The 230,686-nt window shown below is 37.2% G+C and carries 210 protein-coding genes, 5 tRNA genes, 2 other RNA genes and 5 pseudogenes (2 of these 222 running past the window's edge); 115 read left to right on the top strand and 107 right to left on the bottom strand.

Going from position 1 to position 230,686, the window contains the following annotated elements; translation table 11 throughout:
* From QUD79_RS12190 to QUD79_RS12175, 4 genes are all read right to left on the bottom strand, one after another.
* Positions 1–785, bottom strand: partial view of a response regulator gene (locus tag QUD79_RS12190; RefSeq protein ID WP_184424127.1) — the 5' portion only. 13 nt of this gene lie to the left of the window's left edge; 785 of the gene's 798 nt are visible here — the first part of the coding sequence; the start codon lies at positions 783–785; its stop codon lies off the left edge, out of view.
* 44 nt (positions 786–829) lie between these two features.
* Positions 830–1,159 carry an SUI1 family translation initiation factor gene (locus QUD79_RS12185; protein ID WP_184424128.1) on the bottom strand — a complete coding sequence of 110 codons (330 nt, stop codon included), beginning with the start codon at positions 1,157–1,159 and terminating at the stop codon, positions 830–832.
* A 101-nt stretch (positions 1,160–1,260) separates the two neighbouring features.
* On the bottom strand, positions 1,261–2,187 hold the full coding sequence (locus QUD79_RS12180) for an electron transfer flavoprotein subunit alpha/FixB family protein (RefSeq protein ID WP_184424129.1): 927 nt from the start codon (positions 2,185–2,187) through the stop codon (positions 1,261–1,263).
* Entirely contained in the window at positions 2,184–2,936 is a 753-nt protein-coding gene (locus QUD79_RS12175) for an electron transfer flavoprotein subunit beta/FixA family protein (RefSeq protein WP_184424130.1), read from the bottom strand. The genes QUD79_RS12180 and QUD79_RS12175 overlap by 4 nt, the downstream gene beginning before the upstream one ends.
* A gap of 283 nt (positions 2,937–3,219) precedes the next feature.
* Here QUD79_RS12175 and QUD79_RS12170 point away from each other — a divergent pair, with 283 nt between their 5' ends.
* Complete coding sequence (locus QUD79_RS12170; RefSeq protein ID WP_184424131.1) at positions 3,220–4,869, top strand: electron transfer flavoprotein-ubiquinone oxidoreductase; 1,650 nt, start codon at positions 3,220–3,222, stop codon at positions 4,867–4,869.
* A 300-nt stretch (positions 4,870–5,169) separates the two neighbouring features.
* Here the strand turns inward: QUD79_RS12170 and QUD79_RS12165 are convergent, their stop codons facing one another.
* From QUD79_RS12165 to QUD79_RS12150, 4 genes are all read right to left on the bottom strand, one after another.
* Positions 5,170–5,961 carry a DUF2884 family protein gene (locus QUD79_RS12165; protein WP_184424132.1) on the bottom strand — a complete coding sequence of 264 codons (792 nt, stop codon included), beginning with the start codon at positions 5,959–5,961 and terminating at the stop codon, positions 5,170–5,172.
* A gap of 6 nt (positions 5,962–5,967) precedes the next feature.
* Positions 5,968–7,653, bottom strand: a complete 1,686-nt coding sequence (locus QUD79_RS12160; protein WP_184424133.1) for a flagellar assembly protein A — start codon at positions 7,651–7,653, stop codon at positions 5,968–5,970.
* Positions 7,654–7,687: 34 nt separating this feature from the next.
* The gene (locus tag QUD79_RS12155; protein WP_184424134.1) at positions 7,688–8,014 is read right to left on the bottom strand and encodes a hypothetical protein; all 327 of its coding nucleotides are present in this window, start codon (positions 8,012–8,014) and stop codon (positions 7,688–7,690) included.
* 244 nt (positions 8,015–8,258) lie between these two features.
* Complete coding sequence (locus tag QUD79_RS12150; protein WP_184424135.1) at positions 8,259–9,536, bottom strand: CinA family nicotinamide mononucleotide deamidase-related protein; 1,278 nt, start codon at positions 9,534–9,536, stop codon at positions 8,259–8,261.
* Between the two features lie 111 nt (positions 9,537–9,647).
* On the opposite strand from QUD79_RS12150, the gene QUD79_RS12145 reads away from it, so the two are divergent.
* The 3 genes from QUD79_RS12145 (at position 9,648) to dapA (ending at position 11,835) form a co-directional block, all read left to right on the top strand.
* Positions 9,648–10,421 (top strand): DUF4097 family beta strand repeat-containing protein, encoded by a 774-nt coding sequence (locus QUD79_RS12145; RefSeq protein WP_184424136.1) that lies wholly within the window; start codon positions 9,648–9,650, stop codon positions 10,419–10,421.
* 83 nt (positions 10,422–10,504) lie between these two features.
* On the top strand, positions 10,505–10,885 hold the full coding sequence (locus QUD79_RS12140; protein ID WP_184424137.1) for a hypothetical protein: 381 nt from the start codon (positions 10,505–10,507) through the stop codon (positions 10,883–10,885).
* Positions 10,886–10,929: 44 nt separating this feature from the next.
* The gene (dapA, locus tag QUD79_RS12135) at positions 10,930–11,835 is read left to right on the top strand and encodes a 4-hydroxy-tetrahydrodipicolinate synthase (RefSeq protein WP_385958012.1); all 906 of its coding nucleotides are present in this window, start codon (positions 10,930–10,932) and stop codon (positions 11,833–11,835) included.
* A 199-nt stretch (positions 11,836–12,034) separates the two neighbouring features.
* On the opposite strand, the gene QUD79_RS12130 is transcribed toward dapA, so the two are convergent.
* Complete coding sequence (locus QUD79_RS12130; protein WP_184424139.1) at positions 12,035–12,880, bottom strand: RluA family pseudouridine synthase; 846 nt, start codon at positions 12,878–12,880, stop codon at positions 12,035–12,037.
* 135 nt (positions 12,881–13,015) lie between these two features.
* Here QUD79_RS12130 and QUD79_RS12125 point away from each other — a divergent pair, with 135 nt between their 5' ends.
* Both QUD79_RS12125 and QUD79_RS12120 read left to right on the top strand, forming a co-directional pair.
* Entirely contained in the window at positions 13,016–13,372 is a 357-nt protein-coding gene (locus tag QUD79_RS12125) for a ribonuclease E inhibitor RraB (protein ID WP_184424140.1), read from the top strand.
* A gap of 47 nt (positions 13,373–13,419) precedes the next feature.
* Entirely contained in the window at positions 13,420–13,644 is a 225-nt protein-coding gene (locus QUD79_RS12120) for a hypothetical protein (RefSeq protein WP_184424141.1), read from the top strand.
* Positions 13,645–13,652: 8 nt separating this feature from the next.
* On the opposite strand, the gene QUD79_RS12115 is transcribed toward QUD79_RS12120, so the two are convergent.
* From QUD79_RS12115 to QUD79_RS12105, 3 genes are all read right to left on the bottom strand, one after another.
* The gene (locus QUD79_RS12115) at positions 13,653–14,327 is read right to left on the bottom strand and encodes a nitroreductase family protein (protein WP_184424142.1); all 675 of its coding nucleotides are present in this window, start codon (positions 14,325–14,327) and stop codon (positions 13,653–13,655) included.
* A gap of 2 nt (positions 14,328–14,329) precedes the next feature.
* Positions 14,330–14,470, bottom strand: a complete 141-nt coding sequence (locus tag QUD79_RS12110; RefSeq protein ID WP_184424143.1) for a hypothetical protein — start codon at positions 14,468–14,470, stop codon at positions 14,330–14,332.
* A 257-nt stretch (positions 14,471–14,727) separates the two neighbouring features.
* Positions 14,728–15,516, bottom strand: coding sequence for a peptidylprolyl isomerase (locus QUD79_RS12105; protein ID WP_246454940.1), 789 nt, complete (start codon positions 15,514–15,516; stop codon positions 14,728–14,730).
* 238 nt (positions 15,517–15,754) lie between these two features.
* On the opposite strand from QUD79_RS12105, the gene QUD79_RS12100 reads away from it, so the two are divergent.
* The 5 genes from QUD79_RS12100 (at position 15,755) to QUD79_RS12080 (ending at position 18,993) form a co-directional block, all read left to right on the top strand.
* Positions 15,755–16,267 carry an RNA methyltransferase gene (locus QUD79_RS12100; RefSeq protein ID WP_184424144.1) on the top strand — a complete coding sequence of 171 codons (513 nt, stop codon included), beginning with the start codon at positions 15,755–15,757 and terminating at the stop codon, positions 16,265–16,267.
* 211 nt (positions 16,268–16,478) lie between these two features.
* Positions 16,479–16,688: a cold-shock protein gene (locus tag QUD79_RS12095; RefSeq protein ID WP_184424145.1), complete on the top strand. Its 210-nt coding sequence runs from the start codon at positions 16,479–16,481 to the stop codon at positions 16,686–16,688.
* A 347-nt stretch (positions 16,689–17,035) separates the two neighbouring features.
* Positions 17,036–17,833, top strand: a complete 798-nt coding sequence (locus QUD79_RS12090; RefSeq protein ID WP_184424146.1) for a DUF2884 family protein — start codon at positions 17,036–17,038, stop codon at positions 17,831–17,833.
* A 135-nt stretch (positions 17,834–17,968) separates the two neighbouring features.
* Positions 17,969–18,706, top strand: coding sequence for a tRNA-uridine aminocarboxypropyltransferase (locus QUD79_RS12085; protein WP_184424147.1), 738 nt, complete (start codon positions 17,969–17,971; stop codon positions 18,704–18,706).
* 95 nt (positions 18,707–18,801) lie between these two features.
* Positions 18,802–18,993: a hypothetical protein gene (locus QUD79_RS12080; RefSeq protein ID WP_184424148.1), complete on the top strand. Its 192-nt coding sequence runs from the start codon at positions 18,802–18,804 to the stop codon at positions 18,991–18,993.
* A gap of 161 nt (positions 18,994–19,154) precedes the next feature.
* Here the strand turns inward: QUD79_RS12080 and QUD79_RS12075 are convergent, their stop codons facing one another.
* Positions 19,155–19,976 (bottom strand): PEP-CTERM sorting domain-containing protein, encoded by an 822-nt coding sequence (locus tag QUD79_RS12075; protein ID WP_184424149.1) that lies wholly within the window; start codon positions 19,974–19,976, stop codon positions 19,155–19,157.
* Positions 19,977–20,262: 286 nt separating this feature from the next.
* Between QUD79_RS12075 and prsT the strand changes: the two genes are divergently transcribed.
* A complete protein-coding gene (gene prsT / locus QUD79_RS12070) occupies positions 20,263–23,064 on the top strand; it encodes an XrtA/PEP-CTERM system TPR-repeat protein PrsT (RefSeq protein ID WP_184424150.1) in 2,802 nt (933 codons plus the stop codon).
* Positions 23,065–23,080: 16 nt separating this feature from the next.
* On the top strand, positions 23,081–23,395 hold the full coding sequence (locus QUD79_RS12065; RefSeq protein ID WP_184424151.1) for a hypothetical protein: 315 nt from the start codon (positions 23,081–23,083) through the stop codon (positions 23,393–23,395).
* A gap of 166 nt (positions 23,396–23,561) precedes the next feature.
* Here the strand turns inward: QUD79_RS12065 and QUD79_RS12060 are convergent, their stop codons facing one another.
* Together QUD79_RS12060 and QUD79_RS12055 are read right to left on the bottom strand one after the other, a co-directional pair.
* A complete protein-coding gene (locus tag QUD79_RS12060; RefSeq protein ID WP_184424152.1) occupies positions 23,562–26,843 on the bottom strand; it encodes a S41 family peptidase in 3,282 nt (1,093 codons plus the stop codon).
* A 1,035-nt stretch (positions 26,844–27,878) separates the two neighbouring features.
* Positions 27,879–28,421 (bottom strand): hypothetical protein, encoded by a 543-nt coding sequence (locus QUD79_RS12055; RefSeq protein ID WP_184424153.1) that lies wholly within the window; start codon positions 28,419–28,421, stop codon positions 27,879–27,881.
* A gap of 233 nt (positions 28,422–28,654) precedes the next feature.
* Here QUD79_RS12055 and hsdR point away from each other — a divergent pair, with 233 nt between their 5' ends.
* The 6 genes from hsdR to QUD79_RS12025 all read left to right on the top strand — a co-directional run bounded on the left by hsdR (position 28,655) and on the right by QUD79_RS12025 (position 39,735).
* On the top strand, positions 28,655–31,108 hold the full coding sequence (gene hsdR / locus QUD79_RS12050; protein ID WP_221435174.1) for an EcoAI/FtnUII family type I restriction enzme subunit R: 2,454 nt from the start codon (positions 28,655–28,657) through the stop codon (positions 31,106–31,108).
* A gap of 48 nt (positions 31,109–31,156) precedes the next feature.
* The gene (locus QUD79_RS12045) at positions 31,157–31,894 is read left to right on the top strand and encodes a DUF3800 domain-containing protein (protein ID WP_184424154.1); all 738 of its coding nucleotides are present in this window, start codon (positions 31,157–31,159) and stop codon (positions 31,892–31,894) included.
* Positions 31,895–32,031: 137 nt separating this feature from the next.
* Positions 32,032–33,537: an N-6 DNA methylase gene (locus QUD79_RS12040; protein WP_184424155.1), complete on the top strand. Its 1,506-nt coding sequence runs from the start codon at positions 32,032–32,034 to the stop codon at positions 33,535–33,537.
* The gene (locus QUD79_RS12035) at positions 33,537–35,417 is read left to right on the top strand and encodes a restriction endonuclease subunit S (RefSeq protein ID WP_184424156.1); all 1,881 of its coding nucleotides are present in this window, start codon (positions 33,537–33,539) and stop codon (positions 35,415–35,417) included. Before QUD79_RS12040 ends, QUD79_RS12035 begins: the two co-directional genes overlap by 1 nt.
* Before the next feature lie 23 nt (positions 35,418–35,440).
* Positions 35,441–39,121 carry a reverse transcriptase domain-containing protein gene (locus QUD79_RS12030; protein ID WP_184424157.1) on the top strand — a complete coding sequence of 1,227 codons (3,681 nt, stop codon included), beginning with the start codon at positions 35,441–35,443 and terminating at the stop codon, positions 39,119–39,121.
* A gap of 161 nt (positions 39,122–39,282) precedes the next feature.
* Positions 39,283–39,735, top strand: a complete 453-nt coding sequence (locus QUD79_RS12025) for a DUF6988 family protein (protein ID WP_246454941.1) — start codon at positions 39,283–39,285, stop codon at positions 39,733–39,735.
* Positions 39,736–39,746: 11 nt separating this feature from the next.
* On the opposite strand, the gene QUD79_RS12020 is transcribed toward QUD79_RS12025, so the two are convergent.
* The 6 genes and pseudogenes from QUD79_RS12020 to QUD79_RS11995 all read right to left on the bottom strand — a co-directional run bounded on the left by QUD79_RS12020 (position 39,747) and on the right by QUD79_RS11995 (position 45,263).
* Positions 39,747–40,628, bottom strand: a complete 882-nt coding sequence (locus QUD79_RS12020) for a hypothetical protein (protein WP_184424158.1) — start codon at positions 40,626–40,628, stop codon at positions 39,747–39,749.
* Positions 40,629–40,781: 153 nt separating this feature from the next.
* Entirely contained in the window at positions 40,782–41,072 is a 291-nt protein-coding gene (locus tag QUD79_RS12015) for a helix-turn-helix transcriptional regulator (protein WP_184424159.1), read from the bottom strand.
* A 106-nt stretch (positions 41,073–41,178) separates the two neighbouring features.
* A complete protein-coding gene (locus QUD79_RS12010; RefSeq protein ID WP_184424160.1) occupies positions 41,179–41,847 on the bottom strand; it encodes a hypothetical protein in 669 nt (222 codons plus the stop codon).
* A 718-nt stretch (positions 41,848–42,565) separates the two neighbouring features.
* Positions 42,566–43,805, bottom strand: a pseudogene (locus QUD79_RS12005) (integrase domain-containing protein).
* A 176-nt stretch (positions 43,806–43,981) separates the two neighbouring features.
* Positions 43,982–44,332, bottom strand: a transfer-messenger RNA (tmRNA) gene (gene ssrA / locus QUD79_RS12000).
* A gap of 130 nt (positions 44,333–44,462) precedes the next feature.
* Entirely contained in the window at positions 44,463–45,263 is an 801-nt protein-coding gene (locus QUD79_RS11995) for a hypothetical protein (RefSeq protein ID WP_184424161.1), read from the bottom strand.
* A 432-nt stretch (positions 45,264–45,695) separates the two neighbouring features.
* Here QUD79_RS11995 and QUD79_RS11990 point away from each other — a divergent pair, with 432 nt between their 5' ends.
* Positions 45,696–47,789: a winged helix-turn-helix domain-containing protein gene (locus QUD79_RS11990; RefSeq protein ID WP_184424162.1), complete on the top strand. Its 2,094-nt coding sequence runs from the start codon at positions 45,696–45,698 to the stop codon at positions 47,787–47,789.
* Positions 47,790–47,890: 101 nt separating this feature from the next.
* Here QUD79_RS11990 and smpB read toward each other — a convergent pair whose 3' ends face one another.
* Positions 47,891–48,379 (bottom strand): SsrA-binding protein SmpB, encoded by a 489-nt coding sequence (gene smpB, locus QUD79_RS11985; RefSeq protein ID WP_184424163.1) that lies wholly within the window; start codon positions 48,377–48,379, stop codon positions 47,891–47,893.
* Between the two features lie 153 nt (positions 48,380–48,532).
* Between smpB and QUD79_RS11980 the strand changes: the two genes are divergently transcribed.
* Both QUD79_RS11980 and QUD79_RS11975 read left to right on the top strand, forming a co-directional pair.
* Positions 48,533–48,964, top strand: coding sequence for an SRPBCC family protein (locus QUD79_RS11980; protein WP_184424164.1), 432 nt, complete (start codon positions 48,533–48,535; stop codon positions 48,962–48,964).
* Entirely contained in the window at positions 48,965–49,345 is a 381-nt protein-coding gene (locus QUD79_RS11975; RefSeq protein ID WP_184424165.1) for an RnfH family protein, read from the top strand.
* A 14-nt stretch (positions 49,346–49,359) separates the two neighbouring features.
* Here the strand turns inward: QUD79_RS11975 and QUD79_RS11970 are convergent, their stop codons facing one another.
* Positions 49,360–50,121: a UDP-2,3-diacylglucosamine diphosphatase gene (locus tag QUD79_RS11970; protein ID WP_184424201.1), complete on the bottom strand. Its 762-nt coding sequence runs from the start codon at positions 50,119–50,121 to the stop codon at positions 49,360–49,362.
* 44 nt (positions 50,122–50,165) lie between these two features.
* Positions 50,166–50,657, bottom strand: a complete 492-nt coding sequence (locus QUD79_RS11965) for a peptidylprolyl isomerase (RefSeq protein WP_184424202.1) — start codon at positions 50,655–50,657, stop codon at positions 50,166–50,168.
* Between the two features lie 185 nt (positions 50,658–50,842).
* Between QUD79_RS11965 and cysS the strand changes: the two genes are divergently transcribed.
* Positions 50,843–52,228, top strand: coding sequence for a cysteine--tRNA ligase (gene cysS, locus QUD79_RS11960; protein ID WP_184424166.1), 1,386 nt, complete (start codon positions 50,843–50,845; stop codon positions 52,226–52,228).
* 364 nt (positions 52,229–52,592) lie between these two features.
* On the opposite strand, the gene folD is transcribed toward cysS, so the two are convergent.
* Positions 52,593–53,447 (bottom strand): bifunctional methylenetetrahydrofolate dehydrogenase/methenyltetrahydrofolate cyclohydrolase FolD, encoded by an 855-nt coding sequence (gene folD, locus QUD79_RS11955; protein WP_184424167.1) that lies wholly within the window; start codon positions 53,445–53,447, stop codon positions 52,593–52,595.
* Positions 53,448–53,729: 282 nt separating this feature from the next.
* Between folD and QUD79_RS11950 the strand changes: the two genes are divergently transcribed.
* The 11 genes from QUD79_RS11950 (at position 53,730) to QUD79_RS11900 (ending at position 66,624) form a co-directional block, all read left to right on the top strand.
* Positions 53,730–53,806: transfer RNA gene (locus tag QUD79_RS11950), tRNA-Pro, on the top strand.
* 169 nt (positions 53,807–53,975) lie between these two features.
* Positions 53,976–54,052, top strand: a tRNA-Arg gene (locus QUD79_RS11945).
* Between the two features lie 15 nt (positions 54,053–54,067).
* Positions 54,068–54,143 (top strand) — tRNA-His (locus QUD79_RS11940).
* Positions 54,144–54,172: 29 nt separating this feature from the next.
* Positions 54,173–54,249 (top strand) — tRNA-Pro (locus QUD79_RS11935).
* A 685-nt stretch (positions 54,250–54,934) separates the two neighbouring features.
* A complete protein-coding gene (locus QUD79_RS11930; RefSeq protein ID WP_184424168.1) occupies positions 54,935–57,535 on the top strand; it encodes a TonB-dependent receptor in 2,601 nt (866 codons plus the stop codon).
* 410 nt (positions 57,536–57,945) lie between these two features.
* Complete coding sequence (gene tig / locus QUD79_RS11925; RefSeq protein WP_184424169.1) at positions 57,946–59,253, top strand: trigger factor; 1,308 nt, start codon at positions 57,946–57,948, stop codon at positions 59,251–59,253.
* Between the two features lie 126 nt (positions 59,254–59,379).
* Positions 59,380–59,982 carry an ATP-dependent Clp endopeptidase proteolytic subunit ClpP gene (clpP, locus tag QUD79_RS11920; protein WP_286290800.1) on the top strand — a complete coding sequence of 201 codons (603 nt, stop codon included), beginning with the start codon at positions 59,380–59,382 and terminating at the stop codon, positions 59,980–59,982.
* An 88-nt stretch (positions 59,983–60,070) separates the two neighbouring features.
* Positions 60,071–61,351: an ATP-dependent protease ATP-binding subunit ClpX gene (clpX, locus tag QUD79_RS11915; RefSeq protein WP_184424170.1), complete on the top strand. Its 1,281-nt coding sequence runs from the start codon at positions 60,071–60,073 to the stop codon at positions 61,349–61,351.
* Positions 61,352–61,601: 250 nt separating this feature from the next.
* Entirely contained in the window at positions 61,602–63,962 is a 2,361-nt protein-coding gene (gene lon / locus QUD79_RS11910; RefSeq protein WP_184424171.1) for an endopeptidase La, read from the top strand.
* Positions 63,963–64,249: 287 nt separating this feature from the next.
* Positions 64,250–64,522 carry a nucleoid-associated protein HU-beta gene (hupB, locus tag QUD79_RS11905; RefSeq protein WP_184424172.1) on the top strand — a complete coding sequence of 91 codons (273 nt, stop codon included), beginning with the start codon at positions 64,250–64,252 and terminating at the stop codon, positions 64,520–64,522.
* Positions 64,523–64,716: 194 nt separating this feature from the next.
* Positions 64,717–66,624 carry a SurA N-terminal domain-containing protein gene (locus tag QUD79_RS11900; protein ID WP_184424173.1) on the top strand — a complete coding sequence of 636 codons (1,908 nt, stop codon included), beginning with the start codon at positions 64,717–64,719 and terminating at the stop codon, positions 66,622–66,624.
* 647 nt (positions 66,625–67,271) lie between these two features.
* Here QUD79_RS11900 and QUD79_RS11895 read toward each other — a convergent pair.
* The 5 genes from QUD79_RS11895 to pspA all read right to left on the bottom strand — a co-directional run bounded on the left by QUD79_RS11895 (position 67,272) and on the right by pspA (position 71,254).
* Positions 67,272–68,291, bottom strand: a complete 1,020-nt coding sequence (locus QUD79_RS11895; RefSeq protein ID WP_184424174.1) for a YcjF family protein — start codon at positions 68,289–68,291, stop codon at positions 67,272–67,274.
* Positions 68,288–69,718 carry a YcjX family GTP-binding protein gene (locus QUD79_RS11890; RefSeq protein WP_221435175.1) on the bottom strand — a complete coding sequence of 477 codons (1,431 nt, stop codon included), beginning with the start codon at positions 69,716–69,718 and terminating at the stop codon, positions 68,288–68,290. Before QUD79_RS11890 ends, QUD79_RS11895 begins: the two co-directional genes overlap by 4 nt.
* A gap of 151 nt (positions 69,719–69,869) precedes the next feature.
* A complete protein-coding gene (gene pspC, locus QUD79_RS11885) occupies positions 69,870–70,316 on the bottom strand; it encodes an envelope stress response membrane protein PspC (protein ID WP_184424175.1) in 447 nt (148 codons plus the stop codon).
* The gene (gene pspB, locus QUD79_RS11880; protein WP_184424176.1) at positions 70,313–70,540 is read right to left on the bottom strand and encodes an envelope stress response membrane protein PspB; all 228 of its coding nucleotides are present in this window, start codon (positions 70,538–70,540) and stop codon (positions 70,313–70,315) included. Before pspB ends, pspC begins: the two co-directional genes overlap by 4 nt.
* 42 nt (positions 70,541–70,582) lie before the next feature.
* Positions 70,583–71,254, bottom strand: a complete 672-nt coding sequence (gene pspA, locus QUD79_RS11875; protein WP_184424177.1) for a phage shock protein PspA — start codon at positions 71,252–71,254, stop codon at positions 70,583–70,585.
* Positions 71,255–71,479: 225 nt separating this feature from the next.
* Between pspA and pspF the strand changes: the two genes are divergently transcribed.
* From pspF to QUD79_RS11775, 20 genes are all read left to right on the top strand, one after another.
* On the top strand, positions 71,480–72,577 hold the full coding sequence (pspF, locus tag QUD79_RS11870) for a phage shock protein operon transcriptional activator (RefSeq protein WP_184424178.1): 1,098 nt from the start codon (positions 71,480–71,482) through the stop codon (positions 72,575–72,577).
* A gap of 6 nt (positions 72,578–72,583) precedes the next feature.
* The gene (locus QUD79_RS11865; RefSeq protein WP_246454942.1) at positions 72,584–74,215 is read left to right on the top strand and encodes an ABC transporter substrate-binding protein; all 1,632 of its coding nucleotides are present in this window, start codon (positions 72,584–72,586) and stop codon (positions 74,213–74,215) included.
* Position 74,216: 1 nt separating this feature from the next.
* Positions 74,217–75,245, top strand: coding sequence for an ABC transporter permease (locus QUD79_RS11860; protein ID WP_184424179.1), 1,029 nt, complete (start codon positions 74,217–74,219; stop codon positions 75,243–75,245).
* The gene (locus QUD79_RS11855) at positions 75,235–76,128 is read left to right on the top strand and encodes an ABC transporter permease subunit (protein ID WP_184424180.1); all 894 of its coding nucleotides are present in this window, start codon (positions 75,235–75,237) and stop codon (positions 76,126–76,128) included. Before QUD79_RS11860 ends, QUD79_RS11855 begins: the two co-directional genes overlap by 11 nt.
* A complete protein-coding gene (locus tag QUD79_RS11850) occupies positions 76,128–77,117 on the top strand; it encodes a peptide ABC transporter ATP-binding protein (protein ID WP_184424181.1) in 990 nt (329 codons plus the stop codon). Before QUD79_RS11855 ends, QUD79_RS11850 begins: the two co-directional genes overlap by 1 nt.
* Before the next feature lies 1 nt (position 77,118).
* A complete protein-coding gene (locus tag QUD79_RS11845) occupies positions 77,119–77,928 on the top strand; it encodes a peptide ABC transporter ATP-binding protein (protein ID WP_184424182.1) in 810 nt (269 codons plus the stop codon).
* A gap of 257 nt (positions 77,929–78,185) precedes the next feature.
* Entirely contained in the window at positions 78,186–78,995 is an 810-nt protein-coding gene (gene phhA, locus QUD79_RS11840; protein ID WP_184424183.1) for a phenylalanine 4-monooxygenase, read from the top strand.
* Positions 78,996–79,005: 10 nt separating this feature from the next.
* Positions 79,006–79,341: a 4a-hydroxytetrahydrobiopterin dehydratase gene (locus tag QUD79_RS11835; RefSeq protein ID WP_184424184.1), complete on the top strand. Its 336-nt coding sequence runs from the start codon at positions 79,006–79,008 to the stop codon at positions 79,339–79,341.
* Positions 79,342–79,474: 133 nt separating this feature from the next.
* Positions 79,475–81,025: a transcriptional regulator TyrR gene (gene tyrR, locus QUD79_RS11830; RefSeq protein WP_184424185.1), complete on the top strand. Its 1,551-nt coding sequence runs from the start codon at positions 79,475–79,477 to the stop codon at positions 81,023–81,025.
* Positions 81,026–81,183: 158 nt separating this feature from the next.
* Complete coding sequence (maiA, locus tag QUD79_RS11825; RefSeq protein ID WP_184424186.1) at positions 81,184–81,822, top strand: maleylacetoacetate isomerase; 639 nt, start codon at positions 81,184–81,186, stop codon at positions 81,820–81,822.
* Between the two features lie 186 nt (positions 81,823–82,008).
* The gene (locus tag QUD79_RS11820) at positions 82,009–82,881 is read left to right on the top strand and encodes a DUF3014 domain-containing protein (RefSeq protein ID WP_184424187.1); all 873 of its coding nucleotides are present in this window, start codon (positions 82,009–82,011) and stop codon (positions 82,879–82,881) included.
* A 7-nt stretch (positions 82,882–82,888) separates the two neighbouring features.
* Positions 82,889–83,470: a 1-acyl-sn-glycerol-3-phosphate acyltransferase gene (locus tag QUD79_RS11815; RefSeq protein ID WP_184424188.1), complete on the top strand. Its 582-nt coding sequence runs from the start codon at positions 82,889–82,891 to the stop codon at positions 83,468–83,470.
* Between the two features lie 83 nt (positions 83,471–83,553).
* Positions 83,554–83,650: signal recognition particle sRNA small type (gene ffs / locus QUD79_RS11810), an RNA gene on the top strand.
* Positions 83,651–83,961: 311 nt separating this feature from the next.
* Complete coding sequence (locus QUD79_RS11805; RefSeq protein ID WP_184424189.1) at positions 83,962–85,791, top strand: SLC13 family permease; 1,830 nt, start codon at positions 83,962–83,964, stop codon at positions 85,789–85,791.
* A 127-nt stretch (positions 85,792–85,918) separates the two neighbouring features.
* Positions 85,919–87,124 (top strand): DEAD/DEAH box helicase, encoded by a 1,206-nt coding sequence (locus QUD79_RS11800; protein ID WP_184424190.1) that lies wholly within the window; start codon positions 85,919–85,921, stop codon positions 87,122–87,124.
* A gap of 43 nt (positions 87,125–87,167) precedes the next feature.
* Entirely contained in the window at positions 87,168–87,419 is a 252-nt protein-coding gene (locus QUD79_RS11795; RefSeq protein WP_184424191.1) for a DUF2999 family protein, read from the top strand.
* A gap of 108 nt (positions 87,420–87,527) precedes the next feature.
* Positions 87,528–88,886: a molecular chaperone gene (gene yegD / locus QUD79_RS11790; RefSeq protein ID WP_184424192.1), complete on the top strand. Its 1,359-nt coding sequence runs from the start codon at positions 87,528–87,530 to the stop codon at positions 88,884–88,886.
* An 11-nt stretch (positions 88,887–88,897) separates the two neighbouring features.
* A complete protein-coding gene (locus tag QUD79_RS11785; RefSeq protein ID WP_184424193.1) occupies positions 88,898–89,218 on the top strand; it encodes a DUF2956 domain-containing protein in 321 nt (106 codons plus the stop codon).
* A gap of 26 nt (positions 89,219–89,244) precedes the next feature.
* Positions 89,245–89,577, top strand: a complete 333-nt coding sequence (locus tag QUD79_RS11780; RefSeq protein WP_184424194.1) for a PBPRA1643 family SWIM/SEC-C metal-binding motif protein — start codon at positions 89,245–89,247, stop codon at positions 89,575–89,577.
* Between the two features lie 87 nt (positions 89,578–89,664).
* A complete protein-coding gene (locus QUD79_RS11775) occupies positions 89,665–90,075 on the top strand; it encodes a hypothetical protein (RefSeq protein ID WP_184424195.1) in 411 nt (136 codons plus the stop codon).
* A gap of 167 nt (positions 90,076–90,242) precedes the next feature.
* Here the strand turns inward: QUD79_RS11775 and trhA are convergent, their stop codons facing one another.
* Both trhA and QUD79_RS11765 read right to left on the bottom strand, forming a co-directional pair.
* Positions 90,243–90,881 carry a PAQR family membrane homeostasis protein TrhA gene (gene trhA, locus QUD79_RS11770; protein WP_184424196.1) on the bottom strand — a complete coding sequence of 213 codons (639 nt, stop codon included), beginning with the start codon at positions 90,879–90,881 and terminating at the stop codon, positions 90,243–90,245.
* 395 nt (positions 90,882–91,276) lie between these two features.
* On the bottom strand, positions 91,277–91,759 hold the full coding sequence (locus QUD79_RS11765) for a VF530 family protein (protein WP_184424197.1): 483 nt from the start codon (positions 91,757–91,759) through the stop codon (positions 91,277–91,279).
* Positions 91,760–92,115: 356 nt separating this feature from the next.
* On the opposite strand from QUD79_RS11765, the gene QUD79_RS11760 reads away from it, so the two are divergent.
* Positions 92,116–92,283, top strand: coding sequence for a hypothetical protein (locus tag QUD79_RS11760; protein ID WP_184424198.1), 168 nt, complete (start codon positions 92,116–92,118; stop codon positions 92,281–92,283).
* A 532-nt stretch (positions 92,284–92,815) separates the two neighbouring features.
* On the opposite strand, the gene tnpC is transcribed toward QUD79_RS11760, so the two are convergent.
* The 5 genes from tnpC to QUD79_RS11735 form a co-directional block, all read right to left on the bottom strand.
* On the bottom strand, positions 92,816–94,297 hold the full coding sequence (gene tnpC / locus QUD79_RS11755; protein WP_184426944.1) for an IS66 family transposase: 1,482 nt from the start codon (positions 94,295–94,297) through the stop codon (positions 92,816–92,818).
* An 86-nt stretch (positions 94,298–94,383) separates the two neighbouring features.
* Positions 94,384–94,734, bottom strand: coding sequence for an IS66 family insertion sequence element accessory protein TnpB (gene tnpB, locus QUD79_RS11750; RefSeq protein ID WP_286287996.1), 351 nt, complete (start codon positions 94,732–94,734; stop codon positions 94,384–94,386).
* Positions 94,731–95,033: an IS66 family insertion sequence element accessory protein TnpA gene (gene tnpA, locus QUD79_RS11745; RefSeq protein WP_184423956.1), complete on the bottom strand. Its 303-nt coding sequence runs from the start codon at positions 95,031–95,033 to the stop codon at positions 94,731–94,733. The genes tnpB and tnpA overlap by 4 nt, the downstream gene beginning before the upstream one ends.
* A 421-nt stretch (positions 95,034–95,454) precedes the next feature.
* Positions 95,455–97,617 (bottom strand): S9 family peptidase, encoded by a 2,163-nt coding sequence (locus QUD79_RS11740; RefSeq protein ID WP_221435255.1) that lies wholly within the window; start codon positions 97,615–97,617, stop codon positions 95,455–95,457.
* Positions 97,618–98,470: 853 nt separating this feature from the next.
* Positions 98,471–99,373, bottom strand: a complete 903-nt coding sequence (locus QUD79_RS11735; RefSeq protein WP_184425854.1) for a LysR substrate-binding domain-containing protein — start codon at positions 99,371–99,373, stop codon at positions 98,471–98,473.
* 167 nt (positions 99,374–99,540) lie between these two features.
* Between QUD79_RS11735 and QUD79_RS11730 the strand changes: the two genes are divergently transcribed.
* From QUD79_RS11730 to QUD79_RS11700, 6 genes are all read left to right on the top strand, one after another.
* Positions 99,541–100,458, top strand: a complete 918-nt coding sequence (locus QUD79_RS11730; RefSeq protein ID WP_184425852.1) for a M14 family metallopeptidase — start codon at positions 99,541–99,543, stop codon at positions 100,456–100,458.
* Positions 100,459–100,548: 90 nt separating this feature from the next.
* Positions 100,549–101,121 carry an elongation factor P-like protein EfpL gene (efpL, locus tag QUD79_RS11725; protein WP_184425850.1) on the top strand — a complete coding sequence of 191 codons (573 nt, stop codon included), beginning with the start codon at positions 100,549–100,551 and terminating at the stop codon, positions 101,119–101,121.
* Between the two features lie 675 nt (positions 101,122–101,796).
* Positions 101,797–102,471 carry a hypothetical protein gene (locus tag QUD79_RS11715; protein WP_184425848.1) on the top strand — a complete coding sequence of 225 codons (675 nt, stop codon included), beginning with the start codon at positions 101,797–101,799 and terminating at the stop codon, positions 102,469–102,471.
* Between the two features lie 138 nt (positions 102,472–102,609).
* Positions 102,610–103,554, top strand: coding sequence for a DUF808 domain-containing protein (locus QUD79_RS11710; protein ID WP_184425846.1), 945 nt, complete (start codon positions 102,610–102,612; stop codon positions 103,552–103,554).
* 69 nt (positions 103,555–103,623) lie between these two features.
* Positions 103,624–104,463: an HDOD domain-containing protein gene (locus tag QUD79_RS11705; RefSeq protein WP_184425844.1), complete on the top strand. Its 840-nt coding sequence runs from the start codon at positions 103,624–103,626 to the stop codon at positions 104,461–104,463.
* 42 nt (positions 104,464–104,505) lie between these two features.
* Entirely contained in the window at positions 104,506–105,066 is a 561-nt protein-coding gene (locus QUD79_RS11700; protein WP_184425842.1) for an LOG family protein, read from the top strand.
* Between the two features lie 54 nt (positions 105,067–105,120).
* Here the strand turns inward: QUD79_RS11700 and QUD79_RS11695 are convergent, their stop codons facing one another.
* The 5 genes from QUD79_RS11695 to QUD79_RS11675 all read right to left on the bottom strand — a co-directional run bounded on the left by QUD79_RS11695 (position 105,121) and on the right by QUD79_RS11675 (position 111,325).
* Entirely contained in the window at positions 105,121–105,543 is a 423-nt protein-coding gene (locus QUD79_RS11695) for a GGDEF domain-containing protein (RefSeq protein WP_286290797.1), read from the bottom strand.
* A complete protein-coding gene (locus QUD79_RS11690) occupies positions 105,531–106,259 on the bottom strand; it encodes a hypothetical protein (protein ID WP_184425840.1) in 729 nt (242 codons plus the stop codon). The genes QUD79_RS11695 and QUD79_RS11690 overlap by 13 nt, the downstream gene beginning before the upstream one ends.
* Before the next feature lie 536 nt (positions 106,260–106,795).
* Positions 106,796–108,421, bottom strand: coding sequence for a M28 family metallopeptidase (locus QUD79_RS11685; RefSeq protein ID WP_184425861.1), 1,626 nt, complete (start codon positions 108,419–108,421; stop codon positions 106,796–106,798).
* Positions 108,422–108,527: 106 nt separating this feature from the next.
* Positions 108,528–109,451, bottom strand: coding sequence for a histone deacetylase family protein (locus tag QUD79_RS11680; RefSeq protein WP_184425838.1), 924 nt, complete (start codon positions 109,449–109,451; stop codon positions 108,528–108,530).
* On the bottom strand, positions 109,448–111,325 hold the full coding sequence (locus QUD79_RS11675; protein ID WP_184425836.1) for a GNAT family N-acetyltransferase: 1,878 nt from the start codon (positions 111,323–111,325) through the stop codon (positions 109,448–109,450). The genes QUD79_RS11680 and QUD79_RS11675 overlap by 4 nt, the downstream gene beginning before the upstream one ends.
* A 594-nt stretch (positions 111,326–111,919) precedes the next feature.
* Here QUD79_RS11675 and QUD79_RS11670 point away from each other — a divergent pair.
* Positions 111,920–113,278, top strand: a complete 1,359-nt coding sequence (locus tag QUD79_RS11670) for a serine hydrolase domain-containing protein (RefSeq protein ID WP_184425834.1) — start codon at positions 111,920–111,922, stop codon at positions 113,276–113,278.
* Between the two features lie 132 nt (positions 113,279–113,410).
* Here QUD79_RS11670 and QUD79_RS11665 read toward each other — a convergent pair whose 3' ends face one another.
* Positions 113,411–114,745, bottom strand: coding sequence for a dipeptidase (locus tag QUD79_RS11665; protein ID WP_184425832.1), 1,335 nt, complete (start codon positions 114,743–114,745; stop codon positions 113,411–113,413).
* 244 nt (positions 114,746–114,989) lie between these two features.
* Between QUD79_RS11665 and QUD79_RS11660 the strand changes: the two genes are divergently transcribed.
* The 3 genes from QUD79_RS11660 to QUD79_RS11650 all read left to right on the top strand — a co-directional run bounded on the left by QUD79_RS11660 (position 114,990) and on the right by QUD79_RS11650 (position 117,080).
* Positions 114,990–115,166 carry a DUF2986 domain-containing protein gene (locus QUD79_RS11660; RefSeq protein WP_184425830.1) on the top strand — a complete coding sequence of 59 codons (177 nt, stop codon included), beginning with the start codon at positions 114,990–114,992 and terminating at the stop codon, positions 115,164–115,166.
* 321 nt (positions 115,167–115,487) lie between these two features.
* Entirely contained in the window at positions 115,488–116,129 is a 642-nt protein-coding gene (locus tag QUD79_RS11655; protein ID WP_184425828.1) for a LiaF domain-containing protein, read from the top strand.
* A gap of 63 nt (positions 116,130–116,192) precedes the next feature.
* Positions 116,193–117,080, top strand: coding sequence for an alpha/beta fold hydrolase (locus QUD79_RS11650; protein ID WP_184425826.1), 888 nt, complete (start codon positions 116,193–116,195; stop codon positions 117,078–117,080).
* A gap of 32 nt (positions 117,081–117,112) precedes the next feature.
* Here the strand turns inward: QUD79_RS11650 and QUD79_RS11645 are convergent, their stop codons facing one another.
* The gene (locus tag QUD79_RS11645) at positions 117,113–117,547 is read right to left on the bottom strand and encodes a hypothetical protein (protein ID WP_184425824.1); all 435 of its coding nucleotides are present in this window, start codon (positions 117,545–117,547) and stop codon (positions 117,113–117,115) included.
* A gap of 128 nt (positions 117,548–117,675) precedes the next feature.
* Between QUD79_RS11645 and QUD79_RS11640 the strand changes: the two genes are divergently transcribed.
* Entirely contained in the window at positions 117,676–118,341 is a 666-nt protein-coding gene (locus QUD79_RS11640) for a substrate-binding periplasmic protein (protein WP_184425822.1), read from the top strand.
* Positions 118,342–118,415: 74 nt separating this feature from the next.
* Here the strand turns inward: QUD79_RS11640 and QUD79_RS11635 are convergent, their stop codons facing one another.
* Positions 118,416–119,234, bottom strand: a complete 819-nt coding sequence (locus QUD79_RS11635; protein WP_184425820.1) for a choice-of-anchor H family protein — start codon at positions 119,232–119,234, stop codon at positions 118,416–118,418.
* A gap of 219 nt (positions 119,235–119,453) precedes the next feature.
* Here QUD79_RS11635 and QUD79_RS11630 point away from each other — a divergent pair, with 219 nt between their 5' ends.
* From QUD79_RS11630 to QUD79_RS11610, 5 genes are all read left to right on the top strand, one after another.
* Entirely contained in the window at positions 119,454–119,741 is a 288-nt protein-coding gene (locus QUD79_RS11630; RefSeq protein ID WP_184425819.1) for a PepSY domain-containing protein, read from the top strand.
* 3 nt (positions 119,742–119,744) lie between these two features.
* A complete protein-coding gene (locus tag QUD79_RS11625) occupies positions 119,745–120,419 on the top strand; it encodes a response regulator transcription factor (RefSeq protein ID WP_184425817.1) in 675 nt (224 codons plus the stop codon).
* A gap of 1 nt (position 120,420) precedes the next feature.
* Positions 120,421–121,770: an ATP-binding protein gene (locus QUD79_RS11620; protein ID WP_343043987.1), complete on the top strand. Its 1,350-nt coding sequence runs from the start codon at positions 120,421–120,423 to the stop codon at positions 121,768–121,770.
* A gap of 112 nt (positions 121,771–121,882) precedes the next feature.
* A complete protein-coding gene (locus QUD79_RS11615) occupies positions 121,883–123,199 on the top strand; it encodes a DUF3300 domain-containing protein (RefSeq protein WP_184425815.1) in 1,317 nt (438 codons plus the stop codon).
* Between the two features lie 84 nt (positions 123,200–123,283).
* Positions 123,284–123,715, top strand: coding sequence for an acyl-CoA thioesterase (locus QUD79_RS11610; protein ID WP_184425813.1), 432 nt, complete (start codon positions 123,284–123,286; stop codon positions 123,713–123,715).
* Positions 123,716–123,781: 66 nt separating this feature from the next.
* Here the strand turns inward: QUD79_RS11610 and QUD79_RS11605 are convergent, their stop codons facing one another.
* Both QUD79_RS11605 and QUD79_RS11600 read right to left on the bottom strand, forming a co-directional pair.
* The gene (locus tag QUD79_RS11605; protein ID WP_184425811.1) at positions 123,782–124,300 is read right to left on the bottom strand and encodes a putative 4-hydroxy-4-methyl-2-oxoglutarate aldolase; all 519 of its coding nucleotides are present in this window, start codon (positions 124,298–124,300) and stop codon (positions 123,782–123,784) included.
* A 156-nt stretch (positions 124,301–124,456) separates the two neighbouring features.
* Positions 124,457–125,599, bottom strand: a complete 1,143-nt coding sequence (locus tag QUD79_RS11600) for a cytochrome P450 (RefSeq protein ID WP_184425809.1) — start codon at positions 125,597–125,599, stop codon at positions 124,457–124,459.
* Between the two features lie 290 nt (positions 125,600–125,889).
* Here QUD79_RS11600 and htpX point away from each other — a divergent pair, with 290 nt between their 5' ends.
* The gene (gene htpX / locus QUD79_RS11595) at positions 125,890–126,768 is read left to right on the top strand and encodes a protease HtpX (RefSeq protein WP_184425807.1); all 879 of its coding nucleotides are present in this window, start codon (positions 125,890–125,892) and stop codon (positions 126,766–126,768) included.
* 148 nt (positions 126,769–126,916) lie between these two features.
* On the opposite strand, the gene QUD79_RS11590 is transcribed toward htpX, so the two are convergent.
* From QUD79_RS11590 to QUD79_RS11580, 3 genes are all read right to left on the bottom strand, one after another.
* A complete protein-coding gene (locus tag QUD79_RS11590; protein WP_184425805.1) occupies positions 126,917–127,807 on the bottom strand; it encodes an alpha/beta hydrolase family protein in 891 nt (296 codons plus the stop codon).
* Positions 127,808–127,856: 49 nt separating this feature from the next.
* Positions 127,857–128,171 carry a hypothetical protein gene (locus QUD79_RS11585; protein WP_184425803.1) on the bottom strand — a complete coding sequence of 105 codons (315 nt, stop codon included), beginning with the start codon at positions 128,169–128,171 and terminating at the stop codon, positions 127,857–127,859.
* A 175-nt stretch (positions 128,172–128,346) separates the two neighbouring features.
* Positions 128,347–129,252 carry a mechanosensitive ion channel family protein gene (locus QUD79_RS11580; RefSeq protein WP_184425801.1) on the bottom strand — a complete coding sequence of 302 codons (906 nt, stop codon included), beginning with the start codon at positions 129,250–129,252 and terminating at the stop codon, positions 128,347–128,349.
* A gap of 492 nt (positions 129,253–129,744) precedes the next feature.
* On the opposite strand from QUD79_RS11580, the gene QUD79_RS11575 reads away from it, so the two are divergent.
* The 10 genes from QUD79_RS11575 (at position 129,745) to rpoS (ending at position 136,936) form a co-directional block, all read left to right on the top strand.
* Complete coding sequence (locus QUD79_RS11575) at positions 129,745–130,365, top strand: hypothetical protein (RefSeq protein WP_184425799.1); 621 nt, start codon at positions 129,745–129,747, stop codon at positions 130,363–130,365.
* Between the two features lie 93 nt (positions 130,366–130,458).
* Positions 130,459–130,743, top strand: coding sequence for a cell division protein FtsB (gene ftsB, locus QUD79_RS11570; RefSeq protein WP_184425797.1), 285 nt, complete (start codon positions 130,459–130,461; stop codon positions 130,741–130,743).
* Positions 130,744–130,746: 3 nt separating this feature from the next.
* Positions 130,747–131,478 carry a 2-C-methyl-D-erythritol 4-phosphate cytidylyltransferase gene (ispD, locus tag QUD79_RS11565; RefSeq protein ID WP_343043986.1) on the top strand — a complete coding sequence of 244 codons (732 nt, stop codon included), beginning with the start codon at positions 130,747–130,749 and terminating at the stop codon, positions 131,476–131,478.
* Between the two features lies 1 nt (position 131,479).
* Positions 131,480–131,992, top strand: coding sequence for a 2-C-methyl-D-erythritol 2,4-cyclodiphosphate synthase (gene ispF / locus QUD79_RS11560; protein ID WP_184425795.1), 513 nt, complete (start codon positions 131,480–131,482; stop codon positions 131,990–131,992).
* On the top strand, positions 131,993–133,063 hold the full coding sequence (gene truD, locus QUD79_RS11555) for a tRNA pseudouridine(13) synthase TruD (RefSeq protein ID WP_184425793.1): 1,071 nt from the start codon (positions 131,993–131,995) through the stop codon (positions 133,061–133,063).
* Positions 133,060–133,812, top strand: a complete 753-nt coding sequence (gene surE, locus QUD79_RS11550) for a 5'/3'-nucleotidase SurE (protein WP_184425791.1) — start codon at positions 133,060–133,062, stop codon at positions 133,810–133,812. The genes truD and surE overlap by 4 nt, the downstream gene beginning before the upstream one ends.
* Before the next feature lie 10 nt (positions 133,813–133,822).
* Positions 133,823–134,485, top strand: coding sequence for a protein-L-isoaspartate(D-aspartate) O-methyltransferase (locus QUD79_RS11545; RefSeq protein ID WP_184425789.1), 663 nt, complete (start codon positions 133,823–133,825; stop codon positions 134,483–134,485).
* A complete protein-coding gene (locus QUD79_RS11540; RefSeq protein ID WP_184425787.1) occupies positions 134,482–135,063 on the top strand; it encodes a YqaA family protein in 582 nt (193 codons plus the stop codon). Before QUD79_RS11545 ends, QUD79_RS11540 begins: the two co-directional genes overlap by 4 nt.
* Before the next feature lie 30 nt (positions 135,064–135,093).
* Positions 135,094–135,927, top strand: coding sequence for a peptidoglycan DD-metalloendopeptidase family protein (locus QUD79_RS11535; RefSeq protein WP_221435253.1), 834 nt, complete (start codon positions 135,094–135,096; stop codon positions 135,925–135,927).
* Positions 135,928–136,012: 85 nt separating this feature from the next.
* Positions 136,013–136,936, top strand: coding sequence for an RNA polymerase sigma factor RpoS (gene rpoS, locus QUD79_RS11530; RefSeq protein WP_184425785.1), 924 nt, complete (start codon positions 136,013–136,015; stop codon positions 136,934–136,936).
* Positions 136,937–137,228: 292 nt separating this feature from the next.
* Here rpoS and mutS read toward each other — a convergent pair whose 3' ends face one another.
* Entirely contained in the window at positions 137,229–139,796 is a 2,568-nt protein-coding gene (gene mutS / locus QUD79_RS11525; RefSeq protein WP_184425783.1) for a DNA mismatch repair protein MutS, read from the bottom strand.
* A gap of 332 nt (positions 139,797–140,128) precedes the next feature.
* On the opposite strand from mutS, the gene recA reads away from it, so the two are divergent.
* The 5 genes and pseudogenes from recA to QUD79_RS11500 all read left to right on the top strand — a co-directional run.
* A complete protein-coding gene (gene recA, locus QUD79_RS11520) occupies positions 140,129–141,157 on the top strand; it encodes a recombinase RecA (protein ID WP_184425781.1) in 1,029 nt (342 codons plus the stop codon).
* A gap of 357 nt (positions 141,158–141,514) precedes the next feature.
* Entirely contained in the window at positions 141,515–141,868 is a 354-nt protein-coding gene (locus QUD79_RS11515; protein WP_184425779.1) for an RNA-binding S4 domain-containing protein, read from the top strand.
* 305 nt (positions 141,869–142,173) lie between these two features.
* Positions 142,174–143,136, top strand: coding sequence for a homoserine O-acetyltransferase MetA (metA, locus tag QUD79_RS11510; RefSeq protein WP_184425777.1), 963 nt, complete (start codon positions 142,174–142,176; stop codon positions 143,134–143,136).
* 1 nt (position 143,137) lies between these two features.
* Positions 143,138–146,830, top strand: coding sequence for a methionine synthase (metH, locus tag QUD79_RS11505; RefSeq protein ID WP_184425775.1), 3,693 nt, complete (start codon positions 143,138–143,140; stop codon positions 146,828–146,830).
* 228 nt (positions 146,831–147,058) lie between these two features.
* A pseudogene (locus tag QUD79_RS11500) lies at positions 147,059–147,475 on the top strand (IS4 family transposase); the annotation flags it as partial.
* Positions 147,476–147,549: 74 nt separating this feature from the next.
* On the opposite strand, the gene QUD79_RS11495 reads toward QUD79_RS11500, so the two are convergent.
* Together QUD79_RS11495 and radA are read right to left on the bottom strand one after the other, a co-directional pair.
* Positions 147,550–149,637, bottom strand: coding sequence for a M13 family metallopeptidase (locus QUD79_RS11495; RefSeq protein WP_184426329.1), 2,088 nt, complete (start codon positions 149,635–149,637; stop codon positions 147,550–147,552).
* 468 nt (positions 149,638–150,105) lie between these two features.
* Positions 150,106–151,467 carry a DNA repair protein RadA gene (gene radA, locus QUD79_RS11490; protein WP_184426327.1) on the bottom strand — a complete coding sequence of 454 codons (1,362 nt, stop codon included), beginning with the start codon at positions 151,465–151,467 and terminating at the stop codon, positions 150,106–150,108.
* Between the two features lie 339 nt (positions 151,468–151,806).
* On the opposite strand from radA, the gene QUD79_RS11485 reads away from it, so the two are divergent.
* Positions 151,807–154,275 carry a PilZ domain-containing protein gene (locus QUD79_RS11485; RefSeq protein WP_184426324.1) on the top strand — a complete coding sequence of 823 codons (2,469 nt, stop codon included), beginning with the start codon at positions 151,807–151,809 and terminating at the stop codon, positions 154,273–154,275.
* Between the two features lie 9 nt (positions 154,276–154,284).
* On the opposite strand, the gene serB is transcribed toward QUD79_RS11485, so the two are convergent.
* The gene (serB, locus tag QUD79_RS11480) at positions 154,285–155,295 is read right to left on the bottom strand and encodes a phosphoserine phosphatase SerB (RefSeq protein WP_184426320.1); all 1,011 of its coding nucleotides are present in this window, start codon (positions 155,293–155,295) and stop codon (positions 154,285–154,287) included.
* 119 nt (positions 155,296–155,414) lie between these two features.
* Between serB and QUD79_RS11475 the strand changes: the two genes are divergently transcribed.
* The gene (locus tag QUD79_RS11475; protein ID WP_184426318.1) at positions 155,415–156,059 is read left to right on the top strand and encodes an AhpA/YtjB family protein; all 645 of its coding nucleotides are present in this window, start codon (positions 155,415–155,417) and stop codon (positions 156,057–156,059) included.
* A gap of 32 nt (positions 156,060–156,091) precedes the next feature.
* Here the strand turns inward: QUD79_RS11475 and QUD79_RS11470 are convergent, their stop codons facing one another.
* The 5 genes from QUD79_RS11470 to dbpA form a co-directional block, all read right to left on the bottom strand.
* On the bottom strand, positions 156,092–156,898 hold the full coding sequence (locus QUD79_RS11470; protein ID WP_184426316.1) for a TatD family hydrolase: 807 nt from the start codon (positions 156,896–156,898) through the stop codon (positions 156,092–156,094).
* 11 nt (positions 156,899–156,909) lie between these two features.
* Positions 156,910–158,037, bottom strand: coding sequence for an HDOD domain-containing protein (locus QUD79_RS11465; protein ID WP_184426314.1), 1,128 nt, complete (start codon positions 158,035–158,037; stop codon positions 156,910–156,912).
* A gap of 10 nt (positions 158,038–158,047) precedes the next feature.
* Complete coding sequence (gene argS, locus QUD79_RS11460) at positions 158,048–159,802, bottom strand: arginine--tRNA ligase (RefSeq protein ID WP_184426312.1); 1,755 nt, start codon at positions 159,800–159,802, stop codon at positions 158,048–158,050.
* Positions 159,803–159,882: 80 nt separating this feature from the next.
* Positions 159,883–161,463, bottom strand: a complete 1,581-nt coding sequence (gene prfC, locus QUD79_RS11455; RefSeq protein WP_184426311.1) for a peptide chain release factor 3 — start codon at positions 161,461–161,463, stop codon at positions 159,883–159,885.
* 118 nt (positions 161,464–161,581) lie between these two features.
* A complete protein-coding gene (dbpA, locus tag QUD79_RS11450) occupies positions 161,582–162,967 on the bottom strand; it encodes an ATP-dependent RNA helicase DbpA (protein WP_184426309.1) in 1,386 nt (461 codons plus the stop codon).
* Between the two features lie 169 nt (positions 162,968–163,136).
* Here dbpA and QUD79_RS11445 point away from each other — a divergent pair, with 169 nt between their 5' ends.
* Together QUD79_RS11445 and QUD79_RS11440 are read left to right on the top strand one after the other, a co-directional pair.
* Complete coding sequence (locus QUD79_RS11445) at positions 163,137–163,511, top strand: BlaI/MecI/CopY family transcriptional regulator (RefSeq protein ID WP_184426307.1); 375 nt, start codon at positions 163,137–163,139, stop codon at positions 163,509–163,511.
* Positions 163,504–164,793: a M56 family metallopeptidase gene (locus tag QUD79_RS11440; RefSeq protein WP_184426305.1), complete on the top strand. Its 1,290-nt coding sequence runs from the start codon at positions 163,504–163,506 to the stop codon at positions 164,791–164,793. The genes QUD79_RS11445 and QUD79_RS11440 overlap by 8 nt, the downstream gene beginning before the upstream one ends.
* A gap of 166 nt (positions 164,794–164,959) precedes the next feature.
* Here QUD79_RS11440 and QUD79_RS11435 read toward each other — a convergent pair whose 3' ends face one another.
* The 3 genes from QUD79_RS11435 to QUD79_RS11425 are packed head-to-tail and all read right to left on the bottom strand — an operon-like array spanning position 164,960 to position 167,050.
* Complete coding sequence (locus QUD79_RS11435; RefSeq protein WP_184426303.1) at positions 164,960–166,201, bottom strand: DEAD/DEAH box helicase; 1,242 nt, start codon at positions 166,199–166,201, stop codon at positions 164,960–164,962.
* Between the two features lie 49 nt (positions 166,202–166,250).
* Complete coding sequence (gene rimI, locus QUD79_RS11430; RefSeq protein ID WP_184426300.1) at positions 166,251–166,721, bottom strand: ribosomal protein S18-alanine N-acetyltransferase; 471 nt, start codon at positions 166,719–166,721, stop codon at positions 166,251–166,253.
* Entirely contained in the window at positions 166,691–167,050 is a 360-nt protein-coding gene (locus QUD79_RS11425) for a DNA polymerase III subunit psi (RefSeq protein ID WP_184426297.1), read from the bottom strand. The genes rimI and QUD79_RS11425 overlap by 31 nt, the downstream gene beginning before the upstream one ends.
* Before the next feature lie 139 nt (positions 167,051–167,189).
* Between QUD79_RS11425 and QUD79_RS11420 the strand changes: the two genes are divergently transcribed.
* The gene (locus QUD79_RS11420; protein WP_184426295.1) at positions 167,190–167,366 is read left to right on the top strand and encodes a hypothetical protein; all 177 of its coding nucleotides are present in this window, start codon (positions 167,190–167,192) and stop codon (positions 167,364–167,366) included.
* A gap of 67 nt (positions 167,367–167,433) precedes the next feature.
* Here QUD79_RS11420 and QUD79_RS11415 read toward each other — a convergent pair.
* Both QUD79_RS11415 and aceK read right to left on the bottom strand, forming a co-directional pair.
* Positions 167,434–167,510 (bottom strand) — tRNA-Trp (locus QUD79_RS11415).
* A gap of 122 nt (positions 167,511–167,632) precedes the next feature.
* A complete protein-coding gene (aceK, locus tag QUD79_RS11410; RefSeq protein WP_184426293.1) occupies positions 167,633–169,360 on the bottom strand; it encodes a bifunctional isocitrate dehydrogenase kinase/phosphatase in 1,728 nt (575 codons plus the stop codon).
* Between the two features lie 174 nt (positions 169,361–169,534).
* Between aceK and queA the strand changes: the two genes are divergently transcribed.
* The 5 genes from queA to secF all read left to right on the top strand — a co-directional run bounded on the left by queA (position 169,535) and on the right by secF (position 175,099).
* Positions 169,535–170,596 (top strand): tRNA preQ1(34) S-adenosylmethionine ribosyltransferase-isomerase QueA, encoded by a 1,062-nt coding sequence (queA, locus tag QUD79_RS11405; protein WP_184426290.1) that lies wholly within the window; start codon positions 169,535–169,537, stop codon positions 170,594–170,596.
* Positions 170,597–170,665: 69 nt separating this feature from the next.
* Positions 170,666–171,784 carry a tRNA guanosine(34) transglycosylase Tgt gene (gene tgt / locus QUD79_RS11400; protein ID WP_184426332.1) on the top strand — a complete coding sequence of 373 codons (1,119 nt, stop codon included), beginning with the start codon at positions 170,666–170,668 and terminating at the stop codon, positions 171,782–171,784.
* Between the two features lie 89 nt (positions 171,785–171,873).
* Complete coding sequence (yajC, locus tag QUD79_RS11395; protein WP_184426288.1) at positions 171,874–172,209, top strand: preprotein translocase subunit YajC; 336 nt, start codon at positions 171,874–171,876, stop codon at positions 172,207–172,209.
* 86 nt (positions 172,210–172,295) lie between these two features.
* Positions 172,296–174,143 carry a protein translocase subunit SecD gene (gene secD, locus QUD79_RS11390; protein WP_184426285.1) on the top strand — a complete coding sequence of 616 codons (1,848 nt, stop codon included), beginning with the start codon at positions 172,296–172,298 and terminating at the stop codon, positions 174,141–174,143.
* 8 nt (positions 174,144–174,151) lie between these two features.
* Entirely contained in the window at positions 174,152–175,099 is a 948-nt protein-coding gene (secF, locus tag QUD79_RS11385) for a protein translocase subunit SecF (RefSeq protein WP_184426283.1), read from the top strand.
* Positions 175,100–175,196: 97 nt separating this feature from the next.
* Here secF and QUD79_RS11380 read toward each other — a convergent pair whose 3' ends face one another.
* The 7 genes from QUD79_RS11380 to suhB all read right to left on the bottom strand — a co-directional run bounded on the left by QUD79_RS11380 (position 175,197) and on the right by suhB (position 182,157).
* The gene (locus QUD79_RS11380; protein WP_184426281.1) at positions 175,197–176,429 is read right to left on the bottom strand and encodes an HD-GYP domain-containing protein; all 1,233 of its coding nucleotides are present in this window, start codon (positions 176,427–176,429) and stop codon (positions 175,197–175,199) included.
* Between the two features lie 82 nt (positions 176,430–176,511).
* Entirely contained in the window at positions 176,512–177,144 is a 633-nt protein-coding gene (locus QUD79_RS11375) for a sulfotransferase (protein WP_184426279.1), read from the bottom strand.
* 37 nt (positions 177,145–177,181) lie between these two features.
* A complete protein-coding gene (locus QUD79_RS11370; protein WP_184426277.1) occupies positions 177,182–177,934 on the bottom strand; it encodes a substrate-binding periplasmic protein in 753 nt (250 codons plus the stop codon).
* A gap of 95 nt (positions 177,935–178,029) precedes the next feature.
* Entirely contained in the window at positions 178,030–179,622 is a 1,593-nt protein-coding gene (locus QUD79_RS11365; RefSeq protein WP_246455023.1) for a PH domain-containing protein, read from the bottom strand.
* Positions 179,615–180,163 carry a PH domain-containing protein gene (locus QUD79_RS11360; RefSeq protein ID WP_184426272.1) on the bottom strand — a complete coding sequence of 183 codons (549 nt, stop codon included), beginning with the start codon at positions 180,161–180,163 and terminating at the stop codon, positions 179,615–179,617. Before QUD79_RS11360 ends, QUD79_RS11365 begins: the two co-directional genes overlap by 8 nt.
* Before the next feature lie 153 nt (positions 180,164–180,316).
* Positions 180,317–181,111 (bottom strand): uroporphyrinogen-III C-methyltransferase, encoded by a 795-nt coding sequence (gene cobA, locus QUD79_RS11355; protein ID WP_184426270.1) that lies wholly within the window; start codon positions 181,109–181,111, stop codon positions 180,317–180,319.
* A 242-nt stretch (positions 181,112–181,353) separates the two neighbouring features.
* Positions 181,354–182,157: an inositol-1-monophosphatase gene (gene suhB, locus QUD79_RS11350; protein ID WP_184426268.1), complete on the bottom strand. Its 804-nt coding sequence runs from the start codon at positions 182,155–182,157 to the stop codon at positions 181,354–181,356.
* Positions 182,158–182,550: 393 nt separating this feature from the next.
* Between suhB and trmJ the strand changes: the two genes are divergently transcribed.
* The 9 genes from trmJ (at position 182,551) to fdx (ending at position 189,690) form a co-directional block, all read left to right on the top strand.
* The gene (trmJ, locus tag QUD79_RS11345; protein ID WP_184426266.1) at positions 182,551–183,306 is read left to right on the top strand and encodes a tRNA (cytosine(32)/uridine(32)-2'-O)-methyltransferase TrmJ; all 756 of its coding nucleotides are present in this window, start codon (positions 182,551–182,553) and stop codon (positions 183,304–183,306) included.
* 55 nt (positions 183,307–183,361) lie between these two features.
* Positions 183,362–184,171, top strand: a complete 810-nt coding sequence (gene cysE, locus QUD79_RS11340; RefSeq protein ID WP_184426264.1) for a serine O-acetyltransferase — start codon at positions 183,362–183,364, stop codon at positions 184,169–184,171.
* 148 nt (positions 184,172–184,319) lie between these two features.
* The gene (iscR, locus tag QUD79_RS11335; protein ID WP_184426262.1) at positions 184,320–184,826 is read left to right on the top strand and encodes a Fe-S cluster assembly transcriptional regulator IscR; all 507 of its coding nucleotides are present in this window, start codon (positions 184,320–184,322) and stop codon (positions 184,824–184,826) included.
* Positions 184,827–184,859: 33 nt separating this feature from the next.
* A complete protein-coding gene (locus tag QUD79_RS11330) occupies positions 184,860–186,074 on the top strand; it encodes an IscS subfamily cysteine desulfurase (RefSeq protein WP_184426260.1) in 1,215 nt (404 codons plus the stop codon).
* Positions 186,075–186,095: 21 nt separating this feature from the next.
* Positions 186,096–186,479, top strand: coding sequence for a Fe-S cluster assembly scaffold IscU (gene iscU / locus QUD79_RS11325; protein ID WP_184426258.1), 384 nt, complete (start codon positions 186,096–186,098; stop codon positions 186,477–186,479).
* Between the two features lie 16 nt (positions 186,480–186,495).
* On the top strand, positions 186,496–186,819 hold the full coding sequence (gene iscA, locus QUD79_RS11320; protein WP_184426256.1) for an iron-sulfur cluster assembly protein IscA: 324 nt from the start codon (positions 186,496–186,498) through the stop codon (positions 186,817–186,819).
* A gap of 31 nt (positions 186,820–186,850) precedes the next feature.
* Entirely contained in the window at positions 186,851–187,375 is a 525-nt protein-coding gene (hscB, locus tag QUD79_RS11315) for a co-chaperone HscB (RefSeq protein WP_184426254.1), read from the top strand.
* A 107-nt stretch (positions 187,376–187,482) separates the two neighbouring features.
* Entirely contained in the window at positions 187,483–189,345 is a 1,863-nt protein-coding gene (hscA, locus tag QUD79_RS11310; protein WP_184426252.1) for a Fe-S protein assembly chaperone HscA, read from the top strand.
* Between the two features lie 6 nt (positions 189,346–189,351).
* Complete coding sequence (fdx, locus tag QUD79_RS11305; RefSeq protein ID WP_184426250.1) at positions 189,352–189,690, top strand: ISC system 2Fe-2S type ferredoxin; 339 nt, start codon at positions 189,352–189,354, stop codon at positions 189,688–189,690.
* A 15-nt stretch (positions 189,691–189,705) separates the two neighbouring features.
* Here the strand turns inward: fdx and QUD79_RS11300 are convergent, their stop codons facing one another.
* The 5 genes from QUD79_RS11300 to QUD79_RS11275 all read right to left on the bottom strand — a co-directional run bounded on the left by QUD79_RS11300 (position 189,706) and on the right by QUD79_RS11275 (position 196,882).
* Positions 189,706–189,921: a hypothetical protein gene (locus QUD79_RS11300; RefSeq protein ID WP_184426248.1), complete on the bottom strand. Its 216-nt coding sequence runs from the start codon at positions 189,919–189,921 to the stop codon at positions 189,706–189,708.
* 306 nt (positions 189,922–190,227) lie between these two features.
* Complete coding sequence (locus tag QUD79_RS11295) at positions 190,228–191,673, bottom strand: trypsin-like serine protease (protein WP_184426246.1); 1,446 nt, start codon at positions 191,671–191,673, stop codon at positions 190,228–190,230.
* Between the two features lie 179 nt (positions 191,674–191,852).
* Positions 191,853–193,021 (bottom strand): IS3 family transposase gene (locus tag QUD79_RS11290; RefSeq protein WP_425506909.1). Its coding sequence is split into 2 segments (ribosomal slippage): positions 191,853–192,772 and positions 192,772–193,021, totalling 1,170 coding nucleotides; the frame shifts between segments, so codons are not numbered across the junction.
* Positions 193,022–193,499: 478 nt separating this feature from the next.
* A complete protein-coding gene (locus QUD79_RS11280) occupies positions 193,500–194,213 on the bottom strand; it encodes a tetratricopeptide repeat protein (protein WP_286290795.1) in 714 nt (237 codons plus the stop codon).
* On the bottom strand, positions 194,186–196,882 hold the full coding sequence (locus QUD79_RS11275; protein WP_184426526.1) for an nSTAND1 domain-containing NTPase: 2,697 nt from the start codon (positions 196,880–196,882) through the stop codon (positions 194,186–194,188). Before QUD79_RS11275 ends, QUD79_RS11280 begins: the two co-directional genes overlap by 28 nt.
* 310 nt (positions 196,883–197,192) lie before the next feature.
* On the opposite strand from QUD79_RS11275, the gene QUD79_RS11270 reads away from it, so the two are divergent.
* From QUD79_RS11270 to QUD79_RS11260, 3 genes are all read left to right on the top strand, one after another.
* A complete protein-coding gene (locus QUD79_RS11270) occupies positions 197,193–197,477 on the top strand; it encodes a hypothetical protein (RefSeq protein ID WP_184426529.1) in 285 nt (94 codons plus the stop codon).
* Positions 197,474–197,743: a hypothetical protein gene (locus tag QUD79_RS11265; protein ID WP_184426531.1), complete on the top strand. Its 270-nt coding sequence runs from the start codon at positions 197,474–197,476 to the stop codon at positions 197,741–197,743. Before QUD79_RS11270 ends, QUD79_RS11265 begins: the two co-directional genes overlap by 4 nt.
* A gap of 282 nt (positions 197,744–198,025) precedes the next feature.
* On the top strand, positions 198,026–198,157 hold the full coding sequence (locus QUD79_RS11260) for a hypothetical protein (RefSeq protein ID WP_281401861.1): 132 nt from the start codon (positions 198,026–198,028) through the stop codon (positions 198,155–198,157).
* A gap of 109 nt (positions 198,158–198,266) precedes the next feature.
* Here the strand turns inward: QUD79_RS11260 and QUD79_RS11255 are convergent, their stop codons facing one another.
* The 4 genes from QUD79_RS11255 to QUD79_RS11240 all read right to left on the bottom strand — a co-directional run bounded on the left by QUD79_RS11255 (position 198,267) and on the right by QUD79_RS11240 (position 202,406).
* Complete coding sequence (locus QUD79_RS11255; protein ID WP_184426533.1) at positions 198,267–199,514, bottom strand: glutamate-5-semialdehyde dehydrogenase; 1,248 nt, start codon at positions 199,512–199,514, stop codon at positions 198,267–198,269.
* Positions 199,511–200,614 (bottom strand): glutamate 5-kinase, encoded by a 1,104-nt coding sequence (proB, locus tag QUD79_RS11250; protein ID WP_184426535.1) that lies wholly within the window; start codon positions 200,612–200,614, stop codon positions 199,511–199,513. Before proB ends, QUD79_RS11255 begins: the two co-directional genes overlap by 4 nt.
* An 827-nt stretch (positions 200,615–201,441) precedes the next feature.
* The gene (locus tag QUD79_RS11245; protein ID WP_184426537.1) at positions 201,442–201,657 is read right to left on the bottom strand and encodes a helix-turn-helix domain-containing protein; all 216 of its coding nucleotides are present in this window, start codon (positions 201,655–201,657) and stop codon (positions 201,442–201,444) included.
* Positions 201,657–202,406 carry a DUF2975 domain-containing protein gene (locus tag QUD79_RS11240; RefSeq protein ID WP_184426539.1) on the bottom strand — a complete coding sequence of 250 codons (750 nt, stop codon included), beginning with the start codon at positions 202,404–202,406 and terminating at the stop codon, positions 201,657–201,659. Before QUD79_RS11240 ends, QUD79_RS11245 begins: the two co-directional genes overlap by 1 nt.
* 329 nt (positions 202,407–202,735) lie before the next feature.
* On the opposite strand from QUD79_RS11240, the gene QUD79_RS11235 reads away from it, so the two are divergent.
* Complete coding sequence (locus QUD79_RS11235; RefSeq protein ID WP_184426541.1) at positions 202,736–202,876, top strand: hypothetical protein; 141 nt, start codon at positions 202,736–202,738, stop codon at positions 202,874–202,876.
* Between the two features lie 11 nt (positions 202,877–202,887).
* Here the strand turns inward: QUD79_RS11235 and QUD79_RS11230 are convergent, their stop codons facing one another.
* The 4 genes from QUD79_RS11230 to ocd form a co-directional block, all read right to left on the bottom strand.
* On the bottom strand, positions 202,888–205,071 hold the full coding sequence (locus QUD79_RS11230; RefSeq protein WP_184426543.1) for an OsmC domain/YcaO domain-containing protein: 2,184 nt from the start codon (positions 205,069–205,071) through the stop codon (positions 202,888–202,890).
* A 584-nt stretch (positions 205,072–205,655) separates the two neighbouring features.
* Complete coding sequence (locus QUD79_RS11225; RefSeq protein ID WP_184426544.1) at positions 205,656–207,068, bottom strand: alanine/glycine:cation symporter family protein; 1,413 nt, start codon at positions 207,066–207,068, stop codon at positions 205,656–205,658.
* 85 nt (positions 207,069–207,153) lie between these two features.
* Positions 207,154–208,074, bottom strand: a complete 921-nt coding sequence (gene ctlX, locus QUD79_RS11220) for a citrulline utilization hydrolase CtlX (protein WP_221435277.1) — start codon at positions 208,072–208,074, stop codon at positions 207,154–207,156.
* Positions 208,075–208,108: 34 nt separating this feature from the next.
* Complete coding sequence (ocd, locus tag QUD79_RS11215; RefSeq protein WP_184426548.1) at positions 208,109–209,158, bottom strand: ornithine cyclodeaminase; 1,050 nt, start codon at positions 209,156–209,158, stop codon at positions 208,109–208,111.
* Positions 209,159–209,383: 225 nt separating this feature from the next.
* Here ocd and QUD79_RS11210 point away from each other — a divergent pair, with 225 nt between their 5' ends.
* On the top strand, positions 209,384–209,839 hold the full coding sequence (locus QUD79_RS11210; RefSeq protein WP_184426550.1) for an Lrp/AsnC family transcriptional regulator: 456 nt from the start codon (positions 209,384–209,386) through the stop codon (positions 209,837–209,839).
* Positions 209,840–209,963: 124 nt separating this feature from the next.
* Here the strand turns inward: QUD79_RS11210 and QUD79_RS11205 are convergent, their stop codons facing one another.
* The 8 genes and pseudogenes from QUD79_RS11205 to QUD79_RS11170 form a co-directional block, all read right to left on the bottom strand.
* Positions 209,964–210,566: an MlaC/ttg2D family ABC transporter substrate-binding protein gene (locus QUD79_RS11205; RefSeq protein ID WP_184426552.1), complete on the bottom strand. Its 603-nt coding sequence runs from the start codon at positions 210,564–210,566 to the stop codon at positions 209,964–209,966.
* 121 nt (positions 210,567–210,687) lie between these two features.
* Positions 210,688–211,272 carry a TetR/AcrR family transcriptional regulator gene (locus QUD79_RS11200; RefSeq protein WP_184426554.1) on the bottom strand — a complete coding sequence of 195 codons (585 nt, stop codon included), beginning with the start codon at positions 211,270–211,272 and terminating at the stop codon, positions 210,688–210,690.
* Between the two features lie 217 nt (positions 211,273–211,489).
* Positions 211,490–211,807 (bottom strand): OmpA family protein, encoded by a 318-nt coding sequence (locus QUD79_RS11195; protein WP_286290794.1) that lies wholly within the window; start codon positions 211,805–211,807, stop codon positions 211,490–211,492.
* Between the two features lie 81 nt (positions 211,808–211,888).
* Positions 211,889–212,665: pseudogene (locus QUD79_RS11190) on the bottom strand (CsgG/HfaB family protein); the annotation flags it as partial.
* A 4-nt stretch (positions 212,666–212,669) separates the two neighbouring features.
* Entirely contained in the window at positions 212,670–213,113 is a 444-nt protein-coding gene (locus QUD79_RS11185; protein ID WP_246455027.1) for a curli assembly protein CsgF, read from the bottom strand.
* A gap of 2 nt (positions 213,114–213,115) precedes the next feature.
* Positions 213,116–213,496, bottom strand: a complete 381-nt coding sequence (locus QUD79_RS11180) for a CsgE family curli-type amyloid fiber assembly protein (RefSeq protein WP_184426560.1) — start codon at positions 213,494–213,496, stop codon at positions 213,116–213,118.
* 56 nt (positions 213,497–213,552) lie between these two features.
* Positions 213,553–215,004: an autotransporter outer membrane beta-barrel domain-containing protein gene (locus QUD79_RS11175; protein WP_184426562.1), complete on the bottom strand. Its 1,452-nt coding sequence runs from the start codon at positions 215,002–215,004 to the stop codon at positions 213,553–213,555.
* Positions 215,005–215,025: 21 nt separating this feature from the next.
* Positions 215,026–215,514 carry a curlin subunit CsgB gene (locus QUD79_RS11170; protein ID WP_184426564.1) on the bottom strand — a complete coding sequence of 163 codons (489 nt, stop codon included), beginning with the start codon at positions 215,512–215,514 and terminating at the stop codon, positions 215,026–215,028.
* A gap of 446 nt (positions 215,515–215,960) precedes the next feature.
* Here QUD79_RS11170 and QUD79_RS11165 point away from each other — a divergent pair, with 446 nt between their 5' ends.
* The 3 genes and pseudogenes from QUD79_RS11165 to QUD79_RS11155 all read left to right on the top strand — a co-directional run.
* Positions 215,961–218,459, top strand: a complete 2,499-nt coding sequence (locus QUD79_RS11165) for a S8 family serine peptidase (RefSeq protein ID WP_184426566.1) — start codon at positions 215,961–215,963, stop codon at positions 218,457–218,459.
* Positions 218,460–218,564: 105 nt separating this feature from the next.
* Complete coding sequence (locus QUD79_RS11160) at positions 218,565–218,978, top strand: hypothetical protein (protein WP_184426568.1); 414 nt, start codon at positions 218,565–218,567, stop codon at positions 218,976–218,978.
* 182 nt (positions 218,979–219,160) lie between these two features.
* Positions 219,161–219,370 (top strand): annotated as a pseudogene (locus QUD79_RS11155) (hypothetical protein); the annotation flags it as partial.
* A 30-nt stretch (positions 219,371–219,400) separates the two neighbouring features.
* Here QUD79_RS11155 and QUD79_RS11150 read toward each other — a convergent pair.
* The 11 genes and pseudogenes from QUD79_RS11150 to QUD79_RS11100 form a co-directional block, all read right to left on the bottom strand.
* Positions 219,401–220,534: a hypothetical protein gene (locus QUD79_RS11150; protein WP_184426570.1), complete on the bottom strand. Its 1,134-nt coding sequence runs from the start codon at positions 220,532–220,534 to the stop codon at positions 219,401–219,403.
* 261 nt (positions 220,535–220,795) lie between these two features.
* Positions 220,796–221,356 (bottom strand): annotated as a pseudogene (locus QUD79_RS11145) (transposase); the annotation flags it as partial.
* A 233-nt stretch (positions 221,357–221,589) separates the two neighbouring features.
* Positions 221,590–222,099: a hypothetical protein gene (locus tag QUD79_RS11140; protein ID WP_184426899.1), complete on the bottom strand. Its 510-nt coding sequence runs from the start codon at positions 222,097–222,099 to the stop codon at positions 221,590–221,592.
* A gap of 82 nt (positions 222,100–222,181) precedes the next feature.
* Positions 222,182–222,601 (bottom strand): hypothetical protein, encoded by a 420-nt coding sequence (locus QUD79_RS11135; RefSeq protein WP_184426897.1) that lies wholly within the window; start codon positions 222,599–222,601, stop codon positions 222,182–222,184.
* Positions 222,602–222,701: 100 nt separating this feature from the next.
* Positions 222,702–223,316 carry an FMN-binding negative transcriptional regulator gene (locus tag QUD79_RS11130; RefSeq protein WP_184426895.1) on the bottom strand — a complete coding sequence of 205 codons (615 nt, stop codon included), beginning with the start codon at positions 223,314–223,316 and terminating at the stop codon, positions 222,702–222,704.
* A 32-nt stretch (positions 223,317–223,348) separates the two neighbouring features.
* Positions 223,349–224,032, bottom strand: coding sequence for a DUF4386 family protein (locus QUD79_RS11125; RefSeq protein WP_184426893.1), 684 nt, complete (start codon positions 224,030–224,032; stop codon positions 223,349–223,351).
* Between the two features lie 129 nt (positions 224,033–224,161).
* Entirely contained in the window at positions 224,162–224,572 is a 411-nt protein-coding gene (locus tag QUD79_RS11120; RefSeq protein ID WP_007991288.1) for a hypothetical protein, read from the bottom strand.
* A gap of 157 nt (positions 224,573–224,729) precedes the next feature.
* Positions 224,730–225,416 carry a hypothetical protein gene (locus QUD79_RS11115; protein WP_036983925.1) on the bottom strand — a complete coding sequence of 229 codons (687 nt, stop codon included), beginning with the start codon at positions 225,414–225,416 and terminating at the stop codon, positions 224,730–224,732.
* 100 nt (positions 225,417–225,516) lie between these two features.
* Positions 225,517–225,960 carry a hypothetical protein gene (locus QUD79_RS11110; RefSeq protein ID WP_221435300.1) on the bottom strand — a complete coding sequence of 148 codons (444 nt, stop codon included), beginning with the start codon at positions 225,958–225,960 and terminating at the stop codon, positions 225,517–225,519.
* 84 nt (positions 225,961–226,044) lie between these two features.
* The gene (locus QUD79_RS11105) at positions 226,045–226,233 is read right to left on the bottom strand and encodes a hypothetical protein (RefSeq protein ID WP_246455055.1); all 189 of its coding nucleotides are present in this window, start codon (positions 226,231–226,233) and stop codon (positions 226,045–226,047) included.
* A gap of 146 nt (positions 226,234–226,379) precedes the next feature.
* Positions 226,380–226,757 carry an energy transducer TonB gene (locus QUD79_RS11100; protein WP_184426886.1) on the bottom strand — a complete coding sequence of 126 codons (378 nt, stop codon included), beginning with the start codon at positions 226,755–226,757 and terminating at the stop codon, positions 226,380–226,382.
* A 349-nt stretch (positions 226,758–227,106) separates the two neighbouring features.
* Between QUD79_RS11100 and QUD79_RS11095 the strand changes: the two genes are divergently transcribed.
* The gene (locus tag QUD79_RS11095) at positions 227,107–228,066 is read left to right on the top strand and encodes an integron integrase (RefSeq protein WP_184426948.1); all 960 of its coding nucleotides are present in this window, start codon (positions 227,107–227,109) and stop codon (positions 228,064–228,066) included.
* Between the two features lie 170 nt (positions 228,067–228,236).
* Here the strand turns inward: QUD79_RS11095 and QUD79_RS11090 are convergent, their stop codons facing one another.
* The 4 genes in view from QUD79_RS11090 to mfd are tightly spaced (at most 46 nt apart) and all read right to left on the bottom strand, a layout consistent with a single transcriptional unit that may run on beyond the window.
* Positions 228,237–228,581, bottom strand: a complete 345-nt coding sequence (locus QUD79_RS11090) for a Fis family transcriptional regulator (RefSeq protein ID WP_184424808.1) — start codon at positions 228,579–228,581, stop codon at positions 228,237–228,239.
* Positions 228,582–228,584: 3 nt separating this feature from the next.
* A complete protein-coding gene (locus QUD79_RS11085; RefSeq protein ID WP_184424810.1) occupies positions 228,585–228,872 on the bottom strand; it encodes a DUF1244 domain-containing protein in 288 nt (95 codons plus the stop codon).
* Positions 228,873–228,884: 12 nt separating this feature from the next.
* Positions 228,885–230,408, bottom strand: coding sequence for a CsiV family protein (locus QUD79_RS11080; protein WP_184424811.1), 1,524 nt, complete (start codon positions 230,406–230,408; stop codon positions 228,885–228,887).
* A 46-nt stretch (positions 230,409–230,454) separates the two neighbouring features.
* On the bottom strand, positions 230,455–230,686 hold the final stretch of the coding sequence (gene mfd, locus QUD79_RS11075; protein WP_184424813.1) for a transcription-repair coupling factor. The gene runs 3,323 nt beyond the window's last position; only the last 232 of its 3,555 coding nucleotides appear in the window; its start codon lies beyond the right edge, outside the window; the stop codon is at positions 230,455–230,457.

The raw sequence follows: 230,686 nt of genomic DNA, 5'->3' as shown, positions 1-230,686 counted from the left end.
AAGCGAAACAGTACTTGCTTTACGTATTCCGGCTCGAATGGTTTATCACATAAGGCGTTAACACCATCGGTTTCTATATTGGCTAGATGTGCATCATTACTTTCACTGGTTACCATAAGTATTGGAATATGCGATTGTTGACTCTTCTCTCGAATATATCGAGTTAACTCTCTGCCATCAACCTCGGGCATATTAAAGTCGGTAACGACTAAATCATACATATTTTCGCTAATTAAAGTGATTGCTTCAGAACCGTCAGCCGCTTCTGTTATTTTTAATAAACCTAAGTTATTGAGTACACGCTTAATAAATTTTCGAGCTAATGCACTATCATCAACTAAAAGTACTCTGATTTGATGAACATCAAAGTGTTCTAGCTCTATTTCATCAGTAGTGAGTAGATCTAGTGTGGTATTGATAGCACTATGCAGATGTTCAGCAGTAAATGGTTTAGGTAAAATAGCAACCACACCAGATTGCTTAAACTCTTCCAGGTTTTCTCGCTTATGTTCGCTTGATACCAGCATAAATGGAGTTTCCGCTAGTCGCTCATCAGATCTGATATGGTTGAGTAAATCCAAAGCTGTTCCATCTTCAAGGTACAGTGAACTAATGATCAAATCAAATTGGTGCCTTGCCAGAACTTGTTTAGCGCTGATCATATTATTAGCAGAGGTTACTTCGTTGATCTCATGCTTTTTAAGGTGGTTAATAATTATTTTTCGTTGAGTGTCAGAAGGCTCAATTAATAGAATTGATAACTCACTGGGTTGTAAACTGGCCATTTCATATCCTTTACTATCGATTTGTCTTAATGGGATTGAGGTTTCTACCCGCCAATGAATTTTACTTTAAATCCATTTTTTTCTAGTATCTGCTTGATAAGATCTCTTTTGTCACCTTGGACCTCTATTGTTTCACCTACAACGCTTCCACCGGTGCCACAACTTTTTTTGAGCTCGCTGGCAAGTGCTTTAAGTGCTTTAGCATCTAAACCTAAGCCACTAATCACTATAACTCCTTTTCCTTTACGGCCTTTGGTTTCTCGCCTAACTTTTGCTGTTCCGTCACTTGGTGTTATATGGGTAACTTTTTCAGGTGTTATTTTTCCTGAATCAGTAGAGTAAACTAGTGTGGATAATTGATCTTGCCAAGACATGTGGTTACCTAAAAGAATATGGATACTTGATTATAGCTAATTCAATACAAAAAAAACCAGCCTGAAGGCTGGTTTTCGTCATCTAAAACGTTAACAGTATATTATAGCTTAGCTTCTAGCTCTGGTAATACATCAAATAAGTCAGCAACAATGCCATAATCAGCCACTTGGAAGATAGGCGCTTCTGCATCTTTATTAATTGCCACAATAACTTTTGAGTCTTTCATTCCTGCTAAGTGTTGTATAGCACCTGAGATACCTACAGCTATATATAAGTCAGGAGCAACAATTTTACCTGTTTGACCAACTTGCATGTCATTTGGCACAAAGCCAGCATCTACCGCGGCGCGAGATGCACCAATAGCCGCACCTAATTTATCCGCAATGCCGTCAAGTAACTTAAAGTTATCACCATTTTGCATTCCACGACCACCTGAAATAACCACACTTGCAGCGCCTAAGTCTGGACGTGCTGATACAGTCAACTCGTCTTTTACATGGCTTGAAGTACCGGCATCTGTTGCTTGCGAAAGGGCAATAACTTCTGCACCACCGTCGGTAGCTACCGCATCAAAAGCAGTAGAACGAACAGTGATAACTTTTTTAGTATCTAAACTTTTTACCGTTGCAATAGCATTACCTGCATAGATAGGGCGAACAAAAGTATCTGCAGACTCAACACCGATGATATCTGAGATTTGAGCAACATCTAATAATGCAGCTACTCTCGGCATAAAGTTTTTACCTATAGATAAAGCTGTTGCTAAAATATGCTCATAGTCACTTGCTAATTCTACTACTAATAAGCTGACATTTTCTGCTAACTGATGAGTATAAGCAGCATTGTCGGCCACTAATACTTTGCTTACACCATTTACTTTTGCTGCTTGTTCAGACACGCTTGAGCAGTTATGACCTGCAACTAATAGGTGAATTTCGCCACCAATTGCTTGGGCTGCTGCTACTGTTTTTAATGTATCAGTTTTTAGTTCATTATTATCGTGCTCTGCATATACTAAAATACTCATGAGATCACCTTAGCTTCATTTTTTAGTTTTTCAATTAATTCGTCAACAGTTTCTACCACGATACCTGCTTGACGTTCAGATGGGGCTGCAACTTTTACTAGTGTTGATCTAGGGGCTAAATCAATCCCAAAATCAGCAGCTGATTTAACGTCTAGCGGCTTGCGTTTTGCTTTCATAATATTAGGTAATGAAGCATAACGAGGCTCATTTAAACGTAAGTCTGTTGTTACAATGGCTGGTAAGTTTAATGCAACTGTTTGTAATCCGCCGTCAACTTCACGAGTTACATTCACTTTGTCGCCCTCTACTTTAACTTCAGAAGCAAAAGTGCCTTGCGCTAAGCCTGTTAATGCCGCAAGCATTTGACCTGTTTGATTGTTGTCACTGTCAATTGATTGCTTACCTAATATAACCAGTTGAGGTTGCTCTTCTTCAACTACCTTTTGTAATAGCTTAGCAATATTTAAAGAATCCAACTTTTGATCTGTTTCAATATGTATAGCGCGATCTGCGCCTAACGCCAGTGCAGTACGTAATTGCTCTTGGCAGGCTTTATCACCTATCGATACAGCGATAACCTCAGTAGCAGTTCCTGCTTCTTTTAATCGAACTGCTTCTTCTACAGCTATTTCACAAAATGGGTTAATTGCCATTTTTACGTTGGCCAGATCTACGTCAGAATTGTCTGCTTTTACGCGAACTTTGACGTTATAGTCGATAACGCGTTTAACGGGGACTAGTACTTTCATCGTTGCCTCTAATAAATGCTTGTTGTTGTATGCAGTGCTTTGTAATAAACACTGTTATAGTTACTTGTATATGAAGCGAAGATTACTGATAGATAACTCGTACGTCAACGTAAACTTCGTTAATATAATTATTTAAAACACTAAATTTGATCAATATTAAATAGCTTTATTACAGAATAGTATTTACTGACAAAATAGCTATGTTGTATGATACTATCAAACAGGTGTTTGAAAATCAAACGAGTGTTTGAAATCGTTTATATTATTTATACTGGGGGATATTATGGAACGCGAATCAATGGATTTCGACGTTGTTATCGTTGGAGCAGGGCCTTCAGGCTTATCTGCTGCATGTAGATTGATGCAACTTGCGCAAGAAAAAGATCAAGAATTAATGGTATGTGTGGTTGAGAAAGGCTCTGAGGTTGGTGCTCATATTTTATCTGGTGCTGTTTTTGAGCCAAGAGCAATGAATGAATTATTTCCCGATTGGCAAGAAAAAAATGCGCCGTTATCAACCCCAGTAAAAGGCGATGATATTTATTTCTTAACTAACGATGAGAGTGGGATTAAGCTACCAAATATATCAGTACCTAAAACTATGCACAACGACGGTAACTATATTGTTAGTATGGGGAATGTCTGTCGCTGGTTAGCCGAGCAAGCAGAGCAATTAGGAGTAGAAATTTTTCCAGGTTTCCCTGCACAAGAAGTTATTTATAACGAAGATGGCAGTGTTGGTGGTGTTATCACCGGAGATATGGGGTTAGATCAAGAAGGTAAACCGAAAGACTCGTATGTTCCAGGTATGGAGCTAAAAGCTAAATATACGATTTTTGCAGAAGGTTGTCGTGGACACTTAGGTAAAGAGCTAATTTCAAAGTTTGAATTAGATAAAGGTAAATCTCCCCAGCACTATGGCATTGGTTTTAAGGAAATTTGGGATATAGATCCAGCTAAACATCAAGAAGGTTTAGTGGTTCATACTGCAGGGTGGCCGCTAGAAAAAGACACCACTGGTGGTGGATACCTTTATCATGCTGAAAATAACCAAGTGTTTGTGGGTTTGATTATCGATTTAAATTATAGCAATCCTCATTTAAGTCCATTTGATGAGTTTCAACGCTATAAGCATCATCCAAAAATTTCACAATATTTAAAAGGTGGTAAACGTGTCTCTTATGGGGCAAGAGCATTAGCCAAAGGAGGGTTTAATTCATTACCAAAAATGACGATGCCTGGTGGTGTATTAGTTGGCTGTGAAGCGGGTACGATTAATTTTGCTAAAATTAAAGGTAATCATACCGCAATGAAAACAGGTATGTTAGCAGCTGAGAGTATTTTTGCTGCATTAGCTTCGGGCTGTGAGGGTGGTAAAGAGCTTGAAAGCTACACTACTGCATTTGAAAACTCTTGGGTTTATGACGAGCTTTACCGCACACGCAATTTTGGTCCAGTAATGCATAAGCTTGGCACTTTCTTAGGTGGGGCTTACAACACCATAGATCAAAACATATTTGGTGGAAGGCTACCTTTTAACTTCACTGATGATACTTATGATCATGAACAATTAAAGCTTGCTAGTGAAGCTACGGTAATAAACTATCCAAAACCTGATAATGTGTTAAGTTTTGACAAGCTCACTTCAGTATTTTTATCAAATACTAACCATGAAGAAGAGCAGCCATGCCATTTGAAGTTAACCGATGCTAATATCCCGTTAACAGTAAACTTAATTAAGTATAACGAACCTGCCCAGCTTTACTGTCCTGCTGGTGTTTATGAAGTGGAAGAGAGCGAAGAGGGAAAGAAATTTATTATCAACGCTCAAAACTGTATCCACTGTAAAACCTGTGATATTAAAGACCCAAGTCAAAATATTACATGGGTAACACCAGAAGGAGCAGGTGGACCTAATTACCCTAATATGTAATACCAGTTTCATTAAATAAGTGATCTATTTTATACGCAGTGAAAACAGTCAAATACAAGGCATTTATTTTCATAACTAGTTGTTCTAATTATAAAATAAATAACGCAGTAGTTGATTGTTTTAGCCAGTAGAAATGATCACATAATTAGTGAGATTGGTATAATAACCTGCTGTGTTGGTTAATACCTTACATCGTAGCATTTTGGTGCCGTATCAGCTGGAAAGCATCACTTCAGATTAGGTAGCGTAAAGTAGAAGCTTGCCTTGGATAATCAATGTTATTGATCAAGGCAAGCTTTTTTATTGGGTAACAAGCAAATTTAAGTGCTTAAGTTCAGGTATTTGTTGGTTTATTTTCTGCTCTAATAAGTCTAGCTCACGGAAAGCATTGCAAAAGCTTTCAGCTCTATCTTCTAGTAACTGAGCTTGTGGTGATATTTCAAGCTCTAGGTCGCCACCCATTAATTGCATGCGTTCATCGAAGGTACTGATGCGTTTTTCAGTATTGTTGAGTGTTTCTTCGCTATTGTTTTTATGTGCAACAGCTTCACCTACTGCCGTTAAAAGTGTTCCTATAGACTTGGAAACGATTTCTTCAATTTCATTTTCAAAGGCACCCGCAAGAATATTATCAAAGTCATCAAAATCTTGAGGGGCAATATAATAACTATTGTCACTGTGATTAAAGCGGGCTCTAAGCCGCCATTCCAATTCTTCAAATCGGCTTTGGAGCTTTTGATGAATCGCACTATTTTCACCGGTTAAACTTGCAATTACACGATTAACTGCTTTTAAGCTTAAGTTAACACTTTCTATAGCTATTGATACAATCTGAGGTACTTGCTCACGGATACTAAGTGCATACTCTCTGATCAATAATACTTGAGGTTGAGTTAAGGGGATTTCTCTGCCACCAATAAACACTTGCTCTTGATTGTTTATTTGAAAAATCGTTTGTTGCTTTTCTAAAATTCTGATGCGTTGTTCATCGATAACAACCCCGTAATTGAAGTCGATATTGCATTTTTCTGCACTTACGGTTGAAGAAATGATCAATAATGCCAAAGGTAAGAAATACAATAAAAATTTCATATCAGCTTAGCTGGCAACTATAGGGTCAATAATAATCTTTCTATCTTTATATTTCATTTTGCTAGGACCATACTCACGTTTAGTTTTTTCACGAAAATCACCAACGATCATCTCTACGCCATGGTAAAGTTTATCTGAAGCTGAGACATAAACACTTTCAATATATTCTTGAGTTTTTGCTTCTAATAGTTCTTTTTCATTAAGCAATTCTCCCATACGTTTAGCATGGTGTTGGAAGGTAGAAATTACTTTAGCCAAAATTTCAGGGTTTTGCTTATCTTTTGGGAGGCTACTTAATTTCTTTTGAGCATCTTTTAATTCATTGGTTTTTACAGATTCATGTTTAACTTGCTCTTCAAGTTCTTGTAGTGCATCACGAAATGTATTTAAACGTTTTTCGAAGGTTATTATTGTGGTGCTTCCAGCAGTAGCTCCAACTATTCCTGCACTTACCGAGTTTCCAGCGGTTATATGCCCTGCTATTAACTTTCCGTTAGCTTTGGCTTCTGCGCCTAACCATAAGTCTTCTTCAACATTCACTATACTATGCATCATTTGGTTTTCTACGCGTAAACTACGACATGAAATTTCAGCGTACTGACAATACTTAGCGTAAATTTTACCTTTAGCCTCAATATGTGCACTCATGGTTATGTCTTTAATATTGAGCTCTTCAACATCTTGCTTACGGCCAATAATTCCAGTGTTAATGGTAATATCTCCGCCTGCTTCCAAGTAGGCTGATTCAACAAAACCGCCAATAGTAATATCGCCACTTGCTATTACTTTCATGCCTTCACAGACATCACCGTCAATAATTACACTGCCTTCAAACTTTATATGCCCAGAGCTAACATCAACATTTTTAATTTTATAAACCTCATCCACTTCCATGCCATTTTCAATAATACGAGGCAAACCGACAAGGGTTGAAAGTAATACGTTTTCATTTTTGGGGCTTATAGTAGTACCATTTCCAGCACAAATATCAACATTGTTTCCTGGTTCTGGCTTAAGAGGTTCACCGGTTACGGTAAAACCATCAATACCTTCAGTTAGGGGAAGTTTTTGAACCAGAGGGTCTCCGACTTTTACGCAGATAATATCGCCTAAATCACGCATATCTACAGAGCCATCATCGCGTTCTTTGGGTTTTAAAATACGATCTTGTGCGCTTTCTACCAGTAATTTTATTTTTGCATCTTTACCATTAATGGCTAATCTGCCTTGCGCTATTTCGCCCTTAACAATTGAGCCTGGTGCCTCTTTTGCCGCATGTTGTGCAAGTTTGATTAATTCTTCTTTGCTAAACCCTTTTACAACACCAGCTTTTTGGGCTGCAGTTAATATGGCTTTTGCTGTTAAGTGACTACCACCTAATGCTGTTGAAATTTCAGCAGTGGCAGACATTTTATCATTATCAATTTCAATAGTTACGTGAGCATCACGGCGTTCTAAAATTTGGTACTTTATCTCTCTGCCTTGCATGTTAGCTTGGAGAGGTTTCAATACACTATTAAGCTCGGCAATGGCATTTTTAATGTTACCATTGTCTACATAAAGCGATGTATATTCCGACGCTGCTATAAGTTCATGAATAGTAGCTTCTGTCACATGAATATCGCCTTTAACAGGCGCTAGAACAAGATCAATATTATTCTTTTTGTTATTCACTAAACTTATTTGAGTCACTGTAGTTTACTCCGTCATTACAACGATAGTTACCTTAAATATAACTATCCTGATGGATTTTTATAAAATTAGCGGTGCCAACTTTTGAATAATCAATTTTATATTCTTTGTTGTCGAGTGCTTGGATAAATAATAATGTTTTTTCTTCACCAAAAACTTCTGTTGCTGCAACATCGATCACATCTTGATATGCTTTTTTTGCCTCAGACTTCTTTTTAGGTACGGGTCCATCATAGACACCAATTCCACGGTTACTTATCATTACTATTGGGTGAGCACCATTAATAATAATTAAATCAAACTTTCTTATTTTATGAATTATTGTATTTCGGCCGCTGGTGATATAATTTTTTTCAATCAAAATAGGCTCCTAAGTTCCTGTTAATTTTGAATATAGTTTTTATATATATACATAGCATGCAATTGTTTTTTCAACACACTAATCTTATTCTTTACTCTTTCAAATGACAATATCTATTAGTTTTGTATTAATTTTAGTCTATTCTTTATCGAATGTATAAAGTTTTGATTTACTAGGTAATAATTAACAATCACTTTGTAGGGTAAGCATACTATTTCAAAGCAAAAGTTTCGACGTGTTTTTACTACTTCATATAAAATGGCAGCTCAGAATTATTAAGCAATAATCTTCGTATTAGATCAAGCGATCTATTAGCCACCGTTTGTTGAAAGTTCTTTCGACTTCCTTTAATGCAAAAATAAGCACTTTTAAGTTGATCTGCACTACCCCAAGCTATCCATACTGAGCCTACTGGTTTTTCCTTACTACCACCCGAAGGGCCTGCAATACCCGTAACGGCAATTACAATATCTGCTTTTGATTTTTTAAGCGCACCACGCGCCATCTCTTCAGCAACTTCTTTACTAACAGCCCCATATTGCACTAGTGTTGATGGTGCTACATCAATTATCTCTGACTTTATTTGATTAGAGTATGTGACAAAGCCCGCTTCAAAGCTTTGTGAAGCATTTGCGATTGAGGTGATTAAGCTGGCAATTAAGCCTCCTGTACATGACTCTGCTGTAGTTATTGTTAATCCTTTATTTGCAAGAAGTTCTAAAATATGTTCAGCCATATCGCGTTCTTGGCTATTTATCTCTTCTAAAATATGTGCGCCTAGCAGTTGGTGTATTCTTTGCGTCCATTCTGGCAAAAGCTTTTTACCGGTGATTGTTCTTGTAGTGAGCTTAAGTTCTACAAAAGGGGACTTTGCTCTAAAGCCTAGTTCTATTTCTTCTGGCCAATTTGGCAAGTGAGTATCAACAAACATTTGCAGGCTTGATTCACCCAAACCATATACTTGAAACCTTTTTATTAGGTAATTTGGTGTATCAGACATTAACTCGCTGACTGAAGGAATGATGCTATCGCTTAGCATTAAGATTAATTCGTGCGGTACACCAGGCGTGCAATATATTTTACACTTATTGAAAGTTGTACTAAAGCCAACAGCACTGCCTATTTCATTTGGGATAACGTCTGAATTATCAGGTAACATGGCCTGCTTTAAATTGGCTTTATTCAGCTCAGCGCCTCTTTTTATACTCCAACTGTTTAAATGAGCTTGCGCATCTGGGTGGAGAGCTAGCTTTGTGCTAGTCGCTTCTGCTAGGGCATAAGCTGTTAAATCATCTACCGTTGGGCCTAAGCCGCCATTAATAATGAGTACATCGGCCTGTTCGCTCATCAAACGTATTTCAGTGATTAACATTGAAACATCGTCACCAATTGTTACTTTTCTTGCAACTTCAACTCCAATTTCTTTGAGTGATTGCGCAATAACTACTGAGTTGGTATCTGTAACATCACCAGCCATTAACTCATTGCCGGTTAATAATAATTGAACTTTTAATGGTGCCATTAGCATTTTATCCTACAAAACTTTTAAGTTTGTTGGTTTGAACTAAACCTTTTTCAAGAATGATACATCTAATGAATAAAACAACAACGTATATTTATCAAAGGGAATACTATGTTTAACCATTTTAATAAGCTTACTTTTATAGGCATAACCTTTTTAACTTTAACTTTAACTTTAACTTTAGCGGCGCAAGCCAATGTTGTAGACAGTATAAACAAGTCTTTTAATGTTGCTAGCGATCCTAGTTTAGATTTAAAGAATATCAATGGTCATGTAACAATAACAGCGTGGGATAAAAATATGATTGAAGTCAATGCAACTATTACCGCTGAAACTCTAAAAGAGCGTGAACAAGTGGCTATTATTATTGCGAATATTGATGATAATGTAAGTATTGAAAGTAAATACGACAAAAATAATGGTCGTAATCACAACAAGGCAAAAGTAGATTATAAAATCAAAGTGCCTACATTAACGGTGCTTTCTTCGATAGAGCTAGTAAATGGAGCATTGAATATTATAGGAGTAGAAGGTGATATAGCTGCTGAGCTTGTTAATGGCTCGTTTAATGCCTCGGGTGCGTCAGCAAATACTCATATAAACTCTGTTAACGGTAGTGTTACGCTGAATTATCAAGACAATATTAAACACTTAAATAAGATAATAATAGAAACTGTTAATGGGGGAGTAGATCTACATGTTCCGCAATCGATAAATGCAGAGGTTTCAATAGAAACAGTGCATGGTAGTATAAAAAATGATTTTGGATTGACAGTTGATAAACATAACTTTGTTGGTAGAGAATTGCGAGGAACAATAGGTACTGGAAAAGTTGATATTGAAATTGAAACTGTCAACGGCGCAGTAAAGCTTTTACATAATTAATAGAAAATATTTTTAATGTAGCGGCGCTAAGAGTTTTGTACAATTAGCACTATGTTTTCGCCACGATTAAACAATAAAATTATATGAATTATGAACGTAGTGCTCTAGTAGGGCAGTGGTTTAGCTCATTGGAAAATAATAATGGTGAGCAATCCACTGAATTTGCTGATATTCAGGCTGATGGTAGCTTTGAATTTACTTTTACTCATTACGATAGCAATAACCAAATAATTGAGCAGGTAATAGAATTAGGTGACTGGGGGCTTGTAGGTGATATTCACTTCACCATGACTAAAAGTGAATTTGTAAATAATCAACATTATGCATCAGATCTTGCTGATGCAGACAATTACCAGGCCTATAAAGTTTTAGCCTTAGATAGCAACATTTTTAAATATCAGCATGTGATCACGCAAGAGGTGTTTATCCTTAAGCGTGTTATTGATAAGATCGGCCACTGTTAACAATATTGAATACCAAGTGGTATAACCCTAAATTGAGAGTACGGATGAAGTGTTTAAAAGCAGCAAGTTTAATTACAGCCATAAAAACGCCTTACAATGAAAATGGAGATATTGATTTAGTAACCTATGATGAGCTTGTCGCTAATCAAATAGCCGCTGGCGTTGATGCAATTGTGGTTGGCGGTACAACAGGAGAGGGGCACTTGTTAAGTTGGGATGAGCATTTAATGCTTATCGCACACAGTGTTCATCAATATGGTAAAGAGTTATTAATTATAGGTAATACAGGTAGTAATAATACTCGTGAAGCGATAAAGGCAACTGAACATGGATTTGCAATGGGAATGGATGCGTCTTTGCAAATTAATCCATACTATGGACGAACATCTATAGCTGGTGTGGGTGTACACTTTAATCGAATTTTAGATATTGGCCCTGCATTTATTTATAATGTACCAGGGCGAACAGGACAGGATTTAACACCAGAGATAATCGAACCATTATCGAAACATAAAAATTTTATTGGTGTTAAAGAATGTGGTGGCAATGAACGCATTGATTATTATGAAAAAAAAGGAATAGCTTGTTGGTCAGGTAATGATGATGAGAGTCATGCCGCGCGTCATCAATTTGGAGCACATGGTGTAATTTCTGTTACTTCTAATTTATTGCCTAAAGCTATGCGTCAGTTAATGGATAATAAAAACGACGAATTGGCCGAACAACTTCGTCCGCTAATGGAGTGGATGTTCTGCGAACCAAACCCTATTTCACTTAATACCGCACTAATGATGACCAAATCAGTTAAGCCAGTATTCAGATTACCATACCAAGCATTAACCGAAGCACAACGAGAAAAAGGTCTCACGTTAATAAATGCATTATCTGCAGATATTACCGACATTAAGGCAACCTTAATGAATGATGAAGACTTTATTTATTCAGTGTAGTTTGTATTCTGCTTTTATATTAATGACTAGGGCGTGTTGATCTTCCGAGTACGGATTAAACATGATTTAATTGAGGCGTACGAATAAAGTGTAGTTATAAGTTCAGCCTTGTATAAACACCAAACAAATCGCTGAAAAATGTACAATAAAGAACAACCTGCCTAGTACTAATCGTATTTCTCAGTAGAGTCGGTTGGTATTATTCATTTATTGAAAGCATTAAGTGATCGGGTAATATAAATCGCTTTTTCTCGGCTGTAATCGGGCATGTAAAGTTAAGTTTGGCGGCAGATAATTGTAAATTCTTTGCCGTTGTTATGTTAACTTGTACTTTATTATAAAGCCTGTCGCCATATACTGGATGGTCGAGGTAAGCTGCGTGCTTTCGTATTTGATGCTTTCGTCCAGTCTCTATCGTTACTTCCACTAATGAAAGATCTTTTTCTTTATCGTAATATAAGCTTTTAAAATGACTTTTTGCCGCCTTATTATCAATTGGCTCAGTAACAGTGATAACACTTTCACTATCAAGCTTGCCCAAACAAATAATATGATATTGCTTTTGTAACGCTCTAGCTTCAAATAGTTTAGTTAATGCTTGTGCAGCTGTTTTACTATGTGCAACAAGTATTAAGCCAGTAGCTGCTCGGTCTAGCCTGTGCACAATAAAAGCAGGCCTTTCTGGTAATAGGTGAGTCTCTGACCAACGAGTAATAGTACAATGATCACTCCATTTAGATCCTTGCGATAACATACCATAAGGCTTATACCAAACACTATAATGTAGACAGTCTTCAATAAGCTCTGCTTGATTAGGCACTTGTGCTAACACTGTTTCATTGTAATAAAAGTGAAGTGTGTCTCCTTGAAGTAAGGTTTTCTTTATACGGCGAAGACGTTGTGTATACTTACCTCTACTTAGCCAGAGAGCACCTTTATTAATCGCTATTTTAATTTGTTGGTGACTTAACTGACAGACTTGCTCAATAGCTTGGATAACGCTTTTTTGTTGTTCAATAACGATATGCTTTTCAATGATAGTCATAATTTTTACAGTTAATTTTAAGGTCGCTAAGTGTAGCAAGTAATTTGTTTATTACTGAATAATAACCGATAATATTTAATTGTGAGCGTGCTTATGTCTATTATAAGCGCAAATTTTTTCAGATTGGGGTAAAAAATGGAACGAAATTTAACGTTATTTCCGCAGGATGCGAATGGAGATGCATTATGGCAAATGCTTCTTGAAGGTGATGACCTATCAGAAGTTAGAGAAGTCGAGTTTTCAGTATTGTTTCCCACTCAAGAATTAGCGTTACAATTTGGTCATTTATTGTTAGAAAATAATCAAAAGCTTTCTTTCTGTCCTTTTCAGGGAGACACAGACTACCCATGGGAAATAACAGCTTACCCAGAAATGGGAGTTAGTTATGAAAATATAATGGCTTACCAGCACTTATTAGAATCAAGCTCAGCACCACTGAAGGGTAAGTTTGATGGCTGGTATTGTGTAACACCAGGAAAATTACCTTATTAGATTAACAAAAAACTGCCTTACAGCTTAGTTAAAGTGAATATGAATTAATGATAGATAAAAACTGCTTCGATGAATTATCAAAACAAAAAGCAAAGTCTTTTAATCAAGAGAAAAACTATATTAAAAAAGCGTTAAATGGCCAAACTATTAACTGTCGAGTTTGCCAAAAGCAACTTCAAATGCAGTTTATTAATGATAAAACACAAGTTAAGCTACAGTGTAAAAGTAGCTGTACCGATATTTTACTTGATATAGACAAAGGCTCTAAATAAATAGTAATTTATAAAAAAGTTGATATTTCGCTTATCGATTTCTTAATTTGTGCATGATGAGGAACAGAAGCATTTTCATCAGGGTAACCAACAATTAGTAGCATATAGGCGCGGTCATTTTCGCTTCTGTTACATATTTTACTCAGAAACGACATAGGCTTAGGAGTATGAATTAATGTGACTAGTCCAGATGTGTGTAGCGCATTAATTAAAAAGCCTGTTGCAATGCCTACCGACTCATGTACATAGTAATTTGTGTTCTTATCTTCAGCATGGATCCCGCCTTTTTTCTCGCTAAAAATAGCTATTAGCCAAGGCGCATGAGTTAAATATGGCTTGTTATCATCTGTACCTAAGGGTTTTAATGCTGTTAGCCATTCATCACCGCCACGTCCTTGATAAAAGCTTTTCTCATGAGTTTCTGCTTGCTCTCTTATTTGTGCTTTGATTTCAGGATCACTAATCGCAACAAAGTGCCAAGGCTGATGGTTAGCCCCGCTAGGAGCGGTGCCAGCTGCTTTGATACAATTTTCAATGACTTCTCTTGCAACAGGGCGATTGCTGAAGCTTCTTATAGAGTGACGGCGCTTAATTTCTTGGTAAAAATTCTCAGAACGTTTCAGCATCTCATGAGCAGGATATTCAATGTAATCACTTAAAGGTGATGAATCATGTGGTTTCATGGTTAAACTTTACCCTTTTTAAAAGTAATACCAGTTTCATTAAATAAGTGATCTATTTTATACGCAGTGAAAACAGTCAAATACAAGGCATTTATTTTCATAACTAGTTGTTCAGGGCAATAATGCTCCTGCATTACCCACATAAGCTACATCCTTGTAGCGATAATTATAAAATAAATAACGCAGTAGTTGATTGTTTTAACCAGTAGAAATGATCACATAATTAGTGAGATTGGTATAAGAGTACCGCAATTAAAACGTATTGAAAATAGCTTATCAAAAGGGAGATAAAGAAAAAGAAGGCTTAAAGGCCTTCTTTATAATATAGCAAAATTGAGATAAAGGTTTTATTAAATTCTGCTGAGCTTAAGTTTATGACAAAGACTTAATTATTGTGTTGCTATTTTTTACGTTTAAGTTGAAATAAAGCAAGAGGTGTTAATAATAATAGCCAAAACATGTTACCACCGCTGCTATCTGATTCTTTTTCAGGCTCTGGTGACTTGTTGATTAAGGTGTTTTTAACTGAATTTAAGGTGTTGTCAGTATTATCGTCATCATTTAATACTGTTACGTTATAGATAGTGACAAAATTATCAGCGCCAGGTGTTTCACAGCTAGTCGCTTCATTATTGTTTACAGGAACATTATCTATTTTAAAGCCACTTTCAGTTGGGGTTTGATTGCAACGAGGCAAACTCGCAATAGCATCGAATACCTCCATTCCATCTTCGATAACTTCACCAAAAACGGTAAAACCACTATTTTGCACATCTAAGTTTGCACTGTTGTCATTTAAACTGACAAACCATTGGCTGGTAGCACTATTAGGGTTGTTGGCTTGCTTTGCCATGGCAATAGTGCCACGAACATTTGAATAAACAGGTTCATTTTTTACTGAAGTAAATGTTTCAATTCCTTTTAATGGTAGTGCATCATTAAAGGCAAACCCTCCACCTTGTACAACAAAATTGGTTTCTGAGCGGTGTATAATAGTGTTGTTGTAACGCTCGCTAGTAATATATTGTAAAAAGTTAGCAACAGTTAGTGGGGTGGTTTTGTCATGTAAATTCACTTTGAAACTGCCATGTGAGGTATTGAACTCAACAATAGAAGCTTGAACTGTACCACTAAACATAACTACGGCTAACGCAAGTGAACTAAATGTTTTATTAATAGACTGGATCATAATATTACTACAATTAAATTTAATTAAATTAAAGCGCGTTAGTATACGTATTATCGAATAAAAGCCAAGTAGATATGCTTATTCGATATTCAGTTACGATATTATTCCTTAAGCGTTAAGGCTCGAAATTTTTTGTAGATAAACTCAATTAAAATAACGTTACTCAAAGGTTATGCTTGTATAACGCTAAATAAAAAAAGAAAATAAACAGATACAAGCAACTAAGATCAAACAAAACATGACAAAACCAAGTGTGAAAATTGCGTTAACCAACCCTAAAAGCCCAACTAATGTTGGTGCTGTGATAAGGGCAGCAGGATGCTACCAAGCTAATGAAATTTATTATACTGGTCAGCGTTACGAACGAGCTGCTAAGTATAATACTGATACTAAAAATGCCAATCTACATATTCCATTAACAGCAGTATCAAGTATCTTATCGATTCCCTTAAATAGCGCAAAACTGGTTTGTGTAGAGTTAGTCGAAGGTGCAACAGCCTTGCCAGAGTTTAATCACCCTGAAAATGCTATCTACGTTTTTGGCGCTGAAGATAGCACAATTAGTCAAGAGGTTATAAATAAGGCAGATCATGTAGTCTACATACCTACTGTTGGCTGTATGAACTTGGCAGCAACCGTTAATGTAGTGTTATACGATCGTTTAGCAAAGTCTGATAATTACCCTTGCGGAGACTTGTTAATTAAATCGAGTCGAGACACAAACAATACCGTTAAAGTTAATCAAAAATAGATACATTGAAAACTGTTTAGGCGAAATAGCTTGACTCTAAATTAATAGTGGTTAGAATGCCCTTAGCTAGAAAGTAAGACCTATATTTATATACACCGTACCGCGTTATTTGTAGTAGCTCGTCCCGTTTAATAAGTCATAGTAACACTTCCTGCACTACCGCTTTGCAATTTTGTAAAGTAACAATTTTTAATTTTTTAGGATAAATATTATGTCTGATAAAACTACTGGTACAGTAAAATGGTTTAACGAATCTAAAGGTTTTGGCTTCATCGAGCAAGAATCTGGTCCTGACGTTTTCGCACATTTCAGTGCAATTTCTGGTGACGGTTTCAAAACGTTAGCAGAAGGTCAAAAAGTTGAGTTCACAGTAACTCAAGGCCAAAAAGGTCCTCAAGCGGAAAATATCGTCGCTTTATAATTTTAATACGCTATTTATAGTAAGTTAAAATACGAAAGGGTAAGATTAGTTCTTACCCTTTTTTAATGCCCAAAATAAACATATCAACTCAACTCAACGATAGACTATACACCCCGCACAAAATTACTGTTTACTATTTCTGTATCTAGCTGATGGCTAAAATCACTATATTTTCGTAATTTAAACTAAAATAATTGTTAGTTATACTTGTTGTTTTTTCTTGTTATCTCCAACCTATTGAAAAGGTTGTACTTTATAAGTTGGTACAACAATTGATAGTATATGGCTAGTTCAGCTATTTAAATGATTACAAATAGCTTAGTTATTAAAATAAATAAGGTACTCAGATGAAAACATTGTTAGCGGCTTCAATTATACTGGCATCAACCTCTGCTCTTGCTCATAATTCGTCTTACTCAACTGATTCATGCGATGTTGAATTAGATGGTGGTATTAACATTACAGTTGATAGCTTAGAATTTACAAAAAATAAAAAACCATTATACAAAATCACTAATAATCAGCTTTATATTGATGGTGAAATCGTTTCGTTAAACGGCGACCAACAAGCACTAATAACACAATACGCTGAAAATATTAGGGCAGTTGTTCCACAAGTGAAAACCATTGCTGAAGATGCGTTAGACCTTGCTGTTGATGGTGTAAACTTGGCGCTTAATGAATTATTAGGTGAAGGCAATAACTTAGGCCAAGAGCTAACAACAGAGTTAGGTAAAATTCGTTCTGACATTCAAATGAAGTTTGATGGTAATTCACCGATTAAGTTTGACGAAGATGGTTTTGATGGTGATGAGTTTTTTGGTGAAGAGTTTGAACAACGCATAGAAGTATTACTCGAGAAAACAATTCAGAATTCAATGGGAGCTTTGCTTGTTGCTATTGGACAAGAGTTACTGTTTTCTGGTGGTAATGAAGGTGCATTTGAAACGCGTATGGAAAAATTTGGTGAAACCATTGAGTATGAAATGGAATCTCGTGGCAAACGTATAGAGCAAAGTGCCGATGCATTGTGTGGTTCAATTATTGACATTGATACTATTGAAGAGCAGCTAAAGTCGAGTATTAAAGCGTTATCGAAAACAAACTTTATTACGGTAAACGAGAAAGCTAAAAGCGCGACATAACTCAGGTTACTTAATTTATATTTTCTCTTTTGGGCATAAAACTATGCCCTTTTTTATACCTGTAAGTTTTTAAATAGCCGGCTAAAGTAGAATTGTTGTATAATCATAGCTGACTTTTTCTCAGTTAAGCTTCTAATGCATTCAGTTCATCAACTCTATTTAAAACGAAAAGAAATTTCTACTAAACCATTTAAAGCCAGAGGTTTTCGTGTTGAACGTTGTGAAATTTGTCGTTTAGCCTCAACCAATTGTATTTGCCAGTGGCGCGAGCAAACCGATTGCCAAGCAGGTTTTTTGTTACTAATGTACGACACTGAGGTATTAAAACCGAGTAATACGGGTAGGTTAATTGCAGATGTTATTCCCAATTGCTTTGCGTTTTTATGGTCTAGAACTGAAGTTGAGTCGTCATTATTAGCCATATTAAACGACAAAAAATGGCAGCCTTTTGTGATATTTCCACAAGAATATGCAACGCCAAGCCTACAAATTATTAATAATGTGCCAGTGTTGACTAGTGATAAAAAACCCTTATTTATAATGCTTGATGGTAGCTGGCGTGAAGCTAAAAAAATGTTTCGTAAAAGTCCTTATTTAAGTCACTTGCCGGTATTATCGATTGATTTGAATACGTTAGCGATTGAAGATAAAACGTCTCAATATCAAATTAGAAAAGCGATCAATCCAAACCAATTAGCAACGGCTGAAGTAGCCGCGCATATTTTAGCCCTTGCTGGTGAGCATGATACTTCACAACGTTTAACTGCTTGGTTTAACCTCTTTACTTATCAATACCAAAAGAGTGTATGTCGTACTAACTATGGTGACCCACAAGCATTAGAAAAATACTTGTCATTACTAACGGTTAAGTAATACCAATCTCACTAATTATGTGAACATTTCTACTGGCTAAAACAGTCAACTACTGCGTTATTTATTTTATAATTATCGCTACAAGGATGTAGCTTATGTGGGTAATGCAGGAGCATTATTGCCCTGAACAACTAGTTATGAAAATAAATGCCTTGTATTTGACTGTTTTCACTGCGTATAAAATAGATCACTTAATTAATGAAACTGGTATAAGTACAGTAATGGCGAGAATTAGAGCGAGCAATAATAATAAATATTCACTATTGCTCGCTTGCGAAGCTTTTTGATAGTTAAAGCAGCAGCCAGTTTGAATCATTACATGGCCTCTAAATCTGTAATTTTAATAGGGAGGAAAATAACTTAAAAGACATGTTATTAAAAGGTTAGAGGTAAAAATTAGACACAAAAAAAGCGACACAAAGTCGCTTTTTTACTACTATATTTTTAATTATTTTACTTTGCGACGATACGCAATACCTGCTAAACCAAGTAACATGATCATAATGGTTTGTGGCTCTGGTACAACAGTACTGTTGTCACCACCGCCGCCTGGAGGAGTCACAGATACTAATCCTTCAATAATGTCGTTTGCACAAGTCATTGCCCAACGAAATGCAATTTGATTTGCTGTTTCTAAAGCTGTGCCAGCTACATCAAAAGAAAAGCTAACGTTACCGTAATAAATATTGTTTTTGGTGTATGAATAGCCACCCACATTCCAGTTTGATTGACTATGAGTAGTTTGGTTGCTTTTATCGTGCAGCATTACCGCTTGATTAGTTCTTACTCCACTACCCAATAATTGGTTTGCAGTATATACGTCATTATTATCAAAACCGGACTTTAACCGCCCTTGGCCATAACTTTTATAACGGTCACCCCCTAGGTCGTAGGCATAATTCCAGTTAGTGCCTGTATTGCTATTGTGGTAATCTTTTGAAAATAAATCTCCACCATGTGGCTGGCCTGTAGTTGGGTTCCAAGGGTTACTACCATCATTAGTGGTAGCCATAAACAAATCACCAAGTTTTACACCATTGGTGTTAATATCGTTGTAAAACGCAGTAAAAATATTCACGCTTAATATGCTGCCTGTGCGGCTTACTACCATTTTATCTATATCATAATACTTATCTTGGCCGTAAACATCGCCAGAATATCCCGCGCCAATATAGTTATCCATAATTGTTGTTGCTGGAATATCAGCGGCAACAGCCGTTAAGCTTGATGCTGAAAAAGCGATTGCTGCAATCCATTTAAAATACTTCATAATTCTTTCCTGTTAATACTAATTAACTAAATACGCTATTACTTGATATAAGCAAAAATTAGACCGTAATTTATTTTTTCTTTTAAATACATGGTTTTACTTTTTTTTATAAGTTTTTATCTACCTATTAATAAGGTAATTGTAAATTTTTTCGACACTTGAGTAAATACATTCTTAGCAAGCGGCAATCAGTTAAATTCAATTATATACGTCAGTGCTAGATATTTACCGATACTCACAGTATTCTAACCTACTTAGAGAATAATTTCTTGTAGGTAATGGTATTATGGCAGTAAACAATAAACTTAAAAAACTATTATTGTTGGGTGCGGTGGTGTTTGCTCAACCATCGTTTGCATTCACAGAGCAAACAAGCAATCAGCCTTATGAAGAGGCGTTAAAAAGCTTTTATGGCTCAGAACTTAATGCAGCAATTATTCATTTAAAAAATGCCTTACAAAATCAGCCGAACCACTTACCATCACTCGTTTTATTAGCAGAAGTTTACATTGCCAAAGGTGATGGGGCCGCGGCTGAAGACTCGCTACTAAAAGCACGTCAACTAGATGCTGATGAAAAAAAAATATTACCTTTGTTATTAGAGGCGTATTTATTACAGCAAAAGTATAAGCAAGTTATTAATAACGAGCATACTGATTTTGCTAATGCGTCATTACAAAGTAAGTTGCTAGTGCTTAAAGGACGTGCTCATGTTGAATTAAATGAAATAGAGCAAGCCAAAGCTGTATATCAACAAGCACTCGACTATTCTGGAAAAAATATACAAGCATTGCTAGGTATGGGGCAAGTTCATTTATTAAAGTATCAATATGCGCAAGCCAGAGTATATATTAATAGCGTGCTAACTTTTTCACCTATCAATAGTAATGCATTGGTAATGTTAGCTAATATCGAACAAAGTGAAGGTAATGTAGAAGAAGCACTGACAATAATTTCTCAGGTTATCGAACTGAATAATCAAAACTTTCCTGCGCTACTTACAAGAGCAAGCCTATACATTGAACAGAATAAGTTCTCGTTAGCGCTCGCTGATGTTGATGTGATCCTCAAAGAAATTCCTAACGAGCCAAAAGCTAATTACTTAAAAGTTGTCGCATCTGCCGCGCTGGGCGATTTAAGTACCAGTGAAGCCACAGTTGAGCATTTAAACTTAGTGCTTTCGGGGTTACCAAACGATGTTATGCAGCAAAACCCAGTTTATTTGTACTTAGCCGGTATTGTTAGCTTTCAACAACAAGAATACCGTAAAGCGCAAGACGTTCTGAACCGTTACATTGATATTATAAATGATGACCCCAGAGCGCTTAAATTGCTGGCAAGAACGGAAATGGCACTTAATCAGTATGCAATGGCAAAAACATATTTAATTAAAGCACGACTAATTGCGCCAGAGGATATCGAAACATGGTCGTTACTAGGGCATACCTTACTTAATTTAGGAGAGGTTGAAAAAGCCCAACAATACTATATGGATGTTGTAAGTGTTAATAATGAGGAACCTGAAGCATTATACGACTTAGCCAACTTGCAAGTGCTAACGGGTCAAAACCAACTAGCGATAGAAAACATTCTTAACATTATGAAAACAACAGAGAGTGAAGATGTTTTATTATTACTGGCTAGTGCTTATAAAAATAATAATCAATACAGTGAAGCACTTGATACTGTTGAACAATTGATAACCTTGGATCCAACGTCGAGTTATTTTCATCAACAACGTGGTATATTATTGGGCGTTTTAGGCAAACATAAAGAAGCGAAGCAGGCTTTACTTACTTCTGAAAAACTCGATCCTAACAATTTAATTACGATTATTCATCTAGCCCGTATTGATGTAGTGGAAGGAAATATTAGCAGTGCCATTGAACGTATACAGTCAAAAATACAAGAACAACCAACTCCACCGGCATCTCTGTTTATTGAATTAGGTAGCTTATACCAACGCTCAGGCGACTTAGATAATGCCACAACTTATTTTGAAAAAGCCTATAGCCAAAATAGAAATAACCATGACGCTATTACGAATGTTCTTGGTGTTTTTGTGCTTAAAGGAGAGATCACTAAAGCAATATCTATCGCTAAAGAGTTTCTGGCGAGAAACAATAAAGAGGGCAGTATTTACTTAGCGCTAGCCAATCTCTATATGTCTGTTAAGAACTACAAAGAAGCCGATAACGCCTACGTATTATCGATTAAAAATAGTAACAACAAGTCGCATGTTTACGGGGTTTATGCTGACGCTCAAATTAAGATGAATAATATTGATGGCGCAATACTAAGTCTACAGCGAGCAATCTCATGGAATGAGCAAGACTTAAGTCATTACTTAACGCTATTTGATCTACTGTTGAAAAATAACAAAACAATTTTAGCGACTAAATTACTTGAAAATATCAATACGAAAGTTAATGACGCCGCACTATTAGAACGTTTAGCAGGAGACTTAGCGCGCTTTTCAGATCAATCTAAACAGGCTATTACTCATTATAATGCTTCATTAAAACACCAACAAACACGACCTGCAGTTTTTGGTTTGTATCGAATTTACAATGAAAAACTGCGTTTTGATGATTCGTTAACTTTGTTAAGTAATTGGATTAATACAGCACCAAATGATTTAGTTGCACATATTGCCATTGCAGATACATACTCGGCCCAAAATAACCTAACGAAAGCAGCTGAATATTATCAAATGCTAGTAGAAACATATGGTGAAATGCCGATACTACTTAATAACTTAGCACAGATACAAATTAGCTTGAAACAATTTCAACAGGCTCAAGTCAATGCCGAGAAAGCATTTAAGGCATTACCTAATAACAACGCCATTATTGATACGCTAGCTTGGACATATAGCTTAAACGGTGCATACCAACAAGCATTACCTTTATATCGCCAAGCCCTGTCTAAAGACTCAGGCAATGCCGAATTGAAGTACCATTTAGCCTATACTTTAGTTAAATTACAAAGGGTAGAAGAGGCAAAAAAACTGCTTAGTGAATCAGTGCTTAGCGGTCAATCGTTTAAAGAGCTTGAAGATGCAAAATTACTCTTAGAAACCTTGTAGCGACGAAAGAGAAACAATGACTATAGATAAACAAGCATATATAAATGAATGTTATCGACAATTTTTAGCCTACTTTACCCAGTTAAGCAGTGGGGAGATTGAAACTGAAAAGAAAAATCGACTGCAAGGTTTTATCAATGCGGGGCAGTTTTTAAATATACTCTCTCATGCTGACGCTCAGCAGTTAATGAATCAAGCGCATTTAGAGGTGTTTGGTAAAACCACTGAACAGCGTTTAGAAGCTAAAGCATTTTTACAGTCAGTTAGAAAAGGGGAAAAAGAAGAGGTTTTTAGTATACCCGCAATTAGTCGTAAGAAAAAACAGCGATAACTAGCGTGTTTTGTAGTGCAATAGTCAGATGTTTTATAAACTAACTTTTGACTTTACCTAGACGTTGCTGTGACTTATCAAGAGCAAAGCAAGGACAAAGAAAGAAATTTTAGCCCAACGTTTTTGAACGATGGGCTAAAATGGCGCTTAACTCTTTATACACCCCTTAATTTGGCAGTATATCTGCTGCCGGTATTGGATTTTTAGGGAAAGGTTGCGCTTTTAACGGCAGAATAGGCGACTTTTTCATTTCATCTTGTAAATACTTTATCGCAAATTCTAATTGTGCATCTTTTCCATTAAAGGTTTCATGGGGTAAGTTATCTACTTCAATTGTTGGTGTTACACCACTTCCTTCAACTACCCACCGACCATCCATAGCGTATTGTGGGAATTCTGCAACACGAGCCATGCCATTGTCTACCAATCTATTCATGCCACGCAGCCAAACGCCAGCGCCTGCTGTTTGCTTACCAATAACAGGGGCAAGGTTAAGAGCTTTTATACCTGCAGTGAACGTTTCTCCGTCAGAATAGGTGTATTGATCGGCTAACACTACTAAATGACCACGAAAAGTTTGTTGCATATTAGTATTTGGAGCGCCAATAGGTGCTTGCCAAAACATCCATGCGCGTCGTAATAGCTTTTCAATAATCCAACTGTCAATATTGCCGCCGCGGTTACGTCTAACATCTATAATTAAGCCATGCTTGTTGTAATTAGCGTAAAACTCACGAGCAAAACTCGCAATATCGCTAGAGCCCATGGCATGTAAGTGCAAGTAGCCAATTTTTTCATCTGCCTTGTTCACTTTCACGCGGTTGTTATTAACCCAATCGTTGTAGCGAAAACGACTGTCTTGCCTGGCTGATGCTGGAGTAACAACTGTTTTCAACGTTTGTTTCTTCCGTTTCAGCGAAAGTAGTACTTGCTTACCTGCTTGGTTACGCAATAAATTATTGATTTGTGCAATTGAGGTGGTTTTTATGCCATTAATTGCCGTTATCACATCTCCGTTTTGTGCATTCACTCCAGGGCGTAATAATGGCGCTGCTTGGTTTGGTAGTTCATGGTCAAACTGATAAATATGCTCTATCTGAACACCATCTTTAACTTGTGCTAAAATAGCACCTAAAGATGCGGTTTTGGCACTATTAGGATCTTTAGCAACATCACCACCTCTAACCTGAGAATGTAGCGCATTAAGCTCGCCCATCATTTGGCTAAAGATATCATTGAGTTCGTAGCGATCAGTAATTCTATTAAGTAAAGGTAGGTATTTCTTTTTGGTCGCTTGCCAATTTAGGCCCCGCATATTTTTATCAAAAAATGAGTCTCTATGCATTAACCAAGCATCATGAAAAATTTGATTCCACTCTTGTCTTGGGTTAATAAGTAATTGCCAATCTCTAGTGATTACTGCTGAGTCTTTAAGATCTTTAGCCATCTTTGCGCCGGCATCAACAATAAATAATTTACTATTATTACCGCCTTGCTGTTTTACAAACATTCTTTTGCCATTATCTGAAAGACTGTAGGTGTCTACATTGCCTGCAAATGTTTCAAGCTCGGGAGAGGCTTTAATTTTTATTGACTTAATACTTGGCTTACTTTTAGGTTCGTTAATGCGGTCAATTACATATAAAAACTTGTCATTCATTGCTAAATTATAATAATTGCCCGATGCAACAGGTACTTGCCAAAGACGGTTAGTTAGCCCTTTCCAGTCTACTAAGTTAGCTTTACTCGCTTTTTTCGGTTTATCTTTTTTAGTGTCTGATTTTTCGTTATTTTCATCACTATTTTTCATTAGTTCATTAGGTGTTTGAAATGGAAATTGAGCATCTTTTTTCAGTGCATAAGCAAATACTTCAGTTCTTCTGTCGAACATTGTGCCTAAATTTCTGTCACCCCATGGTGAGCTAGGGCTAGCAGTAAAGGCCCGGTCTGATAAAAAGTAAATCCAGTTGCCATCAGGACTAAAAGCGGGTGAAAACGAATTATACTTGTCACTGGTTAAGGTAACTTGCTTATCTTCAGCTAGTGAATAAAGTAGTACTCGGCTTCTTTCGTCGTTTTGGTCAGATCTTGTGGTTGCTAATAATTGGCTGTCAGCAGACCATACAACTCTTGAGTAAGGACTTAGGCCAGCGCCCTGAGTGATAATCTTTTTATTTGAGCCACTCTCTATATTAAGTAACCAAAGGTCACCATTCATGTCATCATGAGCAAGCCATTTTCCATCGGGAGAAAGTGAAAGGTCCCAGCGGAAAATAGCGCCATCGCTCGTAAGCTGTTTAGCATTGTTTGAACCATCTGCAGCATACTTCCAAATTTCTAACTCACCACTGGCATCATTAATAGCATAGACCCATTTACCGTCATGGCTTAATATTGCGTTTCGCGTTCTAGATTCAGGATCCGTTGCAACTTCTACTAATCTAGACTTATCAATACTCGCAATTGCGACTCTGCCTCGGGCAGTAATCACCACTTTATCAAAGTCGGCTGCCAAACGAGTTGAGCTAGCATACTTTAATGGGGTGTTTAGCCAGTGTTCCCGTAAATTGGGTAGATCAGAGGTGATCTCAATAGCTAAAGTTTCACTTTTTGTTTGAGCTAAATTGAGTAATTTAATATCAGCCCCTAACTGATAAACAATTTTGCCCTGATCTAACTTAGCAGAACGAACAGGCCATTCTTTATAAGTTGTCACTTGTGTTTTATTGCTTCCATCTAAGTTCATAGACCAAATGTTATCGTTACCGCTGGCATCGCTAACAAAATAAAGCTTGTTTTGGTATACCATTGGCTGACGTACAGAGCCAATATGATCTGCGGTTAATTTTTTTGCTTCAGTCTTTGTACCTAATTGATAAGACCACATTTCGCCCTTTGCACCACCTCGGTAAACCTTGGCATTGTCGGTAGACACTTGCAGTCCAAACTGAACAAAATAAACATGTTTATTATGCTGATCAATAGTGCCTTCTACAGCATCGGCTAAAGGGATAGATTGTGCTATTAATGTATCGGGGTTAACTTGGCGCAGTGTCCAGTTACCTGTTGGCCCAACACGATTATTGGTGCTGTATAAAATTTCTCCTTTAGAGGTCCAACCTTGAACCCGTACGGCGCTATTTTCAAAACTTACTCGTTTTGCAATGCCTCCGTTAATGCCAATTACGTAAACCTCAGTTGCTCCTTCATAATTTGCAGCAAAAGCAACTTGTTTACCATCATCTGAAATAGCTGCTTGGGTTTCTTCTGCAGGATGAGTGGTTAATCGGCGGGCTTGCACTTGATTTAACTCTTTTACCCAGAGATCACCCTCAGCGGTAAAAACAAGCGTGTTGTTATTTATATCGGGTGAACGATAATAACCAGTAGATGCAACAGCAGAGCCACATAAACCCAGTAACAATGCGGCAGTAAGTTTGAATTTCATATCAATCCTTTTATTATTTATATTTGTTGATAGCATTTATAAGTGAGTAAACCTTACATTAACCCACCTTGATTTTCATCTTGGACTTGTTGTTTAAAGTAGTTAAATTGTTACAAAAAATACTAATTAATGAAACTGGTATAAATTAATTAACCTGAGTTCGGGATAATGGATGTGCATAAAAAGATTTTAAATGATATTTTACAATGTTTTAGGTGACTTTATAAAAATACTAGGTGCATTGTAACTCAACCAATGCTAAAAGTTTTGTGTGAATCAAGGCTAATTTGTGTACCTAATAGCTGGCTATTAGTAGCAAATTATACGCAGATACGCACGAAAATCTTAGCTTTGGTGTGCTTAGCTTATCCCGAACTCAGGTTAATTAGTATATAAAGTATTTTAGGCATAAAAAAAGCCACTAAAAGTGGCTTTATTTATCAAAGTGGTGGGCTGGCGTCATCTGAATTAAATGCGTAACGGTTTGTTTTTTAATGCGTTTTTGTTTTTATTGTTGTTGCGTTGTTACATTTGGTGTTACTAAAAAGTAATATCATCATTTTTATAAAAGATTATTAAATTGGCTGTTTTAGCTATTTATCTGATGTGTTGTATCTAATAATAGTGTCAGAATAAGCATTAGTAATGCGACTACCATCAACTAAGCTGATACTTATATAGTCATCAATAGCATCTTCAATATCGTGTTGCCCACATCTAGATTGTTGAATTAATTTATTAGTATTTTTATTTGCTCTCATTCGTAAAAATACGAAACATAGAATGAATATAAACAATCCAATAATTATAAATACCATTGTATTACCTCTCCTACCAAGTTTTTAATACACACATTAATTCGTAAACCTTTACTTTCAATATTAACCTAAAAATAAAGCATAAACTAAAATTGTGAGTATTACTCTATGTTGATAAGGAAAATATTTTTAATCAAAATGCGCAAATAAAGAATTTTAATGCGCAGTATTTTTGAGTGAGAAATATAGATTTTTTGTTTTATTTTAATAGGTTGAGTTATGTTTGTTGTAGTTGACTATTATGATTTAAATCGTAATTTCGTTGTTTTTCAATTCGAGTCTTTGATGAAGTTCTCTTTATGAGTTCAATTTTACCAATACATCTATCAATTGATTGTTCGACAAGAAATAAAGCGTTCATTAATTTTATACAAGTTTCAACCCGAATATTTGTTTGCAGTTTTTCTTGTAACTTATTTATAGCTTGCATTGCCTTATGAATTCTAATTCTTGAAAGGCATAGTTCATCTTCTTCTGTAATAGCTACAACTTTTTGATTCGTTATATTGCAAAATATGTTTGAATAACCGCCGTGCTTTAATGCGTTTTGCGATCCTAGTGGAGGACCACGTCTTCTTTTTCTTTTTTTTAGCTCAGAGGGTGTAAAGTTAAGTAATTTGGCATTCTTAATTTTTAAATGTCTACGAGCAGTATCATAGTTTAATTGATTTTCTTTGCACCAAGATAAAACACTAACACCTGTTCTATTGTATTCAATTGCAAAATTAAATTTTATTTGTTCCCACTCTCTTTTATTCATGTTTAAAGCATTTAGCAGTCAATATTATCCAATTAGTATACTAGAAATATAGGCTAGCGAGTTGAAGATAAGTAATTAATTAGCAGCTGACGTTTTATTGTTTTTGTGAGCATTTCACTCTAGCGCTACATAAAAACTTAACTTAATTTAACCGGCTTATGAATTGACAAATTGTACTAAAAACTGCACTTTATAGTCCATCAGGGACAATGCCGTACTAACAAGACTAAATTATGGACAAAAAGAAGCTCAGCGAAACCGACATTATCAGCAAATTTATCATGCCCGCAGTGCTAAGCACTGGTTGGAACTTGATGAAACAAATTCGCCAAGAAGTTAAATTACGTGATGGTAAAGTAATTGTTCGTGGTCAAGTCGGTATGCGTAAAACCGTCAAGTCTGCTGATATCGTTTTATACCATAAACCAAGTATGCCATTAGCTGTGATTGAAGCTAAAGCAAATAAGCATGAAGTAGGCAAGGGCATTCAACAAGGCTTAGACTACGCGCGTTTATTAGACGTGCCGTTTATTTTTGCCTCAAACGGTGATGGTTTTATTTTTCACGATAAAACAGCCCCAGCCACTGGTGGCAAACTGGAAACGGAGCTTAGTCTTGATGAGTTTCCATCACCACAACAGCTATGGAACAAGTACTGTATTTTCAAAGGCTACACCACAGAACAACTTAGCTATATTACGCAAGATTTCTACGACGACGGTACTGATAAAGCGCCTCGCTATTACCAACTACAAGCCATCAATAAAACCATAGAAGCAATATCTAAAGGTGAGAATCGGATCCTTTTGGTTATGGCCACAGGTGTAGGTAAAACTTATACCGCATTCCAAATAGCATGGCGCTTATGGAAAGCTAAGAAGAAGAAACGAATTCTCTTTCTGGCAGATCGAAATGTACTTATAGATGACCCAAAGCGAAAAGACTTTTTACCCTTTGGTGACTCCATGACCAAAATTACTGGTCGCAAGGTTGATCCTGCGTACGAAGTTCACCTAGGCATATACCAAGCTCTGTCAGGGCCTGAAGAACACCAAAAAGCGTTCAAACAAGTGAGTCCAGACTTCTTCGATCTCATCGTTATTGATGAGTGTCATCGCGGTAGTGCAGCTGATGATAGCGCATGGCGTGAAATATTAGAGTATTTTGCATCGGCCACTCAAATTGGTCTTACGGCTACACCGAAAGAAACTGACGAAGTATCTAATATCGATTACTTCGGAGAGCCTGTTTATACTTACTCACTCAAAGAAGGTATTGAAGATGGTTTCTTGTCGCCCTATAAGGTCATTCGTGTCGATATTGATGTAGATATGCAAGGCTGGCGACCGACCAAAGGGCAAACCGATAATCACGGCGAGTTAATTGACGACCGCATTTATAACCAAAAAGATTTTGACCGAACCTTAGTTATTGATGAACGTACACAGCTAGTGGCTGAAACTATTACCAGTTATCTTAAACGTACCGACCCAATGGCCAAAACCATCGTTTTTTGTAACGATATTAATCACGCTGAACGTATGCGTAGAGCTTTAGTAAATTTAAACCCTGAGCAAGTAGCTAAAAACGAAAAATACGTGATGAAAATTACGGGTGATGATGAGTTAGGCAAAAACCAGCTTGAAAACTTCATGAACCCTAAAAAAGCTTATCCAGTAATAGCCACTACATCCGAGCTAATGACCACAGGTGTCGATGCGAAAACCTGTAAGCTGATCGTACTCGACCAAAATATACAATCAATGACCAAGTTCAAACAAATTATTGGTCGTGGCACACGTATAGACGATAAATTTAATAAACTCTGGTTCACCATATTAGATTTCAAAAAAGCCACCGAGCTGTTTGCAGATGAAAACTTCGATGGCGAACCCGTTCAAGTTATGGAAAAAAAATCAACAGACATTATTGATGGCGAGGGTGATATTGATGGTGAAATCGCACCAGATGCTTCAATTAGCGACATAGAAACACCTGATTATAAAACAACATCTAATGAACCAACCGACCCGGATGTACCGCAAGTTGATGGCGACTGGGACGAAACTTATAATGGTCCAATAACCGATGACGATGAAAAGAAACCTTTCATCAAGTTTCATATCTCAGGCGTAACAGTTAAAAAAATGGCAGAGCGTGTTCAGTATTACGATAGCGACGGTAAGTTAGTGACCGAATCCTTTAAAGATTACACCCGTAAAACCATACAAAAGCAATTTGCCTCACTTGATGACTTTACCCGTAAATGGAACGAAGCAGAGCGTAAACAAAGCATTATTGATGAACTCGCCAATGAAGGCGTAATTTGGCAAGCACTGGAAGACGATATTAGTAAAGATTTAGATCCCTTTGACCTAATTTGTCATGTTGCTTTCGACCAACCACCATTAACCCGTAAAGAACGTGCTAATAACGTGAAAAAGCGTAACTACTTCACTAAATACTCAGAGCAAGCACAAACGGTGTTAAGTAACTTGCTTGATAAATATGCAGATGCTGGCGTGAGTGAAATTGAAAGCATTCATGTGCTTAAAGTTCAACCATTTAATCAAATGGGCAAGCCAATGGAGATAGCAAAGAAAGCCTTTGGCGGCAGAAAAGAGTATGATCAAGCCATTACCGAATTAGAAAGCGAACTTTATCATAATGCAGATAAATCAGCTTAATAAGCTAGTTCTCATTCAAATGATGTTAGTCAAAAGCAGGAATGACACGTGTCTTTTAGTGAATATATAGTGTATGTAGATGAAGCTGGTGATCACAGCTTAGCGACGATTGATGCAGACTTTCCTGTGTTTGTTTTGGCATTCTGCATTTTTGAAAAACAACAATATATCAAGCAAACAACGCCAGCCGTTCAACAGTTTAAGTTTAATTACTTTGGTCACGACATGACCATATTACATGAGCGTGAAATACGTAAATCTATTGCTCCATTTAATATTTTGCAAAATAGTAATATACGGCAACATTTTATGGCTGACTTAAGTCAAATAATGAGTGAAGCACCATTTACCTTAGTGGCTTCGTGTATTGATAAACAAAAATTTATCCATAGACGAGGACGAATTGAAAACCCTTACCATGTTGCAATGCAGTTTGGGTTAGAGCGAGTGTTTTACTTTCTACAAGAAAGGCAACAGGTAAATCAAAAAACACATATTGTTTTTGAATGCAGAGGCAAAAAAGAAGATAACGAGCTTGAACTTGAATTCAGACGCTTACTCGATCAAAGCCAAATAAAAGGTATGGCTGAAACGCTAGATATAATTTTCGCAGACAAAAAAGTGAATTCAACCGGATTGCAATTAGCGGATATGGTCGCTCGACCTATTGGCCGCCATATTATGGAACCAACACAGCCAAATAGGGCATTTGATATAATAGAAACAAAGTTTAGAAGAAGCCCGCAGGGAAATATCAGAGGGTGGGGATTAAAGTGCTATCCCTAAAAAGCGAAAATCCCCGAGGTATTCCCCGAGGATATAGCGCCGACCGAGCATTCCCAGTCCACTTATAAGTAAAGTGTAAGAACTCGCCTCACATTTGTAAAGTATTAAACAAGATAAATCTAAAATAAGAGAAAAATATGTCAATTAGCTCAGTAATAAAATCCATTCAAGACATTATGCGTAAAGACGCCGGTGTAGACGGCGACGCCCAACGACTAGGGCAAATGTCGTGGTTACTCTTTTTGAAAATATTTGACGCGCAAGAAGAAGAACTCGAATTTGAATTAGACGACTACCAAGAGCCAATTCCAAGCGAATACTTATGGCGAAATTGGGCTGCCGATGACGAAGGCATTACAGGTGATGAGTTACTTGAATTTGTTAACGACAAACTCTTTGTTGATTTAAAAAACCTCACCGCGCCTATCAAGCTTAACCCGCGTGGTTATGTGGTGCGTGAAGCCTTTAGTGATGCCTTTAACTACATGAAAAACGGTACGCTACTGCGCCAAGTGATTAACAAGCTTAACGAAATAGATTTTACAGACTCAAATGAGCGTCATCTTTTTGGTGATTTATACGAGCAAATATTAAAAGATTTACAAAGCGCAGGTAACGCTGGCGAGTTTTATACCCCAAGAGCAATTACCCGTTTTATTGTTGACCGTATCGACCCACAATTGGGTGAAAGTATTATGGACCCTGCCTGTGGTACCGGCGGATTTTTAGCCTGTGCTTTTGATCATGTTAAAGAAAAATACGTTAAAACAGCGGAAGATCACCAAACCTTACAAAAACAAATACACGGTGTTGAGAAAAAACAATTACCGCACTTACTCTGTACCACCAATATGCTACTGCACGGTATTGAAGTTCCTGTACAAGTTAAGCATGGCAACACCCTTAATAAACCACTTTCAAGTTGGGATGATGAAATAGACGTTATCGTAACAAATCCGCCATTTGGTGGCACCGAAGAAGATGGAATTGAGAAAAATTTTCCTGCCGACACGCGAACCCGTGAAACAGCAGACTTGTTTTTACAGCTTATTATTGAAGTATTAGCTTCTCCTGGCAGTAATAAAAGTAATGGAAAATCAGGTGGTCGTGCTGCGGTAGTACTACCCGACGGTACGTTATTTGGTGAAGGTGTTAAAACCAAAATTAAAAAACTACTGACCGAAGAATGTAATTTACACACCATAGTACGTTTACCTAACGGCGTGTTTAACCCGTACACGGGCATTAAAACCAATATATTATTCTTCACCAAAGGTCAGCCCACTGAAAACGTCTGGTTTTACGAACATCCATACCCAGCAGGCGTTAAAAACTACAACAAAACCAAGCCAATGAAATTTGAAGAGTTTCAAACGGAAATAGACTGGTGGGGCAACGAGGCTGACGGTTTTGCATCACGTGTTGAAACCGAACAAGCATGGCAAGTCAGCATAGACGAGATTATTGCCCGTAATTTTAACCTTGATATTAAAAACCCACACATTGAAGAAACCGTAAGTCATGATCCGCAAGAACTCTTAGCCGATTACGCTAAACAACAAGCAGATATTCAAGCACTGCGTGACCAACTTAAAGGTATTTTATCTAACGCCTTGTCACCTGAAAGTAGTGAGGTGAAGTAATGGCATCTAATCGTCATTCTCGCGCAGGCGGGAATCCAGTTTCAGCATTAAACACTGATAACTTAATTACTGACAACTTAATTACAGATAACATTGATGTCTGGACGAGTGCCATTCAAAAGCGCAATTCACAAGGGCGTGGCAGTAATAGCAAGGTTGAGCTAGTTGGCATTAAAAAACTACGTGAACTGATTTTAGAATTAGCAGTGCGTGGTAAGCTAGTACCACAAGATCCAAATGATGAACCTGCTAGCGTGTTGCTTGAAAAAATAGCAGAAGAAAAAGCACAACTGATTGCTGATAAGAAAATCAAAAAGCAAAAGCCTTTACCAGCAATCGCAGATGAAGACAAACCGTTTGAATTACCTAATGGTTGGGAATGGGAGTACCTTAAAAATATAGGTCATGATTTAGGGCAAAAGTCACCAGATAAAGAGTTTAGTTATATTGATGTCGGCTCAATTAATAAAGAATTAGGAGTTATTGATACTCCAAATATATTGACGGCTGATAATGCACCATCACGAGCTCGAAAATTAGTTAAAAAAGGAACCGTGATTTATTCTACGGTACGACCATACTTATTAAATATAGCGGTAATTAATGATGATTTTTCGCCAGAACCTATAGCAAGTACGGCATTTGCTATTATCCATCCATTACCAGGTATTTTAGCTTCCTATATATATCGTTATTTACGTTCTCCTATATTCATCTCTTATGTGGAAAGTGTTCAAACAGGTGTTGCATATCCGGCAATTAATGATAAACAATTTTTTTCAGGAATGATTGCTATTCCACCTCTAGCTGAACAACACCGTATCGTCGCTAAAGTCGATGAATTGATGGCATTGTGCGATCAGTTAGAGCAACAAACTGAACAAAACCTAACATCACATCAAACCTTAGTGGAAGAATTGTTAAAAACATTAACCCAAAGTGTTAATGCAGATGACTTGACCGCCATGGATGGTGGAAATATCAGATCTAATGAAGATAGGGCAGGAGCAAATTCCTTTCAACAAAGCTGGTTGCGCATCGCCGAGCACTTTGATCTGTTATTCACCACCGAAGACAGCATAGAGCAACTAAAACAAACCATCTTACAGCTAGCGGTCATGGGCAAACTCGTGCCACAGAACCCAAGCGACGAACCTGCAAGCAAACTACTCGAAAAAATCGCCGAAGAAAAAGCCCAACTGATCAAAAATAAGAAAATCAAAAAACAAAAGCCACTACCTGAAATTACCGATGAAGAAAAACCGTTTGAATTACCAAATGGTTGGGAATGGTGCAGATTGCAAGATTCTATAGATGTACGAGACGGTACTCATGATTCACCTAAAGACGCTATTAGTGGTGAAACTTACCCATTGGTAACGAGTAAAGATTTCAATTCGGGTGATATAAACTTTGAGTCAGCCAGAAAAATTTCAGCTAAAGATCATTTTGAAATTAGTAAAAGATCGCTTGTTGAAGTGGATGATATCCTGTTTTCAATGATTGGAGGGAACATCGGAAATCAGGTGATAGTAAAAGATGAAAGACCATTTAGTATAAAAAATGTTGCTCTATTTAAATATTACGACAAAACAGCAACTGAACCTTATTATTTTAAAATATATACAGAAAATCTTGCTAGTGTTCTACAGGATTCTGCGGTAGGTGGTGCTCAACCTTTTATTTCATTAGGGGCTTTGCGTAAATTAGTTTTTGCTTTACCACCATTAGCAGAACAACACCGCATCGTCGCTAAAGTCGATGAACTGATGGCGTTATGTGACCAACTCAAAACCCGACTAGCTAATTCCCAAACCACACAACTCCACCTCGCCGATGCCGTCGTCGAAAACGCATTAACTGAAGAAGTTAGTCGTTAATAAACTCAATCAGGGATGATGACATGAAACAAATTACAGAATTTTATCGCTCGTTAAAGCCAAGTATTAATTATTTAGCAGATGAAGTGGTGATAGCCCAAGCGTGGAAAAAAACACACGGTTATATTCGCTCTTTTAACTGGTATGCCGATACGTTGGCCTTAGATGTTTCAGCATTAACGATTGAAGACAATGCGAAAAAATGGGCTGGGCAAATTAAACAAGGTAATACGCTTAACCAACTTGAATTAGTACCCGCAGCCAAAAGTGAAGCTTGGCTTTTTGATAGCAAGGGGTGGCATCCTAAAGACATAACAAAGCGAGCTGATAAAGTACCATTAAGACCACTTGCTCATTTAACCATTCGCGATCAGACATGGGCGAGTGCAGCCATGCTTTGTTTAGCGGATGCTGTAGAAACGGCACAAGGTAATTGTAGTAATAAAAATCAAAGCTTTGAAATGGCACGTGCGCGTAAAATCTATAGTTATGGCAATCGTTTAGTTTGTGACTGGAATAGTAAAGATAAAGCGTGGTTTCGTTGGGGAAATAGTGAAACGTACCGTAAGTTTTTTACCGATTATCAGAATTTTTTAAAACGGCCACTTGATCTAGGTCGTTTAGTTTCTACGCAGGCTTTAGGCTCTGAAGATGTTTTTATTGTAAATCTCGATCTCTCTAAGTTTTATAACACCATTGATATTAATGTGTTAATAGAACGTCTTAAAGTCATATCAACAAACTTTGGGCATGAAGAGTGTGATGAATTTTGGACAGCATTTAAGCTCATTACTCATTGGCAATGGGATCAAGCCGATATTGATTTAGCGAAAACGTTAAAGTTAGGCGATATTGAAAAAGGATTACCACAAGGGTTAGTTTCTGCTGGTTTTTACGCTAATGCATATCTAGCAGATTTTGATCAAAAGCTCGGTGATAAAATAGGTAAGGTATTATCAAATAAAGGCAATGTTGTCTTACATGATTATTGCCGCTATGTAGATGACTTGCGCCTTGTAATTAGTGCTGACGGGATAACACCGCAAGTCTTGGCAAAAGACATTAATACTATTATTGAAAAGCTTTTGAAAACCTTTGCTGGCGATGATGTAACTCTTAATCAAGAGAAAACCAAAGTTACTTTTTTATCTGATCTTGATAATAGCGGAAGTATGGCTAACCGTATTGAAATGATTCAAGGTGAGTTAAGTGGACCGGCAGATCGTGATGTTTTGGACTCTACTACGGGTATTTTAGAAAGCTTACTGACAATAGAAGACGAATCTACGCCAGAGCTTGATAGTAACCATTCTGATTTAGCCTTATTACAAATATCGAGTTTTGACCATGATATTAGGCCTGATACTTTAAAGCGATTTGCTGCAAACAGATTAGAGAGCATTGTTAGAAGTAAAAGACGCATTATCTCAATTGATGCTGACGAAAGTTTGCATGAAGGCAGTAATGAATTACTCGCCAAAAAACTTATTCTCGCGTGGATGAAAGATCCATCACTTGCTTTGGTATTGAGAAAAGCTATTGAAATATACCCTGATGCAGAGTTATTTGAACCGGTGTTTGACGCGATATTTGAGCGCAGTAGTTTTGCTAAAACTCTAACAGCCGTAGATAGCACAACCCAAATAATGATGGATTATTTACTTGCCGACTTATTTAGGTGTGCAAGTGATTTCAATGGTTATTTTCAGGTGATAGCGTACCCTTCAAATATCAAACCTACAGCAGTAATTGAGCTATTAACACGCTATGCTCAAAAAGTTATAGCTAAAGAAGATGTATCGCCATTTACTATTCGACAAGCGTTGATGTTGTTAGCCGTTACCAATAAACCTATTTTAAGTAATACAGGTAATGATTCAATTCAAAAAGATCTTCACTGTATTTTGGTTAATAAAGCTTCAGTGTATCAATCACAACGCAGTGCATTATTTGAAGTTGCCGCGCAAATAACAGGGAATTTTGATACTTATGCATCGTTGTTCTTAGAGCAAATTGAAGCGCTAGGTGACAAACGTTATGGTGCTTTAGAATTATTTTCAAAACGCGGTGGTCCTTTTTGGCTAGCACTTTGGAAACAATTAAATAAAAAAGTAGCCTTTAAAGAAATAGCCACCCAATTGAAATGGGCGGCCCCGCAGATTTCATCACAGCCCAAGCCTCGAAAACAAACTTTGGCTAAAATTATTTGTTCTGACATCAATGGTTTTGAGTTTGAACATGCATTAATAAAATTAGCACTTGGCCTTGTTCAAGAAGCGCAGGTTAATCCAATAATAATAGCTAAATCACCTAACGAAATAACAGTAAAATTAAGCCAGCAATATAACTGGGATAAAGTTTGGTTATCTGAAGTTAAGAGTATTGAATGTAAAGTAACTAAGTCTGATATAGGTATTGATCCAAGGTTTAGGATACCTGATTGGGTTGAGACAAATTTAACTGTAGATAACAGAATAATCTATTGGATAGGTACAATCTTAAGGGCTTCAGTGTTAGGTGGCGCAGATTTTACAGGTAGTCGCTGGAAAGCAAGTAAAACGGTCACTTACAAAGGGCTACGAACAAGTTGGTATAAACGTAGAATGGGAATGATGCATGCACCAGAATCCATTATTGGTGAGTTTGCAACCGTAAGTGGGTGGTTTTCTGATTTGTTGATGAGGTGTTTACAGTGGCCTGGATTTGAATCTACTTTTGTTCAACATAAAGATGTTCGTGCAATCCTCGATTTAGAAACATTTACTGATTGTATAGAAAGACGCTTAACTTATTTGAATAGTTTGATATGTAAGTCTTCATCTTTACCTGTATTACCAACTGAGGTTTTTAGACCAAATAAAAGGGAAAACTTCAGAATAGTAACCGTTCAGCAATTATTACCAAGATCTACAGATTTTAGTATCGCTGATGTGCAATTAAATAATGAGGCGTTTAGGGCTAAACATCGTGAACATTTATTAGCTGTTTGTCAGCTTACGGTTAAAACATTAGAAGCGAAATTAAATGGTGATGGTGATGAAAAGAAGCCATCTGCTGATCTTATTGTATTCCCAGAAGTTTCTGTTCATATTGATGATCAAGATGTTATTAAGAGACTAGCAGATAAAACCCAATCAATTGTTTTTGCTGGCTTAGTGTTTACTGATCACAAGGGGAAGTTAGTCAATATTGCCCGATGGTTCATTCCAGATTATAGAGAAAGTGGCAGACAATGGGTGATCAGAGATCAAGGCAAAGAGAATATGACTCTACCAGAGCAAAAGTTAGGTATTACTGGCTATAGGCCTTGTCAGCATATCCTTAAAGTACATGGCCACCCTGATGGTCCATTTAGCGTCACAGGTGCTATTTGTTATGATGCTACCGATATTCGATTAGCCGCTGATTTACGAGATAAATCAGAATTATTTGTAATAGCCGCTCACAATAAAGATGTGAATACGTTTGATAACATGGCTTCTGCATTGCAATACCATATGTATCAACATGTGGTTATTAGTAATATTGGCGAGTTTGGAGGCTCAACAATTCAAGCCCCATATAAACAACCTTATGACCGCTTAATTTCTCATGTGCATGGTGTGGGACAAATCGCTATTAGTACCGCCGATATTGATTTAGGAGCATTTAAGCGAAAATCTAAAAAGTATAAAGAAGTAAAAACTAAGCCTGCTGGAGTTTAGACTTTATGGATGACTTATTAGAAAAATCAGAAACGTTAAGTAGCGAGTTTAGTCGTATTTTCAACTATGGCCCCACAGATGAAAGTAAGTGTATCACTCAAGTTGGATTATGTCCTTAGTGGCTTTAGGGCACAGCGAAAGTGCCAGGCAAAGTTGTCTTCATGGCAACTATTTGTCAGCTATTTATATCTCAATCTGAAGCGTTAACACGTGCTGCTTGGTTACTTTATGCCGCCAGTGATGAGAAAATTGAAAATACAACGGCGACTTTGAGTGAATTGTCGCAAAATGCAGATCAAAAACCGTCTAACGCGAAAATGCTCAAAGCATTAAAAGGTAAAGCCCCTGAACAAGCTGACTTGATGTTAAACGAATTTAGGGATGTACAGTGGAAAGGGCTAAATTCATACATTCACGGCGGTATACACGCATTGCAAAGGCATGGTGCAGGATATCCTGAGCAGTTAGTCATTGATATTGTTAAATCATCAAATGGCTTATTAAGCATGACGGCTATGATGGCAGCAATATTAACCGGCAATCAAGTTATTGCAAAAGATGTGTCTCAAATCCAGCGTCGACATGAAGAGTGTTTGCCTTCCTTATTAATTTAACTTCTTTGGCTTTAGTGACGACTATTTTTGTTAAATTCTGTCATTACTTCTTTAAACTCTTCAGAGGTAAATGCTGCTTCCCAATCTTCTAGCCATTCATCGACAGTTTGCACTTCTGGTTGTTTATTTTTAATTAGTGGCTTGTTATTCGGGGTTTCAGTTCGATTATATTTATAACTATCTAAAGTACTTATATCTGCATTAGTAAACTCTTCTATTACTTCCTTCCTTATATACTTATTACCGTGGTTTGAGATACACGTACTTTTATTGGTCGCTAACCCTTTACTGGTAGGCTCTGGAGAGATACTCTTAGCGGTAAGAATTAGTGGTTGGTTAGCGGTTTTTTGGTGAAAGGTAAGAGATTGCTTAGCGGTCAAACTTTCAGTTACTTGAGCATTTTTAGGCTTCTTAAGCTTATTCAATATTTCATGATAGGTAACTTCAAGTAAAGTTAACTTTTTATCTTTAATCCTATCTTTAGAGTCTATTTCTCCAGTAAAAGTTAGTTGCTTTAACTTTCCCATACATTCGTAAAATTTTGATAATGACTTAGGTAAAGCCAAACCAGTAGAAAGCCAAAATTTATAAAAACTACTTCTTTCACCTACAATAAACTGTTTATTAGGTAAGGGATCTCCTTTTTTACCATATTTACTTTTTCTACTTCTTTTTAGGTTAGCGTTAAAAATAATGTAAGCATTTTTGCGTGAAAGTAAATCAATAAACTGCAATGTTACACCTGGGCTTTTATTTTGGCCGTAATTCCCCGTGGTGTAGCTGATATACTGTAGTGGAATACAATTGAATAAGTTACAAATGTCATTTATCAGTAAAGTTCTATTTTGCTTTAACCAGCATACAGGAACGGGTAAACCACTATTAGGTTGCATGATTAACTTACCTTTGACAATGGATACCTCGTCCCCTCTATTTATTAATTTCACTAATAAACTGGAGCTACTATCAATAGTATTATTTAATTTAGGAGTCATGTTCATTTACACAGGTGTAAGCGAGCTTTTAAGAGCTTTACTCACAGCTCCTTAACCTAGTAAGTTATGACGTTGTTCAAGTAACCCCTTTACGAGATTCTTTATTTCTTCTTGCGTTTTGCTTGTAGCCATAGCAATGATCACTGCTGTTAATTCATGCTTAAAGTAACCAACAGAGTTTGCACCAAGGTTTATTCCTGCAGGTAACAGACCTTCGTTAATTTTGATGTGAAAATTACTTTTAGAAATGCCAAGCATCTTTAGTGCTTGTGGTTTACGAATTATTTGTAAATCTTGTGTAGCTAATTGGATTGCAGGGATGTGATGTTCAGTGTGGTTCATGATTCGCCTCAGTTGTTTGTGTTTGGATTAACTGAGAGAAATTTATAGACTTAGTTGTGTAGTTAGTGGCAATTACCAAAAATAATTGGCAATTGCCAAGAATAATTTAGATATCTTTAAGGTAGTTTAATCCTTTACTAATCCTTTCTCGCAAAGCTCTATCCTTTAAACCAGTATCATCATCTGGTAAATATTTTGATAATTCTATAGCAACCTGATTAATTACTGGCTTTTCCGTGTCACCTAATATATTACCTTTTGAATGAGTTAATGCTTTTGTTAAAAGTCCTATTGTTTTATAGAGGTTTTTACGTTCTTTATCGGAAAAGTCAACACAGCCATTTATGTGTGTTAAAGATAAGCCAAATAAGGAAAAATCAGTTCTATATATAAATACATTATGAAGTGTTACCTCTTGATATAACTTTTTATATGAATCAGGTGATGGTGAATAATTTGTAATGTCTTTTGATGATACCGAAATCAACCTATCGCCAATATAGTCACTATTTTCAGTTGAAAATGAAAAAATTTTATACTGATTTTCATTTCTTTCTATTAAATTGAAGTAAAAATTTTCTACTTGATGAGCCCACATTTTCAAGAAAGAGCTATGATAGCTTAGTGTGCATGGATTTGGACTGTTTATTATACGAATATAACCACAATATCTTATATATGCAGGAATGTCTTTAGATTGAATGGTATACAGTATGTCTACAGCAGGTATTTTCCAAAGATTAGATAGTTCATCTATTGAATAATATTCTTTCATTCGTAACCTCAACACAAGACCTCAATGAAAAAGCCAAGCCAAAGCGGTGAGGTTACCGCCCGTTCGGGAGCTACCCTAGACTTGATTAATTAGCATTTTAGCTAGATCATGTTTATTTCACCAGTGCTATTTATTCGTCATTGACTGTGGTTGGTCAAACTAGTAATCAATAGCGTTTCTATTGGTGGGTAACGTAAGCTTAATTAATAGTGCTTAATATTAACATTTGTTAACATTTTGGTTATTCTTAGTGATACATCAAATTAAAGGTGAGGTTTTAAGAGGTTTTCAATATCGTTTTTTGTTAGGTTTTGAACGAATTAAATACTTTAACTATCATAAAAAGTTTTCTTATTTATTACACGTAAAAATTGACTTAAGGAGCTGTACTAGCAACATTACCTAACCTCAACAATTAAATAGCCCCACTACTGATTTAATATTACTCTACTGATCTGTACCTCCCTATTACAGTGCGTAGAATATCGGCCCGACTTGCAAACATACTTAAACGCCATTCATGTTTATTCTGTCTGCACAATACAATGTCACCCTCTTTAGCTGTTCGCTTTGGTCACACATAAGCAATATTACCCGTTTAATGTCGTCAATATCGCTTAATACTTCTAGTTGGATTGTGTTGATCAAATCTAGGCTGTGGCTAGTTGCTTGATAACCCATTATTTACCTATTTTAAATGTAAAAGCTAACACTATATTTAAACTACTTTTAACAATTTAGTACCTGATAATGAAAAACTACCCGTTGAACATTTTTCGATATGCTCAGACCACCACATCATCATTTTTGCTCTGCGCTTTAAGTAATCTGCTCTGTTATATGCCCGTCTAACTTCATTGCCGTCAACGTGTGCTAGTGCTGCCTCAATTACATCACTGTCAAACCCTTGCTCATTCAGTGTTGTACTAGCAAGGGCGCGTAAACCGTGAGCAACTAGCTTTCCGTGGTAACCCATTCTTTTGATAGCTGCATTCGCAGTTTGTTCATTAGCGTGTTTCCTTGGATCTCTATCAGCAGGGAAAATAAATTCTCTATGGCCGGTTATTGGTTTAATTGCGGTTAATAAACTTAACGATTGCTCAGTTAACGGTACGGAATGAGCTCGTTTTTTTTTTCATGCGATCTGCAGGTATGTTCCATAAGTTATTTTCAAAATCAATTTCTGACCACTTTGCACCGGCAGCTTCACTTGGGCGTGCAATGGTATGCAGTTGCCATTCAATTAAATATCGCGTGACTATCTTTATACTAGCGATACTTAATGCTCTCATGAAGTCAGGTAATTCATCGGGCTTAATCGTTGGCATATTCTGCTTTTTAGGTTTTTCAAAAGCTGCTTTAATACCAGTTAATGGGTTTGAATGAATAAGCCCCGTATTAACAGCGAAGTTCATAATTTCGTTTAACCGTTGGTTAATGCGTTTTACTGTTTCAAGGCTACCTTTTTCAGCGATAGGTGCAATGGTTTTTATTGCTATCGGAGCTGTTATTTCTGAAATAGGGCGTTTACCAATATAAGGAAAAACATGTAGTTCAAGAGAGCGCCAAATATCTTCAGCATAATTTGGTGTTACTGCTGACTTCTTTACTTGAAACCACTTCTTAGCAACATTAAGCAGAGTGTTTTCGATTTTCTCTTTTTGATGATTTGATATACTGTCCCTGTGCTCCATTGGATCAATGTTTTTAGCGAGCAATGTTCTGGCTTCCGCTCGTAATTTTCGAGCATCAGCTAAAGAAATATCAGGGTACTTTCCAAAACCTAAATTTACTCTTTTTTTAGTATATGGCCGAGAATAGTTTAGTAACCAAAGTTTAGATCCATTTGGTTTTATTCTTAACTGTAAACCTTCACCGTCTGATAAGTTGTATTCTTTATCTCTAGCTTTAGCCTGTTTAACTTCAGTATTAGTCAGTGGGGTAGTAATTCTAGCCATGATATTCCCTTTTTAGTAACACCAAATTTAGCAATGTTGCTCAGTGTTACAATTGATGTTACTAAAATTATAGGATTCTATCAAACGGGAAAAGACGCTATAGGTCAGTGTTTACGGATAACATGTTGATTTTAGAAGAAAAAAAAGACGCCCTAGGACGTCTTTGATTATGTATGTGGTGGAGCTGGCGGGATTTGAACCCGCGTCCAAAAAACCTACATCCTCGGTACTACATGCTTAGTCGATTATTTATTTAACCAATTAGACGCCAACCGACAGGCTTCGTCATGGTGAGCTTGATACTATTTCGCGGTTCAGCCTCAAGCGTGCTTCCCTCGCTATCCTATTTAGGGTGACCATCGATTCTCAAGACAATAGGAGAGTCTTTAAGGCGATGGCTAGCATTAAGCTGCTAGTGCGAACGTTTCGTCGTTTGCAATTATAGTTTTGCGGCTTTTTACGAGGCCAACCGCCCCTCGGCATGCACCTTGGGTTTCGTGAATCTTGTCGAATCCTGAATCAGCCCCGACTAGTCTTTTACCCTTGGTATCAAACATACTAATTAGTTGCCTAGTTAGTAATAGCTGTATTCTACCCTCTATATCAACCTACAACAAGCGCTAAGCAATATCTTTTTGTTTTTTATAATACTATTACTTAACTTTCGAAATTACATGGTTGATTTGCCGCAATGGCTTCTGATGCAAACTGTTTTAAAAATTGTTGTGTTGGCTCATCTACATTCAGATCTTCTATATAGGGGAGTGAATCAGCAGACTCTCCGGTAATCACTTCATAAAAAATATAGGCAGTAAATAGTCTTCCTAATAAAGAGGCATGATTTCCATCGCTACTATGCAGTGGAATTTGAGGATCAATGGCAAGTATATTGTCCCAAGCTAACCCTACGGGTGCAACACATGCTCTTTGAGAAGCTGATATCCCAGTATGAATTAGATGAATTCTAGTTGCTTCTTCTGTATTACCTTTTCGTGGATGTTCGGGAAATAATATTGGGGTTATGTTGTTTTTCTTTGCTTTGGCTATCCATTCTTTAGTTGGGGCTGTAGGGTAGATATAAGCGCCAGATTCAGAATACTTTTGCCCTTGTAAAATAATATGTGTCCATGGCTTAGTGTTTAATAAAACTTCTCTAGACTGTTTTGTTGCTTGATTATCTAAAAAGCCACCACCTGCGGTTACAACATTAACAGCTGCGTACGGGTTGCCTACGTTAATAAGATTTTTTATTATGGTACCAAGCCCCGCAGTATGGCTATTGCCAAATAATACAATTTCATAGGTATTAGAAAAACGGTTGTCTGGTATAGCTAAATTGGTAACAGAAATATCTTCTTTAATTTTATCTTTAATGATTTCTGGCTCACTCTTGTTTGATCCTCCAGAGCAGGCTGTTAGGTAAAATACTATAATGATTATACTGTAAATTGTGCGCATAATACTTCCTGTGTTGACTTTTGCTCGAAACTGATTATTACGCCGGTGTACTATTGTTTTTTTTATATAAATTTTACTATCGATTTTGTTAATTTTTTCTAATAGTATACGGCGTAAAGTTTGAACCCACAGTCTGTCTGTTTATTGATTTAACACAATAAAGAGGGTGTGATGGTTTAGTAATGATTTGATAATGATTGATAACTTATACCAGTTTCATTAATAAAATGATCTACTTTATACGCAGTAAGAACAGTCAATTACAAGCTGTTTATTTTTATAACGAGTTGTTCTGGGTAATTATGCTCCTGCATTGCCAACATAAGCTACATCCTTGTAGCGATAATTATAAAATAAATAACGTGGCAGTTGATTCTTTTAGCAAGTAGAAATGATCACATAGTCAGTGAGATTGGTATCATAAGGATTTTAATGCGCTTTCTCTTTGGTGATATTGTGGTTGACGTAACACAGGTAAAGTTAACTAAAAATGAAACACAACTAGAGTGTGAACCTCGGGTATTTGAGCTGTTAGTGTACTTTTGCAAGCACCCCGATAAAGCGATTTCACGCGATGAGCTTGTAACATATGTTTGGGGCGGTCGGGTAGTTAGCGATGCGGCAGTAAATAGAGCTGTTAGTGAATTACGTAAATTGCTGGAAGATAATCCATCGTCACCCATATGGATAAAAACAGTGAGTAAAGTAGGGTATCGCTTAGCAGTTACTCCTACTATATTAACGCAAAGTGTAGCTGGCGATGCACAAGAAAGTGGTGAGTTACCTCACGATTTAAGCCAAGCTATTTATGCAGCACAAGGCAAGAGTGCAATTTCAGCATGGCTGAGAAGTAAGTCTTGGCTTTTTGTAATAATAGCCGCAGCTTTAATATTAGTACTGTTTATATTTTACAATATCAAAAAAACTGTCTTAGAAAGTAAGAATAATCAGTTTCATTTATTAAACCAATATGCAGTGACTACCACAAAAGGTAGTGCATTTAACCCTTATTACCATGCTAGTTCGGCGACACTTTTTTTTCTATTTCGCGAAAACTCTACTGCGTATGCGCAGGTGTATATGCAAAAAGAGAGTGAAGCAGCGCAAATTATTTCGACGGATGACTATTATTACACCGATGTTATTTATGGAGGTAATGGTTTTGTCTATGCCTCCAGGCTAAATAACCTAGAACAAAGGCATTGTGAAGTTGTGAAAATTAACCTTCAAACAAAAGATCAAAGTCTGATAACTGACTGTGGCGAAGGTGTTATTACTCAACTTGCGTTTGATCAGAAAAAAAATAGACTAATCTATCAATCTAGACCCAGTATATCTGAGCCATACGCATTGTATTCTTATCTAATGGATACGGGAAGAAAACAGCAACTTACTCATCCAGTTCAAGTGGGTAATAACACAGGTGATTATGCTTTCGCATTGTCACCTAGTGGTCGAATGCTCGCAGTTATTGAGTATCTAGGTGAAGGTGTTGATAAAATTAAGCTGCTTGACCTAAACACTCTTCAGGTAATTGTAAGTAAGGCTTTTATAAATAATGTTTATGGTTTAGTTTGGCGTTCTGAACACCAAATTTTAGCGTCAAATGCTGATGGTTTATTTGAGTTTGATACCAAAACAATAACATTAACTGCCAAAGAGCAGAGCGATCAGTTTGGTCGCCTGTCTTTGGGAGGAAATAGCCGAACGCTACTGACAGAGCGTGGCCAAAAAACGATTAATATTTTTAGTTACTCAACTAATGATGCGTCGATAAAGGCTTTAACCTCAAGTCGAGGGATTAGCTTAATGCCTGTATTTGGCAATAACTCTAACATTATGGCTTTCAGATCGAATAGAACAGGTACTGATAAAGTGTTTATTCAGCCAGAGAGCAAGCCTGCTTTCATCGCAGAGTTCAATTCGGTTATAGAAAGTATTGGCACTATGGCGTGGTCTGATAACGATGAGCAGCTTGTTGCTAGTATTAATAATGCATTATATCTATATTCTTTAACCGATAAGCGTTGGACCGCATTAGCAAAAGAATTCACAGGCGTGCACTATGTCACGTTTGTTGATGATTCGATAATGTTTAGTGCCGAGGTTGATAGCCAGTGGAATATTTGGACGTTATCACTTCATAACGAACAGGAAGAGATCAGTCAAGTAACATTTAAAGGCGGTTATAGTATTCAAGGTAATACCAATGAGGTTTTTTACACCAAATTTAATATCAGTGGCTTGTATAAGTTAGATTTAAAGTCAGGAGTAGAGTCACTACTTATTGAAAACTTTCCTATTGCTGGCTGGCGACACTGGCAATTACGGGATAATAAAATATATTATTTAGCAGATAAAACGTACAAGGAGCTAAACCTTAATTCAAACATTACGCAAACACTGCATAACTTTGATGAGCGTAAACCCAACAGTTGTAATATGGCTTTTCAACATAACTTTTTTGCTTGTGAGCAAATTGAGCTAAGTACCAGTAATATCTGGCATATGCAGTTATCGCAGTAGTAACTTAGGCAAAGTTATTTTGAATAAGGTGCTTAGTTTGTTTATTACAAAACTTTAAGCACCTATTTAACTTGAGTTATAACTTGAATTTGGTTGAAAGGTTATTTGTCTAAGTTTTTATTTTTTAGTATGCGACCTTTATCTACTTGCCACTCTCTATCTTTAATATCGGCACGTTTGTCATGGTCTTTTTTACCTTTACCTAAGTAAAATTCAAGCTTTACCCAACATTTTTTCCAGTACATTGCAGTGGCAATTAAAGAATAACCTTCACGCTCTACAGCACCTACAAGCTGATCTAGCTCTCTTCGGTTGAGTAAAAGTCTACGAGGACGCACAGGGTCGCATACCACATGGCTTGATGCGGCATTAAGTGGCATTATTTCTGCACCCACAAGGAAAGCTTCGCGATCTTTAATCATAACGAAACACTCAGAAATGTTTACTTTTCCGCTGCGAATACTTTTAATTTCCCAACCTTGTAAGCTCATACCCGCCTCGTACTTATCTGACAAGGTGTAGTTATGACGAGCTTTTTTGTTGAGTGCTATAGTGTTGCTATTTGCTTTTTTTGATTTTTGCTTTGCCATAATTCTTCCATATTTAACGGCGCCATTATACGTATTACTACAAGGTTTTAAATGGTTTTTAACAATTGAATGTATTTATCTTTGATTTTTTGCATTCTAATGTGTTTTTCGTCAAGTTTTGGTATGATATTCGCCATTAATTAAGGAGAGAAGATGCCCGTAGTCAGTCGCAATGCTTTAGTGATGTTTAGCGTTGAACAAATGTATCAGTTAGTAAATGATGTTCTCGCTTATCCGCAGTTTTTACCAGACTGCTCTGATAGTAAAATACTTCAGCAGCAACCTAATAAAATGAAGGCTGCACTTTTAGTGTCAAAAGGCGGTTTAACAAAGTGGTTTACGACAGAAAACACCTTAATTGAAAATAAACAAGTATTGTTGAACTTAGTCGATGGGCCTTTTAAACGCTTACAAGGAAGTTGGAGTTTTACACCTTTATCTGATGAGGCTTGTAAAATTAGTTTAGAGCTTGAATATGAATTTTCAAGCAAGGTTTTCGACTTAGCGTTTGGCCGTGTTTTTAATAGCTTAGCCAATAATATGGTGCAAGCGTTCTCTCAACGAGCAAAAGAGGTTTATGGCTAAATGACTACTAAAAAAATTGATACACAAACCGAACAAGGTAACCAGATCCAGGTTGAAGTTGTTTATGGCGTGCCCCACAAGCAAGAAATTATTACTATATCTGTAAAGCAGGGAACTACTATTGCTCAGGCGATCGATTTATCGGGTATTAAATCAATTTTTAAAGAAATTGACCTTACTAAACATAACGTAGGTATTTGGAATCGCTCAGCTAAATTAACTGATGTTGTAAATGATTTAGATCGTATAGAAATTTATCGGCCGTTAATTGCTGATCCAAAAGAGGTGCGTAAGCGACGTGCTGAAAAAGCAAAGCTTGAGGGAAGGGCTGATAAAGTTACTGGAGGGAGAGTTGATCCACGCCGTGGAAAGTCAGACTAATATAGCCTCAAATATCAAAGTGACTTTAGTTGTTCTAATGGTGTATATAATAACTGATAACCGTTTTTATCAAACTTTAACCAAGCACCTTGTTCGTACCAATCACCCAGCACAATTCGTTTTGCTTGCTTACCATTTACATTAACGTTATGAATATTAGGCCTATGCGTATGGCCATGTATCATTAGTAGGCTTTGGTGCTGTTCAAGACACTTTTCTACTTCAGACTCGGTAACATCCATAATATCTTGCGACTTCATTGCGGTAGCATTAGCGCTTTGTTTTCGATAATTCTCTGCAATTTTTCTTCGTACAAATAAAGGCAAACTTTTTATCATAGTTTGCCACCACCAAGTACGTGATTTTTTTCTAAATTTTTGATAAGCAACATCTTTAGTACACAAAGTGTCGCCATGTAAAATAACAATTTTTTCACCATACAGCTCAATGGTATCTACTTCAGGTAACAGGGTCATGCCTGCTTTTTTTGCAAACCTCTTACCTAGTAAAAAGTCTCTATTACCATGAATAAAGTAAATAGCTGTTCCACTATCAGCAAGTTCCTTTAAGCCCCTAGCTATTTCTATAACAAATGGGGAATTATCGTCATCACCAATCCAGTACTCAAATAAGTCACCAAGTATATAAAGGGTTTGTGCGTTTAAGGCATCATTTTTAAGGAATGATAAAAAACAGGCCGTAATATCAGGCCTGTTTTGTGCTAAATGTAAGTCAGCAATAAAGTAGGTTACCGGTTGTTTATTTTGTAATGTCATCACATCTGTAACCTATTTTGCCTGTATAGCTTAAATTCAGTTGTTTATTCTACTAATGTAGACTCAACAACAATTTCTTCTTTAGGCACATCGTCGTGAAAACCCATGCGCCCAGTATCAACTAAAGTCATTTTGTCTACTATGTCCATGCCTTCAACAACTTCACCAAACACACAATATCCCCAACCTTGCTCAGTCTCACTTTTAAAGTCTAAAAATGTATTATCAACTAAGTTAATAAAAAACTGTGCAGAGGCTGAATGTGGATCACTGGTACGAGCCATTGCTAAGGTACCACGACTATTACTCAAGCCATTGCTTGCTTCGTTTTTAATGGTTTCGCGTGTTTCTTTTTCTTCTAAACCTGAAGAAAAACCACCGCCTTGTACCATAAAACCTTTAATTACGCGGTGAAAAATAGTGCCTTTGTAAAAACCGTCTTCTACATATTGTTGAAAGTTTTTAGCAGTTATAGGGGCTTTATCAAAGTTTAAAGCGATCTTAATATCGCCCATGGTTGTTTTAAATGTGATCATTTGTTTTATCTCATAAAAATTTATTGGTGAATTGTAACCTAAAGAGCGAATCTGTAAAGGGAAGTGATGATCCTTTGCTTTTCTTAGGCTACAATAACGCAAATTTTTATCTGAATTAGTCAGATTCACTTACTTAGCCTTATACCAATAAAAGTAAAGGCGATAAATTGGAGTCATTAAACCTCATGTTGCAGATCTACAATACCTTAACTCGTAAGAAGGAAGTTTTTACACCGATTAATGAAGGTAAAGTTGGATTGTATGTGTGTGGTTGCACGGTTTATGACTTATGCCATATTGGTCATGCTCGCACGTACATAAGCTTTGATAACATAGCTCGTTACTTACGTTTCTCAGGTTACGAGGTGAATTATGTTCGTAATATTACCGATGTTGAAGATAAAATAATTAACCGTGCTATCGAAAATAATGAAACAACAGAGCAACTGACCGAACGAACTATTGCTGCAATGCACGAAGATTTTGATGCATTGAATATGATGCGCCCTGATGTTGAACCACGTGTAACAACGCACATGAATGAGATCATTGCGATGATCGAAACATTAATTGCAAAAAAACATGCTTATGTAGCAGACAGTGGTGATGTGTTGTTTGAAGTATCAAGCTTTTCAGATTACGGTAAGCTTAGTGGTCAAAACTTAGAGCAACTACAAGCCGGCTCTCGTGCTGAAATTGATGAGACTAAACGCAATCCCCTTGACTTTGTATTGTGGAAATTAGCAAAGCCGCAAGAGCCAAGTTGGGAATCGCCATGGGGAGCTGGGCGACCGGGTTGGCATATTGAATGTTCAGCAATGAATGCTAAAGAACTTGGTGCTCATTTTGATATTCATGGTGGAGGCTCAGATCTACAGTTTCCTCATCATGAGAATGAAGTAGCGCAAAGTTGTTGTGCACTAGATACGCCTTATGTGAACTATTGGATCCATACTGGAATGGTGCAAGTTGACCAAGAAAAAATGTCAAAGTCGCTGAATAATTTTTTCACGATACGTGAAGTATTAGCAAAATATGATGCTGAAACAACGCGTTTTTTCTTAACAACAGGGCAATACCGAAGCCAATTAAATTATTCAACAGATAATTTAGAGCAGGCGCGTGCATCGCTTGAGCGTATTTATACTGCGCTTAGAGATATTAGTTTACCGAAAGACTTCACTTTAGATAAAGCTAATCCTTTTGTTAAAGCATTTTGTGTGGCAATGGACGATGACTTTAATACACCACAAGCGCTTTCGGTACTTTTTGAATTGGCTAAGCAATTGAATGTGGCTAAAGCTGACAATAGCAAGGATACCGTATTACTGGCAGCTACATTGAAAGGTTTAGGTGGGTTACTCGGGTTATTACAGTTAGATCCTGCAACTTTTTTACAAGGTGGAGGAAATAACGACGAAGTTGCACAAATAGAAGCATTAATATTACAGCGTAACCAAGCGCGAGTAGATAAGAACTGGGCACTTGCTGATGAAGCTCGTGATAAGCTCAATGCGATGAATATAATTCTTGAAGACAGCGCCGGTAAAACAACGTGGCGTAAAGGTTAATATAAGTTATATTGACAAAAAAATGCCAATCAACTGATTGGCATTTTTTATGACGAAATTTAAACTAACCTGAGTTCTTGATAACGGATGTACGTTAAAATCCGATAAAGTTATATTTTTCAATCACTTATAATACAACAATCGTATTGCTTATGTAGTTATATATCAATGTTATAAGTGTTGAGTGAATCAAGGCAAGTTTGCGTACCTAATAGCCAGCTATTAGTAGCAAATTAACGGTTTTTTAGTTCCAGACAAAAACCAAGTACCTACGTCCATGCAGGCAACGCAGATACGCGCAAAAAGTCGTGACATTGACGTGCTTAGCTTATCCAGAACTCAGGTTAACAATTAATTGATGGGATTACTGACCAAACTGCTCGCAGGCAATTAGGGTGTTTTCAATTAAACTTGCCACTGTCATTGGGCCAACACCACCAGGAACAGGGGTAATAAAAGATGCTTTGGTTTTAGCAATGTCAAACTCTACATCACCAATCAAACGGCCTGTATCCATTCGGTTAATTCCAACGTCAATTACAATTGCACCTTCTTTTATCCAGTCGCCGGGGATAAATTCAGATTTTCCAACCGCCACTACTAATAAGTCGGCATTGCGTACTTTATCTTCTAAGTTCTTAGTAAAACGGTGCGTTGTGGTTACGGTACAACCGGCCAAGAGCAACTCAAGTGTCATCGGGCGACCAACTATATTTGAAGCACCAACAACTAAAGCGTCTAAACCGTGTGTTTTAACACCGGTTGATTGAATTAAAGTCATAATACCTTTAGGCGTACAAGGACGAAGACCTGGCTGACGTAAAACTAATTTACCCACATTTGAAGGGTGGAAGCCATCAACATCTTTATTGGGAGCTATGTGTTCAATCACTGAATTAGCATCAATACTTTCAGGTAAGGGGAGTTGTACTAAAATACCATCGATAGTGTTGTCATTGTTCAGTTGAGTAATGAGTTCAAGTAACTCAGCTTGTGTTGTAGTATCAGGTAATTTATATGATGGAGATATAAAACCTACTTCTTCACAAGCTCGGTGTTTACTACCAACGTAAACTTGTGATGCAGGATTGTCGCCCACTAATATTACAGCTAAACCAGGAGCTCTTTTACCTTGCTCTATTCTAGCTTTAACCTTTTCTTTTACAGAGAGTCTCAGTTGCTGTGCAATTGCTTTACCGTCAATAAGTGATGCAGTCATAATTCCTAGCGCGTAAATTAAAGTGATAATCAAGGTTATTTTCGCATAGTTTCACTTTTCATCATAGATGAAATTGCCTTATATAAGTTAAATTTTTATTTACTGGTGATTACACTAGTATGTTAATATTTCGTCAATAGTCGCTCTTAAATTAAACTAAAATTAAAAGGCTGCTGTAAAAGTAACCGAAAAGCTATTTATTTATAAAAAACGTTTGACGAGCAACGGTCAACTAGGTAATATCCGCACCCGTTGAAAGCATGTATGTTTTTAACGAATCGTCGGTGATTAGCGCAGCTTGGTAGCGCACTTGGTTTGGGTCCAAGGGGTCGCAAGTTCGAATCTTGCATCACCGACCACTTTTTCTTTTTATAAGAAAAGTATTGCTCATATAAATTAGTGCACGTTTAGTTTTACTAAATTGTATAACACCTTTAGAAAGTGTGGCTTAAGCCCTTATATGATGCAATTATTAAGTTTATAATTTATTATACTTAAGTTAGCATTTTAAATGCTATGTTTTACAATGCGCCACTAGCTCAGCTGGATAGAGCAACGCCCTTCTAAGGCGTGGGTCTCAGGTTCGACTCCTGAGTGGCGTGCCATAATAAAGTGTTATGGTGGCTATAGCTCAGTTGGTAGAGCCCCGGATTGTGATTCCGGTTGTCGTGGGTTCAAGTCCCATTAGCCACCCCATTCTTTATAATGGAACTAAGAGTTAAAATCGGTGATTAGCGCAGCTTGGTAGCGCACTTGGTTTGGGTCCAAGGGGTCGCAAGTTCGAATCTTGCATCACCGACCACTTCTTAAATGTTTATCTATTCGTAAATACCTTGAATTTAATCACAGTCTAAATTTAGATGAGAACTTGCGAAGCAAGTCGAAAAAATTGTCTGGAACAATTTTTAAACGCGTAGCGACCCGAAGGGCGTAGTACAGGATGTACGAAGTAATCTTGCATCACCGACCACTTCTTAAATGTTTATCTCTTCGTAAATACCTTAAATTTAATCACAGTCTAAATTTAGATGAGAACTTGCGAAGCAAGTCGAAAAAATTGTCTGGAACAATTTTTAACGCGTAGCGACCCGAAGGGCGTAGTACAGGATGTACGAAGTAATCTTGCATCACAGAGCACTTTTCTTTTATTTTATTCTCATACTATATCTTTGTAATATCTGTAGACACATTGTGTAACACTTTTATTTTCATCTTATTGTTAAGCATTTATATATAAAATTTGGATGCTCTTTGCTAAAAAAGAACGTAGAACCTAGCTCGAACACTATCTTCCTTGATTTGTCTCAATATTAAAAGATCGCCCAATCTATACCTACTTTTATCATTTTTTAAATTTTTGAATTTAACGTAAACCTAACATTACATTAATGCTTAATACCTATTTGCCAACTTTTTTAATACATGGTAATTATGCGGATGGCAATTCAGCCGCATAATAAATATTAAAAAAGGATTTAGGATTTATCATGAAACATACAATCCCATTTACACCTAAACTAATCGCCTTGGCATGTGCGTCACTCACATTTTCAAGTGTTGGATTAACTACATCAGCTTTTGCTGCCGACGAAGCAAAAAAAGTTGAACGCATCGAAGTTACTGGTTCAAGAATCAAGCGTACTGATATTGAAGGTCCTTCACCTGTTCAGTCAATTACGCGTGCAGATATTGATAACTCGGGCTACGATAACTTACAACAACTCTTAGAAAAAATGCCTGTTGCTGGTAATGGTACTTTTTCAACTAGAGGTAATAACCAAGATTCTACTGCCAATGGTGCAGCGGCTGTCTCTCTTCGAGGCCTCGGTGCAGATGCCACGCTAGTCTTAATTAATGGACGACGCGTAGCCATTAGTGCATTTGCAGAAAGTATCACTAACTCATTTGTAGATATTAATAGTATTCCTGTCTCAGCAATCAAGCGTATCGATATCTTAAAAGATGGTGCATCAGCAATTTACGGCTCAGATGCTGTTGCTGGAGTTGTGAACGTTATCTTGAGAGATGATATTGAAGGATTAGAAGTAAATTTAGGCTACGGCGGAACCGATGGGCCTAACTATGAAGAAACGACCTCGAGCCTTGTCTGGGGTACATCAACTGAAAAAAGTAGTGCGTCGGTTATAGTTGATTACTTTAAAAACACTTCGTTATCATCTAACGAAATGGGGCGTTTAGGCACAGCTAATCAATCTGCAAATGGCGGTCAAGACTTCCGTTCATCACGTGGTTTTCCGGGGTATTTTTATGTTGATGGTGTAAAAACTATTGACCCTAATTGTCCTGCTGACAGTGCAACTGCTAGTGGTAGTTGTTTGTTTGACTATGGTCCGTACGGGTATATTGCGCCTGCATCAGAACGTATAGGTGCAATCTCACAATTTGATTATAACTTCGACAATGGCATTACCGCTTTTATGGAGTTGGCAGTGCAGCATAATAGCTCGATTGCTGCTGGTGCTCCAACACCACTTGATGAAGATGCTGGTTTAACTGTGCCTGCGAGTCACCCTAACAACCCATGGGCGAAAGATATTGAAATCGGACGTTACCGTACTGTTGATGCAGGGGCTCGTCAATGGGATATTCAGTCTGACTCTCTACGTATAGTGGCAGGTTTAAGAGGTGAAATTGATAGTTGGAACTGGGAAACAGCGATACAAAAGGGTCGTAGTTCGTCGTTACAAACGGGTGACCGCACCCAAGGCTGGGTAAGAACAGACTTTTTACAACAAGAAATTAATGCTGGTAACTATAATCCATTTGGTGGCACATTTAACGATCCTGCGGTTGTTGAACGTATTACTACTAGCTTAGTTCGTCGTGGTGAGTCTCATATGACCTCATTCGATGCTAACATTTCAGGTGAAGCTTTTAGTTTTGGTGACGATGTTGTCATGATGGCTGCAGGTATTGAATATCGTGAAGAAGATGTTAGCGATATTCCTGATGATCAGTTTCAGCGTGGTTTGATTTTTGGTACAGAATCTGTTTCTGCAGCAGCTGAGCGTGACCAATATGCAGCATATGTGGAGTTTTCAATTCCGGTTGCTGACAGCTTAGAATTGCAACTTGCAGGACGTTACGATGATTACAGTGACTTTGGCTCAACAACAAACCCTAAAGTAGCATTGCATTGGACACCGACTGAAGAGATTTCAATTCGTGGTTCTTGGGCACAAGGCTTTAGAGCTCCTTCACTTGCACAAATTGGCTTAGGTCCTTCACAAGAAAGCCAATTCTTTGTTGATAGTTATCGTTGTGCGGCCACTGGCCAAGACTGTGGTGTGCTTGACTATAATATCGAATTTGGTGGTAACCCTAACTTAGAAGCTGAAGAATCAGAATCTTGGAACCTTGGCTTTATTTGGGCGCCAGTCAATGATTTTGGTTTAAGTATCGATGTGTGGAGTATTACACAAGACAACAAAATAGATGAACAGGCATTTGGCCCTATTTATAGTGCAGAATGTAACAATCAAAATAGCACTGTTTGTGTTCGCTTGGCTCCTCAATCAGGACAAAGTTTAGGTGTAATACAGAAAATTTATAGCACTTTCGAAAACGTATCTTCTCAAGAAGTATCGGGTGTTGATTTGTCTGCAAACTACAGTCACTCCCTTGATGATTTAGGCTTGTTGAAATTTAACTTAGAATGGGCATTCCAGAATAAGTTTGAAAAAGATGGGCGTGATTATACTGGTGAATATGGATATCCTGAGCACCGCTGGATGTTCTCAACGAACTGGGAAAATGGTCCATTAAACGTTAATATGAATATTAGTTATGTAGGTGAATTTGAAGACACACCTGATATTGACTTTGATGGTACGCTCGATTTCGACAGTAATACATCTAGAATGATTGATTCTCAAATTTTAGTTGATTTACAAGCTGCTTATCGAATTTCGGACGCTACTAAAATATCAATTGGTATTAACAACGTATTAGATGAAGATGCACCATTTGCAATTGGTGATGGCGATGGTGACCTTTATGGTTATGCTTCAGGGGTACACAACCCTCGTGGACGCTATCTCTATACTAAAGTATCTTTCTCGTTCTAACGTTAATTGGTATAAGTAGAAAAAACCCGCCGGTTGGCGGGTTTTTTATTGTCAAAACTCACCCTGATATCAAAGGATAGCATCAGGTGACAAAGTTTTTTGTGATGAATATTATGATTTTAGATAATAATTATACTTTATAAATTACTATTTTTTGCTTGAATTTTATTGACATAGCCTAGTTTTATGAATCTATAGAAAAATTAATTTTAATCTACCCTCGACTCTTGTTAAAAGCACCGCTATAATTCTGCGTCATTATTTTTAATCTGAACATCTGTTATTCGGATTTTCCGGGCTCAACTAGCATCTGCTACAGGGCTGAGGGCAAATACTCGTTTGGGTTTTGTTCGCTATAGATAGATGCGTTACATAAGAGCGTAGTAAGCGCTAAGTATTGAGGTAATTAAATGCAAGTTTCAGTAGAGACTACAAAAGGTTTGGAACGTCGATTAACTATTTCAGTTCCGGCAGAGAAAGTGGATGTAGAAGTAAAGAACCGTCTTCGTCAAATCAGTAAAACGCAGCGTATTAACGGTTTTCGTCCAGGTAAAGTGCCACCATCTGTAATTCAAAAGCGTTACGGTGCATCTGTTCGACAAGAAATCGCTGGTGAAGTTATGCAGCGCAACTTTGTTGAAGCGATTATCGCAGAAAAAATTAATCCGGCTGGTCGTCCACAGTTCGTTGCTAAAAGTAATGAAGATGGAAAAGACTTAGAATTTGAAGCAACGTTTGAAATTTATCCTGAAGTTACATTAAATGGCTTAGATAAAATTAAAGTTGAGCGTGCTGCAGCTGAAGTGACAGACAAAGATTTAGAAGAAATGTTTGTAACATTACAAAATCAGCATAAAACTTGGAAAGAAAATAAACGCAAATCAAAGAAAGGCGACAAGTTAACTATTAACTTTCTTGGCCGTGTAGATGGTGAAGAATTTGAAGGTGGTAAAGCTGATAACTTTGAGTTAGAGCTTGGTGCAAGTCGTATGATCCCAGGTTTTGAAAAAGATATTATTGGTATGAAAGCCGGTGAAGAAAAAACAATCACTGTAACTTTCCCTGAAGACTACCATGCTGAAAACTTGAAAGGTAAAGATGCAGAGTTTGATATTTCTGTACTTAAAACTGAAGGTCCAGTACTTCCAGAGATAGACGAAGAGTTTGCTAAACTTTTTGGTATCGAAGAAGGTGGTGTTGAAGCGTTACGTGAAGAAGTTCGTAAGAACATGACGCGTGAATTAAACCAAGCGATTAAGGCTAAAGTTAAAGAGCAAGTAATTGAAGGTTTATTAGAAGCTAATGACATTGACTTACCAAGTGCATTAATAGCACAAGAAGTAGATGTGTTACGTCAACAAGCAATGCAACGTTTTGCGGGTCAAATGGACCCTAAAAATATGCCTGAGCTTCCAGCAGACATGTTTGAAGAACAAGCTAAACGTCGTGTTAAAGTAGGTTTGTTACTTGGTGAAGTTATCAAGGTTAACGAATTGAAAGTAGATGAAGCTAAAGTAAATGAATTAATTGAAACAGCTGCTTCAGCGTACGAAGATCCACAAGAAGTGATTGAGTACTACAAAACCAACCAAGAGCTGAACCAACAGATGCAAAACGTTGCTTTAGAAGAGCAAGCGGTTGATGTATTAGTTAAAAGCGCTAAAGTAAAAGATAAGAAAGCAAGCTTCAAAGATATAATGAATCCTGAAGGTAAATAAGCTTTTTCATTGACATTAGTGTAAGCAATAGCTTAAATGGCTTATATGGAAACATATAAGCCATTTTTTATAGTAAGGAAAGAATAGTTGTTAACTTCTCAAAATAATTCTCAAAATTTTACCAATATTACTGAAAGTGCTTTAGTGCCTATGGTTGTCGAGCAAACAGCTAAAGGTGAGCGCTCTTATGATATATACTCTCGCTTACTGAAAGAACGAGTGATATTTTTATGTGGCCAGGTTGAAGATCACATGGCTAACCTTATTGTCGCTCAATTATTATTTTTAGAGTCAGAGAGTCCAGAAAAAGATATTTATCTTTATATTAACTCTCCAGGCGGTTCAGTAACTGCAGGTATGGCTATTTACGATACCATGAAGTTTATTCGACCCAATGTAAGTACAGTGTGTATTGGCCAGGCAGCCAGCATGGGCGCATTTTTGCTTTCAGGTGGTGAAAAGGGGAAACGTTATTGTTTACCTAACGCACGTGTCATGATCCATCAACCTCTTGGTGGTTTTCAAGGGCAAGCATCAGACTTTGAAATTCATGCCAAAGAAATTTTATATATCAAAGACAAATTGAATCGTTTAATGGCTGAGCACACAGGGCAACCGTTAGACAAAGTGTCTGTTGATACCGATCGTGATAATTTCTTAAGTGCAGAAAGTGCGGTTGAATATGGATTAGTTGACTCCATATTAGAACAAAGACTCGACAATTTATAAGATTGTTGAATATTTCAGATTGTGATCTGTGGCTTTTGTGTAACACTAAAGGTAGAGATATTGAATTTAAATAGTTTAGAGGTACCGTATGACCGATATTAAGAAAGGTGACGGTGATAGTGGCAAATTATTATACTGCTCGTTTTGCGGTAAAAGCCAACATGAAGTACGTAAATTAATAGCGGGTCCGTCCGTGTTTATTTGTGATGAATGTGTTGAGCTTTGTAATGACATTATTCGTGAAGAAATAAAAGAGATCGCACCGAAGCAAGAAAGTGACTCGCTGCCTTCACCAATCGAGATAAGAAAGAGTCTTGATGATTACGTTATTGGCCAAGACCACGCGAAAAAAGTACTAGCAGTTGCTGTATATAACCATTACAAACGTTTACGTAATGGTGATATGCACAATGGAATAGAGTTAGGTAAAAGTAATATTTTATTAATTGGCCCTACGGGGTGTGGTAAAACATTGTTAGCGGAAACGCTAGCGCGTTTATTAGACGTACCTTTTACAATGGCAGATGCAACTACACTGACTGAAGCAGGTTATGTAGGTGAAGATGTTGAAAACATTATTCAAAAGCTTCTACAAAAATGTGATTATGATGTTGAAAAAGCACAACGTGGTATTGTTTATATTGATGAAATTGACAAAATTTCACGTAAATCAGACAATCCATCTATTACACGTGACGTTTCTGGTGAGGGTGTTCAGCAAGCGTTATTGAAATTGATTGAAGGCACAATTGCTTCTGTACCTCCTCAAGGTGGTCGTAAGCATCCACAACAAGAGTTTTTACAGGTTGATACGTCTAAAATCTTATTTATTTGTGGTGGCGCTTTTGCAGGGCTTGATAAAGTTGTTGAGCAACGTAGTCAAGCAGGAACAGGGATTGGTTTTGGCGCTAAAGTAAAAAGTAGTGATAAACATAAATCATTAACAGAACGCTTCCAGGAAGTTGAGCCAGAAGATTTAGTTAAATACGGTCTTATTCCTGAGTTTATTGGGCGTTTACCTGTAGTAGCCACATTGAGTGAACTTGATGAAGAAGCATTGGTGCAGATTCTACAAGAGCCAAAAAATGCACTAACTAAACAGTTTACTGCGTTATTCGATATGGAAAAAGTAGAGCTGGAGTTTAGAAAAGATGCATTACGCGCCATTGCGAACAAAGCAATGATCCGTAAAACAGGTGCTCGTGGTTTACGCTCCATTGTTGAAGGTGTTTTACTTGATACTATGTATGAATTACCGTCGATGGAAAATGTCAGCAAAGTAGTCGTTGATGAAACAGTGATCAGAGGTGAATCTAAACCAATAATCATTTATGAGAATCCACAAGAACAAGCAGCCTCAGAAAATTAAGTACAGCTTTGTATAAACGCATAAGTTTATTTAAAAAAACCACGTTTTTACGTGGTTTTTTATTATAAGCGCATAATTCATGGGTATGTTGGTTAGAATTAGCACATTTCCATGCTTTTTTTACACTATTTCTTGAAAGATAAATGTATATCCCCATATACTTTTTATCCAGGTTGTAAAAAACACCAAGTGGATTAGATTAATTAGTCCAATTGAAATAACATCCACTAAATTTCCAAGAGAGATCAGAATGTCTGAAGAATTAGTTGACGTAGCTACTAATGTTGCTGCCATCCCCGTTTTAGCTTTACGTGATGTTGTTGTATATCCACAAATGGTTATTCCATTGTTTGTCGGCAGAGAAAAGTCAATCCGTTGTCTAGATATTGCGATGGAAGGAGACAAACAAGTATTTTTAGTGGCGCAGAAAGATGCCGCAGTAGACGATCCTAAAACCGATGATGTTTATGAAACAGGCACGGTCGCGACTATTTTACAAATGCTTAAATTACCTGACGGTACGGTAAAAGTGCTAGTTGAAGGTGTTAAACGCGCTAAAGTTAGCGCATTTGTAGAGACTCAAGAGTATTTTACTGCTGATATAGATTACCTAACAGTTGAAAATATTGATGATGAAAACGTAGATATATTAGTACGCTCTGCGATTTCACAGTTTGAAGGCTATATTAAATTAAATAAAAAAATTCCTCCTGAAGTACTTACTTCAGTTGCTGGTATTGATGATGCTGAACAGCTCGCTGACACTATGGCTGCACATATGCCACTGAAGCTGGTAGATAAGCAAAAAGTATTAGAAATAACCAGTGTTACTGATCGTCTTGAATATTTGATGGCGTTAATGGAAGGCGAAATTGATCTTCTCCATGTAGAGAAGAAAATTCGTACACGCGTTAAAAAGCAAATGGAAAAAAGCCAGCGAGAGTACTATTTGAATGAGCAAATGAAAGCAATTCAAAAAGAATTAGGCGATGACGATGAAGGCAGTAATGAAGCCGAGCAAATAGAAAAACAGATCAACGAAGCGCAAATGCCAAAAGAAGCTAAAGAGAAAACTTTAGCAGAATTAAAAAAATTAAAAATGATGTCGCCGATGTCTGCTGAAGCAACGGTTGTACGTAGCTACATTGATTGGATGATTAGTGTTCCATGGAAAAAACGTAGCAAACTTAAACGCAATTTAAAATTAGCTGAAGATGTTTTAGCGCAAGATCACTATGGTCTTGAAAAAGTGAAAGAACGTATTATTGAGTATTTAGCCGTCCAGCAACGAGTCAGCCAACTCAAGGGGCCTATTTTATGTTTAGTTGGTCCTCCAGGTGTAGGTAAAACCTCTTTAGGGCAGTCTATTGCAAAGTCTACAGGCCGTAAATATGTTCGTATGGCGTTAGGCGGTGTGCGTGATGAGGCTGAAATTAGAGGGCACAGACGTACTTATATCGGATCATTACCAGGCAAGTTAATTCAGAAAATAGCCAAGGTCGGGGTGAAGAACCCATTATTTTTGCTTGATGAAATTGATAAAATGGCATCAGATATGCGCGGAGACCCAGCGTCTGCATTGCTTGAAGTGTTAGACCCTGAACAAAACAGTAGCTTCAATGATCATTACTTGGAAGTAGATTATGATCTTTCAGATGTCATGTTTGTAGCAACGTCTAATAGCATGGATATACCAGGACCATTACTCGATCGTATGGAAGTAATACGGTTGTCTGGCTACACCGAAGATGAAAAATTAAACATAGCAAAGCGTCATTTATTACAAAAACAAATCGAACGTAATGGTTTAAAAGATAAAGAGATTGACATTGATGACAGCGCGATTATGGGCATTATCCGTTATTACACTCGTGAAGCGGGGGTGCGTGGTTTAGAGCGTGAAATCTCTAAGCTTTGTCGTAAAGCGGTTAAAGAAATACTGCTAGATAAGTCCATTAAAAAAGTTGTAATCAACCAAGACAACTTGTCTAAATTTTTAGGTGTTCAGCGATTTGACTACGGAAAAGCAGACACAGAGAACCGTGTTGGTTTAGTTACTGGGCTCGCGTGGACCCAAGTTGGTGGAGAACTACTAACAATTGAAACGGCCTCTGTACCTGGTAAGGGTAAGCTTACTTACACAGGCTCGCTGGGTGACGTAATGCAAGAGTCTATTCAGGCAGCTATGACTGTAGTGCGAAGTAGAACAGAAAAACTTCGCATTAATGACGACTTTTATGAAAAACGTGATATTCATGTGCATGTTCCTGAAGGTGCAACACCTAAAGATGGTCCAAGTGCAGGTATTGGAATGTGTACGGCATTAGTGTCTAGTTTAACTGGTAACCCTGTTAAAGCTGACGTGGCAATGACCGGTGAAATTACGTTACGAGGTGAAGTATTAGCCATAGGCGGCTTAAAAGAAAAGCTACTTGCGGCACACCGAGGTGGTATTAAAACTGTTATTATTCCAAAAGAAAACGAGCGAGATTTAGCCGAAATCCCTGAAAATGTTAAAGCAGATTTAACTATCCATCCGGTTAAATGGATAGACGAAGTGCTAAATATTGCGCTTGAACAACCTGTTGAAAAGTGGAAGAAAGCTGACTGATACTGATTAAAAGTGTTTTTTTTGTCAAAAATTGCAAAAAAATCAAAAAAAAATGTAAAAAATAGCAATAAAGGCTTTCCAAATAAATAAAACGTGGTAAGTTAATGGTTCTGAAACGCTAGACCCCAATGTTAATAAGGGGTCTAGGATAGATAAAAATAATTATCTTAATTTAGATTTCTTTAACTCAGCGCTTGATGTTCGAAAAGAAGCTTGTTATAAAGTTTCAACAGAACGCTAAAAATAAAAGATAGCGCTGAACAATAAACTTTGAAGGGGAATATACTGTGAATAAATCTCAATTAATCGAGAAAATTGCTGCTGGTGCGGACATTTCTAAAGCTGCTGCTGGTCGTGCGTTAGATTCATTTATTGAAGCTGTAACGGAAGAGCTAAAAAGCGGTGAGCAAGTTGCATTAGTTGGTTTTGGTACTTTTTCTGTACGTGACCGTGCTGCACGTACTGGTCGTAACCCACAAACAGGTGCAACAATTCAAATTGCTGCAGCTAAAATCCCATCTTTCAAAGCGGGTAAAGCTTTAAAAGATGCATGTAACTAATCACAGTTACCTGTAAGATTTTCAAAGGCCACCTATAGGGTGGTCTTTTGTTTATTTAGCGCTACAAAATTTAGATTGTGTAGGCTTGTGTTGAATACTTTTTATCGATTTTTACCATTGCTTACTTCAACGTTTAATCAGCATCTGTTAAAATCGCGCGCAGACAACACACCAAAGTGTAAATAGAGAAAAAAATGTTAGAGAATATTAGAGAAAAATCGCAAGGAGTAACGGCTAAAGTTATTCTTGGTCTTGTTATTTTGACGTTTGCGTTTGCAGGTATCGGTAGCTACACCAACTCAGTTGATACTTCAGTTGCGCAAGTTAACGATATGAAGATAACTCAGTCAGACTTTGATAAAGCTTATCAAAATCAACGTAACCGCATGGCTCAACAGTTTGGTGAAATGTTCGATACATTATCAGCTGATGCCAACTACATGGCTAATTTTCGTAGCAGTGTACTAGAAAATTTAATCAACGAAAAACTTATTGATTTTGCTACTGCCGAACTCGCTATTCGTGTTTCAGATGAGCGAATTAAACAAACTATTCGTGAAATGCCTGAATTTCAAGTTGATGGTAAATTTGATAATAACCGCTATTTAGCGCTAATTAATCAAGCGGGCTTCTATCAAACATCGGACTTTCGTGATTATTTGCGTGTTGAGATGACCCGTCGTCAACTTAATCAAGCATTAATTGCAAGTGAGTTTAGCTTGCCTTATGAAGAAGCACAGCTTACCGGTTTACAAAATCAAAAACGTGACATACGTTTTGCACAAATTTCTGCAGAGCAATTTAAAGCATCAGTAGAAGTTACAGAGCAAGATATTAATGATTATTATCAAAACAATCAAAATCGCTTTCAAAATCAAGAAAAAGTAAAAGTTAACTATATTGCTTTAAGCGTAGATGATATAGCAGATAAAGTGGAAGTGACTGCAGCTGATCTTGAACAGTATTACCAACAAAATATTGCAAAATATCAGCAGAATGAGCAAAAACGTTTTTCGCATATTCTTATTGAAATTGGTGATGATGAAGCAGCTGCTAAAGCGCAAATTACAGATATACTTACTAAAGCAAATAGTGGTGAAGACTTTGCTGTTTTAGCTGAAGAGTTTTCGGCAGATACATTTAGCGGTGAAAATGGTGGAGATCTTGAGTGGATTGAACCTGGCGTAATGGACGATGCATTTGATGAAGCTGCATTTGCACTAAGTTCTGTAGGTAGTATCTCTGATGTTGTGCAAACTGATTTTGGATTTCATATAATTAAATTAACAGAATTGAAGCCAGAGCAAATTAAAGACTTTGCTGAAGTTAAAGATGAAATCCAGCAACTTGTGAGTACTCAAAAAGCAGAAGATAAGTTTTTTGAATTACAACAAGAGATGGCGCGATTAAGTTTTGAATTTCCAGATAGTTTAGAAGATGCTGCTGGTGCTGTTGGTGGTAAAGTACAAACTTCTGATTGGCTAACACGATTTGGTAATACAGCCCCGTTTGATAACGCTAAAGTTCTTGACGCAGCTTTCTCTGATATTGTTGTTAAAGAGCGTTTGAATTCAGATATTATTGAAGTGAATGACTCATTAGCACTTGTTTTAAGAACTAATGAGTACCAAGCAGCAAATACTAAACCATTGGCCGAAGTCTCAGAACAAATCAAAACAATGCTAATTGCTGAAAAAGCGACTGAAAAAGCACAAAATATTGCTCAAGAACTCTTAACAGCGTTTAAAGCTGGTGAAGATGTTACAGCGCAACTCGCAGCAGTTAATGCAAGTTTTGAAGTAAAAAATGATATCGCTCGCTTTGGTGCAGAATTAGATAATAATATCGCTAAGGAAGCATTTAAATTACCTCACCCTGTTGAAGGTACTTTATCTGCTAGCACAGTTACTATGAATAATGGTGACTTAGCACTTCTTGAAGTTAGTGCGGTTAAAGAAGGTGAGCCAGCTACTAACAGCAACTTTGCCCAGCAACACAGCCAGCAATTAGCTCAAGCAACTTACAAGAGTTTTATTGATGCATTACGTGATCAAGCTAAAATCACTCGTAGAGAAGTAGTCCAGTCATCAGAGCAATTCTAATTTAAGCTATTTCGTAAAGGATAGCCGGTAGAAGCTATATAAAGCAGCGATACTCTCGCTGCTTTTTTATTATTTTAGCCTTAGTTCGGAAGGCGAGTTTCATCATTATTTGGAATTTAATGAAAGTAATTTAAATGAAATATTGTTGTTAATACCTTTAGATAAAATCCGATGATGGATTTATGTGCTTAATACCAATCTCACTAACTATGTGATCATTTCTACTGGCTAAAACAGCCAACTACTGCGTTATTTACTTTATAATTATCGCTAAATGGATGTAGCTTATGTGGACAATGCAGGAGCATTATTGTCCTGAACAACTAGTTATGAAAATAAACGCCTTGCATTTGACTGTTTTCACTGCGTATAAAATAGATCACTTAATTAATGAAACTGGTATAACCTCAGTTAGGGTTAATGGATTCCATAATTATCTGATTTTAATATCAATAATTAAGATGGAATAATGGTATTCAAGACTTTAACCCTTTGGGTAAAGCCCGATAATGGAATCTATGTGCTTATCAAGACATTTTTACAAGCCAATAGCTATCTATTGGGCTTAAAAAGAACGTAGATAGGCGTTTCAATAGCCTTTTGGGGTAAAAGTGCTAAATCAAGACTTAGCTTACTCTGAGTTCAGATTATTTAGCTTTTTTATTGAGTAGTGTTTTAATCTGTCCAATTACCTTAGAACGAACTGCTTTTAATTTAGGTGGTGTTTCATGATAGGGAATAGGCCTACAGACTTGCATTGCTTTAAGCCCTAAGCGAGCTGTTAACATTCCAGCACCTAAACCTTGTGCCAATCGACCAGAAAGTTTAGACAGCATATCAGCACTGAGTAAATCAGCACCAACATCGGTAATTAACTCGCTAGCGCCCGCATATACCATGTTTTTAAAGGTTTGCTTTATCAGCTTTATACGGCTCCAGTAACTTATTTTCATGCCATAAAGCGCTGCTATTTCGTTGATCATTTTAGTATTGCGCCAAAGCATTAATAGCATATCTAAAACAGCAATAGGGCTTAATGCTACTAATACCGCAGCTTCTGTAGCATGCTTGCTTACTTTGTCTAAGGCTTTTTGATCAACAATTGAAAGTACTTCTCTTGAATATAATGTCAGTAACTCTTTATCGCTTAATTCTTTATGCTCATTTGCAGACCAATTGCTTTCTTGCTCGGTTAGAATATCGCATGGTAGCTGCTCGCTAATTTGTTGGCATAAGTCGTGTGCGCTAGTGAAAGTGTCTTCTAAGTAGATACTTTTAGCTTGTTTTTGCATTCTTTGCCGTTGCTTAAATTGTTTAAGTCCTCTGTATTCTCTAAAGACATAACCACTTGCAATAAGTGATACCAATCCAAGTAAAGTAGCGTAAATACTCGTAATAAAGGGACTTTGCACAAATCCTTGAATAAAAAAGTCAACGGTCTCATACGCTATTAACCCGGTAAACACTATTCCCGTTGTGCGCCAAAGCCAATTAGGTTTACTTGCTTCTGTGAGCTCTACGTCGTTGTCAGCTAGTTCAGTTTCTTGTGCTTCCCACTCGCTATTCTCTATTATTACTTGTGCTTGGCTTGCTGGTAGATCTTTGGCCTTGTGATCGATTTCATCAAATAGTATTTGCTGTTGGTATTTGGTTTGTTCTTGATTCATTTTATTTTATCTCCCAGCAAAAATTGCAGTACTTGATCCATACGTAAATGCGGTAAACTTTCATGACTATCGATGCGGGCAAGCGGTGAAAACCCTATAAAGTTAAAAGGACTACTCTGCCAATAATCAGCTTGAGGTAATTTATTTGGTACTGTGCCAGGAAACAATGTAATGAGCTTGCCATCACTTGCCCGATTACCTTGTATAACAGGGATCTCGCTTCCTTGATGTTGTGCTTTGCCAACATTGGTTGACTTGACCGAGGCAATGGCTAGTGTTTTCATTTCTATTTCATCAAAACTTAAATGGTGCTTAGTTTCATGTACTAGCTGATTAAGTAAAGAAGTTAAGTTAGTGTGTTGTTCGGGCGTAATATGGTCAGCCTTAGTTGCGGCGAACAACAGTTTATCTATTCTTGGAGAAAATAAACGCCTAAATAAGCTTGATTGCCCATAATTAAAGCTTTCCATAATCATGTTGATCGCTTGTGTTAAATCTTGAAAACTCTCAGGGCCATTGTTAAGCGGCGTTAAGCAGTCAGCGAGTACAATTTGTCGGTCGAAATGAATAAAGTGTTCATGGTAGAAATTTCTTACCACACGCTCTTTATATTCAATATAGCGAGCGCGTAACATGCCAATTAAACTGTCGTCTGTCGCATTTTGGTAAGCATCTTTGTCTAATTCATTAAAATTTGTGAATGGAAAAAACTGTAAAATAGGTGCATCAGCTAACTCTCCAGGCAAAATAAATCGACCAGGTTGAATAACCGACAAGCCTAACTTATGGCGATATATCATTAATAAGTTAGTGTATTCATGTGCTAAGTCAGCTAGTAATTGTTCATCTACCGGTGCTAAAGGGTCTAGTTGATTAACTTTGTTTAAAAAGCTTTGAGAATAAGCGGCTCTTGGTACACCAGTTAAAAGCTCAGTGGTAAATTCGGACCATTCCTCATAAGTTAAGTTTAAAATGGGTAGATCGAGTAACCATTCGCCAGGGTAGTCGGTTATATCAATAGTTAAGGTGACGGTATCAGTTGCATACTTTATTAGGCTGTCTGTCGGCTGATACCTTAATGCCAGACGGAGTTCGCTAATTCCGCTAGTAGGTTCAGGCCAGTTCGGCGGTTCTTGACTAAACGCTTGCATGGCTTTGTCGTATTCAAATCGTGCAATGTGTAAGTTTTTTTGCGGTACTCTTTTCGCGGCAATAAAATTACCCTGATGCACGACATTGAAAAAACCTAGTTTTGAGTGACTACCTTCGTTGATAAGTTGGTTAACAAAGCTGGTGATAAACGCCGTTTTACCACTGCGACTTAGTCCTGTAACAGCTAAGTTAATATGTTGATCAAAGGTGCGGTTGACTAGGTCTGATGCTTTACGCTTGAGTTTTTCAATTTTTTGCTTTGAGAGTAACGCCAAAGTAATAACCTATTAATTAGTGAGACAGAGTAATTGCCTTACGACGATTGTATCAAATAGTATCGACTTTCTTAAAAATATAACAGTGCTTTAAAGAAAATTAGCACAATAAAAAAGCGGCTATTGCCGCTTTAGTAAAGTTAGTAACTTATTACAACTTATTGATTTCGCGCGATACTGTAAATTCTGGTGACGTTACATAACGCTCAATTTTTTGTAATTCTTTTTCTAACGATTTAAACTTTAATGTTATGTCTCTAAATGCTTGTTGTGGCGGTTCGCCGGCTTGCCAAATTCGAGACTTTACTTTTATTGACTCATTAACAAAATCATCACTAGTGTTAACATTTGCATGCCCAGGCTGCTTAGCGTGCTTACTGGTAAAATGGTCTTTGGTTTCTGGCTTTTTATTTAAAATAAACCAAGCAGCAATATAAATGACAACAAACCAACCCATTCCTAACAACACGCCTGATACCACTAAAATTCTTACTAACCAAGTTTCCCAGCCGAAGTAATCTGCCAGTCCCGCGCAAACGCCAGCTATTTTGCCTTTACTTGGTATCCGGAATAATTCTCCTCGACGAAAGGTACTCATACTTTAGTTCTCCAGTCAGGCGTCTCCACATCTAAAATAGCTTCCAATGTTTTAATTCTGTCAGCCATTTTATCTGCTGATTCAGATAACTCGGTTAAGCGATGAAAATCTTCTTCCGTGAGCCCTTGGCTAATTTGGTTTTTACTACGGTAATGAAGGACTAACCAAATAGGCGCTACTATTACCAAAAATATTATTAAGGGTGGAAATAAAAAGTCTTCCATAATTTTCTCCAAATCTTGTACTTATAATGGTGAGTCTATAGTTTATTTTGTCTTTTTATTAGACTGCATTCTAGTTTTTAATTGCGCTAACTCATCATCAATGTGCTCATCGCCTTCTAATTCAGCTATTTCATCTGCTAGAGATTTGCTACCTAAATCATAAGATTCAACCTGTGCTTCTAAATTGTCAATTTTGCGTTCATAGCTATCAAAGCGACTTAATGCATCATTCACTTTATCGCTATCAATGTTGCGTTTAACTTTTAAACGAGAGCTTGCAGTTTTCTCGCGCATGATAATTGCTTTTTGTCGTGCTTTAGCATCAGCTAACTTGTCTTGTAACTGAGATATTTCGTCTTGTAGTTTGGTAATGTGTTCATCTACATGTGACAACTCATCAATTAATGATTGTGCACTTTCCACACACTTTTTCTTTTCAACGAGTGCTGCTCTAGCTAAATCTTCTCGGTCTTTACTTAATGCTAGCTCTGCCTTTTCTTGCCATTGTTCTGCTTCTTGTTCAAAACGCGACACTTGGCGAGTTAATTCCTTTTTATCTGCTAATGTTTTGGCTGAAGATGAACGAACTTCTACCAAAGTATCTTCCATCTCTTGTATAATTAGGCGAACCATTTTTGCTGGATCTTCAGCTTTATCTAATAAATTATTGATATTTGAGTTAATAATATCGGTAAACCTTGAAAAAACACCCATAACTTCTTCCTCTTATAAATAATAAACTTGTAATGGTAATTGATACCAATTTAGTTAAATTATGTAATCAACTTACTATTACTATTCATATTTTGAGCCAAGTTTTAAATATTAACTAATCTATTGGTTTTATTGATTTTATATTATTTTCAAAAAAAACTTCAAACTGACAGAGTAATGAAATACACTATTTGTTAGTGAAATTTACTAATTGTTAGGTCTCCCATGTCACGTTTCAGTCAGCAAGATAACCTTATTGGTCAGTCAAATAGTTTCCTCGAAGTTTTAGAGCAAATATCGCAAGTTGCACCTTTAACTAAACCTGTACTTATTATTGGAGAGCGGGGAACAGGTAAAGAGCTCGTTGCAGCTCGTTTGCATTATTTGTCAAAGCGATGGGATCAAAGTTATTTGAAACTCAATTGCGCCGCGCTAAATGAAAACTTACTTGAAAGTGAGTTGTTTGGCTATGAAAGTGGTGCATTTACTGGCGCTACTAAACGGCATGAGGGGCGGTTTGAAAGGGCAGATAAAGGAACCTTATTCTTAGATGAAATAGCAAACACAAGTGGCTTAATTCAAGAGAAGCTTCTTCGAGTAGTTGAATACGGAGAGTATGAACGGGTAGGAGGCTCTAGAAGTTTAAAAACCAATACTCGTTTAGTTGCAGCAACAAATGAAGACTTACCCTCAATGGCTGAAGCGGGAGAATTTCGTGCTGATTTATTAGATAGACTTGCTTTTGACGTGATAACTTTACCGCCATTAAGAGAACGTGTAGAAGATATTATGATGCTAGCAGAGCACTTTGCTATTAATATGGCGCGAGAACTTGAATTTGAGCTATTTAGTGGCTTCACTGAGAAAGCAAAACGCGCTATGCTTGAGTACCATTGGCCAGGTAATATTCGAGAGTTAAAAAACGTGGTGGAACGCAGTGTATATCGCAGTAATAATCCACATTTACCTGTGCATGAACTCGTGATTGACCCTTTTGAATCACCTTATCGCCCATCTAAACGTGTTAAAACCCATGATAGAGTAGTTAATGTGGTTGCAACGCCTGAACATGCTAACGATCAGGCTGTTGAGAAAGCGCCTATTCAAGCGCAAAAATTAGCAACTAAACAAACGCTGGAATTTCCACTTTCTTTGAAGTCACTTTCTCAAAATTATGAGGTTGAACTCATTAAAACTGCGTTAGAAAATTGCCAATATAACCAAAAGAAAACTGCTGATGCGTTGGAGTTAACCTATCATCAGTTAAGAGGCTATTTAAAAAAATACAATTTATTAGACTCGAGCCCATTAGAGGAAGAGTAAATTTCAATGGTCAATTTGTTAGCTAAAATACAGTGTTTTATGCGTATGCAGTTTACTGTGGTTATTGCTCTATTACTTTATGGCTGTAATTATAGCGAAGAAATATCGTCTAATAACAAAAGTATTGTTTATTGTAGTGAAGGTGTACCAGAAAGCTTTAATCCTCAAACTGTTACTTCAGGTGTAACCATCGATGTTACCTCTAATCAACTGTATAACCGTTTAATTACTTATGATAAAGATGAAAGCATTATTATACCTGCACTGGCTAAATCTTGGCATGTCACTGAAGATGGCAAAAAAGTAACCTTTTATTTACGCCAAGATGTTCATTTTCATCAGACAAAAGACTTCACGCCTAGCCGGAAGTTAAATGTTGATGATGTTATCTTCAGTTTTCAGCGTATTTTAGATGTTAATCATCCTTATTATATTAGTGCAGGTGGAAAATTTCCTTTTTTTCAAAGTGTAGAGTTTGGTGATTTAATTGACCATGTTGAAAAAATTAATGATTACACCGTTCGGTTTAATCTAAAGCGGGCTGACAGTACTATTTTAGCTAATTTAGCCAGTGATTTTGCTGTGATTTTATCTAAAGAATACGCTGATAATTTGGCGGCTAACAATTTACATAACAATCTTGATATGAACCCTGTTGGTACAGGTCCATTTAAATTAATGAGCTATAGACCAAGCGCTTATATTAAATATGTACCCCATGAAAATTACTGGGGAGAGAAGTCAACATTAGCCCAACTTATATTTGATATAACCCCAAGTAGTTATACACGCTTGACAAAGTTACTTGCAAAAGAGTGTGATGTTATTTCCTACCCTATTGCACACGAAAAAATTAATGACCGCCCAGATCTCGAACTTGAAGGAAAAACTTCGTTTAACGTTGGTTATCTAGGTTTTAATACGCAAAAGCCCCCTTTAGATAATAAAAATGTACGAAAAGCCATTGCTCACGCGATTAATAAACAAGCTATTTTGGAAACCGTTTATTTCTCACAAGCAGATGATGCATCAACTATTCTTCCTAAACCTTCATGGGCTCATGATAGTTCTATTCAGCCGCCTGAATATTCAATTGAAAAAGCAAAAGCGTTACTTGCAGAAGCAGGCCTTAGTAATGGCTTTAAAATGGACTTATGGGCTATGCCTGTTCAGCGACCATACAACCCAGACGCAAGAACAATGGCAAAGTTGATTCAATCTAATCTTGCAAAGGTAAATATAGATGTCAATATTGTACGTGATTATGAGTGGTCTAAGTTTTTATCGTTAATCGCTGAAGGGCAGCACCAATCTGTTTTATTAGGGTGGTCTGCTGATCATCCAGACCCTGACAATTTCTTTACACCGTTACTAAGCTGTACTTCAATATTAACAGGTAGTAATCGAACGTTTTGGTGTAATGAAACGTTTGATAGTCTATTAGCTCAAGCCTTATTAACCGCGGACATTAAAGAGCGGAAGGTCATTTACAAAAAAGCACTACAGATTCTAGCTGATGAAATGCCGTTAATGCCAATTGCGCATTCAAAGCGGTATCAAGCACGTAAAAAAATAGTGAAAGGCGAAATTCTAAATGCATTTGGTGGTATTGATTTTAGCAACGTGAGTAAAGACTAATATGTTAATATTTTCACTACGGCGCTTAAGTTTATTTTTATTTACCATTGTATTGCTAACGATACTATCGTTTAGCTTGAGCTTTTTGTTTCCTGGCGATCAATTGATAAACTTGTCAGGACAAGTTAACGCTACAGAAGAGCAACTTGCGCTGTTAAGCGAAAGCTATCGACAAGGTGATTCGATTATAAGCCAATACTTCGCTTATTTAAGCCATATTATGAACGCAGATATGGGTGTTTCAATGTCCAGCCAATTTCCAGTATGGGATGAGGTAATTATACATTTACCCCCAACCATTGAGCTAACGTTTGTTGCACTGGTTATGGCAATGGCGGTTGGTATTCCCTTAGGCTTTGTTGCGGCGATACATCATAGAACAAAAATAGACAACGCCGTGCTAACATTATCTATGCTAGGTTATTCTATTCCTGTATTTTGGCTTGGTTTATTAGTCATACTAGTCTTTTCAATAGAGTTAGGTTGGTTTCCATCTTCTGGTCAAATTAGCCTTTTATTTGAAGTGGAGCCTGTTACCGGACTTTTATTAATTGATATTTTATTAAGTGACAGCGCTTTTAAATGGGAAGCATTTCAAAACGCACTAGCCCACATTATTTTACCCGCCTGCGTAGTGGCGTTAGCACCAGCAACTATTTTCATTCGTTTAGCTCGCACATCAATGATGCAAGTATTAGATAGCCATTACATTACTGCGGCAAGCGCAAAAGGACTATCGCTAAGGCAGATTATTTATCGACATGGTATTCGTAATGCAATGGTTAACGTTATTCGAGATGTAGGATTACAATTTGCAAATTTGGTTACTTTAGCCATGGTGACCGAAATGATTTTTAGTTGGCCGGGTATTGGACGCTGGTTGATTGAAAGTATTTATCAGCGAGACTACACAGCAATACAAGGTGGGTTGTTAGTGCTTTCAAGTTACATATTTATCGTGCATATATTAACTGATTTTATCTACGCTTGGCTCAACCCTATGGCAAGAGGGAAGAAATATGGGACGTGAAAAAATTTATCAAGAAGAGGAGTTTCCAACGCCTCTGCTACAGTTGTGGTATAAGTTTAAACAAACACCTGTTGTAATGGTTGGTTTTGGTTGCTTTGTGTTTTTAGTGACTTTAGCTATTTTTGCGCCAATAATTACGCCTTATCCACCTGTCGAAAATCACTTAAATGATATATTACTGCCGCCGTCTTGGCATGCAAATGGTGATGTAAGCTATTTACTTGGTACCGACAATTTAGGTCGAGACATGTTGTCTAGGCTAATGCACGGAACCTCACTAACTTTTGGCCTAAGTTTTGTAGTTGTAATTATTTCACTGATTGTTGGTGTTATTATTGGTTCCATTTCTGCATTAACCGAGGGGGTAAAGTCTAGTTTCTTAAACCACTTTTTAGATGTCATACTTTCAATTCCATCATTGCTAATGGCGATTATCATTGTCGCTATTTTAGGACCAGGATTAAGTAACACATTATGGGCAATTGTTATGGTATTAATTCCGCAATTTATTCATATTACCCGTAATGCTGTCAAAGAAGAGTTCAGTAAAGATTATGTGCTTGCATCTCGACTTGACGGTGCTGGTTCATTACGTATTTTACATTATTCAATTTTTCCTAACATTATTGAAAAACTTATTAGTCAAGCTACCTTGGCACAATCAGCTGCAATTCTTGATATTGCAGCATTGGGTTTTTTAGGCTTAGGCGCTCAAATACCAATGTCTGAATGGGGAGCAATGCTTGCTAGTGGTATTGATTACTTTTATGTTGCACCTTGGACCGTATATTTACCTGGTTTAGCCATACTATTTGCTGTTGTTGCTACTAACTTAGTTGGTGAAGGTATGCGTCATGCGCTTAAACTGAGAAAAGAAAGCTAATGAATTTACTTGATGTTAGAAACTTATCAATAGAATTACTCACCCAAAATGAACCTATTCTTGCGGTTGATAAAGTAAGCTTAACCATTAAAGAAGGTGAAGTAAGAGGGCTTGTTGGTGAGTCTGGCTCTGGTAAATCATTATTAGCACAAGCGATAATGGGTGTGTTAGATGAGCGCTGGCGAGTTGATGCTGACAGGTTTCATTGGCGTGGGCAAGACTTAATGCGATTGTCAGCTGAAGAACGCAAAGCCGTCATTACTAATGATGTAGCAATGATTTTTCAAGAGCCAATGGCATGCTTAGACCCTACCGCAACTATTGGAGAGCAGTTAGAAGAAGCTGTCGATTCGCAACAGTTAGAAGGACATTTTTGGAGTAAAAGGCAACAGCGTAAATTAGCCGCTGTTAATTTATTACTTAAGGTAGGTATTAAAGATCATGTTAAATGCTTAAAAAGCTACCCACACCAACTCACTGAGGCATTATGTCAGCGTGTGATGATAGCGATGGCGTTAGCAAAAAGGCCTTTGTTATTAATTGCAGATGAGCCAACTGCGGCCATGGAGAGTACTAATCAAGGGCAAATATTTCGTTTACTGGCGAGTTTAAATCAGTTGAAAAACATGTCGATATTGTTGATTAGTCATGATCTTGAAAATGTAACTTATTGGACCAACACCATAACAGTGATGTACTCGGGGCAATTTGTTGAAGCAGGCACTACCGAGCAAATATTTAATAAACCTTACCATCCTTATACTCGAGCACTTGTTGATAGTAGTCCTAAAGCAAATATTCACATTCCAGTGAAGTCGCGCTTAATGACATTACCTGGAAGTATTCCCGTGTTGCAGCATTTACCTATTGGCTGCCGATTAGGTCCGCGTTGTCCTAGAGCACAGCGTGACTGTGTTAAAGCACCTAAGGTTAAAAGCTATCAAGGGCATCAGGTAAGCTGCCATTTTTCGTTAAAAGAGAGTTATTAACATGACTGCACTTTTAGAAGTTACTAATTTAAGTAAAACTTATCAAATATCAAACCTTTGGTTTAAAGATAGAATTATTAAAGCCCTTGAGCCTATTTCATTTCAAATACAAGCGCATAAAACATTAGCAATTGTAGGAGAAACTGGCTCTGGTAAATCGACTGTAGCAAAACTATTAGTAGGCGCCGAAACAATAACCTCTGGTGAAATTAAGCTTAATGGTCAAAGCTTACAACAAGGAAATTTTAAGCAACGTTGCCAGCATATTCGTATGATATTTCAGGACTCAGGCACGACATTAAACCCTAGCTTAACAATTGAACAACTTCTTGATGAGCCACTTCTGTTAAATACGGATTTAAATGAAGAAGAGCGGGTACAGCTCATCAGAGACACCTTGCATAAAGTGGGACTTCTTGCAGAGCACATGAGCTTTTATCCTCATATGTTTTCAGGGGGTCAAAAACAGCGAATTTCATTAGCTCGAGCAATTATTTTAAAGCCACAGGTTATTATTCTAGATGAAGCTTTAGGTGCACTCGACCCTTCTTTACGCTCTCAAATGATTAACCTATTGCTCGATCTTCAGCAGCAAATGGGTTTAGCATATATTCTTATAGGTCATAACTTGGGTATTGTGAAACATTTTAGTGATGACATAATTGTGCTTTGTCAGGGAAAAGTACTCGAGCAAGGTAAAACATCACAAGTTCTTAATAACCCACAACATAAATACACTAAAAAGCTTATTATGAGCCAACAGTTTCAGTTGGTTAGGCAACAAACAACAGCTAAAACAAAGACCAAATAACCCTTTTCTAACGCACTTTTTATCACGAGTGTAACTTTTTTGTTACAAATTTCATTGTTGCTAAAAATACAATCAAATTTTTATTGGTGCTTTTCTGCCAACACTCAGTCTATTATAGTAACTAATGTGACAAGTTTGTTTGTATCTCAAGTATAACAACCTATTCAATAAACAAATTAATAATAAATGTTTAGCGTCCAGAAGCCAAAAGATAACTTTTGGTTGAGTACTTGAGCAGTAATTAAAAGGAATAACCTATGGCTAAGGCAACAAATTATGTTTCAAGAGTTCCGGATGAGCACGGAAATATTGCTTGGAGCGATGAAGAAAATACTATATGGCAAGAATTAATTACTCGTCAATTGGCCAACATTAAAAACACCGCATGCGATGAATATAATGAAGGTCTGGCAAAATTAAACTTACCAACAAACCGTATTCCACAGTTAGAAGAAGTAAGCAAAGTGCTGCGAGAAACAACCGGTTGGGAGTGTGCGCCAGTTCCAGCATTGATTGGCTTTGGTGAGTTTTTCCGATTGTTGTCGGAAAGGAAGTTTCCCGTTGCTACTTTTATCAGAACAAGAGAAGAGTTTGATTACTTGCAAGAGCCTGATATTTTCCATGAAATATTTGGTCATTGCCCATTATTAACGAATTCATCGTTTGCTGACTTTACTCAAGCCTATGGCCAGATGGGGCTGAATGCAACTAAAGAGCAGCGTGTTTTTCTTGCGCGTTTATATTGGTTTACTGTTGAATTTGGGCTGTTAGAAACCGAACAAGGTTTGCGCGTTTATGGAGGAGGGATTATTTCATCGCCCTCTGAAACAGAGTATGCGCTTACCAGTGAGACAGTAGAGCGTAAAAAGTTAAATATTCTTGATGTTTTAAGAACCCCTTATCGTATCGATATAATACAGCCAATATATTATACATTGACGAAAGTAAGTGATTTAGACGATATTAGAAAGTATGAAGTAGAAGATATTTTAGCATTTGTTGAAGAAGCGCAAGCTTTAGGTCTGCATCCTGCTAAATTTCCACCAAAAGAAAAAATTGCGAGTTAAGGAAAAAACTATGTCAGAATTATCAACGCAACAATGCGAAGCATGTCATGTTGACGCACCTAAAGTAAGCGAAGAAGAATTACATCAATTAATGTCTCAGTTACCAGATTGGGTGCCAGAGGTTAGAGACGGTATTATGATGTTAGAGCGTGTTTATAAGTTTAAAAACTACAAACTTGCATGGGCATTTGCAAATAAAGTGTCTGAATTAGCAGAAGAAGAATTTCATCACCCAGCTATTTTATTAGAATGGGGAAAGGTTACAGTAACCTGGTGGACCCACGCTATTAAAGGGCTACACAAAAATGATTTTATTTGTGCAGCTAAAACTGATCAACTCCTGTAATATTTACTTACATTCATTAAAGAAGCCTCCTGTCACAGGGGGCTTTTTTTTAATGTAACAATTAGTTTACAATAGCAATCACTAAATAGTACCACTCACTGGTATCATTGTATTTTTCGTTTGAGGATTCTTCATGCGTTTGGAAATTGGTTGTCAAGATCGCGTCGGTATTGCCCAAGATGTTTTAAGGATTTTTGTCGAGCGAGAGATTGACTTGAGAGGGATAGAATTAAGACGTCCTGGAAAAATTTATATTAATATTCCTGATCTTGAGTTTTCGGAATTACAGTCTTTTATGCCGCAGTTACGTCTTATAGAAGGTGTTGTTGATGTAAAAACTACTAAGTTTATGCCCTTTGAGCGAGAGCGCCATGAATTAGAAACCTTAATTAAAACCTTTCCAGATCCCTTTATTTCAATTGATGGCAAAGGCAATATACGAATGATTAACAACGTTGCTGCTTTTACTATGGGAAGTAGCGAGAAAGAATTAGTCGGTGAGCACATTGGCAATTGGCTTAAAGGCTTTAATTTCAATCGCTGGTTAGATGCTCAAGAGGTTTTGGCGCAAACCAGACGTGTGAAAATACACGACGATGATTTTGTTGCTGACATTATGCCTATACATGTATCAGACAATGAAGGCGAGCAAGTATTAGCTGGTGCAGTACTTATTCTAAAGTCAGAAGCACGTTTAGGCCAACAAATTAGCGCCTTTAAACAAGCCAATGAAAATAACTTTGCTGGTATTCAAGCAAGCAGTGGTGCTATGCGCAAAGTGATAAGAGAGGCTAAACGCATGGCCTTACTTGACTCTTCAATGTTAATTATCGGTGAAACAGGCACAGGTAAGGAGCTTATTGCACGGGCTTGTCATGCAGCAAGTGATAGAGCTGAACGTCCATTTATGACATTAAATTGTGCATCTTTACCAGACGAGGCGGCAGAGACAGAACTGTTCGGTGTAGGTGTTCCTGGTGGTGTAAACAGTAAACGGGGCTTGTTTGAATTGGCTGATGGCGGTTCAATATTTCTCGATGGTGTTGGTGAAATGTCACCTAAGTTACAAACTAAGTTACTTAGAGTGATCCAAGACGGTATCTTTAGACGCGTCGATGACGAAAGCGAAATTAATGTTAATGTACGAATTATAGGCTCTACTAATCGTGATTTACTTGCTATGGTTGCTAAAGGTGAGTTTAGAGAAGACTTATATTATCGCTTAAATGTGCTAGGGCTTAATATCCCTTCATTAAGAGAAAGACGATCAGATATTATTCCATTAGCCGAATTCTTTACGGCAAAGTTTGGGCAACGTATTGGAAAAAGTGTTGTCAGTTTATCAGACGATTGTAGAGATTTTATCGAACATTACCCTTGGCCAGGTAATGTTCGGCAACTTGAAAATGTATTGATCCGTGCTGTTTCATTAATGGAAGGTCATGTGGTTATGACATCTCACTTACAATTGCCAGCATACACACGCGAGCATGGGTATTTAGAGCAAGAGTTTGAAGGTACACTTGATGCAGCAGTCAAAAGTTATGAGGCTGACTTATTGCGCAAGCTTTACCCTGCGTATCCAAGTACTCGCCAGTTAGCAAAAAAACTTGGTTTAAGCCATACAGCAATTGCTAACAAACTACGAGAATACGACATTAATAAAAAAACAGTTAAAATTTAATGACGAACCCCAATGCTCTACTGGGGTTTTTTTATGCCTTTGTATTATGTAAACAAACAGCCACAAAGATAACTGATCTAACTTTAGCTTTAAGTTGCGTGATTAATTTAATCAGATAACATTTCAACTACAGTTCACAAATTAAAATTTTATTATATATGAAACTATATGGTTATTGGCGTTCATCGGCTGCGTACCGTGTGCGTATTGTTTTACATTTAAAAAAGCTTGCTTTCGAGTCTATTCCTGTTCATTTAGTTAAAAATGGTGGTGAGCAGCATAGCGAAGATTATGTTGAGCTTAACCCCACACATCTTGTGCCTAGCTTTGTTGATGGTCAATTTGTGTTAAACCAATCGTTAGCAATTATGGACTACCTTGATGAAAAATATCCTGAAAATGCTATTTATCCAAAGAACCTAGAAGATAAAATGCATGTGAAGGCGTTAGCGTATGACGTAGCATGTGAGATCCATCCTGTTAATAATTTGCGTGTTCAACAATATTTAGTAAAACAGTTAGGCGTGTCCGAAGAGCAAAAGCTTGGTTGGAGCCACCACTGGATGTCGCTTGGATTTACTGCAATAGAAAAAAAACTAGCGAAAACCTCTGGCTTATATTGCTTCGGTGACAACATAACTTTGGCAGATATTTGTTTAGTGCCACAAGTATATAACGCGCTTCGCTTTAATCTTGATATGAAACCATTTCCGCTTATCACAGCAATTGTTGAGCGTTGTAACCAACACCCAGCTTTTATTGATGCACTTCCTGAAAATCAAGCCGATGCCAACTAGCATTTATTGAATAAATGTATCAAAATCTTAATTGCCTATTGCAACTGTGTCGAAAAAGCGGTGCAATAGGTGAAAGGGATAATATACGTATATTGTTTTATACGTTTTATTTCTTCTGTTCAGCGAGAGTCTAACGAATATAATTTTCGCATTAATTTTTCATTTTCAACTAACGAATAGGTATGTATGGAAAATTCATCTGGTAGTACAAATAATTCAAATTCATCATGGGTAATTGTGACGATAGTTTTTCTAGTTGCTATTGCCATTATTGGGTATTTTTATCAAAGCACATCGCCGGAACCAGAGCCTGTTAGCGTTGTTGCAGCGCCAGTGGAACCAGCTGAAGTAGAAGTTGCTATAGAGCCACTACCTGAAGTATTAACGCCTGTGGAGTATGTCGAACCTGAAGCGCAGGCCATAGAGGAACCTACTGAAGTTGTGCCTGAAGTACCTTTACCAACGTTGGACCAAAGTGATAGTTGGATCAGAGAAAAATTACCTACAATCACTTGGCGTAATGAGCTATTAAAGCTGATAGTTGATGACGATATGGTGCGCCGTTTTGTTGTTTTTACCGACAACTTTGCTAAAGGTAATGTCGCTTACCAACACAGTATTTTAGTAAAACCAACAACTAAATTTACAGCGCAGGTTGTTGAAGAAGATGGACAAGCTACTATTCAATGGGACGAGAACGTCACCAAGCGCTTTAGCCTATATGTAGACCTATTGCGTACAATTGATAGTGATTTATTGGTGCAATGGTATGTTGAACTTAAGCCACTAATAGACCAAGCATACGCAGAATTAGGTTACCCAGATGAAAACTTTACTGAAGTTTTACATGAGGCTATTACCCGTGTGCTCGACATGGAAATACCAAAAGAATCCTTAGCGTTAGTCAGGCCAAGCGTAATGTATAAATATAAAGACCAAGATATTGAGCAATTAAGTGATGCTGATAAATTATTATTACGTATTGGTAAAGATAATTTACTAGTCATTAAGTCAGTGTTGTTAGAAATTAATGAGAAACTTGCTCGAACACGTGAGTAATGTATAAATGTCTTATGTACTGCCAGCTAATGTTCCAAAGAGAGAAGGGCAATTTCTAGCTCGGCTTTCGGCTAAAATATTGCAATGGTGTGGTTGGCGCATAGAAGGACAATTACCTGACTGTAAACAATTTATTATTGCTGTAGCGCCGCATACGTCTAACTGGGATTTCTTCTTAGGGATCCTAGTTATGTTTAGACTACAACTAAAGGTTAAGTTTTTAGGAAAACACAGTATATTTGTTTGGCCTGTTAAAGGGTTATTACAACGTATTGGCGGTATACCTGTAGAGCGAGAACATCGCCATGGTGTTGTAGGCCAAATGGTGGAGTACTTTGAACGCGGACACCCCCTAGTTTTAGCATTAGCGCCCGAAGGTACTCGTAGTAAAGTAAACCACTGGAAAACAGGCTTTCTTCACATTGCTAATCAAGCTAACGTACCAGTGGTACCAATCGCATTCGACTTTAGAAAGAAAGCCGTAATTATCATGCCTTCAGTTGAAGTTAATGAAGATATAGAACAAGCAAGAATTGCTTTTCAGCAATTATTTACCGATGTTTGTGCAAAAAATCCACACTTAGCATAATAACCCTTAAATACACTTGCAACGAGCTAATCTATTAGCGATAATCTGCGCGGTTACTAAATGTAGCCAATCTATGGTGACCCTTTCGGTCCCTTCGCAATGATACTCTGTGAACTCGGCCAGGTCCGGAAGGAAGCAACCGCAGCAGACGACTCATGTGCCGGAGTGTGGCTGTTTGGGTTGCCACCCAACCTCTTTAATTTCAATGGTTTACACCTCAATTAAGCGTAACTACTACAATTGCTACTAAAAAGTTAGCTAAACTCCCTATTTATATCATTGTATCGTTTTTGATTATCACCAATTTGTCAAAATTAACTTAATGAAACTGGTATTATTTAAAAAATATCAAAACTTAAATCGCTATTTAAAAAAGCAAGTGCTAACTTTATACTTTAATAAATGGCTTGCGCTTGAAATTGATCGATAAGGATCGTTTTAGTTGATAGCAGCTTAACAAAACCGCTAATAACAAATGTAGAGTTTATAATTTGAATTTACCTGATATTCCAAACAACCATGCCCTTGCAATGCTTATTATCACAGTTATCGCTTTGTACTTTTTTAGGCGTGACGATATTCCATTAGAGACATCTTCTTTAGCTGTATTGGTTATTTTGTGTTTAGTGTTTACGGTTTTTCCTTTTGAGATTAACGGCGAGCATTTAGAACCTTCGTCGTTATTTTTCGGCTTTGGTCATGAGGCGCTGCTTACTGTTTGTGCACTTATGATCCTCGGGCATGCGCTAGTTCGTACTGGGGCTTTGGTGCCGGTAGGGCGGCAATTAGCCAAACTTTGGAAGATTAGCCCAGCTTTGTCTTTATTAATCACCTTAATTATTGCTGGTATCCTCAGTGCTTTCGTTAATAATACGCCGATAGTTGTTTTACTATTACCCATTTTAACGAATGTGGCATTACGCACAAATAGTGATACTTCGCCAATGTTACTACCTATGGGATTAGCTACATTAGTTGGCGGTATGGCAACTACAATTGGTACTTCTACCAACCTGTTAGTTGTTAGTGTTGCAAGTGATATGGGTTTACCTCGAATAGGCATGTTTGACTTTAGCTTTCCAGCGGTAATTGCCGGTTCAATTGCTATTGCTTACCTGTGGCTAATTGCCCCTAAGTTATTACCTAAAAGATCACCGTCATTACCTGATACATCACCTAGATTATTCAGTGCGTATTTAAATATTAATGAAGATAGTGCGGCTAATGGAAAAACAGTGACTGAAATTTTAAAAATGACTGATAACCAAATGAATATTCAGTCAATTCAGCGTAGCCCTGAATATCGAAATATTGTTGCTTTACCAGACACAATTATTAAAGAGGGTGACCGACTACACGTTAAAGACTACCCAGATAGATTAAAAGAATTTGAGTCGGTATTACAAGCAACGTTATTCTCTGGTGCTAAAAAAGTGGACGATAGCAACCCGCTGAGTGCTGATAAGCAAATGTTGGCTGAAATAGTGGCCATTCAAGCATCTGGTTTAATAGGTAAAACCTTAAAGCAAGTCCAGTTTGCAAGACGCTATGGATTGTCGGTTGTCGCACTACATCGAGACGGTAAAGCGATGGATGTTGGTCGCAGAAGCCTTGGTAATATTACTATTATGACGGGCGATGTTTTATTAGTGCAAGGTGATGCTGAGCAAATCGCGGAACTTAAAGAAAATAGAGGCTACTTAATTATTGATGGGGCTTCTGACTTGCCGCAATCTAAAAAAGCACCTATCGCATTAGGTACTTTATTTTTGGTGATAGCAATTGCTGCTATAGGCATTATACCTATCGCTATAAGTTCATTATGTGGCGTTTTAGTATTATTAGTAACCAAGTGTTTAGATTGGAGCGAAGTATCTTCAGCATTGAGTAGTCAAGTTGTATTGATTGTTGTCGCTTCTTTAGCCTTAGGTTCAGCAATGATGCAAACGGGTGGGGCTGAATATATCGCACAACTGTTTGTCGCATTAGCTTTTGATTTACCACCTGCAGGCATACTGTCAGCTTTAATGTTAATGCTAGCGGTGTTAACAAACATTGTTTCTAATAATGCTGCAGCGGTTATCGGAACCCCCATTGCGATATCAGTTGCGACCCAACTGAATGTACCCGTGCAGCCCTTTATATTGGCGGTACTTTTTGGTGCTAATTTAAGTTATGCAACACCTATGGCTTATAAAACAAATATCTTGGTAATGAACTCTGGTGGTTATCAATTTTCAGACTTTATTAGAGTAGGGCTTCCCTTAATTTTAATTATGTGGGTAACCCTGTCATTCTTATTAAGCTGGTTATATTTATAAGCATAAAGTTGGCTGTATTTTCTGATATACTGCGCGGCTTAATTGCTGCTTAAGTTTTTCAGAAGACGTTAATACGTCTATCGCTATTTTAGCTGCGCTTTTACTGTGTTTTTAAGGTTTTACCATAATGTCATTTTCAACATTTAACTTCTGTGAACCGTTACTACAAGCGATAACAGAGTTAGGTTACACTGAGCCAACAGCTATTCAAAAAAAAGCCATACCAACAATAATGGCAGGTAAAGACCTTATTGCTGCCGCGCAAACGGGCACAGGTAAAACAGCTAGCTTTGCGTTGCCGATATTACAAAAATTAAGCCCATATCATACGGGTAAAGAACGTACTTTACGTGGCAAGCGTATACGTGCATTAATTATTACTCCAACCAGAGAGCTAGCCGTACAAGTTGAGCAGAGTATTGCTGATTATGGTAAATATTTAGACCTAAGCTCAATGGCAATGTATGGTGGAGTTGACGTTGAAGCACAGAAACAACGTTTGATTTGGGGGGGTTATATAGTTGTTGCAACGCCCGGTAGGCTTTTAGATATGATACATCAACGTGCACTGCATTTTGACGAGCTTGAAGTATTAGTTCTCGACGAAGCCGACCGCATGCTTGACATGGGCTTTATTGATGATATTAATAAAATAATTGAACGTTTACCTAAACAACGTCAAAACTTATTATTTTCGGCAACTATTTCAGATAATGTGCGCGCTTTAGCTAAAAGAGCAATTAATGCTGATGCAGTTGAGCTTAACATTTCTTCTGGTGGCGCTACAGCTGCTAAAATTGACCAGTGGCTTGTTACTGTTGATAAAGACAAAAAATCAGCGTTGTTAAGTTATTTAATTATTGAACAACAGTGGGATCAGGCACTTATTTTTATTGAAACTAAACATGGTGCAGCAAAGTTAGTTTCTCAACTAGAAAAACGTGGTATATCTGCTGAGTCAATGCATAGTGGTAGAACGCAAGCAGTGCGCGAACAAATTTTGGCAGACTTCAAAGCCGGAAAAATTAACTTTCTAGTTTCTACAGGGATAGCTGCCCGAGGCATAGATATTGATGATCTTACTCGTGTGGTTAATTACGATTTACCTGATCAAGCCGACGACTACATTCATAGAATAGGGCGAACGGGGCGGGCAGGCGCAAGTGGTCAAGCTATTTCTTTCGTGGCAAAAGATAATTTTAGAAACTTGTGTGCTATTGAAAGCCGTTTAGGTCATGTTATTGCGCGTAAAGAATTTAAAGAGTTTCCTGTTAAAAAAGCAGTACCTGTATCTATTTTAAACTATATCCCTAAAACTAAACGCAACAAATAATTGAATAAGTGTAGACTCTACTATTAATCGTAAAGGTGTATTAATGAACCCAGTAATTGCAATTTTAAAAGAACATAATGTTAGTGATGATCAAATAAAAGAGGTTTTTCAAGCGCTCACTGAAAATCCTATTATGGCAATGAATACAGTACAGCAGTTAGGTATTCCACAAGAAAAGCTACAAGCGTTAATGATGTTGCTAATGCAAAACCCAGACTTAATTAAAGAAGCAGTTGATGAGTTAGGCTTAGACTTTAGTAAAGTTGAACAAGCGAAAAAAAACTTACAACAATAACTATATTCCCAACAGGGTGGTTTGTATAGATAACCACCCGCCTTGCACATTCTTCTTATCCTCAGTATCCTACTCGATTTTTTAATGGCGTGGTAACTCTAAAATAATATGATTGGTTTTGATTACGGTACTTCAAATTGTGCAGTGGGTTTAATGACTAACGACCAACCTGAAATTTTGTCGCTAGGTGAGCATGGTCGCTTTATTCCGTCTACTTTATACGCACCAAGCAGAGATATTATCAGTCATTGGTTGTATCAACGCTTGCCTGAACATGCAAAAAATGAATTTTTAACACTAAGGGCTTTGCCATTACAAAAAGGGCAGAACGCTGCTCGAGAGCTAAAGCTTGATGGTATATCGCCAGAGCTTTCCTTTGGGAAGGCAGCATTGCAGCAATACTTAGACGAGCCCGATGAAGGATATTATATAAAGTCACCTAAATCTTTTTTAGGTGCTAGTGGTTTACTACCGGCGCAAATCAATTTATTTGAAGACATTGTTGCAGCCATGATGAGTAATATTAAAACGTTAACCGAGAATAACCAACAAAGACAAATCACTAAAGCGGTTATCGGTCGTCCTGTGAATTTCCAAGGATTAAAGGGCGAGGAAAGTAATCGCCAAGCGATTAATGTACTTACTAATGCTGCAAAACGAGTAGGCTTTAAGAGCGTTGAATTTCAGTATGAGCCAGTAGCCGCTGGTTTTGAGTATGAAACAACTTTATCTGAAACGAAGAGGGTTTTGGTGGTAGATATTGGCGGTGGAACTACTGATTGCTCAATGTTATTAATGGGGCCAGAATTCATTAAGAGTGTTGACAGAAAAGCACAATTACTTGCTCACAGTGGTATAAGAGTAGGCGGAAACGACTTTGATATTCAACTAGCACTTAAAGGTATAATGCCAAGCTTAGGAATGGACAGTTTACTTAAAACAGGTAAACCAATGCCGGTAAATAGCTTTAATCAAGCCGTTGCAATTAATAATGTAAACGAACAAACCGAATTTTATCGTCCTAGTAACCGCAGGTATTTAGAACAATTACAAAGAGATGCCGCTGAGCCTGAAAAATTTTCACGTTTGATAAAGGTTCATGATCAGAGGCTAAGTTATCGCTTAGTTAATGGTGCCGAACAAGCAAAAGTAGGATTAACCGATCAAACACTTCAACAGATCGAATTATTTGATTTAGCGGAGGGTCTACAAGTTGACATATCAAGAACCTTGATGCTCGATGCTAGTACAAGCCAATTAAGTCAAATAGCAAAAATAATGGATGAAGCGGTACTTCAAGCAGGTTGTAAACCTGACGTAGTATTTGTTACCGGCGGAACAGCTAAATCACCCATTCTTAGTCAGTTTTTATCTTCACAAATGCCTAATATACCACTGATTGTTGGAGACCATTTTGGTAGCGTAACTGTTGGTTTGGCGCGATGGGCAAAGCGAATTTTTGCGTAGTATAGGCTATTATGAAAAATAAAGTATCAACCGAAACACAAGAGCAAGCGATGAAAGTAGCTAAAGCGACCCAAAAAAAAGGGCAAACGAAAGAGCAAACAAAACTCATCGCACAAGGTATTGAAAAAGGTATTGCCGAGTTTAAAAAGCAGCAAAGTAAAAAATTACGAGAAAGAGATAAGCAACGCAAAAAAGTAGTGAAAAGCCAAAAAGAGATAACTGCTGAATTACCCCAAGAAAAAGCGGGATTTAACGTAAGTAAAGTGCTTCCTTGGTTGTTATTAGCAGTAAGTTGGTTAGGTTTTATTATTTTTATCCCTACATTTATGTAGTCAATAAGTACACTTTAGGAAATATAATGTCTAAATTTTTTTATAGAGGCACGCCCGATGTGATGGGTAAGTATGGAAAACAAGGCTACCAACCTAAAAACAGCGTTAAGTTAGGAACTAAAGCGAACCCATTATCGTTAACCGTAAATAGCGAAGAGCGAAAATTAGCGTTAGAGCATACATTGTCTGAGCATCAATTAATTGGCAATATTGAACTTAACACTGATGCCCAGGAAAATATTTCAGAGTTGGAGTTTGCTTTAAACAAACCAACAACACAACGATTTGATGAAACTCCAGAGCGAAATGACCCTTGTACATGTGGTAGTGGTAAAAAATATAAAAAGTGCTGCGGTTAAGTATCACAAAGCTTATAAACAATTAACTAAGAACTAATTATCAGCTACCATTAGCGGTAATTCGTTTGACTACTCTTAGGATTAAAAATGAAAGCCCCCTTATTTGACGAGATTATTAGTATTTCACAAAATATTGCTGACGCATCAGCAAGTAATAACGACGATGCACGTGAGTCTAGCTATAAAGCACTTATCAAGTTATGTGCAAACAATGAGAATTCACCGAAAGATCATCCGTTACAATGGGAAGCCTTAGCAGACTTTACACTTGACAGTGAACAGTCAATTGATATTTATCAAAAAGGTTTAGATTGTGCGCACCGCTTAGCTCTCGTAAATTCGACAGCTTCAATTTATTTAGCAATGGGAATGCGTTACCAAGAGATGGAAGAATTAGAACAAGCGAAAGTCTATGGAGTAAAGGCGACGGAATTAGTTGAACAGATCAGTAATAATGACTTGATTGTTGAAATAGAAGACTTTAACCACAATTTATAACTGCTCAAAAACAAAGAAACTTATACCAGTTTCATTAATTAAATGATCAACACGCCCTAGTTTAGCCAGTAGAAATGATTACATAGTTAGTGAGATCGGTATTACTTATTGTTAGCTAATAACAGCTAAAGTTGATGGATATACTGCTTTACCTGGGCGTGTTGAACTTATACATAAAACCAAATCATAAAAAAGTGACAAGCGGCGCCACCTAATACAAATAAATGCCAAATTGCATGGTTGTATGGAATATTTTTATTAAGATAAAAATATACACCAAGTGTATATACTAAGCCGCCTGAGCCCAATAATACTAATCCTTCAATTGCTAGGCTTTGATAAAGATCTTTGATCACAGCAAGTGATATAAAACCCATTCCTAAATAGGTCGCTACAGACAATAGTCTATATTTAGTGCCATATATTAATTTAAAGAAAATGCCTGCTAAAGCTATTCCCCAAACTAAAATAAACATACTTAGACCCAAATTACCTTTAAGGGTAATTAGAGTGAGAGGTGTGTAAGTACCCGCAATAAGCACATAAATTGCACAATGGTCAACGAGCTTGAATATTCGTTTTGCATTTAAATTATTTAGTCCGTGATACAAGGTTGAAGCAAGAAATAGCAAAATTAGACTTGAGCCATAAACAGCAAAACTAGCGGTTTTTATCCAGTCTCCGCTAGCTGCTGCTATGCTAACAAGTAATATTAGGGCTATTACACTGAGCAAAGCTCCCAAACCATGGCTAATGGCATTTGCGAGTTCTTCGGCGGGAGAGTATTGAGAGAGTTGGCTTGTCATTGTTTAGTATAATTTTTAAGTGTACACGTGTAAGCTCAAATAATAACAAACAACAACAAGACAATAAAGAAAATTCGCTTAACTATGACATGTTGATCTTTCGAGTACCAATGTTGTACGAATTTAACATGATTTAATTGAGGCCTAGCGAGTAAAGTGTAGTTACTCTACATAAATGAGCTAGACAGCTACCGTGCCCTGCTCACGCTAACTACCTACTTCCCCTCATGCAGGCACAAAAAGTAAATCATGTTTAAACGTATCCGAAGGACAGCGGCCCTTTGGTTTTTCTACCGCGTTTTCAATTGGTATTACATAAGTTCAGCCTTGTATAAACACCAAATAAATAGCTGTAAAAATGTATAGAAAAGTTCAACACGCCTTAATGCTAGTATTTATTTTGGCGCATTAGCGTAAGGGTTTGCTGGAGTCGCATTAGTATGTTCTGTTTTGTTATCTGCTTTATTAAAGCGAGAAGATTTACTATGCCTACTGCTAATAGACTTTTCATTTCTAGTATTAAATCTGCTGCTTTCTTTTGGTGGAGGCGCTTCACCTGGTAACAACACTTTAGGCTCTCTTGGTTGATGGTGTGCTGGAATAATCCTTTTTCTTGGTGTTATTTCGTATTGAGCATCATCGGCTTTAGGTAAGTTTTTATAAGTATATAAATAAAATCGTTCCATCTTTTCACGCGCCCATTCGGTTTTCTTGAGGAATTTAAGACTAGAGGCGATAGATGGCTTATTTTTGAAACAATTAATATTGGTGTACTCTGCTAAAATTTCAAAACCGTAATGCGAAACAAGCTCATTTAACAACGTCTCAAGCTTTAGGCCATGTAAAGGGTTATTTAATTGTTCGTCGATAGTATTCATATAATTTTTAATTGTTAAAACTGATAGCTTATAATTATATACTAATTTGCTGCTTTAGTATTTAAAGCTAAACAGAGTAGCAGTGATTGATAAATATTTTTATACCATAAAGAATCGCTCGGCCTAGTTGCTTATTAACATAAGCCTGTTATAATAGCCTTTGTTCGTAATTCTCCTCTCATTTTATGAACAACTATCTTTACGATAGTAATGTGTATTGCCTTTCCTTATCTAGTCAGTCATCACTAAAATTTGTCGGCTTTATTTAAACAATTTTTAATCATCTTTTTTTGATCTTAGTAAATTAAATAATAAAGCTCTTTTAAAACCAATTTGGTTAATAAATGTGAGTTATTATGTCTTATTTGTATGACGGTACACAGATCCGTATAGAACGCCCAGTGCGTTCAATTTCTGTGAATAAACAAAATGTAGTTGTTAGAGATCAGGCTGGTTCTAAGCGAGTAACATTTACCAACGTAAATGAATCTAAGCAGTTCTTAGCATGGTTATACCAAAGCTAATACCAATCTCACTAACTATGTGCTCATTTCTACTGGCTAAAACAATCAACCGCTGTGTTTGTTATTTTATCATTATCGCTACAAGGGTGTAGCTTATGTGGTCAATGCAGCATAATTGCCTTGAACAACTCGTTATGAAATAAACACTTTGTATTTGACGGTTTTTTACTGCGTATACAGTAGATAACTTAATTAATGAACTGGTATAATTGTTATTCAAAGCGCTGTTTTAACAGCGCTTTTTTTTGCCTAATTTTATTTTATTAATACCAATCTCACTAACTATGTGGTAAGCGTCGGTTAAACCACACCTAAATTTTTTATTCAGCATTATTTGCAATATTTCATCCTTATTCTAGACTTAAAAAGTTGGTAACAACAGCAAGCTGGATGCTTGTTTAGGGAAGCTTTACGGATGAGGTGATGTAGCGAGGATTGCTATGAGGGATGAAGTAAACAGGGAGTGTTGATCACGGATGATTACCTCTGTTTTACCTTTCGTTTTTATTTCTGCATTATCATTTTCTACTGACTAACGCTTGATGTTCCACGGCAATATTGCGTCAATATCAGGGTGTGGTTTACATAACTCTTCAAGACATTGCTTGACATAATCAAATGGAACTAAGCCATTAGCTTTAGCGGTTTCGATAATACTATACAGTGCAGCACTCGCATCGGCACCGTTAGCGGTTTGGCTAAACAACCAATTTTTACGTCCGATAACGAAGGACTTTATTGCCCGCTCTGCACGATTATTGTCGATGCTCAAGCGACCGTCTTCGAGGTAACCCACCAATTTTGGCCACTGATTACTCAGATACGTGATAGCTTCACCTAATTTGTTTTTGGGCAACACATTTTGTTGAGTAAACCAACCGTGTAATTTATCTAGTATCGGTTTGGCTTGAGTTTGGCGAGCCTCGTAAGTCTCTTCTGGAGTTGTATTTTTAAAACGCGATTCAATACCGTACAATTTTTGAATATAACTTAGCGCCACATCAGCTTTACCACTTTTTCCTTTGGGTTGTGCTTGTTTGGCTTCAATGAATTTACGCCGCGCATGTGCCCAACAACCCACTAAGGTTGCTTGGGTTTGATGATAGGCTTGATAACCATCAACTTGAAGGTAGCCCGAATAGCCGTCGAGATAATCAACCACGCAGCGACCTGCACGGCTATCATGATAATCGTATAAGATAATATTTGGGATTGAACTAGTGGGCATGGGGGAATCCGTGCCCGTGCAATACAACCACATGTAACTTTTTATTTTGTCAGACTTGATGACATTGACCGTAGTCTCATCGGCATGTATCACTGCTTGTTTTCGTAATTCTTCCTTAAGCCGTTTGATGAGCGGGGGAAATAACGCTGCTGATTTGAGCATCCAATCACTCATTGTTTGGCGACTGAGCGCGATACCGTATTGTTTGAATAATGATTCTTGGCGATAAAGAGGCAAACCATATTGATATTTACTGGTAATGAGTTGACTCAGTAAACTTGCAGTAGCAATGCCTTTAGGGATAGGACTTACTGGCATCAACGCTTGTTTAATCGGGTTGCTAGTGCCTGTTTTTTCGCATTCACGACACGCGTATTTAGGGCGAACATGTTCAATAACTTTGACTTGTGCCGGGATGAAGTCTAGTTTTTCAGTGATGTCTTCACCGATTTTATGTAATTGAGCATGACAACAAACGCACACTTTCTCAGCGTCGCTAATATCATGCACCACCACTTCCCGTGGTAAGTCTTTCGGTAAGGGTTTACGCTTTGGTTTATTACGGCGATAGCTGATGTCTTGTTGCTCAGTTTCAGCAAGCACAGCGATTTCTTCCGCCTCGTTGAACAATTCCCCTTGACCTGCAAAGCCTTCACCACTTTTACCGAATTGTTTTTGCTGCGCTAGGCGAAACTGCTCTTCAAGGAACAGTAAACGTGCGTCTTTTTCTGCTAATAACCGCTCTAACTGAGCAATACGTTGGTGAAGTTTAGTCTTGGTATTCATGCAGTTATTTTACCAGAGTAAATGGTTAAGTTGTTGTTATTACCTAGACTATTTCGTGATCGATAACTGCTGCTTATGATCGCAGGTTATAAGGACAAATTATCGAGGCTCATCGCTTGATGGCCCACCACATCAAAGCCAGATAACAGCCAATGTAATTGCTGCTCGGTGAGCTCCATGGTCGATTCAGTTAACCTTGTTGGCCACTTAAATTTATCTCGCTCAAGGCGTTTATACCACAGCGCAAAACCCGTCTGATCCCAATACAAAATTTTTAATTTATCGCGACCTTTATTACAAAACACAAACAAAGCCCCAGAGAGCACGGGTAATTGCAGCTCACTATCGAGCAAAGCCGATAAACCATTAATGGATTTGCGAAAGTCGACAAACTGGCGGTGTAAATAGACATCAGGCACATCAACAAACATCTTCATGCGTGTAACGCTTTAATAAGTTCAGCTAACCATGTTGGTTCGCAATGATGAGGTAGCGTTAACCTTGTGTCGCCAAAGACTATGTGTATTGTTGCATCGGCAGGTTGAGTTGTTACCTTTGTTGCTACCTTAGCTTTTACAAAACCCGATGTTTGATTGAGGTGTTCAATTTTATGTCGGTATTTATAAAAATTTGACGTAGGTATCAGGTGTTGCCTACAAAAAGCAAGAATAGATAAGCCACTTTGGGCTTGTTGTTCAATAAGTTTCGTCCAATCATCTAACGTTCTTCGGGTCATGATATATCCTCAATAGTAAATTATTGAGGAGTTTATTTAGTTTGGCGATTATTGAAAAGGTGTGGTTTAACCGACGCTTACACTATGTGATCATTTCTGCTGGCTAAAACAATTAACTACTGCGTTATTTATTTTATCATTATCGCTACAAGGATGTAGTTTATGTGGACAATGCAGGAGCATCATTGCCCCAGAGCAACTAGTTATGAAATTAAACGCCTTGTATTTAACTGTTTAAACATATCCGTAAGACAGCGCCTCTTTGGTTTTTCTACGGCGTTTTCACTTATTTATGGGGAACAACCCCATTACATAAGTTCAGCCTTGTATAAACACCAAATAAATCGCTGCAAAAATGTATAGTAAAGATCAACACGCTCTAATGAAACTGGTATAAGTATCGATTAAACTGAGCTACATATTATTTATCAACACCCGCTAAACTTAAAATAAAGCTATACTGCTTTGCAATATCTAGAAAGCTTTTATATCGGCCTGATTTCCCTCCGTGACCAACTTCCATATCTGTATCTAACAGTAATAAATTATCATCAGTTTTCATTGCTCTTAATTTTGCAACCCATTTTGCTGGTTCATAGTATTGTACTTGTGAATCATGTAAGCCAGTTGTCACTAACATATTAGGGTAGGCCTGACGACTAACTTGGTCGTAAGGCGAATATGACAACATATAGTCATAAAACTGTTTGTCGTTGGGGTTGCCCCATTCATCGTATTCGCCGGTTGTAAGAGGGATAGTCTCATCTAACATTGTCGTTACCACATCAACAAATGGAACACCTGCGAGCACGCCATGGTATAGCTCAGGTGCCATATTAACGACTGCGCCCATGAGTAATCCCCCAGCACTTCTTCCACTGGCGTATACTTTGTTCGGGTCGGCATATTGTTGTGCAATTAACCCTTTAGTTACATCGATAAAATCAGTAAAACTGTTCATCTTGGTCAACTTCTTACCATCTTCATACCATTTTTCACCCAGCATTTTACTGCCGCGGATATGAGCTATAGCATACACAAAACCGCGATCGAGCAGACTTAAGCGGGAAATTGAAAAGCTTGGATCATTTGTTGAGCCATAAGACCCATAGCCGTAAACTAACATTGGGTTAGTTGCATTGTGAGAGAATAGGCTTTTACGGTAAACAAGTGACACTGGTATTTTTGCGCCATCTCTTGCTGTGATCAAAATACGTTTACTTTGGTAGTCAGAAGGATCAAACACACCTAACACTTTATCTTGTTTTAATAATGTACTTTTTTGTGTGTTGGTATCGTATTCAAAAACAGAGTTTGGTGTTGTCATACTACTATAGTAATACCTAATCTTCTCACTCGTTGGATCAGGGTTGTTACTAAGATAGCTAGAATAAGCCTCATCTGTAAACGATATTTCTTGCACCAGATTACCCTGATAATCTCTTATTCTTAACTTTTCTAGCCCATTGATTCGTTCATTTGTTGTAAAAAAATTATCGAATAAATCTAAATCTTGAATAAGGGTGTCATCGTTGTGTTTAAGTACAGTTTGCCATTGGGTGATATCACCAATTTTGCTTTGATGGACCCGCACTATCTTTCCATTTAGGGCATTTTTATTCGTGTGAATATAAAAGTAGTCATTAATATGATCAGCACGGTATAGATGGTCTTTTGATCTGGCTAATAACGTTTTTGGTGCTTGGGTGGGGTGTTCAGCATCAAGCAATAACGTTTCGCTATTCATGGTTGAACTTAAACCGATAGCAATAAAGTTATCAGAGCGTGTTTTATAAATGTAGGTGTAAAAGGTGTTATCGTCTTCTTGGTAAACTAAAACGTCTTGTTCAGGGCTTGTGCCGAGTGTGTGGCGATAAACTTGATAAGGAAGAAGTGTTTCAGGATCTTTTTTTACGTAAAAGAGGGTTTTATTATCGTTAGCCCAAACTATATTTGCGGAAGCATTTGACAATACCTCGGGGTAATACGTATCTGAAGCTATATCTTTAATACGAATATTATATAAACGTCTACTAACCGTGTCTTCTGCAATTGCGAGTAATTTCTGGTTTGGGCTAACCTTACGATCACCTAAATTATAATAGTCATGACCTTGTGCGCGAATATTCTGATCGATAAGCACTTCTTTGGGGGCAGCTAAACTACCCTTTTGTCTAACAATTATTCTATAGTCTTTGCCCTGTTGAAAGATACTTGAGTACCAATAGCCCTTATCTAAGACAGGAACTGATGCATCATTGGGCTCTAAGCGGCTGGTCATTTCCTTAAATAAAATATTTTGCAATGTTTGTGTATGCGCTAACTTGGTTTGAGTATAGTTATTTTCTGCATTTAAATACGCTAGCATTTCTGGGTCTTCACGGCTGTCGTCACGTAACCAATAATAAGGATCGTTACGCTGGTGATCATGAATTTCCATTAGATGGTCAACTCGTTTAGCAATTGGGGCTGATTCAGATTTCATTATATTGGTTGCCGAGTGCTTAGTGAGCGATGAGGTTGATTGACTACATGCTTGAATAAATACAAGCGCGAGCATACCGATGCCTACTGTTTTTTTCATTATAATTGTCTCTTATTTAAACTAAGGTATGGGAAAATGCCCAACATGATATTGAATTTTAGTTAAAATAAGCATAGCAAGATGTGCCTATAGATCAATTTATTACGTTAGCATTTATCATGGTGACTCAATTTACAGCTCAGCTTTACACTAGAGCGTGTTGATCTTTACTGTACATTTTTGCAGCGGTTTATTTGGTGTTTATACAAGGCTGAACTTATGTCATGGGGTTGTTCCCCATCAATAAGTGAAAACGCCGTAGAAACACCAAAGAGGCGCTGTCCTACGGATACGTTTAAACATGATTTACTTTTCGTTGCTTACACGGAAGTAGGTACTTAGCGTGAGCAGGACGCGGAAGCTGTCTAGCTCATTTATGTAGAATAACTACACTTTACTCGCTACGCCTCAATTAAATCATGTTTAATTCGTACAAAATTTGTACTCGAAAGATCAACTCGCTCTAGTATGCTTGATAAATGCTTTTGAACTTATTTGCTTTTTCTGGCGCTTATTACTCGCTTTGTGGCCTTTGTGAGTTGATAACCAAGCTAATATTTGGATAAGTAGATTGTCTACGATAATAAACAATATCGTTAAAAATAAGGTTAATAAAGGTAGGTAAAGTAAGGAATTTATAATTTCGCCTTTGTGAAATACATTAAATGTCATTGGGGTAAGTATAATAATGGTGGCGATTATTCTATAAAATATTGTGATGACTTGGCCGAGCATAATAAAACCTTTTTAGTCCTTTAGTTGATGGCGTAATATTAAGTTGTATTACTTAATGCATCAAAGGGATAATATTCACACAATGGGTGAATATAATTCATCTAAGTTTAAGGTTGTTTTATGTGTTTTTTAATGGCTTCATATTTGGCGATTTAATTAACCAGCTCAAAAAGCATTGAATATCATGTCTGTTGTTATCTTCTTCGCGATAAATTGCGTAAAGGGATAGTTGGAATGGAATGATTTGTTTAAATGGGCTTACTAATACCTTTCTTTCAATCAATGAGTTTTCAATTGGCATCATCGCTAGGGCCAAACCTAATCCCTGCTCTGCAGCATGTAAAGTGGCGTCATAGTTATCAAAGGTTAAGCTATGTTTAAAGTTAGTTTCTTTAATATTGGCAGCATCAGCCCATTTTTGCCAAATATTATCCATGTATGACAAGTCAATTAGCGGCACTTTTGTAATCTGGTTTACATCATTAAGTTGATGCTGTTGTGCGAACTCGGGAGAGCAAACGGCTGTAATTTTTATGTCTAGCAATTTTTGATTAATAGCATTTGTTGCGTTGCCATGTCCTACTCTTATGGCAAGATCAAACTCCTCATCACGCAAATCGACCAAATTCATACTGGTAGCAAGCCTTATGTCTATTTCAGGGTGTGCAGTTTGGAATAAATTGAGTTGAGGAATAATGACATTACTCGCCATTGTAGGAAATGTATTGATTTTTAAGCTTGGTGTTGAAAATTTGTTTTTAACTTTTTTTGTACCAGTATCAATTAAGGTTAATGCTTGTTGTACATAAGAAAAGTACATTTTGCCGGCAGCATTTAAACTAACACCTCTACTTTTACGAACAAACAGCGGAAAACCAATATAAGTTTCAAGCGTTTTAATTTGATGGCTTACTGCTGAAGGTGTAATAAATAATTCATCACTTGCTATTTTGAAACTCTCATGGCGAGCGCTTGCTTCAAAAATAGTTAATAAATGGAGTGGAGGTGTAGTTTTTGCCATTATAGATACTGTAAGTTGCCATGATATAAATAACTGTAAACTACTTTTGCTAATAGGTGAATTTTATTTATGTGTTATTGCGTATTATATTTAAGTTTTAGTATCAGTTGAATATTATCTTTGTAGAGGCGAAAATAGCATCATAGTTAAGCAATGTTGATGAGACAATGACAAAAACAGTATATCCAATAGGAACCTCCGGCAAAAAATGGGGTAAAGAAGAAAAGCAGCAATGGCTTTCTCAACAAACCATTAAACGTAGTTATTCAGAACAAGTGATTACAAAGATTAACGGGCTTAATAATGTATTTGAAATAGTGCAATATGGTGCGCTTTCTTATGATGAAGTGCGTTACCCTCTTTTTATTTTAAAGTCACCGAACTGGGATGAGAAAAAACCAACCGCTTTGGTTACAGGCGGAGTTCATGGTTATGAAACAAGCGGTGTACAAGGTGCTATTCGCTTTGCTGAAATTGAAAGTGCAAACTATTCTTCGCATTTTAATCTATTAATTGCTCCTTGTTTGAGCCCTTGGGGTTACGAAACCATTAATCGTTGGAACCCAAATGCAGACGATCCAAATCGGTCTTTTTATCCTTCAAGCCCTGCTCAAGAGTCTGCTTTATTAATGGATTATATCGCTTCGTTAGGTTGTGATATTAATGTTCATATAGATTTACATGAAACTACCGATACTGACAATTCTGAGTTTAGGCCAGCGCTAGCAGCCAGAGATGCGGTGGTACACTCCAATTGGAACATACCCGATGGTTTCTACTTAGTTGGCAATAGCACAAAACCTGAACCTGAATTTCAGCAAGCAATTATCGACTCGGTTGAGAAAATTACGCATATTGCACCAGCTGATGATCAAAATAGATTAATAGGCGTTACATTAGCGCAAAAAGGTGTAATAAACTATGCCGCTCGTGAATTAGGGCTTTGTATGGGGTTCACGAATGCAGACTACGTGACTACAACAGAGGTTTATCCTGACAGCCCAAGGTCAGATGAAGAGCGTTGTATTTTAGCGCAAGTGGCTGCCGTTACTGGCGCGTTAAATTTTGTGATCGCAAAAAGTTAATAATAATATGATGGGGATCATGCCAAGTGCTTGCAATAATTGCGAGGCGTGGTATTTTTCGAAACAGTTAAATTTTTTAAGGTGAAGATTGTGCCAAAAGCAAGTGAAATAAAGAAGAACGCCGCCATTGAGTATAATGGAAAAGTGTTTATTGTAAGAGATATTGAGCGTTCAGTACCGCAAGGGCGTGCAGGTGGCAGTTTATATAGAATGCGTATGTACGATGTGGTCACCGGTGGCAAAACTGATGAAACATTCAAAGCTGATGAAATGATTAATTTTGCAGATTTAAGCCGTAGAGCGTCAATGTTCTCCTATCTAGATGGCGAAGAATATGTGTTTATGGATAACGAAGACTATACGCCATACAACATTAATAAAGAAAGCATTGCTGAAGAAGTGCTTTTTATTAATGAAGAAACGCAGGGCTTACAAGTGATTCTTGTTGATGGGACGCCAGTAGGTGTTGATTTACCTTCAAGTGTTGAATTAGACATTATTGAAACTGACCCGTCAATTAAAGGTGGTTCAGCAACAGCGAGAACAAAGCCTGCAATTTTATCAACAGGTTTAACCGTTCAAGTACCTGAGCATATCTCAGTGGGCGATAAAATTAAAATTAACACAGAAGAAAAGAAATTCATGGGAAGAGCTGATAAATAGTTATTACGCTATTAACTATTTAGCCGTGAAAATTCAAAATGTAGAAGGGTATGTCTATTTAAAGACATGCCCTTTTTTTATGTTTATTCATTTCCGAGAGTAGTCTTTTACCAGTTTCATTAATTAAGTTATCTACTGTATACGCAGTAGCTGACTTTTTAATCAATAGAAATGTTCACATAGTTAGTGAGATTGACATTGGTCATTATTAACGGATCAGGTACTTTAAATACAAGGAGTACTTTTATAGTGGCAATTATTTGCCAGTTAATTAATTGTAGCTAGCTATCAAAGCTAGGGCGTGTTGATCTTTCGAGTACAATTTTTGTACGAATTAAACATAATTTAATTGAGGCGTAGCGAATAAAGTGTAGTTATTCTACATAAATGAGCTAGAACGAAAAGTAAATCATGTTTAAACGTATCCGTAGGACAGCGCCTCTTTGGTATTTCTACGGCCTTTTCACTTATTTATGGGGAACAACCCCATTACATAAGTTCAGCCTTGTATAAACACCAAATAAATCGCTGCAAAAATGGACAGCAAAGATCAACACGCCCTAATGGTTTAGGTGTTTTCTAAGTGTTGCTAATGGGAGTTGTGATGGTGCGTTTTTTGCTTTCAATTAATAATCATACTTAATCGTCAAGATTAATATTTACTGAGAGGGTAAAATGGAAGTCACTAATACCAGTTTTCAAGCCTATTCACAAAAAGTAGAACAATCGAATAAGCCGAAAAGCAACAATTCGTTTTCTGAGCTATTTGCCAGTTATAAAGCAGTGAATGCTGTTGCTGTGGCCGAAGAAACAAGCACCGATGCTGTTTTTTCAATGAATACCAATAAAGGTAACCAAGAAAACATTAATTTAGATGAATACCTTACACTAGGTCCTCAATCTAGTAATGGAAAGTTAGAAGATGTATCTATACTCCTTCCCACCGCTCACAATATTGACACCTTAGCAAAATACTCGCAGGAAGAGTTTAAGCAACTACTGGAAAAATATAATATTCCGTCACCAGAAAACATTAAATTTGATAACCATGGCAAAGTTGTTTTACCTGCTGATTATGCTTATGCAGCACAACTACAACAGGCCTTTGCGGAAAATCCAAAAGTTGAAAATGCATTACGTACAACCGCAGCTTTAGCAAGTCATTACGCTGGAATTATGGAAGGGCAACCCTTTCGAGATGAAATGTCTACTGCAAGAACTGAAGCAGATAAAAATAGAATTGTTGAAAAGTACAGTTACCTATTTGACAATAATCGTCCTAGTAAAGAAATTATTTTAACTTTCTTAGATGATGGCAATATGGTGATAGGTGAGATAAAACCTAGATAAAGGGCTTTGTAAGACCTACTAATACAACACATACATATATTTTTAAAAAAACTTTAATGGTAATAGCTTGAAATACAGTAGAAAAACTGTCAATTTACCACAGATACTTAGAGACGTTATACGTCGTGGAGACAGAGATTGGCAGGTACAAGTTTATTAGCGTTAATAGATGATATAGCAACCTTATTGGATGATATAGCGGTATTGTCTAAGGTTGCAGCAAAGAAAACGGCAGGGGTATTAGGTGATGACTTAGCACTTAATGCCGAGCAGGTCTCGGGGGTTAAGGCGGCTCGGGAATTACCTGTAGTATGGGCAGTTGCGAAAGGTTCGTTCTTAAATAAATTGATATTGGTGCCGGCGGCATTGTTAATTAGCGCGTTTGCTCCAGCGCTTATTACCATATTACTGGTAATAGGTGGTTTATTTTTATGCTATGAAGGCTTTGAAAAAGTATCGCATAAATATTTGCATGCAAAAGAAGAGCTTGAGCTTGAGCATCAAGAAAGAATTAAAGCGTATGCTGATGAAAGTATTAATTTAGTTAATTTAGAAAAAAATAAAATTAAAGGTGCTATCCGTACAGATTTTATCTTGTCAGCAGAGATTGTTGTGATAGTGCTGGGTACTGTTCAAATGGCACCATTTTCAACTCAAGTTGCCGTATTATCTGCGTTAGCTATTGCTATAACCGTAGGTGTTTATGGTTTGGTCGCTGCCATTGTAAAACTCGATGATGTTGGTTTATACCTTTTAAGAAAGTCAGTGTCTGGCCGATTTAATGCCATACAACGCAGTATTGGCCGAGGCTTATTAATATTTGCGCCCATGTTAATGAAAACACTAGCAATTGTTGGCACTATTGCGATGTTTTTAGTGGGCGGAGGCATATTAACGCATAGTTTCAGTGGGCTACATCATTTAGTACAACAAGTCGTCAATTCGGCTACAGCCATTGTAGGCGATTTAGCAACTATGATCTTACCTATTTTAGCCGACGGTATTATTGGTTTAGCGGCAGGAGGTGCTGTTTTATTGTTAATTTCAGGACTAACCAAAATTAAAGCTAAAGTTACTGCTTAGCTGCAAGGAAGGTTGAGTTATGAAATTGAAATGATATGGTTAAACTATTCAGAATTTGAGGGAAATTAAATGACGCTAACAGCACTTGATTATGCAAAAAAAGCAGAGCAACTTTGTGCCTTACCTGATGTGTACTTGCGACTAAAAGAAATACTTGATGATGAACATGCCAGTTTAGATGATATTGCTAATGTTATTATGCTAGATCCCGCATTAACTACCTCCTTGCTCAAGTTAGCTAATAGTGCTTTTTTTAACTTTCCTCGAGAAATAGATTCAATTTCAAGGGCACTAATGGTGCTTGGTATAAAAGAAGTAAACAACTTAATTAATGCTTATGGCACAACTAAAGCGTTTGCCAAAGTGAACGCTAACATTATCGACATGGATCGCTTTTGGGAAGTAAGTGTAGACTGTGCGCTAATGTGCAAATACTTCGCTATTAAGCATAATGTTGAAGGTTGTGATGGGATATTTTTATCTGGCTTACTGCACAATGTAGGCACGTTAGCAATGATACAAAGTGAAGATAAAAAGGTTGTTTACTGTGAGAATTACGATAGTGAAGAAACCCCATGGCAGCGACAAGAAGATGTGTTTGGTTTTACTTTCGCTGATGTAAGTGCTGAATTATTGCGCTTGTGGCAACTACCTGATCATATTATTAAACCGATAAAGGAATATCATCAAGCGTATGCGCAAGAACTTTCGCCTGCTAGCTCATTGCTTTATATCACTTCTCGACTCGCATTAATTAACTCACACCCTGGAATGTACTCCAAGAAAAACTTCCTAGGTAAGCATTTAATGTATGATTTAGGTATTACAATGGATGATATTAATGAGGCAATCGACTTTTGTAATGCGGAAGGCTTAGCAATACTGTCAGCGTTGAAATTAAAAAATTAATTTCATGAAGCGGTATAACTTTTTAATAAGGTATTAATAAATATGAATATCGCTGTATATTGTGGCGCTAGTACGGGCAATAACCCTACTTATATAAACGAAGCAAAAAAGCTCGGTGAGTTTTTTGGGAAAAATGGCATTGACTTAGTCTATGGCGGCGGAAAAGTTGGCTTAATGGGGATTATTGCCGACGCAGTTTTAGCAAGTGGCGGCAAGGCTTATGGTGTGATACCTGAATACCTTAAAGAAAAAGAAATTGCCCATGAAGGTTTAACTGAGTTGTTTATTGTAAAAGATATGCATACAAGAAAAGCAAAAATGGCTGAGTTAGCCGATGCATTTGTTGCATTACCCGGTGGTGCAGGGACATTAGAAGAGATTTTCGAAGTGTGGACATGGGCGCAATTAGGACATCATTCAAAACCTTGTGCGTTTTATAATACTAACGGTTTCTATCAACATTTACTGGATATGATCAATAATATGGTTAACTCTGGTTTTTTACATGCGCAATATTCTGACATGCTGATATTGGCTGATACCCCTCAAGCGTTAATTAACTCCTTTGAAGCATACTCCCCACCTAAAGTTAAATGGACGTAACCTAGACTGTTATTTTCATCTAAATAAGCTTACACTTTGGCTTAATAAAGTGGCTTAATTAATGGCTGAGTTAGCTGAAATCACCACACAATTACGACTTTTTGTTTTTGCATTATATAGTGCTTCATCAGCGCTTTTAAAAAGCTCTGTAGGTATGTTTTTGTCAAACGTTTTTAACATTTTTGATACTAAACCTATACTTACAGTTAATCGCATTTCTTGTTGATTGTACTTTACTATGTGTGCTTCAACTTTCTTCCTGATATTTTCAGCTACTTGTTCTGCGCCTAAAGTATTTGTGCCAGTTAAAATTATTGCGAATTCTTCTCCGCCATACCTTGCACACACGTCGGTTGCTCTAGGTAGGCAAGACTCAAACACTCTGGCCAATTGCCTTAAACATTCATCACCAAAATCATGACCTAATTTGTCATTAACTTTTTTAAAGTGATCAATATCTATGACTAATACAGAGATGTATTCTTGGTTACGTGAAGATAATTGACATAATTCATAAAGCTTTTCGTCGAAAACCTACGATTTTTAAGTGACGTAAGAGCGTCGGTTCTACTGTGTTTTTCTAAGATAACTTCGTTAGTTAACGAGCGCCAATATTCACGGTTTTGCTGCTTAGCTAGATTTAACGTGTAAACAATGAATACAGAGATCAACGATGCCATAACCCACTGATCGCCTGCGATAATAGCTGCGATTAAAGGTGGAAGCGTAAACGTAATAATAAAGCTGGTTGCTAAAATTCGTTTTGGAGCAAAGCTATTGGTGCCGCCGGCAGCTATTCCCGAACTGGAAAAGCCCATAAAAAAGCTAAAAGCGGTATTGTCGATAAAAGTTGAGTAGCCAAACATTATCCCCCAACCTAAGCTGTGTGTTACTACACTAATTAACAGTCCCGCTGCCCATATTGTTGGGCAAGAAGTTTGCCAGTGTTCTAAATACTTAAATTGAAAAAAACGCCAAAAAGACGCTAAAATAAAAACAAACTCTAAGGTCCATGTGAGTATAAAATGACTTTTATAAAAACCGGAGCCGTAGGCTATGATCAGCCAAAATATTGGATATATTAAAATGCCAGGCTTAGTGCGCTGCATGACGTCATCCCAAACGCGGTTTTGTAGCCCTTCTGTTTGCTTAAGCTGCTTTTGCCCTTTATTAGGGAGTAGTTCAGTTAACATAAACTAAGCATTTTTTCTAGTTCAAACATTTTGATCCTAGTGTATTTAGTTGATTTTAAAATAAATATTATGAGCATTTTCTATAAGCTTAGTAATGATAGTATAAGAAGGCAAACAATAAGCTAGCGCTATAATACCAATCTTACTAGCTATGTGATCATTTCTACTGGCTAAAACTCTCAACCACTGCGTTATTTATTTTATAATTAGAACAAGTAGTTATGAAAATAAATACCTTGTATTTGACTGTTTTCACTGCGTATAAAATAGACCACTTAATTAATGAAACTGGTATAAGCTAACTTTTGTGTATGATTTAATTAACATTAAAGAGTTTACCTTTTGTAAAAATATAACACAAAATAATATAATAGCGGGAGGGCGTGTTTTCGAAATGGTGAAATACTAATCGAGTATTAGTGGCAATTATATTGTATTAAAGTAAGGAAATTTTTAATTAATGATAATAAAAGTTAAGAAAAAGTTGGCTTAAATTGTCTGTATTCAAGCCAACGTTATTCTAGATGTAGTTGAGGTTAATTATGACTAGGGCGATCTTGTAAACGACGCGTTTTAAAATCTGACTCTGCTTTCCATTTTGGCCAGTCCCCATTATTTGCTAGTTGTACAGCAATATCGATCAATAACTCTATGTCTTGCTCTACACCACCAAGCGACCAGTCAGCGGAGTAGTCATCTGCTTCTTTATGATATTTGTGAGTGATGTAGTCAGGATCTGTATCACCCAGACTCATAAACAATAAGCTTGGTACACCTTGTTTAGCAAGCGAGAAATGATCTGAGCGGAAAAACAAACCATTTTGGGGTCGAGGATCCATTTTTACAGTACGCCCTTGAGCACTAGCTGCCTTAGCTAAATAGTCTTCCATTTCTGATAAACCTTTGCCGTATTGTAGAATATAGTCAACTCCATCTAAAACATTCATGCCATCAATATTTAATAAGGCAACCATTTGCTTTGTTGGAATTACGTCACCGTTGGCAAACTGCTCAGAGCCAATGAGGCCTGTTTCTTCGGCAGTAAAATTAGCAAATATAATGGAGCGTTTAAAGGGTTTTATTTGATGCATTTTTGCCATAATACGCGCTATTTCTAGTGTTGCAGCTGTACCTGAGGCGTTGTCTACCGCACCGTTAAATATCTTAGGGCCCGTGTCGGTTTCATTCGTGCCGAAGTGGTCCCAATGAGCGCTGATAACAACATATTCATTGGGAGACTCACTTCCTGTTAGTTTAGCGATTACATTATTAGACTTAGCCATAGTGATCTGGTTGTTAAGCGTTAAATTAGCTTTGCTGTTTAAGTTAACAGCCGTAAAATCTGGCATTAGGGCGCGTTGCTTTAACTGGTGATAATCAAGACCAGCTTGGTTAAAAATAGCTTCTGCAGCTTCCACATCTACCCAGCCCATAATAGGAATTTGAGATGCATTCTTGTTGTTATCAATTAAGGTGTATTTGCTTCCGGTATTTGAACTTTCAACTACACTCCACGGGTAAGCTGCTGGCGCAGTCTCGTGTACAATAAGTACTGCTGCAGCACCTTGTCGCGCAGCTTCTTCATATTTATATGTCCAACGGCCATAGTAAGTCATGGCGTTACCTGTAAAAAGAGTATCGTCTTGAGTGGCAAAACCAGGGTCATTAACTAAAACAATTAACGTTTTACCCTTTACATCAATATCTTTAAAATCGTTCCATTGATATTCAGGCGCGTTAATACCATAACCAACAAAAACGACATCTGAGTTATCTATCTCAATGCTCGTTTGTATTTGCTGAGTACGAGCTGTAAAGTCGCTTCCAGCGTTGAAGCTTAGCTCACCAATTGACAATTTCATATTTTGATCTGGCGTTAACTGTGCCATTTCAACTTGTTGTAAAAAGTCACCATTAACAGCGCCAACTAAACCAATATCTTGGTATTGTTTAGCAAGGTAGTTAATGGTTAATGTTTCACCTTCTGTTAAAGGTCCTCGTCCGGCGAACTCATCTGATGCTAAAACTTTAATATCTTGATGAACATTACTAAGCGTAACCTGTGCTTTGTTTTGCTCTTTATGTACGGCAGGTGTTGTTGACTCAGAACAAGCAACAAGCCCCAAACAAAAAAGTAAACAACTGGTTTTTAATCGAATCATAGTTATAAAATTATTAGTGAACATAAATCGACTATAGAGTATTGGGCTACCAAATAATAGGGTCTACAGCAAAATTTAATGGTTTAATATAAAGTATACAGTGATGCTAATTACCAATTAGTCCTTTAATGTGTTCTACCACACTGCGACCAAGAGCACTAAGTGCATAACCACCTTCTAACACTGAAACAATTTTGCCTTGTGCATAAGTATCGGCTATTATTTTTAACTGATCAGTAACCCAACGGTAATCGGCCTCAGTTAAACTAACACTCGACATTTCATCTTCAATATGAGCGTCAAATCCTGCAGATATAAAGATTATTTCGGGTTTGAATTTATGAAGGGCAGGTAGCCAGTGTTCTGTTATAGCTAAACGATATTCAGGGCCTTTGCAGGTAGCGGCAATAGGCGTGTTGATTATAGGAGGAGTATCGCTTTCTTGCATTTCAAAAGGATAAAAAGGGTATTGATAAGTTGAACAAAACAAATAACCTTCTCTATCTTTCACTATGTTTTCTGTGCCGTTTCCATGATGAACATCAAAGTCTACAATCGCAACACGTGACAGGTTATATTTTTCTTTTGCGTAAGCGGCTGCAATTGCAATATTATTAAAAATACAAAAGCCCATGCCTTTATTATATTCAGCATGGTGTCCGGGCGGGCGTGTTGCACAAAATACCGCACTTAAACTTTTATTCATTACTTTATCAACGGCATCAACTGCAGCACCTGCCGAAAGTAAAGCCGCTGATAGTGATGCACTGTTCATTGCGGTGTCATCGTCTATTCTAAACGTACCTTCGGTTGGCGCATTATCAAAAATGTAGTCAATATATTTTGGGCAATGCGCTAACGATAATAAGTTTTTATCAATAGGGGTAGCATCCATTTGTTTAACAACATATTCAAGGCCACTACGAATTAATTGATCTTGTATAGCCGCCATGCGTTTTGGGCTTTCTGGGTGGTGGTCGCCCATTTCATGCAGACTACATTTATGATGGCTGATTATGCCTACCGTCATGAGTTTTCCTTTTTATTACTTTCGTTGGTTTTTAAATCACTGTTTAGGTCTACAGCTAAACTTATTTCGTCATTATCTTCCGAATAAGTACGAACAAAGCCAGCACTTTCAAATACTTTGAGCATAGGAGCATTATCTCTTCTTACACAAGCGACCAGCTTTGATAATTTGCGTATTTTGGCAATTTGGATCATTTCATTGAGTAATGTTCTTGCCATACCCTTGCCGCGTTTGCTTTCACGAATAACAAATGCGACTTCGGCGCAGTTATTACTTTCTATGTAGTAATAGCGACCTACTGCGTGTATCTCTTCACCTAAAACATTACGTTGGGTAAAGCATAAAGCGAGATCTTTATGTTGGTCTACACTTACTAGCTTACATGAACTTTCTCGCGTCATTTGTCGTGCGTAATGGTTATAACGCATGATCAACGTTTCTTTGTTATGAGAATAGAAAAACTCTTGTAACTTACGTTCATCTGATGGGCTTAGCGGTCTTAATGTGTATTCAAGGTTGTCAAAGGTAAACTTTTTTAACTCAACCGGTCCAAGCTCAGGAACAGACGTTGGACTATTATCCTGATAACTAGGTACCCAATAATGCTTCCTAACATCTTCCAATAATTGCTTTCTAAACTTTGGATGGGCAATACGTATTAGTTCAAGTGCGCGTTCACGAATACTCTTACCAATGAGCGAAGCTATCCCATATTCAGTAATTACATATCCTACGTCATCACGTGAAGTAACTACACCACCACCTTCCGTAAGGTGAGCTACAATACGAGAAATCTTTCCGTCTTTAGTGGTAGATGGCAAAGCAATAATCGGCTTACCGCCTTTACTAAACCAAGCACCGCGAATAAAGTCGACTTGACCGCCAATACCTGAATAGAACTGATAGCCAATTGAGTCTGATACCACTTGACCAGTTAAATCAACTTCAATAGCACTATTAATTGACACCATATTGTCATTTTTAGCAATATTTATTGGCGAATTAATATGCTCTGAAGGATAAAACTCTACATGGGGGTTGCCATCAACAAAGTCATATAATCGCTGAGTACCTAAACAGAAGCTAACAACGGTTTTGCCTTTATGAAAGGTTTTACGGCGATTATTGATTACACCGCTGAGCATTAAGTCTAAAATTCCGTCGGTGATCATTTCACTATGAACACCTAGGTCTTTGTGGTTAGCTAGGTAATGTAAAACGGCTGAAGGAATTTTACCAATACCTATTTGAATAGTCGCGCCATTTTCAATTAACATTGAAGTGTACTGCCCTATTTGTTCTGACACTTTATCCATAACAGGGGGAGCAAGTTCAGGTATAGGTTGTTCAGCATCTAACCAGGCATGAATTTGATTTACGTGTACAAAGCTATGACCATTGGTACGAGGCATCAATGGATTTACTTGTGCAATAACATATTTAGCTGCCTTAACCGCAGAGGAAATAATGTCAACACTTACGCCTAGCGAGCAATATCCGTATTTGTCAGGAGGGCTCACCATTATTAAGGCGGCGTCGAGAGGTAATATATTTTCTTTAAATAGCGTTGGAATTTCTGAAATAAAACAAGGGGTATAATCAGCTCTTCCTTCGGCTACTGCTTGTCGAACATTATTTCCACCAATGAAGAAAGCGTTTACTTTAAAAAGATCTTTGTGCTCAATTTTAGCCCATTTGTTGTCAGATAACGTTAATATGTGAACGGCTTCAATGTCATGGAGTTGAGCACTATTACTAATTAAATCGTCGATAAGTGCATTGGGTACAGCAGCATTTGAACCAATAAAAATCCTATCACCCGACTTTAGGTAATCTTGCCAGCGTGTTTTTTTGTTATGGCTTTGAAGTGACATAAGCGTGTGTCCCATTGTATTGTTTAAATATCTTTAATGCTATTGTGCCCAAACCTTAGTTTGATTCTATGACGCATATCAAGTCGTTAACAATAATATCGTTGATTATTACTTTTGTTATATACCAATTTATTTAGGGCGTGTTGATCTTTGCTGTACATTTTTGCAGCGATTTATTTGGTGTTTATACAAGGCTGAACTTATGTAATGGGGTTGCTCCCCATAAATAAGTGTAAACGCCGTAGAAAAACCAAAGAGGCGCTGTCCTACAGATACGTTTAAACATGATTTACTTTTCGTTGCTTACACGGAAGTAGGTACTTAGCGTGAGCAGGACGCGGAAGCTATTTATGTAGAATAACGACACTTTATTCGCTACGCCTCAATTAAACTATGTTTAATTCGTACAAAATTTTACTAGAAAGATCAACACGCCCTAGTGTTAGCCATTAACCTATCTTACTCTATACCCAGAATATAGTTTATTACACCTTAGTCGAAATAAGTGGACGATATAAAAGCTCAACTTAAGGTAGATATAATTAGCTTCGTTGATGCTAGTATTGATTTTTTCGATCTCTCTGGAGTGAGTTTATGAAATTTTTTAATTTTCTATTACTTTTATGCGTATTTTCTTCTTATTCGGTCGAAGCTAGCGAAAGTAACTATAATACCGTTAAAGAACAAATGTTTGATTTAGTTTTCAAGCTAGATAAAACACCTACGGAAATTGCTGGTCTACAGTTAGTATTAGTTAAAAATGGCAAGGTTGTGTTTGAGCATGCAGAAGGATTTTCTTCCATTTCCCCCGCTGGAGAGAAACTCCCTTTAACGATAAATCATAAAGTACGTATTGCATCAATTTCAAAGCTCGTGTTAACCCTGTCGTTAATGACCTTAGTTGAAGATGGTTTGCTTTCTTTAGATGAAGACATTTCTAAATACTTAGGATTTAATTTACGAAACCCTAATTTCCCAAATCGAAAAATCACAGTCAAACAAGTGCTGGCACATGTTTCTTCTATCCGTGACAATGGCCCGTATTTTTTGCCATTCGGTGAGCATTATCAGTCATTATTTGAAGCTAAAAACCTAGATGCTGGCCGTTACTTTGCCGCTAAAGAAAATCAGGGTCCAGGAGATTACTTTGCCTACTCAAATTTGAATTTTGGCTTAATCGCTGGTGTTATTGAAAATATAAGTGGTTTAAGAATGGATGTTTTTGCTAAAAAGGTGTTATTTGCACCACTAAACTTAGACATTAGTTTCAATGTCTGTGACTTATATGAAGAAGAGTACTCACTACTTGCAACGCTTTACCGAAAAGGGCACGGAGGTGATTTCTGGGACCCAACAGGTCCTTGGATCTCGCAAGTAGACGGCAGTGAAATATCATGTTTTTATGGTGGAGAAAAATATAGCCGTTCACAACGCCCAGATTTATCTATGCTTAAAAACTATCAGTTAGGCAGTAACCCTACGTTATTTTCTCCACAAGGCGGAGTACGCGCATCGGCTAATGATCTAGCTGTTTTAATGAAATTATTTGTTGGTGAAAACACTAATGACGTTATCTCTAAACAATCAATTGAGATGATGCTAGAGCCAGTATGGACGTACGATAAAACCATTAAAAATGGAGATACAAATAGCGATACAGCATCAGATAATTTAACCTCTGTTGGTATAAATACGGCTTACGGTTTGTCTACTCATATAATCGACTTAAAAGAGTGGGGCTTAACGGATAAAAGTCACCGCTTTTATGGTCATTTAGGCTCAGCCTATGGTTTACTTGGACAATTTTGGTTTGACCCGGTTACAGGTGACGGGTTTATTGCTTTAATTACTGGCGTTGGGGACGATCCAGAAAAACCTTTGAGTAAAACTCCGCTTAACGCGATTGAAGAAAAAGTGTTAATGATGAGTTTAAAAGCACTCAATTATTTGTAAAAAATTAAAAGTGTAGTGCGAGATTGCTCAAGTCTATCAACTTAGCAATAACAAAATTAATTCAGTAAAAAAGGAGATGGTTAATATGCCACCTCCTTTAATATTAATTGCTTATAATATGTATTAGGCTGCTTAAGTTTTATTCGCTTGAATTTCTTTCGCTACACGCTGCACGTCATCTAGTACTCTGAGTAAATTTCCGCTCCAAATTTTTTCAATATCACTTTCAGAATAACCACGCTTAACTAATTCAATGGTAACGTTGTGGGTTTCAGCAGCATCATTCCAGCCTAACACACCTCCGCCGCCATCAAAGTCTGAACTAATACCAACATGATCAACACCTATTAGCTTAACCATGTAATCGATATGGTCAACTAAGTCAGCTACATCAACTTGCTTAACGGTTTTGCTCAGTGTATCTATTGCAGGTTGTGACTGTTCTTTGATTGTTTGCCAATCGTTAACCATTTTATTTTTACCCGCTTCATCAAGGGTAGAGTAGAGTTTACGATCAAATAAGGCTAACCCTAGCTTATCGGCTGTTTGCTGGTAAACCTCTTTAGCTGCGTTGAGGAATGTGTCATGCTTTTGGCTATTTAAGTAGCTTTGAAAAGCAACAGCTTGTACTACGCCGCCATTCTTTTTAAGCATTAATAACTCTTCGTCGTCTAAATTACGACTATGATTGTTCATAGCTCTACTTGACGAATGTGAAGCAATTACTGGCGCTTTAGACAATCTCATCATTTCCATATTTGCCATCTTTGATGGATGAGAGATATCGATCATTATGCCCCATTTATTCATCTCTTTAATGGCTTCTCTACCTAAGTCACTTAAACCGTTATGAAGCCATTGTTGATCCTTGTCGCCGGTATTAGAGTCGCTAAGTTGGCTATGGCCATTATGAGCAAGCGACATATAGCGTGCGCCTAAATCATAAAACTTCTTTACATTACTAATGTCTTCACCAATTGGGTAACCATTTTCAACACCGATCATCGCTACTTTTTTACCACTTTTTATTATGCGTCTTACATCATCTGATGTTAATGCTAATTCAATTTGATCAGGTGCGATCTCTTCAGTTAAACGATGAATTGATTCAAATTTTTTCATGGCGCTGGCGTAGGCTTTAGCATAACCCGCTTCATTAAGCTCGCCTTGACCTGTATACACAATTAACCAAGATACGTCTAAGCCACCTTCTTCCATTTTAGGTAAGTTTACTTGGCTTTTTAAGCGCATTGTATAGTTTTTATCTTCAACAAAGTTTGCATCACTAAAGTCGTTATGGGTGTCTAAAACAATAACGCGTTCGTGTATTGCTTTGGCACGCTTAACTAGTTGCTCAGCAGATTCTGATTGGGTAACTGATTGTTGCTCTTCATTAGCAACATTTGCGTTATTGCAGCCTAAAATAAGTGTTAGGCTTGCAGCTAGAATAGTTAATTTTGAGTTCATTGAGTGGCTCTCGTTGTTATTGTTAGATAATTAGCATAAAGCCTTTAATAAACAATTACCCGCTTTTACGATGAATTAACGATAAATTATGTTAAACCTGAAGTAATTGCTGAAGATTAAATTTTTTAAATACCTATTTTTAGCACATCTGTTATTAAAATTGTGGCTGAGTAAATAAGCTAGTTAATTATCAGCCGTATTTTGATAAAATAACCAAATATTACCTTAAGAGAAGGTTTAGAAAATGAACCGCAAGAAAAAAATTAACGAAACGTTAAAAAAACGTGCTAAAAAAGCTAATGCTAAATTACAGCAATCAAATAAACCTAAATATGTAAATAAAGCAGAAAGAGCACGCTTAGAAAGCTTATCTCAGTTTGAAAGTACTGAACAAAATACTGACATAAATACCACAGAATAACCAATTTAACATGGTTTAGTTGAGGCAGAGCGAGAACTATAGTGCGCCTATATAAATAAGTTGCAGCAAAAAGTAAGTCATTTTTAGGTAACGTAAATTACAGACGTTTACTATTGCACAAATCTCAAATGACTAACTACAAAATAAGTAGCAAAGCTTCCTCTAAAGTGGTTTAAAAAACTAATATGTTGTGTTTTTAACAAAGAAATGAAGTGGTAGTTTTGCTTGAAAATAATCAAGTTATTGATAAATAACAGTTTTAATTGTGGTTTAATTGTTGCTAAATAACATTCACTATTTCAAATAATAACAAGGATACTTATGCCTGTAGTCATTGAAGACAGACCTATAGAAAATGTTCGTGAAGAAGTCATTGATCAACTTATTATGAATTACAGTCATGGTAAATTATCTTATGAAGCGTTTGAGCGTCGATTAGACACTGCGATGGCCAGTAATAGCAATGTAGAGATAGCAGCATTAGCTGAAGATTTAGATCTAGCGGTAGACCCAGCATATGTTGAAAGTAAGCGTCGTGAGCTTTCAACTCAATATGCTGTTGGAGATACAAAAGATGTTGATTACATGGTGAACATTTTTGGTGGTAGTAACCGAAGTGGACGATGGACCGTTGCTAAAGAAATACGCTCTATCAGTATTTTTGGCGGTTCAGATATAGACTTTACTGACGCGCAGTTTGGTCAAAAAGAAATAACGATGAAAGTGTTGTGTCTTTTTGGCGGCGATAATATTTATGTACCAGAAAACGTGAATGTTGTGTCTAAAGCTTTTTGTATTTTTGGTGGCGTTGATAATAAAGCACCTTGTATTGCAGATAGAAACTCACCAACCATTATTATTGAAGGTTTTGCTATTTTTGGTGGTATAGACATTAAAGTAAAACGCACTATTAAAGAAAAGTTTGTCGCTTTTGCCGATAATATGAAAAATATGTTTAATTAGCGTTTGTTGATCTTTAATTGATTTATCGTTAATGTTATCTGGTCTGACCAACTAGAGCCTACCATGAATCAAAACTCATTATATATTAAAGAGAACGAGCATCAATTACACCTTCGTCATATTTGGAGTACGCCTAACGGCGTTCCAGTTTTAATGCTCCATGGCACCATTGAAAATGGAAAAATATTTTATACAGAATCTGGTAAGGGGCTAGCGTGCTATTTAGCTGAACAAGGTTTTGATGTTTATGTTGCAGACTTTCGTGGCAAAGGCAAAAGTACGCCCCCTATTCATGAGAATGCTCAACACGGTCAATTTGAAATAATCACTAAAGATATTCCGTTACTTATTGACGAAGTCGTAAAAAGAAATAGTAAAAAAATGCATGTTATTTGTCACTCTTGGGGCGGTGTTTTATTTGCTAGTACGTTAGCTCGTTTCCCTGAAAAGTTAGCCCATATTGCAAGTAATGTCTGTTTTGGTACTAAACGTAGCGTGCTGACCTCAGGCTTTGAAAAAACACTTAAAGTGAATTTAATATGGAATAGCTTAGCGCCTAAACTTGCTAAAAGAAAAGGCTATATCGACGCTAAAAAGCTGAGATTCGGCGCTGATAGCGAAACATTATTATTTTTAAAAGACAGTATTGATTGGGTTAAACCAGGTAAATGGCAAGATCGTAACGACGGTTTTAGTTATCAAGAAGCCGCGAAAAATATTAGCTGGCCGCCTACGTGGCATATAACAGGAGTTAGCGACAAAGTGCTTGGTAATGTTAAAGATGTACAAGCCTTTATTGATGAGTCTTATAATAACGAAGCTAAATTAAGCTTACTATCAAAGGAAAGTGGCAACGCACTTAATTACGATCATATTAATATTTTAACGCATCCGCTAAGCATTGATGATCACTTTCCTGAGGTGGTTAACTGGTTAAAAAGTCATTCATAATAATCAATTAGCCATTAAGTAAGCTTGCCTATTTAATGATCAAGCCAGTGGTTATTTTTAGCTTTATTGGCTAACCAAATTAGAAAAACGGCTATTACTATAACTACTGAAGGCATTATTAAAACAGAATTGCCATAAATCTTGATAGTATTTGTAAACAAGAATGAATATGTATCTTGAATAATAATACCGACAAGGGAAGAAATAAGAAGCGGTAAAGCCAATGGTTTTCTAAGTAGGAGCGCAATACTGCCCAATAAACCAGCAAAAACAGCAATAGCAAAAGCGATTGTTACCCACACAGGTATATTTTGATAGAGCTCTTGCTCTGCAGCTGGGAGCGTGGCTATTGCTTCAGGGCTCATCATTACATGTCCAGAGAAGGCAATAACGCCCATAATATTCCATATAACGGCAATTATGGCGACTGTTTTGTACCAAGAAGGAATAGCTGTATTATTATTCATTGTAAATTCCTATTCGTTGTATTAATTATGAGTGGTATATAATATTAAATAACATAACGACACAATAAGTGATGATATTAGCATTATAGAATAAGTATACTATGGATATTGTTATCAAGGAGTCAATAATGCACAAGCTGTTTTTTGTTTTAATGTTAGGGGGGATTAGCTCTATTTGTAACGCCAGTGATGAGATTAAATTAATGGCTTATGATATCCCTTCTATTTTACAAAAAGACAAGCAAGGTGAGTACGACCTACTAATAGCAAAGGTTAAAGCGCTGAAAAAACAAAATTGGAAATATGAAATTGCACCCCCAGGTAGAGTTGATCAAATGTTTGAAAGCAAACTTATTGATTGTATTCTTCCTTACGATAAAGCGTTTTACTATAACAAAAACACTCTAAACTCCGCGCCATTAAATAAAGCCACCGCTCGAATATACACATTAGATAAAAAACTCGTAAAGTTGAGTGACCTTAAAGGAAAAAGGGTTGGAGCGAGAACAGGCATGCTATATGGCCCATTGTTTAATGCCGCTAACCTAGATTTGCACTATGTTAGCCGTATTGAGCAAAATATTGATAAACTGCTATCGAAGCGTATAGATGCCTTTGTGGCATGGTCTCCAGACGTTGAAGCCATTTTGCAAAGTAAAAAGGTTTCATTAATACGCAGTGAGCCTTTTATTATTCATAATGAAGCGTTTTTATGCCACGACACAGCAAAGGCGCGAGTGTTTATTAAAGTTTTTAATGACGGTTTAGCAAAAGCACAAAGTGAAAAACAATAATAATTTTAGCTTAATAGGCGTACTCAGATAACTCACTGGATTAGTACACCTATATTTCTAATCAATAATGTATTTTAGCTAGGATCAGCTTTTTTACGTAGTAACAAGACTATAAATAGTAATATTAATAGAGCCAATGAATAACTGCCTCCGCGTTCTTCAACGATAATATATTTAGGATCGTAATCACTACTTTCTAATGGTAGCGCATATAAATCGTTAGTATTATCACTGCTATAACTTGCAACAATATCAGTGTAACCCACCTCATAAAGGTCAATTAATACATCGTATTGGTCAGTTGGGTAGCCTTGCTCTAGTGTTGTATAAACCTCGTAAGTATCTTCTTCGCTTTCACCATAAAGAATAAACTCTTCGGTTGTATAATAATGAATCCAAGGGCCGCCATTCTTACTTAAATAAAGCTCTGCATAAACGGCAAATTGATTGTCATAACTGGTTGTTGCTGCATCAGCATCAAACGTTACACTGAATGTTTGGTAATAACCATCTTCATCAAAGTCTTCTATTAACTGTGAGTATCCCTGATAAATTGAAAAGCTATAGTAATGAACACTTCTGGCTGATATTGACTTGTTAGCTATAGTTTTACTGGTTGGCGATAGTGGTTTATTAAGTTGAGTATTAGCCTGCATTAACTTCTTTTGTTGGTGCTCAGAGCGGGGCAAATACTGGGTTTTTAATAGGCTTTTATCACTTTTTAAGCCGTTAATATTCTTTTTTATCAGGCCAAGTAACTCATCTTTTGATTGCTGGTTCTTTACTTGTTCAACTGAAAAACTACTTGGCCCCTGTGCAGAGTAACTACTATTACTGATAAGTAAAATAATGCTATAGGTAATAAGCGTTAATAATTGTGCAATTGTTTTCATGGCTAAATCCTTATATGAATAACTTGCAGCTATTAAAACCTAATAAAACTGAACTAAAGCTGAACACTTATTTCCAACCATTTTTTAATAAAAAGAGTGTTCAGCTTTAATTCACATTAAAAATGGTAGTATTTATTACGATCTTAGTTTATTTGGGGGTTGTGATCTCTTACACTGAGAACAACACTCAGTTGTGGTTTAACTAATTAGGTACTTAAAATGAAATCAACGATAGGAATTATTAGTTTAATGTTTGTAGGTAGCTTACAAATTGCTATCGCGGCTGATTTTGGGCAAACCACCATAAATTCACAAGCAGAACAAAAAAGTAATAAAACAGTAAAAAACTCTCGGCAAGCAGCTAGTGTGGTTAAAAAGCAATACGGCGGTAAAGTGCTAAGAGTGAATAAACAAAAATCAGACTATAAGGTTAAAATTTTAAAGCCAAACGGTCATGTAATATCTAAAAAAGTAGATGCTAAAACAGGAAAAATTAAAAAGGATTAAGATATGCGTTTGTTACTGGTTGAAGACGATATTACTTTGCAACAACAGTTATATCGGCAGTTAACCGAGCTTAATTATTCTGTTGATGTGGCTGACAATGGTGAAATAGCATTATTTCAAGGGCTTGAACATAATTATGACGCCGCGGTAATTGATTTAGGCTTACCTAAAATTGATGGCAGTACTGTTATCAAAAAATTAAGAGAGCAACATCGCGTTTATCCCATTCTAATTTTAACAGCAAGAGACAGTTGGCAGAATAAAGTGGAAGGCTTAGATGCCGGAGCTGATGACTATTTAACCAAACCCTTTCATGTTGAAGAGTTAATTGCCCGTTTAAATGCCTTAATAAGAAGAAGTGCAGGGCAAGCGAGTACGGTTATTAGTAATGGACCCTTTTCTTTGAACACCGCTACCGCTGAAGTGATGGTTAATCAACAGCCTGTTAGTCTGAGCGCACACGAGTTTAAAATATTTAAATATATGATGTTGCATATAGGCGAAGTTACTTCAAAAACAACATTAACAGAGCATATTTATGATCAAGATTTTGACTTAGACTCTAATGTAATTGAAGTTTTTATCAGGCGTTTACGCAAAAAACTAGATGCTGATAATAAGTTAAACTTTATTGAAACATTACGTGGTCAAGGCTACCGTTTAGTTAGGTTTGAATAACTTGAAGCTAGTATTTAATTTATTTGCACACTCATTAAAAGCGCGCTTGTTTTTAAGCTTAATTATAATGGTTGTTGTTGTGCTACCTAGTATCGGAATGATCATTACCAATGCCTATGAAAAGCATATGGTTAATAGCGTAGAAAACGAGCTTAGCGCTTATATATATTCAATTTTAGCCGTAGCCGAGGTTGAGCAGTTAACGCTATTAATGCCAGAAGTATTGGCTGAAAATCAATTTAATGTCAGTCAGTCTGGTTTATATGCCGTAATTAGTGCGATAAAAACACCAATATCTGATGAGTTATGGCATTCACAATCATTATTAACGGTAGAGCTGACCGACTATAACCCACGACTTAACGTCGGTAAAAGCGCATTTACTACAATTGATATTAACCAATCACCGCATTTTATTTACAGTTATGCGGTTAGCTTTGGTGATGACGAGCAAGCCTTCCCTTTTACATTACACATTATTAAAGAAAAAGTTGAGTTTCTTTTATTGATGGCAGAATTTAAACAGCAGTTGTTCTTTGGTTTAGTTATATTGATAGGATTAATATTAATCATTCAATTTATTTGGCTTCACTGGACCTTAAGGCCATTGCTTGTGCTTGAAAAAGAAATTAAGGCAATAGAGCAAGGAAAAATAGCGAAACTTGCTGCTATTTACCCGCAAGAACTAGTTGAAGTTACTACACAATTAAATAGCTTGTTAGCAACCGAGCAACAGCAGCGTAAACGTTATCGTAATGCTCTTTCAGACTTAGCGCATAGCTTAAAAACACCTTTAGCCGTATTACAGGCTGAACCGTCACTTTCTGCTCAAAGCCAAGAGCAAATTAATCGTATTAATTTTACTATTGAACACCAATTGAAACGTGCTCAAAGCGCTGGACATTCATCATGGTTATTGGGAATTAATATCAAAACAGTTGTTGATAAGTTGGTCACAAGCTTAAAGAAGATATATACAGATAAACCAATTAATTTAATAGCCAACATAGAAGCAGGCGTACTTTTTAAAGGTGATGAAGCTGATTTGTTAGAGCTACTAGGTAACTTACTAGATAATGCCTATAAAGCAGCAAAACATACCATTAAATTAACGGTTAATAAGCAGAAAAATAGTGTCACTATAATCGTAGAGGATGATGGGATTGGCATAAATGAACAGCTAAAGAAAACAATTTTTGACCGCGGTGTAAGAGCTGACACCTATCAGCAAGGTCATGGTGTTGGTTTAGCTATTGTGAGAGACTTAGTTCAAAGCTACAACGCTAGCCTTGATATTAGCCAAAGTGAAACACTAAAAGGGGCAAAGTTTACCCTGATATTTTCTAATTAATCTTTATTTACAATCATCGTCTTCAAAAACACACGTTCAGCTTTAATTCAGTTTACCTCGCGTACATTACACCTTAGTAAATATAAATTATTAAGTTAAACAAGGTGAACGTATGAATACTCTTCTACAGAAAGTTAACTTTAATCAGCTGCTGATATCAATAATGTTGTTGATGCTCAGCATTACTGTATATGCAACGGAAGACCAGGATGTTGAATTTTCAGAAGCCGAACTAGCGCAAATGCTTGCGCCAGTTGCATTATACCCTGACTCGTTATTAACCCATATTTTAATTGCTTCAACTTATCCGCTTGAGGTGGTTGAGGCTGAACGCTGGCTGGCTAAAAATGAGTCGTTAACTAAAGAGCAAATCATTAATGCAAGTGAAGATTTGTCATGGGATGCCAGTGTCAAAGCGCTACTGCCATTTCCATCAATATTGCAAAAGCTGAGTGAAGATTTAGCTTGGATGCAAAATCTTGGTGATGCTTTTTTGCAAGATGAAGAAAACGTACTCGCTACTATCCAGATACTACGTCAGCAAGCGGATGAAGCTGGAAATTTAGCTAAAATGGATAATGTTCGAGTTGTCAAAGAAAAAACAACTATTATCATAGAGCCGGCCGAGGCTAAAGTTATTTACGTTCCTTACTATGATACTCGCACTGTTTATGGCAGCTGGCGCTGGACTCATTTTCCTCCTGTTTACTGGCACACGTCACGCTATTATAGTCACCATAGAGGACCTTTCTATTGGAATACTGGCGTACATATCGGTTTTGATTTCTTTTTTACTGGCGTTCACTGGCACAACCGACACGTGATAGTTGATTATTCTTCTCCTCGTAGGTATTACCCCAGAAAACGCATTTCAACAAGTCATCATGCAAAACGCTGGCACCATAAGCCTGTTCATAGAAAAGGTGTGGCATATAAAAGTAATCATTTAAAGCGAAAATATTCGAGTAGTCGGCCTGTTACGGTATCTACAAGAACAAGGGTAAATACCAACAATAAAGTTACAACTAACCGCACGTTGAGAAAGGAGAAACAAAGAGTGCATAAAAACGTAACTACTGTTGAACCCCGTCATAAGGAGTTTAGGCAAAAGCTTAAAGAACGCACTTCGATCAAAACAGCAAATGCTGAGCATCGAGTTAAGCAAGGAAGGCCTATTCGCCATGCTCAGCGAGACACTAAGCAGCAGATTCGCTCAACAGATAAAGCAGTAACACATACGCGCAATACCTATCGTTCACCTGCGTATTCAACGAGTCAAACGCCAAAAACAGTGACAAGAAATGAAGTAAAAGAGAGAAAAACGTTTAGTAAACCTAAGGCGGACATGCCTCCTAGGCAGAGAGTGAGACAAGATAACCATAAAACTCAACGTGTTAGAGAACAAAGACGAGAACGAATAAAGGAGTAACTCTTTCTACGCTAATAGGATAAACCGTAGCATATTGATTTTTTTACGTTATAATTTAGAAATTATTAAGTATTGAGGATCAATATGCGCTTTTTAACTCGTCGTTTAGTACTTCCAAGTGATTTAAATTATGGTGATTCTTTATTTGGTGGCCGTGTATTACAGTGGATTGATGAAGAGGCGGCAATTTATACCATTTGCCAACTAGAAACCAATTACATTGTTACTAAGCATATTGGAGAGATAAGTTTTGAATCACCCGCGTTAAAAGGCGACGTAATTGAGTTTGGCTTGGAAACTAAAAAAGTCGGTAAAACATCAATTACCATTAGTTGCTTGGTGCGTAATAAAGCCACTAAAAAAACTATCTGCTTTGCTGACGAGATTGTATTTGTACAGATTGACCCTCAAACGAGAAAGCCTGTAGCTCACGGAAAAACACTTGAAATATTAGCAAAAGAAACGGCAAAAGAAATAGAGCAATTACAACTTGATAAGCCCCATCGCAACAAATAATTTTTTATAAATCTTTTATACGTATGGATATTATGTTTTGTTTGTATGCAATTTGTATTCGAAAGTTCAGCACTCCCTAGGTAATGAAAGTTGTTCATTAGCAATGAGGACACCATTCTCGTCTGCGTAAACCCAGTTGTTAGGATGAATTGAAACACCAGCAATAGTTATAGGTATATTAAAATCACCTAAACCACGCTTCTGGGTTTTTAATGGTGTAGCACCTAATGCTTTAACGCCAATGTTAAGTGAATTAATGGTAGCCACATCTCGAATAAAACCATTAATAATAACACCCTCCCAATTGTTTTTGATCGCGCTTTTTGCAATTAAATCACCGAGCAACGCTTTTCTAGTTAAACCACCACCATTGACAATTAATACTTTTCCAGCGCCGTCTTGCGCAAGCGTTGATTTGACTAAAGAGTTATCTTCAAAGCATTCAATGGTAACAACCTGACCATAAAACACTTTGATTTTGCCATAATGGTTGAACTGCTGAGCAAGTACTTGCACTTCATCGGGGTATTGATCGCATAAATCTGGTAGTAAATCTAAGGGCTCTTGTGTTTGATCGTTTAACATATGTATCTCGGTAAAAATAAAGTGATAATATAGTTTGGAGCGCTAAAGCGCTTTTGTCACTTTTTTACTGTATATAGCGATTATTGATGTCAAGAATGGCGCGATTGTTTTTATTGAAAGTACGTTACAGATCCGCTTTATACAAAGGTAGTTGAATTATAATGTCAGAATAATCGGCACTCGATGGTAGCCACCAACAGGAAAAACTTCGCGCTCAGGTAATTCGTTAGGTGCTAACGTAATACTACCAACCGAATTAACTAGTGCTTGCACTGCTATTCTTAATTGCCAAGTTGCTAATGTACGACCAGGACACACATGCTTACCAATACCGTAAACTAAATTGTTATTGGCATTGGTTTTAGGATCAAACTGGTTGTTATTAAATACGCTTTCATCTCGATTAGCTGAAGTCCAATTGAGTTTAACTTTAGCGCCTTTAGGTATGTGATGGCCAGCAAAATTGACCGGGCAGGTGGTCACTCTTCTGTTAGCTACAAAAGGATTATCAATACGCAGTATTTCGTCAATAATATCTTCAACTTCTTTATCTGGCGCTTGACGAATTGTTGCTATAAGTGCTGGTACGGTGGCAAGATGAGCGATAATTACACCTACGCATAAAGCGATAGAGCCAAGATCACCCCCTGTCCAATTTCGCAATATTGAAATTATCTCTTCTTGCGTTAATGCTTTTCCATTAATAGTTTCACGGCAAAGCTGAGTGGTAATATCGTCAGCTACATTATCTGACGCACATTTATTGGTAATGATAGTGCGTACTATATTATTAAATTTATCAGCAACATTTGCGGTTAACTTGTGCTCGCCTGAACGTGTTGCAGCGTGGTTTTCTTTCATCCACTCTAGCAATACGGGTTCTAATTCATCGGGCCAACCTAACCACTGACACTGTGCACGAACAGCAAATACTGCACCAATGTCATTAACTGCATCTAGCACAGTATTATTGGGAAGCCCAGTAAAAAGCGCGTTAGCGACTTGTTCAAATACTGGTAAATAAGGTGATAGTGCTTCTTTAGTTAAATAGCGATCAATAATTTTACGATAGCGGGTATGTTGCTCTCCATCTAATCCATTGGGAACTTGCAAAAAACGAGAAACATTGCTTGAAAAAACCTCATGGTCTAAAGCGGCATTTGTTACATCTGCATGCCTTAATAGCACCCACTCGCCTGCGGTATTTTTGACTACTCGGTGCTTGGCGCGTAATTTATCGGTGTAAGCTCTAATATCGCGCCCAACGGGAGAAGCATGATGAGGAGTTTCAATTGTCATAGCAGCCCTTAATAATATAATAAGTATATAAAAAAAGCGTTAAAAGAGTTGTATTATAAATAAAAAATAAAGTAATAACAATTGGTTAGGTAGGGTTTTGTTATTGATCTGCATCAATGAAAGGCACATTAACACTCGCCTCGCCTCAACTCAATTGGTCTTTATTATCTTTCAGTATCTGCTAACGTCTATAAAAGAGACCCAGAGCGTTAAAAAATATCTCGTTCTTACTTGTTTTATCATAAATGAGACATATTATGTCTTTAGGTAATTACTGTGGATTTTTAATAATGCAAAGAGTCGTTTTATTTTTACTGACAAACCTAGCAATAATGCTAGTTCTGAGTGTGACCTTAAGTATTGCAATGTCTGTATTTGGCATTGACAGACAAGGATTTGGCGGGCTTTTATTGCTTGCAAGTGTTTTTGGTTTCGGTGGCGCTTTTATATCGTTACTGATGTCAAAATGGATGGCTAAACGATCAGTGGGTGCATATGTAATTGAACACCCTAAAAACGCGACTGAAATATGGTTAGTTGAAACCGTAAAACGCTATTCCGAGAGAGCCGGTATTGGTATGCCAGAGGTAGCGCTTTATCAATCGCCAGATATGAATGCTTTTGCTACAGGTGCTAATAAAAATAATGCACTAGTAGCCATAAGCACTGGTTTATTAGAAAACATGAGTCAAGCAGAAGCAGAAGCGGTTATTGGCCATGAAATAAGCCATATTGCTAACGGAGACATGGTAACGTTAACGCTTATTCAAGGCGTTGTGAATACCTTTGTAATATTCTTAGCGCGGTTAATTGCTGGCGTTATTGATAATGCAACAAGAGGTAATAATAACCAAGGCGGGTTGGGAGGCATTGCATACTTTGGTGTAGTTATTGTTTTAGAAATTATCTTAGGAGTTCTAGCAAGTATTATTGTTGCTTGGTTTTCAAGAAAACGAGAGTTTACTGCCGATAGTGGTGGTGCGACTTTAGCAGGCAAGGCGGCAATGATAGGTGCATTAGAAAAACTAAAGTATAGCCAAGAAAGTCAACTTGAAGGTTCAATGATGGCATTTGGTATTAATAACAAATCTAAATTTAAAAGCCTTTTTGCAAGCCATCCTCCGCTTGAAGAGCGAATTGAAGCGCTACGGCATACATCTCAACGTTAATATTGTGTATTACACCAACCTCACTAATTATGTGATCATTTTTACTGCGTTTAAAGTTGATCACTTAATTAATGAAACTGGTATTAATAGCAGTAGCGCCTTTAGCGATGCTCTTCTATTTAAGCCACTTAAAGTGCGATAAAGTTTTTTATTTTTTAGCCGTGTTGCTTGACTGCTGTTCTAGCCACTCCAATGCATGCGGCCATAACACTTTAGATTTTTTGCTAAAAAACTTCATATGGCCTATTTCGTCTAATCCATAATCGTTTGCATTAAAGGTTAAGGTTTTCGCATTTGCATTTAATTGACCAAATACCGAAAGCATATCTTTAACGTTAGCATCGTTTGCTATTTCATCATCAGTGGAGTTAACCCAAAGTGAGGGCAGGGAAATTTTATCGTATAAGTGGTGGTTGACAGTTTTTCCAAATGCCACCTTCACATAACCTTGGCCATTACACCAATCTCTCCATTGTTTGGCTACATTTTTAGGTAGAGGCTCACCCATACCTATCCATTGCGACTTTGTATGCCCAAACAAGACGTTACTTAACGGAATGAAAAGGTTCATAAATATATTAGCTTTCAAACGGTAGGAGCTACTCATATTGTTAAGCTGTCCAGAAGAGCTCGCGAAGTTAAATATTGAACTTAACTCTAAAGCGTTGTGCATTAAGCCTACTAGTTGTCCACCAGCACTATGACCAATTAAATGATAGTTGGTATTGGGAAAGCTTTTTTGCAATTGAGTTAAAACTGCTGGCATATCTTGCTCTCCCCAGCACTGCAGAGAAACTTTACTATTGTTAATGTCTCCAACTAAAGACTCGGCAATACCCCTGTTGTCAAAACGAATAACACCATAGCCATTGCTTGAAAGATAGTTAGAGAAGTTTGCATAAAATTGTCTTTTAATACCTGTAGCTGGGGCTATTAATATAGCGCCTTTAATGTGGGAAGTAGGAGAGTGAATAGTCGCTGCAATGTACTCACCATCAGCACATTTTATTTTAATATCGCTGCTGATTGTTTTATCCATAATTATATTATTAAGTGGATTTCGCATAATAAAAGGTTAAGTAACGACTTTATTCAGTATGAACGATTGGAATTCTATTTGCTTCTCGGCGCAGTACCTGTATTGCCTTTTTAGTAGACACTTGGTAAAGACCACCATAGGTGAGTTGACTTTTTAAGCTATGCTCAATATTTTCGATAACCGATGGTGCATTTTCACACCGTATTTTAAAAACCAACTCAAATTGCGTTAATGGACTGCTATTACTCGAAAGGGCATTAATGAATTCGTGTTTATTTTGGTGACTAACAGACAATTTAACTACATCGCTGAACAATTTATGCTTCAACAAATAAATCTTATTATCAGGCAACTCAATCTCCATTGTTTTCACTACCTTAATCTTAACTTTAGAGGCTAATGTCTTCCATGTTTCTATGGTAGTACATAAAGAATTATTGTAAACAAATAAAATAAACAAAAATTGGAGATATCAACCGATAGATAATATCTCTTCACATTACATGTTTATCGTGAGTTTACCTTAAAAAGAGTAGGCTTTATGGCGACGTGATCATATGCACATCGCGTTGTGGAAATGGTATTTCAATATTATTTTGCTGAAAAGCCAAGTAAATTGCTTTATAAGCTTTATACTTTGAATCGTATAAGTTCAGCGTAGGAGTCCAAATTCTAAGGCCTATGTTAATTGAGCTATCGGCAAACTCATCAATACCGATTTGAGGCTTACGAATACCGCTTGTAATATCGAGCTTTGCAATAACTTCTTCTAGTAAAGTGATAACTTCCACAGGGTTTTCTTTATAAGCAATTCCCACATTCAGCTCCAGCAAAGAGTCATTTTTAGAGTTATGTAATACTTCACCCACTATGTGTTTGTTAGGAATTGTAATTTTAACGTCATCCTCATCTATTATAATGGTATAGGCGAGTAATACTTCTTTTACTAACCCTGTTACTCCTTGAACTGTTATTGTGTCACCCACCACAAAAGGACGAATTATAATAATATTAAAACCAGCGGCATAATTGGCTAATAAGCCTTGAAGGGCTAAACCAGCGCCCAGTGAAATAGCACCAATAGCAGCGATAAATGGCGTTACACTTATCCCTAATTTATTAAGTGACACAATAGTAATCATTACTACAATCAGCATTTTACTCGTATTAGCTAGAAAATGACTTAAGGTAATATCAAGCTTGTGCTTTTGGCATACCTTAAGGACAGAGTTTCCTATTTTGCCTGCTAGCATATAGCCAATAGCAAAAATGATAAATGCGCCAATTAGCTGAAAAGTATAGTTAGCAAAAAAATCGACAATTATCGTGTAAATTCGACTCATTTGATCGATTTCATCTTTTAATAAATTAACCGGCTCTAATGTGCTTACTGTACTGGTTGTGTCAGTTGATTCTGTACCACTGTAAGAATGAAATATTGTCATGCTAGTTTCCATTATTCTCTTTATTACTTTACTTGTTGATATGAAAAAATACCTACTGATAAAATTTTAATTTTATTAGGGGGTGTTGATCTTTACTGTACATTTTTGCAGCGATTTATTTGGCGTTTATACAAAGCTGAACTTATGTAATGGGGTTGTTCCCCATAAATAAGTGAAAACGTCGTAGAAAAACCAAAGAGGCGCTGTCCTACCGATACGTTTAAACATGATTTACTTTTCGTTGCCTACACGGAAGTAGGTACTTAGCGTGAGCAGGACGCGGAAGCTGTCTAGCTCATTTATGTAGAATAATTACACTTTACTCGCTACGGCTCAATTAAATCATGTTTAATTCGTACGAAATTTGTACTCGAAAGTTCAACATGCCCTAGTATAACGACATTTAATATTTATTGATGTTTTATCTTTTGAGAACAATAAAGTATGCTTAAAGCTTAAGCGATTATTACCTTTAAAGTATTCAATTATTTAATGACAGAGCAAGTTTCATTTTGGCAAGAACAAGAGCAGTTACCTGAGTTAGCTGAGCTTTGTTGTGCGCTTTATGAAAGAGAGTTAAAGGCAATTTCAAGTATCGATAATGCGGCATTAGCGTCACTCCAAGGGCGTATTAAAAGTTTACCTTACTATGTTAAACGCACCGCATACCTAATGGCTCAATGCCGTTCACCACTTTCATTAGATCTTCATAATGCCACTTGGTCTGCTAAACAGCTGGGCAAAATGCCGATAACAGGGCAAGATAGTCTAACAGTTAATAATTGGTATTTAACAATAACCTTAACACCTGGGTTAGTGGTGCCAATTGCACTTCAAACACATATAGTATTAGATTCAATCGATAGAATAGATCATGAGAAAAAACGTTTGCGTACTAATTCGCATGGTTGGTTTGACTTATCGTTAATGGAAGAAAGCAAGTCTATACCTAGGTTGTTAAAACCAAATAAACGCGTAATGACCGCCGCTTGCACTGGTCATGCGTGGTTAAATGATAATAAAACCAACCCTATTATTCCTTCCTTAAGAGAGTTACTGCTCTCTTGTACCATTGATTGGCGTAATTTCAAGCGAGCAATCCCCTTTATTTAATTTAATTGCTATTAATTTACCTCAAGTGTTTACAGTGACACAGACACTCTTATAATAAGCTAAATATCAAATGGTTCTGGTTGTCTATTTCTCATGCGCATGCTCACTAGTATCTTGCTAGTATTTTTTCTCTTATTACAATACCGACTTTGGTTCGGTAAAAATAGTGTGCCTGACTATTTAGCGCTAGAGAATGAAGTTACACGTCAACAAATTGATAATGAAAAATTAAAACAACGTAATAAACTCCTTTATGCAGACACTGACGATCTTAAATCTGGTTTAGATGCAATTGAAGAGCGGGCGCGCAACGAGTTAGGAATGATAAAAGCTGGCGAAACTTTTTTTCGTATAATTCCTAATAAGCAAGAGCAATAGTTTGTGAGTAAAAGTAAAACTAACCTAATGCCAGAAATAAATAGTAAGTTAGCTGTTATTGTTCCCGCTGCGGGAATAGGCAAGCGCATGCAAGCGTTACAACCTAAACAATACTTAATTATTGAACAACAGACTGTTTTAGAACATACAATAGAGCGGTTATTATCTCACCCCAAAATTGCTAAAATAGTGATAGTAATAAGCAAGGGCGATAACTATTTTGCAACAACCGCTCTGCCTAATTTAGCAAGGGTTAGCACGGTTTTTGGTGGAAAAGAGCGAGTTGACTCGGTACGCGCAGGATTAAAATCGATAAACACGGAAGAATTTCCCTGGGTGTTAGTGCACGATGCGGCTAGACCTTGTGTTAGTCATGAGGATATTTCAGCATTAATTAACAAATGCACCACTGCAAATACCGGAGGGTTACTAGCCACACCTATTCGCGACACCATTAAGCGGTCAAATGATCTTGGTTTAGTGACAGAAACGGTTGACCGACAGCAATTATGGCATGCATTAACGCCACAAATGTACCCAACAACAATACTGTTAAAAGCGATAGAAACAGCCTTAACTGATAACATAACCATTACTGATGAAGCTTCTGCAATAGAATATGCAGGAGGCGAGAGTATTTTAGTTGAAGGTAGTGATGAAAACTTAAAAATAACACGGCCAGATGACCTTCATTTAGCTGAATTTATTTTAACCAAACAACAATTAAGGAATTAATGTGCGAATAGGTCATGGCTTTGATGTCCATAAATTTGGTGGTAACGGGCCAATTGTTTTAGCGGGTGAGTCAATTCCATATGAACAAGGTTTTATTGCACATTCAGATGGAGATGTAGCTATTCATGCTTTGTGTGATGCCATTTTAGGTGCATTGGCAATGGGTGATATTGGTAATCACTTTCCTGATACTGACGATAGCTATAAAAATATATCGAGCCGAATTTTACTTCGCCATGTGGTTAGTTTAATGCAAAAACAAGGTTATGAATTAGGCAATGCAGACTTAACTATAGTCGCTCAAGCACCTAAAATTTCGCCTTATTTACTGGCCATGCGTACACACCTTTCTCAAGATTTAGCCTGTGATATTAGTCAAGTAAACGTAAAAGCAACAACAACTGAAAAGCTGGGTTATGTAGGTCAAAAAGAAGGAATTGCCACACATAGCGTTGTACTGCTAGTGAAGAGTGACAGTGCGCTGTGTAGCAGCATGAAAAGTGAGGGAGTATAAGTGATTTCCTCACTTGCATACCTTTACGGTATACCTGAAGCAACGGGTGATCTACGTACCAAAATGTCTGACTTTGTTGTATTAGAGCAGTTACCTTTCACGCCTAGTGGTAACGGTGAACATTTATTAATAAAGCTTCGAAAAACAGGGTTGAACACCGTATTTGTTGCTAGACAATTAGCCAAATATTTTGCTGTAAAAGAGTCTATGGTTACCTACGCAGGGCTTAAAGATCGTTTTGCTGTAACCGAACAATGGTTTGGTGTACATATACCTGGTAAGGCGGTTGATGATTTATCTGAATTTAAGCTAGAAGGCATCGAAGTACTTGAATATGCTCGCCACGAGAAAAAGCTTCGTATTGGGGCGCTTACAGGTAATCGTTTTGAAATTATCTTACGTTCAGTTACGAATGTTGATGATTTAATACGCCGTTGGTATGCGGCTGTCGAACATGGTGTGCCAAACTATTATGGTGAGCAACGTTTTGGTATTAATGGCGGCAATATTGAAAAAGCTAAAGCATTGTTTAGTGGTGCAAAAGTTAAAGATAGAAAAAAACGTAGTATTTACCTCTCAGCCGCTCGCTCCTACTTGTTTAATCACTTAGTGAGTGAGCGTATTAAAGCAGAACAGTTCGACGTGTTAAATGTTGGTGATGTCATGATGTTAGCGGGCACACAATCCATATTCCATTTAGATGAAGTAGATGATATTGCAAAGCAACGCTTTATTGAAAAGGATATCGACTTAACGGCTTGCTTGTGGGGCTCAGGTGAAACAAAAGCAACCGGTGTTACCGCTAAGCAAGAATATGGGTTAATAGAAGAGTTTCCAGAAATTTGTCATGGCTTAATTAAGTTTGGTTTAAAGCAAGAGCGGCGTCGTATTAGGCTTTCGTTAAATGAGGCAGAAATATCATTTGATAAGCAAAACGCTAACGAGCATGTCGTAAAGTTAAAATTCTTCTTACCTTCAGGCTGTTTTGCTACCACTATATTGCGAGAAATACTTAACTACCAAGACTTAACCGAGCGGGAATTTGAGCATAAAATAGAGAACAAAGAATGAATATATTATTGAGCAATGATGACGGTGTAAACGCATTAGGTATTAAAGTGTTGTACCAAGCGCTAAGTCAATTTGCGAATGTTACTGTGGTCGCACCTGATAGAAATTGCAGTGGTGCGAGTAATTCACTTACCTTATTAAACCCACTTCGTGCAGAAACACTTGAAAATGGTTTTATTTCCGTAAATGGCACACCAACAGATGCAGTACACCTTGCAATTAGCCAACTAATTAAACCATTACCAGACTTAGTCGTTGCCGGTATCAATAAGGGGGCTAATTTAGGTGATGATACGCTTTACTCAGGTACTGTTGCTGCCGCTACTGAAGGTCGACACATGGGCATGCCAGCAGTGGCCGTATCGTTAGCAGGAAAAGATGAATTACATTATGAAACTGCGGCATCAGTTACCGCCAGTTTTATAAAACACTTAGTTAAACACCCATTGCCGGCCGATCAAATTATTAATATTAATGTACCTGATATTCCGCTGTCTGAGTTAAAAGGCATTAAAGTCACGCGTTTAGGGCACCGTCACCAAGCTGAAACAATGAAGCGTATGCTTGACCCTTGGAATAGAGATATTTATTGGTATGGCTCGTTAGGGCTAGAATTAGATGCTGGTGAAGGTACAGACTTTCACGCTGTTAGTAATGGTTATGCCTCAGTAACCCCTTTAACTGTTGATATGACTGCCTATAAAAGTATCGAGTCTATGTCGCAATGGATCAATCAATTAACGTTATGAGAGTTGTAAAATGAATGCCAGATTAATTAGTAGTATTGGCGGAAAATCAAGTCGAAGTGGCGAGCTTCTCGCACAAAAATTAAAAGCTGAAGGCATTGTAAATACTCAAGTTTTACAGGCTATAGCGAGAAGCCCTCGACACATTTTTGTACCAGAAATTTTAGCGCATAAAGCCTATGACAATACCGCATTGCCAATAGGGCAGGGGCAGACCATTTCTCAGCCCTATATTGTGGCAAAAATGTCGGAGTTATTGATTGCCGATGGTATACCTGACAGTATTTTAGAAATAGGCACCGGTTCGGGTTATCAAACATCTATTTTAGCTCAACTCACTGAAAAGGTTTTTTCAGTTGAGCGCATTAAGTCATTGCAATGGCAAGCTAAGCGTAAACTCAGAAGTATCGACTTGCATAATATTGCAATGAAACATGGCGATGGTTGGCAAGGGTGGAGCAGCAAAGGGCCTTTTCAAGCAATTATTGTAACCGCAGCGGCTGTATCAGTTCCACAAGCACTTCTTGAGCAGTTAACTGATGGTGGTCGACTAGTGATTCCTGTAGGCGGTCAAACCCAAATATTAAAAATTATTACACGCGCTGGCAATGAATATATTGAAAAGCAAATAGAAGCTGTAAAATTTGTGCCCTTAGTACCCGGAGACTTATTGTGAAGATATTTTCTTCACTCTATGAGTGGACGCTTAAATGGGCAAAACATAAGTTTGCGCCAGTAATTTTAGCGGTGTTAACCTTTGCTGAGTCAGTGTTTTTTCCTATTCCACCAGACGTTTTACTTGCACCTATGGTATTGGCAAATAGAAAAAAAGCGTGGTTTTATGCATCGTTAACTACTGTTTCATCAGTTATAGGCGGGGTTGTTGGTTATTATTTAGGTTTTTGGATGTTTGAACCTTTGATCCAGCCATTAATTACTGAATTTGGTTATCAAGAGCGTTTTAATACTGCAATTAGTTGGTTTGAACAATGGGGTGTTTGGGTTGTGTTTTTAGCAGGATTCTCTCCCATTCCTTATAAGCTATTTACCGTTAGTGCAGGGTTTTTACATATGCTCTTTTGGCCGTTCTTGCTTGCATCTGCAGTAGGTCGCGGGCTACGTTTCTTTCTAGTGGCGGGTATTATTTATTACGGTGGAGAAACGATGGAACAAAAACTACGTCAGTGGATAGATACAATCGGCTGGGTAATTGTGGTATTAATTGTTATCGCTTATTTTTTGTTAAGTAATTAATCTGACTATTAAGGACTAAAGTACTTTATTTTGCGTAATATTCAATACCACCATATTGTTTTTTCACTATTGATTTTTTTGCTTTCAGCTTGTTCGAGCAGGCAATCACCTGCTCCCGTGGTTGAAGTTCAAGGCCATGTCCCTTTATATAAACGGGTTAAAAGCAGTATTAGTACTACAGAATACATTGTAAAAAAAGGTGAAACGCTATATTCAATTGCGTGGCGAGCAGACATAGATATACGCGATTTGGCCCAATTGAATGATCTTGCCCCCCCTTATCGAATTTTTCCAAATCAAAAGTTATATTTAGCTAAAAATAGCCGCAAGCCTAGTGATAGTAACACTTCCACCAAAAGTACGAAAAACGTTCAAACTAAGGTGGTAAAAAAACCAGTTGCCACTTCCAAAAAGCAAGCGTATGGTAGTAATACAAGACGGGAAAAATCAAGTATAAATGAACCGTTGAGTCAGGGGACATTTTCACAGAAAATCAGTCAGTGGAAATGGCCAAATGAAGGCCGGATAATTTCATTATTTTCTTCTAAAAAACAAGGGAATAAGGGAATTGACATCGCAGGTAACAAAGGCGATTTAATCAGGGCTGCAGCTGACGGTAAAGTTGTTTATGCTGGGGATGTTTTACGAGGATATGGTCGATTAATTATTGTTAAACACAACGATGATTACTTAAGTGCTTATGCACATAACGACAGTATTTTGGTTAAGGAACAGCAAACCGTTAAAGCAGGCGAGATTATTGCCAAAATGGGTGACACAGAAGCGAAAAGAGTCATGCTTCATTTTGAAGTTCGCTTTCGTGGAAAATCTGTAAATCCATTAAAGTATCTGCCGAGAAGATAATAAACAATAAATAAAATTGGAGTTAGTGTGAATATTTAAATAGTACCTAGAGCATAGGCTTTGCTAAATTGATGGGAGATATAGCATGAGCATAAAAAAAGAATTAAATGAATGTGCGGACGTTAATGTTGCCGTTGAAACTAAAACCAATAAAATTGTGGATGATACGCCATCTAATTTAGATGCAACACAATTGTATTTAGGTGAGATTGGGATATCACCTTTGTTAACTGCTGAAGAAGAAGTCTACTTTTCTCGCCTTTCTTTAAAAGGTGACGAACCCTCTCGCAAGCGTATGATAGAAAGTAATTTACGCTTAGTTGTTAAAATTGCACGTCGATATAACAATCGTGGCTTACCCTTATTAGATTTGATCGAGGAAGGTAATTTAGGTTTGATCCGTGCAGTGGAAAAATTTGATCCTGAACGAGGTTTTAGGTTCTCTACCTATGCTACATGGTGGATACGTCAAACAATAGAACGTGCCATTATGAATCAAACCCGTACTATTCGATTACCTATACATGTAGTTAAAGAACTTAATATCTATCTAAGAACAGCACGAGAGTTAATTCAAAAACTTGATCACGAGCCTACAGCTGAAGATATTGCACAGGAACTAGATGTACCCGTTGCTAATGTGACTAAAATGTTACGCTTGAACGAACGCATGTCTTCTGTTGATACACCCTTTGGAGGAGAGTCTGACAAGGTATTACTCGATGTTATTCCTGACGAAAAAGGCAGTAACCCTGAGCAAAGCCTCCAAGACGCTGATATTAAAAATAATATCGTACATTGGCTTAATGAACTTAACTCAAAACAACGTGAAGTATTAGCAAGACGATTTGGCTTATTAGGCTACGAAGCTGCTACATTGGAAGACGTTGGTGTTGAAATTGGTTTAACCCGTGAACGCGTAAGACAAATACAAGTAGAAGCTTTAAAGCGACTACGTGATATTTTAAGTCAACAAGATTTGTCTATCGAGGCATTGTTCCAAGCGTAAGTATAGCTAAATAGTATTTTTGTGAATAAACCAGCGATATCGCTGGTTTTTTAATGCCTGAAATTAATACTTTTTATTTGACTGTAATTCCTGCGTATAAAGTTGATCACCTAATTAATGAAAGGGGTATTATACCAATCTCACTAATTATTTGATCATTTCTACTGGTTAAAACAATCAACTACTGCGTTATTTATTTTATAATTAGAACAACTAGTTATGAAAATAAATGCCTTGTATTTGATTGTTTTCACTGCGTATAAAATAGATCACTTAATTAAGGAAACTGGTATTACAACTCTTGTTTTAATTGAAATAGCAAGTCAAGTGCTTGACGTGGGCTTAGCTCATTTACATCGAGTGATTTTAACTTGTCAATGACAGGGTGACTATCATCCATTAAAGACAATTGCTCAAATGGTTGAGTATCTTGGCTAATGCTTGAGGCGCTTTGTTGATTTTCTAACTCTTTCAACCGCTGTTTTGCTCGTTGAATAACCGTTTTAGGTACCCCAGCAAGCTGCGCTACTTGTAAACCGAAGCTTTTGCTAGCTGCACCTTCTTGTACAGCATGCATGAAAATTATTTTTTCATCATGCTCAACAGCGTCTAAATGAACATTTGCTAGCGTTGAAATTTGCTCGGCAAGCAAAGTTAATTCAAAATAATGGCTGGCAAATAGCGTAAAGGCTTTAGTTTTAAGCGCCAACATTTCAGCACAGGCCCATGCTAAAGATAAACCATCAAAAGTACTTGTACCTCGTCCTATTTCATCTAACAATACTAAGCTTTTAGCTGTTGCATTATGCAAAATATTCGCTGTTTCTGTCATCTCAACCATAAAGGTTGAGCGGCCACTAGCAAGATCGTCCGAAGCTCCAATTCGGGTGAATATTCGGTCAACCATACCAATATTTGCTGCGCTTGCTGGCACAAAAGCACCAATATGAGCAAGTAATACAATTAAGGCTGTTTGTCTCATATAAGTAGACTTTCCGCCCATATTGGGGCCCGTAATTATTAACATTTTACGAGCTTCAGTAAGTACTACAGGGTTGGCAATAAATGGGGCTTCGGTCATCTGTTCAACTACCGCATGGCGGCCAGCTTCAATATTAATACCTGGTGTTTGTGATAACTTAGGCTTTACATAATTTAATGTTTCGGCTCTTTCTGCAAAAGTGGTTAATACGTCTATTTCAGCAATTGCTTGTGCTAGTGTTTGTAGTTTATCTAATTCAGGCAAGATCAAGTCAAATAACTGATCATATAAACGTTTTTCTAAAGCTAAAAACTTACTTTGTGCACTGAGTACCTTTTCTTCATGTTGCTTTAATTCATTGGTGATAAAACGTTCATTGTTTTTAAGAGTTTGACGTCTGATATAGTCATCAGGTACATCTTGTGCCGCATTACGACTGATCTCAATATAAAAGCCATGTACCTTGTTATAGCCAACTTTAAGCGTTTGAATGCCTGTTCTTTCTTTCTCACGAGCTTCCAATTGCGCTAAAAACTCAGTTGCTCCGTCACTTAAATCACGTAGTTCATCTAACTCTTCATGATAGTGTGGTGCAATTACGCCGCCATCTCGTATTAGCACAGGCGGGTTATTAACAATGGCCCGCTCTAATAAGTGCGCTATATCGGTTAATGGCGAAGTATCTGAGGTAAGTTTAGTTAACGCGGATAACCCCTCAGTAGTGAGCAATTGCTGAAGTTCAGGTAAAAGTAACAGTGCGTTACGTAATCGAGCAAAGTCACGCGGTCGAGCAGATCGAAGCGCTACTCGTGACACTATTCGTTCTATATCACCAATGTGCTTCAACAAATCATGTAACGGTGAATATGTGTCAGTTGAAATTAATGCAGAAATAGACTGTTGTCTAGTTGTTAACGTTTCTATATCTCTAAGTGGAAAGTGTAACCAACGTTTAAGTAACCTAGAGCCCATTGGAGTCGCTGAAGTATCCAATATTGATGCTAGGGTGTTTTCTATACCACCTTGCAAGTTCTGCGTAAGTTCTAAATTACGCCTTGTCGCCGCATCTAAAATTACACCTTTGGCAGCTGTTTCTGCAATAATTGAGCGGATATGTGGTAAAGCTGAGCGTTGACTATCTTTAACATATTGCAATAAACAACCTGCTGCCATTAAACCAATTGATTGGTCTGCAACACCGAAGCCTGTAAGCTCTTTAGTGCCAAACTGTTCATTTAATAATTTATGAGCGGTGTCTAAATCAAACTCCCATTCTGAACGACGTCTTAATCCTTTATGTTGGCTAATTAATGCTGTGTCTTGGAATGTTTCTGGATACAAAAGCTCAGCAGGTGAGAGGCGTTGTAATTCAGCTTGCAGCTGCTCTTTGGTTGCAGGCTCTGTTAAGACAAATCTTCCGCTAGTCATATCTAAATATGCTAAACCGAACCCTTGCTGAGTATGGGTAATCGCTACAATTAAATTATCTTGTCGGTCGGCGAGTAAGGCTTCATCACTTACTGTGCCAGGGGTTAATATTCTAACCACCTTACGCTCAACTGGGCCTTTACTTGTTGCTGGATCACCAATTTGTTCGCAAATTGCAACAGACTCACCAAGTTGAATAAGGCGGGCTAAGTAGTTTTCAACAGCGTGATAGGGCACACCTGCCATTGGTATGGCATTACCGCCTGTTTTCCCTCTTGCCGTGAGCGATATATCCAATAAGTCTGAAGCCTTCTTGGCATCATCAAAAAACAATTCATAAAAATCGCCCATGCGATAAAAAACAAGAATGTTAGGGAATTCGGCCTTAATCGTTAAATATTGGCGCATCATAGGGGTATGAGAAGATAAGTCTGGGGTCGCAGTAGTCATTAATTCTTATTTTGTCTTGTGATAATTTAAGAGTGTATTACTCAATTATGCCATAAGCATAAGTAATAGACCCACAAGTTTTCGTTAAAGCGTAAATACAACTGATATAATTAAAAAAAACAGTGATAAATTGGCAGTAGTAACTTTTTAGCTTAAAATATTTAAAAGTTACTAATTGTTAATTAATTCTTAAATTACATATAGTTAAAATTACAAAAAAATTAAAAGTTATAGAGTTTGAAAAATAATTATAAAAAAACTTGATACTGTACGACTATACAGTATACTTTGCTGCATCAGACTTATTTATGTATTTACATGTGGAGCAAGAAATGGACGAGAATAAAGAAAAGGCACTCTCTGCTGCGTTAAGCCAAATTGAACGCCAATTTGGTAAAGGTTCAATTATGAAGCTAGGTGAAAACCGTAGCATGGATATCGAGACCATTTCTACAGGCTCACTAGGACTTGATATTGCACTAGGCGCAGGCGGATTACCAATGGGTCGTATTGTAGAGATATATGGACCAGAATCAAGTGGTAAAACCACCTTAACATTAGAGGTAATCGCAGAAGCACAACGCAACGGTAAAGTATGTGCCTTTGTTGACGCTGAGCATGCGTTAGACCCTATTTATGCTGAAAAACTTGGTGTAAATATTAATGAGTTACTTGTTTCACAACCCGATACAGGTGAACAAGCATTAGAAATTTGTGACATGTTAACTCGCTCAGGTGCTGTTGATGTAATTGTTGTCGACTCTGTCGCTGCTCTAACACCAAAAGCTGAAATTGAAGGTGATATGGGCGACTCGCACATGGGGCTTCAAGCGCGTATGTTGTCTCAAGCAATGCGTAAGCTTACCGGTAATTTAAAGCAATCGAACACTATGATGATTTTCATTAACCAAATTCGTATGAAAATTGGTGTTATGTTTGGTAATCCAGAAACTACAACAGGCGGTAACGCACTTAAGTTTTACGCCTCAGTTCGATTAGATATTCGTCGTATTGGTGCTGTAAAGCAGGGTGATGAAATTATTGGTAATGAGACGCGTGTAAAAGTAGTTAAAAATAAAATTGCACCTCCTTTTAAACAAGTTGAGTTTCAAATACTTTACGGTGAGGGAATTAACAGTTTAGGTGAGTTAATTGACCTTGGTGTACAGAATAAAATGGTTGAAAAAGCCGGTGCTTGGTATAGCTACAAAGGCGACAAAATTGGCCAAGGTAAAGCAAATTCAACTAACTACCTTAAAGAAAATCCAGCTATTGCAAAAGAGCTAGACACACGTTTAAGAGAATTATTTTTATCTAAAAAGACTGAAGCTGTCGCAGAAGAAGTTATCACTGAGTCATAATACTGGTTATCGCTGTGCAGTAATTTAAACTATGTATAAAGCCACTGATGTTATCGGTGGCTTTTTTTATTTTAATATTTATACCATTAATATCACTAGCTATGTGAGCATTTCTACGGGTTAAAATAATAAATTACTGCAGCAAGAACCGTTACACCAATTACCCCCTCGCTACAGTCAATGCCTTACATCTAAACCTTTAATTTTGGCTAAGAGATCACTTTCTTATACGAAGTGATATTATGTTAAGTAGCAATCAGAATTATTAGGCTTCTTCTGTAAGAGCTGCATTATAAAATATTCATATATATGTTAGAATATAACACTATTATTATTTAAACATATTAGGCGTATTTCATGTCTGAACACTCAATTTTCGACATTTGTGTTGAACCTATAGAACTTTGTAAATTACTTAAAATAGCCAATATGGTTGGCGGTGGCGGCGAAGCTAAAAGCATGATCAGTGAAGGTAATGTATTAGTAAATAATGAAGTTGTAGTTCAAAAGCGTAAAAAGATTCGAAACGGCGATTCTATTACATGTAACGGTAAAACCATTGAGGTTGCTTATGATCCCAGCAAAAAATCGGCTGAGTTTATCAATACAGTAGTGTTAGCGAGCAAAAAAGAACAAAGAAAAAAAAGAGCTAAAAGTAAAGCGCGGTTACTTTCATCAGAAACGGTAGCAGAGCCATCACTCAAACGATAACAGGGCAAATTTATTGAGCCTACATCTTGTTAAAACTACGTAAAACGGTATATAGAGCAAGTCAAATATAAAGTACTTACACACTAGCTTTGGCTTCACTCACTAAAAACTACACTTCTACGGAATTCTCTTCTTCAGTAATCTTTTGCATAAGTTCAGAATATATAGTGATATAACAAATTCATTTAGACGTCTATACGTTTAGATGTTGACATATCTAGCAATCCAAGGCACATTATATTCATAATTAATGTTGTACGATTTACAGCATGCATATCGTAATAAATTAAGTAAGGTGAGCTTACATGCCTATAAAAATTCCAGATCAATTACCCGCATTACAAGTGCTTGATAATGAAAATATTTTTGTTATGTCTGAGCATAGAGCTGCAAGCCAAGAGATTCGTCCGATGGAAGTTGCAATTCTAAACTTAATGCCGAATAAAATTGAAACGGAAGTACAAATATTACGAATGCTTGCTAACACGCCATTACAAATTAATGTTGAGTTTGTGCGTATTCATGCTAACGAGTCAAAACATACACCACAAGAACACTTAGATAACTTTTATCGCCTATTTGATGATATTAAAACAAAGCAATACGACGGCTTAATCATTACAGGGGCTCCTTTAGCCTTATTGGATTATCAAGACGTTACCTTTTGGGATAAAATTTGTGAGGTATTCGATTGGGCAGAAAGTAATGTTACCTCAACTATGTTTTCATGTTGGGCTGCACATGCTGCGTTATATCATCATTATGGTTTAAATCGACACCTTCGAAAGCAAAAATTGTCAGGTATATATGAACACCAAGCACTCGATCCAAAAGAAGAACTAACGCGAGGGTTTGATGAGCACTTTATTGTTCCTCATTCTCGTTATGGCTATATCACTAAAGAAGATTACCAGTCGGTTGAAGAGTTAACTGTATTAGCAGAGTCACCGCAAGCAGGGGTTTACTTAACGGTAAGTAAAAATAAGCAGCAAGTGTATTTAACTGGGCATCCTGAATATGACGCAAGTACACTGAAAGAAGAGTATGAGCGTGATGTAAATTCAAGTTTATCACCCACATTGCCAGAAAATTATTTCGCTAATAACGACCCTTCTAATAATCCTAAAAGCTCATGGCGAAGTCATGGCAGTTTATTGTTTACCAATTGGCTCAACTACTACGTTTATCAAATAACACCTTATCAATTGGATGCCAATAATATTCAAGCGATTCATCCTTCAAGTAAAAAACTATCAAAAGAGCAGTAACATGAAAAAATCTACATCATATTCCTTATTAGAGCAGCAGCTTGCTAAAAAGATAGTAATACTTGATGGTGCTATGGGCACTATGATCCAAGCGTATAAATTTGAAGAGCAAGATTACAGAGGTGAACGTTTTGCTGATTGGCATAGCGACGTAAAAGGTAATAATGATTTACTTGTCTTAACTCAGCCACAGGTAATTAGAGATATACATTGTGAATACTTGGCAGCTGGTGCAGATATTATTGAAACCAATACGTTTAATGCGACCACTATTGCTATGGCAGATTACGACATGGAGTCGTTAAGTGCTGAAATAAACAGAGAAGCGGCTAAAATAGCTAAAGCTGCGGCTGATGAATATACGGCAAAAACACCCGAAAAACCTCGTTTTGTTGCAGGTGTGTTGGGCCCAACGAATAGAACATGTTCTATTTCACCAGATGTTAACGATCCAGCATTTCGCAATATTACCTTTGATCAGTTGAAAGATGCCTATATCGAATCAACCCTTGCATTAATTGAGGGCGGTTCAGACATCATATTACTTGAAACTATTTTTGATACCTTAAATGCAAAAGCAGCTATTTTCGCTGTTGAGGTGGTTTTTGAGCAGTTAGGCTATCGTTTGCCGGTAATGATCTCAGGCACAATTACTGATGCTTCAGGAAGAACACTAACAGGACAAACTACCGAAGCTTTTTATAATTCTTTACGCCACGCACAACCTATTTCATTTGGACTTAACTGTGCGCTTGGACCCGTTGAGCTAAGACAGTATGTTGAAGAGTTAAGCCGAATCTCAGACTTTGCAGTTTCTGCACATCCTAATGCTGGTTTACCTAACGCATTTGGTGGATATGATCTAGGTTCAGACGAGATGAAGTCTCACGTTAAAGAGTGGGCAGAATCGGGTTTTTTAAATATTATTGGCGGATGTTGTGGCACTACACCTGAACACATTAAACAGATGTATGAAGCGGTTAAAGATGTTAAGCCGCGTGCCATTTTACCTCGTCCAATTGCGTGTCGGCTTTCTGGTTTAGAAGCACTGACAATTGATGAAAATAGCCTCTTTGTAAACGTAGGTGAGCGAACAAATATCACGGGCTCGGCAGCATTTAAGCGTTTAATTATTGAAGAAAACTATGAACAAGCAATTTCGGTAGCCTTACAGCAAGTAGAAAATGGTGCGCAAATAATTGATATAAATATGGATGAAGGCATGCTTGATTCTCAAGCCGCTATGGTCCGATACCTTAACTTAATTGCTGGTGAGCCTGATATAGCTAAAGTGCCAATTATGCTTGATTCCTCTAAGTGGGAAATTTTAGAAGCAGGGCTTAAATGCATTCAGGGTAAAGGTGTAGTTAATTCTATCAGTTTAAAAGAAGGGGAAGAGAATTTTCGCCAGCAAGCTGAATTGCTGCGCCGATATGGCGCCGCAGTAATTATTATGGCTTTTGATGAAAAGGGTCAAGCAGATACAAGGGTACGTAAATTTGAAATTTGCCAACGTGCTTATAAAATTTTAGTTGAGGAAATTAATTTTCCTGCTGAAGATATTATCTTCGATCCTAATATTTTTGCTGTTGCAACCGGTATTGAGGAGCATAATAATTATGCGGTAGATTTTATCGAAGCCGTTGCAGATATTAAGCAAAACTTACCCCATGCAATGATCTCTGGTGGCGTGTCTAACGTTTCATTTTCATTTCGAGGGAATAATGCGGTTCGTGAAGCTATTCATGCTGTTTTTCTATATCACGCGATAAAAAGCGGTATGGATATGGGGATCGTTAATGCAGGGCAACTTGCTATTTATTCAGATATTCCAGACGATTTACGTACTGCCGTAGAAGATGTTATTCAAAACAATGACGATGGTGCAACTGAACGTTTATTGGAGCTTGCAGAAAAATACCGTGGCCAAGCCGGTGCCGTAGATAATAAAGCCGATTTAACCTGGCGAGAGTTACCTGTTATTAAACGTTTAGAGTACTCATTAGTCAAAGGCATTAATGAATTTATTATCGAAGATACAGAAGATGCACGGTTGCAGGCAGCAAAACCACTTGATGTTATCGAAGGCCCATTAATGGACGGTATGAATGTGGTAGGCGACTTATTTGGCGCTGGCGAAATGTTTTTACCGCAAGTGGTAAAATCTGCGCGTGTAATGAAGCAAGCAGTGGCCTATTTAAACCCATTTATTGAAGATGAAAAAACTGAAATTACTTCTAACGGCAAGGTCTTACTGGCAACGGTGAAAGGTGATGTTCATGATATTGGCAAAAACATTGTTGGCGTAGTGTTGCAGTGCAACAATTACGATATTGTTGACTTAGGTGTAATGGTGTCTTGTGAAGATATATTACGTGTCGCCAAAGAAGAGAATGTTGATATTATTGGCTTGTCGGGGCTTATAACCCCCTCGTTAGATGAAATGGTGCACGTAGCCAAAGAAATGAAGCGTCAAAACTTTGAATTACCGTTACTTATTGGTGGTGCAACTACTTCTAAAGCGCATACCGCGGTAAAAGTTGATCCGCAATATGATCATCCCGTTGTCTATGTGCCCAATGCTTCGCGATCGGTATCGGTTGTTAGCAATTTATTGTCAAATGAATTTCGTCCTGCATTTATGGAGCGACAAGCTGACGAATATAAGCGGGTGAGAGAAAGACATTATAAAAAAGGGCCACGCTCAAGCTTAATTACACTTGAAGAAGCTAGAGCGAATAGTGTGCCAATTAACTTCGACAACTACACGCCTAAAGTGCCAAACAAATTAGGCGTAACCGTATTAGAGTCATTAGATTTTAATATCATAAGAAACTATATTGATTGGACGCCATTTTTTATGACTTGGCAATTAATGGGCAAGTACCCATTAATATTAAAACATGAAGTGATCGGAGTAGAAGCGACTAAGTTGTTTAACGATGCCAATACGATGATTGACGACATAATTTCGGGAAATAAAATACAGGCAAAAGCCGTATTTGGTTTATTTCCAGCGCAAAGAGTAGAAGATGATTTAATCATTTTCGATGATGAAACGCGCTCAAATGAACGTATGCGTTTGCATCAATTAAGACAACAAAGTAAGAAACCAACAGGTCAATACAACCGTTGTTTAGCTGACTATGTTGCTGACGAATCATCAGGGATAAAAGACTACATGGGTGCTTTTGCGGTATCGGCAGGTTTTGGTGTTGATGAATTAGTGAAGGTTTATGACGCGGATCACGATGATTACAATAGCATTTTATTAAAAGCGGTGGCAGATCGTTTAGCTGAAGCAAGTGCTGAATACTTGCACGAAAAAATTCGAAAAGAGTATTGGGGTTATGCACCGGATGAAAACTTTGAAAATGATTCATTAATCCGTGAACAGTATCAAGGTATACGTCCTGCGCCAGGTTATCCTGCGTGTCCTGAACATACCGAAAAAGGACTGCTATGGGACTTACTTAACGTGAAAGGAAATATAGGCATGGAGCTAACCTCAAGTTACGCAATGTGGCCCGGTGCGGCGGTAAGTGGTTGGTATTTTGCGCATCCAGACAGTAAGTATTTTGCTGTAGCCAAAATAGCTAAAGACCAAATCGTTGATTACGCCACGCGTAAAAGCATGACTCTAGCCGAGGCTGAACGCTGGTTATCCGCTAATTTAGATTATGAGCCAGAGTAGTAATACCAATCTCAATAATTATGTGAACATTTCTACTGGCTAAAACAGTCAACTACTACGTTTAAAGTAGATCACTTAATTAATGAAGCTGGTATTATATCTGGTTTATAAATGTGATCTGCAGATATTAAAAAAGGCTGCAACTGCCTGTCTTTCCTACACAAATCCCTCGATAAAAATCGAGGGATTTTTTTATGAACTTATTGTACAGAACGTGATCTGATCCATTTATTCAGTGAGTTCCACAAAGCGTGGAAAAGCGGCGGTACTCAAGTAGAAGATTTACGTATGCAAAGTAAAGACAATTTAGAAAAGGTGATTGTGATATTAGCGTTTATTGCCGCACGCCTTCATCAACTTCGTTACCTTGGCCTTAATAAGAAAGAAGCAGAAAAGCATAGTTGTGAAACGGTTTTAAGTCCGTTAGCGTGGAAGTTGCTATGGACAAAACGAGAAAAATCAAAACCACCGACAACGGCACCAAGCCTGTATTGGGCTTACATTAACCTTGGGAAGTTAGCGGGTTGGCACGATTCAAAACGTAATGGCCGTGTCGGGTGGGAGCGATTATGGGAAGGATGGTTTAAATTGCAAACCATCCTTGAAGGCTATGAACTAGCCCAATCTCTTGATCTGAAAATGTGATCAAGAGACAGGCAACTGCAGCCTTTTATTTTTTTATAGTAAAGTTTAATACGCCCTACTAAAGACGAGCGTTATTACCAAATACGTACACGCTCTTCTGGTGCTAAATAAAGTTCATCACCCTCTTTAACATCAAATGCTTTGTACCATGCATCGTGGTTTCTTGGTGCTTGTGCACGGAATCGACCAGGCGCATGCGTGCCGCCTTTTAGTTGGCTTAACATGCTTTTCTCGGTGCGTTTTTCTTTCCAAACTTGTGCCCAAGCCAAGAAGAAGCGTTGATCACCGGTAACACCGTCTATAACTGGTGCTTCTTTGCCATTTAAACTTAATTTGTATGCATGGTAAGCCATCGCTAAACCACCAACATCGCCAATGTTTTCACCTAAGCTGTTTCTTCCATTAACAAAGTTACCTGGAATGGGTTCATATTGGCTGTATTGAGCGGCAAGTGCATCTGCTTTTGCGTCAAATGCTTCTCTGTCTTGATCTGTCCACCAGTTACGTTGTACACCTTTAGCGTCAGACTTTGATCCTTGATCATCAAATCCATGGCCCATTTCATGACCAATAACAGCGCCAATACCACCATAATTAACAGCAGGATCTGCATTAGGATCGAAAAATGGCGGTTGTAAAATAGCGGCAGGGAAAACGATTTCATTAAATGAACTGTTATAATAAGCATTTACACGTTGTGGTGTCATTCCCCAACGATTACGATCTGTTTTCTCTAATTCTTTTGCCACACTGTCTTTACGGAAAAACTTGCGTAAGTTTTGCAAGTTGCCCATTAAATCAGTACTTGAAATAGTTAAACCATCAAAAGATTGCCATACATCTGGATAACCAATTTTAGGGTTAAAGGCTGCTAATTTTTCTTGAGCATTAACTTTAGTTTCTTCACTCATCCATTCTAAGCCAGTAATACGCTCGCCCAATGCTTTACGTAAATTATCAACCAAATCAGCCATTTGTTGTTTTGATGATTCAGGGAAGTAACGTGCTACATAAACTTTACCAATAGCAAAACCTAAAGATTCAGTACCTGACATTTGCGAAACAGCTCTTTTCCAGCGAGGTTTCGCTTGAATTTGACCGCTTAATTCTGTGCCATAAAATTTAAAGTTGGCGGCATAAACGTCTTCTGGAAGGTAAGAGGCATTATTTTTTAACGTATGGTAAACCATGTAATCTTTCCAAACGTTAATATCTTCGTTATTTAATAATGCAATCATTGCTTTGATAGGTTCTGGTTGAGAAATATTTACCTGTGGAACTTGATAACCAGTTTCTGAAAAATATGTTTCCCAGTCAAAATTAGGGTAGGCTGAAGAGAGTTCAGTACGCTTAATCTGATTTAATGTTAAATCACGATTACGGCGTTTTTCGCGTGGCCAATGACCTTCTGCAATCTTCGTTTCTAAAGCTAAAATTGCTTGTGCTTTTTGCTCAGCATTTTCTACCTTAGCAAAGGCAAGCATTTCAGCAATATGCGCGACATAAGCGGCACGCGTTTTAGTAAAGCGTTCACTTTCTTCTAAATAGTATGAACGGTCTGGCATACCTAAACCACCAGCACCAATAGACATTTCATATTTGTCTGCATCTAATCGGTTAAACCACATGCCACCACCAATTGGGCTAGTTGTGCCATTTAACCATGATGCGCCAAAAATCTTGGTGATATCTTTAATTGAAGATGCTGCGGCAATTTCATCAAGCGTTGCTTGAATTGGTGATAAACCTAGCTTGTTAATAGTTTCAGTGTCCATGTAACTATTGTAGAAATCTGCGATCATTTGTTCATCAGCGTTTAAGTCTGAGCGAGAAGTCACATCATCAATAATTTCTTTAACTTGTTTTTCACTACGCTCAGCTAAAGCGGTAAAAGCGCCAAAGCGCGTTTTATCTGCTGGCATTTCATAATTATCGTACCAAGTGCCGCTGGCATACATAAAGAAGTCATCGCCGGGTTTAACTGCTTCATTGCGTGCTGATAAATCTACGCCAAAACTGCCTAATTCTGCTTTTTGTGCTGCTTGAGTGTTTGATTGTTCTGATTTTGCTGTTTTAGTCTCTGCAACTGATGTTGGCTTATTGTCACCACAAGCTGATAACAGAACAGCTGTGATTGAAAGCGCAATTAAAGATTTTTTCATTAAAATTCTCATATTGTTATAAGTAGTTATACAATTGTACAGAAAGAGGGCTCACTTAGAACGACACGAGCGACATTAGAACAAACAAAATATGAGTAGATTTAGTTATTCTACATCAATCATATTGTGTGCATTTCTCATGGTGCCCATGCGTTTCCGCTAGACGAGTGCTAATGGCATAGAAGTGGCGTTATTGACTTTGACCCGAGAATAACCATTCTCATCAATCAATGCCTTGCCTCTAAACCTTTAAACTATCGCTAAGCGACCACTTTCTTATGTGGATTGGTATTATAAATTATCTCGCAACCATTTTGTCTAGATGGTTGATAAAGTCAACTGTTCTGAGTTAATTGGCTTTATTTGAAAGGTGAGTGATAGTTATTGGCTAAGTATAAGGTTAAAGTGAGACTTGTAATGATAAACTTTCATTACAAGCCTGGTACTAAAATTAACGTTAAGTATTTGTTAAATTACATCTAATGCATCGCTAAGTTTTTTAACACCTATCACTTCCATTCCGTCTATTTTTTGTTTGGGTAAATTATTAAAAGGTACAATAGCACGTTTAAAGCCATGCTTTGCCGCTTCGTAAATTCGTTCTTGTCCGCTTGGTACAGGGCGAATTTCGCCTGAAAGTCCCACTTCACCAAATACAACTAGGTCATGGGGTAAAGCATTATCTCTAAAGCTAGAAACAAGCGCTAAAATGAGTGCTAAATCTATACTTGTTTCAGTTACCTTTACTCCTCCTACTACGTTAACAAATACATCTTGGTCATTCATTTGTAATCCACCGTGACGATGTAAAATAGCTAGTAGCATAGAGAGTCGATTTTGCTCAGCGCCCACAGCCACACGACGAGGATTTCCCAGTGGTGAGTGGTCAACTAACGCTTGAATTTCTACCAGTAAAGGTCTAGTTCCTTCCCAAAGTACCATTACAACACTGCCAGCGGTTTGTTCTTCTGAACGTGATAAAAAGATGGCAGAGGGGTTTTTAACTTCTTTTAAGCCTGTACCTGTCATGGCAAAAACGCCAAGCTCGTTTACCGCGCCAAAACGGTTTTTATTGCCACGCAATGTTCGGTATCTTGAGTCTGTACTACCTTCAAGCATGATCGAGCAATCAATGCAGTGTTCTAATACTTTTGGCCCGGCTAAACTACCATCTTTAGTAACATGACCAACTAATATCATGGCAACATGATGTTGCTTAGCAAAGCGAGTTAAATAAGCCGCAGCTTCACGTACTTGCGATACACTACCTGGTGCTGACTGAATATCAGCCATGTGCATTACTTGTATAGAGTCTATAACAATAATTTTAGGCTTTTCTTTTTCGGCAATATGACAAATGTTTTCAACACTGGTTTCAGATAGTAGCTTCAAGCTATCAGCTTTCAAGCCTAAACGGTTAGCGCGCATTGCAACTTGCTGTAAAGACTCTTCCCCAGTGATATATAACGCAGACATTGAGTGTGAAAGCGCGCACATTGTTTGTAGTAACAGCGTACTTTTACCCGCGCCTGGCTCTCCGCCAATTAAAATTGCACTGCCGGGCACAATTCCGCCGCCTAAAACACGATCAAACTCTAAAAATCCTGAAGAAAATCTTGGTAGGTCGGCAAGATCAATAGTGTCAAGAGTTTGAACTTGTGCTTGGGTTGCTCCAGCAAAACCTGAAAAATTACCTGCGCGTACAGGTGCTTTAGCTTGCCTAAACTCTGAAATAGTATTCCATGCTTTACAGTCGTTACATTGCCCCATCCAACGTGAATACTCAGATCCACAGTCAGTACAAACAAAGGCGGTTTTATTTTTAGCCATATTTTTATGCTTAAGGTATAGTTATTGCTTAATAATACCAACTCTAATAAATTTATTCTCAACTCAGCGCTTAATTAGCTCTTAAGAACAAGTTTAAAAGACTGTAAGTAGTGCTATTAATTTTTAATATGAGCGTAACCGTAATTTAAAATTAATGCGTTGTTTTTGTGCCTTTTAATTTTTGCTGAGCGAGAAATATCTTAATAGATCTAGTATCAGTTAACGTTATTAAATAGTTAGTTAATCTACCTTGGCGCAATACTTGTGAGCCCTTTAGTAGATAATCTATAATAACCTAACTAACTATTATCACCCTATTGTAATGATAATTAGGCATAAATGAATAAAGATTTTTCTAAACACCAGCATATTATTGATGATTTTAAAGGCGCGGTTTCATCGAGTGATTTTGAATCAAAATTTGCTGAAGCGACTAAAACCCTTGATAAGACTGAGCGTTTTCTACTAAAAATGGAAATTAAACGCTTAGCAAACCCTTGTACTCGCTTAATTGACTTAAGAGGGCATGTAAATGGTGTGTGCCGTCCGTATGAAGATGAAGGACGCGTACACTTTATTGATGACGTAGCAATAAAACTATTTGAAGAAAATGTTGCCTTGTATGGCGGCTATACTTTTGGTGTTTATGAAGCGCTAATGAACACTGAAAATAATTTTCGGGTAATGTATCAAAATGAAAAATCAAATCCACAGCAAACCCCTGCAGTAGCGAATACATTTACAAAAACTAAAATTTTAGAAAAAACACAGTATCCGGCCAAACTATACCAATATGGCCCTTATTTTGACCGTAAAGAAGAGCGAATGAATTTTGCTATTCCTATCAGCGTGCGCCTTAAGGGTGACAAGGGGTATGATGGTGTTAGCTCAGACATAAGTGCTAACGGTTGTAAGTTTAGGTTTAGTAAAACACATGAACTTAAAGTAAATCAAGTGATTACTATTTACTTTAAAGGCTTAGAAGAAGAGTTTCCGTTTAAGGATGAGCAGTATTTCGATTATGAAGTAATGAATATTCAACAAGCTGAAAATCATCAATTTATTGGTGTGCAAAGGGTATATGTAGGCGATGAAGCCAGAGACACCTTTAGAAAGTTTCTAGTTAATTTTATTCAATGTAGCAAACGCCGATACAAAGTTAACCTAGACAATACTATTGCAGCACTGCAATCGCGCACTTTTGAACATTTTTCTGTTCCTAAGTCTAATGAATTACCTATATTTATGCACGACGTAAACGGCGTAACTTTGCCGAAGTATGCATTAACTTGCCACAATAATCAGAGTATTTATCAGTATTGGCAGGATGAGAGAAACACCTCTACTTTACATTATTTAATAACGCCAGAGCGTCTTGCTCGGCTTAAGCGTGCACAAAGAGCGGGTCATGCTTTGTATGTGTATAGTTTTATCCATCAAAGTCAGGGTAAAAGTTATTTTTATACAGCAGATAATATTCAATTGAGTGAAGATAAAACCTTTATGGCAGACTTTTTAGGTTTTGCATCACATAAGTCTGATTTTAATATTACTCAACTAACGGGCCTTGAAGTCGATTCAGACTATAGCCATTCACCATTAACACTGTCGAATATTGATGATAAACAAACACAATATTTAAATGCATTACCGCCGGAAGATATTCAAAAAAGCATTGAAACCTTGAGTTACCTCGTTGTTGCTAATGAAATATCAGATAATGAAACTTTACATGAGTACAAGCAACTTTCAGCAGATCAAATAAATACAACAAAGCTTAAAAGTTTTGGGCATAAACGATTAACACAAGGGTTGGTAGTTGAAGATGTTGGTATTAATTACAAAAATCAACGTACTGAATCTCGCTTTTTTTATAAAACACCGGTTATCGCTGAATCAGCGGGAATAAAGTGGCTTGGAAAGTCTGAAGATTTTTCAGCGTCAGGCTTGAAGCTTACCCTAGATAAACCGTCAACATTAAAAAATGGTGATATTTTACAAGTGAGTTTTCCTAACCTACAAAAGATCACCTCTACTTTTGATTTGAAAGGCTTACCTTACGAAGTTATTCGCATAAATAAAAAGAAGAATACGCTTAATTTACGTGTTTATGTTGCAAAGCATAAACATATTGGTCGATCTTTTTTTAAAGCATTAATAGAGAAGAACAAAGAAAAGCTCACACATGACGAATACGCAATGATGAACCCCGAACTAGGGAAGGCATTACGTAATATTTATAGCAGAAGTTTAATGACACCCTCGTTAATCATACAAACGAGTGGTAGTCGCTATAAAATTGAAGTGATCACTTGTAATTCTGAACATGAAAAGTTGATCAATTACTGTGCTCAACTTAGTGATAGAAGCCGTTTATATAACTTGTATCCAATACTTAATAACTTACAAGCTACAACATTAATGCATTCTACATTGAAAAAAGTGAAGGCTGGAGATATTCCAATTGTTGACGTGCTATATATTTCAATAAACACAAACAAAGATTTTGTCGATCAAGCGGTAACAACCAAGTTAGGATCTGAACTACCAACGCAAGCGTTAAAAAAACAATTTATTCATGAAGCATTAAAAAAAGGCGACTTTTTATGTGTTCAAGTGAAATTATCGCGAACAGATAGGCCTGACATGGAGTATTTAAACCCTGAGCTAAGTTATATTAGTGGCTACGCTATACACAGAGGTAAACAGCTAGAGCAGCAAATATGGAGTGTTGCAGGAGTGGTACAACTACTGGATATCACTCAAGAAGCTATGCTTCGATGCCAAGTGATACCCGTAGAAGAATAAACTTTAAATTTACGCTAACCAGTGTAGTAAGTAATCAAGACCATGGTAATTAATTGAGCAATCGGCTTGTTTTAACACAATGGGCTTTGCATGAAAAGCAACGCCCAAGCTTGCTGCATTCATCATTATTAAGTCGTTTGCGCCATCGCCCATGGCTACTGTTTGGCTAGGGTTTAATTGATATTTTTGTTGTAAGGCGTTCAAATAGTCGGCCTTTGCTTGTGCATCAATTACCTTACCAAGCACCTTACCGGTAAGTAAGCCATTATTAATTTCTAATACATTAGCGCTAACGTCGTCTAATGCCAATAATTGTTGTAGATGATCAGCAAAATAAGTAAACCCGCCAGAAGCAATACCCACACGCCAATTATGTTGTTTAAGTGCGGATATTAACGTTTCTAAACCTTCCATTAAAGGGAGGCTTTTAGCTACTTCAGCAATAATGCTTTCAGGTGCATTAGCCAACGTTGCTACGCGTTGATGTAAACTTTGGGCAAAATCTAACTCACCTTGCATTGCTAATTCAGTGACCGCTGCAACTTGCTCTCCAACGCCTGCAAGTACGGCTATTTCGTCAATACATTCAATTTTTATTGTTGTAGAGTCCATATCCATTACCAATAAACCAGGCAAAGATAACTTAGGCGCAGCGTTAATTATGGCGGCTTCAAATGCATTATCTAATGCTAAATTAGCTAATGCATGCCGAGCTAATTCAAGATCATCACAATCAACCGTAAAGCGATAACTGTGTAATTGGTTACGAAAGTTAATCGCTGTTAATGTTGGCGAATTTAATAAACATTGGCGAAATATTGTATGTAGTATTGATACTAATATGTCACCCATCACTACTAGTTCGACTTTACTACTTGCTGGTTTGGCTGAGCTTAGGGATAACTCGTTGTCAGTAAAAGAAAATGCCAGAGGTAGTAAATTAATGTTTGAGCTTGGGCTAATAACATCTTGTAGTTGTTGGCCATTAATTGTGTTCAAAGAAAATTGTAATACCGACATAAATACCAACTAACCTTAAATAGAAGAAGTAAATAAACTTTATTTGCTGATAATATTTATATTCGTCTCATAAGCCTCTATAGTGTTACTTATTGGCACGACTTAATCATTTGTAATTTATGCAGCAACCTGAATTGCCTTTATACCCTAAATTATCATCTATTTATAATAAAATAATGCAATTAGCTATAGCGATTGTGATTATTGTTGTTTTAATGGAGGTTTGGCTCTACGCCAGTCGTTCAATGGAGAAAACCATAGAGCATAATTTTACCCAAACCAGCCGAGACTATATTGCCCAAGTAAATAGAGGCTTACAAAGTATTCTGATCAGTAATGAGTTATTGGCAGACAAACAATTAATGACCCAGCATATTCAAACCTATATTGACGAGTCGGCTCAGCCTGAATGGATAAAAGATATTAGCTACTATGGTAAAACTGGGCAGTTATTGCTTTCATCGACTGAGCATAAAACAATGAATTCACTTTATGGTATAAGCTTATATCAGCCCGACTTGAGTGAGCAGTTCTTACCCTTTGTTGCTAATGTACGAACCGAAAATTTTGAAGGTTACCTGCGAATAACAATGGAAAGAGAGTATTTTACCAGTAGGTTATCGCAAGCTAATTTTGAGCATTATGACATTATTAGGCTAATGATGATTTTAGCTGGCTTAGTAGGGTTTTTATTAACCCGCGGATTAAACCGTTTTAGCCGTCAAGGTTATCGCTTAAACAAAAACAGTAATAAAGTGAGTTAATCACTACATTATATTTGAAGTTACATTGAGCGTTAATTGGGCGCTAACAATGAATTAATATTAATTTCAATTGCTTGTGCTATTTCTTCGGGGCTTTCATTTCTTTGCTGACAAAGTAAGTTAAACACATTAATCACTTTTAATGGCGAATTTGCTTCACCTTGAAAGCCAGACAATGGCATGGCAGGAGCATCGGTTTCAAGCACTATACTATTGAGTGGTAACTTTTTAACGGTATTAATGGTTTTTTGTGCTCTTTCGTAACTAATAGTACCGCCAATTCCAAGCTTAAACCCTAAGTCTATATATTGACGAGCTTGTTGATAACTTCCTGAAAAAGCATGAATTATACCGCCATATTGAGCAGGGGTTTGTTTCAATTGCTGATAAATTACAGGGTGTGAGCTTCGATGATGAACTATCAGTGGTAACTTGCATTGATTAGCCAATTCAATATGAGCGTTAAAAAATACAATTTGTTTAGCTAAATTAGCTTGTTGTTTCGCTATTTTACCATCAATACCGGTTTCGCCAATGGCCACTATTTTTGTAAGATTTTGCTGAGTAGTTAAGGCTAAATTATCTAAATCTTGAAAAGTAAGGCCTTGTAAATACCAAGGGTGAATGCCTACTGCAGGTAAAAGTTGCGGTAAATCGGCTTTAGTTAAATTTATATCGGCAAGCCTTATTACTTTATGCCAGTTTTTAGGGGAAACCGCAGGTACAATAATACGTTTTATGCCTACTTTAGAGCACTGTTGTAGTAACTGTTCGCGTTGGTGCGACAATTCAGCAAAATCTAAATGACAATGACTATCGGTAAAAGAGAAAGGTGTCATAGCTCGACCTCTTAATTCACACTTAAACGTTCAGCTCTTGCTTGTAGCTTCTCTAAGCTGTCTGTTAACTTATAATGCTCAATAAATTTATTATGTGGTAGTTGTTTATTCAATAAGCAATTAGCTAAGTACACAGCCTGACTGGCGCCAAATTCGTTTGTCAGTAACTTTTCAGGACTATGGTGGTTAAGCAAAACGCTAATCAAGTCATAAGAAAAATTCCAACAGTGCAATAAATAGCCACCAATTTGACAGTGGTCTGTACCAAATACCTTTTGCTCAAGCGCAAGGTTATCAATGTTTTCAGAGCAGTTTGAAAAATAAGTTTTTGTTAGTTGAGGATCGATTTCAAAAAGTACTACTTTGCCAATGTCATGCAACAACCCAGCGAGCAAGGTTGTTTGTTTTAGATGCGGTTTAACTAACGTAGCTGCAAATTTTGCTACCGCTAAACTATGTAACTGTTCATCAATAATGCTAAAGCCTTTTATGTTTGGCTCATAAGCAAAAAGCTCTGCGGTCATAACAACACAACTTAGCGCTTCTAACCCCATTTTGGTGATAGCATCTGCAATATTACTTAACGGCTTACCTGTATTCATACTTGGACTATTACTAATTTGTAATATTTTGGCAGTAAGCGCTGGGTCTTGTGTAATAATATCGGCAATTTTTTGCGAGTCAGTCGAGTCATTTGCTAACATCGCATTAAGCTGTAAGTAAACTTTTGGTGGGCTAGGTAAGGTTTTTATATTTGCAACCGACTTAACAATAATTTCTTTAGTAATTTTTTTCTGCTGTTCTGCGACTTTAAGTAAGTTAGTCGTGATCGTATCAACCGATAAGGGCAACGAATAAAGGTAATGACTGACTTGTTTTAACTTATGCTGCTGTTCTTCTTGAGTAACCGCAATACGAATAAATTGAGGGTACTTAAGTGTTAATGCACTCAATAAATCAAAGCCCGAGCTACTTGTTAAAATATCCATAACAACAATAGCGTCGAACTTATATTTTTTGATTGTTTTTACAGCAACTAACACGTTGTCGACATAAGCGACCTGACAACGGTTATCTTTAAAAGCTTGCTGTAACGGTTGCAATGCATGGGTGGCATTATCAACAATAAGTATGCGCATTATATTGCCTCTACATACGTTCCATTACGTCTATACCTAATACATCTAACCCTTGCTTAAGTGTTTTACTTATGAGCTGGCATAACGCTAAACGAGACTGTTTAACCTCAGGCGCTATGCCGTCTTTTAAAATAGGGCACGCCTCATAAAAGCTCATATACAAGCTCGCAAGTTCATAAAGGTAGTTACATAATAAATTAGGGGTACATTCACTCACTACTGCGTCGATAACATCCTCTAACTGCAATAGTTTTAATGCTAAGGCTTTTTCTTGTGCTTCAACAATAGTAATAGCATTGTTCGTATGGTTATTTATAAACTCAGCCTTAGTAAAAATACTTTGAATGCGCGAATAAGCATATTGCAAGTAAGGCGCAGTTGCACCTTCAAAACTTAACATGGTTTTCCAGCTGAAAATATAGTCGCTAGTACGGTTTTTAGATAAGTCGGCAAATTTTACTGCGCCAATACCAACTTTATGTGCTATTTCAGTTAATGTTGCTTCATCGTAATCAGGGTTTTTCTCTTTGATCACTTCTTTGGCACGAACAATGGCTTCATCAAGGAGTTCAGCAAGTTTTATTGTGCCGCCGGTACGTGTTTTAAATGGTTTACCGTCATCACCCATCATCATACCAAACGGGCAATGGTCATAACCAACACTTTCGGGTAAGAAGCCTGCTTTACGTGCAACTATTTCAACTTGTTTAAAGTGTAATGATTGACGCGCATCTGTAAAAATAACAATCCGATCAGCGTTGAGTGTACCACTACGATAACGACAAGCAGACAAGTCGGTTGTTGCATATAAATAACCGCCACCAGACTTTTGCACAATAAATACAGAAGGCTCGCCGTCTTTATTTGCCATTTCTTCAATAAAAACAACTTTTGCGCCTTGGTCTTCTACCGCTATACCTTTGGTCATTAGTTCATCAATAACAACAGGTAAATCTGGGTTGTAGGCGCTTTCACCCATAATGTCGTTACGGGTTAAGGTAACATTTAACTTTTGATAAATTTCTTCACTGTGAGTAATAGAAATATCAATAAACTGTTGCCAAAGTTTTGCACAGTGTGCATCGCCACCTTGTAGTTTTACTACGTAGTCACGAGCTCTATCGGCAAAGCCTTCTTCGTTGTCGAAGCGAATTTTTGCTTCACGATAAAAGTTTTCTAGGTCGGCAAGTGCAGTTTCTGCTACTTCGTTGGCTTGTAGTTTGTCGCTTAAGTGCGCGAGTAACATGCCAAATTGCGTGCCCCAATCGCCCATATGATTTTGACGAATAACTTTATCACCGCGAAACTCTAATGCGCGCACAACAGCATCGCCAATAATGGTTGAGCGTAAATGCCCCACGTGCATTTCTTTAGCTAAGTTAGGGGCAGAATAATCTACTACAACGGTTTGTGCTTTTTCACCAGCTGTAGAACCTCGTTGGGTAACACCTAAGTATTTGTCGTTAGCAATTGAGTCAAGCTGCTGTGAAAGCCATACTTTGTCTAAATGAATATTAATAAACCCAGGACCTGCTAATTCAACATTATCAGCGATACCCTTTAATTCTAAATGTTCAAGTACCTTTGTTGCTAGCTCACGAGGATTTGTTTTCAGCTTTTTTGCTGCACCCATAACCCCGTTAGCTTGGTAGTCGCCAAAATTAGCACGATTAGAAATACTTACTGCTGGGTTAGTATCTTCAGGTAGCCCTGCAGCAACCATAGCAGCTAGTACTTTTTCACTTAGTAGTTGTTTAATATTCATTTTAAAGATTCTTTAGTGATTTTGTAAAAAGACAGTAAATATCTATCATTTTATCAGAGTAAATTATTACAATATAAAGCTTAATGCTCGCGAGTTTTCATAAACTTAACTTCAGGATAACGCTCTTGCGCTAAATTTAAATTCACCATAGTGGGCGCAATATAAGTTAAATTATCTCCGCCATCTAGTGCTAAGTTTTCGCTAGATTTTCGTTTAAATTGTTCAAATATTTTATTATCGCTACAATCTACCCAACGTGCAGTTGCCACACTAATTGGCTCGTAAATAGCATCAACGTTGTATTCATTTTTTAATCGGTGCACAACAACTTCAAACTGTAGAACTCCCACTGCGCCAACGATCATGTCGTTATTATTCAAAGGTCGAAATACTTGTACTGCTCCTTCTTCTGCTAATTGAATAAGGCCTTTTTGAAGCTGTTTGGCTTTTAACGGATCGCGTAAACGAATGCGTCTAAACATTTCAGGAGCAAAGTTTGGAATACCACTAAACTTCATCATTTCACCTTCAGTGAAAGTGTCACCAATTTGAATGCTGCCGTGATTGTGTAAGCCAATAATATCACCAGCATAGGCCTGTTCAACATTAGCGCGATCGCCTGCCATAAAAGTAACGGCATCAGCAATTCTTACGTCTTTATTAATGCGTACTTGGCGCATTTTCATACCTTTTTCATATTTACCCGAGCAAATACGCATAAACGCAATTCTGTCGCGATGTTTAGGGTCCATATTTGCTTGAATTTTAAAGACAAAACCTGAAAAACTATTTTCTTCTGCATTGACTACACGTGTGTCAGTTTCACGAGGCAGAGGTTTTGGTGCCCACTTAGTTAAGCCGTCAAGCATGTGGTCTACACCAAAGTTACCCAGTGCTGTACCAAAATAAACAGGTGTTAATTCACCTTTTAAAAACTCGTCTATGTTAAATTCGTGCGAGGCACCTTGTACCAGTTCCATTTCTTCGCGTAAATCATCGGCGTAGTCGCCAATAGCTTTATCAAGCTCAGGATTGTTTAAGCCCTTAATAATACGCTTCTCTTGAATAGTATGACCTTGGCCAGATTGATACAAAATTGTTTCATCAGTCATTATGTTGTAAACGCCTTTGAATCCTTTGCCCATGCCGATAGGCCAAGTAATAGGTGCACATTTTATTTTTAAAATATCTTCAACTTCATCCATTACTTCCATTGGGTCACGCACATCGCGGTCCATTTTATTCATAAAAGTAATAATTGGCGTATCACGCAGTCGGGTAACTTCCATTAATTTAATGGTACGATTTTCAACACCTTTTGCTACATCAATCACCATCAGGCATGAATCTACAGCGGTTAAGGTACGGTAAGTATCTTCTGAGAAGTCTTCGTGACCTGGTGTATCAAGTAAATTTACTAAACAGTCATTATAAGGGAATTGCATAACAGAAGTGGTAATTGAAATACCACGATCTTTTTCCATTTCCATCCAGTCAGACTTAGCATGTTGCCCTGACTTTTTACCTTTTACTGTTCCTGCTTTTTGCAGTGCTTGACCAAAAAGTAACACTTTTTCAGTGATTGTTGTTTTACCCGCATCAGGGTGAGAAATGATAGCGAAGGTGCGACGTAAATCGACTTCTTGCTGTTGTTCAGACATGCGTGTTACCTGTTTGAAAAAGTGAATAAAATAAAAGCGCGCTATTATAGCGAAAACTTATTCAATGAGCAGTAATAATATCCTGCTCATGTAAAATTTATATAGCTAGATTGACCGATTACAGCTTAACTTGCCATGCGCGAAAATTACGGCCTTTAATTTTGCCTTGTGTTAACTTTTTTAATGCGAGTTTTAATGCCGACTTTTCTACAGCTACGTATGCGTATAAATCAAATAAGTTTATTTTTCCTACCGACTTACCGTTAATTCCGTCGTTACCTGTTAACGCGCCGAGTATGTCGCCAGCACGTACTTTTTGTTTTTTACCTGCGTCTATTCTAATGGTTACCATTGTTGCTTTGCGCGGCGTGTCATAATTGAGTGTGGCACTAGGAAGAGTTTCTTCAATAATTGTTTGTTTAGTGTAATCTTCAAGAGCAACAAGTTTACTGCCATCTTTTTCATCAAAAAAGCTAACCGCCATGCCTTTGCTACCGGCACGACCAGTACGACCTACACGGTGAACATGTACTTCAGGGTCATGAGACAGTTGATAGTTAATCACTAAATCTAACGCTTCAATATCAAGGCCACGTGCAGCTACGTCGGTTGCAACTAAAATGTTAGCGCTTTTATTTGTAAAACACACAAGCATTTGTTCGCGATCACGTTGTTCTAAATCACCATTTAAACATAAGGCGTTAAAGCCTAGCTGGGTAAGTTGCTCGGTAACCTCAAGCGTGTCTTTCTTCATATTACAAAAGATAACGCACGACTCTGGCTGCTGGTTTTGTAAAAACATATGCATGGCATCTATCCGTTGACTAAAGGGAACAGAGTAAAAGTGTTGCGCAATAATGCTTTGGTCGTGTGCGGCTTCAACTTTTGCCATTACAGGGTCTTGAGTGATTTTTTTAGCAATTTCTTGAATTTGATCAGGAAAGGTAGCACTAAACAATAGCGTTTGACGTTGCGCAGGGATATGTTCTAACACAGTGTCTAAAGAAGGTTGAAAACCCATTTCTAACATGCGGTCTGCTTCATCTAACACTAATAAGTTAACATTTGATAAGTCAAGACGGTTCTTCTTTAAGTGATCTTCAATTCTCCCCGGGGTGCCGACAATAATATGCGCACCATGCAGTAATGAACCAATTTGTGGACCCATTGGTAAACCGCCGCAAAGCGTTAACACTTTTATATTATGGATGGTGCGAGCAAGCTTTCTTATTTCTTTGGCAACTTGGTCGGCTAATTCACGCGTAGGGCAGAGCACTAACGACTGAATACAGAAACGTTTAACATCAAGTTTATTTAATAACCCTAAACCAAATGCAACCGTTTTGCCCGAGCCTGTTTTCCCTTGAGCAATTATGTCTTTGTTTTGCAAAATAGCCGGCAAGCTTTGCGCCTGAATAGGTGTCATTTCTTGATAGCCAATGCTTTCAATGTTCTCTAATAAGGCTTTTTTTAAGGGTAATGATGAAAAATTAGTGCTGCTCAAAGTGTTATCCAAATACTGTTCATAAATTCCAGCGCATTATAACAGAGTTTGTAAAATCTGATGAGTCATCTTTTAGGCAAATAAAAAAAGCTTGTGTTTTTCGATTACAGGTGTAATCTTATTGTCGATTACATTTGTAATTGTTCTATTTATATTTGAGAGTGTGATTATGCCTGATATTAGTAAAACAGAATTTGAAGTGTTAGAGGCACTATGGGAAAAACATCCTGCAAGTGCCAATGAAATTATTGAACATTTAAACAAAACCAAAGAATGGCATGAAAAAACAGTTAAAACATTATTAAGTAGACTGGTTAAAAAAAAGGCTTTAGCGTATGAAAAAGACCAACGACGCTACTTATATTATCCGCTAATAGAGCGCGACAGCTATATGGCAAAAGAAAGTAAAAACTTAATTGAACGCGTATTTAGTGGGCGAGTATCACCCTTAGTAGCTGGCTTTGCTAAGCATAATCAATTAGCTAAAGATGACATTGATGAATTAAAAAAAATTATTTCGCAGTGGGAGCAAGACAATGATTGAATTTTTGCAGTCGCTGCTAATCCCTCTATCTATATTATTAACAATGATTTTAATTGTTCATAAATTAATGCGCAGGCACATAGATGCCCAAAGTTTGTATTATTTTTGGTTAGTATTACCTGTAGGGCTGATGTTTTATTTATTACCTATTCAGTGGGAAGTTGAAAATTCGATAATAAGTAGCGCTATAACTACTTTTACTATTACGCCATCTCAATGGGAAGTTAATACTTTTAATTATTGGAGTCTATTTTGGTTGGTAGGTTCGTTTATTATGCTGACTTTCGCCACATCGTCTTATTTTCTGTTTCGTCGAAATATTAAGTTACTCACTTTAAACGAAAAAACAGCCCAGTTGGTTAAATCAGTTTTACCTGAAGGTCTTTGTGCTTGGCAGAGTGAATCGGTAAATAGTCCCGTATTGGTGGGCGTTTTGAAACCGCTACTTATTCTACCGACCGACTTTGAAGTACGTTTTGACCAAGAACAACAAGAGTTGATCTTGGCGCATGAAATTTGTCATTTTGATCGCAATGACATTTATTGGAACCTAATCGCGTATGTATTTGTAACGCTATTTTGGTTTCACCCTTTGGTTTGGATAGCCTACGCGAGGTTTTGCCGTGACCAAGAAACTTCCTGTGACCATAATGTTCTGGCGCGCAAACAGACTGAGAGCAGGATCAATTACAGCAAAGCATTAATTAAGGTAGTAAGTACAAGACCGATATTCAGTTTTGCTCAATTATCCTTTATGAATTATGGAGATAAAAATATGATGTTAGAGCGTATTAATAATATTAAGTTAAACCCTAAAAGATCTAAGTTAAAAGCGGCATTGCTTTCAGTTACTGCATTAACTTTGGTTTCAGGTGTGAGTGTTGCCGGCGCTAATTTAACAGGAAATGGCGCATTAGTAAGTGCATCTATCGACAGTGGTACTAATAAGTCGGTAAGCAAATTAACCTCTGATGTACAGCCTATTGTTCGTATCGAGCCTAGATACCCTCTTAAAGCAGCACAAGAAGGCATTGAAGGTGCTGTGTTATTAAAGTTTGATGTTGACTTAGATGGTAGTACAAAAAATGTAAGTGTCTTACAAGCAATACCCAACGACATCTTTAATAAAGAATCTATTGCAGCAATAGAAAAGTGGAAATATAAACCAGACACTTATAAAGTGTTGCAAGATAACGTGGTGCAGTTAGATTTTAGAATAGATACGAACTCTACCTTTGAGTCAATTAATTTAATTGAAAAAATTAAAGTTAGTAATCATTAATTAATTACTTTGATGGCATTATTTATTGACGTGAGCTTGTGAAGTATAAAGCGAAAAAGTCTTAATTTAATAAGTCAGGTTTAATTGTTGTTTAAGTAAACCTGACCTATTTGAAGCTAAAATAGGCATTTTTTGTGAACGTTTATCCTTTGCAGGAAGTAGGTGTTTACTTCTTTCGTGCTCTGTTATTAGTATTTTTACCTTTTTGCTTAACTGGCTTTTTACCTTGTTTTTTGACAGGTTTTTTTACTTGTAAAGCGGCTTTTGAAAACTCTTTATGAAAAGGCTGTTCGATAACTACAGGAATAGCTTGGCCTATGCTATTTTCAATAGTTGTTAATTGCCTCACATCGTTTTCAACAGCAAATGACATCGCCATGCCACTTTTCCCTGCCCGCGCCGTTCGCCCTATACGGTGTATGTAGTTTCTTGGATCTTCTGGAAGGTTATAGTTAATAACTAAACTGATATTATCAACATCAATACCACGAGCGGCAACATCAGTTGCAACTAATACTCGTAAAGTAGAGTCTTTAAAGTTTTGTAACGCTTTCTCCCTTACGGCTTGCGTTTTACCACTATGAAGGCTTGCTGCAGGTATTGATACTTTTTCTAGCGCGTTAGCAATGATGTCGGCGCCATATTTTGTTTTACAAAAGATAAGCACTTTTTTATAGTCAGGTGTTTGCAAAATATTTAGCAATAATGGGACTTTATCAGATTTTTCAAGGTGGTATACACGTTGATTAACCAAGTCGGCGGTAACCGTTTCAGCGGTAATTTGAACTTTTTTAGGATCGGTTAATATGGCTTGTGCGAGTACCTCTATTTCAGCAGGCATAGTGGCTGAAAATAATAGCGTTTGTCGACGTTTTGGCAGTTTAGCGATGATGTTTTGAACATCGTTAAAGAAGCCCATATCAAGCATAGTATCTGCTTCATCTAACACAAATACTTCTAGCGACTTAAAATTTATATCGCCCGTTTCTATTAAATCTAATAATCTTCCAGGAGTGGCCACTAAAATATCAAGCCCAAGTGCGATAGCGTCAACTTGACCTTGCCTGCCAACACCACCATAAACAACCTGAGTTTTAAGCCCTAAACCATTAGCGTAGTCATCAATATTTTGCATTATTTGCGAGGCAAGCTCTCTTGTAGGCGTTAGTATGAGCGAACGCGTGCTTTTAGCGTTAATTTCTGTTTTGTTTTGTCCAAAATTATTGATAATAGGCAATGAAAAGGCTGCAGTTTTTCCTGTACCGGTTTGTGCAATACCTAGAAGATCATTGCCATTAATAAGCAAGGGGATACATGCTTTTTGAATCGGAGTAGGCTGTATATAACCTTTAAGATTAAGGCGTTCAATAATCGACGTTAAAAGTGAAAATGCTTTAAATTCTGACATGCTGTCTCGGTACTTCTTAATCAATGATCATTATTGTAACAGAATGCTCTTACAGTTTTCTCTTCATTACAATGGCGTCTTCATAACCAATTTTGCTGGGATAATAACCAGTACGTCTGCCTACTTCAATAAAGCCGCAGTTTATATACATCATTAATGCTGAGATGTTTTTGGCGCGTACTTCTAAAAATAATTGGCTTGCCCCAAGTAACTTTGCTTGTTCACTAAAGTGGTTTAGTAAGTGTTTTCCATAACCTTTACCTTGATGATCAGGTGATACGCAAACGTCCATTAATGTGGCTTCTCCTGCAACATATTCACCAATGTAAAAGCCCCGTAATGTTTGTTCTTGTTTTAGCATAAAGCCAAAATAGCGCCCCCCCATACAACTGAGCATGGTTTGTTCACTCCAAGGGTGAGAGTGGCATGCATTTTCAATTACCATTAGTTGTTCTAGGTGCTGTTTAGTTATTGCTGAGTAATTAGTTGTCATATTAAGGCGGTATGTAGTATTTGCCATAATTGGCGTTTTAACTTAGGGGCGTGCTTAAGTTGCTCTATTGCAGGCGTAACTAGCGTGTTATTTTGATATTGGCTGCTTTCACTTTGAGTAAACTGCCAATTGAATAAACCTAAATTCAAACAATGTGGGTTATTAAGCGTTACTTGGTCAAGGGTTATATTTAAGCTTTGCAGGAGATCTATAAAAAATTGCTGTTCACATAATTGCGCTAAATCAACCGCGAGGTATGTTTGTTCAGGCTGATTTTCATCATTCGCCTGTTTTTGTTGCCAAATACCAATGCCCATTGCATTTAAGTACTTTAGTTGTTTAGCGTTGGTGATCATAAGGTAATGAAGTTATCGCTTGTTAGTGTATCTACTGAGTATTATAGCAATCTCACTAACTATGTGATCATTTCTACTGGCTAAAACAATCGACTACTGCGTTATTTATTTTATAATTATCGCTACAAGGATGTAGCTTATGTGGGCAATGCTGGAGCATAATTGCCCTGAACAACTAGTTATGAAAATAAATGCCTTGTATTTGATTGTTTTCACTGCGTATAAAATAGATCACTTAATTAATGAAATAGGTATTAACAATAGCTTAAAATTTAGATTAGATAAAACATCATACCGATTAATGGTATGTATCTAAAGTGTTGTTGATAATTATTTTGGAATGAAATGATGATGAGTTTTAGATAAACAAATAAGTAGAAAAATGGCAGGGGTAGAGAGATTCGAACTCCCAACCGTCGGTTTTGGAGACCGCTGTTCTACCAATTGGAACTATACCCCTGCAACGGAGAAGAATTATACCCAAGCTTTTCCAAAGGTAAAGCGCTAATTTTAATAAAAGGTTTGTTTGCTTATTTATTAATCTTAACGCTTAACTTTTTGCTGATAATGCTTTAATTTTTGCTAGCTTTTTTGATTAATAAACCTCAAACGTTCTGGGTAGGGGTAAACACTGGCAAATTTACCTTGTGCAACACTTTGCTGGCACTGCTGCCAATAGCTTGCTTTGAGCAACTCGGCATGATGTGTTAAAAACGCTTTGCGGTACTTGTGGTTAGCCAAAGCAAAGGTAGCTATTTCTTCAGGAAACACATCACCCGGGGCAACTGAATACCAAGGCTCTGCTGCATAAATTTGTTCTTCTGTAACAGGCTCTGGCTTTACTCTAAAGTTAACTTCATTCATGTAAGTAATTTCATCGTAGTCATAGAATATAACGCGTCCGTGTCGGGTAACACCAAAATTTTTCAATAGCATATCACCGGGGAATATATCAGCTGCAATTAATTGTTTTATTGCATTGCCGTAGCCATACATTGCACGATCAATCTGTTCGTCGCTTGCGTCCATTAAATATAAGTTTAATGGTGTCATTTTTCGTTCGATATACACATGGGCAATAACGATTAAGTTGTCTTCAAATCGAATAATTGACGGTGCTACTTCGAGTAACTCGGTCAGTAACTCTTCATTAAAACGATCTTTTGGAAAAGCGACTTCTGAGTATTCCATGGTATCGGCCATTCGGCCTACACGATCATGCAGTTTAACTAAGCGGTACTTGGCTTTTACGTCTTTTTTAGTTACCTGTTTACTTGGCGCAAATTTGTCTTTTATGATTTTAAATACGTACGGGAATGAAGGGAGTGTAAAAACCGACATTACCATGCCTTTAATACCGGCCGCGAGTTCAAACTTATCGTCACTACTTTCTAAATGATGCAACAAGCTGCGATAGAACTGAGTTTTTCCTTGTTTATGAAAACCAATGCTTGAGTATAAATCTGCGCGTGTTTTATGGGGGATCAGCTCTTGTAAAAAATCTACTAAGGTATGTGGATGAATACAGTCTACAAAAAAATATGCGCGAGCGAAGCCAAATACAACGGCCATATTTCTTTCATCAGTAAGAAGCGCGTCTAATGCTAACCCTGTTTTTTCGTCGTTGGTAATGGGCACAATGAATGGGGTTATACCAGCCGGTGATATAACACGGCCAATAATATAGGCTCCTTTATTTCGGTAAAAAATAAAGTTTAGAATATCTATTTTTAAATCTGATAGTTGATAATGAGTACGTTGTGCCTGATGTGCAAAAGCGCGAATTAAGGCGTTAATGTCGCATTTTAATTGTTTGAAAGGGCGCTTAAAATTAGCCGAATCAATAATTTTTTTAATGGTGTGGTATAAACCAATTTCTGCTGGAAAGTAACGAGTATATATTTGTGGCACATTCAAATAATTACAGGTGTCTAATGACGACTCTACAAAAATATAGTCATTTAGGTAATATTTTCGTTCAAATAAATGACAGAATACTGAATTATAAAAACTTTCAGCTAATTCAGGCTGTGGGTGTGTTTTTAAAATACTTATATAAGCACATTTCACCTCTTGCCATAATTGCGTGTCTAATTCTTTAATTTGAAAGTCATCACAAATAGTAGTGAGTGTTTCTTTGACTCGCTTATCATAAAAGTCGGTTCTTGCTTTGGCTGCATCTTGAATGGCTTGCCATTGGCATTGCTCAAAGCGTTGTTTTGCTGAACGTGTAATTTCACTATATAAGTAGATATGTCGTTCAAAACCATTGATGATTGTTTTGGCAACAGCGTATGCAAGATGTTTCATAAATATTTCCTGAAATGGCTTTGTAGTGATACTACGACAATTTACTTAACTAGTAGCAGAATTTTGATAAATGATCACTATAAGCAAGGGTGATATTGTGGTATTTCTTGCTATTGTGGGCGTAGATCTTTAAAATCACGCAGTTATTTTTAGCTACTATCTTCATTAATTATCATGCGTGTTGCCGACTTTTCATTTGATTTACCCGAAGCACTTATTGCTCGCTATCCAAAAACAGAACGAACAGCAAGTCGTTTAATGTGTCTTAACGGCAATAGTGGTGATATTAAAGACAGAAACTTTGTTGATATTATCGACCAGTTACACTGTGGTGATTTATTAATTTTTAATAATACCAGAGTTATTCCGGCACGTTTGTTTGGGCAAAAAGTAAGTGGTGGCAAACTTGAAGTATTGGTTGAGCGTTTAGTTGACGAGCACACTGTATTAGCGCATGTACGTGCGAGTAAGTCGCCAAAGGTGGGAAGCGAATTACTTTTTCATAATGAACAAGGCGAGTTAATTGCTACTGCTATTATGCAAGCACGGCATGATGCGTTGTTCGAATTAAAGTTTTTAGGTGACGATAAGGTACTTAAAATACTTGAAAGTATTGGTCATATGCCTTTACCTCCTTATATTGACCGACCTGACGAAGACAGCGACAGAGAACGCTATCAAACCGTTTATAATGAAAAGCCGGGTGCGGTAGCTGCACCAACAGCAGGGTTGCATTTCGATGAAGCGCTATTAGCTCAAATTAAAGCCAAAGGTATAAACTTAGCTTTTGTTACTTTACATGTTGGTGCAGGCACATTCCAGCCAGTAAGAGTTGATGAAATAGCCGATCATATTATGCATTCTGAATACGTGGAAGTATCTGCTGACGTTGTGGAACAAATTAATCAAACTAAAGCAGCGGGTAAACGTGTCATCGCTGTTGGCACCACGTCGGTGCGTTCAGTTGAAAGTGCTGCTAAAGAGGCAATGAAAAAAGCACAACCGTTACAGGCGTTTTATGGTGATACAGATATTTTTATTACGCCAGGCTATCAGTTTCAGGTGATTGATGCGTTGATCACCAACTTTCATTTATCAGAGTCTACTTTATTAATGCTAGTTAGTGCATTTTCGGGCTATGAGAATATTATGGCTGCTTATCATCACGCAGTTGAACAAGAATATCGCTTCTTTAGTTATGGGGATGCGATGTTTTTAACGAAGAAGTCAATATAAGTATTATTGGCTGACTATTGCCGCTAGCCTGTTTCGCTAGTGGGCTGAGGAACTATTATGAAAAAAGCAATGCAGTACGAATTAATCACCACTGACGGGAAGGCAAGGCGCGGTCGCCTTACATTTGCCCGTGGTACGGTAGAAACGCCTGCTTTTATGCCTGTTGGTACTTACGGTACAGTTAAAGGTATGAAAACAGAAGAAATTAAAGAGATTGGTGCTGAAATTATTTTAGGAAACACCTTCCATTTAATGCTACGTCCAGGTACAGATATTGTTGAACAACACGGGGGGTTACATAACTTTATTCATTGGGATAAGCCGATTCTTACTGACTCAGGTGGCTTTCAAGTGTTTAGTTTAGGCGCCATGCGTAAAATTACCGAAGAGGGCGTTAAGTTTAGTTCTCCAGTAAATGGTGAAAAAATTATGCTAACTCCTGAGCGTTCTATGGAAGTACAACGTAAGTTGGGCTCTGACGTGGTAATGATTTTCGATGAGTGTACGCCTTATCCTGCAACACACCAAGAGTCTAAAGATTCAATGGAATTATCGTTACGTTGGGCGCAACGTTCAAAAGCGGCTCATGGTGATAATCCCAACGCGTTATTTGGTATTGTACAAGGCGGTATGTACGAAGATTTACGTGAAGTATCTGTGGCTGGTTTACAAGCTATAGACTTCGACGGCTATGCTATAGGTGGCTTATCGGTTGGTGAACCTAAGGAAGATATGATCAGAATTTTAGATCATACAGCCCCCTTGATCCCTGAAAATAAGCCCCGATATCTGATGGGAGTTGGAAAGCCTGAAGACTTAGTTGAAGGTGTTCGTCGTGGTATCGATATGTTTGACTGTGTTATGCCTACGCGAAATGCCCGTAACGGTCATTTATTTGTGACAACTGGCGTGATAAAAATACGAAATGCACGTCATAAAACGGATACCAGTCCGTTAGATAGCGAATGTGATTGCTATACCTGTAAAAATTATTCGCGAGCTTATTTGCATCATCTTGATAAGTGTAATGAAATATTAGGGGCGCAGTTAAACACCATTCACAATTTACGTTTTTATCAAAGTGTAATGCAGGGTTTGCGTGATGCTATTGAGCAAGGTAAATTAGAAGAATATGTTGAGCAGTTTTATGCACTTCGTGATTTGCCTGTTCCACCACTGAAATCTTAGATTAAAGAGAGAGTGTTGATTACTTGGTTAGTTCAACACAATAATTATTTTGAATTTTTGTATTAAAACAATAAGTATAAGAGGAAATTATGAGTTTATTTATAAGTAAAGCACACGCGGCTGCAGGCCCAGCGCCATCAAGTGGTGGTATGGAAATGATCATCATGTTATTGGTGTTTGCCTTTGTTTTTTATTTTATGATTTATCGCCCGCAAGCAAAGCGTGTTAAAGAGCATAAAGGATTAATGGCAGCATTAGGTAAAGGTGATGAAGTGCTAACACAAGGTGGTATTGTGGGTAAAATCACTAAAGTGTCTGACGATAAAGACTTTATTGTTATAAGCATTGCAGAAGGTACTGAAGTTACAGTGCAAAAAGGCGCGGTTAATGCGGTATTACCAAAAGGCACAATGAAGTCATTATAACTTTCAGACCAAGCGCTTTAGCTTAATACTTTGTTAAACTAAAGCGCTTAGTATAAAAAACTTACTAAATAAAATAGGATCAAATTGTGTTAAACCAGTCTCCTCTATGGAAAACACTACTGGTTGTTTTTATCGTTGCAATTGGGGCTTTATATGCCTCACCAAATTTATACGGTGAAGATCCAGCAGTACAAATATCGGGCTTACGAGGCGTTGAAGCCAATGAAAGTACGCTTGATAGTGTAAAATCTCAATTGAGTGAAAGTAACATTGACTTTGCTAGCGTTGTTTTAGAAGACGCACAAATATTAGTTCGTTTTGCTGATACTGACGCTCAACTTAAAGCGCGAGATTTACTTGATGGTAATATGGGTGATCAATACTCTGTTGCCTTAAACTTAACTCCAGCAACCCCTGATTGGCTAGCAGCCATTGGCGGCGTACCTATGAAGCTTGGTTTAGACTTAAGTGGTGGCGTAAGCTTTACCATGGAAGTTAATATGAACGAAGCCGTAGTGAAAGCGCAAGAAGGGATGGCTAGCGACTTTCGTACTGATTTACGTGGTGAAAAAATTCGCTACCGTAGTGTTAAAAAGCTAGATGAGTCGATTGAAATTATTTTCCGTAATGTTGAAGACTTAGATAATGCTGAATCATTTTTAAAGAAACGTTATCGCGACTTTATATTTACAGATAATTCAGACACGCTTACGCTAACTGCTCAAATGTCTGAATTGAAGTTAAAAGAAATTCGTGAATATGCACTTCAACAAAACATTACTATTATCCGAAATCGTGTGAACGAATTAGGGGTTGCAGAGCCACTTGTTCAACGTCAAGGTCAAAAAAACATTATTATTGAGTTACCAGGTGTTCAAGACACAGCAAAAGCGAAAGAAATATTAAATGCGACTGCAACAATTGAATTTAGAATGGTAGACAATGAAAATGACTTAGCCACAGCACTTAATGGTAGAGTGCCAGCAAGTTCACAGTTATTGTATGAGCGCAATGGTACGCCTGTTTTATTGAAAAAACGCATTATGCTTACAGGTGATCATATTGTTGATGCTAGCTCAAGTTTTGATGAATACTCACGTCCACAAGTAAATATTACCCTTGATTCACCAGGCGGTAGTAAATTCTCAAGTGCCACTAAAGATGCTATTGGTAAACCAATGGCGACAGTGTTTATTGAATATAAACCTACAGACCGATTAGACAGCAAAGGGAATACTATCTTTGAAAAGAAAGAAGAAGTTATCAGTGTTGCCACTATTCAAGCTCGTCTTGGCAAAAGCTTCCGTATTACGGGGGCTGGCTCTCAGGCAGAAGCGCATAGTCTAGCCTTGTTATTAAGAGCAGGTGCCTTAATTGCGCCTATTCAAATAGTAGAAGAGCGTACTGTTGGGCCAACACTCGGTGCTGAAAATGTTAAGTTAGGTTTTCAGGCAATAATGAGCGGTTTTGGATTAGTCTTTATCTTTATGCTTATTTATTATCGTGCTTTTGGTGTGGTAGCTAACTTAGCTCTTTCTGCAAACTTAGTGTTAATTGTTGGTGTTATGTCGATGATTCCAGGTGCTACGTTAACTTTACCTGGTATGGCGGGTATAGTGTTAACTGTTGGTATGGCGGTAGATGCTAACGTACTTATATTTGAACGTATTCGAGAAGAGTTAAGGGCAGGTAAGAGTGTACAACAGGCTATTCACCAAGGTTATGATGCGGCATTTTCAACAATTATTGATGCTAACATCACCACATTAATTGCAGCACTTATTCTGTTTTCAGTGGGTACAGGGCCAATTAAAGGTTTTGCTGTAACGTTATCGATAGGCATTATTACTTCGATGTTTACGGCGGTTATAGGTACTCGTTCAGTGGTTAATGCTGTTTGGGGTGGTAAACGTCTCGACAAGCTTTCAATATAGGTACCCTAATGCAAATATTAAATTTAAAAGAAACTGTAAACTTTATGTCGTACCGTAAGTACGCTATGGCTTTCAGTGTAATTCTAATGATCGCTGCACTAAGCTCATTGTTTGTTAATAAGCTTAACTTCGGTCTAGACTTTACCGGCGGTACGTTAATTGAAGTAGGTTTTGAGAACTCTGCTGACCTTAAGCAACTTCGTGAAATATTAGCAAATGATGGCTATGGTGATGCCGTTGTTCAACTTTACGGTAGCAGTAGAGATGTTGTTATTCGCTTAGCGCAACGTGATGGCGTAAAAGCAGAAATGTTGGGTAACCAAATTTTATCGTTACTAAAAGATGGCACAGGCCAAGAGCTTGTTATGCGACGCATAGAGTTTGTGGGTGCAAGTGTTGGTGATGAATTAACGGAACAAGGTGGATTAGCCATGCTAACAGCCTTACTGTGTATTTTGGTTTATGTTGCTTTTCGTTTTGAATGGCGTTTTGCTTTAGGCTCGGTATTTTCGTTGTTTCATGATGTATTGCTAACCCTCGGTTTATTCTCATTTTTACAGCTAGAATTTGATTTAACGGTAATGGCAGCAATTCTTGCAGTTATTGGTTATTCACTCAACGATACTATTGTTGTTTCTGACCGTGTACGTGAAAATTTTCGTAAAGTCAGAGATGCAAACGCAGAAGAAACGATTAACATTTCTTTAACGCAAACGTTAAGTAGAACGGTAATTACTTCGATAACCACATTATTAGTATTAGCGGCTTTGTTTTATCAAGGTGGCGCATTAATTCATGGTTTCGCTACCGCGTTATTATTTGGTGTTTTTGTGGGTACATATTCATCAATATATGTTGCTAGTGCGGTTGCTTTAGCATTAGGGGTTTCAAAAGAAGATATGATCCCTGAAGTAGTAGAAAAAGAAGGCGCAGATCATCAAGAGATGATGCCTTAATTATTGTAGGGTCCTAGGTCTTTGTACTTAGGATCCTATATCTTCTAACAGCTAATAGCTGCTCTAGTTCTTTCGCTGTAAACTTTATTTCAAACCTTTAAGTTGCATTAACAAAATCTTTAATTAGTTTTGAAGTGTTAATATCAAAGTCTTCAGTATTTACTGCTCGTACAATTGATAGGTCTTCAATACTAAGATCTATATCTCTTGGCTTTATATGTTGCATGGTATCTAAATTAAAAAACACTTTGATTTTTGGCTTTAATGGCTCTGCTCTATTACCTACCATTACCATTGCAAGGCGTTCATTTGACAGCTGTATAACTGAGCCAACGGGGTGAACACCAAGATACTTTATAAATTGTTGAACAATACTTGGGTCAAATTTATTTTTGTTGGTAATAAGATAGCGAAATGCATCAATCGGCTGTTGTGCTTTTTTGTAGGTTTGTTCTCCGGTAATGGCATCGTAAACATCAACGATTGCCATTGCCCTAGCAAGTTTCGATAATTTGTCTTCACTTACTCTACGTGGATAACCAGAGCCATCAAGTCGTTCATGGTGATTGAGTATAATGTCTTTAATTATAGGGTTGAGCAATGCTTTCTGCTGACAAATGTCAACGCCATGCATTACGTGCTTTTCTACCGCGATAACTTCATGAGTTGATAATAAACCTGGTTTACTGATAATACCTTCAGGAATTTTTGCGTTACCAATATCATGAATAAGCGCAGCAATAGTTATTTGATGAACAATTTTGTGTTTAAGGTCCAAAAACAGTGCAAAGCCGCACATAAGAATGGCGCAATTTGCAGCATGTTCCCATTGATAAGAGGAGTGATGACGAATTCGGGTTAAAATGGTGATCGCATACTCATTTTTAATAACTGATTGCATAATAGCTAATGCAAGTTTTTCTACGCCGTCAGTGGATATTTTTTGCCTGTTACGAGCCTGTAAAAATAATGATTGAATTTGCTCGCTTGCTTTGTCGTATAGCGCATAAGCTTGCGCTAGTTCGTCATCAAGGGGGAGATCGGGTTGATGTTCTGTACTTTCTTGAGCTTCGTTTTCTTCAACTGATATTGCTAGGTTATTTTTATTTTGCTGATCAGCTTGGTCTTGTTGGTCAAGTAATGCCAATTGCTCAGGTTGTAATTGGACAACAACTTTGTCGACACCTTGTTTTTTAAGCAAAGCAATAGTGCGCTCTGAGTTAACAATCCCTTGATTTTTTACTTTATGGTCGCTGTTTTTTAAAATGATATCTTTAACAAACATGCCCACTTGTAATTCATTGATTGAGAGTGTTCTAAGTTCTGCCATAACACAACATTTTAATAATACTTATCTCTATACTTGCTTACTTTATAGATTTTCACAATAAATTTGCTGAAATTGTCCGTATTTATTTAAGATAGCTTAATGTTGTAGGGCGGCCATTATTCGTAGAGGCAACTTTTAATGGGTGGTTTAAGTCTTTCCATGCTGTGACTTTTCCGCCAACATTCATTTGTTCAAAACCTGCTTTATTTAAAGGTAAACTCAAAAAGTTAAGTAGTTTTTGATAAGCACCTGCTTGGCTTACATCAATGGTTAATAACTGTTGAGGGCGGTTTTCAAAGTACTGTTCAACTTTGGTTTGGTGTTTTAGATAGCGTTGCGTTAAAAAAGCGGCAGAGCTAATATTTTCATTAGTAAATGGCGAGAAAACATCAAAATAGCAGCGCTTAATTATAGGGTTAAAGCCACCATCATCACGCAACAAGTTATGGCTCATCCGTTTTAATAACTGCTCAATTGAAGGTAACCATAAGGCTAAATCTCGTGTTAAATAGATATATAGACTATTAGGGTATTTTATATCGAGTAATGTAAAGTCATTAAATATTGGAGTGTCGGCAATAACTTGTGCTTGGTCGAAGGTACGCTGTGTATAGGCAGTGTGCGCAACTGTATAGCCTAAATTAAGTAAAGCCGCGCAAATGCTAGTGGTGCCAGTTCGAGGTAGGCCGATAATAAATATTTTTGTTGTGGTCATATCGCATGTGTTCAATAAAGAAGTGTTTACAGTGTTTTTATTGGTTAACTAAAGGAGCAAAGTCGAGCGCTGTTTTAACATTACCATAAACTTGGTGTTGAGCTTTTTGTATTATGCTATCTAACTCACCTGATGCGGCTAACTCTGCTATTTTATTATCAACTACTTCAACTAGCTGCTGATTATCTTGATGGATATAGTGGTAAAGATTTAATTGTTTTAGTGGTTTAGGAGAGGCAATTATATTATGGTCCATAGCTAATTTTGAAAGGGTCCAAAGTCCGTCGATATAATCGGCAAGTACTATATCAACAGCGCCTTGTTCAAGTAGTTTAAAGCTATTGGTAGTTGAGTGTGTTTCTACTATTAATTTAAGACCTTTAGTAATGGCTTTGGTATGCTTAAAACCACTGACTATTGCTATACGATGACCGGCTAGATCTTTTTTATCATCAATAACTAACTTACTGTCTTTGTTAATAAATGCAGTAGTTGCAATATGGTAATAGGGCGTAGGGACACGAATAAGGTTTTTATTTTCGTCGCCATAGGCCCAAATACGCATGATTTCACCGTCTTTTAAGCCAGTGGTTGCCTCATATTCGGCACGTTTTGCAGAAAAAGCGCTGATCGATACATCAATACCAAGCTGTTGATATATTTCGGTAAGTACAATTTGCCCTACTTCTTGCTCTGCAACATTTTCAACAGATGCAAAGTGGTACTCACTCGCTTGAATAGTAAACGAAAGATGAACAGTAAAAAGTAAAAAAACGAACCATTTACTCATAAAAAGAGGCGTCAGCAACGAAAAGTTACCGTAAACCTTAAAGTGAAACAGGCAGTATGTAAAGCCTCTTACAATCACCCTTAGGTAATTTTACTCTACATCCAAGAGCGGCGACTACTTTCAACGTGGTATAGTGCATTGTTAATTAAGTCGTTACCAACTTTTTCAGAGATAAAGGGAATTTTTTGTCCGCCTGCGGCTAATACAAATTTAATTGTGCAGAGTCTATGGCGCTTTAAAAACCAACTTTGTATGTAAGCAGTTTGTTGAACCTTAAAAATAGGAAAACAATAAAAGTCGACTCCTAGCATGCCTTTTCTAATATAAATAAAGTTCGAGTCAATGGCATAGCCCCAGCGCTTGTAACGGCAGAAAATTAAGATGCATAACATCAGGTATATTGCTGTTGCACCTAACGCTAATCCTGTTTCTAAGTGATAGATAAAAAAGGCGAGCACACCAAAATAAATAGGGCTGATAAAGTAACCAATATTTCTGAGTAAAAAGCGCTTACTAATCCCCTGATATGAAATAGTATTGAGTTGATTGTTTGGGTAAACATCGTCAGCCAATGCTTGCCATTCATGCGCTTTTACCGACGGTACAATTATTTTATTATTACTCGCCCCTTGCTGAAAGTTTTGTCCATTAGCACTGGTTTGTTCGAATTTAACATTCATGCGCTTTAAAAGCATATCTAACCAGTCTTGCTGCTTCACAATCATCTGTAATCGAGATAAGCGCATAGTAACTTCGTGCTTGGTTAATAGACCACTTCTGCGGATATAGCGGTCACCAGATTTAGATAACGTAAAGTTGTAATAACTTAATATTGCCCCAGCAACTGAGAATAAAGAAATAAACAACATAACGATAAAAGTTAGTGTTAAGGCGTATAAACCAATTTGCCACCACGACTTGTCTGCAACAACCAAGAGTTGTTCAATATTGATGCCAAAGCGTTGAAAAAAGTTAACAACACTTTCACCAATATCATCAAAAAATGGTGCTAAACCGCCAAAGAAGATCCAGATCCGGTTGTTGGTTAAACCATGGATAACTAAATCTGACAATGAACGCGTATTTAATAATTGTTCGTTATTTGTACTATTGTCAGTTGTTGCTTGATTCTGTGTATCATCATCACTGATACCCTTGTTAAGATCATTGTTGTCTTGGGTATTTTGTTGATGCGCTGCAAGTATTTCGCGCTTAAGTGCTTCTGCATAGTCAAGTTTTAATGCAACAACTTTTGCTTCTTGCTTTTGTGAACCTGCAGTATCAAGCTGCATACAAGTGTAACTAAAAGGACGATAATAGAGTGGCTGTTCTAACTTTACATTTTGAATACGGGTAAAGGGCAGGTTGACATGCTTTTTTGAAAATACACCTGAACGAATTTCGATATGTCCATTGGATAAACGATATTGAAAGAAATAAAAACTAAGAAATGTACCCGTTAAAATAGCAATCACGACGAGCAGTGCTACAGGCAACCATATATGCGGATTTGCCATTATTTCTTTATAGCCTAGTAATATTGCTGGCGCTAAATAAACAATATTGCCAGTGATGCCCCATAGTATTTTTACTGTAAAATAGAGCATTCCAATTGGCGAAATACGTTGCCACTCGTCGGTTTGATATTCTTTAATTATCGCTTGCTTAAGTGCTTGTTGTTTATCCATTATTATTGGCATCTTTATGGCTAATAATAAATTGTCTGATCGATTCAGCGTCTTCAACAGGTAAACCTGGTATTTCGAATGTGTGTAATGCACCACCTGCACTAAATACTTGTAATTTTGCTAATCCTACTTTGCGATCGATCGGGCCTCTTTTTAATTCTACATGTTGTATTCTTAATACGGGTTGGCTAACCGTTTTTCGAAAAATTAGACCTGAAGTATAGTGAAGATCTAGCGCTCTTAGCGCGTAGTGTTTTTGTTTGTCAGCTAAAAATATATAGAACATATTAACCATAGTAAGTATTGCTATGATGATTAATATATTACTGATTACTGGCAAGGTTTCTGCCGGAAGTGGTTTAAACTGCTGCTTAATAGCAATAAGCCCAATTAATAATACTAGGCTAGAGAACAAAAAAGTAAGTGCTAAACGTGTTTTTGCATAAATGGGGGCTAATGGTTGTTGCTGTAGTTGGCTTATTTGAGGTAGTTGTTCAATGGATAATGATGCATTGGAAAAGTTATCTTTTTGCAGTTCCATAAATTGGCCTTGAGTAATAGAAAAGTTATTTTATCGTTAAAAGCGTGCAAATATTAACATAAAATTAAGAAATGTTTATCTTTGAGTCACAAATTTTGTACTGCACAGATCTACACACCTTAACCTGGCGCAATATCAATGATTATGTAAATGTTAAGGTGTTAAATACCCTACATTAGTTAAGTGCTTTTCATCAAAAGTATTAACCACATCACCAATAACAATTAACGTAGGTGGCTTTATTTGATGTTTTTCAACTATTTCTACAATACTACTTAAACAGCCACGATATACTTTTTGCTCGGGTGTTGTACCTTTATAAATAAGTGCTGCAGGTGTGTTTTTTCTTCGTCCTGCGTTAATTAGTTGCGTACTTATAATGGGTAAGCTTTTTACGCCCATGTAAAAAACAACTGTTTGCTGAGGGTCACTTAATGTTTGCCAAGGTAGATCTAACTGACCACTTTCTTTAACGTGCCCTGTAATTAAACTGGCACTGCGAGCAACCTCTCTATGGGTAAGTGGAATACCTACGTAGCTTGTACATGAAGACGCAGCTGTCATGCCTGGTACGATATGGCAAGCTATACCATTGGTAAGAAGAAACTGAGCTTCTTCAGAGCCTCGGCCAAAAACAAAAGGGTCGCCGCCCTTTAACCTTACTACTTTTTTACCGGCTTTAGCATGGTCAACTAAAAGCTGATTTATGCCATCTTGAGGCACTTTATGCAGCGCTTGCTTTTTTCCAACGTAAATTAGCAAGCAAGACTTAGGTACTAAAGCCATAATTTCTTTGCTTACAAGTCGGTCATAAATAACTACATCGGCTTGTTGTATCATTCGATATGCTTGAATAGTTAATAGCTCAGGATCACCCGGACCAGCGCCAACTAAAGCGACTTCGCCAGAAAGAAATGGTTGTTTGTAAGCACTAGTTGGTAATTGCATAACGATATCATTAATAAGTTTTAGTTAGTTTACTGGTATTTATGGTTATAATATAGCGGATTGTTATTTCTTTTTGTTATATGAGAGGTGGGTTGATTATATTTAAACTAAATTTAGGCAAGTTATACCAGTTTCATTGATTAAGTGATCTCTTCAATAAAACTGGCAATATGCCTATGAAAAAGCGGTACAACTGTTAACAGGTATACCGCTTAGAATTTGATGGGGTAGTGGAGCGCTATTTACTTATTTAAGCTATCGCCAAGGTGAGGGCGTATATCTTTTAAAATTTCTTTTAATAAACGAGAGCTACTTGCAACAATATTACCTGAGTTATTGTGATTATGCCCACCGGTAAAATCGGTAACTAAGCCACCAGCTTCAATAACTAATAATTCACCTGCGGCAGTGTCCCAAGGTTTTAAACCAATTTCAAAAAATCCGTCTACACGGCCAGCAGCAACATATGCTAAATCTAAGGCGGCAGAGCCTGCACGACGCATATCAGCTGTTTTCAAAAATAATGTTTTGAAAATGTCTAAATAGGCATTCATGTGTTGTTTTTTCTTGAAAGGGAAACCGGTGGCAAGTATTGCACCTGTTAATTCTTTTGACTGTTTTACGCGAATACGAAAACCGTTTAATTGTGCGCCTTTACCACGGCTTGCAGTAAATAATTCACCACGGATAGGGTCGTAGATAACTGCTTGATCTAATTTGCCTTTTACTTTTAAAGCAATAGATACAGCGAAGTGAGGAATACCTTTTACAAAGTTTGTAGTGCCATCAATCGGATCGATTATCCATTGAAAGTCGTTGTCAGTGCCTTCTATTAATCCGCACTCTTCGCCAATAATAGAATGGCTAGGGTAAGACTTTTGAATACTGTCTACGATTGTTTGCTCAGCAAGGATGTCAATATTAGTAACAAAGTCATTTGTACCTTTTAATTCAACTTCAATTTTATCGTCTTGTTCAAACGCACGTACAATAACATTTCCAGCGGCACGCGCAGAGCGCACAGCAATATTTAGCATCGGATGCATACTAATCACCTTATTTAATTAAACAGTTTTGTAAAAGAACTACACCCAAACCACCTCAAGATGATAGGCATAAACTTAAGATCCCATTCGAAATTAAGCGGCGCATACTATAGCAAAAGCTTAAAGATTAAGCGACAAATAAATTAATAGGCTGACAATTTACTCAGTTATAATAGCTTATATACATTTATTGACTAATACATACTGAATAAAGCTATAAAAAAACACAAAATAGAATGATTAATACCCCATACATCGCTATTGTTCTGTGATAAAATTATTGAAAATTTAGCCGTCTAGACAGTTCGTCATTTCATTTGCGTATTTTCACTCGCTACAATGGATTTAAACGATGGGTAATGAACCAAATAATTCATTGAGAAATTAAAGATAATGTTAAATTCAGTACGCATAGTATTAGTTAATACCTCTGATTGTCGAAACATTGGCTCTGCAGCTAGAGCCATGAAAACAATGGGCCTTAGCCAACTAGTATTAGTAGACCCAATAGAAATGCCTAATGGCCAAGCACAAGCATTATCTGCAGGCGCAACAGATGTTTTAGCGAATGCAAAGGTTGTTTCGACTTTAGAAGAAGCGATTACCGATTGTGGGTTAGTTGTTGGTACTAGTGCGCGTTCTCGTACTTTGCCTTGGCCTATGTTAGATCCAAGAGAGTGTGGTGAAAAGCTTATTAGCGAAGTAAGTGAATACCCAGTTGCGCTTGTTTTTGGACGTGAAAGTAGCGGCTTAACGAATGATGAATTACAACTATGCCATTTTCATGTGCAAATTCCTGCAAACCCAGAGTACAGTTCGTTGAACTTAGCAATGGCAGTGCAAACATTAAGCTATGAAGTGCGTATGGCGTTTTTAGCTCAAGACAAGCAGGTACAAAAAACCAAAGCAGAACAAGGTAAATGTACAGATAGCGAAACAGAGCAAGACTACCCCGTTGTGGCAGAAACAGAGCGTATGTTTGACCATTTCGAAGAAGCACTAAAAGCTACAGGGTTTATTGTACCTAGCCACCCAGGTTTGGTTATGACTAAATTAAGGCGCTTTATTAATCGTGCTCGACCAGATACTAAAGAGCTAAAAATGTGGCGAGGTATTTTGTCGTCGGTAGAAAAGTCAGCTAAGAAATAACTGCCATAAAATAGCAGTGTATATTAATTTTAAAGTATGAAGAGTAGGAAATATTATGTTTAGTCGTATCAAAGAAGATATTAAGAGTGTCTTTGAGCGAGATCCAGCAGCAAGAAATTCGTTTGAAGTATTAACGAACTATCCAGGTATGCATGCTATTTGGATCCATCGATTAAGCAATAAGCTTTGGCGAAATGATATAAAATTGATTGCGCGCCTACTCTCAACGTTTTCACGTTGGTTAACGGGAGTAGAAATACACCCTGGAGCTACTTTGGGTCGACGTTTTTTTATTGATCATGGCATGGGCGTAGTGATTGGTGAAACTGCGATAGTGGGTGACGATGTGACTATTTATCATGGAGTAACGCTTGGTGGTACTAGTTGGAATGCAGGTAAGCGCCACCCAACCCTTTGTAACAGCGTGGTAATTGGTGCTGGCGCACAAGTTTTAGGCCCAATCACTGTTGGTGAAGGGGGTAAAGTTGGTTCAAACTCTGTGGTAGTTAAAGATGTACCGGCTAATGCAACAGCGGTAGGAATACCAGCGCGTATTGTTAATGATAAAAATGGTTCAGATGAGAAGTCTAAACGAGAACAAGTTGCCAAGAAGTTTGGCTTTGACGCTTATGCTGTTTCTACTGACAACCCTGATCCAGTTGCTAAAGCGATTGGGCGATTGCTTGACCACATGCATTTAATGGACACTAAAGTTGCAGACTTATGTAAAGAAGTTAACCACTTAGGCGGTAGCGTATGCCAAGAAGCGTTACCAGAGTTACGCGTGGGAGAGTTTGTAAATGATGAAAAAGAAGCGGCAAAGCGACGCAAGATGCACGTTGAGGCCTTCGATCCAGAAATATAAAAATAATACTTGAGTGTTTTACTCAGGTATTGTTTGATTATCCCCTCTATTCGTTATAAAATACCTGAGTAAACTAGTCGGGTATATAGTTGACTATTACACAAGGTTATGTAGAATTGCGCGGCAATTATAGAAGGGTAGGTAGATAATGAAGTTAACTTCCAAAGGGCGCTATGCCGTAACAGCAATGTTAGATGTTGCCATTCATGCATCGTCTGGCCCTGTGCCGTTAGCAGATATCTCTGAACGACAAGGTATTTCGCTCTCATATTTGGAGCAGCTTTTTTCTCGTTTAAGAAAGCATTGTTTAGTACATAGTGTTCGTGGACCTGGCGGTGGTTACCGTTTAGGGAAATGTTCAGCAGAAATTACCATCGCAGATGTTATCAGTGCCGTTGATGAAAGTGTTAACGCCACTAAATGTGGTGGTAAAGGCGACTGTCAATCGGGTCAACAATGTTTAACTCATACCCTTTGGGAAGATTTAAGTAACCGTATAGAAGATTTTTTACAAAGCATTTCTTTGTCTGAGCTCGTTGAACAAAGAAATGTACAATTAATTTCGGAACGACAAGACAACTTTCAAAGTAAGAAAGCGATGAAAAGCTCGTTAGAAACATTAATTAAAACAACAAATATTTTGCACGACTGTTAGTCAGTGTGCGTTAAAATTGGAGCATGATAGCCAATGAAGCTACCTATTTATTTTGATTATTCAGCTACTACACCAGTAGATAAACGTGTTGCTGAGAAAATGATGCAATACATGACCACCGATGGTTTTTACGGTAACCCTGCGTCGCGATCGCACAAATTTGGCTGGCAAGCTGAAGAAGCAGTTGATATTGCGCGTAACCAAGTTGCAGAGCTATTAAATGCTGATCCTCGTGAAATTGTGATCACTTCAGGTGCAACCGAGTCAAATAACCTAGCAATTAAAGGTGCGGCAAACTTTTACGGTAAGAAAGGTAAACACATTATTACCTGTAAAACTGAGCATAAAGCGGTACTTGATACTTGTCGTGAATTAGAGCGCCAAGGGTTTGAGGTTACTTACCTTGATCCAGAGTCAAATGGTTTAATTGACCTTAATAAATTAAATGACGCTATGCGTGATGACACCGTACTAGTTTCAATAATGCATGTAAATAATGAAATTGGTGTAATTCAAGACATCGCTGAAATTGGCGAACTATGTCGTTCTCGTAAAATTGTGTTTCATGTTGATGCCGCACAAAGTGCTGGCAAAATTGAAATAGACATGCAGCAGTTAAAAGTTGATTTGTTATCTATTTCAGCTCACAAAATGTATGGACCTAAGGGTATTGGGGCTTTATATGTTCGTCGTAAACCGCGTATTCGTTTAGAAGCACAAATGCATGGTGGCGGACATGAGCGTGGTATGCGTTCAGGTACGTTAGCAACACACCAAATTGTTGGTATGGGTGAAGCTTGCCGTATTGCTAAAGAAGAAATGGCACAAGATTTAGTTCATGTAACTAAAATGCGTGACCGGTTGTGGGCTGGTGTTAATTCAATGGAGCAAGTGTTTATTAACGGTGATCCAGATAAACGCTACCCTGGAAACCTAAACGTTAGCTTTAACTTTGTTGAAGGCGAATCGTTAATTATGGCGTTAAAAGATTTAGCGGTATCTTCAGGTTCAGCATGTACTTCAGCAAGCTTAGAGCCTTCTTATGTATTACGTGCATTAGGCTTAAATGATGAAATGGCACATAGCTCAATTCGTTTTAGCTTTGGTCGTTTTACTACAGAAGAAGAAATAGATTACGCAATTGATTTAATAAAAAATGCAATTGGTCATTTACGTGACATGTCACCGCTTTGGGAAATGTTCAAAGACGGTATTGATTTAGATTCAGTTGAATGGGCAGCTCATTAAGAGTTAGCAGGAGAAAGTATCATGGCTTATAGCGAAAAAGTAATTGATCATTATGAAAATCCTAGAAACGTAGGTTCTATGGACAAGAATGATCCACAAGTTGCAACAGGTATGGTTGGCGCACCAGCATGTGGTGATGTAATGAAGTTACAATTAAAAATTTCAGATGCAGGCATCATTGAAGACGCAAAATTTAAAACTTATGGTTGTGGTTCAGCGATAGCGTCAAGCTCGTTAGTAACAGAATGGGTAAAAGGGAAATCTATTGACGAAGCGGGTTTAATTAAAAATACCGCAATCGCAGAAGAGTTAGCGTTACCACCTGTTAAAATTCATTGCTCTATTTTAGCTGAAGATGCAATTAAAGCGGCTATTCAAGACTATAAAAGCAAGCATAACGGTTAAGCAGTAAGGAATAACTATGAGTGTTACTATGACGCCAGCTGCGTCAGAGCGTGTTAGAACATTTATTGCAAACCGAGGCAAGGGCCTTGGTTTGCGCCTAGGTATTAAAACAACTGGCTGTTCGGGTTTAGCCTATGTTTTAGAGTTTGTTGATGACTTAAATGAAGACGATACCTTATTTAACATAGATGATGTAAATATTATTATTGATGGTAAAAGTTTAACTTACCTTGATGGTATTGAGCTTGATTTCGTTAAAGAAGGTTTGAACGAAGGGTTTAAGTTTACTAACCCAAATGCGAAAGGTGAGTGTGGTTGTGGCGAAAGCTTCAATGTTTAGTATAAATTTTTAGCACTTTGCTGGAGCGGTTGTGAATTATTTTCAAATTTTTGGTATTGATGAAAGTTTTAACCTTGATGTTAAGGAGCTAACGCAGCGATACCAAACCATACAAAAAAGTGTACACCCTGATAGATTTGCTCAAGGTTCAAGCCAAGATCAAATGATGGCTGTTAAAAGGTCAACACTGGTTAACGACGCTTATCAAACCTTAAAAAAACCATTGAAACGTGCTGAGTATATCTTAACCCTTCGAGGGGTTGAACAACCTAGTGAACAAGCATCGTTTAGTGATAATGAGTTTTTAATGCGTCAGATGGAACTACGTGAAATGCTAGAGGACGTTAAATTCTCTGATAATGTTGAATCCGCAGTGTTTGAAATGGCACAAGTGCTTGAAAGCGAATTTGAACAATTATTTAACGCTATGCAAACGAAGTTAAGTGAAAATACGTCTGCCTCGAATGAGCAAGCCGGTAGTGACTTACGCAAATTACAGTTTTATCAGAAGCTACATGTAGAGTTAGATAAACTAGAAGACTCACTACTTGACTAAGTAACAGGTCATACTCTACTGATGAACTTATCATCAATTAAACAGTTGTTTGCTAAAACTTTTGTCAGCAGACAACATCGAAATGAATTAAATTATACGAGTCCATAATGGCGTTATTACAAATAGCAGAGCCGGGGCAAAGTACAACACCCCATGAACATCGTTTAGCTGCAGGTATAGATTTAGGTACAACAAATTCGTTAGTAGCCAGTGTAAAAAGCGGCCTAGCTGAAACATTAACCGATGATAACGGTAATGATATTTTACCCTCTGTGGTTAGCTACCAACAAGATAATACTTTAGTGGGTTATCCAGCTAAAACTTTCTCGGTTTCTGACCCTCAAAATACTATTGTATCGGCGAAACGGCTCATTGGTCGTTCGTTAGCCGATATTAAAAGCAAATATCCGTCTTTACCTTACCAGTTTTGTGGTGATGATAATCATCCTAGTATTATGACGCGCCATGGTGAAATTAACCCTGTTCAGGTATCTGCACAAATTCTTAAGACGCTCGCAAAGCGTGCTGAAGATACTTTAGGCGGAGAGCTTACTGGTGTTGTTATTACCGTTCCTGCTTATTTTGATGATGCACAACGCCAAAGTACAAAAGATGCAGCAACTCTTGCTGGCGTTAACGTTTTACGGCTACTCAATGAGCCAACAGCAGCTGCTGTAGCTTATGGTTTAGATAGCGGCAAAGAAGGTGTTATTGCGGTTTATGACCTCGGCGGTGGTACCTTTGATATTTCCATATTACGTTTAAATAAAGGTGTGTTTGAAGTATTAGCAACGGGTGGCGACTCAGCATTAGGTGGAGATGATTTTGATGTAGTAATTGTTGACTACTTAGTAGAGCAAGCACAGCTAGAGCGTCCTTTGTCGCATACGTTGGAGCGTCAATTACTAGAACAAGCATGCGTAGCAAAAGAAGCGTTAACCACCTCAGATAAGCATGTAGTTAACTTAGCACTTGCTGACGGTAATACGTGGCAAGGAGAGTTGACGAAAAGCACTTTTGAACAATTAATTCAGCCGCTAGTCGCTAAAACATTACGTGCGTGTCGTCGAGCATTAAAAGATGCTGAAGTTAGCACCGATGAAGTCAATGAAGTTGTGATGGTTGGTGGTTCAACTCGCGTACCATTAGTAAGAGTTGAAACACAGAAATACTTTTCAAAAGAGCCATTAACATCGATCGATCCAGACAAGGTTGTTGCTGTTGGAGCAGCTATACAAGCTGATATTTTAGCGGGTAATAAGCCAGAAAGTGAAATGCTTTTACTTGATGTTATTCCACTCTCGCTTGGTTTAGAAACCATGGGTGGTTTAGTTGAAAAAGTTATTTCAAGAAACACAACAATACCGGTTGCCAAAGCACAAGAGTTTACTACGTTTAAAGATGGGCAAACGGCAATGGCTATTCATGTACTGCAAGGTGAGCGTGAGTTAGTTGAAGATTGTCGTTCATTAGCACGTTTTGAACTACGTGGTATTCCAGCAATGACAGCCGGAGCTGCACATATTCGTGTAACTTTTAAAGTAGACGCTGATGGTTTACTTGAAGTAAGCGCTATGGAAAAGTCTACCGGTGTAGAGACAGGTATTACCGTTAAGCCATCATTTGGCTTAGAAGAGCAGCAAATAACTGATATGCTTAAAGCATCGATGACCAATGCTGAGCAAGATATGCAAGCGCGCATGTTGAAAGAGCAGCAAGTTGAAGCATCAAGAGTGATTGAATCAATTCAATCGGCACTAACTGCCGATAGTCAATTACTTAGTGAAGAAGAAGTGGCAGATATTAATCGCTCAATTACCGAATTGGCACAGGTTAGCCAATCGAGTGAAACAGATAAAATAGAAGCTGCGATTGAAAAATTAAATAATAAAACGGCAGCCTTTGCTGAGCGACGTATGGATTCATCTATTCGCACTGCACTGTCAGGCCACTCTGTAGACGAGGTTTAATGTAAAATGCCAAAAATTATTATCTTACCTAATGAAGAATTATGTCCTGATGGTGCGGTACTAGAAGCCGAAAAGGGTGAAAGTGTACTAAATGTTATTTTAAAGAATGACATTCATTTAGAGCATGCGTGTGAAAAGGTATGTGCGTGCACAACCTGTCATGTCATTGTTAGAGAAGGCTTTGACTCATTAGCAGAAAGTGATGAGTTAGAAGACGATTTGTTAGACAAAGCTTGGGGACTAGAGCCCGAGTCTCGCTTAAGTTGTCAGGCATTAGTTGCTGATGACGACTTAGTGGTTGATATACCAAAATATACCGTAAATATGGTGTCTGAAAACCACTAATCGATTTGAATACATTTACTTAAATAAAAGGGTAATAGCAGCAATGTTATTACCCTTTTTAATTAGGGGCTGTTGATCTTTTACGGTAGTTTTTGCAACAGTTTGTTTGGTATTTATACCAGTTTCATTAAATAAGTGATCTATTTTATACGCAGTGAAAACAGTCAAATACAAGGCATTTATTTTCATAACTAGTTGTTCAGGGCAATTATGCTCCAGCATTGCCCACATAAGCTACATCCTTGTAGCGATAATTATAAAATAAATAACGCAGTAGTTGATTGTTTTAACCAGTAGAAATGATCACATAATTAGTGAGATTGGTACTATATAAAGCGTCGTCTGTTTCGTGTGGTTGTTCGCCAAAATCAGACGTCAATGTAGTATGACAAACAAACGTCGCCCTTTGGGGTCTTCTAAACACTCCCTGAACCGTGTTGCTAGAAATTTACATAGAACGACTATGCTACATTGCTAGCGCCTTGCTCATAAAGTGTTTAGCTTGAACAAAATTTAAGCTCGAAAGATTAACAGACCCTAGTTACTGCTCAATAATGGTATTAACACCTTTCGATTATGCTCCCTAACGTAATTTAGAGCGTTTTTCCCCGTACTGTCTTTTAAATCAATTTTAGCACCATGTTTTAAAAATAAAGCTGCTAGTGCGGTATTTCCAGCACTCGCTATGTACATCAAAGGGGTATAATTTTCTAAATCACCAATGTTAGGGTTTGCATTTTTTTCAAGTAACAACAGGACACGCTCCAAGTTATTATCTCGGTTAGCTAAATAAGTAGCTAACGCTAATGCAGTATTTCCTCGTTCATCTCTAGCGTTAATATCTAAGCCGTTTTTTAATAATTTATCGAGTAACGGAGCTAACGGTAACTCTTGTGGGTATAACAGCAACAATTGCGTTAAAAAAGATTCACCATAGATATTCTTCTCATTAATATTTATGCCTAAATCTATTAAAGCTTCGAACAACTGCCAATTCCCTTGTTCAATAACGTAACTGGGTAAACTGATATTATTAAGTGTTAAAGTCGTTAGCTCAGGTACAGCATTGACGACTTTTTTAGATCTTTCAGGAGGTAATTGATAAATAAGTTGAATAAGTAGTGCTCTGATTAAGTCGGTGTTTTTTTTCCATGAAGGGTATTGTGAGAATTGTTTTTTTAGCGTGTCGACTGGTGCTGTTTTAATGGCTAATAATAATGAGTGCTCAATAGCAGGAGTAGCCTTATATTCTTGTAGTATATGGTTAATCCACTGTTGTTGGGTTGACACTCTAGCGTAATATTCTGTTACACCGTAGATACCCTCTACACCTTGATTATCTTGCCAAGAGCTAACACCAGCAATGTAAAGCTTGTCATTTTTTTCAATGAAGGCAGGCCCTCCACTATCATGAGGGCCACTTATACCTTCCAACCTAAGAGCTTCTTCAGGCTTGTCAAATATGAAGGATAATTGACTTTTGCTAGTTCCTGTTATGATATTTGTTGCTGCTCGCAGTATTGATTTAGTACTAGTGATGCCTTTAATACCGTTACCAAAGTTGCCATTACCAACGAAAGTGACTTGCTTACCTTGTTCGTCATAAAAAGGGTAGAGTAGGGCTGGCCGTGAGTCCTTCATTGGCCATTTTAACCGTAATAATGCCATATCATAATTGTTTGTATCACTATTGTTTTTTGGATGTATTTTGATAAATTCAACGGGATATTTATTCCCTAAGTGTTCGATAAAAAGAGGGCGTTGCTCTTGAGGAGTAACACAGTGCGCTGCGGTAAGTACCCATATTGGGTCAATAACAGTGCCTACACAGCCATCATTGTAAGTTATTGAGGATTTATACTTTTCTCCTAGTTTTTGATAATCCTTATCGTCGATGTCGTGTCTAATAACAATCGCTTGGCTCATCGTTGCACAAAGAAGCGTTATGATGAGCACTGTTACTTTTATCTGATATTTTGGCATTGTTTATTTTAGCCTTACTGCTGTGTTGTAAACCTGTATTGCTAGGTCAAAATTAATGAATAATTAAATTTTTTGTGCAAACTTTTTTATTGTAAACCGGATAAAATGCAAAAAATTATTGCTGTGTCGTTAACAAGCTATATAGGGTTGACCTGGTCAACTAAATTCAGTCACCTCAGTTAAGCAACCATTTCTAAGTCTTCTGTCGCCCGTTCAAAATCACTCGGACTTTGGTAACCCAGGTAAGAATGCAAACGACGACTGTTGTACCACATCGTTATGTAATTCAAGACATCTTGCTGTGCACCATAGCGTGTTTCATAGTTACGCCAATGAACTCGCTCTTGCTTCAAACTGCCAAAGAAGCTTTCAGCAACAGCATTATCCCAACAGCACCCCTTTTTGCTCATACTGCCAATAAAGCTATGGTCCTTTAATAACCGCCGATATTGGTGGCTTGCATATTGAACGCCTTGATCTGAATGCACGATTAACCCAGCCTTCGGCTGACGTTGCCAAATGGCCATGGTCAATGCATCACAAACCAGCTGAGCCTTCATTCTCGACCCCATACTCCAGCCCACGACTTTACGAGAGTATAAATCAATGACAACCGCTAAATATAACCAGCCTTCAGATGTCCAAATATAGCTGATGTCTTGCACCCAAACTTGGTTCGGTGCTGCTACGGTAAAATCTTGTTGAAGCTCATTGTCGTAAACGGGCTTATTATGATCACTATTCGTTGTTACTTTGTATTTCTTTTTATAGCGAACCCACACGCCCGCTTCTTTCATAAGCTTCGCTGTTTTTTGTCGACTTACAGGATAGCTAAGCGCATTAAGCACTTTTTGAATACGACGTTCGCCATAAGTATTATCGCTGAACTTTGCTATATCTTTGACCCAATCAAGCATTTCTTCATGCGTCGGATCTTCCTGTTTGTCGAGGTTACGTTTTTGATAACTATAATAATTATTGCTTTTAACACCCAGTACGTGGCACATGAGCACCACTGGCCAGATCTTCTTATGTAGGGCGATAAACGAATATTTTACTTCGTTTCTTTGGCAAAGAAGACCGTCGCTTTTTTTAACACTTCTCGCTCCATTTCGAGGCGTTTTACTTGTGCTTTTAACTGACGAATTTCTTCTTGCTCAGGTGTTAATTTACCGTTTCCTCTGAAAGCCTGACCATCATCATTTTCAGCTTCCTTGATCCACCGGCCAAGCATGTTGGGATTAATGCCCAAATTTCTCGAAGCTTCCGCCTGACTATAGTTTTGTTCAATAACTAATGCGATAGCATCGAGTTTAAATTCTTTAGAATACTTTTTACGTTTTGTCATGTTGATCTCCAGTTAAGTTTATTATCTCTTAACTGGGGTAGTCGAATCCATTAAACCACGTCAGGTGAATTCAGTAAAGCTTTGCTATCTTCGGATTTGGTCTGTTTTAGGGCGTGTTGATCTTTGCTGTATATTTTTGCAGCGATTTATTTGGTGTTTATACAAGGCTGACCTTATGTAATGGGGTTGTTCCCCATAAATAAGTGAAAACGCCGTAGAAAAATCAAAGAGGCGCTGTCCTACGGATACGTTTAAACATGATTTACTTTTCGTTGCCTACATGGAAGTAGGTACTTAGCGTGAGCAGGACGCGGAAGCTGTGCTTACACGGAAGTAGGTACTTAGCGTGAGCAGGACGCGGAAGCTGTCTAGCTCATTTATGTAGAATAACGACACTTTATTCGCTACGCCTCAATTAAATCATGTTTAATTCGTACAAAATTTGTACTCGAAAGATCAACACGCCCTTGTGTGTACGCTATATTTCTGGCTGGTGATGTTGTGCGTAATAATTTGTTAATAATGTTTTGGCTGTCATTACGTCGCTTTGAAACCTTTCCGGTTTTTTTTCTGCTAACTTAGTCAGTTGTTTAAAGTATTTTTCTGCGTCAGCGGTATTATTATTTAATAAATAGGTCGTTATTAGCCCTAGTAATGTTTTGCTTAAATCAGGATGAGCTTCACCCAATACTTTTATTCGTGTAGTTAATACATGATTATAAATTTCTAATGCTTTAGCTAATTTATTTTGATGTTGATATAAATTAGCTAATTCCTGCATTGCGATTAGGGTTGTTGGGTGCTCTTCACCTAGCAACGCCTTTTGTTTTTCTGCTGTATCTCTAACTAATATTAATGCCTCATCATACTGATTAATTAGGCGTAGAAGCCTGGCGAGCTTCATTTGAGTTTGCAGTGTTTCTATATGGTTTTCGCCTAATAGTTTGCGTCTACTTTGTAAGGTTTTGCGAAATAAGACTTCCGATTCATCAAATTTTTCTAACCCTCTGTAAGTATCAGCAAGGTTATGCATTGAGCGTAATACTTTAGGGTGCTGACTGCCAAGTATAATAGTCGCTTGTTCAATATGTTCAATAAGGATAGGGGCTGCTTCGTTATATTTTCCCATGGTTTCGTATAACGATCCTAAACGAGCTAAGCAAACTAGCGTATCGGGATGATTTTTTCTAATAAAATTCTATTTAGCTTTAAGCACCTTTTATAAAATTTTTCTGCCTTTTCGTACTGGCCTAGCCAGTAATATAAAGTGGCTAAATATTCAATAGATTCAACTGTTTGTTTGTCGTTTTCACCAAATAACTGTAGCCTTTTTTGGTATACTTCAACAAAGATTTTCTCTGCTTTATCTAAAAGCCCCATGTTGTTGTAATATATCCCTAAGTTATTTTTATATTTTATTGTACGACGATGACCTTCCCCGTAGAGCTGATTACTTAAGGCTATTGCTTCATTAATTAATGGATACTCCTTTTTATTGTCAAATTTCATCGCGTAAAGAGCGATTAAATTATCAATTAATGCTAAATATTCTTTAGAGTGATTATCAGATAGATTCTTATAAAGTGTTAACGCGCGTAATAGGTGTTGTTCGCCTGGTGCTATTAGCCCTAAGTCTAAATAAATGCCACCAATGATATTTTGAATACTTGCTTCTACACCCGGTTGTTCAGATAGATTGTGGGTGTTAGTTTGGTTTAACTTTTCACTTGCTAGTGCGAGAATATCTTTAACGAGTATATCTTTACCCTTTGCTTGATGTGGTCTTGCACCGGAAAACATTTCGGTTAAGAAGTCTGAAATTGCTTCGGCACGGCCACTCTGTTGTATAGCTATATCACGCTCATGACTTACTTGCTTTGATTGCAGTACTATTGTAAAGACAAAGCAGCACATTAAAAATAAAACCGTGTTTTTGATATGTTTTATTCTATTATGTTGTCGCTTTGATTGATGTATAAAGGCTAGCTCTTCATTGTTTAAGCGAATGGCTGTTCTAGTTGTTAACCAAAGTCCGTCTCGTAATTTTTGTTTTGAGTTAAGCAGGGCATCTTTATTTTTATTATTATCTATCCAATGCTGACAATCACTTGCTAATTGTTCGCGTTTTTGAATTGCTGTTCTGTTTTCGTCAACCCACTTATTTACTTTTTTCCAATGGTGTAAAAGCGCCTCATGAGCAATGGTAATAAATTGTAATTCTATTGAATTTCTACTAGTAATTTGGTTTATATTATCACCAGAATAAGATAGGCGATGTTCACCTCTTGGACTTCTTAATATTGAAACAAATAATTTCGCTGACAAAAAAGTATGAATAAAGTGCTGTTGATCAGGACAAGTGAAAATAGATAGTGGCACTTTTCGGGCTGTTACTGCATGTAGATTATTTGTGTCTATTTTTACTAGGGTATGCATTATTTTATCCCAACACTTTTGAACTTTGGCTGGCATATTATTAAATGTCTTCTCAGCTTGTTGTGCTATTGCTCCTTCTATTCCACCCATACTGTAATAAACAGACAATAGCATTACATTGTTTTTATCACGTTGCTGATAGAGTTGATCTAGTGTGTATTCTAATAATGGTAAAGCATTAGGATTTTTAATGGCAGATTCAAGTAGTAATTCATCAAGTTGTTCTCCTGTATTTTTATCCACTTCAAATGTTACTCCGGCATAAGCTGCTGGCGTGCGGATCATTTTACTTATTTCAAATGGGCTAGGTGTTTGAAGATCATATTGCTGACCATGATCTTTGAGTTCAAGGAAACCTTTAACATCAAGACAGTTTGCATAATAATCATTGCGTAACATGGCAATAACTAATAGATTTTTACAGTAAGCTAGCTGGTTAATGTATGTAACTAAGTTACTTTTTTCTAGCTCATTTAAGTTGTCGTCTAATAAGAATTGTTCAAACTGATCAAGCACCAGCAATTGATAACTTTTCACACTAGCATTACCTTTATCTAGTAAGTTATTGTTAGTATTGCTAATACAAGCTTTACTTTCGCCGGTGTTTTCTAAGATCAAGGCATCTTGTAATAGTTCAGGGGCCTTTTCTATTTTTGTAGCCAAATTTGTCAAATCAACATCGGGTTTGATTAACTCTAAAGTGCGAAGAGCATCAATTAATATGGTTGTAGGTGATATATATTTACTTTGACTTGGGCTTATTATTTGATGGTTATCGATTTTGATATTAGAAAAGCCATCTTGTTGCTGTAGATAAGGTAAAACACCGGCTCTAATAAGTGAAGATTTGCCGCTGCCACTTTTCCCTAATATTAATAAAAAATGAAAGTGATGCTCAACACAGTGCTTTAAGCCTTGTATAACATCTGCTGTTGCTTTTGTTCTTCCAAAGAAGATTGAGGCATGCTCTTGTTGAAAAGTATTTAACCCAAGGTATGGAGAGCCGTGAGTCCACCGATGCCGATCTTCAACGGTAACTAAGGAGTGTTGATCTTGGTAGAAAGTAACCTCAGCAATAATTTTATAGCCACGACGGTGAATAGTTTCTATATAAATAGGGTGACGTGAATTACAGCCTAATTTTTTACGTAAACCAGCAATACATTTTTGTACAGGAGCGTCGCCGTAAAAAGTGCCAGCCCAGCAGGCAATTAATAGTTGCTCGGCACTTACCGTTAACTCAGCATTTTGACAAAGGTAAACTAACACATTCATCATTTTCGGTTCGATGGTTAAGCATTCACCGTCACCGTCACGAGTTATGGTATTAGTGCTTTGATTAACCAACCAAGGCCCTAGCTTGAATGTTGGTGACTGGCTATTTTCTATTTTAGTATGAGTAGGTGTTGTATTTGATTTTTTCAAAAGCTTCCTGCCAAGTGTATTTCAACAATTTATAATGTTCGCTTATTCTCAATATCCATATAATACAACTCAATTTAGTTTGGATACTTAAGTATAAGTTACCTTCTGTTGTTTTACATATATTAATCCAATCTCTTGTATCTTAAGGCTTTAATCTATTTTTTTAGATGGTAAGGAAACCGTAAGGACTCTCTAGCAATTTTATTCATAATAGTCTGCATGGCATCGAGTAATTGTCGTGACTAAACAAGTGTCAATAAATGTGAATTATTAACGTGTACGTTAGATAACTTAAATAAAGGATTTAATTATGAGTATTAACATCAATCAGTACTTAATATTAGTTGTGCTAGGCTTATTTACAGGAATGGTAAACGCTTTCCCAAACAATGATAACACTTCGCTAATTGAAGTAGCTAAGCAGGAGAGTACAAGTGTACAAAGCAGCTTCGAAATTGTGAACCCCTTGATAGATATGTGTTTATCTCCCAAGAATAAACTATCGAAGTTAGGTACCAAAGTAACGTTTGAAACTTGCGATAATAATGAAAAGCAGCAATGGACGTTAAATAAAAGTGATAAAGTGATAAAGTGATACATAAAGGCTCTCAAAAATGCTTAGCTACCCTAGGTGATGATCCTACTTTAACGCTGTGGTCTTGTAATGCGAGAAAGTCTTTACATCGAGGACGAGTTAACTTTGTAACGTTTCCAGATCAAGATGAATCTGTTAACCATACGGCTCAAACCCGATGTAAAAAATATATTGCTGTTAGTTATAAGGCACAATCATTTAATTTTGAATGTAAAAGTGATGATCAAAGTAGTAATTGGTTGGTTAGAGCGCCTAGATATAACTAAGCTTTATAGTGGTACTATGCATTAAGCCCTCGATAAAAGATCTTATTTAACCTGAACTCGGGATAATAGGTGTACGTTTAAAGCATAAAAAATCGTAGCTTTGGTGTATTTAGCTTATCCCGAATTCAGGTTGTTCAGTAGTCATAAGTGAAAGTCATATTGCTTTTTATGAGCCGGAAACACTTTATACCAATCTCACTAATTATGTGATCATTTCTACTGGTTAAAACAATCAACTACTGCGTTGTTTATTTTATAATTATCGCTACAAGGATGTAGCTTATGTGGGCAATGCTGGAGCATAATTGCCCTGAACAACTCGTTATGAAAATAAATGCCTTGTATTTGACTGCTTTCACTGCATATAAAATAGATCACTTATTTAATGAAACTGGTATTACCCTGAACATTTAGCTAGATTATTTTCTTTGCGCCGCTAAAAAAGCAGGGGTTGTCAATAACAAAAAAGGGTAATAGCAATTACCTTTTTTTTTGACGATAATAGTTTACTTTTATCTTGATACTAGCTTCTTACATGACCATCGCCAGAGACTAAGAACTTCTCTGTTGTTAACGATTCTAAGCCCATTGGGCCATAGGCATGTAACTTAGTGGTTGCAATACCTATTTCTGCACCTAAACCTAGTTGACTGCCATCTGAAAAGCGCGAAGAGGCGTTAATCATTACTACTGATGCGTCTACGCAGCGTTGAAAGCGTTGTGCACGTTCAGCGTTTTCAGTACAAATAACTTCAGTATGATTACTACCATGTTGATGTATATGATCGAAGGCTTGTTCCATGCTATCAACAACTTTAATCGCAATTTCTAATCCTAAGTATTCTTGACCAAAGGCATCATCTGCTAATAAGTTAGCATTGTCGAAGAAAGGCATACTTGTCGTACAAGCATTTATTGTTACTTGATGATGAGCAAGCTCTTTAGCCACTAGGGGTAAAAAGTCATTCATAATAGCTTTATGCACAACTAAACCTTCTAAGGCATTACATACTCCAGTGCGTTGTGTTTTACCGTTAAGCAGTATTTTAATCGCTTTCTGTAAGTCGGCATCTTTATCCACATATAAATGACAAACGCCTTTAAAGTGCTGTATTACAGGTATTTTACTATTATCTGTAACAAAGTTAATAAGCCCTTCACCACCACGTGGAATTATTACGTCGATGTAATCACGTTGCTGCATTAAGTCCATTAACAAACTGCGTTCAGCATTAGGAATAACGCTGATCAATGCTTCTGGTAAGTTATTTGATACTAAAATTTGTTGTAAAATGCTGGCAATGGCTTTGCTTGAATGAAGTGCTTCTTTGCCACCACGTAAAATAATAGCATTACCAGACTTAAAACATAGAGCTCCAGCATCAGCTGTTACATTTGGTCGAGCTTCGTAGATCATACATACCACACCTAATGGCATGCGCATTTTACTAATTTTTAGTCCGTTTGGTTGTTCACCTATTTCACGTAATTTGCCAACAGGGTCCGGTAAACTTGCAATAGTTTCAATACCTTCGGCCATTGAATCAATTCGCTCTTGTGTGAGTAGTAAACGGTCGAGCATTGCCTCTGAGAGTTTATTCTCTTTTGCATGAGCCATATCGAGCTCATTTGCCGCTAATATTTTTGCACTGTTCTCTCTAAGGGCACTAGCCATAGCGAGTAATATTTCGTTCTTTTTGTCTTCAGTTAAAGTAATTAATTTACGTGCAGCTTGGGCTGCTTGTTTAGATATTTCTGTAATTAAGTTCATGCGTTCCCTAAAATTGCTAAATGCTCTTTTGATATAATTGAATTGTTTTGCGGTAAAGGTTGTTTGTTATTGCATTCTGAATCCTGCTCTTGTGCAATATAATTAAGCAAACAGCTACTAAAATTGGTTTTGGCTTTCGCTATTTTAGTACCGTCTTCTGTTGTTACTAAAATAGTATCGCCTGCTGAGAACTGCCCTTTAACTTCCAGTATGTTGTTACTGGTTAGCATTTCTTCATCACCATTAAAGGCGTATTCTTCGTCATCTATTATGACTTCACCACGTTCACGTACCGTATGAGTCATCCAATGAATTGCTGGACTCATAGGTTCAGGGTTTGATAAAAAGTGTGTGCCAGGGTTGATGCCGGCTAAAATTTGATCAAACGAATCAACCTTAAAACCGTTAATAATTAATGTGTCAATCCCGTGGGCAATTGATTTTTCAGCCGCTTCAATTTTAGTTTGCATGCCGCCTGTTCCAGTAGAACTTACCGCCCCACCAGCCATTGCGTATATTGAAGGGGTAATTTTAGACACTTTTTGTAATAACGTTGCATCGCTATGAGTATTTGGGTTTTTATCGTATAAACCGTCAACGTCTGTACACATAATTAGCATGTCGGCATCAATGGCAGCGGCGGCCATTGCAGCTAAGTTGTCGTTGTCGCCCACTTTTAATTCTTCAGATGTTACTGTGTCATTTTCATTAATGATCGGTATCACATTATGAGCGAGCAGTTCTTCAATGGTTTCTTTAATGCTGACATAGCGTTCACGGTTACAAAGGTCAGCGTGAGTTAATAAAATTTGCGCTAGCGGCATATCAAGTAACTTAGCCCAAATAGCCATCATGTCGTTCTGGCCTGTAGCAGCCATTGCTTTCTTCATTGCCTTTGATGGATTAGTGGTATTAAACCACTGGCGTCCTGCAGCAACAGAGCCTGAAGATACTAAAATTACTTGTTGTCCTCGTTCGCGGCACTGCTTAATAAAATAGGCGATATTACTTAAATACTTTGTACTACAGCCATTATTTCCAGGCGCAATTAATGCGCTGCCTATTTTGATAACTAGGCGTTTATTATTGATCAAATGCATAACTTCTCTTTAAGATTATGATAAGTATAAATTAATTTATTATCACCATGGTTTCGATAATGATGATTTTAACTGATTGTTTGGCGTTCCATAAAATTACGCGCTAAGTGCGTCTGACATACCCGAAGGTTGTATAACTTTATATAGTGTGAACGTCGGTAGATGCCTTGGTGTAATGAGTAAATGCGACTAAAAGTTTGAAACAAACTAGTATTCATTACTACCGCTAATCTTCCAAAGTGCTTAAATGATGACACTTAAAAAAGGATGAAAAGCACAAAATCTAGGGGACAGCCAAAAATAAATAAAACTATTGGATTATTGTTGAATTTATCTTGGTGGTGAACATTGCGCTTGGCGTTTCAGCATATACATAAACCTTTTACCTCTAATAGTTAGACTTCTAACTATTATGATGACAGGTTTAGAGTAAAAGTTCAACTCTGTAGGTTGTTTTATGCTCATTTTTGGCGTTGTTATACGAATTGCAGTGATTTTTTTTGAACTTTATTACTATGATTTGTTAGTGTTAAAACTATTGGTTAAGTGTACAATTAGCTATAAGTGCAGGTTAAATTAAAGCTAATTGTTAAACTAGCAAAGCCAACTGTTAGGGTTATATTGTTTGAATGTTGGCGGTAAGATATATTGAGCGTAACAATTGTAATCGTTTTAATGTAACTGATACCAATCTCATTAGTTTATGGCTTACTTGCGTCGTAAAAAACAGATGCCAGTATTGCACTGATATGCATTGTTTTTATGCAAAACGCGACTATAAACTTAATAAAACTGGTATTAGTTAATTGTGAAATAGGCGTTAAATCTTACTCAATGGGAGATAGCTCTAATATATCACCAGGTTGGCATTTGAGCGCTTCACAAATTGCGATAAGCGTAGAAAAACGAATTGCTTTTGCTTTTCCGCATTTTAAAATTGACAAGTTAGCCATAGTTACTCCAACCTCTTCAGATAGCTCTGTTAGTGATACTTTACGTTTTACTAGTAATAGATCTAAGTTTACTTTTATTTCGTTTTTCATCAGATGGTAAACCTCTGTTCTTGGCTGATGAGAGTAGCTTCACGAAATAAGTCTGAAAGTATAATCATCATTGCGCCAATAAAAAGCGCCGTCACATTAAATTCAAAAGCAGGGTATAGCTTTACACCATTATTACTAAAATTAATATCATTAATTACAACTCCCCAAGCAAAGTACTGAAAAATTGGAGCTACAATATTCCAGACTATTACAAGCAAACCGATGTGCTTTAGGCGTTTTGTATTATCGTGACAAAAAGCATTACCGTTTTTTAATGATATAACAAGGTCTCTTAGTTTTACTATGCCATATAAACCTACTAATGTTAGCGCTGCTTGCGAAGCTATAAAAAGATAAAGTGCTGTTAAACTTGATGTATCAATTGAGATTGTAGACTGGCCAGATATTTCTGGGTGACGTAAGCCTGTAGCATCAATACCTTCAATAGCATTTAGATCTAAACTAAATCCAGAAAATATACTAATATCGACCCCCCAAGTTGATGATGTGCCATGTGATATCGCAAGTACCACAGTAATTGGAATAATCATCACAGCGATAATAGTGAATAGCACCATGAACAAGTCCAATAAGTTTTTAACAAAATTAAATAGTGGCTTATCTATACGTTGAATGAGCTCAATACTGTCTCCACGCCAAATTCCTTTTACGTTAAAGTAAGTAAATAGCCAATATAATAAACCTATATAGACAAAGAGTGCTGGTAGTAATAAAAATGTAGAGATCATGGTATTCCCTCTTAATTACACCACATTAAATACTTTATTGAATTAATACAGTGTTGGTTAGTCTATTTAATATATAACGCAATATAGCGATAATCAATGTTTATTTATCGTTTATCGATATTTGCTTTCTGTTTTTCAATGTTTCAAACAAGGTGTTAGTGTTAATGCCTTGTCATAGTTACTTTGGATGCTTAGGGAAGGGGGAGGCGGTAAACATAGCTAAAAGGTAACTCATACCAATCTCACTAACTATGTGATCATTTCTACTGGCTAAAACAGTCAACTACTGCGTTATTTACTTTATAATTATCGCTACAAGGATGTAGCTTATGTGGGCAATGCTGGAGCATCATTGCCCTGAACAACTCGTTATGAAAATAAATGCCTTGTATTTGACTGTTTTCACTGCGTATAAAATAGATTACTTAATTAATGAAACTGGTATTATAATGCTTGAAATTACCTTTTAGCTAAACTGATTTTAACGATTTACTTTTGCTGAACGAGCGTTGTGAAGTTTTTGGTAGCTATCTATTAACCTTAAATGTTTGTCTAAACCTTCTAATGCCATGCTGGTTTTGGTTAAACCATAAAATCGTACCTCACCTGTTACAGAGCCAACGACGTTAGTGATAGTTTCTTCACCGAACATTCTTTTAAGGTTGTTAATAAAGTCTTCCAGAGCTAACTCTTGGTCTAACTCAATTTCAAGCACGGCATGAACTGCTTGATAAAATAAACCTCGTGCTACAGTGTTGTCGTTGTATTGTAAGAAAGCTTCAACTAATTCGATCGCCTCTTCTAATTCACCTAAGGCAAGGTAAATTAAAATTTTAAGCTCAAGAATAGTGAGCTGTCCCCATACTGTATTTTCATCAAACTCAATGCCTATTAAGGTAATAATATCAATGTAATTATCAAGCTGGCTTTCTTCTAATTTTTCAACCAAGTTAACAAGTTGATCATCAGTAAGCGAATGTATGTTTAAAATATCTTCGCGATATAAAAGCGCTTTATTGGTATTATCCCAAATAAGATCGTCTACAGGATAAACTTCTGAAAAGTCGGGTACAAGAATACGACAAGCAAAGCCTAGATCTGAAAACTCTGCTACATAAGCTTCTTTTCCTAAGTCTTTTAGGATGCTAAAAAGTTGCTGACATTCCTCTTCGTTAGTGCCTGAAAAGTCCCATTCACAAAAAGGGTAGTCTTGCTTAGCACTGAAAAAACGCCATGAAATAACACCGCTAGAATCGATAAAATGTTCAACTAAGTTTTCAGGCTCAGCAACAGCCATGCTATTAAAGGTTGGTTTAAGTATGTCATTCAGCCCCTCAAAACTTCGGCCTTGTAGTAGCTCTGTTAAGCTACGTTCAAGTGCTACTTCAAAGCTTGGGTGTGCACCAAAAGAGGCAAATACGCCGCCTACTTTGGGGTTCATTAGGGTAACGCACATTACCGGAAATTGACCACCTAAAGAGGCATCTTTTACTACAACAGGAAAGCCTTGCTCTTCTAACCCTTTTATACCAGCTAAAATGCTAGGGTATTTTTCTAATACTTCATAGGGAACATCGGGTAAGACAATTTCTTGCTCAATAATTTGTCTTTTTACGGCACGTTCAAAAATTTCAGATAAACACTGCACCTTGGCTTCATTGAAGTTGTTACCCGCACTCATACCATTACTAAGGAAGAGGTTATCAACAAGGTTTGTTGGAAAATATACCGTTTTGCCATCTGATTGACGTACATAAGGAATTGAACAAATGCCACGTTCGATGTTACCCGAGTTGGTATCAATTAAATGAGAGCCTTGTAACTCGTCTTCTGGGTTATAAATAGTTAAACAATATTCATCTAAAATGCCAACGGGTAGGGCATCATCAGGTTCAAGTTTGAACCATTTCTCATTTGGATAAAAAACAAATTCGCTATTAGCAATTTCTTGACCTAAGAACTGTTCATTATAGAAGAAGTTACAATTTAAGCGTTCAATAAACTCACCTAGCGCAGAGCATAGTGCGCTTTCTTTGGTTGAGCCTTTACCGTTAGTAAAGCACATTGGTGAGGCGGCATCGCGTGTATGTAAAGACCAAACGTTTGGAACAATATTACGCCAAGAAGATATCTCTACTTTCATACCAAGATCTGCAAGTAACTTAGTCATATCTGCAATGGTTTGTTCAAGCGGCAAATCTTTACCTAAAATATAGGTGTTTGATGCGTTATCAGGTGTTGCCATTAACATGGCTTGTGCATCTTCTTCAAGACTTTCTACAATTTCAACTTGAAATTCAGGACCAGTTTGCACTACTTTTTTTACCGTACAACGATCTATAGATCGTAATATTCCTAAGCGGTCTCTTTCCGAAACACTTTCAGGAAGTTCTACTTGAATTTTAAAAATTTGGTTGTAACGGTTTTCAGGGTCAACAATATTATTTTGTGACAGTCGAATATCATTGGTTGGAATATCTCTAGAATTACAATATACCTTAACAAAATAGGCTGCGCACAATGCTGAAGAAGCTAAAAAATAGTCGAATGGTCCAGGTGCAGAACCATCTCCTTTATAGCGTATTGGCTGATCAGCAATAACCGTAAAATCATCAAACTTAGCTTCAACCTTTAAGTTGTCGAGATAATTTACTTTAATTTCCATTACGTTTTTCCAATTTATTACGCCGATCATCACAGCGATAACCCTTTAGTTAGGTTTTAGCGCTATTTAATAGGCAAATTAACTTTAATAAAGGGATTATCTATTTTTTCAGGCAAATAGTCTTGGCTAAGTTGCAAATTTTAGTAAATAACCTGAGTTTTGGATAAGCTAAGCACGTCAATGTCACGATTTTTGTGCGTATCTGCTTTAAATTTGATACTAATAGCTCGCTATTAGGTATGCAAACTTGCCTTGATTCACTCAAAACTTATAACATTGATATATAACTACATAAGCAATACGATTGTTCTATAATAAGTAATTGAAAAATATAGCTTTATCTGTGTTGAACGTACGTCCGTTATCCAGAACTCAGGTTAAATAACCCCGCTTAAGGTTAAATAAGAAGTATGTATTGATATTTTATGTAGCGTTTTTAGGCTTAGGTACGTTTAAACATGACTTAGTTGTTGTGGTCGCTCATTCATATAGAAAACTATACTTCATTCGCAGCGACTCAATTAAATCATGTTTAATTCATACAAAATTTGTATATCAAGGTTCAACACGCACTAGCAACTCGTTTATTCTTTTGACCATACGCCAGCTTCGGTTTTACCCTGAATTTCTACATTTTTTAGTGAAAAGGTAATGTTACTTTTATTGCTTAATTGTGTGCGATAGTCTTTAGTTAAATTAACTATGGTTGGTGTTAATAATACAATGGCGTAAATATTAACTAAAGTCATTAAGCCTAACGCCATATCTGCTAGCCCCCAAACTTCTTTTAGGGTGGCACTAGCGCCCCAAAACACCATCAACAAATAAATGCTAGTGTAGGCTAATCGTCCCACTTTATTGTCGAGCTTGAATAAGTGTAAGTTACTTTCGGCGTAAGCATAGTTAGCTACTACTGAAGTAAATGCAAACAAGGTAATTGCAGCAGCAACAAAGTAGTTACCACCTGTACCAAAATGGTTAGCCATGGCATCTTGTGTCATTCTGATCCCTTCCATTTCACCACTAATATTTATATCAGATAATAAAATAACAACGGCTGTACAGCTACAAAGCACCATAGTGTCTAAAAACACACCTAACATTTGTACGTAGCCTTGCGCTACAGGGTGGTTAGGTACAGGCGATGCGCCTGCTGCTGCATGAGGCACACTACCAGCCCCCGCTTCATTTGAATATAACCCTCGCTGAATACCATTTTTTATGGCTGCGCCTAAAGCACCTGCACCGGCTTCATTTAAGCCAAAGGCTGATGAAAATATATCCATAAACATAGCAGGCAATAAATTAAGGTTCATTATTGTAATAATAATAGCGGTTGCAACAAATGCTAGGCCCATAAATGGCACAATTAATTCAGCAAAGCGAGCAATACTTCGCATACCACCAATAACAACGCTACCTGCTAGCACAACGACAATTGCGCCAATGTAACCTTTGGGTATGGCAAAGGTATTATTTAAAGCGTCAGCAATAGTGTTTGCTTGCATCGCGCTAAATGTAAGCCCATAACCAAGAAAAAGACAAAGCGCAAAAAGTATTGCTAGCCAAGGCTTGTTTAGCCCAGCACGTATATAGTAGGCAGGGCCGCCTCTAAACTCTTTATTATCATCGCGTACTTTATAAAGTTGGCCTAATACACTTTCGGCAAAACCGGTAGCCATGCCGAGTAGGGCAATTACCCACATCCAAAATACTGCGCCACTCCCTCCCAATGAAATAGCCATGGCAACACCTGCCAAGTTACCAGTACCTACACGGGCAGAAAGCCCTGTACATAACGCTTGAAAAGAGCTGATGCCTGACTTATCAGATTGTGTGCTGCCTTTCATTACAGAAAACATATGTTTAAATTGAAAGACTTGTATCAAACGAAGCTTGTATGAGAACCAAAAGCCAGCAAAAAGAAGCAAGTAAATGAGTATCTGACCGTTTCCCCAGAGAATATTATTGATGGAACCTACTATTTCATTAATCATTTACTTTCCTTTTATTGTTTTTAATACAAAGTAAAAATTTCACTATTACACATATACTGAGCTATACACTGTCAAATGGAGACGTTTAACGTTTAGATAAATGGATACCTGCTAACATACACCTTACCGAGCCGCCTGCAAGTTCAATGGCTGAAACCTCTAATGGAACAAGTTTTACACATTGTTCTAGCACTGCTTTTTGCGCTTGTGTTAATGCGTTATACGCGGTACTAGAAAGCGCTAAAATGCGTTCATTAGTGCCTTTCAATTCAAGCGCATTACCACAAAAAGCACTAATTTGTTGTTCAGTTAAATAGATAACCTTTTTACCTGAACTTTCAAAACGATGAATAATCTCATTACGACGTTCGACGTTGGTGATCATATCAAAACCAGCCATAACGTAATCGCTACCTATGCACATTAAAACATTAGTATGATAAACAGGTATGCCTGCGCTATCTTGTGCGTCAAACACCATAGGCTCAAAATTAAAATGAGAGCAAAATCGTTCAAGTACATGTGTATCTGTTCTTTTAGAGCGCACTGCATAAGCGACTCGCTCAATGTGATCTAACACCATCGCGCCTGTACCTTCAAGAAAAATGTTGTCATATTCTAAGCCTGAATAGTCGATAACATCTTGTACACGATACTGTTTTTTGAGTAACTCAATAATATCTGAGCGTCGCTCTTTTCTGCGATTATTGGCATACATAGGATAAATGGCGATATGTCCACCTGTGTGCGTTGAAAACCAGTTGTTTGGGAAAACTGAATCGGGTGTTTCTGTGCCGGTATCCTCAAATATGTGAACCGAAATACCTTCAGCTTTTAATGTGTTTTCCGCTGCAGTTATCTGTTCATAAGCTAACTTTTTAACTTGTGCTTTATCAAAAGGGGCTGTTGATTGAAAGCTATTATCTTTGAGTGTTTCTTCATTAGGGCAAAAGTGGTGTGGACGAATCATCACTACCGCATTTGGTGCCTGTGGATATAACGCCATAATGTTTTCCATATGTGTAAATTAATGAGATGAGTTATTCAGCACTCGTCATTGCTAAGCCGTAAAGGTTGCGCGGGTTGCTAGGGCTAGCAAGTAACTCAAGTTGTTGGCAGCTTTCATTGTTACTCACAAGGTCATAAACGTACCTTAGCGCAGAGTAGTCTTCAATCGCAAAGCCTACGCCATCAAAAATTGTAATTTGTTCATCACTCGTTCTACCATCACGATCACCTCTGATCACTTTAAACATTTCCGTTACAGGTGAATCTTCAGGGAGTTGTTGAATATCGCCTTCTATTCTAGTTTGTGGCTCATATTCAATGAACACATCAGCACGCTCTAATAATTTAGCTTCTAGCTCAGTTTTACCTGGGCAGTCACCACCAATGGCATTAACATGAACGCCTGCAGTAACCATATCTGAGGTTAAGATTGTTGCGTTTTTCTTGTCGGCAGTGCAAGTTGTTATAATGTCAGCATCTTGTACAACTTCTTCTGCAGAAGTACAAAGCACAATATGTACGTCTCTGTTTTTTAAGTTGTTATAGCACTTTTTGATTGCTTCAGGGTCAGTGTCGTATAAGCGTATTGTTTTTATACCAAGCATATTGATAAATGCAATAGCTTGAAATTCCGATTGTGCGCCGCAGCCAATTAAAGCGAGTGTTTTTGAATCTTTGCGTGCTAAATACTTTGCCATCATCACCGATGTAGCGGCGGTTCTAAGTGCTGTAAGAATCGTCATTTCAGATAATAGTAATGGATAACCCGTGTCAACATCAGAAAGCACACCAAAGGCTATTACTGTTTGTAGGCCTGAAGCAGTGTTTTTAGGATGACCATTAACATATTTGAAGCTAAATTTTTCATGATCGCCAATTGGCATTAACTCAATGACACCATCAGGAGAGTGCGCGGCAAAGCGGGGTGACTTATCAAAAGACTCCCATTTTGCGAAGTCTTGTTCAAGGTATTCAACTATACCGGCAATAAAGTGCTCGGTACCAATTTTTTGTAAAATGCGCTGCATCTGGCTAACACTGATATATGAAATGTTTGGTGAATTTTTGTTTGTAGTATTCATCGTTTTTACCATTAATCTTTATATTTTAGGTGAAAATGTCAGCTCTAATTGAAATGCAAGTTGAAATAAATTGTTATACCAACTGATTTACCAGAGCGAATATTTAGCTACCGAATATAATATCTGGCCAAGAAGTTAAGCAAAATGGCAATAGTTTATAAATTATTGATAAATTATTATCATATTGTACAATCAAAATAGCGATATGTTAATTTAGGGTTAATAATGCCACTTGAAACTAATGTAAAAAAACGTGTATACCTATACGACTCTGTTGATAAAGCCCTACTTGCGATATTACGCACAGATGCTCGTGCCTCTATTTCAAAATTAGCCAAATTACTCCATGTGTCTCGTGGGACAGTTCAAAATAGATTAGACAGGCTTATTGATTCTGGTGCTATTTTGGGCTTTACCGTGAGAGCGCATGACGAATTAGAAACTGATGTTATCAAAGCTATCATGATGATTGAGGTAGTAGGAAAGTCTACAGCACAAGTGATCAGTAAATTGCGCGGTATTGCACAACTTGAAAAGGTTCATACCACGAATGGCGCTTGGGATCTTGTTGCAGAGATTAGAGCATCGAATTTACTTGAGTTTGACCATGTACTTCGCGATGTAAGAACTATAGATGGTGTGTTAAATAGTGAAACAAGTATTTTATTAAGCTCGGCTTAGGGCGTGTTGATCTTTCGAGTACAAATTTTGCACTCACGTTTAAACCTTGTAGTGCATAAATAAAAAAACCACCTAAGAAGTTCTTAGGTGGCTATGCAGCGAGCATTAATAAAATTTAGAGAATTTATTTTACGATAGAAGCAAGCTCTAGTGTCACTTGGTCTATACCATACTTTGAAATACGACCATTTAGCTCCGCTTGTTTACTTGAAAGTAATGAAATACCTTCAACAATAAGGTCGAATGCTTTCCATTGCTGTGCTTTAGTGTCATGACGCATTAAAAAAACGATGCTTATTTCTGGCGTATTGGGTTCAGTAATTTTTGCATTTACTGGTACTATTTTCTTTGATCCTGTACTTTTTTCAGGTTCGTAATTAACCTGCTGGCCTTTATATTGGTTTAAGGCTGTTGCATAGGTTCTGATCAGATATGAGCGCATAGACTCTACAAATTTATTGCGTTGTTCAGTGCTAATTTTTCTAAGGTTCACGCCTAATATTTTATAAGCTGCATATCGATAATCAACAACTGGCATTAACTCTTCGTCAACAATATCTCGCATTAAGTCAGGAAACTTCTTTAATTCATTCTGATGTGTGCTAATTCGGCTAAATAACTTTTCTCCTGTTGATTCAACTACTTTGTATGGAGAGATAACATCACTTGCATGGGCAAGTTGAAGGGAGAGCATTGAAATAATTAGCGCGATAAAGAAATTTTTCATTTCTAATCCTTAACAATAGAAAAGATAATTGAACATAGTATGACGCGTATTTTACATACCGACCAAGCGGTATGTAAATAGTTATTTGATCTTTTATATAACTTTTTACAAAATTAGATGCTTATTTTCTTAAATCAGCAATGTATCTACAAAGCTCATTAATTACTTGTGAAAATAAGTCTTTGTTTTTAGAGCTCTTACTAAGATTTGATGCACCGTAAAAGCAAGATATAATAAAATAAGCTACTTGTTGAAAATTAATATCGTCTCGTAACTTATCAGAAACTCTAACAAGGCTAGTTGCAATTAAGCTATTTAGTTGCTGTTGCATATTTAAAATACGTAAGCGAAAGCCCTCATCGATGCCAGACATCTCTTGACAGAGGTTATTTAGCGGACAGCCGCAGACAACGTCTTCACAACTTAAATCGGTTAGCATTGATTGAAAAAAAGCCAGTAAACTTTCTATTGGGTCGTCGCCTGACACGGCTGGCTGCCACATCTCGAGAAAACTAGGTGTATAAATCTCTTCGAAGACGGCATAGCCTAACTCCATTTTGTTGGCAAAATGGTGATATAAAGCACCTTTAGAAATTTCGCAGCGTTTTAAAATAACCGAAAGGCTGGTTGCTGTAAAACCGTGCTTACGAATTTCATCAGCACTTATTGTAAGTATTTTTTGGCGAGTTTGCTCAGCATCTCTCATTTGGACAACCTCGTATCGTCTTAATAATACTGTTATCATACCGACCGGTATGTATGTTGCCAAGTTTTATTGTATAGTTATGCAATAGAAAATTTAGTTTCTAGTATTAATAGAACGTTTGGGCTTTACTGTATGTGCTTTTAGCAGGCTGATTCATCTTATAAAAGGCTGAGCAGCTGTAACGGGGTTACTCTCTTTGTTATAGCGGTTGTTTAACTTAATTCACAGGTTTTAACTCAACTCGTCTATTACTGGCATAAGCAACCTCTGAAGAACCTTCTTTAGCGGGTTGTGCTTCTCCTAAGCTAGTAATCATCATTTGTTGAGCGTCTACTCCCTTAGTTAATAGTGTTTTAGCTGCAGCAATCGCTCGTTTTTTTCCTAATTCAACATTGTATTGCTTATTACCTCTTTCGTCTGCATGGCCTTCTAATTTCAGCTTCTTTTCAGGGTGCTTAATTAAGTATTTGGCATGAGAGGTTAACGCCTTATCTGCTGGTTTTGTTATGTCGGTTTTATCGTAATCAAAATATATGCTGTTTGGCAGTTTTGGAAGGGGCTTTTTAATAGGTGCTGTTGTAGGTATCGTTTTCGTGACTTGTGCGACTTCTGGCTCAGCAGCTCGCCATACTTTTCTATCAATTCCTTTTAAAATAAGCTCTGTAATTGCTTTTTCAATAGTTTGGGTAACACATAAATGCATTGGTTCATTGGTAGTATAACCACCTTCAGCTTCAGCTAGTCGTTTAAAACTAACGTAACGGAAAAAACCAGCTCTGATCTCTTTACTTAATATTTTTTTAGATGTTGAAACAGACACTAACACCTGTCCTGTTCTCACATCAATTGCTCTCATATATACTGAAATTAAATCTTCTCGGTATAATTCAGAAGCACCAATGCCAAAGTATTCTGCACCAAAACCGCCTGTTTTAATATTCGAGTCGTAGCTGATTATTCCGCCTTCTATTAATAACTGTGAGGTCGTTAATGGAGGAAGGTCTTGTACGTCTCCGCCTTCTTTTTTGTCATTTTGTAGCGAAGCTCTAATTATTTTTCGCTCGGTTAATATATTTTGTAAACCCTCGCGCTCAACAGGTAAAAACCAGTCTGAATCACTCAATGCTTGCATTAAAATTGAGGTTGCCCCCTGGGTAACCGCTGTTGAAAATGAGCTAACATTTGCTTGGGGCTTATATTGACCTGTTTGATCTCTAAAAGAGTAAACAGAGACGGGAATTCGACCTTTAGGTTTAGGTAGCTCTTTTAGCTCATTAAAGGCTTCTGATGGAACTGTTTTCATGGCGAGTTCTTGATCAGGGGGAATTAAATGACTTAGAGTGCTACACCCAGACAATGCTAGAAACAAAGATACTACGATTAAATTCTTCATTTTATTACCCAAACCTCGGTACTTCAATTATTGTTATTTCGCCAGTAAGGCTGTTAGTAATTTGAACGGTTATACTGTCAGTATTACTCGTAATTATTTCTATTAGATAATCACCGCTGGTAAATATGGAGTCTTCATTAAATATGCTGGGCTCACATTCTGCATCAGTGGCTACATCGCAGGTGTCACCAAAGGCAAGGTCTGTGATTTCTCTTACCATTTTGTTGATATATGCACGCTCTAAAGACTCTTGAAATTTTTCAGCATAGCTTTTTCTATTCAGTGGTGCTTTATGTTTGTTTTGAGCTTGTGCTTTACCCAATAAAAAACTGCCATTCATTGGATTGCCGCCAAAACTAGGGTTGATTGGCTTATAAACTAACTCAGACGCATTTGCCCATGAAGTTGCTAAAATTAACGTTAAAAATACACTTTTACTTATATTCATTACTACCATCCGTCATTGGCTAAATCTGGGTTATGCTCACTAAACTGAGATTGGGCCATCATTTCTATTAAAATAAACATTGCTTGCTCAACTCGGCTTGCTATTGGTTCTTGTCTTCTTCCCATATACGTTACATATATTGGCGTATTGTTCATTTTTACTGTTAATTTGGTGCCAGAACGAGGGATAACTTGCTCTTTTATTTGTACATTAATGCCATTTGAATTGGGTAAGTCTTGCCACAGTTGACTGAACTTATAAGAAAACTCTTTTCCTTGTCTACTGATTGTATTATCGAGTAGCAAACCACCTATTTCGAGTTCTGTTGACTTTGCAGTGAAAGCGGAAATAAAAAGTATCAGGAAAGTTATTTTATATATCATTAGTTATTGAAAGGGGGCTAACGCCCCCTTTGTGCTCACTTTAGTAATTGACTCGTTTACTGTTGAATAATGGTCGCACTATTCCAATCACCTACTTGAGAGATTGAAACGCTTCCACCAAAACTAATTAATGAACCTTCAACCAAGTTACCATTACCGATTTGGCTAATGCTTAGTTCAATACTTGCTCCACCAATTAACATAGCATCACCATCTGCACCGGTGATCATGTTTTCATTACCTGTTTGAGCAATATTAATAATATGGTCACTACCTTCAATTAATAAGTCTAACGCGTTTAAATCGCCATTTTGGGCAATATCAACAGTGTTAAAGTTACTGTCTAAAATCGTACTCATATTAATAACAGCGTCATTCATATCACCCGCTTGGGTGATTTCAATGTCGTTTCCGTCTGTGATTAGGGTGTTATCATCAGCTGAAGCTTGAACAACCGTTACGTTTTCATTACCAGCTTGAGTTACATCAATGTCATTTTCAAAACCATTAAAGTTAACTAAATGAGATTCGTTAGCGTCACCCGTTTGAATAACAGTGAACTCATTCTCACCACCTAGTGCACCAACATATGATATGTTGTCAGCGCCGCTTTGCATTACGGTGAAGTCATTATCATCTCCGATAACGTCAAAAGTAGATGTGTTGTAGTCACCATTTTGGGTGAGTGATACTTCATTACCGTCACCTACAAAAATATTCGAAATAACTTCGTTATAGGTGCCTTCTTGATCAACTTTTATTTCATTGTCATCACCAGATACTTCTGCGATATTAATTTTGTTACGGTCGCCTTCTTGCTCAAAGTCAATCTCGTTGTCTGAGCCTTCAATTGTTACTACGCTAATTTGATTCCAGTAACCGTCTTGATCAACTTCAATTTCATTACCGTCGCCAATAATATTATCGAAGTATGCCTCATTCCACTGACCAGACTGTTTAGTAGTTAAACTATTGTCAGAGCCTTGCATGTTGCTGTTATTCGACCAATGACCACCGTCACCTTGCTCCATTAATACTTCGTTATTGTTGCCCGAAACCGTATTAATAGTAGCATTTCCAATGCCTAAATAATCAGCACCTAATTGTGTTACTTCTACTGTATTTTCTTCACCAGTAATACTAGTTTCTGCTTCATTGTTATCACCTTCTTGGATGATAGCTTGGGTATTACTGTCGCCAACACTTACGCTGATAGCTAAGTTATTTGAGCCTATTTGAATAACTTCTGTGCTGTTTGCATCACCATTGATAGATGCGCCTATTCCGTTAGAATCGCCTTCTTGACCTAAAAGAACATCGTTGCCATATACAGCGCCAGTTTCAGAGGTTTGATCTAATATTATTACATTGCCCACAGCATCGATCATAATATCTTTGCTTATTTGCATTGTAGATGAATCTTTTACATCATCAGCCGCTAAAGCAGACTGTTGAGTTCCAAGTGCTAAAACTACAGCACATGCTATTAGTGATTTATTAATTTTCACAGTTTTCTCCAAAGTCGGTTATTAATATTGCGTAATATTAACTACCATGTCATTTCCAATTTGATGAACAACAAATGTTTGTTCACCTTCCTGTAGTACATTAGCTATGTTGGCATTGCCATCTTGGATAACCTCGGCAAAGTTATTATTTCCTTGCTGCTGCAAGTTTATTGTATTGCCGTAACCAGATTGGGTTAGGTTTGCCAAGTTGTCACTACCATATTGGCTAATAGCGATGCTATTACCCATATTAGCCATTTGGTTTACTGTTGCTTTGTTGTGTATTCCATACTGATTGACAACCAATTGTTGGCTTTCACCATTAATGGTCATTGTTGCTGTAGTAGTAAGACTTAACGATAACGGAGAGTCTTTTAATTCTGTGCCTGAAAGTAAGTCATTTGAATAACTCATGTGTGAACAAAGTACTAAATTTGCTATTGCAACGATCTGTAAGCGCTTGAATACGCTTTTATTAATCTTGTTATTATTTAGTTTTTTTATTCTCACAAAACGCTACCTTTAAACACATAGTTGCCAACAAACCTTAAAGGTATTTTTGATGTAGAAGTATCACCCTAAAGTATTGTTTTTGTTTTTGTACTTAAAAACAATAACTTGGCGTTTATGCTAAAGGCTTTTAGCATTGCTTAATTACGATCTAGTAATAAAGTACTAGATCAGTTGTTTTTATCAATAAGCGTAAAAGCCATGAAAAAGTATTAGTTTTATTTGTGGTTACTTAATCTTCTCTAAGAGTAAAGTTGTATTCTGCTGCTGTAGGCTAATATTTTTTAGTATTTTGTTTCCTTATATGGTTAAAGTAATAGGGTTGCTTAGTTCCATATATGATGTGTAGTGTTTTAGTAGTAAACCCAACGATTAGCATTGGAGAATCTATACCGAGGCTCAAATAAAATTGAGCATAATAATAACAACGGAAATGGATTTAAATAATGAAATCTAAATTATCAGCATTAACCCTTGCGATGCTGCCCGCTTTAGCGATGGCATCAACCGAAATAGCAGTAGCAGACGAGAAAGTCAGCTATGAAAGTGATTCTATTATTGTCGTTTACAAAGAAGGTACTTCTGCATTACAAAGACGCTCTGCTCGCAGCCTTGTACTTGCAAAAATTACAGATTTAAATTCTGATGAAATCGATGATGCATACCGCAATATATCGCAAGGAAGAATGGCTAACTATAAGCTTTCTGGTATTTCAGCTAAAGAAGCACTAAAGAAATTAAATAACCATCCCGCGGTATTATATGCAGAGCCAGATTATATTGTGAAGGCAAATGTGATGCCGAATGACGCTCGTTTTGATGAGCTTTGGGGTATGCACAATACGGGTCAAACTGGCGGTACAGCTGATGCTGATATTGATGCGCCAGAAGCGTGGGAGATCTCAACAGGTAGCAGCAATGTTGTTGTTGGTGTAATTGACTCGGGTGTAGATCATACCCACCCAGATTTAATTGATAATGCTTGGGTTAACACAGGTGAAATCCCTGGTGATGGCATTGATAATGACGGTAATGGCTACATTGATGATATGCATGGTATTAATGCTATCACTAATGTTGGTGACCCAATGGATGATAATGGTCATGGTACTCATGTAGCGGGTACTATTGGTGGTACAGGTAACAATGCAGAAGGTGTTGTTGGTGTTAACCACGACGTTTCAATTGTTGGTTGTAAATTTTTAGATGCTGAAGGTTCAGGTGCTACTTCAAACGCACTGAAGTGTATGGACTATATGGTTTCGTTAAAGAATAACGGAGTTAATGTTCGCGTTTTAAATAATAGCTGGGGTGGCGGTGGCTCAAGTCAGTCAATGATTGATGCGATTAATGCTTCTGAAGCTGCAGATATTCTTTTTGTAGCTGCTGCAGGTAATGCAACGATAGATAACGATGTACAGCCACATTACCCTTCAAACTATGATCATGAAAGCGTGCTTTCTGTTGCAAGTACAACTCATACTGATTCTATTTCGTATTTCTCTCATTGGGGTTTAAACAGTGTTGATATGGGAGCGCCAGGCTCTTCTATTTTATCAACTGTACCAGGGGGTGGATACGAGAGCTTTTCAGGTACCTCTATGGCAACTCCTCATGTTGCAGGAGCGGCAGCACTTGCTTTATCGGTAAACCCTGAATTAAATGTTTTCGAGCTAAAAGAATTGTTAATGACCAGTGGTGATGATAACGCTGACTTAATCGGTAAAACAGTATCAGGTAAGCGCTTAAACGTACATAATGCGTTAGTAGACGCAGATCCAACACCAGGTTTTGGTTTCTCTGTTACACCAAGCTCGGTAATGTTAACCGCAGGTGATACGGCAACGTATAGCTTCGATGTTAGCTCTATTGCTAACTGGAGTGATAATGTTGCTTTAACAGTAACTGATTCATTAGGTAGCGCGTTTTTATCTACTGCTACTGTGTCTCCTGGAAATAGCTTTACATTAACAGTACCTACTACCGCTAATACTACTTGGGGTGATTACGAGTTTACTGTAACAGGAACTAGTGGTGAATTAGTTAAAAGTAAAACGGTTTCATTATATGTTAACCCTCAGGGGCTAAACGATTTTACCTATAATAATACGACTCCAGTAGATATTCCTGATAATGACGACAATGGTATCACTTCAATAATTAATATTGCTGATGATCTAACGGTATTTGGTTCAAGTACCTTCTTAGATATTACGCATACTTATATTGGTGATTTGGTTGTTAAGTTAACTTCTCCATCTGGCACTACGGCTATATTGCATAACCATGATGGCGGCAGTACTGATAATATCGCTAAAAGTTTCGCATCTGATGCTTTCAATGGCGAGTCTACTTTAGGTGACTGGACATTAAGTGTTGAAGACTCTTATGCAAGCGATTCAGGTACGTTAAATAACTGGTCTATTACCTTTTCGGCACTTGGGGAAGTAGGACCAGCTGCACCAATTGCTGATTTTACTTACGATGCTAATTATTTGTCAGTTGCTTTTACTGATAATAGCTCAGATGTAAATGATGATATTGTAAGTTGGGCATGGGACTTTGGTGACGGTGCTAGTTCAACAGAGCAAAACCCATTCCATAGCTATGCTGCAACTGGCGCTTATAGCGTGTCGTTAACAGTAACTGATTCTGAAGGTCATACTAGTACGACTTCTGCAAACGTTAATGTTTCAGATGTTAGTATTGAAGCTGCCCTTAAACGAGCATATAAATCGCGCTTAGGTAAGCTTCGTGTTGATATTACTTGGTCTGGAACAGGCTCACAAACAGTTGATATTTACCGTAATGGTGAAAAAATAGATACTGTTGCCAATGTGGGTATTTACCGTGACCGTGAACGTAGAGTATCAGGTTCACAATTCATTTATAAAGTATGTGATGAAAGTGGCGCATGCTCAAATGATGTAACGGTTAATTTTTAATTAAACACTTAAATTAAACGTTTCTTTTAATTAAAATGTAATAACGCTAATTGTTGAAAAACAATTAGCGTTTTTTTAATGATAAAATAATTTGCTGGGTTCACAATGAAACGTAGTAAACTATTAGTGAGCTCTGGCCTAATCGCTATAGCTTCTGCTATTTGGCATTTGCTTTGTATATTAGGCGGGCCAAGTTGGTTTGTCTTCGCTCGAGCTCCTTTAGTTATTATAAACTCAGCGCATCAAGGTACTGTGCTAGCGCCAATAGCGACAACTGTTGTTGCAAGCTTAATGTGTTGTTGTGCGCTTTACGCATTTTCGGCTGTGGGAACTATACGAAAATTACCGCTAATAAAACCAGCATTAATTACTATTGCGCTGTTATGTATATTACGAGGCATAATTGCTATACCGCGATTTATTACGCCAAGCGGCATTGATACATGGCAAATTATAGCGAGCAGTACTTGGTTATACGTGGGTATTTGTTTTACTTTAGGTGTGTATCTTCAAAAATAAGGAACTTTATAACCTCTTAAACTCCTTCATAAATGATCACTTATAGCCATAAGCTGACGTTAGCTTTTGAGTTGCTAACGACAGTTCAGAGCGTTCAAGAGAGGGGCGAGTATTTCAAAAAAAGATTTTGCCTAAGCTCCAAAGCAGACGATTAATATCATTATTAATTACTGTATTTTGCTAAATGGGCTTATCAGTAACTAGCAATACTGGGAGGTTGGAAATATACTAAACGCACAGGACATGCATCAGATAAGGTGTTATGGCAAGGATGGCTTAAATTACAAGCCATCCTTGAAGATTACAATTTAGCTAAGTCTTTTAAGCCTGACTTGTTATCAAGATACAGCCGAAATAGGACTTTTACTTTAGGAAATACATCTTCATTGTAGAGCTTTAGAGTGCTCTATGCGAATTGCGCTTTAATTATTGCCAAATTGCCCACAACTGTTGAGCCAACTGACTTGTGTGTATGTACATGTAGTACCTTCTTTGGTTGTAGAACAGGTTTTTACTCTTCTATTGTACTTACAAAGATCTTGTGGGTTTGTATTCGAAAAAGCATCTGCACCAGTGAACGGGTCATTGTATGTTCCTGAACCACCACTTTCTGGCATTTGGTCTTCTGGTATTGCTTCACTCTCTTCCTCAAAGTATTCTCGTAAGCAGTTGCTGATTCCCACACCTTCTAAATCAACTTCAGAACCAAAAATTTCATAATATTTAAAACCGTCTATTTTAGTAAACTCTGTGTTTAAGCTAAGGTTGAACACTGCAAGATTGTTACGGGTAGCATCTCCCGATATATTGACATCAAATGCTAAGCGATTATTGAAGTCTGTGCCGCGTGTTACAATTTGGTCAACTTCAAAATATTGGACACTTACAGATATACCAGCACCGGTTGTCCCAAAATTGATTCCTCCGCCACCGAGCAAGGACTCCTGCGTAAATTCAACTGCTGTACTACCACTCATTGCTGTAGTTACTCTAGCTGCCAACTCTGATCTTATAGCTCTTTTTTCATTTATACCTCGAAAAAATTTTGTAGGATGACTTTCGCATTCGTCACCATCACTAGCCCCAGAACCGTTGACATGCATGGCATAGCTTGGACTAGGCGACATTTCTAAGTCATGTATACTAGCATTTTGGATTGCGGCCTGTAATCCCTCATAAAAATCAAAAAACATATTCATTAAATTTGTTTGATCAGACGTTAAAGGGAAGCTAAACAAGTTGACTACAGGACGGTTTAGGGAGTCTATTGTAGTTGATGTTATAAATTTATACACATATTTAGTGTTAGTGACTGGAATCAATATCTCTTGTGTTACAGCTTCACAAAATGAAGCAACAGGGCCATTTCGATATATATCACAGTCGTTAATTGGAGCTTTTTCTCTAGCGATAGCTTCTGCATCAGCAAGAGTACAGTCTCTACAAGCAAAAGCTATATTTGGCTGTTGAATTAATTCATCACCCGCGCCTATAGCATGTTCCTGATATGATATTGTTGTAAATATTAACAAGCTTAATACTAAACGTTTTGTCATTTTCTTCCCTTAAATTTTTTATCCATTAATAATAAAAAATGATAGTCCCTTTTTTTAAATGTAAAGCCTTAATGTTTATATAATATTATTTGCTACTTTTACTAAGAACAAATAACAGTTAAAAACATAACAGATTAATAACATAAATGTAAATACTGCTCCTGTTAACAATACTTACATTTCCTTCGTTTCAAGTAATTTCTAAAAGTTGGATTTGTGTATAAGAAACAGCTGAACAAATATAAGCGACTGTCCTTGTTATTCTTTTAAGCCATCTTGAGATTGATGACGTTCGATAATACGTTTACTTGCTCGTGCTAGTTTAGCTTTTTTTCGCTCTAGTTCATCGAAGGTTCCACTCCACTCTTTGCTCGCGTTTGATTTTAACTTACAGCCATCAATGGCAAACATGTTGCGACCTATCAAACCTTCTTTGTCACATATCATTAAAACTTGCGTAAAGAGAGGTTCTATTTGGTCTTTCATTCGAGCAACGAACGAAGCTATTGAGGTGTAATGCGGTTGCACATCACCCGATAAACTCATAAAAGTAATGTTAGTTTCACACGCATTAGCAATGCGGCGACTAGTGATAAAACCACGAGAATAACCAAAGAGAATTATTTTTAACATCACAGACGGTGAATAGGCAGCTGCGCCGCCATTGTCGTTCTGATACCACTGTTCGAAGCCCGATAAATCAAGGTGATTATCAATAATATGCGCAAGCGCATATTCAAACGTTCCGGGGACTATTTGTTGTGAGAAATCGATGGGGATGAACTTACTTTGACAGGATAAATCAGGTTTATAATTGGCCATGATATTTTGCTATCGGTGAATAATATCTATTAGATCACAGCGAGGAACTTGCTTCAAGCTTAAAAAACAAACAATTGAGGAAATATAAAAAAAGACGTAAATACGTCTTTTTGGAGAAATTCTACAGCCTCAACGCCCACATTAAGGGGCTTTTTATTAGTTTGCTAAAATTGTGTAGCGAAGCGGAACTGAGCAAACTGTAAAAAGTCCCGCTTTAATTGCTTGTTATGTTACTAATACTCCAAGCAATAAACACCTGACTCATTAGCCCACTTTTTAATTTGCGGTATAACTTTATCATCTTGAATGTAAAATATATTCGTATAATCCCAGCTTTCAAAATACACGGCTGAAAACTCTGGTAAAACTAACCTGCAAAATTTATCTGAAGAATCATTATCACCAGCAGGATGTAAATAAATATCCATAGCTGCTTGAGAGCTAAACTTTCTAAAGGATGGGTAACAACGCTTCCATTTACCTTTAAATTTAAAATTCAATACTTCTGTATTTTTAGACATAACCTTTGCAAAATCATGCAATGATTTATCTCGTCGTAACCGCTCGGTTTTATCAGGAAAATCATTTTCAAACTCTTCACGAGTTAACCAATGATCAAAAACAGTTATTGCGACTTTTTTATAATGAGGTGAATCTTCTACACAATAAATTTTAAATAAATCAGGAAATTTTTTATCTAATTCAACCTGCCTATTTTTACTTAAATTTAAAAATTTACGCACAGACTTCCCTAGTAACATAACGCCCGCCTAACACGCAATGTGTTGGCATGGATTTTTGCGTTTTTTGCCAAAACCATGACAACTAATCATTGTCGGAGTTAAGGCGTTTGTTATGTGACGTTAAATGCCCATATATACGCCAACCTAAAATAGCCATAAAAAAAACAACAAAGAGTACATATGTTTTAGGTGACTCTTCAAAACTTATGTCGCTATTTTTAGCCGAAATTTCCCCTGCAAATAAGATATATAAAGTCCAAAGGGTGAGCCCGAGCGTAATAACCTTTTCTTGAGGCTTATTGAAATCAACTTTACGCCACCAAGAACTCTCAGACGCTTCACTATTACTTGCGTTGCTAACTCCATTTTCTTTTGCTTTATCTGCGTATTTTTGTAGATGCTTTTTTATTTCAGCATATCGTTCTGGCCAAGCATTTTTATCAATATGGTTTAACGCATCTAGCAATTCATCTTCCGTGTAGGATTGATAGTTTGGTTTCATATATAGTCACATAACGCCCAAATAATGGGCGAAAAATTGTTGGCTAAAATATGCGAGGCACGAGCGCGGCCAACTGTTTTTTGTCCTGTTGATTTGCTTGTTAACTGCCGATACCTAAATTCAATTTTTTCATGTGATTTGCTAAAGCAATATTATCTAAATCATCAGAATTTGAAAGAGCATTAAAAACCCCAATTTGATCTTCTTTTGTTCTTTGCTGACCAAGTTTTAATTTACCTTCGATTCTTGATAATTCAATTTTAAAGCCCACAATACCTGATAATAATTTATCTCTAAATTCATTCGTTATTATGTCTCGTTTAACTAATAGTTCAGGCTCATATTTATGCACAACTTCTTCTACTGCATCTAAAGTTTCATTGTCATTTAACAGGGATACAATACCGTAAACATGTACAGCAGAATAGTTCCATGTTGGTACTCCTGGTGATTTAGCGTACCAGCTTGGAGATATATAACTGTGTGGGCCAGTAAAAACTATTAAAACCTCTGTTTTATCTAATTCTTTCCAATGGGGATTAGCCTTTGCACAATGAGTATAAAGAGTTCCTTTCTCACCTTCATTTTTGTGCAAAACAAATGGAATGTGTGTTCCTGTAAGTGAGCTAGAAACGATAAGACCAAAACCGAATTCATCTATGAAATTATGAGTGGAAGATAAATCATCCATTTTGATATGGTTTGGAATGTACATGTAACTCCTTTGCCGATTAGACAGTTAACGCCTCAATCAGCCGACGCGTTAGCGGTCTGCTGGATTGATTTGTTAGCATTTTCCTCGGTTAGTAAACATATACCCAACCAAATAAACCAAACAATTTGTGATACGCCAAATACTTCAGTAAATAGTTTGTCAGGATAAATCGTTGCAATGCCCACTATGCCTACAAAATATCCGAGATAGTTAAGTGACCGGGGTAATCTGCCCTCTTGTATAGCTGCTACGCTAATCAATAGAACCCAAAGTCCGCCAACTAATTCATTTCCACCACCTATACTTTCTGTTATCACTGAAACGATTATCCACATATCAAGGGCTTTTTCTGGATTTGCATCCATCAGATCGATTGCATGATCAAGCCCGATATTCGAAATCATTCCACTTGCGATCACCAGACCGACCCAAATGCCCCCGAATAGAGATCCAATAGTAATTAAGGGATTAATTTTATGTTTAAGCCTCTCATACATACCAATAACGAGTATGGCCAGAAAAATGCCAAACACCACGTACATTAGAAAATAGATCATTGAAAATAGAAGTTGATTTTCTGCCATGTAAGTCATTTTTTCGACTGGACTACCATCAACCGGATATGACCAAAAAGCACCAAAATACACAAAGACTGCTATGTAAATAAGCCCTTGGAAAATTGCTGCGATACCAGCTAGTTTTTGTAGACCCTTCATTTGGCGAAACCCCGTTTGTTGTATTGCTAACGCCACCTTAAGCGGCAAAAAATTGTTTGCTAAAATGTTGAACGAAGTGAAAACAGCAAACTATTTTTTGTCCGTTTGAAGGTCTTGTTATATGCCGTATTATGCTAAGATATCAACCTTCCCATTTAACTGTTTACCGTCAAGATCTTTAAATTTACTTAAAACACCTGATAAAAAGTCAGTATTCTCACCAATGCTTTTTTTAAAATCTATAGATTTTTCAACTTGCCCAATTAAGTCTACTTTGATTTTACCTATTTTTTCGGGATCATTATTATATTGTTCAAGTACATTTAATGGTATAAATGGCACTACATCAAGTAAAGCACTTTCCCCTGATTTAATTAATGTATTAATTTCATCAATTGATATGTTTCTCATATCAATCTTTGTAGGTTGTGAATTATTTTGGTTTATGTTTTTTTCTACAGCAATAGATTCAGTCGGCATTTTATTGCCGCTAGCTGCTGTCGTAATGGAATAGTTTTGCCCTACATTTAAAATATTCATATTAATTCCTCATGTATTAATAGATATTTGATATTAATGCAAAAGGTGCACCATGTTAGATATTATACTAATGCCTATTTTAGGCATATAACGCCACGCTCTGCGGAAATATAGGAGCCTTAGCGAATAAATTTTCCGTAGTAGCGCCTTGTTAGTTTCACAGCCCAAACACCACTTCAAACTTCTCTCCATTGTTTAACCTTTCCAATCCTGAGTACAAACTTTTAGTATGCATTGGTTCAACAGCTATTCTTGATGCTTGGTAGTATTTCACACTTGTATTTGGAAAGTCGCTTAGAAAAAAAATAGATTTAACTTTTGCTAGTTCTTCCTCTGTTATCTCTATATTTTCAAGTAAAAAAGGTCTGCGATAGTCAACTTTAATACCTGTTCCTTCAATAAACCAGGCTGGTAATTGCGTAAGCTCTACAAGAAGGTCAGTTCTGTACCTTACCTCTGCATGAACAAATTCATGCGCTATCACGTCTGTGTTGAGCCCCTTAGGGCCTAGAAATATGCATTCTCTAAAGAACCCTGATGCTTGCATGCCCGTTGGATTAAAGCCAAAACTGGAGTACTGGTCCCCAGTTGTAGCAATAATTCTTGGTGAAGATATAGGGTTACCATACACATTTGAAACTCTTTCGATTGCATCATTTATTGCTTCTATCAAGTTCGATTGTTGTGCTTCGTCAAGGCTGTCATCAACATAGAGATTTGTTGAAATCTGAGAAAAATGCGTCTGCCCGATCATTTCGCATGCTATCGCATCCTTTTTAAAGAAGATAAAAGACGCAAAAAGAAGCAATATAAAAACAGGTACAAGAATTTTAAATATTCGCACAAACTTTCCTTGTGAAACTAACGCCCAAATTTAGCGCGGAAAGCCGCGCAGCGGGTTGACGTCGCAGCCAGCGCTTTTTGCTGGCGATAATATTTGATTGTTATGTGCCTGATTTTAAAGCAGTACTATGCTCAATACTGCCAACAATAAAACAAACGCCAACGTACAACCAAACAGTGCTAGCAACTATTTGCCAAATATCGACACCGGTTGCTGTAGCAAATGCTGGAATACCAATTAATCCTCGCAAAGTACAAAGTAACGCGATGGTAATTAAAGCAGGTTTAACCAATGGAACCTTGCGTATTAAACCAACGGCTGAAAAAGCAAACACCGTACACGCCAGCATTAAACCTGCAACAATTATGGTACCGACAGGTGCAAGCAAAGTACCTTGTTGAGCTGAGTCTATGATTTGCTTAGGCGCTCGTGCAAAAGCAAACCAGCTTGGCCCGCCCCAAATACAAAGTAAATGCCATATAGCTGCAGCCGATGCAATAACGCCACCACTAATTAATAGTTTTGATTTAACACTAAAACTCAATACGAGCTCCATTCTGCTTTAGCACATAACGCTCAAAGCAGCTGCGCGGTACGCGTCAGCTGCCTTTGCTTGTTATAAACCACCTTACCCACTTACAGCCTCTGATGTAGAACCTACATCTTTCTTAAGCAGTAGCACGACGAAGTAAACCAAAGCAAAAGGCGGAATTAACGATAAAACAACGCCCAATAAACCGGCTAAAACAGGAGTTTGCGTTTTACGACGGCCAAGGTAATAACAGACTGCGCCCATGATTAAGGCGAATAAAGCCATGAACTCGCCGAGCAGCGTAGCATTAATATTCAACTGAACTCTCCCTGTGGTTTATAACGCCTCATTAAGAGGCAATAAAATAGTTGGTTAAAATAAGCGAGGCACGAGCAAAAACCAACTGTTTTTTGTCCTGTTTTAATGACTTGTTATATTTTTGGTGCAACGAATGTAAACTCTTTAATCACATAAACAGGAGTTTTTTTAATATTATATTCTGTATTTATATAGTGAATTTCTTTTAATGCTCTTAAAGCAAACTTATCCCAGCCACCTTTAGACTCTGTAATAATTGGATTGAATATTTCTCCATTAGAATCAATTAAATATTTAACCTTAACAAAACCAGATTCTTTAGGTGGAGTGAAATTATTGCTAAATGTAAGGCTATCTTGCGTTGGAGTCCAATATTTTTGAAGCTCAGATATTTTTACTGTGACAGGAGGCTCATTAAGCAACTCCTTACTTTTAGAACTACACCCCACAATAAAAACAACCATTAATAACAGTAAACTTAAATTTTTCATTTGAACTCCTTGTAAAAATATAACAGCTTATTATGGAGACTTCTCAGTAATGTCCGTTCCATATTTTTTATTTATTATCTCTTAATATTCCACAATTTCAACAAATTATAAATATTAATTTAACTATAATTGATTATGTTCGAATATTACTGAGAAGCCTCAGTAATATCCAGCCAACAAGAAAAAAATAAAAGTATATTATTCAATAATTTAAGTTGATTATTTTATAGTACTCTTATCATTTGGTCATTTACTGAGACTTCTCAGTAATATCAAATTAAGAAATTTATTTGATCTTTATATAATTGAAACCTATAACTGTATATAAATACAGCTATAGGTTTTAATTATGTCTACATCACCTTTCCTTGAAAGTATCCGCCATATCCTTCGTACGAAGCATTACAGTATTCAAACTGAAAAAACATATTTACTTTGGATTAAACGATTTATTCTTTTTAACCAAAAGCGTCACCCAAAAGATATGGGAGAACAAGAGGTTAGTAACTATTTAACCTACTTAGCTGTTGATAGACAAGTTACTGCTTCAACTCAAAATTTAGCACTTTGCTCAATCGTTTTTATGTACAAGCATGTGTTTGAGCGCGAGCTTACTCTATTATCTAATATGGTCAGAGCAAAAGCACCGACCAGAGTGCCTATGGTATTATCAAATCAGGAAGCAACTACAATTATCAATGAACTAAAACATCCTTATCATCTTATGTTTAGCTTGTTATACGGCTGTGGATTAAGAAAAGCAGAGTTATTGAGGTTACGAATAAAAGATATTGATTTTGATGGTAATTCAATTTACGTTTTTAGAGGTAAAGGGGCTAAAGACCGAATGACCTTACTACCAAAAACACTTATAGAATCACTTCAATCTCAAATAAAAAAAGTCGAAGACTTGCATCATAAAGACTTAGCTGAAGGTGAGGGAAAAACTAGTTTACCTTCTGGATTAGCACGAAAATACCCTAAAGCTATTACGCAGTTTAAATGGCAGTATTTATTTCCCTCAACCGTGAGATGTCAACACCCAACAGATGGTTACTATTGTCGTCATCACTTACATTGGACTTCATTAACCAAAGCGCTAAGAGTTGCTGTTTTAAAGACGGGTATCAGAAAACATGTTACAGCACATACGTTTCGGCATTCGTTTGCAACTCAGTTATTGTTAAATGGAGCTGATATTAGAACGGTACAAGAGTTGTTAGGACATAACGATTTAAAGACTACACAAATATATACACATGTCGTTGGTCAACATTCATCAGGAACTTTAAGCCCAATTGATAGGTAATACCAACCTCACTAACTATGTGATCATTTCTACTGGCTAAAACAATCAACTACTGCGTTATTTATTTTATAATTAGAACAACTAGTTATGAAAATAAATGCCTTGTATTTGACTATTTTTACTGCGTATAAAATAGATCACTTATTTAATAAAACTGGTATAAACTCTTATTAATGTTGGTCTAAACGTTTGGCCCAGTTGCCTCCATGCTCTTTATTGCAGCGCTCTTCACTATCGTAAGAGACATGAGGCGCTATATTTTTAAACTTAATTCCCATAGTGTTTAGTTTTGCTTGAATTAAAGGTAACAGTACTTTGTTTTCCATTAGCTTATAGCGGGTAACACTTTCATCGGTATCAAATACACAAATAATTTGTAGGCTTTCAGGGAAGTTTGAATAGTTCACTCGATGCGTTAACCATTGAAAGCCTTCAACACCTTCTGCTGCCGAGTCACATACATCAGTTAGCAAATTAATCAGCTGGCTATCAATTTTTTTATCTGTTTTGCGCATACGTTACTTATTGTTGAGCTGATTAAATTTTTCGAGCTGTTCTGGTGTGGCTGGAAGTTGATGCTTCTCTTTCCATTCACTGTAAGGCATACCATAAACTTGTTCACGTGCTTGCTCTATGTTTACATCTACCCCTAGCTTTTCAGCCTCAGCTACTGTCCATTTTGAAAAGCAGTTACGGCAAAAGCCCGCTAGGTTCATAAGCTCTATATTTTGAACATCTTTACGGTTATCTAAATGTCTTAATAAGCGGCGAAATACCGCTGCTTGTATTTCAATTTCTTTATCCATAGTTTTTCAGCCTTAATTTTCGGGTAGTTCAGGACGTTTGTGTCGACGAATTTGCACTATCATTCCCATGTAGGGGTGATCAAAATAGTGCGTTTCGGTACTAATAACTTGTCGACGTTGTTTAAATGTAATGGTTTGAAGATTTAACGGTGTATTAGGGCGTAACTTCATTGTTTCTTGCTCGGCTAATGTTAAATTAAGCATGTTAAAGTCTGCAAGTATGTTAAGCCGATTATTATTATTAATATAAATTTGCATAAACCCTTGAAGATACCATGGTTGGATAGGGGGCTTTGGTGGCTCAAACATAAAAGTGTCAGGTGCCGAGCTATCTAGCTCAAGTGCTAATGGCGGCTTTTCAAGATCAGCTATCAGTGTCGATGTATCATCAGTAACTGTTGCGAGTTTTTCAATTATACGCGCTAACTGTTTTTCTTTATTTTGTTGAAACTGACTTTCCTCTGTTAACACTTCTTTGTCGTTAGCATTTTCAGATAATAAGGTGTTAAGTGATTGCTCTTGCGCAAGTAATTGTGTTTTTTGTGCTTGATATAAAGCAAGCTCATCAAGATAGTGTTGCTGTAAGTTGTCGCCAGCAAATAACTTTACGGGTATAGCGCGACGTCTGCTTGATACAGGTTGTCTCCAACCAATATGCAGTATAGGTCTAAAGTCTCTGCTACGTCTTAATTGCTTAACAATGTCGTGTAACGCTAATGAGTCTTTATTAAGTAAATAAGGTGCAGTGTTATAGAGGTTCTCAATATCGCTAATTTCACTTGGTACTTTGTTAATAGGAAAACCTAAATAACTATAGCGACTTTTATCAGGTGATAATGATTCAAATTCACTTTTTGTGATTTGACAGAGTAATTTGCTGTTCGTTGAAACGTTACTTGAATAGGTAAACTGTATAGGTGAAAAGTAAGCTTCGGCAGCATTGACTAATGCGACTTGCTCTGGTGTTAACGTTGTGTCTATATTACTTTCTTGTCGATGAATATCATCAATATTATTAAACTGTTCTTGTGAAGGAATCACGTTGCCTTCTTGTGTGTATGTTTGTGCTTTATCAGTAACTACACGGCTATAAAAATCGTCATCGTTTTTGCTTTGCTCTTGTTCTAAGGTGTTGATTAATTTTGTATTGTTAGCATTTTTAAATTCTGCAGATGTGACAATTGGCTGATTGAGTTCATCAGTAATGCTTTCTAATGATTTAACTGCGATTATTGATGGCAGCTTAGCACTTTCATGGTATTGAAATAGCTGGTTTTCGCTATTACAAAATGGCAGCTTTTGTTTTAAGTGTGCTATGTCAGGGCTCAAATAAGGGGTTAGTAAGTCAAGTGGCTTACTGAAGTGTGGTAATTTTTTGTCGTCAGCAAAAACTTCTTTTAAGCCGCTTTTATCAGCAAGTTGGCTAATTAAAATAACTTCAATATCAAACCAACGCTCATTACTTTGGCTTGCAGCCAAAACAGCGCTTGAAAGTATTAGGCTTGATAATAGGGTAACCGCTTGTTTAATTTTCATTTTTTTCCCGAAATAATAATCGAACTCATCATAACAAAAATTTAGCTTAACTTTTCGACAAATCATTAAGAATTGATGTAATTAAGGTAAACCTTGCTTTTACATCGTCACTTTTTTGTACGAACTTTAATTTATTTGCGCCTTCCATTTTAAACACTTTTGGCTGCTGTTGAATTAAACCAATAATAAAGCTGGGGTCTACTTTAGTGGTGTCACTAAACTCAATTGATCCACCTAGTGGCCCAACATCAATACGGTCTATACCTATTGCTTGTGCT

This window comes from Thalassotalea piscium, from assembly GCF_030295935.1.
Classification (GTDB): domain Bacteria; phylum Pseudomonadota; class Gammaproteobacteria; order Enterobacterales; family Alteromonadaceae; genus Thalassotalea_B; species Thalassotalea_B piscium.
Note: the sequence above shows the minus strand (reverse complement) of the source record. Positions and strands in the feature narration are given on the sequence as shown.

Excerpts from the sequence above, each read along its gene's own strand:
- QUD79_RS12185 (WP_184424128.1), bottom strand. The coding sequence starts at position 1,159 with ATGTCTTGGCAAGATCAATTATCCACACTAGTTTACTCTACTGATTCA.
- QUD79_RS12180 (WP_184424129.1), bottom strand. The coding sequence starts at position 2,187 with ATGAGTATTTTAGTATATGCAGAGCACGATAATAATGAACTAAAAACT.
- QUD79_RS12175 (WP_184424130.1), bottom strand. The coding sequence starts at position 2,936 with ATGAAAGTACTAGTCCCCGTTAAACGCGTTATCGACTATAACGTCAAA.
- QUD79_RS12170 (WP_184424131.1), top strand. The coding sequence starts at position 3,220 with ATGGAACGCGAATCAATGGATTTCGACGTTGTTATCGTTGGAGCAGGG.
- QUD79_RS12165 (WP_184424132.1), bottom strand. The coding sequence starts at position 5,961 with ATGAAATTTTTATTGTATTTCTTACCTTTGGCATTATTGATCATTTCT.
- QUD79_RS12150 (WP_184424135.1), bottom strand. The coding sequence starts at position 9,536 with ATGGCACCATTAAAAGTTCAATTATTATTAACCGGCAATGAGTTAATG.
- QUD79_RS12145 (WP_184424136.1), top strand. The coding sequence starts at position 9,648 with ATGTTTAACCATTTTAATAAGCTTACTTTTATAGGCATAACCTTTTTA.
- QUD79_RS12140 (WP_184424137.1), top strand. The coding sequence starts at position 10,505 with ATGAATTATGAACGTAGTGCTCTAGTAGGGCAGTGGTTTAGCTCATTG.
- dapA (WP_385958012.1), top strand. The coding sequence starts at position 10,930 with ATGAAGTGTTTAAAAGCAGCAAGTTTAATTACAGCCATAAAAACGCCT.
- QUD79_RS12130 (WP_184424139.1), bottom strand. The coding sequence starts at position 12,880 with ATGACTATCATTGAAAAGCATATCGTTATTGAACAACAAAAAAGCGTT.
- QUD79_RS12125 (WP_184424140.1), top strand. The coding sequence starts at position 13,016 with ATGGAACGAAATTTAACGTTATTTCCGCAGGATGCGAATGGAGATGCA.
- QUD79_RS12120 (WP_184424141.1), top strand. The coding sequence starts at position 13,420 with ATGATAGATAAAAACTGCTTCGATGAATTATCAAAACAAAAAGCAAAG.
- QUD79_RS12115 (WP_184424142.1), bottom strand. The coding sequence starts at position 14,327 with ATGAAACCACATGATTCATCACCTTTAAGTGATTACATTGAATATCCT.
- QUD79_RS12110 (WP_184424143.1), bottom strand. The coding sequence starts at position 14,470 with ATGTGGGTAATGCAGGAGCATTATTGCCCTGAACAACTAGTTATGAAA.
- QUD79_RS12105 (WP_246454940.1), bottom strand. The coding sequence starts at position 15,516 with ATGATCCAGTCTATTAATAAAACATTTAGTTCACTTGCGTTAGCCGTA.
- QUD79_RS12100 (WP_184424144.1), top strand. The coding sequence starts at position 15,755 with ATGACAAAACCAAGTGTGAAAATTGCGTTAACCAACCCTAAAAGCCCA.
- QUD79_RS12095 (WP_184424145.1), top strand. The coding sequence starts at position 16,479 with ATGTCTGATAAAACTACTGGTACAGTAAAATGGTTTAACGAATCTAAA.
- QUD79_RS12090 (WP_184424146.1), top strand. The coding sequence starts at position 17,036 with ATGAAAACATTGTTAGCGGCTTCAATTATACTGGCATCAACCTCTGCT.
- QUD79_RS12085 (WP_184424147.1), top strand. The coding sequence starts at position 17,969 with ATGCATTCAGTTCATCAACTCTATTTAAAACGAAAAGAAATTTCTACT.
- QUD79_RS12080 (WP_184424148.1), top strand. The coding sequence starts at position 18,802 with ATGTGGGTAATGCAGGAGCATTATTGCCCTGAACAACTAGTTATGAAA.
- QUD79_RS12075 (WP_184424149.1), bottom strand. The coding sequence starts at position 19,976 with ATGAAGTATTTTAAATGGATTGCAGCAATCGCTTTTTCAGCATCAAGC.
- prsT (WP_184424150.1), top strand. The coding sequence starts at position 20,263 with ATGGCAGTAAACAATAAACTTAAAAAACTATTATTGTTGGGTGCGGTG.
- QUD79_RS12065 (WP_184424151.1), top strand. The coding sequence starts at position 23,081 with ATGACTATAGATAAACAAGCATATATAAATGAATGTTATCGACAATTT.
- QUD79_RS12060 (WP_184424152.1), bottom strand. The coding sequence starts at position 26,843 with ATGAAATTCAAACTTACTGCCGCATTGTTACTGGGTTTATGTGGCTCT.
- QUD79_RS12055 (WP_184424153.1), bottom strand. The coding sequence starts at position 28,421 with ATGAATAAAAGAGAGTGGGAACAAATAAAATTTAATTTTGCAATTGAA.
- hsdR (WP_221435174.1), top strand. The coding sequence starts at position 28,655 with ATGGACAAAAAGAAGCTCAGCGAAACCGACATTATCAGCAAATTTATC.
- QUD79_RS12040 (WP_184424155.1), top strand. The coding sequence starts at position 32,032 with ATGTCAATTAGCTCAGTAATAAAATCCATTCAAGACATTATGCGTAAA.
- QUD79_RS12035 (WP_184424156.1), top strand. The coding sequence starts at position 33,537 with ATGGCATCTAATCGTCATTCTCGCGCAGGCGGGAATCCAGTTTCAGCA.
- QUD79_RS12030 (WP_184424157.1), top strand. The coding sequence starts at position 35,441 with ATGAAACAAATTACAGAATTTTATCGCTCGTTAAAGCCAAGTATTAAT.
- QUD79_RS12025 (WP_246454941.1), top strand. The coding sequence starts at position 39,283 with ATGGCAACTATTTGTCAGCTATTTATATCTCAATCTGAAGCGTTAACA.
- QUD79_RS12020 (WP_184424158.1), bottom strand. The coding sequence starts at position 40,628 with ATGCAACCTAATAGTGGTTTACCCGTTCCTGTATGCTGGTTAAAGCAA.
- QUD79_RS12015 (WP_184424159.1), bottom strand. The coding sequence starts at position 41,072 with ATGAACCACACTGAACATCACATCCCTGCAATCCAATTAGCTACACAA.
- QUD79_RS12010 (WP_184424160.1), bottom strand. The coding sequence starts at position 41,847 with ATGAAAGAATATTATTCAATAGATGAACTATCTAATCTTTGGAAAATA.
- QUD79_RS11995 (WP_184424161.1), bottom strand. The coding sequence starts at position 45,263 with ATGCGCACAATTTACAGTATAATCATTATAGTATTTTACCTAACAGCC.
- QUD79_RS11990 (WP_184424162.1), top strand. The coding sequence starts at position 45,696 with ATGCGCTTTCTCTTTGGTGATATTGTGGTTGACGTAACACAGGTAAAG.
- smpB (WP_184424163.1), bottom strand. The coding sequence starts at position 48,379 with ATGGCAAAGCAAAAATCAAAAAAAGCAAATAGCAACACTATAGCACTC.
- QUD79_RS11980 (WP_184424164.1), top strand. The coding sequence starts at position 48,533 with ATGCCCGTAGTCAGTCGCAATGCTTTAGTGATGTTTAGCGTTGAACAA.
- QUD79_RS11975 (WP_184424165.1), top strand. The coding sequence starts at position 48,965 with ATGACTACTAAAAAAATTGATACACAAACCGAACAAGGTAACCAGATC.
- QUD79_RS11970 (WP_184424201.1), bottom strand. The coding sequence starts at position 50,121 with ATGACATTACAAAATAAACAACCGGTAACCTACTTTATTGCTGACTTA.
- QUD79_RS11965 (WP_184424202.1), bottom strand. The coding sequence starts at position 50,657 with ATGATCACATTTAAAACAACCATGGGCGATATTAAGATCGCTTTAAAC.
- cysS (WP_184424166.1), top strand. The coding sequence starts at position 50,843 with ATGTTGCAGATCTACAATACCTTAACTCGTAAGAAGGAAGTTTTTACA.
- folD (WP_184424167.1), bottom strand. The coding sequence starts at position 53,447 with ATGACTGCATCACTTATTGACGGTAAAGCAATTGCACAGCAACTGAGA.
- QUD79_RS11930 (WP_184424168.1), top strand. The coding sequence starts at position 54,935 with ATGAAACATACAATCCCATTTACACCTAAACTAATCGCCTTGGCATGT.
- tig (WP_184424169.1), top strand. The coding sequence starts at position 57,946 with ATGCAAGTTTCAGTAGAGACTACAAAAGGTTTGGAACGTCGATTAACT.
- clpX (WP_184424170.1), top strand. The coding sequence starts at position 60,071 with ATGACCGATATTAAGAAAGGTGACGGTGATAGTGGCAAATTATTATAC.
- lon (WP_184424171.1), top strand. The coding sequence starts at position 61,602 with ATGTCTGAAGAATTAGTTGACGTAGCTACTAATGTTGCTGCCATCCCC.
- QUD79_RS11900 (WP_184424173.1), top strand. The coding sequence starts at position 64,717 with ATGTTAGAGAATATTAGAGAAAAATCGCAAGGAGTAACGGCTAAAGTT.
- QUD79_RS11895 (WP_184424174.1), bottom strand. The coding sequence starts at position 68,291 with ATGAATCAAGAACAAACCAAATACCAACAGCAAATACTATTTGATGAA.
- pspC (WP_184424175.1), bottom strand. The coding sequence starts at position 70,316 with ATGAGTACCTTTCGTCGAGGAGAATTATTCCGGATACCAAGTAAAGGC.
- pspB (WP_184424176.1), bottom strand. The coding sequence starts at position 70,540 with ATGGAAGACTTTTTATTTCCACCCTTAATAATATTTTTGGTAATAGTA.
- pspA (WP_184424177.1), bottom strand. The coding sequence starts at position 71,254 with ATGGGTGTTTTTTCAAGGTTTACCGATATTATTAACTCAAATATCAAT.
- pspF (WP_184424178.1), top strand. The coding sequence starts at position 71,480 with ATGTCACGTTTCAGTCAGCAAGATAACCTTATTGGTCAGTCAAATAGT.
- QUD79_RS11865 (WP_246454942.1), top strand. The coding sequence starts at position 72,584 with ATGGTCAATTTGTTAGCTAAAATACAGTGTTTTATGCGTATGCAGTTT.
- QUD79_RS11860 (WP_184424179.1), top strand. The coding sequence starts at position 74,217 with ATGTTAATATTTTCACTACGGCGCTTAAGTTTATTTTTATTTACCATT.
- QUD79_RS11855 (WP_184424180.1), top strand. The coding sequence starts at position 75,235 with ATGGGACGTGAAAAAATTTATCAAGAAGAGGAGTTTCCAACGCCTCTG.
- QUD79_RS11850 (WP_184424181.1), top strand. The coding sequence starts at position 76,128 with ATGAATTTACTTGATGTTAGAAACTTATCAATAGAATTACTCACCCAA.
- QUD79_RS11845 (WP_184424182.1), top strand. The coding sequence starts at position 77,119 with ATGACTGCACTTTTAGAAGTTACTAATTTAAGTAAAACTTATCAAATA.
- phhA (WP_184424183.1), top strand. The coding sequence starts at position 78,186 with ATGGCTAAGGCAACAAATTATGTTTCAAGAGTTCCGGATGAGCACGGA.
- QUD79_RS11835 (WP_184424184.1), top strand. The coding sequence starts at position 79,006 with ATGTCAGAATTATCAACGCAACAATGCGAAGCATGTCATGTTGACGCA.
- tyrR (WP_184424185.1), top strand. The coding sequence starts at position 79,475 with ATGCGTTTGGAAATTGGTTGTCAAGATCGCGTCGGTATTGCCCAAGAT.
- maiA (WP_184424186.1), top strand. The coding sequence starts at position 81,184 with ATGAAACTATATGGTTATTGGCGTTCATCGGCTGCGTACCGTGTGCGT.
- QUD79_RS11820 (WP_184424187.1), top strand. The coding sequence starts at position 82,009 with ATGGAAAATTCATCTGGTAGTACAAATAATTCAAATTCATCATGGGTA.
- QUD79_RS11815 (WP_184424188.1), top strand. The coding sequence starts at position 82,889 with ATGTCTTATGTACTGCCAGCTAATGTTCCAAAGAGAGAAGGGCAATTT.
- QUD79_RS11800 (WP_184424190.1), top strand. The coding sequence starts at position 85,919 with ATGTCATTTTCAACATTTAACTTCTGTGAACCGTTACTACAAGCGATA.
- QUD79_RS11795 (WP_184424191.1), top strand. The coding sequence starts at position 87,168 with ATGAACCCAGTAATTGCAATTTTAAAAGAACATAATGTTAGTGATGAT.
- yegD (WP_184424192.1), top strand. The coding sequence starts at position 87,528 with ATGATTGGTTTTGATTACGGTACTTCAAATTGTGCAGTGGGTTTAATG.
- QUD79_RS11785 (WP_184424193.1), top strand. The coding sequence starts at position 88,898 with ATGAAAAATAAAGTATCAACCGAAACACAAGAGCAAGCGATGAAAGTA.
- QUD79_RS11780 (WP_184424194.1), top strand. The coding sequence starts at position 89,245 with ATGTCTAAATTTTTTTATAGAGGCACGCCCGATGTGATGGGTAAGTAT.
- QUD79_RS11775 (WP_184424195.1), top strand. The coding sequence starts at position 89,665 with ATGAAAGCCCCCTTATTTGACGAGATTATTAGTATTTCACAAAATATT.
- trhA (WP_184424196.1), bottom strand. The coding sequence starts at position 90,881 with ATGACAAGCCAACTCTCTCAATACTCTCCCGCCGAAGAACTCGCAAAT.
- QUD79_RS11765 (WP_184424197.1), bottom strand. The coding sequence starts at position 91,759 with ATGAATACTATCGACGAACAATTAAATAACCCTTTACATGGCCTAAAG.
- QUD79_RS11760 (WP_184424198.1), top strand. The coding sequence starts at position 92,116 with ATGTCTTATTTGTATGACGGTACACAGATCCGTATAGAACGCCCAGTG.
- tnpC (WP_184426944.1), bottom strand. The coding sequence starts at position 94,297 with ATGAATACCAAGACTAAACTTCACCAACGTATTGCTCAGTTAGAGCGG.
- tnpB (WP_286287996.1), bottom strand. The coding sequence starts at position 94,734 with ATGAAGATGTTTGTTGATGTGCCTGATGTCTATTTACACCGCCAGTTT.
- tnpA (WP_184423956.1), bottom strand. The coding sequence starts at position 95,033 with ATGACCCGAAGAACGTTAGATGATTGGACGAAACTTATTGAACAACAA.
- QUD79_RS11740 (WP_221435255.1), bottom strand. The coding sequence starts at position 97,617 with ATGAAAAAAACAGTAGGCATCGGTATGCTCGCGCTTGTATTTATTCAA.
- QUD79_RS11735 (WP_184425854.1), bottom strand. The coding sequence starts at position 99,373 with ATGGCAAAAACTACACCTCCACTCCATTTATTAACTATTTTTGAAGCA.
- QUD79_RS11730 (WP_184425852.1), top strand. The coding sequence starts at position 99,541 with ATGACAAAAACAGTATATCCAATAGGAACCTCCGGCAAAAAATGGGGT.
- QUD79_RS11715 (WP_184425848.1), top strand. The coding sequence starts at position 101,797 with ATGGAAGTCACTAATACCAGTTTTCAAGCCTATTCACAAAAAGTAGAA.
- QUD79_RS11705 (WP_184425844.1), top strand. The coding sequence starts at position 103,624 with ATGACGCTAACAGCACTTGATTATGCAAAAAAAGCAGAGCAACTTTGT.
- QUD79_RS11700 (WP_184425842.1), top strand. The coding sequence starts at position 104,506 with ATGAATATCGCTGTATATTGTGGCGCTAGTACGGGCAATAACCCTACT.
- QUD79_RS11690 (WP_184425840.1), bottom strand. The coding sequence starts at position 106,259 with ATGTTAACTGAACTACTCCCTAATAAAGGGCAAAAGCAGCTTAAGCAA.
- QUD79_RS11685 (WP_184425861.1), bottom strand. The coding sequence starts at position 108,421 with ATGATTCGATTAAAAACCAGTTGTTTACTTTTTTGTTTGGGGCTTGTT.
- QUD79_RS11680 (WP_184425838.1), bottom strand. The coding sequence starts at position 109,451 with ATGACGGTAGGCATAATCAGCCATCATAAATGTAGTCTGCATGAAATG.
- QUD79_RS11675 (WP_184425836.1), bottom strand. The coding sequence starts at position 111,325 with ATGTCACTTCAAAGCCATAACAAAAAAACACGCTGGCAAGATTACCTA.
- QUD79_RS11670 (WP_184425834.1), top strand. The coding sequence starts at position 111,920 with ATGAAATTTTTTAATTTTCTATTACTTTTATGCGTATTTTCTTCTTAT.
- QUD79_RS11665 (WP_184425832.1), bottom strand. The coding sequence starts at position 114,745 with ATGAACTCAAAATTAACTATTCTAGCTGCAAGCCTAACACTTATTTTA.
- QUD79_RS11660 (WP_184425830.1), top strand. The coding sequence starts at position 114,990 with ATGAACCGCAAGAAAAAAATTAACGAAACGTTAAAAAAACGTGCTAAA.
- QUD79_RS11655 (WP_184425828.1), top strand. The coding sequence starts at position 115,488 with ATGCCTGTAGTCATTGAAGACAGACCTATAGAAAATGTTCGTGAAGAA.
- QUD79_RS11650 (WP_184425826.1), top strand. The coding sequence starts at position 116,193 with ATGAATCAAAACTCATTATATATTAAAGAGAACGAGCATCAATTACAC.
- QUD79_RS11645 (WP_184425824.1), bottom strand. The coding sequence starts at position 117,547 with ATGAATAATAATACAGCTATTCCTTCTTGGTACAAAACAGTCGCCATA.
- QUD79_RS11640 (WP_184425822.1), top strand. The coding sequence starts at position 117,676 with ATGCACAAGCTGTTTTTTGTTTTAATGTTAGGGGGGATTAGCTCTATT.
- QUD79_RS11635 (WP_184425820.1), bottom strand. The coding sequence starts at position 119,234 with ATGAAAACAATTGCACAATTATTAACGCTTATTACCTATAGCATTATT.
- QUD79_RS11630 (WP_184425819.1), top strand. The coding sequence starts at position 119,454 with ATGAAATCAACGATAGGAATTATTAGTTTAATGTTTGTAGGTAGCTTA.
- QUD79_RS11625 (WP_184425817.1), top strand. The coding sequence starts at position 119,745 with ATGCGTTTGTTACTGGTTGAAGACGATATTACTTTGCAACAACAGTTA.
- QUD79_RS11615 (WP_184425815.1), top strand. The coding sequence starts at position 121,883 with ATGAATACTCTTCTACAGAAAGTTAACTTTAATCAGCTGCTGATATCA.
- QUD79_RS11610 (WP_184425813.1), top strand. The coding sequence starts at position 123,284 with ATGCGCTTTTTAACTCGTCGTTTAGTACTTCCAAGTGATTTAAATTAT.
- QUD79_RS11605 (WP_184425811.1), bottom strand. The coding sequence starts at position 124,300 with ATGTTAAACGATCAAACACAAGAGCCCTTAGATTTACTACCAGATTTA.
- QUD79_RS11600 (WP_184425809.1), bottom strand. The coding sequence starts at position 125,599 with ATGACAATTGAAACTCCTCATCATGCTTCTCCCGTTGGGCGCGATATT.
- htpX (WP_184425807.1), top strand. The coding sequence starts at position 125,890 with ATGCAAAGAGTCGTTTTATTTTTACTGACAAACCTAGCAATAATGCTA.
- QUD79_RS11590 (WP_184425805.1), bottom strand. The coding sequence starts at position 127,807 with ATGGATAAAACAATCAGCAGCGATATTAAAATAAAATGTGCTGATGGT.
- QUD79_RS11585 (WP_184425803.1), bottom strand. The coding sequence starts at position 128,171 with ATGGAGATTGAGTTGCCTGATAATAAGATTTATTTGTTGAAGCATAAA.
- QUD79_RS11580 (WP_184425801.1), bottom strand. The coding sequence starts at position 129,252 with ATGACAATATTTCATTCTTACAGTGGTACAGAATCAACTGACACAACC.
- QUD79_RS11575 (WP_184425799.1), top strand. The coding sequence starts at position 129,745 with ATGACAGAGCAAGTTTCATTTTGGCAAGAACAAGAGCAGTTACCTGAG.
- ftsB (WP_184425797.1), top strand. The coding sequence starts at position 130,459 with ATGCGCATGCTCACTAGTATCTTGCTAGTATTTTTTCTCTTATTACAA.
- surE (WP_184425791.1), top strand. The coding sequence starts at position 133,060 with ATGAATATATTATTGAGCAATGATGACGGTGTAAACGCATTAGGTATT.
- QUD79_RS11545 (WP_184425789.1), top strand. The coding sequence starts at position 133,823 with ATGAATGCCAGATTAATTAGTAGTATTGGCGGAAAATCAAGTCGAAGT.
- rpoS (WP_184425785.1), top strand. The coding sequence starts at position 136,013 with ATGAGCATAAAAAAAGAATTAAATGAATGTGCGGACGTTAATGTTGCC.
- mutS (WP_184425783.1), bottom strand. The coding sequence starts at position 139,796 with ATGACTACTGCGACCCCAGACTTATCTTCTCATACCCCTATGATGCGC.
- recA (WP_184425781.1), top strand. The coding sequence starts at position 140,129 with ATGGACGAGAATAAAGAAAAGGCACTCTCTGCTGCGTTAAGCCAAATT.
- QUD79_RS11515 (WP_184425779.1), top strand. The coding sequence starts at position 141,515 with ATGTCTGAACACTCAATTTTCGACATTTGTGTTGAACCTATAGAACTT.
- metA (WP_184425777.1), top strand. The coding sequence starts at position 142,174 with ATGCCTATAAAAATTCCAGATCAATTACCCGCATTACAAGTGCTTGAT.
- metH (WP_184425775.1), top strand. The coding sequence starts at position 143,138 with ATGAAAAAATCTACATCATATTCCTTATTAGAGCAGCAGCTTGCTAAA.
- QUD79_RS11495 (WP_184426329.1), bottom strand. The coding sequence starts at position 149,637 with ATGAAAAAATCTTTAATTGCGCTTTCAATCACAGCTGTTCTGTTATCA.
- radA (WP_184426327.1), bottom strand. The coding sequence starts at position 151,467 with ATGGCTAAAAATAAAACCGCCTTTGTTTGTACTGACTGTGGATCTGAG.
- QUD79_RS11485 (WP_184426324.1), top strand. The coding sequence starts at position 151,807 with ATGAATAAAGATTTTTCTAAACACCAGCATATTATTGATGATTTTAAA.
- serB (WP_184426320.1), bottom strand. The coding sequence starts at position 155,295 with ATGTCGGTATTACAATTTTCTTTGAACACAATTAATGGCCAACAACTA.
- QUD79_RS11475 (WP_184426318.1), top strand. The coding sequence starts at position 155,415 with ATGCAGCAACCTGAATTGCCTTTATACCCTAAATTATCATCTATTTAT.
- QUD79_RS11470 (WP_184426316.1), bottom strand. The coding sequence starts at position 156,898 with ATGACACCTTTCTCTTTTACCGATAGTCATTGTCATTTAGATTTTGCT.
- QUD79_RS11465 (WP_184426314.1), bottom strand. The coding sequence starts at position 158,037 with ATGCGCATACTTATTGTTGATAATGCCACCCATGCATTGCAACCGTTA.
- argS (WP_184426312.1), bottom strand. The coding sequence starts at position 159,802 with ATGAATATTAAACAACTACTAAGTGAAAAAGTACTAGCTGCTATGGTT.
- prfC (WP_184426311.1), bottom strand. The coding sequence starts at position 161,463 with ATGTCTGAACAACAGCAAGAAGTCGATTTACGTCGCACCTTCGCTATC.
- QUD79_RS11445 (WP_184426307.1), top strand. The coding sequence starts at position 163,137 with ATGCCTGATATTAGTAAAACAGAATTTGAAGTGTTAGAGGCACTATGG.
- QUD79_RS11440 (WP_184426305.1), top strand. The coding sequence starts at position 163,504 with ATGATTGAATTTTTGCAGTCGCTGCTAATCCCTCTATCTATATTATTA.
- QUD79_RS11435 (WP_184426303.1), bottom strand. The coding sequence starts at position 166,201 with ATGTCAGAATTTAAAGCATTTTCACTTTTAACGTCGATTATTGAACGC.
- rimI (WP_184426300.1), bottom strand. The coding sequence starts at position 166,721 with ATGGCAAATACTACATACCGCCTTAATATGACAACTAATTACTCAGCA.
- QUD79_RS11425 (WP_184426297.1), bottom strand. The coding sequence starts at position 167,050 with ATGATCACCAACGCTAAACAACTAAAGTACTTAAATGCAATGGGCATT.
- QUD79_RS11420 (WP_184426295.1), top strand. The coding sequence starts at position 167,190 with ATGTGGGCAATGCTGGAGCATAATTGCCCTGAACAACTAGTTATGAAA.
- aceK (WP_184426293.1), bottom strand. The coding sequence starts at position 169,360 with ATGAAACATCTTGCATACGCTGTTGCCAAAACAATCATCAATGGTTTT.
- queA (WP_184426290.1), top strand. The coding sequence starts at position 169,535 with ATGCGTGTTGCCGACTTTTCATTTGATTTACCCGAAGCACTTATTGCT.
- tgt (WP_184426332.1), top strand. The coding sequence starts at position 170,666 with ATGCAGTACGAATTAATCACCACTGACGGGAAGGCAAGGCGCGGTCGC.
- yajC (WP_184426288.1), top strand. The coding sequence starts at position 171,874 with ATGAGTTTATTTATAAGTAAAGCACACGCGGCTGCAGGCCCAGCGCCA.
- secF (WP_184426283.1), top strand. The coding sequence starts at position 174,152 with ATGCAAATATTAAATTTAAAAGAAACTGTAAACTTTATGTCGTACCGT.
- QUD79_RS11380 (WP_184426281.1), bottom strand. The coding sequence starts at position 176,429 with ATGGCAGAACTTAGAACACTCTCAATCAATGAATTACAAGTGGGCATG.
- QUD79_RS11375 (WP_184426279.1), bottom strand. The coding sequence starts at position 177,144 with ATGACCACAACAAAAATATTTATTATCGGCCTACCTCGAACTGGCACC.
- QUD79_RS11370 (WP_184426277.1), bottom strand. The coding sequence starts at position 177,934 with ATGAGTAAATGGTTCGTTTTTTTACTTTTTACTGTTCATCTTTCGTTT.
- QUD79_RS11365 (WP_246455023.1), bottom strand. The coding sequence starts at position 179,622 with ATGGATAAACAACAAGCACTTAAGCAAGCGATAATTAAAGAATATCAA.
- QUD79_RS11360 (WP_184426272.1), bottom strand. The coding sequence starts at position 180,163 with ATGGAACTGCAAAAAGATAACTTTTCCAATGCATCATTATCCATTGAA.
- cobA (WP_184426270.1), bottom strand. The coding sequence starts at position 181,111 with ATGCAATTACCAACTAGTGCTTACAAACAACCATTTCTTTCTGGCGAA.
- suhB (WP_184426268.1), bottom strand. The coding sequence starts at position 182,157 with ATGCATCCGATGCTAAATATTGCTGTGCGCTCTGCGCGTGCCGCTGGA.
- trmJ (WP_184426266.1), top strand. The coding sequence starts at position 182,551 with ATGTTAAATTCAGTACGCATAGTATTAGTTAATACCTCTGATTGTCGA.
- cysE (WP_184426264.1), top strand. The coding sequence starts at position 183,362 with ATGTTTAGTCGTATCAAAGAAGATATTAAGAGTGTCTTTGAGCGAGAT.
- iscR (WP_184426262.1), top strand. The coding sequence starts at position 184,320 with ATGAAGTTAACTTCCAAAGGGCGCTATGCCGTAACAGCAATGTTAGAT.
- QUD79_RS11330 (WP_184426260.1), top strand. The coding sequence starts at position 184,860 with ATGAAGCTACCTATTTATTTTGATTATTCAGCTACTACACCAGTAGAT.
- iscU (WP_184426258.1), top strand. The coding sequence starts at position 186,096 with ATGGCTTATAGCGAAAAAGTAATTGATCATTATGAAAATCCTAGAAAC.
- iscA (WP_184426256.1), top strand. The coding sequence starts at position 186,496 with ATGAGTGTTACTATGACGCCAGCTGCGTCAGAGCGTGTTAGAACATTT.
- hscA (WP_184426252.1), top strand. The coding sequence starts at position 187,483 with ATGGCGTTATTACAAATAGCAGAGCCGGGGCAAAGTACAACACCCCAT.
- fdx (WP_184426250.1), top strand. The coding sequence starts at position 189,352 with ATGCCAAAAATTATTATCTTACCTAATGAAGAATTATGTCCTGATGGT.
- QUD79_RS11300 (WP_184426248.1), bottom strand. The coding sequence starts at position 189,921 with ATGTGGGCAATGCTGGAGCATAATTGCCCTGAACAACTAGTTATGAAA.
- QUD79_RS11295 (WP_184426246.1), bottom strand. The coding sequence starts at position 191,673 with ATGCCAAAATATCAGATAAAAGTAACAGTGCTCATCATAACGCTTCTT.
- QUD79_RS11270 (WP_184426529.1), top strand. The coding sequence starts at position 197,193 with ATGAGTATTAACATCAATCAGTACTTAATATTAGTTGTGCTAGGCTTA.
- QUD79_RS11260 (WP_281401861.1), top strand. The coding sequence starts at position 198,026 with ATGTGGGCAATGCTGGAGCATAATTGCCCTGAACAACTCGTTATGAAA.
- QUD79_RS11255 (WP_184426533.1), bottom strand. The coding sequence starts at position 199,514 with ATGAACTTAATTACAGAAATATCTAAACAAGCAGCCCAAGCTGCACGT.
- proB (WP_184426535.1), bottom strand. The coding sequence starts at position 200,614 with ATGCATTTGATCAATAATAAACGCCTAGTTATCAAAATAGGCAGCGCA.
- QUD79_RS11245 (WP_184426537.1), bottom strand. The coding sequence starts at position 201,657 with ATGAAAAACGAAATAAAAGTAAACTTAGATCTATTACTAGTAAAACGT.
- QUD79_RS11240 (WP_184426539.1), bottom strand. The coding sequence starts at position 202,406 with ATGATCTCTACATTTTTATTACTACCAGCACTCTTTGTCTATATAGGT.
- QUD79_RS11235 (WP_184426541.1), top strand. The coding sequence starts at position 202,736 with ATGTGGGCAATGCTGGAGCATCATTGCCCTGAACAACTCGTTATGAAA.
- QUD79_RS11230 (WP_184426543.1), bottom strand. The coding sequence starts at position 205,071 with ATGGAAATTAAAGTAAATTATCTCGACAACTTAAAGGTTGAAGCTAAG.
- QUD79_RS11225 (WP_184426544.1), bottom strand. The coding sequence starts at position 207,068 with ATGATTAATGAAATAGTAGGTTCCATCAATAATATTCTCTGGGGAAAC.
- ctlX (WP_221435277.1), bottom strand. The coding sequence starts at position 208,074 with ATGGCGTTATATCCACAGGCACCAAATGCGGTAGTGATGATTCGTCCA.
- ocd (WP_184426548.1), bottom strand. The coding sequence starts at position 209,158 with ATGAATACTACAAACAAAAATTCACCAAACATTTCATATATCAGTGTT.
- QUD79_RS11210 (WP_184426550.1), top strand. The coding sequence starts at position 209,384 with ATGCCACTTGAAACTAATGTAAAAAAACGTGTATACCTATACGACTCT.
- QUD79_RS11205 (WP_184426552.1), bottom strand. The coding sequence starts at position 210,566 with ATGAAAAATTTCTTTATCGCGCTAATTATTTCAATGCTCTCCCTTCAA.
- QUD79_RS11200 (WP_184426554.1), bottom strand. The coding sequence starts at position 211,272 with ATGAGAGATGCTGAGCAAACTCGCCAAAAAATACTTACAATAAGTGCT.
- QUD79_RS11185 (WP_246455027.1), bottom strand. The coding sequence starts at position 213,113 with ATGAATATAAGTAAAAGTGTATTTTTAACGTTAATTTTAGCAACTTCA.
- QUD79_RS11180 (WP_184426560.1), bottom strand. The coding sequence starts at position 213,496 with ATGATATATAAAATAACTTTCCTGATACTTTTTATTTCCGCTTTCACT.
- QUD79_RS11165 (WP_184426566.1), top strand. The coding sequence starts at position 215,961 with ATGAAATCTAAATTATCAGCATTAACCCTTGCGATGCTGCCCGCTTTA.
- QUD79_RS11160 (WP_184426568.1), top strand. The coding sequence starts at position 218,565 with ATGAAACGTAGTAAACTATTAGTGAGCTCTGGCCTAATCGCTATAGCT.
- QUD79_RS11150 (WP_184426570.1), bottom strand. The coding sequence starts at position 220,534 with ATGACAAAACGTTTAGTATTAAGCTTGTTAATATTTACAACAATATCA.
- QUD79_RS11135 (WP_184426897.1), bottom strand. The coding sequence starts at position 222,601 with ATGAAACCAAACTATCAATCCTACACGGAAGATGAATTGCTAGATGCG.
- QUD79_RS11130 (WP_184426895.1), bottom strand. The coding sequence starts at position 223,316 with ATGTACATTCCAAACCATATCAAAATGGATGATTTATCTTCCACTCAT.
- QUD79_RS11125 (WP_184426893.1), bottom strand. The coding sequence starts at position 224,032 with ATGAAGGGTCTACAAAAACTAGCTGGTATCGCAGCAATTTTCCAAGGG.
- QUD79_RS11120 (WP_007991288.1), bottom strand. The coding sequence starts at position 224,572 with ATGAATATTTTAAATGTAGGGCAAAACTATTCCATTACGACAGCAGCT.
- QUD79_RS11105 (WP_246455055.1), bottom strand. The coding sequence starts at position 226,233 with ATGGCTTTATTCGCCTTAATCATGGGCGCAGTCTGTTATTACCTTGGC.
- QUD79_RS11100 (WP_184426886.1), bottom strand. The coding sequence starts at position 226,757 with ATGAAAAATTTAAGTTTACTGTTATTAATGGTTGTTTTTATTGTGGGG.
- QUD79_RS11095 (WP_184426948.1), top strand. The coding sequence starts at position 227,107 with ATGTCTACATCACCTTTCCTTGAAAGTATCCGCCATATCCTTCGTACG.
- QUD79_RS11090 (WP_184424808.1), bottom strand. The coding sequence starts at position 228,581 with ATGCGCAAAACAGATAAAAAAATTGATAGCCAGCTGATTAATTTGCTA.
- QUD79_RS11085 (WP_184424810.1), bottom strand. The coding sequence starts at position 228,872 with ATGGATAAAGAAATTGAAATACAAGCAGCGGTATTTCGCCGCTTATTA.
- QUD79_RS11080 (WP_184424811.1), bottom strand. The coding sequence starts at position 230,408 with ATGAAAATTAAACAAGCGGTTACCCTATTATCAAGCCTAATACTTTCA.